207 protein-coding genes, 7 tRNA genes, 1 other RNA gene, 3 pseudogenes, 2 riboswitches and 2 other annotated features (2 of these 222 only partly in view) are annotated in these 230,686 nt (G+C 55.4%); of the genes and pseudogenes, 80 read left to right on the top strand and 138 right to left on the bottom strand.

The features are described from left to right. The 8 genes from DW806_RS15080 to speD all read right to left on the bottom strand — a co-directional run. Positions 1 to 790 carry the 5' portion of a MerR family transcriptional regulator gene (locus tag DW806_RS15080; protein ID WP_158578260.1) on the bottom strand. Its footprint begins 644 nt before the window's first position, so the window shows 790 of its 1,434 coding nt (coding positions 1-790); the start codon lies at positions 788 to 790; its stop codon lies off the left edge, out of view. Between the two features lie 135 nt (positions 791 to 925). Continuing rightward, positions 926 to 3,547 (bottom strand): valine--tRNA ligase, encoded by a 2,622-nt coding sequence (locus DW806_RS01880; RefSeq protein WP_118728923.1) that lies wholly within the window; start codon positions 3,545 to 3,547, stop codon positions 926 to 928. A gap of 80 nt (positions 3,548 to 3,627) precedes the next feature. Further along, positions 3,628 to 3,839, bottom strand: a binding site (T-box leader). 295 nt (positions 3,840 to 4,134) lie between these two features. Next, entirely contained in the window at positions 4,135 to 4,737 is a 603-nt protein-coding gene (locus DW806_RS01875) for a transposase (RefSeq protein WP_118728922.1), read from the bottom strand. After that, entirely contained in the window at positions 4,737 to 5,867 is a 1,131-nt protein-coding gene (gene nspC, locus DW806_RS01870) for a carboxynorspermidine decarboxylase (RefSeq protein WP_118728921.1), read from the bottom strand. Before nspC ends, DW806_RS01875 begins: the two co-directional genes overlap by 1 nt. 1 nt (position 5,868) lies before the next feature. Next, positions 5,869 to 7,128, bottom strand: a complete 1,260-nt coding sequence (locus tag DW806_RS01865; protein ID WP_118564051.1) for a saccharopine dehydrogenase family protein — start codon at positions 7,126 to 7,128, stop codon at positions 5,869 to 5,871. A 901-nt stretch (positions 7,129 to 8,029) separates the two neighbouring features. Beyond that, the gene (gene speE / locus DW806_RS01860; protein ID WP_117751461.1) at positions 8,030 to 8,887 is read right to left on the bottom strand and encodes a polyamine aminopropyltransferase; all 858 of its coding nucleotides are present in this window, start codon (positions 8,885 to 8,887) and stop codon (positions 8,030 to 8,032) included. Between the two features lie 16 nt (positions 8,888 to 8,903). Continuing rightward, on the bottom strand, positions 8,904 to 10,361 hold the full coding sequence (locus DW806_RS01855; protein ID WP_118728920.1) for an aminotransferase class I/II-fold pyridoxal phosphate-dependent enzyme: 1,458 nt from the start codon (positions 10,359 to 10,361) through the stop codon (positions 8,904 to 8,906). 256 nt (positions 10,362 to 10,617) lie between these two features. Further along, positions 10,618 to 11,382 carry an adenosylmethionine decarboxylase gene (speD, locus tag DW806_RS01850; RefSeq protein WP_118647886.1) on the bottom strand — a complete coding sequence of 255 codons (765 nt, stop codon included), beginning with the start codon at positions 11,380 to 11,382 and terminating at the stop codon, positions 10,618 to 10,620. 631 nt (positions 11,383 to 12,013) lie between these two features. Between speD and DW806_RS01845 the strand changes: the two genes are divergently transcribed. Both DW806_RS01845 and aroF read left to right on the top strand, forming a co-directional pair. After that, entirely contained in the window at positions 12,014 to 12,697 is a 684-nt protein-coding gene (locus DW806_RS01845; protein ID WP_118728919.1) for a peptidoglycan recognition protein family protein, read from the top strand. 389 nt (positions 12,698 to 13,086) lie between these two features. Further along, positions 13,087 to 14,103, top strand: a complete 1,017-nt coding sequence (gene aroF / locus DW806_RS01840) for a 3-deoxy-7-phosphoheptulonate synthase (RefSeq protein WP_118728918.1) — start codon at positions 13,087 to 13,089, stop codon at positions 14,101 to 14,103. A 276-nt stretch (positions 14,104 to 14,379) separates the two neighbouring features. Here the strand turns inward: aroF and pdaA are convergent, their stop codons facing one another. Further along, entirely contained in the window at positions 14,380 to 15,207 is an 828-nt protein-coding gene (gene pdaA, locus DW806_RS01835) for a delta-lactam-biosynthetic de-N-acetylase (protein WP_118728917.1), read from the bottom strand. A gap of 145 nt (positions 15,208 to 15,352) precedes the next feature. Between pdaA and DW806_RS01830 the strand changes: the two genes are divergently transcribed. Further along, on the top strand, positions 15,353 to 17,101 hold the full coding sequence (locus DW806_RS01830) for a copper amine oxidase N-terminal domain-containing protein (protein ID WP_118728916.1): 1,749 nt from the start codon (positions 15,353 to 15,355) through the stop codon (positions 17,099 to 17,101). 68 nt (positions 17,102 to 17,169) lie between these two features. Here DW806_RS01830 and pheT read toward each other — a convergent pair whose 3' ends face one another. From pheT to DW806_RS01690, 28 genes are all read right to left on the bottom strand, one after another. Then, positions 17,170 to 19,578, bottom strand: coding sequence for a phenylalanine--tRNA ligase subunit beta (gene pheT / locus DW806_RS01825; protein ID WP_118728915.1), 2,409 nt, complete (start codon positions 19,576 to 19,578; stop codon positions 17,170 to 17,172). A gap of 187 nt (positions 19,579 to 19,765) precedes the next feature. Further along, positions 19,766 to 20,785 carry a phenylalanine--tRNA ligase subunit alpha gene (gene pheS / locus DW806_RS01820; RefSeq protein WP_110435200.1) on the bottom strand — a complete coding sequence of 340 codons (1,020 nt, stop codon included), beginning with the start codon at positions 20,783 to 20,785 and terminating at the stop codon, positions 19,766 to 19,768. A 102-nt stretch (positions 20,786 to 20,887) separates the two neighbouring features. Next, positions 20,888 to 21,123: a binding site (T-box leader), on the bottom strand. A gap of 731 nt (positions 21,124 to 21,854) precedes the next feature. Next, positions 21,855 to 22,040: a type Z 30S ribosomal protein S14 gene (locus DW806_RS01815; RefSeq protein ID WP_110435201.1), complete on the bottom strand. Its 186-nt coding sequence runs from the start codon at positions 22,038 to 22,040 to the stop codon at positions 21,855 to 21,857. Positions 22,041 to 22,054: 14 nt separating this feature from the next. Further along, positions 22,055 to 22,600, bottom strand: a complete 546-nt coding sequence (gene rplE, locus DW806_RS01810) for a 50S ribosomal protein L5 (protein ID WP_117555184.1) — start codon at positions 22,598 to 22,600, stop codon at positions 22,055 to 22,057. Between the two features lie 19 nt (positions 22,601 to 22,619). After that, positions 22,620 to 22,937, bottom strand: coding sequence for a 50S ribosomal protein L24 (gene rplX, locus DW806_RS01805; RefSeq protein WP_110435203.1), 318 nt, complete (start codon positions 22,935 to 22,937; stop codon positions 22,620 to 22,622). 15 nt (positions 22,938 to 22,952) lie between these two features. Continuing rightward, positions 22,953 to 23,321, bottom strand: coding sequence for a 50S ribosomal protein L14 (gene rplN / locus DW806_RS01800; protein ID WP_116704662.1), 369 nt, complete (start codon positions 23,319 to 23,321; stop codon positions 22,953 to 22,955). Between the two features lie 12 nt (positions 23,322 to 23,333). Beyond that, positions 23,334 to 23,591 carry a 30S ribosomal protein S17 gene (gene rpsQ / locus DW806_RS01795; protein WP_054326963.1) on the bottom strand — a complete coding sequence of 86 codons (258 nt, stop codon included), beginning with the start codon at positions 23,589 to 23,591 and terminating at the stop codon, positions 23,334 to 23,336. Between the two features lie 18 nt (positions 23,592 to 23,609). Continuing rightward, positions 23,610 to 23,810, bottom strand: a complete 201-nt coding sequence (gene rpmC / locus DW806_RS01790) for a 50S ribosomal protein L29 (RefSeq protein WP_110435205.1) — start codon at positions 23,808 to 23,810, stop codon at positions 23,610 to 23,612. Continuing rightward, on the bottom strand, positions 23,810 to 24,235 hold the full coding sequence (rplP, locus tag DW806_RS01785) for a 50S ribosomal protein L16 (protein ID WP_110435206.1): 426 nt from the start codon (positions 24,233 to 24,235) through the stop codon (positions 23,810 to 23,812). The genes rpmC and rplP overlap by 1 nt, the downstream gene beginning before the upstream one ends. Beyond that, positions 24,235 to 25,002, bottom strand: coding sequence for a 30S ribosomal protein S3 (rpsC, locus tag DW806_RS01780; RefSeq protein ID WP_116704663.1), 768 nt, complete (start codon positions 25,000 to 25,002; stop codon positions 24,235 to 24,237). The genes rplP and rpsC overlap by 1 nt, the downstream gene beginning before the upstream one ends. 13 nt (positions 25,003 to 25,015) lie before the next feature. After that, entirely contained in the window at positions 25,016 to 25,351 is a 336-nt protein-coding gene (gene rplV / locus DW806_RS01775; RefSeq protein ID WP_110435208.1) for a 50S ribosomal protein L22, read from the bottom strand. 17 nt (positions 25,352 to 25,368) lie between these two features. Further along, on the bottom strand, positions 25,369 to 25,650 hold the full coding sequence (rpsS, locus tag DW806_RS01770) for a 30S ribosomal protein S19 (protein WP_110435209.1): 282 nt from the start codon (positions 25,648 to 25,650) through the stop codon (positions 25,369 to 25,371). An 18-nt stretch (positions 25,651 to 25,668) separates the two neighbouring features. Continuing rightward, complete coding sequence (rplB, locus tag DW806_RS01765; RefSeq protein ID WP_116704664.1) at positions 25,669 to 26,502, bottom strand: 50S ribosomal protein L2; 834 nt, start codon at positions 26,500 to 26,502, stop codon at positions 25,669 to 25,671. Positions 26,503 to 26,763: 261 nt separating this feature from the next. After that, positions 26,764 to 27,057, bottom strand: coding sequence for a 50S ribosomal protein L23 (gene rplW, locus DW806_RS01760; protein WP_110435211.1), 294 nt, complete (start codon positions 27,055 to 27,057; stop codon positions 26,764 to 26,766). Beyond that, positions 27,057 to 27,680 (bottom strand): 50S ribosomal protein L4, encoded by a 624-nt coding sequence (gene rplD, locus DW806_RS01755; RefSeq protein ID WP_110435212.1) that lies wholly within the window; start codon positions 27,678 to 27,680, stop codon positions 27,057 to 27,059. The genes rplW and rplD overlap by 1 nt, the downstream gene beginning before the upstream one ends. Before the next feature lie 18 nt (positions 27,681 to 27,698). Then, positions 27,699 to 28,394 (bottom strand): 50S ribosomal protein L3, encoded by a 696-nt coding sequence (rplC, locus tag DW806_RS01750; protein WP_117491440.1) that lies wholly within the window; start codon positions 28,392 to 28,394, stop codon positions 27,699 to 27,701. Positions 28,395 to 28,520: 126 nt separating this feature from the next. Then, entirely contained in the window at positions 28,521 to 28,832 is a 312-nt protein-coding gene (gene rpsJ / locus DW806_RS01745; protein ID WP_054326972.1) for a 30S ribosomal protein S10, read from the bottom strand. 502 nt (positions 28,833 to 29,334) lie between these two features. After that, positions 29,335 to 30,294: an anti-sigma factor family protein gene (locus DW806_RS01740; RefSeq protein WP_118728914.1), complete on the bottom strand. Its 960-nt coding sequence runs from the start codon at positions 30,292 to 30,294 to the stop codon at positions 29,335 to 29,337. Next, positions 30,287 to 30,901, bottom strand: a complete 615-nt coding sequence (locus tag DW806_RS01735; protein ID WP_110435214.1) for an RNA polymerase sigma factor — start codon at positions 30,899 to 30,901, stop codon at positions 30,287 to 30,289. The genes DW806_RS01740 and DW806_RS01735 overlap by 8 nt, the downstream gene beginning before the upstream one ends. A 33-nt stretch (positions 30,902 to 30,934) precedes the next feature. Continuing rightward, a complete protein-coding gene (dusB, locus tag DW806_RS01730) occupies positions 30,935 to 31,918 on the bottom strand; it encodes a tRNA dihydrouridine synthase DusB (protein ID WP_118728913.1) in 984 nt (327 codons plus the stop codon). Positions 31,919 to 32,068: 150 nt separating this feature from the next. Further along, positions 32,069 to 32,578 (bottom strand): DedA family protein, encoded by a 510-nt coding sequence (locus tag DW806_RS01725; protein ID WP_158574603.1) that lies wholly within the window; start codon positions 32,576 to 32,578, stop codon positions 32,069 to 32,071. Between the two features lie 117 nt (positions 32,579 to 32,695). After that, the gene (locus DW806_RS01720; RefSeq protein WP_118647868.1) at positions 32,696 to 32,956 is read right to left on the bottom strand and encodes a hypothetical protein; all 261 of its coding nucleotides are present in this window, start codon (positions 32,954 to 32,956) and stop codon (positions 32,696 to 32,698) included. 57 nt (positions 32,957 to 33,013) lie between these two features. Continuing rightward, positions 33,014 to 35,368: a SpoIIE family protein phosphatase gene (locus DW806_RS01715; protein WP_118728912.1), complete on the bottom strand. Its 2,355-nt coding sequence runs from the start codon at positions 35,366 to 35,368 to the stop codon at positions 33,014 to 33,016. 274 nt (positions 35,369 to 35,642) lie between these two features. After that, complete coding sequence (locus DW806_RS01710) at positions 35,643 to 37,568, bottom strand: ABC transporter ATP-binding protein (protein WP_118728911.1); 1,926 nt, start codon at positions 37,566 to 37,568, stop codon at positions 35,643 to 35,645. Then, complete coding sequence (locus DW806_RS01705; RefSeq protein WP_118728910.1) at positions 37,568 to 39,298, bottom strand: ABC transporter ATP-binding protein; 1,731 nt, start codon at positions 39,296 to 39,298, stop codon at positions 37,568 to 37,570. The genes DW806_RS01710 and DW806_RS01705 overlap by 1 nt, the downstream gene beginning before the upstream one ends. Next, a complete protein-coding gene (locus DW806_RS01700; RefSeq protein ID WP_118728909.1) occupies positions 39,298 to 39,804 on the bottom strand; it encodes a MarR family winged helix-turn-helix transcriptional regulator in 507 nt (168 codons plus the stop codon). Before DW806_RS01700 ends, DW806_RS01705 begins: the two co-directional genes overlap by 1 nt. 541 nt (positions 39,805 to 40,345) lie before the next feature. After that, positions 40,346 to 40,855 (bottom strand): HD domain-containing protein, encoded by a 510-nt coding sequence (locus DW806_RS01695; RefSeq protein WP_118728908.1) that lies wholly within the window; start codon positions 40,853 to 40,855, stop codon positions 40,346 to 40,348. 211 nt (positions 40,856 to 41,066) lie between these two features. Beyond that, positions 41,067 to 41,381 carry an MGMT family protein gene (locus tag DW806_RS01690; RefSeq protein WP_118728907.1) on the bottom strand — a complete coding sequence of 105 codons (315 nt, stop codon included), beginning with the start codon at positions 41,379 to 41,381 and terminating at the stop codon, positions 41,067 to 41,069. A 217-nt stretch (positions 41,382 to 41,598) separates the two neighbouring features. Between DW806_RS01690 and gdhA the strand changes: the two genes are divergently transcribed. After that, positions 41,599 to 42,942 carry an NADP-specific glutamate dehydrogenase gene (gene gdhA, locus DW806_RS01685; RefSeq protein WP_118728906.1) on the top strand — a complete coding sequence of 448 codons (1,344 nt, stop codon included), beginning with the start codon at positions 41,599 to 41,601 and terminating at the stop codon, positions 42,940 to 42,942. Between the two features lie 439 nt (positions 42,943 to 43,381). Here gdhA and DW806_RS01680 read toward each other — a convergent pair whose 3' ends face one another. From DW806_RS01680 to DW806_RS01655, 6 genes are all read right to left on the bottom strand, one after another. Continuing rightward, on the bottom strand, positions 43,382 to 44,977 hold the full coding sequence (locus tag DW806_RS01680) for a peptide chain release factor 3 (protein WP_117491423.1): 1,596 nt from the start codon (positions 44,975 to 44,977) through the stop codon (positions 43,382 to 43,384). Between the two features lie 505 nt (positions 44,978 to 45,482). Then, positions 45,483 to 46,082 (bottom strand): recombination mediator RecR, encoded by a 600-nt coding sequence (gene recR, locus DW806_RS01675; protein ID WP_110435225.1) that lies wholly within the window; start codon positions 46,080 to 46,082, stop codon positions 45,483 to 45,485. Continuing rightward, a complete protein-coding gene (locus tag DW806_RS01670; protein WP_118728905.1) occupies positions 46,082 to 46,435 on the bottom strand; it encodes a YbaB/EbfC family nucleoid-associated protein in 354 nt (117 codons plus the stop codon). The genes recR and DW806_RS01670 overlap by 1 nt, the downstream gene beginning before the upstream one ends. A gap of 14 nt (positions 46,436 to 46,449) precedes the next feature. Further along, on the bottom strand, positions 46,450 to 48,075 hold the full coding sequence (gene dnaX / locus DW806_RS01665) for a DNA polymerase III subunit gamma/tau (protein ID WP_118728904.1): 1,626 nt from the start codon (positions 48,073 to 48,075) through the stop codon (positions 46,450 to 46,452). 282 nt (positions 48,076 to 48,357) lie between these two features. Beyond that, an RNA gene (gene ffs, locus DW806_RS01660) (signal recognition particle sRNA large type) lies at positions 48,358 to 48,624 on the bottom strand. A gap of 55 nt (positions 48,625 to 48,679) precedes the next feature. Continuing rightward, positions 48,680 to 51,070: a transglycosylase domain-containing protein gene (locus DW806_RS01655; protein ID WP_118728903.1), complete on the bottom strand. Its 2,391-nt coding sequence runs from the start codon at positions 51,068 to 51,070 to the stop codon at positions 48,680 to 48,682. Between the two features lie 349 nt (positions 51,071 to 51,419). Here DW806_RS01655 and DW806_RS01650 point away from each other — a divergent pair, with 349 nt between their 5' ends. The 5 genes from DW806_RS01650 to DW806_RS01630 all read left to right on the top strand — a co-directional run bounded on the left by DW806_RS01650 (position 51,420) and on the right by DW806_RS01630 (position 55,867). Next, on the top strand, positions 51,420 to 51,749 hold the full coding sequence (locus DW806_RS01650; protein WP_118728902.1) for a BofC C-terminal domain-containing protein: 330 nt from the start codon (positions 51,420 to 51,422) through the stop codon (positions 51,747 to 51,749). 159 nt (positions 51,750 to 51,908) lie between these two features. Beyond that, on the top strand, positions 51,909 to 52,154 hold the full coding sequence (locus DW806_RS01645; protein ID WP_110435230.1) for an IreB family regulatory phosphoprotein: 246 nt from the start codon (positions 51,909 to 51,911) through the stop codon (positions 52,152 to 52,154). Positions 52,155 to 52,559: 405 nt separating this feature from the next. Then, on the top strand, positions 52,560 to 54,575 hold the full coding sequence (locus tag DW806_RS01640) for a YgiQ family radical SAM protein (protein WP_118728901.1): 2,016 nt from the start codon (positions 52,560 to 52,562) through the stop codon (positions 54,573 to 54,575). A 67-nt stretch (positions 54,576 to 54,642) separates the two neighbouring features. After that, positions 54,643 to 55,296: a hypothetical protein gene (locus DW806_RS01635; protein ID WP_118646066.1), complete on the top strand. Its 654-nt coding sequence runs from the start codon at positions 54,643 to 54,645 to the stop codon at positions 55,294 to 55,296. A 139-nt stretch (positions 55,297 to 55,435) separates the two neighbouring features. Beyond that, positions 55,436 to 55,867 carry an Lrp/AsnC family transcriptional regulator gene (locus tag DW806_RS01630; protein ID WP_116704675.1) on the top strand — a complete coding sequence of 144 codons (432 nt, stop codon included), beginning with the start codon at positions 55,436 to 55,438 and terminating at the stop codon, positions 55,865 to 55,867. Positions 55,868 to 56,359: 492 nt separating this feature from the next. On the opposite strand, the gene rsmA is transcribed toward DW806_RS01630, so the two are convergent. The 23 genes from rsmA to DW806_RS01510 form a co-directional block, all read right to left on the bottom strand. Then, positions 56,360 to 57,226: a 16S rRNA (adenine(1518)-N(6)/adenine(1519)-N(6))-dimethyltransferase RsmA gene (gene rsmA, locus DW806_RS01625; RefSeq protein WP_118728900.1), complete on the bottom strand. Its 867-nt coding sequence runs from the start codon at positions 57,224 to 57,226 to the stop codon at positions 56,360 to 56,362. Between the two features lie 88 nt (positions 57,227 to 57,314). Continuing rightward, on the bottom strand, positions 57,315 to 57,842 hold the full coding sequence (gene hpf, locus DW806_RS01620) for a ribosome hibernation-promoting factor, HPF/YfiA family (protein ID WP_118359735.1): 528 nt from the start codon (positions 57,840 to 57,842) through the stop codon (positions 57,315 to 57,317). Between the two features lie 195 nt (positions 57,843 to 58,037). Then, positions 58,038 to 58,880, bottom strand: a complete 843-nt coding sequence (locus DW806_RS01615; protein WP_118728899.1) for a fumarate hydratase — start codon at positions 58,878 to 58,880, stop codon at positions 58,038 to 58,040. Then, positions 58,877 to 60,049, bottom strand: coding sequence for an amidohydrolase (locus tag DW806_RS01610; RefSeq protein ID WP_118728898.1), 1,173 nt, complete (start codon positions 60,047 to 60,049; stop codon positions 58,877 to 58,879). The genes DW806_RS01615 and DW806_RS01610 overlap by 4 nt, the downstream gene beginning before the upstream one ends. A gap of 361 nt (positions 60,050 to 60,410) precedes the next feature. Then, positions 60,411 to 60,875 (bottom strand): S1 RNA-binding domain-containing protein, encoded by a 465-nt coding sequence (locus tag DW806_RS01600; protein ID WP_118728896.1) that lies wholly within the window; start codon positions 60,873 to 60,875, stop codon positions 60,411 to 60,413. A gap of 33 nt (positions 60,876 to 60,908) precedes the next feature. Continuing rightward, complete coding sequence (locus tag DW806_RS01595) at positions 60,909 to 61,190, bottom strand: FtsB family cell division protein (RefSeq protein ID WP_110435240.1); 282 nt, start codon at positions 61,188 to 61,190, stop codon at positions 60,909 to 60,911. A gap of 46 nt (positions 61,191 to 61,236) precedes the next feature. Continuing rightward, the gene (yabQ, locus tag DW806_RS01590; protein ID WP_118728895.1) at positions 61,237 to 61,695 is read right to left on the bottom strand and encodes a spore cortex biosynthesis protein YabQ; all 459 of its coding nucleotides are present in this window, start codon (positions 61,693 to 61,695) and stop codon (positions 61,237 to 61,239) included. Between the two features lie 6 nt (positions 61,696 to 61,701). Beyond that, entirely contained in the window at positions 61,702 to 61,986 is a 285-nt protein-coding gene (yabP, locus tag DW806_RS01585) for a sporulation protein YabP (protein ID WP_110435242.1), read from the bottom strand. A gap of 74 nt (positions 61,987 to 62,060) precedes the next feature. After that, positions 62,061 to 62,300 carry an RNA-binding S4 domain-containing protein gene (locus tag DW806_RS01580; protein WP_116704678.1) on the bottom strand — a complete coding sequence of 80 codons (240 nt, stop codon included), beginning with the start codon at positions 62,298 to 62,300 and terminating at the stop codon, positions 62,061 to 62,063. After that, positions 62,297 to 62,578, bottom strand: a complete 282-nt coding sequence (locus DW806_RS01575; RefSeq protein ID WP_110435244.1) for an HU family DNA-binding protein — start codon at positions 62,576 to 62,578, stop codon at positions 62,297 to 62,299. Before DW806_RS01575 ends, DW806_RS01580 begins: the two co-directional genes overlap by 4 nt. A gap of 11 nt (positions 62,579 to 62,589) precedes the next feature. After that, on the bottom strand, positions 62,590 to 63,387 hold the full coding sequence (mazG, locus tag DW806_RS01570) for a nucleoside triphosphate pyrophosphohydrolase (protein ID WP_110435245.1): 798 nt from the start codon (positions 63,385 to 63,387) through the stop codon (positions 62,590 to 62,592). Positions 63,388 to 63,402: 15 nt separating this feature from the next. Next, positions 63,403 to 65,028, bottom strand: coding sequence for a putative polysaccharide biosynthesis protein (locus DW806_RS01565; RefSeq protein WP_158578258.1), 1,626 nt, complete (start codon positions 65,026 to 65,028; stop codon positions 63,403 to 63,405). A gap of 84 nt (positions 65,029 to 65,112) precedes the next feature. Beyond that, positions 65,113 to 65,505, bottom strand: coding sequence for a zinc ribbon domain-containing protein (locus tag DW806_RS01560; RefSeq protein WP_117751371.1), 393 nt, complete (start codon positions 65,503 to 65,505; stop codon positions 65,113 to 65,115). A 170-nt stretch (positions 65,506 to 65,675) separates the two neighbouring features. Then, a complete protein-coding gene (locus DW806_RS01555; protein WP_118728893.1) occupies positions 65,676 to 66,599 on the bottom strand; it encodes a uridine kinase family protein in 924 nt (307 codons plus the stop codon). Between the two features lie 46 nt (positions 66,600 to 66,645). Next, entirely contained in the window at positions 66,646 to 68,115 is a 1,470-nt protein-coding gene (gene hemZ, locus DW806_RS01550; RefSeq protein WP_118728892.1) for a coproporphyrinogen dehydrogenase HemZ, read from the bottom strand. Continuing rightward, complete coding sequence (locus tag DW806_RS01545) at positions 68,112 to 68,744, bottom strand: MBL fold metallo-hydrolase (protein ID WP_118728891.1); 633 nt, start codon at positions 68,742 to 68,744, stop codon at positions 68,112 to 68,114. Before DW806_RS01545 ends, hemZ begins: the two co-directional genes overlap by 4 nt. A 111-nt stretch (positions 68,745 to 68,855) precedes the next feature. Beyond that, the gene (dtd, locus tag DW806_RS01540) at positions 68,856 to 69,308 is read right to left on the bottom strand and encodes a D-aminoacyl-tRNA deacylase (RefSeq protein ID WP_118285477.1); all 453 of its coding nucleotides are present in this window, start codon (positions 69,306 to 69,308) and stop codon (positions 68,856 to 68,858) included. Between the two features lie 463 nt (positions 69,309 to 69,771). Further along, positions 69,772 to 71,958, bottom strand: coding sequence for a RelA/SpoT family protein (locus DW806_RS01535; protein ID WP_110435252.1), 2,187 nt, complete (start codon positions 71,956 to 71,958; stop codon positions 69,772 to 69,774). 20 nt (positions 71,959 to 71,978) lie between these two features. Further along, entirely contained in the window at positions 71,979 to 74,054 is a 2,076-nt protein-coding gene (gene recJ, locus DW806_RS01530; RefSeq protein ID WP_118728890.1) for a single-stranded-DNA-specific exonuclease RecJ, read from the bottom strand. 180 nt (positions 74,055 to 74,234) lie between these two features. Then, positions 74,235 to 77,081 carry an excinuclease ABC subunit UvrA gene (uvrA, locus tag DW806_RS01525; protein WP_118728889.1) on the bottom strand — a complete coding sequence of 949 codons (2,847 nt, stop codon included), beginning with the start codon at positions 77,079 to 77,081 and terminating at the stop codon, positions 74,235 to 74,237. 111 nt (positions 77,082 to 77,192) lie between these two features. Continuing rightward, entirely contained in the window at positions 77,193 to 79,112 is a 1,920-nt protein-coding gene (gene uvrB / locus DW806_RS01520; RefSeq protein WP_243022611.1) for an excinuclease ABC subunit UvrB, read from the bottom strand. 57 nt (positions 79,113 to 79,169) lie between these two features. Next, a complete protein-coding gene (locus DW806_RS01515; protein ID WP_158578257.1) occupies positions 79,170 to 79,874 on the bottom strand; it encodes a JAB domain-containing protein in 705 nt (234 codons plus the stop codon). Between the two features lie 135 nt (positions 79,875 to 80,009). Then, positions 80,010 to 80,609 (bottom strand): GNAT family N-acetyltransferase, encoded by a 600-nt coding sequence (locus DW806_RS01510; RefSeq protein ID WP_117751379.1) that lies wholly within the window; start codon positions 80,607 to 80,609, stop codon positions 80,010 to 80,012. A 260-nt stretch (positions 80,610 to 80,869) separates the two neighbouring features. On the opposite strand from DW806_RS01510, the gene DW806_RS01505 reads away from it, so the two are divergent. From DW806_RS01505 to DW806_RS01485, 5 genes are all read left to right on the top strand, one after another. Further along, entirely contained in the window at positions 80,870 to 81,424 is a 555-nt protein-coding gene (locus DW806_RS01505; RefSeq protein ID WP_158578256.1) for a DUF4364 family protein, read from the top strand. A gap of 5 nt (positions 81,425 to 81,429) precedes the next feature. Then, entirely contained in the window at positions 81,430 to 81,798 is a 369-nt protein-coding gene (locus DW806_RS01500; protein ID WP_147357269.1) for a CidA/LrgA family protein, read from the top strand. After that, complete coding sequence (locus DW806_RS01495) at positions 81,791 to 82,483, top strand: LrgB family protein (RefSeq protein WP_110435260.1); 693 nt, start codon at positions 81,791 to 81,793, stop codon at positions 82,481 to 82,483. The genes DW806_RS01500 and DW806_RS01495 overlap by 8 nt, the downstream gene beginning before the upstream one ends. Positions 82,484 to 82,592: 109 nt before the next feature. Beyond that, a complete protein-coding gene (locus DW806_RS01490; RefSeq protein ID WP_118728885.1) occupies positions 82,593 to 83,870 on the top strand; it encodes a glycosyl hydrolase family 18 protein in 1,278 nt (425 codons plus the stop codon). A 152-nt stretch (positions 83,871 to 84,022) separates the two neighbouring features. Continuing rightward, the gene (locus DW806_RS01485; RefSeq protein ID WP_118728884.1) at positions 84,023 to 84,568 is read left to right on the top strand and encodes a CAP domain-containing protein; all 546 of its coding nucleotides are present in this window, start codon (positions 84,023 to 84,025) and stop codon (positions 84,566 to 84,568) included. Positions 84,569 to 84,618: 50 nt separating this feature from the next. On the opposite strand, the gene DW806_RS01480 is transcribed toward DW806_RS01485, so the two are convergent. Together DW806_RS01480 and DW806_RS01475 are read right to left on the bottom strand one after the other, a co-directional pair. Further along, the gene (locus DW806_RS01480; protein ID WP_118728883.1) at positions 84,619 to 85,638 is read right to left on the bottom strand and encodes a DUF4179 domain-containing protein; all 1,020 of its coding nucleotides are present in this window, start codon (positions 85,636 to 85,638) and stop codon (positions 84,619 to 84,621) included. Beyond that, the gene (locus DW806_RS01475; protein ID WP_227108921.1) at positions 85,635 to 86,117 is read right to left on the bottom strand and encodes an RNA polymerase sigma factor; all 483 of its coding nucleotides are present in this window, start codon (positions 86,115 to 86,117) and stop codon (positions 85,635 to 85,637) included. Before DW806_RS01475 ends, DW806_RS01480 begins: the two co-directional genes overlap by 4 nt. Before the next feature lie 485 nt (positions 86,118 to 86,602). Here DW806_RS01475 and DW806_RS01470 point away from each other — a divergent pair, with 485 nt between their 5' ends. Further along, complete coding sequence (locus DW806_RS01470; RefSeq protein ID WP_118285485.1) at positions 86,603 to 87,013, top strand: RrF2 family transcriptional regulator; 411 nt, start codon at positions 86,603 to 86,605, stop codon at positions 87,011 to 87,013. Positions 87,014 to 87,043: 30 nt separating this feature from the next. Continuing rightward, the gene (locus tag DW806_RS01465) at positions 87,044 to 87,589 is read left to right on the top strand and encodes an NADH peroxidase (protein ID WP_110435265.1); all 546 of its coding nucleotides are present in this window, start codon (positions 87,044 to 87,046) and stop codon (positions 87,587 to 87,589) included. Between the two features lie 97 nt (positions 87,590 to 87,686). Here the strand turns inward: DW806_RS01465 and DW806_RS01460 are convergent, their stop codons facing one another. The 5 genes and pseudogenes from DW806_RS01460 to DW806_RS15580 all read right to left on the bottom strand — a co-directional run bounded on the left by DW806_RS01460 (position 87,687) and on the right by DW806_RS15580 (position 91,305). Beyond that, positions 87,687 to 87,830, bottom strand: coding sequence for a FeoB-associated Cys-rich membrane protein (locus DW806_RS01460; RefSeq protein ID WP_117751385.1), 144 nt, complete (start codon positions 87,828 to 87,830; stop codon positions 87,687 to 87,689). 13 nt (positions 87,831 to 87,843) lie between these two features. After that, positions 87,844 to 90,228, bottom strand: coding sequence for a ferrous iron transport protein B (gene feoB / locus DW806_RS01455; protein WP_118728882.1), 2,385 nt, complete (start codon positions 90,226 to 90,228; stop codon positions 87,844 to 87,846). A 248-nt stretch (positions 90,229 to 90,476) separates the two neighbouring features. Then, positions 90,477 to 90,611, bottom strand: a pseudogene (locus DW806_RS01450) (IS256 family transposase); the annotation flags it as partial. After that, positions 90,572 to 90,961, bottom strand: coding sequence for a replication initiator protein A (locus tag DW806_RS01445; RefSeq protein WP_147358064.1), 390 nt, complete (start codon positions 90,959 to 90,961; stop codon positions 90,572 to 90,574). The pseudogene DW806_RS01450 and the gene DW806_RS01445, both read right to left, overlap by 40 nt. Before the next feature lie 38 nt (positions 90,962 to 90,999). Beyond that, complete coding sequence (locus DW806_RS15580) at positions 91,000 to 91,305, bottom strand: plasmid mobilization relaxosome protein MobC (protein WP_243022607.1); 306 nt, start codon at positions 91,303 to 91,305, stop codon at positions 91,000 to 91,002. Between DW806_RS15580 and DW806_RS15350 the strand changes: the two genes are divergently transcribed. From DW806_RS15350 to DW806_RS01405, 7 genes are all read left to right on the top strand, one after another. Beyond that, positions 91,294 to 91,608 (top strand): hypothetical protein, encoded by a 315-nt coding sequence (locus tag DW806_RS15350; RefSeq protein WP_199677242.1) that lies wholly within the window; start codon positions 91,294 to 91,296, stop codon positions 91,606 to 91,608. The two genes, DW806_RS15580 and DW806_RS15350, sit on opposite strands and share 12 nt — an antisense overlap. 126 nt (positions 91,609 to 91,734) lie before the next feature. After that, positions 91,735 to 91,938: a DNA-binding protein gene (locus DW806_RS01435; RefSeq protein WP_118722653.1), complete on the top strand. Its 204-nt coding sequence runs from the start codon at positions 91,735 to 91,737 to the stop codon at positions 91,936 to 91,938. 574 nt (positions 91,939 to 92,512) lie between these two features. Continuing rightward, positions 92,513 to 93,202, top strand: a complete 690-nt coding sequence (locus DW806_RS01425) for a response regulator transcription factor (protein WP_118728879.1) — start codon at positions 92,513 to 92,515, stop codon at positions 93,200 to 93,202. After that, positions 93,199 to 94,449 (top strand): sensor histidine kinase, encoded by a 1,251-nt coding sequence (locus DW806_RS01420; protein WP_243022606.1) that lies wholly within the window; start codon positions 93,199 to 93,201, stop codon positions 94,447 to 94,449. Before DW806_RS01425 ends, DW806_RS01420 begins: the two co-directional genes overlap by 4 nt. Positions 94,450 to 94,561: 112 nt before the next feature. Further along, on the top strand, positions 94,562 to 95,236 hold the full coding sequence (locus tag DW806_RS01415; RefSeq protein WP_117489470.1) for an ABC transporter ATP-binding protein: 675 nt from the start codon (positions 94,562 to 94,564) through the stop codon (positions 95,234 to 95,236). After that, positions 95,233 to 97,662 carry an ABC transporter permease gene (locus DW806_RS01410; protein WP_118728877.1) on the top strand — a complete coding sequence of 810 codons (2,430 nt, stop codon included), beginning with the start codon at positions 95,233 to 95,235 and terminating at the stop codon, positions 97,660 to 97,662. Before DW806_RS01415 ends, DW806_RS01410 begins: the two co-directional genes overlap by 4 nt. A 456-nt stretch (positions 97,663 to 98,118) precedes the next feature. Further along, a complete protein-coding gene (locus tag DW806_RS01405) occupies positions 98,119 to 98,388 on the top strand; it encodes a helix-turn-helix domain-containing protein (protein ID WP_243022604.1) in 270 nt (89 codons plus the stop codon). 420 nt (positions 98,389 to 98,808) lie between these two features. On the opposite strand, the pseudogene DW806_RS01395 reads toward DW806_RS01405, so the two are convergent. After that, positions 98,809 to 99,246: pseudogene (locus DW806_RS01395) on the bottom strand (DUF4316 domain-containing protein); the annotation flags it as partial. Here DW806_RS01395 and DW806_RS01390 point away from each other — a divergent pair. Both DW806_RS01390 and DW806_RS01385 read left to right on the top strand, forming a co-directional pair. Then, positions 99,133 to 99,741: a recombinase family protein gene (locus DW806_RS01390; protein WP_279220764.1), complete on the top strand. Its 609-nt coding sequence runs from the start codon at positions 99,133 to 99,135 to the stop codon at positions 99,739 to 99,741. The pseudogene DW806_RS01395 and the gene DW806_RS01390 overlap by 114 nt on opposite strands. A gap of 13 nt (positions 99,742 to 99,754) precedes the next feature. Then, positions 99,755 to 100,186, top strand: coding sequence for a hypothetical protein (locus tag DW806_RS01385; protein ID WP_118478214.1), 432 nt, complete (start codon positions 99,755 to 99,757; stop codon positions 100,184 to 100,186). Between the two features lie 374 nt (positions 100,187 to 100,560). Here the strand turns inward: DW806_RS01385 and DW806_RS01380 are convergent, their stop codons facing one another. From DW806_RS01380 to DW806_RS01350, 7 genes and pseudogenes are all read right to left on the bottom strand, one after another. Beyond that, positions 100,561 to 100,809: a hypothetical protein gene (locus DW806_RS01380; RefSeq protein WP_118728875.1), complete on the bottom strand. Its 249-nt coding sequence runs from the start codon at positions 100,807 to 100,809 to the stop codon at positions 100,561 to 100,563. Positions 100,810 to 100,823: 14 nt separating this feature from the next. Further along, positions 100,824 to 102,512 carry a recombinase family protein gene (locus DW806_RS01375; protein WP_330425271.1) on the bottom strand — a complete coding sequence of 563 codons (1,689 nt, stop codon included), beginning with the start codon at positions 102,510 to 102,512 and terminating at the stop codon, positions 100,824 to 100,826. Further along, positions 102,484 to 102,714 carry a helix-turn-helix domain-containing protein gene (locus DW806_RS01370; protein ID WP_015540908.1) on the bottom strand — a complete coding sequence of 77 codons (231 nt, stop codon included), beginning with the start codon at positions 102,712 to 102,714 and terminating at the stop codon, positions 102,484 to 102,486. Before DW806_RS01370 ends, DW806_RS01375 begins: the two co-directional genes overlap by 29 nt. Positions 102,715 to 102,804: 90 nt before the next feature. Then, positions 102,805 to 102,990: a hypothetical protein gene (locus DW806_RS01365; protein WP_118145877.1), complete on the bottom strand. Its 186-nt coding sequence runs from the start codon at positions 102,988 to 102,990 to the stop codon at positions 102,805 to 102,807. A gap of 15 nt (positions 102,991 to 103,005) precedes the next feature. Then, positions 103,006 to 104,294 (bottom strand): annotated as a pseudogene (locus DW806_RS01360) (plasmid recombination protein). A gap of 372 nt (positions 104,295 to 104,666) precedes the next feature. Then, positions 104,667 to 106,058: a DNA primase family protein gene (locus DW806_RS01355; protein WP_118145873.1), complete on the bottom strand. Its 1,392-nt coding sequence runs from the start codon at positions 106,056 to 106,058 to the stop codon at positions 104,667 to 104,669. Beyond that, positions 106,033 to 106,653, bottom strand: coding sequence for a CHC2 zinc finger domain-containing protein (locus DW806_RS01350; protein WP_055199526.1), 621 nt, complete (start codon positions 106,651 to 106,653; stop codon positions 106,033 to 106,035). The genes DW806_RS01355 and DW806_RS01350 overlap by 26 nt, the downstream gene beginning before the upstream one ends. 222 nt (positions 106,654 to 106,875) lie before the next feature. Here DW806_RS01350 and DW806_RS15570 point away from each other — a divergent pair, with 222 nt between their 5' ends. The 7 genes from DW806_RS15570 (at position 106,876) to DW806_RS01310 (ending at position 115,157) form a co-directional block, all read left to right on the top strand. Continuing rightward, positions 106,876 to 107,988, top strand: coding sequence for a DUF6076 domain-containing protein (locus DW806_RS15570; RefSeq protein ID WP_243001756.1), 1,113 nt, complete (start codon positions 106,876 to 106,878; stop codon positions 107,986 to 107,988). Next, on the top strand, positions 107,981 to 108,895 hold the full coding sequence (locus tag DW806_RS01335; protein WP_118728873.1) for a hypothetical protein: 915 nt from the start codon (positions 107,981 to 107,983) through the stop codon (positions 108,893 to 108,895). The genes DW806_RS15570 and DW806_RS01335 overlap by 8 nt, the downstream gene beginning before the upstream one ends. 35 nt (positions 108,896 to 108,930) lie before the next feature. Further along, the gene (locus DW806_RS01330) at positions 108,931 to 110,103 is read left to right on the top strand and encodes a hypothetical protein (protein ID WP_118728872.1); all 1,173 of its coding nucleotides are present in this window, start codon (positions 108,931 to 108,933) and stop codon (positions 110,101 to 110,103) included. Positions 110,104 to 110,119: 16 nt separating this feature from the next. Further along, on the top strand, positions 110,120 to 110,797 hold the full coding sequence (locus DW806_RS01325) for a response regulator transcription factor (protein ID WP_117554470.1): 678 nt from the start codon (positions 110,120 to 110,122) through the stop codon (positions 110,795 to 110,797). After that, positions 110,790 to 111,689 (top strand): sensor histidine kinase, encoded by a 900-nt coding sequence (locus DW806_RS01320; protein WP_118728871.1) that lies wholly within the window; start codon positions 110,790 to 110,792, stop codon positions 111,687 to 111,689. Before DW806_RS01325 ends, DW806_RS01320 begins: the two co-directional genes overlap by 8 nt. 135 nt (positions 111,690 to 111,824) lie before the next feature. Next, positions 111,825 to 112,496 carry an ABC transporter ATP-binding protein gene (locus DW806_RS01315; RefSeq protein ID WP_006858253.1) on the top strand — a complete coding sequence of 224 codons (672 nt, stop codon included), beginning with the start codon at positions 111,825 to 111,827 and terminating at the stop codon, positions 112,494 to 112,496. A 15-nt stretch (positions 112,497 to 112,511) separates the two neighbouring features. Continuing rightward, the gene (locus tag DW806_RS01310; RefSeq protein WP_118728870.1) at positions 112,512 to 115,157 is read left to right on the top strand and encodes an ABC transporter permease; all 2,646 of its coding nucleotides are present in this window, start codon (positions 112,512 to 112,514) and stop codon (positions 115,155 to 115,157) included. Positions 115,158 to 115,208: 51 nt separating this feature from the next. On the opposite strand, the gene DW806_RS01305 is transcribed toward DW806_RS01310, so the two are convergent. Together DW806_RS01305 and rlmD are read right to left on the bottom strand one after the other, a co-directional pair. Beyond that, positions 115,209 to 115,454, bottom strand: a complete 246-nt coding sequence (locus tag DW806_RS01305) for a DUF6061 family protein (protein WP_021683568.1) — start codon at positions 115,452 to 115,454, stop codon at positions 115,209 to 115,211. A 24-nt stretch (positions 115,455 to 115,478) separates the two neighbouring features. Beyond that, a complete protein-coding gene (gene rlmD / locus DW806_RS01300) occupies positions 115,479 to 117,113 on the bottom strand; it encodes a 23S rRNA (uracil(1939)-C(5))-methyltransferase RlmD (RefSeq protein WP_118728869.1) in 1,635 nt (544 codons plus the stop codon). Between the two features lie 144 nt (positions 117,114 to 117,257). Between rlmD and DW806_RS01295 the strand changes: the two genes are divergently transcribed. From DW806_RS01295 to DW806_RS01250, 10 genes are all read left to right on the top strand, one after another. Further along, the gene (locus DW806_RS01295; protein WP_118728868.1) at positions 117,258 to 117,482 is read left to right on the top strand and encodes a hypothetical protein; all 225 of its coding nucleotides are present in this window, start codon (positions 117,258 to 117,260) and stop codon (positions 117,480 to 117,482) included. A 186-nt stretch (positions 117,483 to 117,668) separates the two neighbouring features. Further along, positions 117,669 to 118,535 carry a class I SAM-dependent methyltransferase gene (locus tag DW806_RS01290; RefSeq protein WP_118728867.1) on the top strand — a complete coding sequence of 289 codons (867 nt, stop codon included), beginning with the start codon at positions 117,669 to 117,671 and terminating at the stop codon, positions 118,533 to 118,535. A gap of 86 nt (positions 118,536 to 118,621) precedes the next feature. After that, positions 118,622 to 119,473, top strand: a complete 852-nt coding sequence (locus DW806_RS01285; protein ID WP_118728866.1) for an energy-coupling factor transporter ATPase — start codon at positions 118,622 to 118,624, stop codon at positions 119,471 to 119,473. Between the two features lie 19 nt (positions 119,474 to 119,492). Then, positions 119,493 to 120,368 carry an energy-coupling factor transporter ATPase gene (locus tag DW806_RS01280; RefSeq protein ID WP_118728865.1) on the top strand — a complete coding sequence of 292 codons (876 nt, stop codon included), beginning with the start codon at positions 119,493 to 119,495 and terminating at the stop codon, positions 120,366 to 120,368. Next, on the top strand, positions 120,362 to 121,165 hold the full coding sequence (locus tag DW806_RS01275; RefSeq protein WP_118728864.1) for an energy-coupling factor transporter transmembrane component T family protein: 804 nt from the start codon (positions 120,362 to 120,364) through the stop codon (positions 121,163 to 121,165). The genes DW806_RS01280 and DW806_RS01275 overlap by 7 nt, the downstream gene beginning before the upstream one ends. 137 nt (positions 121,166 to 121,302) lie before the next feature. Next, positions 121,303 to 122,079: a tRNA pseudouridine(38-40) synthase TruA gene (truA, locus tag DW806_RS01270; RefSeq protein ID WP_243022601.1), complete on the top strand. Its 777-nt coding sequence runs from the start codon at positions 121,303 to 121,305 to the stop codon at positions 122,077 to 122,079. A 64-nt stretch (positions 122,080 to 122,143) separates the two neighbouring features. After that, positions 122,144 to 123,397 (top strand): DUF5711 family protein, encoded by a 1,254-nt coding sequence (locus DW806_RS01265; protein WP_118728863.1) that lies wholly within the window; start codon positions 122,144 to 122,146, stop codon positions 123,395 to 123,397. Continuing rightward, positions 123,384 to 124,010: a CvpA family protein gene (locus DW806_RS01260; protein WP_158578254.1), complete on the top strand. Its 627-nt coding sequence runs from the start codon at positions 123,384 to 123,386 to the stop codon at positions 124,008 to 124,010. The genes DW806_RS01265 and DW806_RS01260 overlap by 14 nt, the downstream gene beginning before the upstream one ends. 64 nt (positions 124,011 to 124,074) lie before the next feature. Next, positions 124,075 to 126,357 (top strand): ATP-dependent Clp protease ATP-binding subunit, encoded by a 2,283-nt coding sequence (locus DW806_RS01255; RefSeq protein ID WP_118728861.1) that lies wholly within the window; start codon positions 124,075 to 124,077, stop codon positions 126,355 to 126,357. Positions 126,358 to 126,456: 99 nt separating this feature from the next. Further along, positions 126,457 to 126,711 (top strand): DUF4177 domain-containing protein, encoded by a 255-nt coding sequence (locus tag DW806_RS01250; protein WP_181967608.1) that lies wholly within the window; start codon positions 126,457 to 126,459, stop codon positions 126,709 to 126,711. 288 nt (positions 126,712 to 126,999) lie between these two features. Here DW806_RS01250 and DW806_RS01245 read toward each other — a convergent pair whose 3' ends face one another. Then, positions 127,000 to 128,652: a sensor histidine kinase gene (locus DW806_RS01245; RefSeq protein WP_118728860.1), complete on the bottom strand. Its 1,653-nt coding sequence runs from the start codon at positions 128,650 to 128,652 to the stop codon at positions 127,000 to 127,002. After that, positions 128,636 to 129,334: a response regulator transcription factor gene (locus DW806_RS01240; protein ID WP_118728859.1), complete on the bottom strand. Its 699-nt coding sequence runs from the start codon at positions 129,332 to 129,334 to the stop codon at positions 128,636 to 128,638. Before DW806_RS01240 ends, DW806_RS01245 begins: the two co-directional genes overlap by 17 nt. A 155-nt stretch (positions 129,335 to 129,489) precedes the next feature. Here DW806_RS01240 and DW806_RS01235 point away from each other — a divergent pair. The 6 genes from DW806_RS01235 to DW806_RS01210 all read left to right on the top strand — a co-directional run bounded on the left by DW806_RS01235 (position 129,490) and on the right by DW806_RS01210 (position 130,240). Then, positions 129,490 to 129,563 (top strand) — tRNA-Gly (locus tag DW806_RS01235). Between the two features lie 32 nt (positions 129,564 to 129,595). After that, a tRNA-Arg gene (locus DW806_RS01230) sits at positions 129,596 to 129,672 on the top strand. A gap of 26 nt (positions 129,673 to 129,698) precedes the next feature. After that, positions 129,699 to 129,775 (top strand) — tRNA-His (locus DW806_RS01225). Positions 129,776 to 129,846: 71 nt separating this feature from the next. Continuing rightward, positions 129,847 to 129,921: transfer RNA gene (locus DW806_RS01220), tRNA-Gln, on the top strand. A gap of 163 nt (positions 129,922 to 130,084) precedes the next feature. After that, a tRNA-Lys gene (locus DW806_RS01215) sits at positions 130,085 to 130,160 on the top strand. Between the two features lie 4 nt (positions 130,161 to 130,164). Then, positions 130,165 to 130,240, top strand: a tRNA-Val gene (locus DW806_RS01210). Between the two features lie 440 nt (positions 130,241 to 130,680). On the opposite strand, the gene DW806_RS01205 is transcribed toward DW806_RS01210, so the two are convergent. The 3 genes from DW806_RS01205 to DW806_RS01195 form a co-directional block, all read right to left on the bottom strand. Beyond that, positions 130,681 to 131,910, bottom strand: a complete 1,230-nt coding sequence (locus DW806_RS01205) for a hypothetical protein (protein ID WP_118728858.1) — start codon at positions 131,908 to 131,910, stop codon at positions 130,681 to 130,683. A 118-nt stretch (positions 131,911 to 132,028) separates the two neighbouring features. Continuing rightward, positions 132,029 to 132,295, bottom strand: coding sequence for a metal-sensing transcriptional repressor (locus DW806_RS01200; protein ID WP_118728857.1), 267 nt, complete (start codon positions 132,293 to 132,295; stop codon positions 132,029 to 132,031). Further along, positions 132,292 to 134,835 (bottom strand): heavy metal translocating P-type ATPase, encoded by a 2,544-nt coding sequence (locus tag DW806_RS01195; protein WP_118728856.1) that lies wholly within the window; start codon positions 134,833 to 134,835, stop codon positions 132,292 to 132,294. Before DW806_RS01195 ends, DW806_RS01200 begins: the two co-directional genes overlap by 4 nt. Positions 134,836 to 135,102: 267 nt before the next feature. Between DW806_RS01195 and DW806_RS01190 the strand changes: the two genes are divergently transcribed. After that, positions 135,103 to 135,603 carry a DUF2798 domain-containing protein gene (locus DW806_RS01190; RefSeq protein WP_118728855.1) on the top strand — a complete coding sequence of 167 codons (501 nt, stop codon included), beginning with the start codon at positions 135,103 to 135,105 and terminating at the stop codon, positions 135,601 to 135,603. Between the two features lie 622 nt (positions 135,604 to 136,225). Here DW806_RS01190 and panD read toward each other — a convergent pair. The 16 genes from panD to DW806_RS01110 form a co-directional block, all read right to left on the bottom strand. Further along, positions 136,226 to 136,621 carry an aspartate 1-decarboxylase gene (gene panD / locus DW806_RS01185; protein ID WP_117751412.1) on the bottom strand — a complete coding sequence of 132 codons (396 nt, stop codon included), beginning with the start codon at positions 136,619 to 136,621 and terminating at the stop codon, positions 136,226 to 136,228. 3 nt (positions 136,622 to 136,624) lie between these two features. Continuing rightward, on the bottom strand, positions 136,625 to 137,473 hold the full coding sequence (gene panC / locus DW806_RS01180) for a pantoate--beta-alanine ligase (RefSeq protein WP_118728854.1): 849 nt from the start codon (positions 137,471 to 137,473) through the stop codon (positions 136,625 to 136,627). A 20-nt stretch (positions 137,474 to 137,493) separates the two neighbouring features. Then, a complete protein-coding gene (gene panB / locus DW806_RS01175; protein ID WP_117489630.1) occupies positions 137,494 to 138,339 on the bottom strand; it encodes a 3-methyl-2-oxobutanoate hydroxymethyltransferase in 846 nt (281 codons plus the stop codon). Then, positions 138,336 to 139,202 carry a Rossmann-like and DUF2520 domain-containing protein gene (locus DW806_RS01170; RefSeq protein ID WP_158578253.1) on the bottom strand — a complete coding sequence of 289 codons (867 nt, stop codon included), beginning with the start codon at positions 139,200 to 139,202 and terminating at the stop codon, positions 138,336 to 138,338. Before DW806_RS01170 ends, panB begins: the two co-directional genes overlap by 4 nt. A 273-nt stretch (positions 139,203 to 139,475) precedes the next feature. After that, complete coding sequence (locus DW806_RS01165) at positions 139,476 to 141,158, bottom strand: GspE/PulE family protein (RefSeq protein ID WP_118728852.1); 1,683 nt, start codon at positions 141,156 to 141,158, stop codon at positions 139,476 to 139,478. After that, positions 141,155 to 141,859, bottom strand: a complete 705-nt coding sequence (locus DW806_RS01160) for a type II secretion system protein M (RefSeq protein WP_118728851.1) — start codon at positions 141,857 to 141,859, stop codon at positions 141,155 to 141,157. Before DW806_RS01160 ends, DW806_RS01165 begins: the two co-directional genes overlap by 4 nt. Continuing rightward, positions 141,856 to 143,295 carry a type IV pilus biogenesis protein PilM gene (gene pilM / locus DW806_RS01155; RefSeq protein ID WP_118728850.1) on the bottom strand — a complete coding sequence of 480 codons (1,440 nt, stop codon included), beginning with the start codon at positions 143,293 to 143,295 and terminating at the stop codon, positions 141,856 to 141,858. The genes DW806_RS01160 and pilM overlap by 4 nt, the downstream gene beginning before the upstream one ends. Positions 143,296 to 143,336: 41 nt before the next feature. Then, positions 143,337 to 144,593: a type II secretion system F family protein gene (locus DW806_RS01150; protein WP_118728849.1), complete on the bottom strand. Its 1,257-nt coding sequence runs from the start codon at positions 144,591 to 144,593 to the stop codon at positions 143,337 to 143,339. A gap of 21 nt (positions 144,594 to 144,614) precedes the next feature. Next, complete coding sequence (locus DW806_RS01145) at positions 144,615 to 145,382, bottom strand: prepilin peptidase (RefSeq protein WP_118645984.1); 768 nt, start codon at positions 145,380 to 145,382, stop codon at positions 144,615 to 144,617. A 257-nt stretch (positions 145,383 to 145,639) separates the two neighbouring features. Then, positions 145,640 to 146,074 carry a prepilin-type N-terminal cleavage/methylation domain-containing protein gene (locus tag DW806_RS01140; RefSeq protein WP_118728848.1) on the bottom strand — a complete coding sequence of 145 codons (435 nt, stop codon included), beginning with the start codon at positions 146,072 to 146,074 and terminating at the stop codon, positions 145,640 to 145,642. 86 nt (positions 146,075 to 146,160) lie between these two features. Further along, the gene (locus DW806_RS15345) at positions 146,161 to 146,856 is read right to left on the bottom strand and encodes a type IV pilus modification PilV family protein (protein WP_199677239.1); all 696 of its coding nucleotides are present in this window, start codon (positions 146,854 to 146,856) and stop codon (positions 146,161 to 146,163) included. A 4-nt stretch (positions 146,857 to 146,860) separates the two neighbouring features. Then, complete coding sequence (locus DW806_RS01130) at positions 146,861 to 147,223, bottom strand: type IV pilus modification PilV family protein (RefSeq protein ID WP_118728847.1); 363 nt, start codon at positions 147,221 to 147,223, stop codon at positions 146,861 to 146,863. Next, the gene (locus DW806_RS01125) at positions 147,216 to 148,070 is read right to left on the bottom strand and encodes a hypothetical protein (RefSeq protein WP_118728846.1); all 855 of its coding nucleotides are present in this window, start codon (positions 148,068 to 148,070) and stop codon (positions 147,216 to 147,218) included. Before DW806_RS01125 ends, DW806_RS01130 begins: the two co-directional genes overlap by 8 nt. A gap of 21 nt (positions 148,071 to 148,091) precedes the next feature. Then, a complete protein-coding gene (locus tag DW806_RS01120) occupies positions 148,092 to 157,418 on the bottom strand; it encodes a prepilin-type N-terminal cleavage/methylation domain-containing protein (protein WP_118728845.1) in 9,327 nt (3,108 codons plus the stop codon). Positions 157,419 to 157,648: 230 nt separating this feature from the next. After that, positions 157,649 to 159,010 carry an NCS2 family permease gene (locus DW806_RS01115; RefSeq protein ID WP_118728844.1) on the bottom strand — a complete coding sequence of 454 codons (1,362 nt, stop codon included), beginning with the start codon at positions 159,008 to 159,010 and terminating at the stop codon, positions 157,649 to 157,651. Between the two features lie 62 nt (positions 159,011 to 159,072). Next, positions 159,073 to 159,597: an adenine phosphoribosyltransferase gene (locus DW806_RS01110; protein WP_110435309.1), complete on the bottom strand. Its 525-nt coding sequence runs from the start codon at positions 159,595 to 159,597 to the stop codon at positions 159,073 to 159,075. A gap of 440 nt (positions 159,598 to 160,037) precedes the next feature. Between DW806_RS01110 and DW806_RS01105 the strand changes: the two genes are divergently transcribed. Then, positions 160,038 to 160,232, top strand: a complete 195-nt coding sequence (locus tag DW806_RS01105) for a hypothetical protein (protein ID WP_118728843.1) — start codon at positions 160,038 to 160,040, stop codon at positions 160,230 to 160,232. 81 nt (positions 160,233 to 160,313) lie between these two features. Here the strand turns inward: DW806_RS01105 and DW806_RS01100 are convergent, their stop codons facing one another. Next, a complete protein-coding gene (locus DW806_RS01100; RefSeq protein WP_118728842.1) occupies positions 160,314 to 160,688 on the bottom strand; it encodes a DUF4186 domain-containing protein in 375 nt (124 codons plus the stop codon). A gap of 138 nt (positions 160,689 to 160,826) precedes the next feature. On the opposite strand from DW806_RS01100, the gene DW806_RS01095 reads away from it, so the two are divergent. Next, positions 160,827 to 163,241 carry an ATP-dependent helicase gene (locus DW806_RS01095; protein ID WP_118728841.1) on the top strand — a complete coding sequence of 805 codons (2,415 nt, stop codon included), beginning with the start codon at positions 160,827 to 160,829 and terminating at the stop codon, positions 163,239 to 163,241. A 36-nt stretch (positions 163,242 to 163,277) separates the two neighbouring features. Here DW806_RS01095 and DW806_RS01090 read toward each other — a convergent pair whose 3' ends face one another. Beyond that, positions 163,278 to 163,514 (bottom strand): helix-turn-helix domain-containing protein, encoded by a 237-nt coding sequence (locus tag DW806_RS01090; protein ID WP_118728840.1) that lies wholly within the window; start codon positions 163,512 to 163,514, stop codon positions 163,278 to 163,280. Between the two features lie 136 nt (positions 163,515 to 163,650). Here DW806_RS01090 and DW806_RS01085 point away from each other — a divergent pair, with 136 nt between their 5' ends. Next, positions 163,651 to 164,274: a hypothetical protein gene (locus DW806_RS01085; RefSeq protein WP_118728839.1), complete on the top strand. Its 624-nt coding sequence runs from the start codon at positions 163,651 to 163,653 to the stop codon at positions 164,272 to 164,274. A 37-nt stretch (positions 164,275 to 164,311) separates the two neighbouring features. Here the strand turns inward: DW806_RS01085 and DW806_RS01080 are convergent, their stop codons facing one another. The 8 genes from DW806_RS01080 to pflB all read right to left on the bottom strand — a co-directional run bounded on the left by DW806_RS01080 (position 164,312) and on the right by pflB (position 172,947). Next, a complete protein-coding gene (locus tag DW806_RS01080; protein ID WP_243022600.1) occupies positions 164,312 to 165,019 on the bottom strand; it encodes a sigma-70 family RNA polymerase sigma factor in 708 nt (235 codons plus the stop codon). Next, on the bottom strand, positions 165,016 to 165,453 hold the full coding sequence (gene spoIIAB, locus DW806_RS01075; RefSeq protein ID WP_110435313.1) for an anti-sigma F factor: 438 nt from the start codon (positions 165,451 to 165,453) through the stop codon (positions 165,016 to 165,018). The genes DW806_RS01080 and spoIIAB overlap by 4 nt, the downstream gene beginning before the upstream one ends. Then, positions 165,453 to 165,773, bottom strand: coding sequence for an anti-sigma factor antagonist (locus tag DW806_RS01070; protein ID WP_110435314.1), 321 nt, complete (start codon positions 165,771 to 165,773; stop codon positions 165,453 to 165,455). Before DW806_RS01070 ends, spoIIAB begins: the two co-directional genes overlap by 1 nt. Positions 165,774 to 165,930: 157 nt before the next feature. Beyond that, positions 165,931 to 167,235 (bottom strand): bifunctional folylpolyglutamate synthase/dihydrofolate synthase, encoded by a 1,305-nt coding sequence (locus tag DW806_RS01065; RefSeq protein ID WP_158578252.1) that lies wholly within the window; start codon positions 167,233 to 167,235, stop codon positions 165,931 to 165,933. 197 nt (positions 167,236 to 167,432) lie between these two features. Further along, positions 167,433 to 167,873, bottom strand: coding sequence for a NifB/NifX family molybdenum-iron cluster-binding protein (locus DW806_RS01060; RefSeq protein ID WP_110435316.1), 441 nt, complete (start codon positions 167,871 to 167,873; stop codon positions 167,433 to 167,435). Next, on the bottom strand, positions 167,870 to 168,688 hold the full coding sequence (locus tag DW806_RS01055; RefSeq protein WP_117751035.1) for a P-loop NTPase: 819 nt from the start codon (positions 168,686 to 168,688) through the stop codon (positions 167,870 to 167,872). The genes DW806_RS01060 and DW806_RS01055 overlap by 4 nt, the downstream gene beginning before the upstream one ends. A 1,150-nt stretch (positions 168,689 to 169,838) precedes the next feature. Continuing rightward, positions 169,839 to 170,537, bottom strand: coding sequence for a pyruvate formate-lyase-activating protein (gene pflA, locus DW806_RS01050; protein WP_118728837.1), 699 nt, complete (start codon positions 170,535 to 170,537; stop codon positions 169,839 to 169,841). A 181-nt stretch (positions 170,538 to 170,718) separates the two neighbouring features. Next, positions 170,719 to 172,947, bottom strand: coding sequence for a formate C-acetyltransferase (gene pflB, locus DW806_RS01045; RefSeq protein ID WP_118728836.1), 2,229 nt, complete (start codon positions 172,945 to 172,947; stop codon positions 170,719 to 170,721). Positions 172,948 to 173,022: 75 nt separating this feature from the next. Continuing rightward, positions 173,023 to 173,137, bottom strand: a riboswitch (ZMP/ZTP riboswitch). 191 nt (positions 173,138 to 173,328) lie between these two features. Here pflB and DW806_RS01040 point away from each other — a divergent pair. Further along, positions 173,329 to 174,408: a 6-phosphofructokinase gene (locus DW806_RS01040; RefSeq protein WP_117751038.1), complete on the top strand. Its 1,080-nt coding sequence runs from the start codon at positions 173,329 to 173,331 to the stop codon at positions 174,406 to 174,408. Between the two features lie 414 nt (positions 174,409 to 174,822). Here DW806_RS01040 and DW806_RS01035 read toward each other — a convergent pair whose 3' ends face one another. Then, a complete protein-coding gene (locus DW806_RS01035; protein WP_110435320.1) occupies positions 174,823 to 176,106 on the bottom strand; it encodes an adenylosuccinate synthase in 1,284 nt (427 codons plus the stop codon). Between the two features lie 223 nt (positions 176,107 to 176,329). Here DW806_RS01035 and DW806_RS01030 point away from each other — a divergent pair, with 223 nt between their 5' ends. The 10 genes from DW806_RS01030 to DW806_RS00985 all read left to right on the top strand — a co-directional run bounded on the left by DW806_RS01030 (position 176,330) and on the right by DW806_RS00985 (position 190,354). Beyond that, positions 176,330 to 177,457 carry a cysteine desulfurase family protein gene (locus tag DW806_RS01030; protein WP_118728835.1) on the top strand — a complete coding sequence of 376 codons (1,128 nt, stop codon included), beginning with the start codon at positions 176,330 to 176,332 and terminating at the stop codon, positions 177,455 to 177,457. Between the two features lie 40 nt (positions 177,458 to 177,497). Next, positions 177,498 to 178,172 (top strand): hypothetical protein, encoded by a 675-nt coding sequence (locus DW806_RS01025; protein ID WP_118564192.1) that lies wholly within the window; start codon positions 177,498 to 177,500, stop codon positions 178,170 to 178,172. A gap of 5 nt (positions 178,173 to 178,177) precedes the next feature. After that, a complete protein-coding gene (locus DW806_RS01020; RefSeq protein WP_118728834.1) occupies positions 178,178 to 178,564 on the top strand; it encodes a hypothetical protein in 387 nt (128 codons plus the stop codon). 23 nt (positions 178,565 to 178,587) lie between these two features. Then, complete coding sequence (gene thiI / locus DW806_RS01015; RefSeq protein ID WP_110435324.1) at positions 178,588 to 179,757, top strand: tRNA uracil 4-sulfurtransferase ThiI; 1,170 nt, start codon at positions 178,588 to 178,590, stop codon at positions 179,755 to 179,757. Between the two features lie 86 nt (positions 179,758 to 179,843). Then, positions 179,844 to 181,073, top strand: a complete 1,230-nt coding sequence (locus tag DW806_RS01010; RefSeq protein WP_118728833.1) for a competence/damage-inducible protein A — start codon at positions 179,844 to 179,846, stop codon at positions 181,071 to 181,073. Positions 181,074 to 181,316: 243 nt separating this feature from the next. Next, on the top strand, positions 181,317 to 183,536 hold the full coding sequence (gene glgB, locus DW806_RS01005) for a 1,4-alpha-glucan branching protein GlgB (RefSeq protein WP_118728832.1): 2,220 nt from the start codon (positions 181,317 to 181,319) through the stop codon (positions 183,534 to 183,536). 95 nt (positions 183,537 to 183,631) lie between these two features. Then, entirely contained in the window at positions 183,632 to 184,840 is a 1,209-nt protein-coding gene (locus DW806_RS01000) for a glucose-1-phosphate adenylyltransferase (RefSeq protein ID WP_118478122.1), read from the top strand. Positions 184,841 to 184,855: 15 nt separating this feature from the next. Continuing rightward, a complete protein-coding gene (gene glgD / locus DW806_RS00995) occupies positions 184,856 to 185,983 on the top strand; it encodes a glucose-1-phosphate adenylyltransferase subunit GlgD (protein WP_118728831.1) in 1,128 nt (375 codons plus the stop codon). Positions 185,984 to 186,175: 192 nt separating this feature from the next. Beyond that, entirely contained in the window at positions 186,176 to 187,612 is a 1,437-nt protein-coding gene (glgA, locus tag DW806_RS00990; RefSeq protein ID WP_118728830.1) for a glycogen synthase GlgA, read from the top strand. Positions 187,613 to 187,906: 294 nt separating this feature from the next. Beyond that, the gene (locus tag DW806_RS00985) at positions 187,907 to 190,354 is read left to right on the top strand and encodes a glycogen/starch/alpha-glucan phosphorylase (protein ID WP_118728829.1); all 2,448 of its coding nucleotides are present in this window, start codon (positions 187,907 to 187,909) and stop codon (positions 190,352 to 190,354) included. A 229-nt stretch (positions 190,355 to 190,583) separates the two neighbouring features. Here the strand turns inward: DW806_RS00985 and spoIID are convergent, their stop codons facing one another. Continuing rightward, the gene (gene spoIID / locus DW806_RS00980; protein WP_118728828.1) at positions 190,584 to 191,543 is read right to left on the bottom strand and encodes a stage II sporulation protein D; all 960 of its coding nucleotides are present in this window, start codon (positions 191,541 to 191,543) and stop codon (positions 190,584 to 190,586) included. Between the two features lie 156 nt (positions 191,544 to 191,699). On the opposite strand from spoIID, the gene DW806_RS00975 reads away from it, so the two are divergent. Both DW806_RS00975 and DW806_RS00970 read left to right on the top strand, forming a co-directional pair. Continuing rightward, positions 191,700 to 191,942: a hypothetical protein gene (locus DW806_RS00975; RefSeq protein WP_116704711.1), complete on the top strand. Its 243-nt coding sequence runs from the start codon at positions 191,700 to 191,702 to the stop codon at positions 191,940 to 191,942. Beyond that, entirely contained in the window at positions 191,920 to 192,237 is a 318-nt protein-coding gene (locus tag DW806_RS00970; RefSeq protein WP_118728827.1) for an RNA polymerase sigma factor, read from the top strand. Before DW806_RS00975 ends, DW806_RS00970 begins: the two co-directional genes overlap by 23 nt. 607 nt (positions 192,238 to 192,844) lie before the next feature. Here DW806_RS00970 and thiC read toward each other — a convergent pair. The 3 genes from thiC to DW806_RS00955 form a co-directional block, all read right to left on the bottom strand. After that, the gene (thiC, locus tag DW806_RS00965; RefSeq protein ID WP_118728826.1) at positions 192,845 to 194,167 is read right to left on the bottom strand and encodes a phosphomethylpyrimidine synthase ThiC; all 1,323 of its coding nucleotides are present in this window, start codon (positions 194,165 to 194,167) and stop codon (positions 192,845 to 192,847) included. Between the two features lie 496 nt (positions 194,168 to 194,663). Next, positions 194,664 to 195,854 carry a 2-iminoacetate synthase ThiH gene (gene thiH, locus DW806_RS00960; RefSeq protein ID WP_118728825.1) on the bottom strand — a complete coding sequence of 397 codons (1,191 nt, stop codon included), beginning with the start codon at positions 195,852 to 195,854 and terminating at the stop codon, positions 194,664 to 194,666. 22 nt (positions 195,855 to 195,876) lie between these two features. Further along, positions 195,877 to 196,641 (bottom strand): thiazole synthase, encoded by a 765-nt coding sequence (locus DW806_RS00955; protein ID WP_116704713.1) that lies wholly within the window; start codon positions 196,639 to 196,641, stop codon positions 195,877 to 195,879. A 79-nt stretch (positions 196,642 to 196,720) separates the two neighbouring features. Between DW806_RS00955 and mscL the strand changes: the two genes are divergently transcribed. After that, positions 196,721 to 197,134 carry a large conductance mechanosensitive channel protein MscL gene (gene mscL, locus DW806_RS00950; RefSeq protein WP_118728824.1) on the top strand — a complete coding sequence of 138 codons (414 nt, stop codon included), beginning with the start codon at positions 196,721 to 196,723 and terminating at the stop codon, positions 197,132 to 197,134. A 47-nt stretch (positions 197,135 to 197,181) separates the two neighbouring features. On the opposite strand, the gene thiF is transcribed toward mscL, so the two are convergent. Both thiF and thiS read right to left on the bottom strand, forming a co-directional pair. After that, on the bottom strand, positions 197,182 to 197,817 hold the full coding sequence (gene thiF / locus DW806_RS00945; protein WP_117751049.1) for a sulfur carrier protein ThiS adenylyltransferase ThiF: 636 nt from the start codon (positions 197,815 to 197,817) through the stop codon (positions 197,182 to 197,184). 208 nt (positions 197,818 to 198,025) lie between these two features. After that, positions 198,026 to 198,220, bottom strand: coding sequence for a sulfur carrier protein ThiS (gene thiS, locus DW806_RS00940; RefSeq protein ID WP_199677238.1), 195 nt, complete (start codon positions 198,218 to 198,220; stop codon positions 198,026 to 198,028). Positions 198,221 to 198,292: 72 nt separating this feature from the next. Then, positions 198,293 to 198,395: riboswitch (TPP riboswitch) on the bottom strand. Positions 198,396 to 198,493: 98 nt separating this feature from the next. On the opposite strand from thiS, the gene dinB reads away from it, so the two are divergent. After that, positions 198,494 to 199,708 (top strand): DNA polymerase IV, encoded by a 1,215-nt coding sequence (dinB, locus tag DW806_RS00935; protein ID WP_118728822.1) that lies wholly within the window; start codon positions 198,494 to 198,496, stop codon positions 199,706 to 199,708. Positions 199,709 to 199,741: 33 nt separating this feature from the next. Here dinB and DW806_RS00930 read toward each other — a convergent pair whose 3' ends face one another. The 11 genes from DW806_RS00930 to yajC form a co-directional block, all read right to left on the bottom strand. After that, positions 199,742 to 200,782: a hypothetical protein gene (locus DW806_RS00930; RefSeq protein ID WP_147358060.1), complete on the bottom strand. Its 1,041-nt coding sequence runs from the start codon at positions 200,780 to 200,782 to the stop codon at positions 199,742 to 199,744. Beyond that, positions 200,748 to 201,248: an RNA polymerase sigma factor gene (locus DW806_RS00925; RefSeq protein ID WP_118728820.1), complete on the bottom strand. Its 501-nt coding sequence runs from the start codon at positions 201,246 to 201,248 to the stop codon at positions 200,748 to 200,750. The genes DW806_RS00930 and DW806_RS00925 overlap by 35 nt, the downstream gene beginning before the upstream one ends. Positions 201,249 to 201,335: 87 nt before the next feature. Then, entirely contained in the window at positions 201,336 to 202,742 is a 1,407-nt protein-coding gene (gene pdxR, locus DW806_RS00920; RefSeq protein ID WP_118728819.1) for a MocR-like pyridoxine biosynthesis transcription factor PdxR, read from the bottom strand. 698 nt (positions 202,743 to 203,440) lie between these two features. Beyond that, positions 203,441 to 204,391: an AEC family transporter gene (locus DW806_RS00915; protein WP_110435343.1), complete on the bottom strand. Its 951-nt coding sequence runs from the start codon at positions 204,389 to 204,391 to the stop codon at positions 203,441 to 203,443. Further along, entirely contained in the window at positions 204,384 to 204,848 is a 465-nt protein-coding gene (locus tag DW806_RS00910) for a MarR family winged helix-turn-helix transcriptional regulator (protein WP_110435344.1), read from the bottom strand. The genes DW806_RS00915 and DW806_RS00910 overlap by 8 nt, the downstream gene beginning before the upstream one ends. 225 nt (positions 204,849 to 205,073) lie before the next feature. Beyond that, on the bottom strand, positions 205,074 to 205,607 hold the full coding sequence (locus DW806_RS00905; RefSeq protein WP_118728818.1) for a hypothetical protein: 534 nt from the start codon (positions 205,605 to 205,607) through the stop codon (positions 205,074 to 205,076). A gap of 71 nt (positions 205,608 to 205,678) precedes the next feature. Further along, complete coding sequence (locus DW806_RS00900) at positions 205,679 to 206,173, bottom strand: NAD(P)-binding domain-containing protein (RefSeq protein ID WP_118728817.1); 495 nt, start codon at positions 206,171 to 206,173, stop codon at positions 205,679 to 205,681. A 98-nt stretch (positions 206,174 to 206,271) separates the two neighbouring features. Beyond that, positions 206,272 to 207,651: a thioether cross-link-forming SCIFF peptide maturase gene (scfB, locus tag DW806_RS00895; protein WP_118728816.1), complete on the bottom strand. Its 1,380-nt coding sequence runs from the start codon at positions 207,649 to 207,651 to the stop codon at positions 206,272 to 206,274. Between the two features lie 70 nt (positions 207,652 to 207,721). Then, on the bottom strand, positions 207,722 to 207,865 hold the full coding sequence (gene scfA / locus DW806_RS00890) for a six-cysteine ranthipeptide SCIFF (RefSeq protein ID WP_110435348.1): 144 nt from the start codon (positions 207,863 to 207,865) through the stop codon (positions 207,722 to 207,724). A 12-nt stretch (positions 207,866 to 207,877) separates the two neighbouring features. Beyond that, positions 207,878 to 208,294 carry a TIGR04086 family membrane protein gene (locus DW806_RS00885; RefSeq protein ID WP_110435349.1) on the bottom strand — a complete coding sequence of 139 codons (417 nt, stop codon included), beginning with the start codon at positions 208,292 to 208,294 and terminating at the stop codon, positions 207,878 to 207,880. Positions 208,295 to 208,354: 60 nt separating this feature from the next. Beyond that, positions 208,355 to 208,708 carry a preprotein translocase subunit YajC gene (yajC, locus tag DW806_RS00880; RefSeq protein ID WP_243022599.1) on the bottom strand — a complete coding sequence of 118 codons (354 nt, stop codon included), beginning with the start codon at positions 208,706 to 208,708 and terminating at the stop codon, positions 208,355 to 208,357. Between the two features lie 344 nt (positions 208,709 to 209,052). Here yajC and sigK point away from each other — a divergent pair, with 344 nt between their 5' ends. From sigK to DW806_RS00860, 4 genes are all read left to right on the top strand, one after another. After that, positions 209,053 to 209,760: an RNA polymerase sporulation sigma factor SigK gene (sigK, locus tag DW806_RS00875; RefSeq protein ID WP_110435350.1), complete on the top strand. Its 708-nt coding sequence runs from the start codon at positions 209,053 to 209,055 to the stop codon at positions 209,758 to 209,760. A 134-nt stretch (positions 209,761 to 209,894) separates the two neighbouring features. After that, positions 209,895 to 209,968 (top strand) — tRNA-Gln (locus DW806_RS00870). Between the two features lie 125 nt (positions 209,969 to 210,093). After that, entirely contained in the window at positions 210,094 to 210,558 is a 465-nt protein-coding gene (locus DW806_RS15340; protein ID WP_199677237.1) for a zinc ribbon domain-containing protein, read from the top strand. 120 nt (positions 210,559 to 210,678) lie between these two features. Beyond that, on the top strand, positions 210,679 to 212,433 hold the full coding sequence (locus tag DW806_RS00860) for a 1-deoxy-D-xylulose-5-phosphate synthase (protein ID WP_118728815.1): 1,755 nt from the start codon (positions 210,679 to 210,681) through the stop codon (positions 212,431 to 212,433). 169 nt (positions 212,434 to 212,602) lie between these two features. On the opposite strand, the gene ppdK is transcribed toward DW806_RS00860, so the two are convergent. The 5 genes from ppdK to DW806_RS00835 form a co-directional block, all read right to left on the bottom strand. Beyond that, positions 212,603 to 215,236: a pyruvate, phosphate dikinase gene (gene ppdK / locus DW806_RS00855; protein ID WP_118728814.1), complete on the bottom strand. Its 2,634-nt coding sequence runs from the start codon at positions 215,234 to 215,236 to the stop codon at positions 212,603 to 212,605. Between the two features lie 302 nt (positions 215,237 to 215,538). Further along, positions 215,539 to 217,173 (bottom strand): trypsin-like peptidase domain-containing protein, encoded by a 1,635-nt coding sequence (locus DW806_RS00850; protein WP_158578251.1) that lies wholly within the window; start codon positions 217,171 to 217,173, stop codon positions 215,539 to 215,541. Between the two features lie 376 nt (positions 217,174 to 217,549). Continuing rightward, positions 217,550 to 218,044, bottom strand: coding sequence for a flavin reductase family protein (locus tag DW806_RS00845; RefSeq protein WP_118728812.1), 495 nt, complete (start codon positions 218,042 to 218,044; stop codon positions 217,550 to 217,552). A gap of 96 nt (positions 218,045 to 218,140) precedes the next feature. Then, positions 218,141 to 220,705, bottom strand: coding sequence for a DNA translocase FtsK (locus tag DW806_RS00840; RefSeq protein WP_118728811.1), 2,565 nt, complete (start codon positions 220,703 to 220,705; stop codon positions 218,141 to 218,143). 150 nt (positions 220,706 to 220,855) lie between these two features. Beyond that, complete coding sequence (locus DW806_RS00835) at positions 220,856 to 221,677, bottom strand: Cof-type HAD-IIB family hydrolase (RefSeq protein ID WP_118728810.1); 822 nt, start codon at positions 221,675 to 221,677, stop codon at positions 220,856 to 220,858. 163 nt (positions 221,678 to 221,840) lie between these two features. Between DW806_RS00835 and DW806_RS00830 the strand changes: the two genes are divergently transcribed. From DW806_RS00830 to DW806_RS00790, 9 genes are all read left to right on the top strand, one after another. Then, the gene (locus DW806_RS00830) at positions 221,841 to 222,053 is read left to right on the top strand and encodes a hypothetical protein (RefSeq protein WP_118728809.1); all 213 of its coding nucleotides are present in this window, start codon (positions 221,841 to 221,843) and stop codon (positions 222,051 to 222,053) included. Between the two features lie 20 nt (positions 222,054 to 222,073). After that, positions 222,074 to 223,348, top strand: coding sequence for a phage terminase large subunit (locus DW806_RS00825; RefSeq protein WP_118728808.1), 1,275 nt, complete (start codon positions 222,074 to 222,076; stop codon positions 223,346 to 223,348). A gap of 15 nt (positions 223,349 to 223,363) precedes the next feature. Beyond that, positions 223,364 to 223,555, top strand: coding sequence for a hypothetical protein (locus DW806_RS00820; protein ID WP_118728807.1), 192 nt, complete (start codon positions 223,364 to 223,366; stop codon positions 223,553 to 223,555). Continuing rightward, complete coding sequence (locus tag DW806_RS00815; RefSeq protein ID WP_118728806.1) at positions 223,545 to 225,104, top strand: hypothetical protein; 1,560 nt, start codon at positions 223,545 to 223,547, stop codon at positions 225,102 to 225,104. Before DW806_RS00820 ends, DW806_RS00815 begins: the two co-directional genes overlap by 11 nt. Further along, a complete protein-coding gene (locus tag DW806_RS00810) occupies positions 225,079 to 225,570 on the top strand; it encodes a hypothetical protein (protein WP_118728805.1) in 492 nt (163 codons plus the stop codon). The genes DW806_RS00815 and DW806_RS00810 overlap by 26 nt, the downstream gene beginning before the upstream one ends. Before the next feature lie 48 nt (positions 225,571 to 225,618). Next, complete coding sequence (locus DW806_RS00805) at positions 225,619 to 226,650, top strand: FN3 associated domain-containing protein (RefSeq protein ID WP_117751069.1); 1,032 nt, start codon at positions 225,619 to 225,621, stop codon at positions 226,648 to 226,650. 119 nt (positions 226,651 to 226,769) lie between these two features. Continuing rightward, positions 226,770 to 227,138 carry a hypothetical protein gene (locus tag DW806_RS00800; RefSeq protein WP_110435363.1) on the top strand — a complete coding sequence of 123 codons (369 nt, stop codon included), beginning with the start codon at positions 226,770 to 226,772 and terminating at the stop codon, positions 227,136 to 227,138. Continuing rightward, complete coding sequence (locus DW806_RS00795; protein ID WP_118728804.1) at positions 227,138 to 228,958, top strand: hypothetical protein; 1,821 nt, start codon at positions 227,138 to 227,140, stop codon at positions 228,956 to 228,958. Before DW806_RS00800 ends, DW806_RS00795 begins: the two co-directional genes overlap by 1 nt. 16 nt (positions 228,959 to 228,974) lie before the next feature. Beyond that, entirely contained in the window at positions 228,975 to 230,021 is a 1,047-nt protein-coding gene (locus tag DW806_RS00790) for a hypothetical protein (RefSeq protein WP_118728803.1), read from the top strand. A 350-nt stretch (positions 230,022 to 230,371) separates the two neighbouring features. Here DW806_RS00790 and eno read toward each other — a convergent pair whose 3' ends face one another. Then, positions 230,372 to 230,686, bottom strand: partial view of a phosphopyruvate hydratase gene (eno, locus tag DW806_RS00785; protein WP_117489732.1) — the end only. It continues 1,005 nt past the right edge of the window; 315 of the gene's 1,320 nt are visible here — the last part of the coding sequence; its start codon lies off the right edge, out of view; the stop codon is at positions 230,372 to 230,374.

The raw sequence follows: 230,686 nt of genomic DNA, 5'->3' as shown, positions 1-230,686 counted from the left end.
CCCACGGCAGCTCCTCTTCTTTGCACGCGCGGTAGCACTTGTAATTGTAGTACCAGTCGAAGAGCGGCAGCGCATAGCAGTTGCCGTAGACGAACACGCCCCACAAACGGGCATATGCGGTGCGGATGGACAGCTTTTCTCCGTCCTCATCGCGGACGGACAGCCCGAATATCCACTTGCCGGGCGTTGTGCCCCAGTAATGCAGCAGCACCGGCTCGAACACGAACGTCAGCAGCCAGCTGACATACCCGCACGCGAGCGTCCACGCCAGATTCGACATAAAATGATCCGGATTGATGCGGAACACCCACTGCGACAGCATCGACCACAGCAGCCCATACAGTCCGGCATCCACATTGCGGGCAAAGAAGCGCCGCCACGGACAGCCTGCCGGCGGGATGCGGTCTTTCTCGCGCGGGTCATCTGCGGGCAGCACGATGGACTGGTACCGGTCTACATCCAGCCCGTTCCACTCCGCTCTGTCCTCGCAGATGGCGCGGCACATCGCATACGCCAGTTCGCTCTCGCGGATGTCCCCCTGCAATACGTCGAGCTGGCCTGCCGCCGCCTCGGGCAGCGCTTTCTCGCCGCTCTCGATGGCGCGGATGTCGGGCACGCTCAGCCGCAGCCGCCGCAGCAGCATGATCTTCCGCAGTGTCTGTACATTGTCCTCGGTGTAGTCGCGGTAGCCGTTCTCGCCGCGTGTCGGCGTGAGCAGCCCCTCCTTTTCGTAAAACCGGATGTTCGCTCGGGATAAGCCCGTCCTGCGCTCTGCTTCCGCTATGTTCATACAATCACCTTCCCTTCTATTGATTACATTATAAGGGATAAAGTAGGTTTACAGTCAAGTGTTTTCGGAGAAAATGTTAAGAAAAAAGAGTGGAGAAACTCCACTCTTTTTATATTTAATTCAGCTTCATGCAGCTTAGTTCAGCGCTGCAATGGACTCCTCCAGCTTTGCGAGGTGCTCGCGCAGCTTTTCGGCCTTTTCGCGCTCGGCTGCAACAACCTTCTCGGGTGCCTTATCGACAAACTTCGGGTTGTTCAGCTTCTTCATAACAAAGTCGATATCAGCCTCGACCTTGCTCTTCTCCTTGCCGAGACGGGCCCGCTCGGCCTCAAAGTCGATGAGGTCGCCCATCGGCATATAAATCTGTGCGTCGCCGGTGACTACGGATGCCATCTTGGCAGCGTCCGCCGGAACCGCGTCGATCAGCTCGATCTCGGAAGCGTATGCCAGCTTGGGGAAGAAGCCTGCGCCTGCGGAGAACGTATCCTTCTTCTCGGTCAGGATGAGCACCTTGGCCTTCTTGGAGGGCGGTACGTTCATCTCGGCACGGCGGTTGCGGATGGCGCGGACAGCGTCCATCAGGCTCTCCATCTGTGCCTCCTCAGCGGCAAAGTGCAGCTCGTCCTTGTACTCCGGCCATGCGGATACCATAACGGACGGACCCTCATGCGGCAGCGCCTGCCAGATGGTCTCGGTGATGAACGGCATGAACGGGTGCAGCAGCTGCATTGCGCCGCTCAGCACATAGCACAGCACCTTCTGTACGTTCTCGTCGCCGGTCTGCAGACGGGTCTTTGCAATTTCGATATACCAGTCGCAGAAGTTCTCCCAGATGAAGTCGTTCAGCTTGGCAGCTGCCAGACCCAGCTCGTACTGGTCGATGTTGCGGGTAACGTCGGCTACCAGCGTGTTGAACTTGCTGATAATCCACTTGTCCTCGATGGCAAGGTCACTCGGCAGCTCGACTGCCTTGTCCTTGTCGATGGTCAGGTTCATCTGGATAAAGCGGGATGCATTCCAGATCTTGTTGCAGAAGTTGCGGGACGCCTGTACGCGCTCATCCGAGAAACGCATATCGTTTCCGGGGCTGTTGCCGGTTGCGAGGGTGAAGCGCAGCGCGTCTGCGCCGTACTGGTCGATGACCTCGAGCGGGTCGATGCCGTTGCCGAGCGACTTGGACATCTTGCGGCCCTGCGCGTCGCGCACCAGACCGTGGATATAAACCGTCTTGAACGGGGTCTCGCCCATGTGCTCCACACCGGAGAAAATCATGCGGGCAACCCAGAAGAAGATGATATCGTAGCCGGTAACAAGCGTAGAGGTCGGGTAGAAGTACTCCAGCTCCTTGGTCTTGTCCGGCCAGCCGAGCGTGGAGAACGGCCACAGAGCGGACGAGAACCAGGTATCCAGTACGTCCTCCTCCTGATGGATATGCGTGCCGCCGCACTTCGGGCAGGTGCATACATCGGTCTTGGAGACGGTCATTTCGCCGCAGTCGTCGCAGTAGAACGCCGGAATGCGGTGACCCCACCACAGCTGACGGGAGATACACCAATCGTGTACGTTTTCCATCCAGCGCAGGTAGGTCTTGGAGAAGCGGTCGGGCACGAACTTGGTCTTGCCCTCGTTTACTACGTCCATCGCGGGCTTGGCGAGCGGCGCCATCTTGACGAACCACTGCGCCGAGGTCATCGGCTCAACGGTCGTGCCGCAGCGGTAGCAGGTGCCTACGTTGTGCTCGTGGTCCTCAATCTTGACCAGCCAGCCGCCTTCCTCGAGGTCCTTTACAACCGCCTTGCGGCACTCGTAGCGGTCCATGCCCTCGTACTTGCCGCCGTTTGCGTTGACGGTCGCGTCCTCGTTGAACACGAGAATCTGCTCGAGGTCATGGCGCTGACCCATCTCGAAGTCGTTCGGGTCGTGGCACGGCGTAACCTTAACACAGCCGGTGCCGAACTCCATGTCAACGTACTCGTCACCGAAGATCGGAATCTCGCGGTTCATGATCGGGAGGATGCAGGTCTTGCCGATGAGGTGCTTGTAGCGCTCGTCGTTCGGGTTGACAGCAACGCCGGTATCGCCCATGAAGGTCTCCGGACGGGTGGTCGCAACAACGAGGTCGCCCGAGCCGTCCGCCAGCGGATAGCGGATGTGCCACAGCTTGCCCGGCTGGGTTTCGTACTCAACCTCAGCGTCGGACAGCGCAGTTGCGCAGTGCGGGCACCAGTTGATGATGCGGTGGCCCTTGTAGATCAGGCCCTTGTTGTACAGGTTTACGAATACCTCGCGGACCGCCTTGGAGCAGCCCTCGTCCATGGTGAAGCGCTCGCGATCCCAGTCGCAGGAGGTGCCGAGCTTTTTGAGCTGGCTGATAATGCGGCTGCCGAACTTGTCCTTCCACGCCCAGACGCGCTTGAGGAACTCCTCGCGGCCGAGGTCGTAACGGGTCAGGCCCTCCTCCTTGCGGAGGTTCTCCTCTACTTTAATCTGGGTTGCAATACCGGCGTGATCGGTGCCCGGCATCCACAGCGCCTCGTAGCCCTGCATGCGCTTGGTGCGGATGAGGATATCCTGCAAGGTCTCGTCGAATGCGTGGCCCATGTGCAGCTGGCCGGTAACATTCGGAGGCGGGATAACGATGGTGTACGGTTTCTTGTCCGGATTGACCTCGGCGTGGAAGAAGCCGGAATCGACCCAGAACTTGTACAGCTTGTCCTCGACCGATTTCGGGTCGTAGGTCTTAGGCAGTTCGCTCATTGATCTATCTCCTTCAATTTGATTTACGATATACATGCGGGATACCTCTGTGCAAACAAAAAAGAGCATACTCATCCCGACAACAGGACGAAGTATGCTCCGTGGTACCACCTGAATTCGCGTAAAGACGCGCACTCGTTGCCCCGTAACGCGGGTTAGACGGAACAGCTTAACGAACATTCGGCTGTTCTGCTCCAAAGCGACCTTCTTCTTCCCCGCCGAGGTGCTTGCACCGACCGCACCCTCTCTAAACGCGCAAAGGAAAAATACTCCTCTTTTTCACTGCATTTGTGTATTAACTTTAATAGTATAGCTGTTAAATCCGGGTTTGTCAAGGGATATGACGCAGTTGACAGCAACTTGCCTATACGATACATGCCAGCGAATATACTAACAGATAAATACAAGCTCACGCTATCCCGTAGGGTGCGCCGAGGTCGGCGCACCGTTTGTAAACCGCAGGGCAAATTTCACAGCAACGGAATACATTAACGACAGCGTATGCCACGGACTATAATCCGGTGATATTCGCTGGAATGCGGTGCGCCGAAGTCGGCGCACCCTACGGTCAGGCGATTTACAACTTATTACCTGTTGCTGTAATATTCGTCCTCTGCCCATCTGCGTGGATTATCCAAAATATAATTGTATTTCACGGCGTAATCCGCATCATCCCGAATGACATGGTCATAAAACGACCGCTGCCATATGGAATACCCAACCTGTTTCGTTACGAATTCCTTTAATTGTTTTATCACACGCGAAATCGTAGGGGCGCACAGTGTGCGCCCGGACCGGTCGATGCCTTTTGCCGGATGTGGGCGAACACTGTTCGCCCCTACGTTTATCCCCGGCGCTTCCGTCTCCACCGTAGGGGCGCACAGTGTGCGCCCGAACAGCGAGCTAACGCATAGCAGCAGATGTACATGGTTTGGCATAATCGCCGCAATATCCACGGAAATATTCGGATAATGCAGTGGAATATTGTTGATTCCCGCTTGCACCAAATGTCCAATCGCAGACAGCGGTACATCCGCAGGCAGGCGAACAATGTTCGCCTCTACGGGATAGCATATATCCGTGTCATTCCACAAAATACACGCACGATCCTGCGTGCAGAGCGTCACAAAATAGACGCCCTGCTTTCCGTAATCATACTTTGGCAGCCGAGCCGATCTCCTCGTCTCCATCAGGAAAGTCTCCGCTTAAACTCCTCATACCCGAACATCCGCACGACCTCATCCGTGCCGTCGGCGCGCCGAATGGCGATCAGCGGCAGCGGCATGCCGTTAAACGTATTGGTCTTGACCATGGTGTAGAGCGCCATGTCCTCGAACACGACCTGCTCACCGGCGCCGAGCGCCACATCGAACGAATACTCACCGATGACGTCGCCTGCGAGGCAGGAGCGGCCGGTCAGCAGATAGGTGAACGCCTTCTTCCCCGGCTCGCCGCCGCGGTACACCGGCGGACGGTACGGCACCTCGAGCACGTCCGGCATATGGCACGCCGCCGAGGTATCCAGAATCGCAATGTCCTTATGGTTGTGCATCACCTCAAGCACGGTGGCGACCAGATAGCCCGCATTCAGCACAACGGCCTCGCCCGGCTCCAGATAAACCTGCACCTTGTACTTTTTCTGCAGATAATCAATGCAGTGCACCAGCGTTTCCACATCGTAATCCGCGCGGGTGATATGGTGGCCGCCGCCGAGGTTGAGCCATTTCAGGCCATCCATATACTGGCCGAAATTCTGCTCAAATGCAGCGACAGTCCGCACCAGATCGTCCGAATTCTGCTCGCAGAGCGTGTGGAAGTGGAAGCCTTCAATGCCGTCGAGCAGCTCCGGCTGAAAATTCTCTATCGTAATGCCAAGGCGCGAATCCGGACCGCACGGGTCATACATCGCGTGGTCGCTCGGCTGCGTGGAGCACTCCGGATTGAGCCGCAGGCCGCAGCTCTTCCCTGCCGCGCGGGCAAGGCTGCCGTAGGCCTTCCACTGCGTGAACGAGTTGAACACAATGTGGTCGGCGTACTCCAGGATCTCGCGGAACTCGCCCTCCGCGTAGGCCGGTGCGTAGACATGGGTCTCGCCGCCGAATTCCTCATGACCGAGCCGTGCCTCGTACAGACCGGAGGCCGTTGTGCCCGCCAGATACTCCCGAATCAGCGGGTACACGGAAAACATCGAGAACGCCTTCTGCGCCAGCAGGATCTTCGCGCCGGTGCGTCTGGCAACGTCCCGCAGGACGGCCAGATTCTGCACCAGACGGTTTTCATCGAGCAGGTAGCAGGGCGTAGGAAGCTCAGTAAATTTCATATCAGTCCACCAGTACCGGCTTGTCGTTGATCTGCCACGGCAGACCCCACTTGTTCAGCGCCTCCATGTACGGATCGGGATCAAACTCCTCGACCGTGTACACGCCCGGCTTGTTCCACTTGCCGGTCAGCAGCATCGCCGCGCCGATCATCGCCGGAACGCCGGTGGTATAGCTGATGGCCTGCGAGCCGACCTCGCGGTAGCACTCCTCGTGGTCGCAGACGTTGTAAATGTAGGCGGTCTTTTCCTTGCCGTCCTTCTTGCCGGTGAAGATGCAGCCGATGTTGGTCTTGCCCTTGGTGCGCGGACCGAGCGTTGCCGGATCGGGCAGCAGCGCCTTGAGGAACTGGATCGGCACGATCTGGTGGCCTTCAAACTCGATCGGGGTGGTGGACAGCATGCCGACGTTCTCCAGACACTTCATGTGGGTCAGATAGGACTGACCGAAGGTCATGAAGAAGCGGATACGCTGCACGCCCGGAATATTCTTCGCCAGGGACTCGATCTCCTCGTGGTGGAGCAGGTACATGTCCTTGTGGCCGACCTGATCGAAGTCGTACTCGCGCTTGATGCTCATCGCCGGGATCTCCACCCAGTGACCATTCTCCCAGTACGAACCGGGCGCGGATACCTCACGCAGATTGATCTCCGGGTTGAAGTTGGTCGCAAACGGATAGCCGTGGTCGCCGCCGTTGCAGTCCAGAATGTCGATGGTGTCGATTTCATCGAACAGGTGCTTCTGTGCGTAAGCGCAGTACGCCTGCGTTACACCCGGGTCAAAGCCGGAACCGAGCAGAGCGGTCAGACCGGCCTCCTCAAACTTTTTCTTGTACGCCCACTGCCAGGAGTAGTCGAAGTACGCGGTAAAGCCCTCGTCCTTGCAGCGCTTCTCGTAAATGGCGCGCCACTCCGGATCGTCGGTGTCCTCCGGCTCGTAGTTGGCAGTATCCATGTAGTTTACGCCGCACTTGAGGCACGCATCCATGATGGTCAGGTCCTGATACGGCAGCGCAATGTTCATCACGATGTCCGGCTTGTACTCGTCGATGAGCGCGCACAGCTCGTCCACGTTGTCCGCGTCCACCTTGGCGGTGCGGATCTTGGTTGCGGTCGTACCGTCCAGCTTCTCCTTGATGGCATCGCACTTGCTCTTGGTGCGGGACGCGATCATGATCTCCTCAAAAACGTCGCTGTTCTGGCAGCACTTGTGGATAACTACGCCGGCAACGCCGCCGCAGCCGATGATCAATGCTCTTCCCATTGTTAATTCCTCCTCATTTTTAACTGTATATATAATTTAGATTTATTGAATGGTCTTTATTTGTTAAACTGCCGCTTGAGAAGCGAACGGAACTGCGCAGGCGGCAGCCTTTTTCTCTGCACCGGCTGAGCGGGGTACTCGAACTGCCGCAGGCGGGTTCGCCCCTAACGGGCGGCAGCCTGTTTCTCTGCACCGGCTGAGCGGGGCGCGCGAACTGCGTCAGCGGGTTCGCCCCTAACGGGCGGGAGGTTCGCTGAACCTCAGCGGGGAGTGCGCCTACCCGGCGGGGGCACAAGAGGGTAGACACCTGCTGTTTCCACCCTCTTGTGAATCACCCCTTTCCCTTGGGGATATTCCGGCGCAGATTTCCTATATGTGACCGCTCCGAAACAGGGAACGGCAGAGGATTTTTTCTTCCGTGTCTTTCGCAACCTGTTCGCAGTGTCAGATACCGTACTGCTACACAGGTCGGCTACTTCCAGCAGGCGCGGCATACCCGTGCCGCGCAACTCGTAAGTCTGGAGTTTGCGGACAGCACCTACGGATTAGGTGTTCGGTGCAATTTAGCCTCGCAGGTGCCGTGCGTTACAACGTGCCAAGGATTTGCGCGGCACTGTTATGCCGCGCCTGCGTTGAGTAACCCGCATGTGTAGCAGTACGCTGTCTGTGAACTGCGAAAAGGTGGAGAAAGACACGCAAGAGAAACCCGACTGCCGTTCCCCTTTTCCTGCTTACGCAGTCTACCGTCTGCACCCGAGCTATCCCAACAAGGGAAACGGGTGTTCAAAGAGGGTAGAAACCGTAGGTGTCTACCCTTTTTGCCCCCGCCGCGGGTGCGGCGCGTTCCCCGCTTGCCAAGCGGATACCCAATCAAAACCGTAGTAATTTTCTCACGATTCCGTTATTCTTCCACCTTTTCCAGCAGCTTCTGCACATAATTCGGCAGATAGAACGCGCCCTTGTGCAGATTGGTATTGTAATATTTGGTTTCCAGTCCCAGACTGTTCCACCAGTCCGGATTCAGATCGCGCACCGGATGCACGCCGCGCGACGAGAAGCCGAACAGCCAGTGTCCGGACGGATAGGTCGGGATATGCGCCTGAAACAGACGCGACAGCTCGAACGAATGGACGATATTGCGGTGCGCTCTCTGGCACGCCAGTGCATCGCCCTTGTAGAACGGGCTTTCATGCTGATTGACGAGCACGCCGTGCTCCTTGAGCGCCTTGTAGCAGTTGCCGTAAAATTCCATCGTGAACAGACCTTCGCCCGGGCCGAACGGGTCGGTCGAGTCGATGATGATAAGGTCGTACTCGTCCTCGATGCGGCGGATATACTTCAGGCCGTCCTGATAGAGAATGTGCACGCGCGGGTCGTCGAGCGAGCATGCCACACCGGGCAGGTACTCCTTGCAGACCGCGACAACGCGCTCATCGATCTCCACCAGGTCGATATGCTCGATGTGCTGATAGCGGCACAGCTCGCGGACGCAGCCGCCGTCACCGCCGCCGATGACAAGCACCTTTTTGATCTTCTCGCCGAGCACGGCCATCGGCACATGCACCATCATTTCATGATAGATGAACTCATCCCGCTCGGTCAGCATCATGTAGCCGTCAAGCGTGAGAAACCGACCGAACTCCTCGCATTCAAACACGTCGATGCGCTGAAAATCGCTCTGTTCGGTGTAAAGCTGACGGTCTACCTGTATCTGCAGCCCAACCGTCGGCGTATGCATTTCAGTAAAGGTAAGTTGCATGAGTGAAACGCTCCTTTTATTCCGGGCTGACAACGCCGCGGATGACCTGCAGGTTGTTCACCTCGGGGTCCTCGGTGCCGAGCAGCATGCAGTTCTTTTCCTTGGCGTAGCGAATATAATCAAGAATATCGCGGGTGATACGCTCACCGGGCGCGAGGATCGGGATGCCGGGCGGATAGCACATGACAAACTCCGCGCAGATGCGTCCGACCGACTCCTCGAGCGGCATGGCCTTCTTGTCCGCGTAGAACGCCTCCTGCGGGCCGGCAACCACCTGCGGCGAGATGTACTCCTGCCGCATGAGCGTCGCCTTGTCGCGCTTGTAGCGGCGGCGAATGTCCGCGAGAGCGGCTACCAGACGTTCGAGGTCGCGTTCACGGTCGCCCACCGAAACATAGGCGAGCAGATTGCCGAGATCGCCGAACTCGGTCTGAATATCGTAAAAGTCGCGCAGAATGTCGTACACCTCGATGCCCGCCAGACCAACATCCAGCGTGTTTACCGCCAGCTTGGTCGTGTCGAAGTCGTATACCGTGTCGCCGTTGATCAGCTCGCTGCCGTAGGCGTAGTAATCACCGAGGGCGTTGATCTCCTCGCGGGCGTAGGTCGTCAGGTCAACGACCTTTCGGAAAATCTCCTTGCCGTGCAGTGCAAGGTTCTTGCGCGAAATATCCAGACTGACCATCAGCAGGTACGAACCCGAGGTCGTCTGAGTCAGGTTTATAATCTGGCGAACGTGCTCCGCGTTCATGGACGGACCGCACAGCAGAAAGCTGGACTGCGTGAGCGAGCCGCCCGACTTGTGCATGGAAACGGATGCCAAATCCGCGCCTGCCGCCATCGCGGAGACCGGCATATTTTCACCGAAGTAGAAATGCGTGCCGTGCGCCTCATCAGCGAGCACCTTCATGCCCGCCGCGTGCGCGAGCCTTACGATTTCCCGAATGTTCGAGCAGATGCCGTAATAGGTCGGGTTGTTGACGAGCACCGCCTTCGCGGACGGGTGCTTCTCAATGGCGGCCTTCACATCCGTGACCGACATACCGAGCGAAATGCCAAGCCGGTCGTTCATCTGCGGGTTGACGTAAACCGGAATCGCGCCGGTCAGCACGAGCGCGTTGATGACGCTGCGGTGCACGTTGCGCGGCAGGATGATCTCGTCGCCGCGTTTGACCACGGAGAGGATCATCGCCTGTACGCTGCTCGTCGTGCCGCCCACCATCAGGAAGGCGTGCGCCGCACCGAACGCATCCGCGGCAAGCTCCTCGGCCTCGCGGATAACGCTGGTCGGGTGGCACAGATTGTCGAGCGGCTTCATCGAGTTGACGTCCACCGTCATGCACTGCTGACCGAGGAATTTCGTTAATTCCGGCGAGCCGCGTCCGCGCTTGTGTCCGGGCACATCGAACGGCACAATACGCATGTCTTTGAAGTTTTCGAGCGCCTCCATGATTGGCGCGCGGGATTGATCCATTATATAACCCTCTTTGTAATGAAAACTTTTTTACAGTCAGGAGTTTGGTAACTCTTTTACGTTGCGTGGGCGAACAATGTTCGCCCCTACGATTTACCATCGGTACAAACGTCACCGTAGGGGCGCACAGTGTGCGCCCATTTTATCCTGAGCAGACAGCTTACGCGGGAAGCCACTGGCCTCCCCTTTATTGTGAGACAAATCCGAACATCGTTCGGTTTGTCTTTCTCGATTGAAAATGTATTTTCAATCGAAATCAGTAGATGTTCTTCCCCGAAAATATCTCAATCATCTCTCGTCTGAGGTCGGAGTGAATCTTGAGTCTTGTTTTCGGCGGCAGCTCATAGATATCGGTATTGAACAGGTAGTTCTGGAGATCGATCTCCTTGAGCAGCATACGGGTGTGGAACAGATTGGACTGGTACACGTTAATGTCGTAGGCGTCGTACCGCTCGAGCGTTTTCGGGTCGATAAAGTCCTGAATGGACGTCATATGGTGATCCATGAACAGCTTTTTACCCTCGATATCGCGGGTAAAGCCGCGCACGCGGTAGTCCATGGTGATGATATCCGAATCGAACGAGCCGATGAGGTAATCGAGCGTAGACAGCGGCGTGATCTCGCCGCAGGTGGCAACATCAATATCCACGCGGAAGGTGGCAAGGCAGGTATCCGGATGGTACTCCGGATAGGTATGCACGGTAACATGGCTCTTGTCGAGGTGCGCGACAATGGTATCCGGCTCGAGCGCGGGCTTCATGTGCTCCTCCGCAATGAGAAAGGTGACGGAGGCGCCCTGCGGGTCGTAATCCTGCTTGGAAATGTGCAGCACATGCGCACCGATCATCTCGGTCACCCGCTCGAGAATGCCGGTCAGTCGTTCGGAGTTGTACTGCTGGTCGATATATTTGATGTAGTCACGCTGTTCGCGCTCGGTCTTTGCATAGCAGACATCATAAATGTTGAAGGACAGCGCCTTGGTCAGGTTGTTGAACCCGTAAAGTTTAAGCTTGTTCTGCATTTCATATCCTCACAATACCAAAAAATCCCCAGGCGAAAGGGGTACACACGGTACGCTTTCACTTGGGGATGATCATTCTCTTTTTGCAGATGCTTCTGCACATTCCGTAGGTTTTATGGAAGAGGAAAGAGTCTATATAGCAAGAATCGTTACTTTTAGGCAATACCGCATAGTGAAGCAGGAGCGATTTGCGAGTAAATTTTGTGCCGCAAAGCGCCGCAGTCTTCATTGTAGGTGTTGCCTTTGTACTCTTATTGATCGTTTCACAAGTGTGATGCGCCCGCGGCACACGGCTTTTAGTCAGCCAACTTATAAAATTCAATAAGGCAACAAAGTTGCCAGTTTCGGCATTTGACCCGGCTGTCCGTATGGCCTTGGCACCGTTTTCGCGCAGAAACCGGGCGGTCAAAGAAATTCTGCTGAAAGGCTTCGCCTCTCCGAGTAACTTTTATTATAAGGGAATCCGAGTGCAAATGCAAGTTCATCTTGCAAATTTTACGAATTTGATACCGAATCCGCATATACGGTGTCGCCATCACAAAAAGTTTACAGTCTTTGTTTTGAAAAATCGCGTAAAACGTAGTACAATGGAACAGTAAGACGATATCATTCTGAAAAGATAAGGTGAATCATGGCACGCAAAAAGAGAAGCAAGGGACTTCGGGTCAGCCTGATGCTGACAGTCGGACTGATGATCGTGTCGTTTGCGGCGGGCATGCTGACACAGAAGATCGTGTTCCGCGAGCCGCAGACCGACGCCGGTCTGACCTACATTGAGGATATTCCGGTGATGACCGACTTTCTTCCCGAGGGCACACGCGCCCGTCCGGGACAGAAGCGCGAGATCAAGTATCTTGTCATCCACGAGACCGACAACACCGGCTCCGGCGCAAATGCGGCCGCGCACAACTCATTCATCCACCAGAACGCCAACGCCGGGGAGGGCATTGTTTCGTGGCACTACACGGTGGACGATCACGAGATCTACCACCATCTGCCGGATGATGAGACTGCCTATCACGCAGGCGACGGCATGGAGAAGAACGGCGGCAACATGAACGGCATCGGCATTGAAATGTGCGTCAACTCGGACGGCAACTACGAACAGACGCTCATCAACACCGAAAAGCTGTGCGCGCGGCTGCTGATCGAGTACGACCTGAACCCGTCCAAGGCACTGAAAAAGCATCAGGACTTTTCGGGCAAAATCTGCCCGTCCACCCTCATCAACAGCGGCCGCTGGGATGAATTCTGCAGCGCAGTAACCGCCAAATACAAGGAGCTGAAGGCCGATGAGGCGGCAAACGCATCGTAAGCATCCGGTTAGCAGAATGCAACCATGTGCAAAAAGCGTGGGAAATCAAAGGGCGATTTGTCGTAAATCGCTCTTTCTTTTTGCCCTCTGATATGGTATACTTCAAATCGTACGCTGTAAAAAAGCTGAAAAAATAAAGGCAATACCACATAATTGAACAAGAGTGATTTGCGAGTAAATTTTGCGTACTGACGAGGCACAGTTTTGCGGTAATACTTGATGTATTACCGTGAAATTGCAACAAAGTCAGGACACAAAATTTCCGCAAAGCACCGCGGCAGCGCGACCGGAGCCTGCGCGAGGAGCCGCCGCCTTAATTGTGCGGTATTGCCTTAAGCGTATATCGAATTCTACTTAAAATTTATCACATTGTGAAGGAGTGAACTGAAATGATCGTTGTACTCAAACAAAACAGCGACAAAGGACATGTCGAAAAACTGATGCAGCATTTCACGGATATGGGGCTGCGGATCAACTATTCTGAGGGCGCAGACACCACCATCCTGGGCCTGATGGGCGACACGACCCGGCTCGATGAAAGGGACATTATGGCGTATGACGTGGTCGAGCGTGTACAGCGCGTGACCGAGCCGTTTAAGGCCGTCAACCGCAAATTCCATCCCGAGGACACGATCATCGAGGTTGCGGGCCGCAAGATCGGCACCGGCTACTTCAATGTTATGGCAGGTCCGTGCTCGGTCGAGAACGAAGCACAGATCGTCGAGTGTGCCGAGCGCGTCAAGGCTGCCGGTGCATCCTTCCTGCGCGGCGGCGCATTCAAGCCGCGTACCTCCCCGTACTCGTTCCAGGGTCTGGAGGCCGAGGGTCTCAAGCTGCTGCTCGAGGCAAAGCGTCAGACCGGTCTGCCGATCGTCACCGAGATCATGAGCGAAAAGCACCTCGATCTGTTCGCGGATGTGGATATCATCCAGCTTGGCGCCCGCAATATGCAGAACTTCATGCTGCTGAAGGAGCTGGGCCGCTGCAACAAGCCGATCCTCCTCAAGCGCGGTCTGTCCGCCACCATGGAGGAGTTCCTCATGGCTGCCGAGTACATTTTCGCAGGCGGCAATACCAATGTTATCCTGTGCGAGCGCGGCATCCGTACCTTTGAGAAGCTGATCCGCAATAATCTGGATATCTCCGCTGTTCCGCTGGTTAAAATGTTCAGCCACCTGCCCATCATCATCGACCCGTCCCACGCAGCAGGCCGCCGTGATATGGTGCAGCCGCTGTCCCGCGCAGCCATCGCTGCCGGTGCTGACGGCCTGATCATCGAGGCGCATAACGATCCCGCACACGCCCTCTGCGACGGTGCGCAGTCGCTCGACCTCAACCAGTTCGATACCGTCATGAAGGACATCAAGCGCCGCGCCGAGTTTGAAGGCCGCACCATGATGCCGTAAAAGCAAACAATGCACAAAACCCTCTCTGAAAATCCAGAGAGGGTTTTATTTTACCATATCGTTTTCCCGTAGGGTGCGCCGACCTCGATCTGCAGCTGCGTAACCGTAGGGGCGAACAGTGTTCGCCCGAGAACCGTGTGATTTGGTATTGCGTGGGAGCACACTGTGCTCCCCTACGGGATAACGCATACCAATCGTTACATGCGGTGCGCCGAGTCGTACCCCATGGCACCTTCTCTTGCCCTTCGGGCAATTCACCTTGTCACACCCTACGGTTTAGCCGGATGTAAGGTCTGTCAACGAGCCAAAGGCATAACCCGCACTCTCCCACTTGGTCAGCAATTCATCGAGAATCCTCGCATTGGTCTCACTGGTGGAATGCAGCAGCACGATGGCCCCGTTATGTATCCGCGGAAGCAGCTTGGAGAATGCCTGCTCATCGGTCGGCTGATTATCCGTATACCAGTCCACATACGCGAGCGACCAGAAAACCGTGGTATACCCCAGCTCCTGCGCCTGCCGGAGATTCTCCTCACTGAACTTGCCCTGCGGCGGACGATAAAATTTCTGCATCGGCTGACCGGTCAGCGCGGTGTATTTCTCCTCAAGACCGTTCAGCTCCGCCGTAAACGCGCTCTTATCCGCAATGCCGGACATATCCGGATGGTGCAGCGTATGGTTGCCCACAATATGCCCTTCTGCGGCCATGCGCTTTACGAGATCCGGTGCGGTATCAATAAAGTTTCCCACCACGAAAAAGCAGGCAGGCGCGTTATGCTTTTTGAGCGCATCCAGAATAGCAGGCGTGCAGCCGTTCTCGTAGCCCGCGTCGAATGTCAGGTAGATGGTCTTTTTGCTCGTATCACCGACGTAAAACGCGTTGTACTGCCGCAGTTCCTCGGCGGAGACATTGCCGACCGGCGGCTGTCCCTCGGTCTGGAACGATAATCCCCAGTCACTGACAGACGCGGGAACCGCCTGTTCGGCGGCTGTTGGCTCAGTATTTTCGCGCGGAAACAGAATGAAAACCGCAGTCAGAACCGCAAAAGCGCTAAGTCCCACACCGATTCGGCGCAGACCCGTGCGTGTGATCGTGATAAACATAGCAGTGCCCTCCCTTGCTCTACCCTATGCGGCTGCATGGGCAATATGCCGATTTTTCTCTGCCAATTTGCGTCAGGTTACAGGTAGACAACCCCTACCGATTTCCTGTACAATGGTAGTAACACCAACATGAGGGGGTTACGACATGAAAAAGATGAAACGATTTGCCTCTGCGGCACTGGCGGCACTGCTGCTGGCAGGCTCTGCGCCGAGCGCGCTTGCGCTGGACACCACCCCGCCGATGTACAAGCAGTTCGGGTGTGACAGCGCTGAGGAGTACATGGATGAGGGACCGGGCTACGGCATTTTCGATTATGATACGCTCAGCGACCATTATCGACAGCACTGGGAAGCCATCCTCAAGGATCCCAATATCGCAGTCGATTACTGGGGTTATGGCAGTCTGGAGGATATGTCCCTTGGGTGGAATGATGACTTAGAGGAATGCTATCGTGCAACGGCGTACAACATGACAATCGCCGAGGAATACAAACTCCGCTGTCAGCCTTCCGTGCAGCTCAACGGCGCGTATGTCCACTTTGCGGACGCACAGCCGGAAAAGGTAAACGGGCGCGTGATGGTTCCCTTCCGCGCCATTGCCGAAGTGCTCGGCGCCGAGGTCACATATGACGCCGGAAAAATCACCGCGAAAAAGGACGGCGAAACGCTGTCGTTCGCGCTCGACGGCAAGCAGCTTACCGTCACGGACAGCGCGGGCAAAACCGTCAAAATCGTGCAGCTTGATACCGCGCCGTACAAAAAAGGCGGACGCACCTATGTTCCGGTGCGCTTTTTCGCGGAAGCGTTCGGACTGACCGTGCAGTGGGATCAGGATATGCAGACCGCCGTGCTGTATGACCGCGCGGCGCTTGTAAACGACATTGACAGCAAGTTTACCGTACTCAACAAGTGGATCAAGGCACAGCCGTCCACCGAAAACGCCAAGACACTGCGCACGGTGGCGACGATCGGCGCGGCGTATACCGCCTTCGACACCATCGACGGCAACAAGGATTACAAGGTCGATGTCAAAGCCGAAATTCTGGCGAACGGACAAGCCATTGAGGCGACCGTGACGGTCGATCTGCGCGTGCTGGCGTCTTATTTCCTCGGCGATTCGCAGGCGGATGACGTACTCACCGCCGCACAGGCAGCGCTCCTGCGCAGTGCGCTGAGCAATGTCAAGCTCGAGCTCCTATGCAGCGCAGACAGCGGCGACCTGTATTTGAAGTGCCCTGCCGTGGCGAAGATTCTGGCGATGGACGAAACGGGCGACGCCAATCTCAAGGCGCTGTCGAACGGCGCGTGGCTGCACATCAACTGGGCGGACAGCACATTCGGCGCTCTGTTCAGCGAAAATCTGAAGATTTTGAAGAACAATACCTTTACCTCGGTGGGCGAAAGCATCGTTGCCTCGAACGAATCCAACGTGACCGCATATGAGCTTGGCTGGGAGGATTTTTATCGCAACATAAAGAATAACGTAAACCGCCTGAACGACCTGCTGGGCGATGAACAATTCACCGCAAGCGGCTCGCGCTGCACGGCAAAGCTCGACAAACAGAATGACGACTACGGGCAAACCATGACCGGCAGCTACACGCTGAACACGGCGGACGGCTCGTTCTCGGGCACGCTTGAAAGCCGCTCCGATAGCTGGAACACCACCAAAACCGTTCTGACGTTCTCCGGCAGTGTGCAGAACTGCAAATTGAACGTGACCTACCACACCAAGAACACCGGCATTCTGTCGCTCGATATCACACTGACCACGACCGAATCCAGTGTCGAGCCGAAGAACACGCCGCCTGCAGGCGACAAAATCGTCGAATGGACGCAGCATGATTATTCCAATGACTGGGATTCTGTCAATCCGGACGGTTCTCTCGGATAACGCATTATAAAACCATAAAGAAAGAGCAGATACTTTCGTATCTGCTCTTTTTGTACTTTTTCGGAAACTTAACCGCGCAGCTGAGCGCCGAACTCGGTCTCAAGTGCCGAGATAGCGGCACGCATTGCCTTGTCGCACTCCTCGTCGGTGAGGGTACGGTCGGGTGCGCGCAGGGACAGCGAATATGCCACGGACTTCTTGCCCTCCGGGATGCCCTTGCCCTTGTAAACGTCAAACAGCTTGACGGATTCGAGCAGCTTGCCCGCCGCCTTCTCAACAGCGGCCTGCATGGAAGCCGCCGGAACGGCATCGTCAACCAGAACCGCGATATCGCGGGTGGATGCCGGGAACTTGGGCAGCGGATGATACAGCTTCTCCGGGTCGATGGCGGCCAGCAGCGCGTCCATCTGCAGCTCGGCAGCGAGCACCTCGCCGGACAGACCGTAGCGTGCGGCAACGGTCGGATGAATGGTGCCGAATACGCCGATCTCTTTGCCGTCAATGAGCACCTTGGCACAGCGGCCCGGGTGGTAGGACAGGTTGGCCTTCTCGGGAGCAAAGGACGCGCCCTTAATGTTCAGCTCACGCAGCAGCGCCTCGATTACGCCCTTGAACTGGAAGAAGGACAGGCGGCCGTAGCTGCCGAGGGTCAGGATCTTCTCCTCGTGCGGCAGTACGTCCGGGTCAGCCTTGCCGTCCTTGACGGTCGGGGTGTAGATGGTGCCCAGCTCGTACAGCGAAGCGGTCGGGTTGCGGTGTGCGTGGTTGTGCGCCAGATTATCCAGCATGGACGGCAGCACGGTGGTACGCATTACGCTGAAATCCTCACCAAGCGGATTGAGGATGGTGGTGGAGATACGGCGCGGGTCGTTCTCGTCCCAGCCGATCATGTCGTAGAACTTCGGAGAGATGAACGAGTGGCTCATGGACTCGTCAAAGCCCGCCTCGCGGCAAACCAGCGCGGCAGCGCGCTCCGCCTGCTGAGCCGGCGTGAACTCACCCTGTACCATCTCACCGGCATACAGCGTGGTCGGAATCTTGTCGTAGCCGTACATGCGGGCAACCTCCTCGGCTACGTCGCACATACGGTTGATGTCGGTGCGGAAGAACGGCACAACGACCTCGTTGTTCTCGATCTTGAAGCCCAGTTTCTCGAGCAGCTTTACCTGCTCCTCCGTGGACAGCTCCAGACCGAGCAGCGCGTTCATCTTGTCCGGCTCAAACGGCAGACGCTTGTGGTTCGGGTCGGAGTTGTCAACGTCGATAATGCCGTCAACGACCTCGCCTGCGCCGAGCATCTCGATCAGTTCGCACGCACGGTTGACCGCATCGAGGGTCATGCGCGGGTCAAGGCCCTTTTCAAAGCGGCCGGAAGCCTCGGTACGCATACCGAGCGCCTTTGCGGTGATACGAACGGTAGCGCCGTGGAAGTTTGCGGACTCGAAAACGACGGTCTTGGTGTCGTCCATAATCTCGGAGTTTGCGCCGCCCATAACGCCTGCAACAGCAACCGGCTTGTCGTTGTCGCAGATGGCGAGCATCTTATCGCTCAGGTCGTGATCCACGCCGTCCAGAGTCTGGATGGACTCACCGTTGCGGGCACGGCGGACAACAATGCGGCCATCGGACAGGCACTTGTAGTCGAACGCATGCATCGGCTGGCCGTACTCGAGCATAACATAGTTGGTGATATCAACGATATTGTTGATCGGACGAACGCCGCAGGCGTGCAGACGCTCGCGCATCCACGCCGGAGACGGCTCGATCTTGATATTCTTGACAATGCGGGCGGTGTAGCGCGGGCACAGGTCGGTATCCTTGACCTCAACCGACATATACTCGTTGATATCGCCGCCAACGCCCTTTACCTCCGGGGTCTTGACACTGAACGGACGGTCGAAGGTAGCCGCAGTCTCGCGGGCCAGACCGATCACGCTCAGGCAGTCCGGGCGGTTGGACGTAATCTCGAAATCGGAAACCCAGTCGTCCAGACCGAGCACCTTCTTGATGTCCTCGCCAACCGGGGTGCCGGCCGGCAGGAACAGGATGCCGTTCTCGCACGCATACGGTACGCAGCCGTGGGACAGACCCAGCTCCTGGAACGAGCACATCATGCCGTTGGACGGCACGCCGCGCAGCTTGCCCTTGGTGATCTTCACGCCGCCCGGCAGGGTGGACTTGTGCAGGCAGACCGGGCAGATCTCGCCAACGGACGCAGGCGTTACATTGGGTGCGCCGGTGACGATCTGCACCGGCTCCTCCTTGCCGACATCGAGCTGGCAGATCTTCAGATGGTCGGAATCCGGGTGATCGACAACCTCGAGGATCTTGCCGGTCACAACGTTGTCGATCTCCGCGCCGAGATAGTAAACCTCCTCGACCTTGGAGCCGGACATAGTCAGCTTGGCATCATACTCCTTCGGGGTGATGCCGTTCATATCGGTATAATCCGAAAGCCAGGATAATGGCAGTTTCATTGATAGGAACACTCCTTTTGGTGTTATTGTTGTCCGTAGGGCGCGACGACTCAGCGCGCCGTATTTGCCGCCTGCATATACTTACGAGCGGCGCGCCGGGGTCGTCGCGCCCTACGATAATACGTATCGCTTGTAACATGCGGGAGAGTGCGGCGGGATGAGGTCATCCCGCCCTACGGGTGCAGGTTTAGAACTGGTGCAGGAATCGAACGTCGTTCTCATAGAACAGACGGATATCGTCGATCTTGAAGCGGCCCATAACCATACGCTCCAGACCGATGCCGAAGGCGTAGCCGGAGTATTCATTCGGGTCGATACCACTCATCTCAAGCACCTTGGGGTGAACCATGCCGCAGCCGAGGATCTCGATCCAGCCCTCGCCCTTGCAGAGCGGGCAGCCTTCACCGTGGCAGCGGTAGCACTGGATATCCATCTCCGCAGACGGCTCGGTGAACGGGAAGTGATGCGGACGGAAACGAACAACCGTGTCCTCGCCGTACAGCTTCTTTGCGAACAGCTCGAGAATGCCCTTCAGGTCGCTCATGCGGATGCCCTTATCGACAACCAGACCCTCGATCTGATGGAACAGCGGAGAGTGGGTTGCATCAACGGCGTCCGAACGGTAAACACGGCCCGGCGCGATAATGCGGATCGGCGGCTTGCGCTTTTCCATCGTGCGGACCTGCATCGGAGAGGTCTGCGTGCGGAGCACAACATTATCCGAAATATAGAAGGTATCCTGCGTGTCGCGTGCCGGATGATCCTTCGGAATGTTTAGCGCCTCAAAGTTGTAGTGATCCAGCTCAACCTCCGGACCCTCAGCGATCGAGAAGCCCAGACCGAGGAAAATCTCCTTGAACTCGTCGAGCACGATGTTCAGCGGATGCTTCTTGCCGATGACAACGTCCTCACCCGGCAGGGTAACGTCGATAGTCTCCGCCTCCAGCTTCTTCTCGAGCGCAGCCTGCTCGATCAGCTTCTTCTGCTTGTCAATGATGGTTTCGATCTCCGCACGAACGTCGTTGATCAGCTGACCAACAACCGGACGCTCCTCTGCGGCAACGTCCTTCATGCCCTTGAGCAGCGCGGTCAGCTCACCCTTTTTGCCGAGGAACTTAACACGGGCCTCGTCCAGCGCGCGCGAATCCTTCGCGGCAGCGAGCTGCTCCTTCGCGGTCTGCAAAATGCCTTGCAGCTTTTCTTTCATACCAATTCTCCTTCTTTGGCTTGTATATAAGGGATGGTCTCTTATACCAATTAGTAGTTAGTAATTCCTAATGAAACAAAAAACGCCTTTCATCCCTCTAAAATTAGGGACGAAAGGCGTAAAACTTCCGTGGTACCACCCTGATTCCCGAAAAAAAATCGGGCACTCATTGAACGCCGGTAACGGAGCGTTACTTCGCCGGCGCCTACTGCATCTATTCAGCACCGGTGCTCACAGGGGAACTTCGCGCCATACCTCGATAAACGGCTTGCAGCCATGGGACCGTTCTCTCTGAGAAAGAGGAACACAGCGTTACTTTTCCTGCTCATCGCATTGAAATATTTATAACAGAATAATTAAAACACATTTTGCGGGAAAATGCAAGAGGCAACTACGAGATTTTCGTTTTAATAGTCAATATATTACGATTTTTTCATACTGAAACGACCGCCTCACCGTATATAAATAACAGCAGATCGTTAAAAACGGCGGGGTGAGGGCACCCCGCCCTACGATAACATTTACCCTCATGTATTACCCGCAGGAACTATCCGTAATAACGCACAAACGAATTGCGCGACACGGGCATGTCGCGCCTGCGCTGATAAAACCATCTGTGTAGCAGTACGCTATCTGTGAATTGCGAACATTTCACGAAAGACACACAACGGTCACCCGACTGCCGTTCCCTTTTTCGGAGCGGTCGCCGGTCTCTGGTCTGCGCCAGGCTAACAAATAAGGGAAAGGCAGGAGTTCAAAGAGGAAGGGAAACCGCAGGTGTCCCTTCCTTTTTGCCCCTGCCGCGGGGCGCGGCACGTTCCCGCCGTCCGCAGACGGCGAATCCCCCGCTGAGGTGCAGCGAAAAACTCCCCGCCCGGAAAGGGCGAACACGCCTGCGGCAGTTCGCGTACCCCGCTCAGCCGGTGCTGAAAAAGGCTGCCGCCCGTTAGGGGCGAACCCGCTTACGCAGTTCGCGTGCCCCGATCAGTCGGTGCAGAAATGGTCTCTGCCCACCGTTAAAGCATAAAAAAAGGAACCCTTACGGGTTCCTTTTTGAAATCGCTCTTCCTTACCAGGATGCCTTGCGGACACCCGGGATCTGGCCCTTGTAAGCCAGCTCGCGGAAGCAGATACGGCAGATACCGAAATCACGCAGGTAAGCGTGCGGACGGCCGCAGATCTTGCAGCGGTTGTAAGCTCGGCTGGAGAACTTCGGCTTAGCCTGCTGCTTGAGAACCATCGACTTCTTAGCCATTTAACTTCTCCTCCTTACTTCTCAAACGGAGCGCCCATCAGAGTAAGCAGCTCCTTTGCTTCTTCATCGGTATTTGCAGTGGTGCAGATAACGATGTTCATGCCGCGGATCTTGTCGATCTGATCATAGGAAATTTCCGGGAAGATCAGCTGCTCGTTCAGACCCAGAGCGTAGTTGCCACGGCCGTCAAATGCGTTGCCGTTGATGCCGCGGAAGTCGCGTACACGCGGCAGAGCTACGTTGAACAGACGATCCAGGAACTCCCACATACGGTCACGGCGCAGGGTTACCTTAACGCCTACCGGCATGCCGTCACGCAGCTTGAAGTTTGCGATGGACTTCTTAGCGTGGGTGATGATCGGCTTCTGGCCGGAGATCAGGGTGATATCACGGACAATAGCCTCGATAACCTTGGAGTTACCGTTTGCTTCCTTACCGCAGCCGACGTTGATTACGATCTTGTCGAGCTTCGGGATCTGCATTGCGCTCTCGTACTGAAACTTCTTCATCAGAGCAGGCGCAACTTCCGCAGTATACTTTGCTTTCATATTCGGAACCATTTATTGCAACCTCCTCTTCTTAAAGCGTTTCGCCGCAGTGCTTGCACACCGTCAGCTTAGTGCCGTTCTCGGTGAACTTGTGCGCTACACGAGTCGGCTTGTCGCACTTCGGGCATACGCGCATTACCTTGCAGGCACGCAGCGCACCCTCGCGCTCGATGATGCCGCCGGTTTCACCCTGACGGCGGGGCTTGGTGTGGCACTTGATCATGTTCACACCTTCGATTACTACCATACCCTTCTTCGGGTTTACGGACAGGATCTTGCCGCGCTTGCCCTTTTCCTTGCCGGAAAGAACGACTGCGGTGTCGCCCGTCTTAACGTGCAAATTGTTCATTTGTTGGCGACCTCCTTACAGTACTTCCGGAGCAAGCGACAGGATCTTCATGTAATCCTTGTCACGCAGCTCACGAGCGACAGGCCCAAAGATACGGGTGCCGCGGGGGTTTTTGTCATCACGAATGATAACGCCAGCGTTCTCGTCAAAGCGGATATAGCTGCCGTCAGCGCGGCGCAGGCCCTTAACGGTGCGGACGATAACTGCCTTAACGACATCGCCCTTCTTTACGCCGCCGCCCGGGGTGCACTTGCGCACCGAGCAAACAACTACGTCACCGATGTTGCCGTACTTGCGTGCGGAGCCGCCGAGAACACGGATTACCTTCAGTTCCTTTGCGCCGCTGTTGTCAGCTGCACGCAGAAAGCTTTCCTGCTGAACCATGTGCTCTCCTCCTTACTTTGCCTTCTCGATGATCTCGACCAGGCGCCAGCGCTTGTCCTTGGACAGCGGACGGGTCTCCATCACCTTAACCTTATCACCGATGCCACACTCGTTGTTCTCGTCGTGTGCCTTCAGCTTATAGGTGTGCGGAATAACCTTCTTGTACAGAGGATGTGCTACACGATCCTCAATTGCTACGACAATGGTCTTATCCATCTTATCGGAAACGACCTTGCCTACTCGCGTTTTGCGTAATGCTCTTTCGCTCATAATATTCGTTTCCCTCCCTTATGCCTTCTCCGCGATCTGCTTCTCGCGGATAACGGTATTGATACGAGCAATGTCGTGCTTGACTTCATTGATCTTGTTGGTGTTGTCGAGCTGATTGGTAGCGAGCTGCAGACGGAGGTTGAAGAGGTCCTTCTTCAGCTCACCGAGCTTTGCAGACAGCTCCTCAGCCGTCAGTTCTCTGATCTCAGATGCCTTCATCATGCTTCACCGCCATTCTTCTCACGGGCAACGAACTTGGTCTTGCAGGGCAGCTTGTGGCTTGCCAGACGCAGTGCCTCACGAGCAACTTCCTCGGAAACGCCTGCGATCTCAAACAGTACACGGCCCGGCTTAACTACTGCAACCCAGTACTCGGGTGCGCCCTTACCGGAACCCATTCGAGCACCAGCCGGATGCTTGGTAACCGGCTTGTCGGGGAAAATCTTGATCCATACCTGACCGCCACGCTTGGTGTAACGGGTCATAGCGATACGGGCTGCCTCGATCTGATTCGAGGTGATCCAGCACGGCTCGGTAGCCTGGATACCGAACTCACCGTTCGATACGAAGTTACCGCGGGTAGCCTTGCCGGTCATACGGCCGCGATGAACGCGACGATACTTAACTCTCTTAGGGAGCAGCATTAACGGTTGCCTCCTTCCTGACGGGGAGCACGACGCTCGCCACGGTTGAAGTCACGACGGCCGCGACGGTCACCGCGACGATCGCGGCGCTCGAATGCCGGCTTCGGAGCTTCAATGGAGCGACCCAGACGCGGACCGCCGTGGAGAACCTCACCCTTGTAGATCCATACCTTAACACCGATGCGGCCGTAGGTGGTCGCAGCTTCAGCAAAACCATAGTCGATGTCCGCACGCAGGGTCTGCAGCGGAATGGTGCCCTCGTGGTAATGCTCGGTGCGTGCGATTTCCGCGCCGCCCAGACGGCCGCCGCAGGAAACCTTGATGCCCTTGGCGCCCATGCGCATTGCACGGCCCATGGACTGCTTCATTGCACGGCGGAAACCGATGCGCTTCTCGAGCTGAGCTGCAATGTTCTCAGCAACCAGGGTAGCGTTGGTGTCCGGGTTCTTGATCTCGATGATAGAGCAGCGAACCTTCTTGCCGTACTTCTTGGTCAGCTCTTCTTCGAGCTTCTTGATGTCCTCGCCGCCGCGGCCGACAACCATGCCGGGACGTGCGCACTGGATCATGATCTTGATTTCGTCGTTCTTGCGCTCGATCTCGATCGCCGGAACGCCTGCGTCGTACAGACGCTTCTTCAGATCCTTACGGATCTCGTAGTCTTCCACGAGGAGGTCGCCGAACACATTGTCCTTAGCGAACCAACGGGAATCCCAATTCTTGATAACGCCGACACGGAGACCGTTCGGATTTACTTTCTGGCCCATTGATTACCCTCCCTTATTCTTTCTCGCCAAGAACCAGCGTTACGTGCGAGGTTCTCTTGAGGATTCTGAATGCACGGCCCTGTGCACGCGGCATAACGCGCTTCATGATCGGACCGGGACCGACGTGAACTTCCTTAACGTAAAGCTTGTCGGTGTTCATGCCGTGATTGTTCTCGGCATTGGCAACTGCGCTCTTGAGGAGCTTCTCCATCGGCTCGCATGCTGCCTTGGGGGTATTCATGATGATGGCCATAGCTTCGCCCGCATCCTTGCCGCGGATCAGATCGCAGATCAGCTTGATCTTTCGCGGGGTCATGCGTACGTTGCGTACAATAGCTCTTGCTTCCATGTTACTTTAACTCCTCCTTACTTGCCGTTATTGGAGGTCTTGCTGCCCGCGTGACCCTTGTAGGTACGGGTGGGAGCAAACTCGCCCAGCTTGTGACCAACCATGTCCTCGGTAACGTATACCGGAACGTGCTTGCGGCCGTCGTGTACTGCGATAGTATGACCGACGAACTCAGGGAAGATCGTGGAAGCGCGGGACCAGGTCTTGAGGACCTTCTTCTCGCCCTTTTCGTTCATTTCAACGACTCTTTTGATAAGCTCAGGAGCCACAAAAGGGCCTTTCTTAACACTTCTGCCCATATTAAGATAACTCCTTTCTTACTTGCCGTTGCGACGACGAGCGATCTGCTTGTCGGTGCGGTGGTTCTTCTTGCGGGTCTTGTAACCCATAGCCGGCTTGCCCCACGGGGTAACCGGAGACGGACGACCGATCGGGCTCTTGCCTTCGCCGCCGCCGTGCGGGTGATCACACGGGTTCATTACAGAACCACGAACGGTCGGGCGGATACCCAGATGACGGGTACGGCCAGCCTTACCCAGCTGTACGTTAGAATGATCAGAGTTACCAACAACGCCGATGGTAGCCTTGCAGTCCAGACGGACGTAACGCAGCTCACCGGAGGGCAGACGAACCATTGCCTTGCCGCCTTCCTTAGCCATCAGCTGAGCGCCGACGCCTGCGGAACGAACCAGCTGTGCGCCCTTGCCCGGGTACAGCTCGATGTTGTGGATCATGGTACCAACCGGAATGTTCTCAACCGGCAGGCAGTTGCCGGGCTTGATGTCGGCATCCTTGGAAGAAACGACCTTGTCGCCGATCTTCAGGCCCTCGGGAGCGAGGATATATGCCTTCTCGCCGTCCTCGTACTGAACGAGAGCGATGTTAGCGGAACGGTTCGGATCATACTCCAGGGTCTTAACCTCGGCGTAAACGTCGAGCTTCTGACGCTTGAAGTCAATGATACGGTACTTCTTCTTGTTGCCGCCGCCGATGTGGCGAACGGTGATGCGGCCGTAGCTGTTGCGGCCAGCGGTCTTCTTGACCTTTTCGAGAAGGCTCTTCTCGGGCTTCACCTTAGACAGACCCTTGTAGGAAAGCACAGTCATATTTCTGCGCGAGGGCGTCGTCGGGTTGAAAGTCTTGATAGCCATTTGGAATTTCAACTCCTTGATACGTTATTATCGGGGTGGCTTCCCCATACAAATGCTTCATTCAAAACTACAGTTTTGAATGAGTTGTTAATCACCCCGCAGGGGTGTTCGTAAAAGTGCGGCTGCGCCGTACTTTTACACCACTGCCCGCGCCTTAGAGGCGCGTTCTCGAATGTATTCATTCGAGAGGGGGTTATCCGAAAAAGTTTCTGAAGGGAACTTTTTCGGTATCTAAGGGGGAAGGATTCCCCCTTAGAATATTTACATCATGTTCTCGAAGATCTCGATCTTCTTGGAGTCAGCGGTCAGGGTTACGATCGCCTTCTTGATGTCGGAACGCTTGCCAACGTGAACGCCCATGCGCTTCCACTTGCCCGGCAGCTTGATGGTGTTAACCTTGGCAACCTTAACGCCGAAGATCTCCTCTACAGCCTTCTTGATCTCTACCTTGCCGGCATCGATCGCTACTTCGAAGGTGTACTTGTTGTCCTGTGCGCCCATCATAGAACGCTCAGTGATGATCGGCTTCTTGATAATGTCGTATGCGTACTTCATTATGCGTATACCTCCTGCAGCTTCTCAACTGCTGCCTTGTCGATGATGAACTTGTCAGCATTGAGGATGTCGTATACATTGAGGGTAGACGCGATCGTGGTGCGTACGCCCGGGATGTTTGCCGCAGACTTAACTACGTTAGTGCGAACTTCCGGAGTAACTACCAGGCTCTTGCCGGTTGCCTCAACTGCGTTCAGGAAACCAACGAAGGACTTGGTCTTGATCTCGCCCATATCCAGGCCATCGATTACGATGATCTCGCCTGCTGCTGCCTTTGCAGACAGAGCGGACAGCATAGCCAGACGCTTGGTCTTCTTGGTCAGGCTGTAGTTGTAGGAACGGGGCTTCGGGCCGAGGGCAATACCACCATGGGTCCACTGCGGAGAGCGGATAGAACCCTGACGAGCACGGCCGGTGCCCTTCTGACGCCACGGCTTGATGCCGCCGCCACGAACCTCGGCGCGGGTCAGCGTGGACTGAGTGCCCTGACGCTGGTTAGCCAGATAATTCTTTACTGCAGCGTGTACAACGGTCATGTTCGGCTCGATACCGAAAACAGCCGCGTTCAGCTCCATCTCGCCGGTCTTCTTACCGGTCATATCAAAAACTGCTACTGTAGGCATGATTTGCTCCTCCTTCCCTTACTTTCTTGCGGAAGCCTTCTGCGGGTTCTTGCTGATGCCAGCCTCGCCCTTGGCAACCTTGTTGTTCTTAACGGTGTTCTTCAGCACTACGATGCCGCCCTTCGGGCCCGGAACTGCGCCGCAAACGGCGATCAGGTTAAGCTCAGCGTCAACCTTTACAACGTCCAGGTTCTGAACAGTAACCTGCTCAGCGCCCATGTGACCCGGCATCATCTTGCCCTTCATGATCTTGGACGGATCAGAGCAAGCGCCCATAGAACCCGCATGGCGGTGTACAGGGCCGGTACCGTGGGTTTCCTTCAGGCGGGATGCGTTGAAGCGCTTGATTACGCCAGCGTAGCCCTTGCCCTTGGAAGTGCCGGTAACGTCAACATAATCGCCGGTAACGAACATGTCAGCCTTAACAACATCGCCGAGCTGGAACGGAGTGCAGTCCTCAAAACGGAACTCCTTCAGGTACTTCTTCAGGGAGTCGCCAGCCTTCTTCAGGTGACCCTTCTGGGGCTTGTTCAGGCGAGCTTCCTTAACATCCTCAAAACCGAACTGTACAGCATTGTAGCCGTCCTTCTCTTCGGTCTTGAGCTGAGTTACAACGCAAGGACCTGCTTCGATTACGGTGCAGGGGATAACCTTGCCGTCAGCATTGAAGATCTGGGTCATACCGACCTTCTTGCCGATGATTGCTTTGTTCAGCATTTGTTTTTCCTCCTTAAAGGTTATTGGTTGACGGCATTTGACCGCCAACATGACCTCGCCGCGCGTGTCGCGGCAGGGCTTCAAACCGCCGGTGGGTTAATCCGGTCAGCTTGTTAACTTAAATTAGAGCTTAACCTCGAACTCGACGCCAGCCGGCAGGTCGAGAGTGGTCAGAGCCTCGATGGTAGCCTGATTCGGGTTGATGATGTCGATCAGGCGCTTGTGGGTGCGGCGCTCGAACTGCTCACGAGAATCCTTGTACTTGTGAACAGCACGCAGGATGGTAACGATCTGCTTCTCGGTCGGCAGCGGGATCGGGCCGGAAACCTTAGCGCCGTTGCGCTTAGCGGTCTCGATGATCTTCTCTGCGGACTGGTCGATCAGCTCGTGATCATACGCCTTCAGGCGAATGCGAATCTTCTGTGCGTTTGCCATTGTGGAATTTCCTCCTCGTATGTGTGCCATACATTAAATAATGTTTTGACTCGCTACGGAGAGAAACTGCAACTCCGCCGTGCGTATCACGCAACGGGCATGAAAATAACCGGGCGCACTGACTCCGCAGCGCAACAATCCGGTCACGATAAGAAACGTAAGTGGTTCAAACCATCGGCTTGACGGCGCACGCGCCGCGAGTCCCGAATTTACGCATGAACATTGCGTTTTTGCTGAATATCTGAATTCAGCTGATAGCAGTTATCTCAACCGCCCGATTGTCGGACCTACTCCACCGAAGTTACCTGCTCACAGCAGCAATCTCCGGTATCATCGCGTTTTAACTTGCTCTCGCAAGTGCTTATACATAATACAATACTTTCATGGGAAAGTCAAGTGTTTGCACAAAATTTTCAGCGATTTTTTGTGTAAATCGGAATTTTTCGCGTTATGCACAAAAACAGACCCGAAAACCATCGTTTCAGGTCTGTTTTGCCCAATCTCAACCGGTAACAACCGCTAAGATCCACGAATCTGCATGGCTGTCGATCGTCAGATCAACCTTATCATAGGCAGTCACCGTGCAGCCTGCCTGTTCTACTGTCTGCAGAGTCTTTTCGAGCGTTTCCATACTGTTGTCCAGCCGGAACCACGAAACGCCGTTCTCCTGCGCGAGCAGCTCACCATCGATATCCGGCAGGCTGCTGCCGCCGGTGGCCACATAGCAGTACGCGGTGTGTGCGCCGTGCAGACTTTGCGGCAGCGTGAGCACCGGACGGGTCTGCACCTGCGCCGGTACCGGCTCCTCCGTGATCGGCTCGGGAGCTGCGATCGACCGATCGCTGTCTGCATACTGCTCGGCATCGATGCCCGCATCGCTCTGCGTATTTGCCGCAGAGTCCTCGCCGGTGTCATTCTGTCCGCTGTATTCGCTGCCGTTCGTGCTCTGCGAAGCCGTGCCGCTCTGCTGCACGCTCGAATTCGATGCTCCGCCGCTCGATGCATCGGCGTTCTCCCGCACAGACTGCTCGATCTCATCCTGCATACCACCGTCCGCCGTGCAGTCTCCTGCGTCCGCCGAAGCGGAATCCGCTGCCGCCGTGCTGCCGCTGCCCACCGTACTGAACGCGGGCATCAGTCCGCCGCCGAGCACAACCAGCACGACAACCGCCGCAGCGGCTACCATCGTAAACACCGGCAGACGGCGCATCGGCTTTTGCGGCGCGACCACCCGAACGGTTTCCTCCTGCCGCAGACGTTCCATAATGCTGTCATGCAGTCCGGCCGGCGGCTCGGTTTCGTCCACCGCCAGCATACTGTGCATCTGCTTCAGATCCTCTTTCAGCGCGGCGCACGATGGGCACTCTGCCAGATGCTCCTCCAGCTTTTGCTTTTCGGAATCGGTCAGGGTTCCGTCCACACTGTTCGAGCAAAGCTGTTCAAAATATTCCTCCTCATTCATGCTCCTCGCCTCCTTCCATATCTTTAGACGAAGGCAAATGAAAAAGGTTCCCTCGTTTGAGTAAAATTTTGCGTAAAGCAATGCGTGCGCGTGACAGCCGCGACTTTACCGTACCTTCGCTGACCTCGAGTATCTCAGCGATCTCGGTGTAGCTCATGCCGGAAACGTCCCGTAGCAGGACGATTCTGCGGTGCTCGTCGCTTACTTCATCGAGCGCGGCGGCAAGCTCGCGTCCCAGCTCGCTGTTCTCCAGGTGCTCCTCGGGAGATGGAGCCGTATCCGGAAGCGGCAGTTCGCGTTCCTCGTCATCCTCGCCCTGCACGAGCGGCTGCGTCGGCGGCTGGCTCTGCTTATGCCGCGCGTAATCGACGCACTGGTTCATCGTGATGCGGAACAGCCAGGTCGCAAAGCCGCTGTCCCCGCGGAAGTCCTTCATCGAGCGCCATGCCCGAAGGAAAACCTCCTGCGTGATATCTGCGGCATCCTCCGGCGAGCCGGACGAGCGCAGCGCGATCGCATACACGCGCTTTTCGTAGCGCGTTACCAGCTCCTCAAAGGCGGAAAGCTCGCCGCGCCGCGCCTGCGCCACAATATGCTTGTCGTCCACTGCGTCTCCCCTCTCTTTCTCTTACCTTATTTATTATATGTTCTCCTTCGCCGAAACGAAGGCTTTCAGTTCGTCTGCAATTTCATACAGGTCACTCAGCTTGGTGAGTGCGCAAATGCGGTTCTTGAACGTCTTGACACCGCTTTCCCGCTTGAGATAGCAGTTAACGTGTCGGCGTGCCTCGAGCATGGCGATATGCTCGCCCTTCTGCTCGGCGGCAAGCTCAATCTGCCGCACGGCCGTGTCAATGCGCTCCGCGAACGGCGGCAGCGCCGGACAGATGCCGGTCTCAAGCAGTGCATTCGCCCGCTCGAACAGCCACGGATCACCGAGCGAACCGCGCCCGATCATCACGCCATCCGCGCCGGTGTGCGCGAGAATGCGGACCGCGTCCTCGGGTTCGGCCACATCTCCGTTGGCGAACACCGGAATGGAAACCGCCTGCTTGACTTCACGAATCGCATCCCAGTCGGCGGTGCCGCTGTACTGCTGCGAGCGCGTGCGTCCGTGCAGCGTGATCGCTGCCGCGCCGGACTGCTCAGCCATTCTGGCAAATTCCACACAGTTGACGCTCTTTTCATCCCAGCCCTTGCGGAACTTGACCGTTACCGGCACATCGACCGCGTTTACGACCGCTGCGATCACCTTGGATGCCAGCTCCGGCTCCTTCATCAGCGCGGAGCCGTCACCGTTGTTCACGATCTTCGGCGCCGGACAGCCCATGTTGATGTCGATGATATCACAGCCGGATTTCTCCAGTGCGAGTTTTGCGCCTTCGGCCATCGTGTCCGGCTCGTGCCCGAAGATCTGAGCAGCCGCCGGATGCTCGTCCGCACCGAGTTCAAGCAGACGCGGCGTTTTCTTATCCTGATAGCACAGCGCCTTTGCGGAGACCATTTCGGTCACGGTCAGCGCCGCGCCGTGCTCCCGGCAGATATGGCGGAATGCAAGATCGGTCACGCCTGCCATCGGTGCAAGCGCCAGTTTTCCGTTGATTGTTACGTTGCCGATCTGCATATCGTTCCTCCGTCTTATACATTATATAACGGTGTATATTTTACCATAACACGACTGCAAATGCAACGTATAGAATGGATTCACCCATTTTCCGACCAAAGAACGCAAAAACAGGGTAAATCCGAGGATTTACCCTGTCGATATATTCGGTTACATGACCATGCTGAGGATCTTCTCGCTGAAGAAATAGCCGAACGAGATCAGTGCGGTATTCCACACGGCAATGCCTGCCGCAGACCAGCCGACGAACCACTTGACCGGCATCCGGAGCAGTCCGGCCGGAATGGAAACAATGGTGCGGATACACGGGATCACACGGATGATCGCCAGTCCACGCCCATGCTGTGCGTCGATAAATTCGTGGCATTTACGCACGAGCGACTTAAATTTCTTGCTCCTGCCGAACAGCTTCTCCATCACCGGTTCGCCGCCCCAGTAGCACACGGCGTAGATGACCAGACTGCCGAGCACACCGGCGATCACGCTCAGAAAAACCGTCAGCGGCAGCGACAGCTCGCTCCGGGCAATCAGCACACCGACGCACGGCATGATAACGCCTGCCGGAAATCCGGGCAGGTTCATATATTCGCAGAAAACCACGGCACAGACCAGGATCAGTCCGTACTGGTTGAACAGCTGAAAAAAGGTTTCGGCCGTCATAATAGCCGCCTCCGTTTGATCTATAGTAGGCGAAAACCGAAATTTCCGTCTGTATACTATAGTATACCAACCAAAACCGGAGGGTACAAGAGAACGGCCGCTCATTTTATAATCTGTTTACAAAACGAGCGCCGTCAGCGCCCATATAGTGCCGATGAGCAGTGCGCCTGTGCAGAATCCGGCCAGCAGAGAAAGACCGTCCGCCTTTCTTCTCGACCGCCGTCTGCGCGGCAGATAGCTGTTTGCGATGCGGCAGGCCTCGCGCACCATGTCGCCGCGCGGCGCATTGTAGTCCCGCACAAGGAAAATAGCCTGCTCGAACAATGCCGGCTGCTCCGGCTTGACGACAATGACGCGGCGGCTGACGCCTCGTACCATACAGATTCCTCCTCTCTTTGTTCCATCATTCCCCTCTTTCGTGATTTTATACCAGTCTCATTCCAGCTTTTCGATTTTCATGACCATTACCGTTCGGTCGTCATCATGTCCTCGGCCTTTCGCCTCGTTCACAAGCTGTGCCGCGATCTCCTTTGGGCTGTCGCCTGCATGCGCGATGAGCAGCTGCCGCACCCATTTATCGTCCGTGCCGTCGGTCACGCCGTCCGAGAGCAGAACCACGATATCGCCGTCGTTCATCTGCAGCGGCACGGCATCGCCCAGCTCGTCCTCCTCCGCCAGACCGATGGGCAGCGCCGTGCCCGGCAGGATGGTCCATCGACCGTTCAGCCGCATGTAGGTCGGTGCGGCGCCGCACTTGAGGTTTTCCGCGCGTCCGCTGAACAGGTCGAGCGTGAATGCGTCCAGTGTGGTGAAGCGCATGCCGTCTGACCGCAGGCGCAGCGCCGGAGAGACCGCGTGCAGCGCGTCTCCGACCGAAATGCCTGCACGCAGGAACCGCTCGAGCGAGGTGATGAGCATGCGGCTGTCCCGCGACGCAGCGGCACCCGAGCCCATGCCGTCCGACAGGAGCAGGCATGCCGTTCCGGTGTCGGTGAGAAAGTAGCACGCGTTGTCGCCCGAGACCGACGCGCCCTCCTTCTGCTGACGGCCGATACCGACCACCGCACGGTACGGCGCCCGCTCGTGCATCTCAACGTGGATGCCCTGGCTGCCCTTTTTCTTCTCCGGCGCAGTCAGCGTCACGCCCAGCAGCGCGGACAGACCGGCCGAAAAGCCGTCCCCCTGCTTCATGATGTCGTCAATGCCCTCGCCGTATAACTCAACGGTCAGCCTGCCCTGCGAATCCCGCACCGCGCACACGCGGTCGATCCATCCGAACGCTGCCGCGTACCGGCGCACCTGCCGCTCCATCAGCGGCTGCGCCGTTTCATCCTGCGTGACCTCCGCGCCAAGCTGCCGAAGAATATCCGTAATGCCTGCGTATTGCCTGGCAAGCAGGCTCTGGTTTTCCTCCTGCTGCCGCCGAAGGCTTTCGCGTTCGCGCAGCGCAAACAGCGCACTGTTGATGGCACGCATCAGCTCGGGCAGGCGCGCACACCGTGCCGCAAAATGATAGGGAAAATCGCTCATTTCCGCTCGCCCGCGCTGCAGCATCGGCTGGGTCACATCATTGAGCGCCGCCAGCGTGCTCACATAGTCCCGCTGCCAGCACTGCGTACACAGCATGCAGTTTTTGCAGACATGATCGCTCGCGTAGTCGAATACCGCCCGAATATTCCGGTCTCCGGCGGCTTTTCCCTCGCTGACGCCATGCAGCATAGCAAGGTACAGCTCGTAGAACGCCTGCGCCGCCTCGGTCGCACAGGTGCCCGCGAGTCTGCGCACGCGCTGACTGGCGGCTTCGCCCATCAGGGTATCCGGCAGCAAGCTGCGCCGGATGGCCTCCCACACGAAGGGCGGCAGCGCCACGAACAGGAGGACCGCGCAGAACAGCTCTGCAATCAGCGGAATGAACAACGGATGCTCCACGCCGAGCATAGCCGCGCACAGTCCGCCGCCGAGCGCACAGACCGAAAACCAGCCGCGGCCGCTGTCGTGAAACAGTCCGGCAACGAGCGCACACAGACCGTAGCAGCAGGTGAACAAGGCTCCGTAGCCGATGTTGAGATCCATTGCCGCGCCGAACGCGACACCGGCTGCCGCGCCCGCCGCCGGTCCGCCGAGATACGCCGCCGCCAGCACAAGCAGCAGCGCCCCCGCTCTCGCGGGAGCGAACACACCGAACAGATTGATACCCGAAAGCGATAAAAGCACGGTCGCGGTCAGCACCAAAAGCGTTACCGGTCTGCGCCAGTCGTTTTCGTCGCGCGGCGGTGCGAAGGCCGCGCCGTACATCCAGCACACGCCGAACGTGATGCCCTGCACGAGCAGGAATGTCAGCACCGCCGGTGCGGTCAGTTCTGCACCGAGCGGCAGGAACACGAATGTACACGCCGCGCTTGCAAACGTCGCCACACAGGGCGCAAACCACCGCTCGGACATCACCCGCAGACCGGCGCACACGCTCATCACGCACAGCACCAGCAGCGCTGCCGCGGCGTAAATACCGCCGTGGAATCCGTCGCCGCGCAGCATAACGCCGCACACCAGACCGCCGAGCGCGGAAAGTCCCGCTCCTCGAGCCATCAAGGCCGCCGCCATCGCCAGTCCGAACGGCATGTACCCGCCGAGGATGGTTCCCTGTGCCAGCACCGCACACAGCACGAATCGCTGTGCGCCTGTGATGAGCGTCCGCAAATGCTCCTGTTTCCATAATCCGGCAGCCCATGCTGCTGCATGCCCGATCCGCACCGGTATCGACGCGGACCGCCTTGCCCTTTGTTTATCCATTTCGTTACGCCTCCCTTGCTGTTTTCCCAGTATATCCCAACGCAGGCGTGCCGCTTGGCGGGAAATAACAGCGGAAATTGCGTTTTGAAAAAAATTAAGCGCATATTCCAACTTTCGAGCGCGTAAAACGACGGCAAAGTGCGGAAAGCGGCTCTTTTGCCGCAGAAGCCCAACCGATAGACCGCCGCCGGCGGTTTTTCTGTTTCTGCGCACAAAAAAGAACCCGAAATCTTCGTTTCGGGTTCTGATTCTGCAGGTTTCGAGCAGAAAGCACTTATTCCAATTCAAACGCTCCGGTATAGAGCTGATAATATTTGCCGTGTTCCGCGATCAGCTGATCATGGTTGCCGCGCTCGATGATATGACCGAGCTGCAGCACCATAATAACGTCTGCGTTTTGAATCGTGGACAGGCGGTGCGCGATAACGAACACCGTACGTCCGTACATGAGGCCGTCCATGCCGGCCTGCACGATGGACTCCGTGCGGGTATCAATCGAGCTGGTCGCCTCATCGAGGATCATAACCGGCGGATCGGCAACCGCCGCACGCGCGATGGAAAGCAGCTGGCACTGCCCCTGCGACAGACTGCCGCCGTCACCGTCGATGACGGTATCGTAGCCGTCCGGCAGTCGGCGGATGAAGTCGTCCGCATTGGCAAGCTGCGCCGCAGCCACGACTTCCTCGTCGGTCGCATCCAGACGACCGTAGCGGATATTATCGCGGATGGTGCCGGTAAACAGGTTGGTATCCTGCAGAACGATGCCGAGCGAGCGGCGGAGATCGGCTTTTTTGATCTTATTGATATTGATGCCGTCGTAGCGGATCTTGCCGTCCGCGAGGTCGTAGAAACGGTTGATCAGGTTGGTGATGGTCGTTTTGCCCGCGCCGGTTGCACCGACGAACGCGACCTTCTGACCGGGTTCGGCGTACAGTGTGATGTCGTGCAGGACGATCTTATCCGGATTATAGCCGAAATCCACATCAAAGAAGCGGACATCGCCGCGGACCTGCGTATAGGTGGTGGTGCCGTCCTCGTGCGGATGCTTCCACGCCCAGATGTTGGTCTTTTCCGGGGTTTCAGCGAGTTCGCCGTTCTTGTCGTACTTGGCGTTGACGAGAGTAACGTAGCCGTTGTCTACCTCAGGCTCCTCGTCCATCAGCTCAAAGATACGCTCGGCACCGGCGAGCGCCATAACAATGGAATTGAACTGCTGCGAGATCTGCGTTACCGGCTGGGTGAACGACTTGGTCAGCTGCAGGAAGGACGCGATAACGCCGATGGTGATGCTGTTTCCGACCACGCCGGACAGCGCCAGCGCACCGCCGACGACCGCAACCAGAACGTACAGCAGGTTGCCGATGTTCATCATGATCGGCATGAGGATGTTTGCGAAGGTATTCGCGCTCGCAGCGTTCTCGCGCAGCTCATCGTTGAGCGCATCGAACTGCTCCTTGCACTTTTCCTCGTGGCAGAACACCTTGATGACCTTCTGGCCGTTGATCATTTCCTCGATATAGCCGTTGACCCTGCCGAGCGACTTCTGCTGCTCGAGGAAGTACTTCGCGGACTGACCGCCCAGTTTCTTTACCACCTTGAGCATGACGCACACGCCGAGCAGTACGAACAGCGTCAGCCATACATTCGTCACCAGCATGCCGATGAACACCGAGATAATGGTCATCGCTGAGGAAAACATCTGCGGCACGGACTGGCTGAGCATCTGCTGCAGCGTATCGGTATCGTTGGTGAAATGGCTCATCAGATCGCCGTGGGTATGCGTATCGAAGTAGCGAATCGGCAGCTTCTGCATGTGCGCGAACATCTCGTCACGCACCTTTTTGAGCACACCCTGCGAAATGCTGACCATCAGCCAGTTGTAGACAAACGTAGTCGCAATGCCGATGAGATAGATCACCGCCATGCTTATCAGCGCATGCAGCAGGCCGGTAAACACCGGAGCTGCCTGCAGCAGCAGCGGAGAAATATAGTCGTCGATCAGGCTTTTGAGGAACATGGAGCCGGCCACGTTTGCCACAGCCGACAGCAGAATGCAGATGAGTACAACCACAAACTGTACGCCGTAGCCCTTCTGAATATATTTCATAAGACGTCCGAGCGTCTTTTTCGGATTTTTGCTGCGCTTTCCGCCCCTCATGCCTCTGCGGCCGCCGGGTCCGCGCATCTGAGATCCTGCCATTATTCCTCACCGCCCTTTCTGTTCTGCTGGTTGTAGATTTCCTGATAGATCGTGTTGGCGGCGAGCAGCTCATCGTGTGTGCCGACAGCCTGCACGGTGCCGCCGTCGAGAATGACGATCTGATCCGCATCCTGCACAGAGGAAACGCGCTGTGCAATGATAATCTTGGTCGTGTCCGGGATTTCCTCCGCGAATGCCTTGCGGATGAGCGCATCCGTTTTGGTATCGACCGCACTGGTCGAGTCATCAAGAATGAGGATCTTCGGCTTTTTCAGCAGCGCACGCGCAATGCAGAGTCGCTGCTTCTGACCGCCGGAGACATTCGAGCCGCCCTGCTCAATGTGGGTGTCGTACTTATCCGGCATCTGCTGGATGAATTCATCCGCCTGTGCCAGTCGGCATACGCGCTCGAGCTCCTCGTCCGAGGCGTTTTCGTCACCCCAGCGAAGGTTTTCCTTGATCGTGCCGGAGAACAGCACGTTCTTCTGGAGCACCATGGCAACCTGATCGCGCAGCGCCTCGATATCGTAATCGCGGACATCCACGCCGCCGACCTTGACCGTGCCGTGCGTGGTATCGTACAGGCGCGGAATCAGCTGCACGAGCGTAGACTTCGCGGAACCGGTGCCGCCGAGAATGCCGACGGTCTGACCGGCCTTGATATGCAGGCTGACGTTTTTGAGCGCCAGCTTGCGCTCATCGCCCTTGTAGCTGAAGGAAACGTCGTCAAACTCGATCGCGCCGTCCTTGACCTCGTGAATCGGGTTTGCGGGATTGTGCAGGTCGGGCTGCTCATCGAGGATTTCGGCAACACGCTCTGCGCTCGCCTTGGCCATGGTGATCATAACGAAAACCATCGCTACCATCATCAGGCTCATCAGGATCTGCATCGCGTAGGAGAACATGCCGGTCAGCTCGCCGGTGGTCATCGAGCCGCCGACGATCAGACGCGCGCCGAACCACGAAATCAGCAGCATGCACGCGTACATGCAGAACTGCATCAGCGGCATAACGCCTGCCATGGTCTTCTGTGCCTTGGAGAACGTGCGGTACAGCATACCGGAAACGCCCTCAAACTTTTCGGTCTCGTGATCCTCACGAACATAGGTCTTAACAACGCGGATGCCACGCACATTTTCCTGTACGACCGTGTTCATGCGGTCGTAGATTTTGAATGCACGCTCAAAGACCGGACCGACAACCTTCATCAGGATGCCCATGCCGATTGCCAGAATCGGCAGCACCGCGAGGAATACGAGCGCCATCCTGCTGTTGATCTTCATCGCCATGAACAGCGCAAAGACCAACATGACCGGGCAGCGCACCGCGATGCGCGTGCACATCTGAAAGGCGTTCTGTACGTTGGTAACATCGGTGGTCAGACGGGTGACGATCGAACCGGTGGAGAACTTATCAATGTTGGAAAACGAGAAATTCTGCACATTGTAGTACATATCGTGACGCAGATTGCGGGCAAAGCCGGTTGAGGCTCTCGCCGCAAAGGTGCCGGCCGCCGCGCCGAACACCAGTGCGAGCATGGCGCACAGCACAAGGATGATGCCGTATTTCCAAATGGCGGCCATATCCTGCCCGTCAATGCCCTTGTCGATCAGCAGCGCCATAACCAGCGGAATGATGACCTCCATCACGACCTCGAGCACAACGAAAAACGGCGTGAGCAGCGCGTCTTTTTTGAACTCACGCACACTTTTCAGCAGTCGTATTATCATTATTTCTGTTCCTCCCTGCACATATTGCATTGGTACTGCTCCAGATTGGAGCGGATTTTCTCACAGACCGCAAACCAGCCCTTCAGCTCGTCCTCGGTGATGTCCTGCCGCAGAAGCTGTTCCATCTGCTTCATGCGCTCAGTAATGTATTCATCCATTGCACGAGCCTGCTCGGTCAGCACCAGCCGTTTCAGGCGGCCGTCATGCTCCACCGGCTCACGGCGGATAATACCGTGCTGCTCCATCAGCTGCAGTATGCCCGTTGCGGTCGAGCGGCGCATCTGGAACGCGTTTTCCAGATCCTTCTGGAATATATCGCCCTGCTTTTCATGCATAATAATGTGATGGACAATCATCGCCTGCATACCGGTCACATTCGCTGCATTCACAGTCTTTTCGGTCATACACGCCATCTGCCGCCGAAGCAGATTATGCAGCATACCGATTTCTGCACCGATGCGGTCGTCCGAGTGAGCGCAGCATTCATTATGGTCACAGCAATTCATTGTTAGCCTCCTTACTGTTAGCTTGCTAACATATTATACACCGTCATTCGGCAATGTCAACGAGTTTCACGAAATGTTCACATTTCGTGAAGTGGTCGCTTGAGAAGCGAGAGGAATCTTGCCTACCCGGCAGGGGCACAAGAGGGTAGACACCAAGGTTTCTACCCTCTTGTGAATCACCCGTTTCCTAAACATAGCACGGCGAAAATCGGAGAGCGGCGACCGCTGCGAAAAGAAGAACGGCAGTCGGGTTATCCCTTTGTAGGGGCGCGCATTGCGCGTCCATTACTTTACCTCTACGCAATGCTAGATACCTTTCTACTACACATACCGGCTACTCTACGCAGGCGCGGCATGACAGTGCCGTGCAACTCGGTTACACGTTATTGCGCCCAACATCTACGAATTCCATTCATTTGTACTATTTACATATCATATCCGTAGGGCGGGGTGCCCTCACCCCGCCGTTTCTCTCTGATTTGCACCAATAAAATGAAAAAATGGAGAATGAAAAACCATCTGGTTCATTCTCCATTCTCCATTATTTCGCCTGATGTGTCGGTTTGAGAAACATTTCTTCAAGATACTGCTTGCCGGTTTCGGTTCGGAACACGCGGTCTTTCGCGGTTTTACACTGCTCCGCCGTCATGCCGTCCTCGTAGGCGTTGACAAGGAAATCCGCTTCAAGCAGAATACGGAAATCTTTTTCCTCTCCGGCGGTATAGGTATGGTGATGCGCGATGAGCCACTGCACGCGCTCGCTCTCCCGCTCATCTGCGCCGCACTGCTGCAGCATGGGAGCCGCGACCGCCGGACCTTCCATCTCCTGCCAGTGTCCGCCGCTCGAGCCGTGCTTCCGTTCGGCTTCGTGGATGCCGATATCATGCAGAACGGCTGCAGCTTCCAGTACATTCTGCTTCTGCTCATCCAGACCTTCCCTGCGCCCGAGCAGGCGGCTGTATGCGTATACCTTTATAAAGTGCTGAATCCGTTTTGCGTCGCCTGCGTCATACGCGATGGCGAGCGCGGTCAGCTTTTCGATGTCGATCATGCGTGTCACTCCTTTGGCGCAAGCATAGCACCGCACGACCGGATTTGTCAAGTCAGGGTAATACCACATAATTGAACAAGAGCGATTTACGAGTAAATTTTGCGGTCTGACTATGCGTGATTTTGCGGTAATACTTTGTGTATTACCGTGAAAGCACAACGACGTCAGAGCACAAAATTTCCGTAAAGCGCCGCAGTTTAATTGTGCGGTGTTACCCTAATCCTGTCCAGCCGTATTTCGCCATATCCACGCGGCCGTCCTTGGTGAACTCGATGCCGTCCGCTTCGAGCAGTGCGCGCTGGATATCCGCGCCGCCGAACGCAAACGCCGGTGACGTTCGTCCGTCTTTCGTCACCACGCGGTAGCACGGAATACCCTCCGGATCGGGATTGGCATGCAGCGCGTAGCCAACGACGCGCGCCCATCTCGGATTGCCCGCGAGCAGCGCGACCTGCCCATAACTGGCCACCGTTCCGCGCGGAATTTTCTTCACCACTGCATATATACGGTCAAAGCTGTTTGCCATGGCTGTTGCCTCCTTCTTTTACTTTATTATATCAAGTCAGATTGCCAATATCCATAGGTTTTTCGGCCTAAAAAACTGTATAATTTTATCGTGCTAAAGTATTGCATATGCAAAAAAATTGCTATATAATAGAACCGTCACCAAATATAAAAGCATTCCACTCGGATTACTTACGAAAGTTAAGCGAGTGGTATAGAATGTAAGGAGGACAATAAAAATGGCACTTACCAATTCTTATCTGCAGGGCGTGTACGAAACCGTACAGAAGCGCAACCCGAATGAGCCGGAGTTCCAGCAGGCAGTTTACGAGGTTCTTGAGAGCCTTGAGCCGGTTGTTGAAGCTCGTCCGGAGCTCGAGAAGAACGGCATCATGGAGCGCATCGTAGAGCCGGAGCGCATGTTCATGTTCCGTGTACCGTGGGTTGACGATCAGGGCAAGGTTCAGGTTAACCGCGGCTTCCGCGTACAGTTCAACTCCGCAATCGGCCCCTACAAGGGCGGTCTGCGTCTGCACCCCTCTGTTAACGCATCCGTTATCAAGTTCCTCGGCTTTGAGCAGTGCTTCAAGAACAGCCTGACCACTCTGCCGATGGGCGGCGGCAAGGGCGGCTCCGACTTCGACCCGAAGGGCAAGTCCGATGCTGAAATCATGCGTTTCTGCCAGTCCTTCATGACCGAGCTGTGCAAGCACATCGGTCAGTTCACCGACGTACCGGCCGGCGATATCGGTGTTGGCGGCCGTGAGATCGGCTTTATGTTCGGTCAGTATAAGCGTCTGCGCAACGAGTACACCGGCGTTCTGACCGGCAAGGGCCTGTCCTACGGCGGCTCTCTGGCCCGCACCGAGGCTACCGGCTACGGCCTGTGCTACTACATGAAGGAAATGCTCGCATACAAGGGCACTTCGTTCGAGGGCAAGACTGTTGCAATCTCCGGTTCCGGCAACGTTGCAATCTACGCTTGCCAGAAGGCTACCCAGCTGGGCGCTAAGGTTGTTACCATGTCCGACTCCAACGGCTTCATCTACGATCCGAACGGCATCAACCTGGATGTTGTTAAGGACATCAAGGAAGTTAAGCGCGGCCGCATCAAGGAGTACGCTGAGCGCGTTCCGGGCAGCACCTACACCGAGGGTCAGCGTCCGTGGGGCGTAAAGTGCGACATCGCTCTGCCGTGCGCAACCCAGAACGAGCTGAACGAGGAGAACGCAAAGGCTCTGATCGCCAACGGCTGCAAGTTTGTAGCTGAGGGCGCTAACATGCCGTCCACCCCGGAGGCTGTTGCAGCATTCCAGGCAGCCGGCGTATTCTTCGGCCCGGCAAAGGCTGCTAACGCAGGCGGCGTAGCTACCTCCGGTCTGGAAATGAGCCAGAACTCCCTGCGTCTGTCCTGGACCTTCGAGGAAGTTGACCAGCGTCTGCACGACATCATGGTTAACATCTTCCACACCTGCATCACTGCAGCTGAGAAGTACGGCCACAAGGACAACCTTGTTATGGGCGCTAACATCGGCGGCTTCGAGAAGATCGCTGACGCTATGCTGGCTCAGGGCGTATGCTGATTTTCGATTGAAAGGGCGCAGCCCTTTCAATCGAGGGACGCCCTTGACAGGCGCTGCCTGTAAGGGCTACCGCAATAAAAGAGCACCGGAATTTCGATTCCGGTGCTCTTTTATTATTTGCTAAAAATGACCCGGCAAAGCTGGGCCATTTTTGTCGCGCTGAAAGTGCTCCATTTGATGCGCTCCGCGGCGTGATAGGTTATCTGGGTGCTGAAATCCCCGTCGGGGATTTTATGGGTTGGCGTGAACGCTGTCGCCCGCGAAGGACTCACCGCCGACAGGCGGCTGTCCTGTGGGTGCAGTTTGCGGGGCATACTGCGTATTTTATGCCGCGAACTGCGTTCGCGGGTGCGGGACCCGGCGGCACAGCCGCCTGTGTCCCTTATTGCACATCCGGCTGCTCTGTGCAAAAAAGACCGCCGTAAGGCGGTCTTTTATCTTATGCGTTTTCGGAAAAGTCCGCGAGACGCAGGTTCTCGTTATGGTCGGTTGCGTAGGTGATATTCCACGGCGAGGTAAACAGCAGCAGGCTATTGCCCTTGAGATCCTCGACGATCTTGGTATCGCTCGTGAGCTGGAGCTTCTTGATGTCGAAGTCCTCCTCGTCATTCTCAACCCAGCGAACGTGCTCATACGGCAGGTTTTCGCGGATGATCTCAACGTTATACTCGTTCTTCAGACGGTACTCGAGCACCTCAAACTGCAGCACGCCGACAACGCCGACGATAACCGATTCCATACCGGCATTCGGCTCGCGGAAGATCTGGATGGCGCCCTCCTGTGCAATCTGCTCGACGCCCTTGACGAACTGCTTGCGCTTGAGCGTATCCTTCTGGCGGACAACGGCAAACAGCTCGGGTGCGAACGTAGGGATGCCGGAGAACACGCACTTATGCTTGGGATCGCACACGGTATCACCGATGGAGAACACGCCCGGATCGAAAATACCGATAATATCGCCCGCATACGCCTCATCGACGATAGAGCGGTCCTGTGCCATCAGCTGCTGCGGTGCGGCAAGCACCATCTTCTTGCCGGACTGAACGTGCAGCACGTCCTGACCGCGCTCAAACTTGCCGGAGCAAATACGCATGAACGCAACACGGTCGCGGTGCGCCTTGTTCATGTTCGCCTGAATCTTGAACACAAACGCGGAGAAATGCGGGTCGAACGGGTCGATCACACCGATGTCAGCGGTACGCGCGGTCGGCGGCGGCGTCATCTGCAGGAACTTTTTCAGGAACGGCTCAACGCCGAAGTTAGTCAGCGCGGAACCGAAGAACACCGGCGACAGCTTGCCCTCGTGCACAGCCTTGAGATCAAACTCATCGCCTGCACCGGAGAGCAGCTCCACATCGTCGATCAGCGTCTGGTACTGATCCTCGGGCAGCAGACCCTCGAGGATCGGATCGTCGATCGACAGGCGCTGCGCCTTGACCTCGTGGCGAAAATCCGCGCCCTCAAACGCGATAACCTCATCGTCCATACGGTCGTACACGCCCTTGAAGCGCTTGCCCGAGCCGATCGGCCAGTTTACCGCATAGGTGCCGATGCCCAGCTCATTCTCGATGTCCTCGAGCAGCTCGTACGGGTCGCGTGCCTCACGGTCCATCTTGTTGATAAAGGTGAAGATCGGCACGCCGCGCATCGCGCAGACCTTGAACAGCTTGCGGGTCTGTGCCTCGACGCCCTTGGAGGCGTCAATGACCATCACCGCCGAGTCAGCCGCCATCAGCGTGCGGTAGGTATCCTCCGAGAAGTCCTGATGACCCGGGGTATCCAGAATATTGATGCACTTGCCCTCATAGCGGAACTGCAGCACCGAGGACGTTACAGAAATACCGCGCTGCTTCTCGATCTCCATCCAGTCGGAAACCGCATGACGGCTGTTTTTCTTGCCCTTGACCATGCCGGCCTCCTGAATGGCTCCGCCGTAGAGCAAAAACTTCTCCGTAATGGTGGTTTTACCGGCGTCAGGATGCGAAATGATTGCAAATGTGCGCCGATTTTCAATTTCTTTTTTCAGGTCTGCCACAGACTTTTTCCTCCCGATCTATCAAAAATCTAATATTGTTGTAGAATGTACACAGAATGTTCACAATTCACCAGTATTATAAATGACGTGGAAAGCGTAAGATCCCCCCACATGTTCTTGCTTTCTACTCTCTATCCTACCTTTTATTGCGGGAGCAGCCGGACGAAAGTTCGGCTGTTCCTGTTTTTTTACCTTTTTCAAAGGTAGAACGAAAGATGCGGCACCCGCCGCATCGGGGCAAAAGGGTAGACACCTACGGTTTCTACCCTCTTAACTCCCGTTCCCCTTTTCGAAGCGGTCGCCGGTCTCTGATTTGCGTCAGGCTAACAAACAACAGGAAACTGGAGTCCCAAGAGGATAGTACTCGTTTAATCCGCGCACGGCGCGGGAACAAGGTTTAGTGGCCTACGGGCAAACCTTGGTGTCTATCCTTTTGGACCACCCAGCTGGACCAGCTGCACCGATTCGATTCAGCCGAACCGCCCATAAGGCTGCAAAGAAGCCATTACAGCTCCTTTCGCCCCTCCAGTGCACGGGTCAGCGTCACCTCATCAACAAACTCCAGATGCCCGCCAACCGGAATACCATACGCCAGCCGCGTAATCTTGATGCCGAACGGCTGCAGCAGCCGCGAAATGTACATCGCCGTGGCTTCGCCCTCGGTGTCCGGATTGGTGGCGAGGATAACCTCCTCGGTCTCCTCCTCCGCCACACGCTTGACCAGCTCACGGATACGGATGTCGTCCGGTCCGACGTGCCCCATCGGAGACAGCGTGCCGTGCAGCACATGATACAGACCCTTGTACTCCTTCGTGCGCTCGAACGCGATTACATCGCGCGGCTCTGCCACCACGCAGATCACCTTCTGGTTGCGCGTCTTGTCCGAGCAGATCGGACAGATCTCGCTGTCCGTCAGATTCTGACAGCGCTTGCAGGTGAACGTCTTGGCTTTTGCTTCACGGATGGCATCCGCAAACCGCTCGGCATCCTCTTTCGGCAGGTCGAGCACATGAAACGCCAGCCGCTGTGCGGTCTTCTGGCCAATGCCCGGGAGCTTTGCAAACTCCTCGATCAGCCGTTCGACCGGCGGTGCAAAAAGCTCCATTACAGCAGACCGCCCAGACCGCCGCCAATGCCGCCCGTAATCGCGGACATCTGGCTCTGCGACTTGTCGGAAGCCGCCTTGAGCGCCTCGTTGACCGCTGCAACGACCAGATCCTGCAGCATGTCGATGTCGTCCGGATCAACAACGTCCGGCTTGATTGCAATGCTCTTGAGCGTGGAAGTGCCGGTTACAGTCGCGGTAACCATGCCGCCGCCTGCCGTGCCGGTGGATTCCATCTGCGCGATCTCCTCCTGCGCCTTGAGCATGCTCTCCTGCATCTTCTGTGCCTGCTTCATCATCGCCTGCATGTTCATGCCACCGCCGAAGCCGCCGAAACCCTTACCCTTTGCCATAATAAAAGTCCTCCTTAAAGCTGTTTCACTTGAATATCCATTGATTTAGCGCGGTCGATCAGTTCATCGACTGCGATATTTTTTTTCACAACAAGCTCCTCGCCCGCTTCGCGCACCTTGACCTTGATGGGTGCACCGTTCAGCTTGGCCGCCTGCTCCCGGATGACCGAAATGGTCGGCTCCTTTGCCGCGAGAATGGCCGTCATTTTGTCCTCGCAGAGAATGACGAGCGCGTTGTCCTCGAGCACGCCTTTCGCGCTCAGCTTGATATTGGTGTGTGCGCCGATGTTGATCTTGCCGGTCAGCGCTTCGAGCAGCGGCTGCCACTGGCTCCACAGCGTCACTTCCTGCTTAGGCGTGTCTGCGGTCCCGTCTTCCTCTCGCGCCCAGTCAGGCGCATCCTCGTCGTCCGGAAGCGGCGGTGCATCATCGTCACTCGGCGGAGGCGGCACATCGCCTGCCTGCTGCGCTGCTGCTGCAGGCATCATCTGCACCGGAACACCGTTCTTCAGCTTTTCCTCGAGCGCTTCTACACGCCCGCCGAGCGTGTCATAGCTGTCAGCCCCCAGACTGCACAGCCGCACCGCGCACAGCTCAGCCTCAACGCGGCGGTTGGCTGCCGTGCGCATATGGTCGAGCGAATCGCTGATAATGCGGCTCCACGCGATGAGCGTGGACGACGCCAGACCGTCACACAGCGCCTGCAGCGTCTTTACGCTGTACGCCGGAGAAATAAGCGCGGAAACGTCGGTCTTGCTGGTCTTGACCAGCAGTGCATCGCGGATCAGGCCAAGCATCTGATCATATACGGACGCCAGATCACGGCCTGCGTTGTAATATTCGTCCAGCAGACCGACCGCCGCCGCGAGATCACCCGTTTTCAGGTGCTCGGCCAGGCGAATGCCATCGTCCTGACCCATGACGCCAAGCGCCGCCGTGACCGTTTTCTCGTCCACCGCACCGGCTGCCGCCGCACGGTCGAGCATGGAAAGCGCGTCTCGCATGGCGCCGTCCGCCAGCCGAGCGATCAGGCGTGCCGCACCTTCGGTCAGCGCAATGCCCTCACCTGCCGCAACATCCAACAGCCGGCGGGCAATATCCTCCGCACCGATCCGGCGGAAATCGAACCGCTGACAGCGCGACAGAATGGTCGCAGGTACCTTGTGCAGCTCGGTGGTAGCCAGAATGAACAGAACGTGCTCCGGCGGCTCCTCGAGTGTTTTGAGCAGCGCATTGAACGCACCGATGGACAGCATGTGTACCTCATCGATGATGAACACGCGCTTGCGAACCTGTGCAGGCGTGTAGCGCGTCTCATCGCGCAGGTCGCGGATATTGTCCACACCATTGTTGGACGCCGCGTCAATCTCGGTCACGTCCAGCACCGAGCCGTCCAGAATGCCGCGGCACGCCGCACACTCGTTGCACGGATCGCCGTTCACCGGATGCTCGCAGTTGACTGCGCGCGCGAGGATCTTCGCACAGGTGGTCTTGCCGGTGCCGCGCGTGCCTGTAAACAGATATGCATGGCTCAAACGTCCGGACTGCAGCTGCGCGCGCAGCGTGTCTGTGACATGCTGCTGCCCGATCACATCCGCAAACGTCTGCGGCCGCCATTTGCGGTATAAAGCCTGATACATTACGAAAATCCTCCCCTCAATAAAATAAAGAGGCGGGCGTAAGCCCGCCTCAAAGCGTCCTCTCGCGGACTTTGTCCGCCATTCAATAGAACATTTCGGCAACGCCGGAATGTTCATAAAAACCCGCGACATGTGCGTGGGTTTTTATGCAAGACGGAGCAAAAGTTTCGACCATCGGGAGGAACTTTTGTCCCGCCGGGATTTGTCCGAGCCGCAGGCTCGGCATATCCCCTTCGATCGAAAGCGTGGTTTCAATCGAGATTCGTTCAGCGCCCCACAAGACCGCACACAGGTAATTCGAATACACACACCCGGCTGCCTTTCCGCATTTCGGGCTCAGAATCGGCAGATCTGCGGCACACGATGGTTTCTGCTTAATGCTGCTCGGTTCCCCGCCTGACATGGTTCACAGTCCTCCGTTGCGCAGTACCGGTCCCTCATCGCCCTGTGAGTGGCTGCCTCGCCGCATGTGTGCTCCTTGTTACCCGCATAGTCCCCGCTGAAGCGGATTGCGGGTTCAAGGCACCGCTAACGCCCCGACTTGTGCGGCCTTGTGCGGCGCTGAACGATTTTCAGTTTTCAGTTTGTGCCGAACAATTCGGCTTTATGCTTCCGGATCCTCCGAGCTGTCTCCGCTGTCTCCGCTGTCGCCACCGGAATCGCCGCTGTCGCCCGAATCGTCTCCGCTGTCACCGCCGTCTCCGCTGTCGTCACCGGAATCGCCGCTGTCGCCGCTGTCATACGATCCGCCGTCACCGGAATCCTCATTGCCGGTGCCGGTATCCGAAGAGCTGCTGTCCGAATCGCTGTCATCTTCTTCATCGTCGTAGTAATAATTATCTACGCCCATGCTCTCGAAATCATACTTGTTTTCGATATTCTGATGACTACAGGTCTCGGTCGGAGCCTTGCCCTTCCAGAATCGGCCGGTTGCAGCACGTCCCGCAGCGCGGCACGCACCGGATGCCAGCAGACCGGTATCCATACAGTAGGTGACTTCCTCGAAATCCTGCGGATGCGAGTCAAATACCAGACCGGAATCACCCGCATGCACCTTCTGCATAACGGCCAGCCAGATATTCGCCGCATTGCGGCCGTACAGGCCGTCCAGACGGTAGTTATGCTCGTAGCCTACCCATACCGCACCGGAATACTTCGGCGTGATGCCGCAGAACCAGATATCGGTATTGGAGGTGGTGGTACCGGTCTTGCCGCCGGTTTCTACACCGTCAAGCTGAATGCCGTAGGCGGTACCGTGTGCGGTAACGTTCTGCAGACAGTCGAGCATATAATAATCCGTGCGGACATTGGTAAAGCCCTTATCCGTGTTGGGTGTATTCTCCATTACGGTGTTGCCTTCGCTGTCCGTCACCTTGGTGTAGGTGCGGGTACCGCCGCAAACGCCATCATTGATGAAGGTCGAGAAACCGCCCGCCATCTCACGAACGGTAACACCGTCCGTCAGTGCGCCAAGCGCCAACGGTGCAAGGTCGATATCCGACTGCACGGTACCATCCTCGTTGGTGCGGCTGTCTACCAGCTTAAAGCCAAGCTGCTGGGTCAAAAAGTTAAACGATACCTGCGGTGTCAGCGTTTTGAGAAGCTGTGCAGAGACCGTATTGAGCGAACGGGTCATGCCCTCCTTAATGGTCAGCTGACGGCCGGTCGGATATTTGCCGTCGTTCATCGGCCACGGATTGCCCTCTTCATCCTCCATGAGCGCACGATCATAAATCGTGCTGTCCGGCGTGACGATGCCGTTATCCATCGCCGGTCCGTAAGCCGAGAGCGGCTTGAGCGAAGAACCCGGCTGACGGCGTGCGTCAGACGCATAGGAGAAACCACGGCTGCTGGTCTTTTCACCGCGGCCGCCGGCAATACCAACGATATTGCCCTGCTTGTCCGTGATGACCATGGCACTCTGCGGGATTTCGCCGTACTTCTCGGTGTTCGGGAAATTATCTGCGTTAGCCCAGACCTCATCGAGTGCATTCTGCACCTTGGTGTCGATGGTCGCATAGATGTTCAGACCGCCGGAGTAAACCATGTTCTCCGCAACCAGACGGGAATATCCCTTTTCGGTCATCAGGTCGTTGATCACGTCCTTGATAACTTCATCGGTGAAGTAGCTGTAGGTGGACTTGATCTCCTGCTGATACTCCTCGTAGGGGCGGTAGTTAAGCTCCTCTGCTACGGCAGCCTCATACTCCTCCTGCGAGATCATCTTCTGATCGAGCATCTGTGCAAGGATGGTCTCCTGACGCTTCTTTACCTTTTCGGGATGGTTATAAACGTCGTAAATCGACGGGTTGTTGGTAAGACCTGCCAGTACGGCGGATTCTGCCAGATCCAGCTGCGATACATCCTTGTCAAAGTACTGCATCGCCGCAGTCTGCACACCGTAGCTGTTGTAGCCCAGATAGATCGTGTTCAGGTACATGACCAGAATACGGTCCTTGTCGTCAATCTCTTTCTCGAGTGCAAACGCGCGGAAAATCTCGTTTACCTTGCGCTTTACCGAGTAATCGTTATCAGCCGTGATGTTTTTGATCAGCTGCTGCGTTATCGTCGAGCCGCCGTACTGCGTGCCGCCGAGCAGCCAGCCCTTGACCGCACCGATCGTGCGCACCCAGTCTACACCGTGGTGCTTGTAAAAGCGCTCGTCCTCGATTGCAACGACTGCGTTCTTGAGGGTATCCGGAATCTTGTCGCTGTCCACCCATTCACGGTTTTCCTTGCCCTTGATGGTTTCGTACAGCTTGTATTCATCAGAATCCGATTCCTTAGCATAGATGAATGAATTCAGATTCAGACCCAGTCCCTTGCTGATCTCCACCGCAGTTTCCTGCGCGGACGGATTGATATAGATGTGTACATACAGCGCAAACGCAATACCGCAGAAGCAGCCGCACAGCACACCGATCAATACCAGTGTAATCAGTATGCGGGAGAACAGATGTCCGATTCCCGTTCCTTTTTGATTGCCAGTTGCCAATTTGTTTTCCTCCTTGCCCTACGATATGCACCGCAGGGTCCTGTCGGGTAAGACGAAGAACACGTCCTATTTGTTCCCGCACACGGTCTTGTTTTTTTGAAGCACCGTGTATTGTTGGCAATACCGTAAAATTCATCGGTATTACCGTCTTATAAGGCTAAATGAATTGTACAATAGCTGCCTGTGCCGATTTTCTTCCGGCAGCTTACTGCCGAGGTAATAGGCACTCTGATAGCATTATACCACAGGACTTTGCAAATTCCAAACATTTTTTACGCTGCTTTTAGAATAGACCGTATTTTTGTGGGAATACTCAAAGCAAGTCCCACTGAGTGAAGGAGTTTTGACTATGATGCAGGGTTTTTATCTGCTTGCTATGCAGCAGGCGCGGCGGCGCACACAGCTCGCCGCGCTGGCGTGTCTTGCAGCAATGATCAGTCTGGTTCTGGCCGGACGTGCGCTTCTGGCTTCGCCGGCCGTTCCGGCGAGCGCATCGATTACCTATACGGTGCAGAGCGAAAACGACCGGCTTGTCATCCGGCAGAGCGACGGCTCGGTCCTGCGCACAGGCATCGACACGCGCACGCTGCCATCCGCCGAGCAGCAAGCGCTTGCGGACGGCATTACACTCGATAATGCAGAGGAGCTGGCGCGGCTGCTGGAAAATTACAGCTCGTAAAACACCGTCTCCTTTTCCATCGCCATACAGTGTATGCCACAGGCGGAAAAAGTTTTCATGCGAGTTTTGCGCGGATAAGGCTTTACTTTTTCTGCTTTTTGTATTATGCTGTAAGTAACGATAAACACCGACAGGTAGGATCGGAAAGGAGAACCAAATATGCTTGACGGAACGAGAAAATTCAGTCTGGTAGACGAGTCCAACAAGGAGATGAAGCGCACGCTTACCACTGTGTATGATGCGCTCAAGGAGAAAGGCTACAACCCGATCAACCAGATCGTCGGCTATCTTCTCTCTGAGGACCCGACTTACATAACCAACCACAACAATGCCCGCAGCCTGATCTGCAAGATCGACCGCGACGAACTCATGCAGGAGCTGGTTCAGTTCTATCTGGATAACTGAGTTTTTGCAGAATAACCGTATACCTTATTTGCGAAAAAATAACCGTTACCTTGGGCGAGGGCGGTTATTTTTTATTTTGCAAAACATTTCCGTGCTCTGCGGCTTGACTTTTACCGCAGATTTGCTATACTTATAGATAGAAAAGGGCAATCCGGCAGAAGACGGTTGACCTGGGTTCAATTATTTTGTTGAAAAAATAACCGTTACCTTTGGCCGAGGACGGTTATTTTTTTATGGTTTTAACGATTTCAAGCAGAATGATCAATGTAATAATCTGCAGAATCTGATCCACAATACCACCTCCCTTCAGGGAGTATGGTCAACCGTCTTCAACATCTTTTGCCGGATTACCCGTATTTTTATTGTAACCTATAATTTTCACCTTGTAAAGCCAAAGAGGTATATATGAACGGTTTTCTCCCTATTTCCAAACAAGATATGGCCGATCGCGGATGGTATTACTGCGATTTTCTCATCGTCACCGGCGATGCGTACGTCGATCATCCGTCGTTCGGCACGGCGATCATTTCACGCGTGCTGGAGGATGCAGGCTACAAGGTCGCTATCCTCAGCCAGCCGGATTTCCGCGATGAGCACGACTTCCTCGAAATGGGCCGTCCGCGCTACGCGGTGCTCATCAACGGCGGCAACATCGACTCGATGGTCGCGCATTACACCTCGGCGAAAAAGCGCCGTTCGGACGATGCATACACGCCGGGCGGTGTGGGCGGCAAGCGGCCGGACCGTGCGGTAACCGTCTATTCCATGCTTGCGCGGCGCGCCTTTCCGGAAACGCCGGTCTATCTCGGCGGCATTGAAGCCAGTCTGCGCCGATTTGCGCACTACGATTACTGGGCTGACCGTGTTATGCCGTCCATTCTGGAATCCACCGGCGCGGACGGCGTGATGTTCGGCATGAGCGAGCACTCGGTCGTTGAGCTGGCAAACAACCTCAAGCACGGCAAAAAGGGCGCAGACGCGTGCAAGGGAGTCCGCGGCACGGCCTATATGGTGCATGATACGGACGATCTGGAGTATGATGCGGTCGAATGTCCCTCGTACGAGGATGTCTGCGCCAGCAAGCCAGACTACGCCCGTTCGGTCAAAATCCAGTACGACGAACAGGATGCCGTGCGCGGCAAGGCGATTCTCCAGCGGCACGGCAAGCGCATCCTTGTGCAGAACCCGCCCGCAAAGCCGCTGACCACGGAGGAGATGGACCATGTTTACGCGCTGCCGTATATGCGAACTTATCATCCGTCCTACGAGGCGCTCGGCGGCGTGCCCGCCATTCAGGAGGTACAGTTCTCCATCATCCACAACCGCGGCTGCTTCGGCGCGTGCAACTTCTGCGCGCTCGCGTTCCATCAAGGACGCTACATTCAGGTCCGCAGCCACGAGAGCGTGATCGAGGAAGCAAAAAAGATCACCCAAATGCCCGGATTCAAGGGCTATATCCACGATGTCGGCGGCCCGACCGCGAATTTCCGCTTTCCGGCCTGCAAAAAGCAGGAGAAATACGGCTGCTGCAAGGACAAGCGCTGCCTGTTCCCCACCACCTGTCAGAACATCGAGGCCGACCACACGGATTACCTCGAACTGCTGCGTGAGCTGCGCCACATCGAGGGTGTCAAGAAGGTGTTCGTCCGCTCCGGTCTGCGCTACGACTACATGATGGCCGAGAAGAACGATGCGTTCTTCCGCGAACTGGTCGAGCACCACATCTCCGGTCAGCTGAAGGTCGCGCCGGAGCACATGAGCGATAACGCCCTGTACTACATGGGCAAGCCGTCCTTCAAGGTGTACGAGCAGTTCCGCGAGCGGTATGCCCGCATCAACGAAAAGCTGGGCCGCAAGCAGTATCTTGTGCCCTATCTGATGAGCTCGCATCCGGGTGCAACGCTTGATGACGCCATCATGCTCGCGCAGTATCTCAACCGCGTCGGCTACATGCCCGAGCAGGTGCAGGATTTTTATCCCACGCCGGGTACGCTGTCCACCGCGATGTACTACACCGAGATTGATCCGCGCACCATGAAGCCGGTCTTTGTGGCAAAAACGCCCGAGGACAAGGCCATGCAGCGTGCGCTGCTGCAATGGCGCCGACCGGACAAACGCCCGATCGTCATTGCCGCGCTCAAAAAGGCGCACCGTGAGGATCTCATCGGCTTTGGCAGGGAATGTCTCATTCGTCCGGGCAGAGGCAGCGACCAGCGCATGCCGGGCAGCAAGCAGCACAGCGTCAGCCGCCACGGCGTGTCCAACGGCGGCAGACAGCAGAATAACGACCGCCGTCATTCTGCGCCTAATAACGGCAAGCACAGTACACCGAACGGCAAACGTCCGGCTTCGCGTCCGGCTCAGAGCAAGCCGAATCAGGGTAAAAAAACCGGCTGGGCAAAACCGAAAAAGAAAAAATAATTTTATACGGAACTTTTTACGCCGTCTTTCGTCTATACTATCAGAGTTACGAAAGGCGGTGTTTTTTATGACAAAACGTACTTTAGCAATGCTTCTTGCACTTCTGGCGCTGCTGCTGACCGGCTGCGGCAATGCCGAGCCGAAAACCACGGAAGCCGAAATCGGCAGCCAGAGCACGGATGACGCAGCTGCCCTGCCGGATACCACCGAGCAGAAACCGGTCGCAGATGCACCCATGATGGTGATGGTGGATAACACGCTGTATCAGTCTACCGGTGAGGTCAGCACGGTCGATGGCCGCTGCGGCAACATGGACGGCGAGATCACCTCGCAGACGGCGAACGGCACGGACGCGCCCACCGAGAACGGCCAGTCCAACTTCGGCACGGGCTACGGCTATCAGCGCATAGACGACCATATCGAGGTGCTGATTGATAACCAGTGGATCGTGTTCGAGCAGGATGCCACCGTACCGCGGATGGTCATGGTGGATGGCAAGCTGTATCAGGAGACCGGAAACCTGCCTTCCGAGCCGTTCTGCGGAACGCCTGACGGTTCGATCACCTCGAAAACGGCAAACCGAAACGATGTTCCGACCGAAAACAACCAGTCCAATTTCAGCGATAACCGGGATTTTGTGTTCATTGACGAGGATACCATTTACGTTTCCGCAACGCCGGACTGGATGGAATTCAAGGTCATCACCGACTCGGATGTATAAAAACTTTTGTTCAAAGCCTTATTTTATTTGACAACAACCCGGTCGTGCTTTATAATAAACAGTGAACAAAGGAGTTCGTCCCGCGAAGGCGGGTCGGACTCCTGTTTTTATTTTTAGGATAAGGAGGGCTATTTGCCCCATGGACGAAATTGATCTGAAGCTCTTGCGGCTGCTGCAGAAGAATGCCCGCACCCCCATCAAGGCCCTTGCAGGTGAGGTTCGCCTTTCCTCCCCTGCGGTTTCCGCGCGTATTGAGCGGCTGGAAAAACAGGGCGTTATTCGTGCGTATACGCTCGATCTGGACCCGCTGCAGCTTGGCCATCACATTCTCGCGTACATCCATCTGGATATGCAGCCCACCCAGAAAGAGGAATTTTATCCGTTCATTGCTGCGTGCTCGAATGTGCTCGAGTGCAACTGCGTGACCGGCAACTACTCCATGCTGATCAAGGTGTCGTTCGCCTCGACGCAGGAGCTGGACGGCTTTATCGGACGTCTGCAGAAATTCGGCAAGACCGAAACACAGATCGTGTTTTCCTCGCCGGTGCCGCCGAGAGCCATTGTGGTATGAGAAAAAGCCTGCGTGTGCAGGCTTTTCTTTTGTCCACATGGTGGGGGTAGGTTTGATTTATCTGTTTGCTAAAGCAGCGGGAATGGGCGCCAACCTTTGGCGGCGAGGGCAAGAGGGTAGACACCTACGGTTTCTACCCTCTTAACTCCCGTTTCCCTTTATTTGTTCGTCTGGCGCAGACCAGAGACCGGTGACCGCTCCGAAATTTGGGAACGGCAGAGGATTTTTTCTTCCATAGGAGCGGCCAGTGGCCGCCCATTTCTCTACCGCTTCGCAGTGCCAGATTCCTTGCTGCTACACATGCGGTTTAGTCTCCGCAGGCGCAACACAAGGTGAATTGCCCAAAGGGGCAAGAGAGGGTCCCCTGGGGGATAACAGTGTTGCGCAACTCGTTTGCGCGTTGTTGTGCACGGCACCTGCGAATATTTCTTTGCAAACACGCTTTATCTTACAAACTCTTCACTCTAATTCTCAATTCTCCATTTTCAATTCTCAATTACTGAGCTTTTCCGCCGCGAGATCTGCCAGTTTCGCATACTCCGCGAGGCTGAGCCGCTCACCGCGAACGCGGGCATCCAGACCGGCTGCTTCTACGAGTGCGGTGATCTCCTCCTTACTCATCGACGAGCCGAGCACCGGACCGAGCGCGTTCACGAGCGTCTTTCTACGCATATTGAAGGCTGCGCGCACGAGGGAAAAGAACAGCTTTTCGTCCTTGGTCTCAACCGCCGGCTTGTCGAGCGGCACGAGCTTGAGCACCGCCGAATCCACCTTGGGCTTGGGCACAAAGCAGTCCGCCGGAACATCAAACAGGATTTCCGCCTTGGCGTGGTACTGCACATAAATCGAGAACGCCGAGTACGCCGCCGTGCCCGGCTCTGCGCAGATGCGCTGCGCGACCTCCTTCTGTACCATGACCGTCACCTGCTCGAACGCGCCGCTCTCAAGCAGCGCCGTAATCGCCGGTGTGGTGATGTAATACGGCAGATTGGCACACGCGATCGCCTTTCCGTCACCGAATTTCTCCTTGCAGAGCGCGGCAAGGTCGGTTTCGAGCACATCGCCGTGCACGACCTCGAAGTTATCGTAATCTGCGAGCGTCTCTGCCAGGACCGGCATGAGCGCACGGTCCAGCTCGACCGCTACGACCTTATCCGCGCGCCGGCACAGCTCCGCCGAAAGGCAGCCCATGCCCGGGCCGACCTCAATCGCGTTGCCGCACTCGGTCGCGCCGCTCATCTCCGCAATGCGGCGCGGCACGCTTTCGTCCGTCAGAAAGTTCTGTCCGAGCGACTTGGAAAAATGGAAGCCATGACGGCCCAGAACCGCTCGAATTGTCTCAATATCACATAAATTCATTCGTTTTCCCCTTTTAACCGAAAAGAACCGGCGGCAGAACGCCGCCGGTCCCTATGTAATGCAACTTTTTTACTGTTTGACGCGGATTTTACTCCTCGCCCTCGATCAGACCGTAACCGCCTGCCGCACGCTTGTAAACAACGGCGTGGATATTGTCGTTGTCGGCGTTGCGGAAGAAGTAGAACTGGTGGTCAAGCAGGTTCATCTGCAGGATAGCCTCGTCCACGCTCATCGGCTTTACGTCGAAGCGCTTGCGGCGTACTACATCGAAATCCTCCTCGGTCAGTGCAGCCTTCTGCTCTGCCATCTTGTCGAATGCACCCTCACGCAGGCGCTTCTCCAGACGGGTCTTATGCTTGCGGATCTGGCGCTCGATACTGCTGATGGCACCGTCTACGGAAGCATACATATCAGTCGTCGTTTCCTCGGCGCGGACAACCAGACCAACCTGACGCACCGTGATCTCGACCGTCTGCTTGCCGCGCAGCTCGCTGAATGTAAGCGTGGTATCCGAATCCTGCTGGAAGTAGCGATCCAGCTTCTCTACCTTACGCAGTGCGTACTGACGCAGCTCGTCCTCGATCTTGATTTTTCTTTCGACGATAGTGAACTTCATAAAATCATCTCCTAACAGGCGTGAACCGCCTTTGATGGCTTTATCCGCGGCCGCCGTGGTGTGGCGGAAACGGTATTGGGTTTTTGCTATCTTCAGTATAGCACAACCTATGCAACTTGTCCAACAATTTTTCAGAAGTTCACAATTTGTTCAGCATATTTCCCAAGAGGTTTTACAATTTCTTGTCAAGGTTGCTTACAGCTCGCCCTCTGCGTGACGGGTAACGTGGCAGGAAATATTAACCACGCACGGCAGACCGGCGATATGCGTGCCGAATGGCTCAATCGCGCACGCAAGAGCGGTAACCGTACCGCCGAGTCCCTGCGGGCCGACACCGGATGCGTTGACCTTATCGAGAATCTGCTGCTCCATCTCGGCGTACAGCGGATCGGCGTTGTGCTGATCGACCGGACGCAGCAGCGCACGCTTGGCGAGATATGCCGCCTTATCGCTCGTGCCGCCCAGACCGACACCGATAACGATCGGCGGGCACGGGTTGGAGCCGGCATGGATGCACGCATCCGCGATGAAATCCACGATCTGCGCCTTGGTAGCGGCAGGCGTGAACATCTTCATCTGGGTCATATTCTCCGAGCCGAAGCCCTTCGGTGCAACCGTGATCTTCACCTTGTCACCCGGAACGACCGAGGTGTACAGGATACACGGCGTGTTGTCGCCCGTGTTTTCGCGGCGCAGCGGATCACCGACCACCGACAGGCGCAGATAACCGTCGATATAGCCGCGGCGAACACCCTCGGTGACTGCATCCTCGAACGAGCCGCCGGTCAGATGCACGTCCTGACCGATCTCCGCGAACACGATCGCCATGCCCGTATCCTGACAGACCGGCACATTATTCTCGCGTGCAAGGTCGCAGTTGGCGATCATTTCACCGAAGATGGTCTTGCCGAGCGGAGACTCCTCCGCGTTCTGACCATCCACGAACGCCTGCCGCAGATCTGCGGGCAGATAGTAGTTGGCATCAATGCACAGCTGACGCACCAGCCTGGTTACTTCCGAAACCTCAATCGTCCTCATTTTGTCCTCCTATATTCCGGTGTGCCGTTTACAAAAACAGCCTGCACCTGGGTTGCAATATCCAGCGGATCGCCGCTCCACAGCACACAGTCTGCATCCAAACCGGTTTTCAGGCTGCCGATTCTGTCCTGCATGCCCGCAATTTTCGCGGGTACCGATGTGACCGCGCGCAGCGCGTCCGTTTTATCCATACCCGCACGCACCGCCAGCATAAGCGCCATCGGCAGCAGCCGCAGCGGAATTTCCGGGTGATCGACTGTAATGGCGGTTTCGATTCCGGCCTTGCACAGCAGTCCGGGCGCGGCATCCGACAGGTTGCGGATCTCCGGCTTGGAACGGTCGGTCATGTACGGGCCGCTGACCACCGGAACGTGCTCCTCGGCCAGCAGGTCGGCCACAAGATGCGCCTCCGTGCCGTGAATGATAACCGCCCGCAGACCGAACTCCTTCGCAATACGCAGCGCGGTGAAAATGTCATCCGCACGGTGCGCGTGAAAATGTGCCTCAGCCTTGCCCCAGAGAAGCGGCTGCAGCGCTTCCATCTTGATGTCGAAATCCGGCTCGTCCTGATCCGGGTCATTCTCCGCACGCGCCTTGCGTGAGAAATACTCCTTCGCCTTGTACAGCTCCTCGCGGATGATGCCCGCGGTCGCCATGCGCGTGACCGGCGTTTCGTCCTTGTCGTGATAGACCGACTTCGGGTTCTCGCCCAGCGCGAACTTGATCGCCAGCGGCGCTTTAAGAATCATGTCGTCCACACGGCGGCCTGCCGTCTTGAGCAGCGCAATCTGTCCGCCGATGGGGTTTGCGCTGCCCGGGCTGACTGCGGCAGCCGTCACACCGGCCTCAAGTGCCTCGCGGAAGCTGCGGTCGAACGGGTTGACACCGTCCAGTGCACGCAGATGCGGCGTCGCCGGATCGGTATCCTCGTTGCCGTCCGCGCCCTCAAAGCCGAGGCCGTCCTCGTACAGACCGATGTGCGAGTGAATGTCGATAAGGCCGGGGGTCAGCACGCCGCCCTCGCCGTCTATGACGTTTTCGCAGTCCGGCGCTTCGCCCTCGCCCATCGAGGTGATTCTGCCGTTTTCAAGCAGAATCCAGCCGAAAAAGCGAGAATCCTGCTCGTCCATCGTCCAAATATTGATATTTTTGATCAGTGTTTGATTCATGGAAAACCTCTTCCAAAAACTGTTGACAAGTGTGGTAATTTATGGTATATTTATTATGGCGGTTGGGAAAGCCGCCATGCACCGTTCATATCTTTATCCCCACAATCCTACTTTTGGCGCTCTTTCGCAAGGAAGAGCGCGCTTTTTTTTGCATAAAAGCAGGATTTCGTTACTTTTCCAGCACAAGCTATGCCGGGCAGGCAAACTCCCGCTGAATCTCAGCGAAAAACGCACCGCCCGTCAGGGGGCGAACACGCTTACGCAGTTCATGTGCACCGGACAGCCAGTGCCGAAAAGCCCTGCCGACGCTTCGTGCACCGGCATATAAAAGCAAAACCGAGGTTTCCCTCGGTTTTCTTCTTTATCTGCGGCGGCGCGAACCGTTCTTGCGATCGGTTGCGTGGCGCACATCGGCCTGACGGCTTTCGCTGTCCGACATAAACGCCTTCAGCTTATCCTCAAAGCTCATCGTGGACGGGTCCTTCGGTGCCTGCTGCACACGTCCGCGCGGTGCGGACGAACGCTGGAAACGCGGCTGACGCGGCGCAAAGCCGCCCTCACGGCGTTCGTGTCTCGGCTGACGCGGCTCCTGCGGCTGCGCCTTCTTGATCGAAAGATTGATACGACCTGCCTGATCAATATTGATGATCTTTACCTTGACCTGCTGGCCCTCCTGCAGGAAATCCTTGATGTCGTTTACAAAAGTCGAAGCGACCTCCGAAATGTGCACCATACCCGACTTTCCTTCGGGCAGCGCAACAAATGCACCAAACTTGGTGATGCCGGTTACCTTGCCCTCTACGATTGCTCCCACTGCCAAATCCATATAAGCTGTTTTGCCTCCGTTATTATTTCCCTTTTACCGGCTGGACGTATCTACAAAAATACGCTCGCCCGGTTCCGCATAGCCCAGTTCTGTCCGCGCCATCTCTCCGATATCCTCCTCGGAAATGCCGCTTTGCATTTCCTGCCGGAGCGTCTCGTTCGCCTTCTGATATTCCTCCACCCGCAGGGTCAGAGACGCGAGTTCATCCCGCTTGCTCTTGATCTGCGTGCGCAGGTTTACCACATTGACGACCGCGTAAAGCAGAAACACCACTACCGCTGCCCTGATAAGGATCATCCGCGTGCGCCTTGTCATCTGCTCACCTCATATCGTTTGCTTGCGCGTCAGACTGATACAGGTTTTATTTTATACCTTTTTTGCGAAAAAGAAAAGAGTCTTTTTCAAATTTTTTCGTCAAAAACCGAATTTTTACCGGACTGCACCGCTGTTTTACCACCGTTTGACAGTGCACCCGCAAGCCGTATACGGCGCGTCTCAGCTTCGCAAGCACCTGCAGGAGCCTCATAAGCACTTCCAGCATGGTTTCACTCAGTGCTGCAAGGTACAATCCCACGCCGCCTGCCGCCGTTAAAAGCACAAAGCCGCGCGGCTGACCGGCGGCCGCGATCAGCCCGAACTCGAATAAGGCCGCCAGCACGATCGCCCAGAACAGCGTATCGAGCAGCGCCACCCCTGCCCATCCGCACCGGAAATGCAGACGCAGTGCCCGCAGCATGTCATACACCGCCCCGATCCCGACGCCGAGCAGCAGGCTTTGCAGCACGAGTGTGACCTGCTGGCTGTTCGTAAACACCGGCATGGCCGCTCACCCGCCGAAGATCCGCCGGAACAGGCTGTCGCGCGGCTGCACGCTGTCGTCGTACTCAAGCAGGCCGATCTCACCCTGAATGATCAGTTCTCCGGCCTCGAGCTGCAGCCGCTCTACATGCAGTCCCTGACCGCGCACGACCAGCATGCCGCGCACGGTTTCGAGCAGCACCTGTTCCTCATCAAAGCTGTGCACGTCGGTCACACCGGAAATCGTCAGCTTCTCTCTCCCCTCCAGAATGACACTGTGCGGCATTTCACGGCTTCGTTCCTCCTGCGCCATATAACTCCCCTCCTGACTGCAAAAAAGTATCCCGCTCTGCAATATATGCGAGAGCGGGATACATTATGTTCGGTTTACAGTTCCTTATACAGCGCAGACGCATCTGCCTTGAGCGTATGCTCCGCGATATTCAGCACTTCCACCTTCATCGTGCGCTGACCGAATGCGATCTCGATCACGTCGCCGATCTTCACCTGATACGAAGCCTTGGCCGGCTTGCCGTTGACCGTGATGCGCGCTGCATCGCATGCATCATTCGCCACCGTGCGGCGCTTGATCAGGCGGGATACCTTCAAATACTTGTCTAATCTCACTTGTTTCCGTCTACCTTATCCTTCAAAACTTTGCCCGGCTTGAACACCGGCATGGTCGCCGCTGCAATATTGATCTCCTCGCCGGTACGCGGATTGTGTCCCGTGCGTGCTGCGCGCTCCTTGGTCTCAAACGTGCCGAAGCCGCTGATCTGCAGCTTGTCACCGGCTGCCATGATATCCGCAATGGCGGTAAACACGGTGTCGATCGTCTTTTCGGTATCCTTCTTGGAAAAGCCGGTCTTTTCTGCGACCAGCGTCACCAGTTCGCTTTTCTTCATGGTTTTGCTCCTTATGCGTGTTCCTCGTGCTTTGCGCTGTCCCACAGTGCGTCCAGCTCGGAAAGGGACAGGTCAGCCAGCTTTTTGCCTGCGGCAGTCGCCTGACGCTCCATCTCCGCAAAGCGGCTGACAAACTTGTTGCAGGTCTTTTCGGCAGCAGCCTCCGGGTCGATCTTCAGGTGACGCGCCACGTTGACAGACGCGAACAGCAGGTCGCCAATCTCCTCCTCCGGATCGCCGTCACCGTCGATGGCACGGCGGACCTCGTCAAGCTCCTCCTGCACCTTGTCAAGTGCATCCTTCACGTTATCCCAGTCAAAGCCGACCTTTGCCGCCTTCTTCTGCAGCTTTTCTGCACGGATCAGACTCGGCAGGCTCTTTGCTACGCTTTCGAGCGCCTGCGTATCGGTCTCCTGATGCTTCTCCTTGCGCTTGAGGTCATCCCAGTTCCTGAGGACCTCCTCGGACGAGGCGACCTCGACATTGCCGAAGATATGCGGGTGACGGAAGATCAGCTTTTTGCAGATGCCGTCCGCCACATCGTCGATGTCGAATGTGCCCTTTTCCTTCTCCATCTGGGTGTGGAATACCACCTGCAGCAGAACATCGCCAAGCTCTTCCTTCATGTGCTCGGTGTCCTCGTCGTCGATGGCTTCACAGACCTCGTAGGTCTCCTCGATGAAGTTGCGGCGGATAGAATGATGATCCTGCTCACGGTCCCACATGCAGCCGTCCGGCGCGCGCAGGATTTCCATAATGCGGAGCAGATCATCGAACTTGTAACAATCCTTTATTTCAAAATCAACCATTTTTGCACTTCCTGATTACTTTAGATGTAAAATATCTGCGATTTTCTCGCCCTTGGGCAGCAGCAGAACATCATCCCGCTCGACTGCACCGAGCGCGAGCAGCAGAACGGCATACACGACAACCGCCACGCCGATGCACGCGAGCGTGATCAGCTTGTCAGGCATGGTTCCGGGCGCCGCGTTCAACGCACCGTTCAGCACGCGCTGCACAATGAAAATCGCCGCACCCATGCCGATGGTGGCCGCCAGCGGACGGCAGACCGTTTTTCCGATCGGCGGCAGCGAACCCGTCAAACGCCTGATGTGGAACAGGTTGATGACCGCGATCAGCCAATAGCAGAGCGCCGTACTGATGGGCGCACCCATGATATTCAGTGCCGGATTGCCGATGAGAAAATAGTCACCGAGCATTTTGACAACCGCGCCTGCAAACATCGAGACAAGCGGCAGGTCAATGCGGCCGAACGCCTGCAGCGTCGAGTTGGTGACAGCCACAAGTGCCGCCGCCGGTACGGCAAAGCCGAGCAGACCCATCAGTACACCGCCAAGCTCCGTTCCCTGCGAGTACAGCATGCGCAGAATCGGTCCGGCGAGCATGATGAAGCCCGCGCCAGCCGGCAGGGTGATGATAACCGTCATGCGCAGCGTGGTACCCAGTGTTTTGGAAACCTTGGCATGGTTGCCCGCCGCGCGTGCGCTTGCGATGGTCGGCAGCACGCTGACCGCCAGTGCGGTGATGAGCGTCTGCGGCAGGTTGAAGAAGTTGATGGCCTGACCGGTGTAAATGCCGTAGGTGGACATTGCTTCTCTTGCCGTCATGCCGACCGCCGGACTTTGCAGACGCGTAGAGATCAGCGCCACGTCGATCAGGTCGGTCAGACTCATAACCGCTGAGCTGATCGTGATCGGAATGGACAGACTGAGCAGCGTTTTCGCCAGCTGGCCCGCCGGACGCACGCTGTCGTCCAGCGCGTGCACCGCCGAGCTGCTGCGATGCGTGATCGCACCCTGAATGAGCATGTAAACAGCGGCAGCCACCTCGCCGATGGTAACGCCGAGGACGGTCATTGCCGCGACTGCCTGATCGGAAAAGTTATGCTGAACCGCATAATACGCCAATCCAAGGCCGATAAACAGCTTGCCGAGTGACTCGATCACCTGCGAAACCGCCGTCGGCACCATGTTCGAGCGGCCCTGATAGTAACCGCGGAACACCGCCAGAACAGCAACCATCAGCACGCTCGGTGCGATGGCCATAACCGCCAGCCGGGAATCCGCGCTCTTGATCCAGGATGCAAACGTGCCCGCGCCGAGGAACAGCACGACCGAGCAGACCGCACCGAGCGGAATGAAAATGCTTCCCGCCACACGGACGGTGCGCCGCACCTCATGCTCTCTGCCGCAGGCTGTGGCCTCCGCGACCATTTTCGCCAGCGCCGCCGGAACACCGACGGTCGAGATCATCAGCATCGCCGTGTACACGCGGTACGCCGCACTGAACATGCCGAACGCCGGCGAATCCTTGCCGCCGATCATGTTGAGCAACGGTATCTGGAAGAATGCGCCAATCACCTTGACCAGCAGACTGGCCAGCATCAAAATGAACGCACCCTGAATGAAATTCTGTTTTTTACGCTGCAAATGCCGTACGCCCCTTCCTTTGATCAGAATGGGCATAGCTGCCCTTGCCCGATATTACAATATGATGCATCAAACCGTATTATGTTACAGCTCTGCACCGCAGGACGAGCAATATGCGTCATCCTTGCCGCACGGTTTGCCGCAGTGCGGGCACGCCGTTACCGAGCGCATTTCCGCCAGCTTGTCGCGCAGCGCGGCCAGCTTTTCCTGCTTGGCATCGACCTGCGCCATCTTTTCGTCCATTTCCTCGTTGGTGACCTCTGCACCGCGGTGCAGATCGTACACCAGCTTGCCGATTTCCTTGTACAGTGCTTCGCACTCGGTATTCAGATCGAAAATCTGCAGGTTGATGCGGGTCGCCAGTGCAAGGTCGTTCGCCTTTTTGCCGGCTACGCCTGCCGCATGACGGGAGACCTTGCCGGTTTTATCCGCCATGTCCTTTACCTTATCCAGAAAAGCCTGCATTTTCATATCCATAGCTTGTCGCTCCTTCCGACGGAATGTCTCCGTTTCCGGTCTCATGGTAATATTGCGTAATGGAACAAGGGCGATTTGCGAGAGAATTTCCGCAAAACGCCGCAGTTTCAATTATGTGGTATTGCCATTATACTTCATACCCTGCCAAAAAGCAAGAATCCGGACACTTTTCAGCCGATAAACTCATGCAGAACCGAATCCTCCGGCATATACGGCTTGTAGTCGATCGGCGAAACCTTATCCAAAATCGCGCTGAGCGGTGCAAGGTCAGCCTGCTCGAGCAATTTCTCCTCGCTCTGCAGCTTTTCGCTCAGGTACTGCATGAGGATGTTGGTCTCATACGGCAGATAGGTGTCCACCGTAAGATCAGCCTGCCCGCGGTACGGCGAAATATACAGTCTCTCGCCTCTCCGCACAGAGTTCCACTGCTTTAAGGTGTACTCCACCGGCGAGCTGCGGAACAGGCTGTCGCGCATGGCGCGGCGCAGGAAGCGCAGCATGTGCGGCTCAACGCGGACGTTGCGGTCGGTCAGCAGCACGCTCGCCACCGAAAGATAGACGCTTGTCGCATGCTTCTCCAGATCGCCCATGATGACCGGATTAAACGCGTGAATGCCCTCGATCATCACAATTTCGTCCTTGTGCAGCTGCACCGCACGCTCGTTGCGATGCGAGGTGCGAGTTTCAAAATCAAAGCGCGGCACCATGATTTCCTCGCCCGCCACCAGACGCGTCAGGTGGTCGCGGAGCAGATCCAGATCCATGCACTCTGGGCTTTCGAGGTCATTGACGCCGTTTTCCTCGTCAAACGGAATGTCGTAGGTGCCCGAGGTACGGTAATAGTCGTCCATCGAGATCATGTGCGTGTGAATGCCCGCCAGCTCGAGAATGCGGCCCAGACGGTCGTTCGTGGTGGTCTTGCCCGATGAGGACGGACCGTTGAGCAGCACGACCGGCTTGCGCTTGCAGTTCGCAGCGATCTGGTCAGCCACCAGATGCAGCTGACGATGATAATGATCCTCGCAGTCGTTCACAAAGGCTTCCGCGTCGCATTCGGCACGGTGATTGATGTATTTCAATGTGTATTCTGCCATAGACAGTCCCTTCTTACGGAATTACTCACTCATTTCCCTATCCTGATTATTTCTTGGGGAACAGCAGCTTTTTCTTGCCGTTGGCCAGTCTGTCTGCCGCCTGAATGTACTCAAGCGGATATTTCGGATTGTTCGCGCGCTCGATCCAGCCGGTCTCGCGCACGACACGCTTGGAAACGCCGCCGGCACCGAGCGACAGAATGGTCTGCAGCTCCTCCATCATGCTCACGTTATAGAAACATTCGGTGCCCGGCTTGCACCAGCCGACGTTCTCGAAGCCGCCTGCCATAAATTTCTGCCGGTAGAGATAATACGGGCCGTAGCCTGCGTTCTGCAGTGCATGCGCGGCACCGTCCAGCATTTGAGAAACGGTCTCGCGCTGTGCGGCGGCAGCCGCCTTATCGGTCAGATCAGCGCCGCGCTTGATGGCGAGCGTATGCACCGTGATATTCTCCGGCGAAAGATGCAGCAAAGTATCCACAGTCTGTGCAAAAGTTTCGGCGGTGTCGCCGGTCAGACCGGCGATCAGATCCATGTTGATCTCGTCAAAGCCCGCCTGCCGGGCCTCGTCAAACGCGCGGAGCACGTCTGCCGAGCCGTGTTTTCTGCCGATTGCGGCCAGAACGGCGTCATTCATGCTCTGCGGGTTGATGCTCACGCGGCCAACGCCCGCGCTTTTGAGCACACGCAGCTTTTCCGGTGTGATGGTATCCGGACGGCCCGCTTCTACAGTATATTCGCGCAAATGTGAAAAATCAAAGTGATTTTCGAGCGCCGACAGCAGCCGTGCCAGCTGATGTTCGTCCAGCGTGGTCGGTGTGCCGCCGCCGATGTAGACGCTCTGCACCTGCTTGCCCGCTGCGCGGACAAGCGCGGCTGTCTCCTCGATCTCGCGGCAGAGCGTGTCCAGATACGGCTCGATGAGTTTACCGGACTGCGCCGTGGTTGCCGATACGAACGAGCAGTAATAGCACCTCGACGGACAGAACGGAATACCGACGTACAGCGAAATATCGTTTTCACCGATGGTCTTGTCCATCTCCATCGCGGTTGCGGCTGCACGAATCGTCAGCGCCGTGCGCTCGGGCGAAACGTGAAAGTGCTCGCGCAGCTCAACCGCCGCCTCGCCGCGCGTCATGCCGCGCTCGATCATGCCGCGCGCCAGCTTGGCCGGACGCACGCCGGTCAGGCTGCCCCAGACCGGGGCCTGCGGCAGAAACGGCACGGCCGCGTCGTACACGGTCGTTTTCACCAGTTCGGTGATGGTGCGCTTGTAGTCCAGCGTTGCCAGTCCGGTGACGGACGCACGCTTTTCCGCCTCGTGCGTTACACCGTCCATGCAGACGATCGCACGCGCGGCGGCTTCGCCGTTCTCCTCGGTCAAAATGCTGCGGCAGTACGGCTCAGTAAGCTGCTCGGCCGAATCTGCCCTGCTCAGCGTTTCAGTCGGCAGCAGATGAAACAGCATTTCCTCTACCGCGTGTTTCAGTTCGTGATTTTCCAGTGTATAGATCATTTTCCCATCGCCTGCAGCATATACGGATTGTATGCGCGTTCCTCGTTCAGTGTGGAGATGCCCTCATGGCCGGGGAATACCTTGTAATCGCCGTCAAGGTCATGCAGACGCTTCAAAGAACGCAGCATGGCGGAGAAATCGCCGCCCTCAAGGTCGCAGCGGCCGCACTCGTGACGGAATAGCGTATCGCCGGTGAACAGGCAGTCGCCGATCCTGATGACGGACGAGCCGGGCGTGTGACCGGGCGTTGCCATGTAGGTCGCGGTCATGCCGCCGAACGTCACCTCGGTGCCCTCATTCGCCAGAATATCCGGCGTATCCTGCACATAATTGCGTGCCAGTCCGCGGAACTGACCCATGTTGTCGCGGCTCAGCAGCCAGATGTCCTTCTCCGGCACAACATACTGTGCGCCGGTGGCTTCGAGTACCTCGTGCGCCGCCAGAATGTGGTCAAAATGCGCGTGCGTCAGCAGCACATACCTGACATTCAGCTGTTCCTCGTTTACCGCGTTCAAAATCGACTTGGCGTTGTCGCCCGGATCGATCACCGCGGCTTCGCGGGTTGCTTCGTCATATACAATGTAACAATTCGTGCGGACCATGCCCACACAAAGCTGCAACAATTTCATAGTAATATCCTTTCAGGAAATTAGTAGTTAGGAATTGCGGTGGGCAGCTTCGCTGCCATTTTAATCATCGCGCTGTGCGCGATACCACAATTTTCAATTTTCAATTCTCCATTATCTCCGCATGTCCTTGGTGTCCATCCACAGCGTTACCGGGCCGTCATTCAATAGATCGACCTTCATATCCGCGCCGAACTCACCGGTCTCGACCGGCAGGCCGCTCTCGCGGCAGCGCGCGATGAATGCTTCATACAGCGGGATGGCGGTCTCCGGACGGGCAGCGTTCGTGAAACTCGGGCGGTTGCCCTTGCGGCAGTCACCGTAAAGCGTGAACTGCGACACGATGAGCAAGCCGCCGCCGACATCCGCGAGCGAGCGGTTCATTTTGTCGTTTTCGTCCGTGAATACACGCATTTTAACCGTTTTATCGGCCAGATAAACCGCATCGTCCACGGTATCACCGTCTGTGATGCCGAGCAGGACAAGGAAGCCCTGTCCGATCTGTCCGTGAATCCTGCCGTCGATCGTGACCGAGGCGTGAGAGACGCGCTGAACCAGTGCCCGCATTGTTTTTCCTCTTTTCGTAGTAAGTTTTGAATTTAATCTGTTGATTTTTTTGATTTGGAATGGGTGCCAAACCTTGGCTGGGGTTCCAAAAGGGTAGACACCAATGGTTTCTACCCTCTTGGGACTCCCGTTTCCTTTTTTGGATACCTTGAGTGCAGATGGTAGACTTCGCAAGCAGGAAAGGAACGGCAGAGGATTTTTTCTTCCGCATGGTATCCACTTATTCGCATTTCGGATACCGTACTGCTACATCCAATTGGGGTCTACGCTGGGCGCGGCATAGCAGTGCCGCGCAACTCCTTTGATGATACCAGTTAGATACATCGTGGGGCTCGATGACCCATCGAGCCTTTGTAAACCTTCTGCACCAGCCAATGCCTCCCCTTTTAGGGGAGCCTGAAACGCGCAGGCACAAGCGCTTTCCGCGTCTCATTTTCCATTCTCCATTCTCAATCATCAATTATCAATTCGTATCCACCGTTCTGGTCACATCCACAACGCCCTTGATGGAGCGCAGGCGGCTGATCATATTATCCAGCTGATGGACGCTCGTGACGTCAACCATGGCGTTGATAACGCCGTAGCCGTCGTTGAGGTCGCGTGCGGAAATCTCATGCACATTGATCTTACTCGAGGCAAACGCCAGCGTAACGTCACTCAGCACGCCGATACGGTTGCGCGTGGAAATCTGCAGGCCGGTAGAGAACTTATTGACATGACCGGCATTGGCCGCCATATCCTCATCCCACCAGGCACGGACCCAGCGGTCGGGCTCTTCCTCGATATGGACATTCACGCAGTCGCGGCGATGGATGGAAACACCGTAGCCGCGGGTGACAAAGCCGACGATCTCATCGCCCGGAATCGGCGTACAGCAGCGGGCAAACTTGACCAGACAGTTATCAATGCCTTCGACAACAACGCCGTCGCTGGATTTATTCTGGCGGCGCTGCTGCTGCTCGTTCTGCGGATGCGCGGCACGCTCGGCCTGCTCGCGCTGACGGCGCAGCTTGCCGACATCGTCCTTGACCTTATTGATGACCTTAGTCAGCATAATGCCGCCGTAGCCGATGGCCGCGTACAGCTCATCGACTGTGTTGAACGAGAACTTGTTGAGCGTGTTCTTCTGCACCTCTTCGTTCTCATAGAAGCCGTTATACAGCAGGTTGGCACGCAGCTCGCGGTCGAGATCCTCCTTGCCGTTGACGATATTTTCCTCGCGGCATTCCTTCTTGAACCACTGCTTGATCTTGTTGCGCGCCTCGGTGGTCTTGACGATCTTCACCCAGTCACGGCTCGGACCGTGCGCCTCCTTGGAGGTCAGGATCTCGACAATATCGCCGTTTTTCAGCTGGCTGTCGATCGGTGCGATACGGCCGTTCAGCTTGCAGCCGGTCATGCGGTTGCCGACTGCCGAGTGAATCGCATACGCAAGGTCGATCGGCGTTGCGCCTGCCGGCATATTGACCACATCGCCCTTGGGCGTAAAGACAAATACCTCGTCCGCGAACAGGTCAACCTTGATGTTTTTGATAAAGTCCTCGGCCTCGGTGTCCTGCTGGGCTTCAAGCAGCTGGCGAATCCACGCGAACGCTTCCTCGTTGCCCTTCTTATCCAGACCCTGCTTGTACTTCCAGTGCGCCGCAACACCGTATTCCGCCATTTTATGCATCTCTACGGTACGAATCTGCACCTCAAACGGGATGCCCGCTCGGCCGATGACCGTCGTATGCAGCGACTGATAGCCGTTCGGCTTCGGTGTGGATATATAGTCCTTGAAGCGGCCCGGAATCGGCTTGTACAGGTCGTGGACGTAGCCGAGCACGTTGTAGCAGTCCGCCACGGTATCGACAATGACGCGCACGGCGCAGATATCATAGATCTCGTTGATGGTCTTGTGCTGGGCATACATTTTGCGGTAGATGGAGTAAATATGCTTGACGCGGGCCGAAATCGCGTTGTGGATGTTCGCTTCCTTCAGCTTGGTGCTGATGCGGTCCTGAATGCCCTGCAGGAATTCCTCGTGCTGCTCACTCTGGGCCTTTAAGCCTTCCACAATCTCGTTGTAGCCGATCGGGTCGAGAACCTTCAGCGACAGATCCTCAAGCTCCCACTTGATGCGGCTCATGCCGAGACGGTGCGCGATCGGCGCGTAAATCTCCATGGTTTCCAGTGCCTTGTCGCGCTGCTTGCGCTCAGGCAGGAACTGGAAGGTACGGGCATTGTGCAGTCGGTCGGCCAGCTTGATCAGGATAACGCGGATATCCTTCGCCATGGCGAGGAACATCTTGCGCAGGTCCTCGAACTGCTCCTGCTCCTTGGAGTAGCGCAGCATGCCCAGTCGGGTTACGCCGTCCACCAGCTCCGCGACCGGCGTGCCGAATTTGTTTTCGATCTCCTTGTAGCCGAACTCGGTGTCCTCAATGCAGTCATGCAGCAGCGCTGCACAGATGGAATCCGTATCCAGACCCATCTCCACAACGATCTCAGCGACAGCGACCGGATGAATGATATACGGCTCACCGTTGCGGCGCTTCTGTCCCTCATGTGCCTTGGCCGCACATTCGTATGCCGCGCGAATCTTCTTGATATTCGCCTGCGGGTTTTGTTTTTGTACGCGTTCGATCAAAAAATCCAGTTTCGTTTGCATAGATCCTTCCCCCATTCGTGTCACCCCGCCATGCTTTGCAATGTGGCAAGGACAACCGATCCGGAAATATCGGCCTTGCCCTCGTAGGGTTTGAGCAAAATGTTGAGCATACCTTCCTTGAAATGATAGCTAATGAGTCCGGACTCCTGAAAAACGTCCAGACAGACAAACAGCTTGCCGATGTTAATGTCGCGTCGGCTTTCCCACGCAACCCGGCGGGAAAGCGCCCCGTCCGGTACGGAAAGCCGTCCGTCCTCCGCGCGGCAGGTCACATGCCGCCAGACAGCGACCAGATCCTTGCGGTCGGGCAGGAGCAGACGCGCTTCCCTTGCGGTGAGCGGGCCGTCCTGCATGAGTGTATTATACAGATTGAGAATCTTCTGATCCGCCAGATGCTCACAGTCACTCAGCTGCACATCGCAGATGGTCAGCTGCACCGAGCGGCGGCCTCGAAATTCGTTGATTTCCAGATGAAAGGCGGCATCCACGGTGTTGCCCTCGACAAAGCCGAGACCGCCCGCACCGATGCCGAACCAGATCGCGGAAAACCGCTTGCCGTCCTTGATGAGCGACAGACGAACATGCCGGTCGCTGGACAGCGGTGTAATCTCCTCAACGGTCATGTTCTTCATGCAGAACACAGGCTCCGCATTTTTCATGCCGTACGGCTCGAGTACGCTCAGGGATTCGATGTTCTCCTGCGTCAGCCACTCCGGCTGCACCATGCAGTCGATGTGCAGCTGCGGAACGAGCTCCGCCATGGTGACATGCGTTTCCGCGTACTTGCGCAGGCGCGTGCGGAGTTCTTCGATCCTGTCCGCCTGCACGGTCAGTCCTGCGGCAAGCGCATGACCGCCGTAGCGCTCGAACAGGTCCTCACACGAGGTGAGCGCCTCAAACAGATTGAAGCTGCCGATCGAGCGGCCGGAGCCCTTGCCTACGCCGTCCTCGTCCACCGAGATGAGCACGACCGGACAGCCGTAGCGGTCGCACAGGCGCGAGCACACAATGCCGATAACGCCCTGATGCCAGCCCTCTCCGGCCAGCACGATAATTTTATCCTCAAGCGGGTTGTATTCGCGGCGCAGGCGTGTGAGCGTCTGCTCGAGTATCTTGTTCTCCTCGCTCTGGCGCAGCTTGTTCTGCTCGCAAAGCTCGGCGGCAAGCGCCTGTGCGCGTATCGGATCTTTCGTCAGGAACAGCTCTGCTGCCAGTTCGGCCTTGCCCATGCGGCCCGCCGCGTTGATGCGCGGCGCAAGCACATAGCTGATGGTCGAGGAGGTCAGCCGCCTGTTCTTCATCCCCGCCTCGCGCAGCAGCATTTCCAGACCGATATTCGCCGTCACGGACAGCTTTTTCAGTCCTTCCGCCACAATAATGCGGTTTTCACCGACAATCGGCATGACATCGGCCACCGTGCCGAGCGCTACAAGGTCGGCGTACCGGTCGAGCATGGAAAGCGTGTCGCCCTCGAGTGCGCAGATCAGCTTGAATGCCACACCGACACCCGCCAGGCTGGAAAACGGATAGGTATCGTCCGTCCGCTTGCAGTCCACGACCGCCTGCGCGTCCGGCAGGTTTTCGTGGCACTCGTGGTGGTCGGTAATGACGACCTGCATACCGAGCTCGCGTGCGACGGCAATCTCCTCGTTGGCTGTAATGCCCGAGTCCACCGTGATGAGCAGGCGCGTGCCCTGCTCATACAGCTGCTCCATCGCCGGACGCGTCAGACCGTAGCCGTCCGTCAGACGGTTGGGAATGTAATATTCACATTTTGCGCCCTTGCTGCGCAGATAATCCACCAGTGTGCACGTTGCCGTGATGCCGTCCACGTCGTAATCACCGTAGACCACCATTTTCTCTCCGCGATCTATTACCTCGCGGACGACCTCGACTGCCTTATCCATATCGGTCAAACCGAACGGATCATGCAGTCCTCGCGCATCGCAGCTCAGGTAATCCGCCGCAGCCTGCGGTGTGTCGATGCCGCGCGCCGACAGCACCGCCGCCGTCAGCGGTGTATAGCCGGTCTCCCGCGACAGCACCCGCACCCGCTCGGTATCCGGCGAGGCGATCACCCATCGCTTTGCTCTCATATTGAACGATCCCTTCCTGAGTCACGGCAGCAGCACGCCTTCCGGCGCCTGCGTATGGTAACTCCGATTTTATATTATCACTATTATACCAAAACACGCCCAAAATCACAACATCTTTATCAAATACAGAAAAAACAGGTGTCTCGCTAAGAAACACCTGTTTTATTACACATTTCGACTTTATTTATCGCGTTTTCCGCCGTTTTTGCGGGCGAGAATCGGGCCGAGATACTGTCCGGTATACGAACCCTCGCACTGTGCAACCTCCTCCGGCGTACCGCAAACGACCAGTCGACCGCCGCCGTCGCCGCCCTCGGGACCGAGGTCGAGGATATAGTCCGCAGTCTTGATGACATCCAGATTGTGCTCGATGACAACAACCGTGTTGCCTGCGTCCACCAGCTTCTGCAGAACATCCACAAGCCTGTGGACATCTGCGACATGCAGACCGGTGGTCGGCTCATCGAGGATATAGATTGTCTTGCCGGTCGAGCGTTTGGACAGCTCGGTCGCCAGCTTGGCGCGCTGCGCTTCACCGCCGGAGAGCGTTGTGGAGGACTGCCCCAGCTTAACGTAGCCCAGACCGACCTCGCGCATGGTCTCCAGACGGCGTGCGATCTTCGGCACGTTGGCGAAGAACTCACACGCTTCATCCACCGTCATATCCAGCACTTCGTAGATGTTTTTGCCCTTGTAGCGCACCTCGAGCGTCTCCTTGTTATAGCGGCGCCCCTTGCACACATCGCAGGGAACGTAAACGTCCGGCAGAAAGTGCATTTCGATTTTGAGCAGGCCGTCACCCGAGCAGGCCTCACAGCGGCCGCCCTTGACATTGAAGGAAAAACGGCTTGCGCTGTAGCCGCGCGCCTTTGCGTCCGCCGTTTTGGCAAACAGGTCGCGGATATCGTTGAACACGCCCGTATAAGTCGCCGGATTGGAACGCGGCGTACGTCCGATCGGCGACTGGTCAATGTCGATGACCTTGTCGAGATTCTCGATGCCGATGAATTCGTCATGCGCTCCTGCACGGGTCTTCGCGCCGTTCAACTCCGCTGCCAGCTTTTTGTACAGGATTTCATTGACGAACGAGGACTTGCCCGAACCCGAAACACCGGTCACACAGGTGAGCGTGCCAAGCGGAATGGTAAAGTCCGTATGCTTGAGGTTGTTTACCGCACAGCCCTTGACCGTGATGCTCTTGCCGCTGCCTTTGCGCCGGATTTCGGGCACCGGAATGAATTTTCTGCCCGAAAGATACTGTCCGGTGATGGATTTATCACTTTTCAGCAGCTCGTCTATCGTGCCCTCGAACACGACCTCGCCGCCGTTGCGTCCCGCCCCCGGACCGATATCCACAATGTGGTCAGCCGCAAACATGGTGTCCTCGTCGTGCTCGACCACGATGAGCGTGTTGCCAAGGTCGCGCAGCCGCCCCAGGGTCGCAAGCAGCTTGTCGTTGTCGCGCTGATGCAGACCGATGGACGGCTCGTCGAGGATATACAGCACGCCCATCAGCGATGAGCCGATCTGCGTCGCCAGTCGGATGCGCTGGCTCTCGCCGCCGGACAGCGTACCGGACGAACGCGAGAGCGTCAGATATTCCAGTCCGACCGACTGCAGGAAGCCGAGGCGGTCCATAATCTCCTTGATTACTCTGTCACCGATTTTATGCTGCATTTCGGTCAGTTTGAGCGTGTGGAGGAACTCCATCGCCTTGACAACCGACTTTTCTGCGAACTCTGCGATGTTCAGTCCGCCGAGCGTGACCGCCAGCACCTCCGGGCGCAGACGGCGGCCGTGGCATGCCGGGCACGGACTTTCGCTCATCACTTCTTCAATCTCGCCGCGCGACCACTCGCTGTTGGTCTCACGGTAACGGCGTTCCAGATTGGGGATGATACCCTCGAACGGCTGGCGCATCACGCCGCCCGAAATGCGGCTGACCGACAGCTCGAGCGGTTCATCTCCGGTGCCGTACAGCAGCTCGTCGAGCGCCTGCTCGGAGAACTCCTCGATGGGCGTTTCGAGCGTAAAGCCGTGTTTTTTGCCGAGTGCAGTGTAGTACATGCCCGCGATCGTACCCGGGTCGGCGCTGCCCCAGCCGGACGCACGGATGGCGCCCTGCTTGATCGAAAGATGGCGGTTCGGGATAACGCGATCGGGATCAACACGCTTCTGAATGCCCAGACCCGTGCACACCGGGCACGCACCGTACGGGTTGTTGAATGAGAACATTCTCGGGGTAAGCTCTTCGATGGAAATGCCGCAGTCGTCGCAGGCGTAGTTCTGCGAGAACGTGATGGGTTCGCCGCCAATGACATCCGCAATCACCAGACCGCCCGACAGCGCAGACGCGGTCTCCACCGAATCAGTAATGCGTCCGCGGGCGTCCGGACGGATGACAACGCGGTCAACAACGATCTCAATGTTGTGCTTCTTGGTTTTCGCCAGCTTGAATTCTTCCGAAAGATCATGGATTTCGCCGTCTACACGCACGCGGACATAGCCCTGCTTGCGGGCATCCTCAAACACCTTAACGTGCTCGCCCTTCTTGCCGCGGATGACCGGCGCAAGCAGCTGCACGCGCGTCTTTTCTTCAAGCGCCATCAGCCGGTCAATGATCTGGTCGATGGTCTGCTGGTGGATCTCCTTGCCGCATTTCGGACAGTGCGGCGTGCCGATGCGCGCCCACAGCAGGCGCATATAGTCGTAGATCTCGGTGACCGTGCCGACCGTCGAACGCGGGTTCTGCGAGGTGGTCTTCTGGTCGATGGAGATGGCGGGCGAAAGACCATCGATGTAGTCCACATCCGGCTTGTCCATCTGGCCGAGGAACTGCCGCGCGTAGCTGGACAGCGATTCAACGTAGCGGCGCTGACCCTCGGCGTAGATCGTGTCAAACGCCAGGGACGATTTGCCCGAGCCGGACAGGCCGGTGAGCACCACCAGCTTGTCGCGCGGAATTTTGATGTCGATGTTTTTCAGGTTGTGCTCTCGCGCACCTTTTACATGGATATATTCCTGCATTGTATTTTTTCCTTATCACAAAAATAATGGAGAATTGAAAATTGTGGTGATGTGCTTTGCACGTTTATTGATTGCCGCGCAGCGGCGTACCTCATTATCCATTCTCAATTTTCAATTTTCCAACGCCTTTATCTGATCACGGAGCTGTGCTGCGATCTCAAACTCGAGCATCTTCGCGGCTTCCTTCATCTGGCGGGTCAGGCGGGCGATTTCCTGCTGTTTTTCGCCCTTGCTTCGCAGCTTTTTCTTGCTGCTCGAGGGCACATTCGAGGTGATCTCGATAACATCCTGTACCTTTTTATGCACAGACCTGGGGATAATTCCGTGTGTCTTATTGAACGCATCCTGCAGCGCACGGCGGCGCTCGGTCTCGTCCATCGCGCGCTTCATCGAGGGCGTGATGCTGTCTGCATACAGCACGACCATGCCGTGCTCATTTCGTGCGGCGCGGCCGATGGTCTGGATGAGCGAGGTCTCCGACCGGAGAAATCCCTCCTTGTCCGCATCGAGAATGGCAACGAGCGACACCTCAGGAATGTCGAGACCCTCACGCAGCAGGTTGATGCCGACAAGCACATCGTACACGCCGAGACGCAGATCGCGCACCAGCTCCTGCCGCTCGATGGTCTTAACATCGTGGTGCATGTAGCGCACCTTGATGCCTGCGGTTTCGAGGTAATCAGTCAAATCCTCGGCCATTTTCTTGGTGAGTGTGGTGACAAGGATGCGTTCGCCCTTGGCGGTGCGGGCGTTGATTTCTCCAATGAGATCGTCGATCTGACCATCAACCGGACGGACAACAACCTCCGGATCGAGCAGACCGGTCGGGCGGATGACCTGCTCGACCACCTGACCCGAGCGCGACAGCTCGTACTCGGCAGGCGTTGCGGAAACATACACAATCTGGTTCAAACGGTCGTTAAACTCATCAAAATTGAGCGGGCGGTTGTCATACGCGCTCGGCAGGCGGAAGCCGTTTTCGACCAGGCTTTCCTTGCGGGCGCGGTCGCCGTGGTACATGGCGCGCACCTGCGGAAGCGTCACATGACTCTCGTCCACGATAAGCAGAAAATCCTTCGGAAAATAGTCGATGAGCGTATACGGCGCACTTCCCGGCGCACGCCGCGACAGTACGCGCGAATAGTTCTCAACGCCCGAGCAGAAGCCGATCTCCTGCAGCATTTCAATGTCGTAGCGGGTGCGCTGCGCGATGCGCTGGGCCTCGATCAGCTTGCCGTTTTCCTCGAAGTATTTTACGCGCTTGTCGAGTTCTTCCTCCAAATCCTTGATGGCTTCCTCCAGTTTTTCCTTGGGCGTGACGTAGTGGCTCGCCGGGAAAACAGCAATATGACCCAGTTCACCGAGCGAAACACCGGTCAGCGGGTTAATACGGCTGATGCGGTCCACCTCATCACCGAAAAACTCGATACGGACAACATCCTCATCCGAGTATACCGGCCAGATTTCCACCGTGTCGCCGCGCACGCGGAAGCGGTTGCGCTCGAACGCAATGTCGTTGCGCTCATACTGAATCGCAATCAGGCGGCGAATCAGCTCATCACGGCTCATCTCCATGCCCGGACGGATGGAAATCACCATGCTTTTGTAGTCGATCGGATCGCCGAGTGAGTAAATGCACGACACGGACGACACAATGATCACATCGCGTCTCTCGCTCAGCGCCGAGGTCGCAGAGTGGCGCAGGCGGTCAATTTCATCATTGATGGCGGAATCCTTCTCAATATAGGTGTCGGTCGAGGCGATATACGCCTCCGGCTGGTAATAATCGTAGTAGGATACGAAATATTCTACCGCATTCTCGGGAAAAAATTCGCGCAGCTCGGTGCAGAGCTGTGCGGCCAGCGTTTTATTGTGCGCGAGCACCAGCGTCGGGCGCTGGGTCTGCTCGATGATGTTCGCCATGGTGAACGTCTTGCCTGAGCCGGTAACGCCCATCAGCGTCTGCTCGGTCAGACCGTTGTTGATGCCCTCCACCAGTTTGGCCACCGCCTCCGGCTGATCGCCTGCCATTTGGTAGGGGCTGTGTATCTTAAATTCCGGCACAGAGCGTACCTCCTTTTTTGTCACTCAGTATCTTTTTCGCAAGCTGCCGCTTCTTAATCGACCGATAGATGTGAAATTGCTGCGTGCCACAACACAGTGATCGACCAGCTCCAAACCCAGTTCGGAGAGCGTGCGCTGCAGGCGGTCGGTCATATCAAAATCCTCCTGCGAGGGTGTCGGCGTGCCGTTCGGATGATTATGCGCCAGCGCAACGCCTGCCGCACCGGCCATCAAGGCACCGCGAGCGATCTTGTAGCTGTCCACCTGCACCCGCGCATGTCCGCCGCGGGCGATCTCCTCGCACTTGAGCACACGCCCCGCGCCATCCACATAGGCGGCCAGCAGCACTTCCTCCCGCTCGGCGCACAGCTGCGGCACGAAATATGCGCCGATGCGGTCATAGGTGTTCAGTTTATCGGTAAACTGCTCCATTTTCGCCACATCCGCCTGATAACGGTGAAACAGGGCAAAGCACAGGTGCAGCAGCTCCGCCGAGCGCGGACCGACGCCTTCGACCGTCTGCAGCTCGTCCTCGGTTGCCTCGAGCACCGCATGCAGTGAACCAAACCGCTGCATCAGCCGGTGTGCTGTCGGGTTGGTGTCGCCCTGCCGCACCGCAAAATACAGCAGCATCTCCAGCACCTCGTGGTCGCTGAAGATCTCCAGTCCGAACCGGCGTAATTTGTCCAGCATGCGCTGGCGATGGCCCATATGCGGGTTATCCGGCATCTGCATTCCCTCCCCCTGTACAAAATTGAGAATGGAGAATTGAAGATTGAAAGCAGTATCGCACTCTGCGCGATTGTTTAATACGCCGCTTCGCGGCGTTGCCTGAGTTCTCCATTATCCATTCTCAATTCTCCATTAAAAATGAATCTTCTCCACCGCCTGGTTGAGCGCTCTGGTTACCAGCGGACTGTCCTTAATCTCCGGGAACGGAACGGTCGGCTGCGGTGCGCCGTCATGCGGACGCAGGCTCTTGCCCATCCAGAGGACATCGCGCCACTGACCGAATTTATACATGCTTTCCTGATATGCGCCCGAGATGATAAAGCCCATGGCTTTATGGAACTTCATCGACCGCTCATTCGGTGAAGTAATGCCGACGTAGATATTATAGTATCCCTGCATCGCCAGCAGTTCAAACAGCGCGGCGTAAATCGCACCGGCGATACCGTGGCGGTGCTGCTCCTGTGCAACGTAGATGGACGTTTCGACCGACCACTGATAGGCAGCGCGGGTACGGTGCGGCGCAGCATAGCCATAGCCAACGACCTCGCCGTCAATACGGCAGACCAGCCACGGCAGCTTTTGGGTATAGGTGCGCCACCGGCGGGTAAACTCCTCTATCGAAGGAGCATCGTACTCGCTCGACACAGTGGTTTGAACAACATACGGCGCATACAGCGCAAGCATCTCGGCAATATCTTCTTCCTCTGCAGGACGCAGAACAACTTCCGGCATGATTTTTTCCTCGTTTCGACATAATCTCGATATAAGTATACCGCATTCATTTTTTATGTTCAATAGGAGATTATCAAAAAATCGCACATTTGTTCGCCTTGTATCTGCTGATTTTTTTACAGTATAATTCTTGCCGTTCTATATAATATTCTTTGTCATTTCAGCCGATTGCATTTTGCCCTGCCGAGTAGTATACTATGAAAAGCACTGACGAAAACGGCGTTTCGCCCTGCCGGGGAAGAGAAGGAGGCATCGCGCATATGGTTCGCTACGGTTTTATCCATACCAAAGAGGATATCAAGTTTCTGGTCCTGTTCGCCATGGATCTGCTGCCATTTCCGGTCAGCTTCAGCACCATTGTGGACTTAACGACCTGGTGCGACGAAGGCTTTGGCTACTTCGAGCTGAGCGAGGCTTTCTACGAGATGGTCCCGACCGGGCACATCGAGGAGATCCCCGACAAAGGAGAAACCCTGTACGCCATCACCGAAAAGGGACGCGAGGCTACCCGCATTTTCGAGAAGCAGCTTCCCTATCCGGTCCGCGAAGCCGCACAGCGCTCTGCGCTGCGTGTCGTCCGCCAGATTCGGCGCGACGCCGGCATCCACACCGCCGTCACCGAGCACGGCCCGAACGACCTGACCGTCCGCATGGAAATGGAGCAGGTGTTTGCAGTGGAAATGAACGTCGTCAGTCACGGACAGGCTGCCATGCTCGAGCGTACCTTTAAGGAAAACGCCGAGGCCGTCTACCAAACATTGCTCACCGCAATGACCAAAAACTACGCAAACGAGAAAGAAGCGCAAAAACCTTGAAACACATGAAGCAACTCGGTGTGCTGCTTGCCTGCTGTGTCGGCGGCTCACTGCTCTCCCTTTTACTCCGCGGTCTGCTGCCCGGCAACGTGCTCGGTCTGACCCTGCTGCTCGCCCTGCTCATCTTCGGTGCGGTTCGTCTGCACCATGTAGAGAGCGTAGCGGATTTTCTGCTGCAGAACATGGCGTTTTTCTTTCTGCCCGCCATGCTGGGCGTGCTGGAAATCTGGAACGACATCAAAAGCGAAGCACTCGCCATCCTTGCCGTCTGCCTGCTGACCACGCTGTGTACTGCCGCTGCTACCGCACTGACCGTACATATCGTGTTCCGTCTGCAGCACCGTGAAACCGAGGAGGCGTTCGACCATGACTGATCTTCTCTCCTCCTCGCAGTTCTGGCTGCTGGTTTCCATCGGTTTTTATGCGCTTGGCGTAGAGATTCAAAAGAAAACTGGTTCTGCGGTCTGCAATCCGCTGCTGATTGCCTCGATTCTGGTCGGTGCGCTGCTGATCGCAACCGGCACCCCCTACCAGACCTATGAGGAATCCGGCAAGCTGATTTCGTTCTTCCTGACACCGGCAACGGTAGCGCTTGCGATCCCGATTTACCGCAAGCTGGATGTACTGCTGAAAAACCTGCTGCCCATCCTGCTCGGTGCGTTCGTCGGCTCGATGGTATCCATCGGCAGCGTGCTGCTCTTCAGCCATCTGTTCGGTCTGAGCGAAAGCACGACGCTTTCTCTCGTGCCGAAATCGGTAACAACTCCGATTGCGGTCGCGGTAGCCGAAATGCTCGGCGGCGTAACCTCCATCACCGCGATTGCGGTTGTCATCACCGGCATCATCGGCGCGATCATCCTGCCGACCTTCCTCAAGTGCATCGGCGTGCGCAATCCGGTGCAGATGGGTCTGTCCATCGGCACAGCATCTCACGCAGTCGGTACCTCGCGTGCCATTGAGCTGGGTGAGACCGAAGGCGCGATTTCCGGTCTGGCGATCGGCGTTGCCGGTCTGCTGACGGCACTTATCGTGTCGATTGGCTCGGCAATTCTGTTATAATTGAAAATGGAGAATGGAAAATGTCGCTATCCTTGCGCGATACCCTAATTCTCCATTCACAGAACCACCTTTTCCCTGCATAAAATGCAGGAAGAAAGGTGGTTTTTCTATGGTGATCCATGTTGTTCGGCCGGGTGATTCGCTGTACCGCATTGCGCAGCTGCACGGTATTCCCCTGCCGTTCCTCATCCAGCAGAACGAGCTGCACGAACCGTACCGGCTTACGCCTGGGCAGACCATTGTCGTTCCGCAGCCGGAAAAAACGTACATTGTCCGCCGCGGCGACACGCTCGGCAGCATTGCCGCGCAGAACAGCACAACCGTGATGCAGCTGTGGCAGAACAATCCGCAGCTTGGCGGCACCGACCGCATTCAGCCGGGGCAGATGCTTGTACTCAGCTATGGAAATAAGCTGGGACGCTTTGCGGTGAACGGCTACGCCTATCCGAGCATCGACCTGCGCGTTCTGCGCCGAACACTGCCCTATCTGACGTACTTATCCGTATTTTCCGTCGGTTTTGACAACGCCGGACGCATTTTACCGTTCTCCGCCGAGCTGCTCGTGCGCATGGCGCGGCAGTATCAGGTAAAGCCTTTGCTCGTTCTGACAACACTCGGCGAGGACGGGCAGTTCTCCGGCGAACGTGCCCACCTGCTGCTGAACACCCCGACGGCTCGCGCGGCGCTGATCGAAAATCTGGCACAGGTACTGGCCATGCAGGGCTTCGCCGGTGTGGACATCGACTTTGAGTACGTGCCGCCGGAGGACGCGGACGCATATGCCGCGTTTGTCCGCTCGGTCCGCGAGCGGCTCTCGCCTGCCGGATACACGGTCTTCGCGGCACTCGCGCCTAAAACCTCCGCCGCGCAGCAAGGTCTTCTGTATGAGGCGCACGACTATGCCGCGCTCGGCTCTGCGGCGGACCGTGCCCTGCTGATGACCTATGAATGGGGTTACACGCTGTCCGCTCCGATGGCGGTCGCGCCGATTAACAAGGTAGAGCAGGTCGTGCGGTTTGCCGTGTCGCAGGTGCCGCAGGATAAGCTGTTCATGGGCATCCCGAACTACGGCTACGACTGGACGCTGCCCTATGTGCAGGGACAGTCGCGCGCCCGCAGTCTGGGCAACGTGCAGGCCGTCGAGCAGGCGATTCAGGTCGGTGCGCCGATTCGCTATGATGCCACGGCACAGTCTCCGCACTACAACTACTGGCGCGACCGTGCCGAGCACGAGGTCTGGTTTGAGGATGCGCGTTCTATCCGTGCCAAGTTGGCGCTTGCCGGAGAATATCAGCTGGCAGGCGTCAGCATCTGGAATATCATGCGGTATTTTCCGCAGTTGTGGCTCGTGCTGAACAGCCTGTACGACATCGAAAAGCTGGGATAAAATTCACCAAACCGACCGAGTTTTCCCTGTTTCGGTCGGTTTTTGCCGTATTCCGGCAGTTTCTCCTTGGATTTCCATTGCAAAACGGTTACAAAACCCGCTATCATACGGTGCATGGGAATTTCCCGCAAAATCCAAGGAGGTATCTACCTATGAAGTTCAAGAGACTCGTGCCGCTGGCACTTGCGCTTGTCATCGCATCCACCACTGCTGCAGAAGCCGCACATCTGCAGCAGAACCGCTTTTCGTTCGTCGTGCGTCCGAATTACACGCAGACGGTCAGCCGTCCTTTGGCGAGCAAGCCCTCACAAAGCACCGCCGCGAACAGCAGCTACGCCGCGCAGGTGGTCTCGCTGGTAAACGCCGAACGTGCCAGACAGGGACTGCCCGCGCTGACCATCAGCACCACGGTGCAGCAGGCGGCGCAGACCCGCGCCGGAGAACTGCAAACCAGCTTTTCGCACACGCGCCCGAGCGGCGCATCCTGCTTTACCGTGCTGACCGAGGCCGGCGTTTCCTACGCGCGTGCCGGCGAAAACATCGCCTATGGTCAGAGCACGCCGGAGGCTGTTGTGCAGTCGTGGATGAACTCGTCCGGCCACCGCGCGAACATTCTCAGCAGCAGCTTCACCTCGATCGGCGTCGGCTGTACCGTTGTGAACGGAACCGCATACTGGGCACAGCTTTTCACTGCATAAACGCAAAACAGACCGCATTTGCGGTCTGTTTTGCTCTATCCTGCCGTTTATCACGAGAGCGGATATACCTCGCTGTTGATGGTGACCGACTGCACATTATCCAGGTCAAATGCACGCGCAAGCACCGCAATCTCGGTGTCGATACGGTCGGTGTCCTCGGTGGAATTGAAACCGTAAGTGTACAATGTCCGATCGATATCGGCGTTTTCATCCAGAATAACGTACTCCGAGCCGTCCTTCAGCTGCACGCTCAGCGTATCCACATCATCCACCGTGCAGTGCATATCCGCGTTGCGGATGCGAATGCCGATCTGCGACAGAGTTACATCACCGTCTGCGCTCGTCAGGTACGGCATCTGCTGAAATTCCGGCAGATCGACCGCCAGAACCGTCTTTGCGGTACCCGCTCCGTCCGCACGCACGGTCGTTTTACCCGGCTCGAGCGCCTCCAGACGGAGCGGCTCTCCCTGCCTGTAATCGCTTGAAATCGCAAACGCACCTTCTAAATAATAGTCGTTGTCGGTCGAACGCGCGGTATCGAGGTAAAACTCGCCGCCGCAGAAGCCGCTGTCGCCGTACATCACCTCGAAATCAAGCTGTCCCTCCTCGGCATAGCACGAGGACAGCGTGGACCATGTGATGTCTGGCTTGTTCTGATAGCTGTCGATCAGGTGCGCCAGCGTGAACGGCTTTACGCCGTCCTGCTTTTTGTTTGCAAGGTGCAGACTGATCACGCCCGTGCCCGCGCTTTCGTCAAACAGCACGGATTCTACGGACAGGCGGTAGCTGTCGTTCTCGTCGGTCAGCCTGGTGCTGTCCGCCGTCTGCACATACCCTTCGAGATTCGCGTCTCCGCCATTCGGAAACAGCAGTGGAAACCAGCTCTGTGCATTCGCGGCGAATGCGGTTCCGCCGATGCACAGCGCTGCCGCCAGTCCGGCGCAGACGATTTTCTTCGCTGAGAAACGGCGTACCGGCTTGCTTTCTCGCTCGGGCAGGCTGTCCAGTGCCCTGCGGACACTGCGGTCAAATTCTTCGGTCATTTTCGGGAAATCATTATGGCTCATCATGCGAAGCACGCTCCTTTCAAGTCCTTGCGCAAATGCTCTCTTGCCGCTCGGAGACGAGTCTTGACCGTGTTTTCCGGTATGCCGAGCATTCCGGCAATCTCACGGGTCTTGAAGCCCTCTAAGTAGTACAGCTCCACCGGCAGGCGCAGCTTTTCCTCCAGTGCGGTGATGGCGGCATACAGGTCGCTGTGATCATCAGCCGCAGGCGCCGGTATCGCCTCTGCAGCAGCCGCATCATACGGCGCAAGCCGCTGCTGACGGCGCAATATCGTGCTGCACTCGTTGATGAGTATGCGGACCAGCCACGTTTTGAAATACCGCGTGCTGCGCAGCGAATCCAGCTGCTCCCACGCCCGCAGGATTGCCTGCTGCGCCGCGTCAGCACAGTCATGCTCGCTGCGGAGCATGGTTTTCGCTACGCGGTACAGCGTAGGCTCGGCTGCCAGCACCGCGGAGGTAAATTGCTCTCTATCCATCATAAGCGAATTCTCCTTTCCGAAAGCGTCCGGACAGCGCAGACAGGTTTCGTCAAAAGCGCTTCCTGTCTGCGGCTTTCATCTATTAGACGGTTCGGTGCGGCAAATGGTTTTGTGAAAGGGAAAATTTTTCGTACTTGCATTTTGCATTACCTATTATACAGTACAAGCGCACAGAATGAAATCGGTGCAAAGATTCAAAGCGCATTTCCCCATCGTATCGCACAATACAAATGAATAAAGGAAGAATGCTGAATCTCCACGTTCATTTTCCATCCTCCATTCTCCATTCCTGAACCGATAGACAAAAGTCTCCCGCCATGGTATACTGTCCTTATCTGGTATAGTTAATCCGATCCAAAAGCAAGTTACTTATTGATAACTATTATCAAATAAAAAATATTATTTATTTTTAAGAAAACCTATTGACATTTTGGCACAACACGGTTATACTAAAGTTGTTCCAAGGAGAGAAAGGAAGGAACGATTTGAGAATCACACATGAAGCGGATTATGCAATTCGTGTGACCTATTGTCTGGCACTTGCAGGCGAAAAGCAGTGCGCGAAGGATATTTCCGAGGCAACCGGCGTAACACTCCGGTTTGCGCTTAAAATTCTCCGCAAGCTGACGCAGTCCGGTATTACAAAATCCTATAAGGGTGTTGCCGGCGGCTATGAGCTGAACCACTCCCCATCGGAGATCAGTCTCGGCGCGATCATCGAATGCATTGATGGTCCGATCGCCATCAATCACTGCCTTGCAAATGAGTTCCAGTGCACACACATGGGTACCCAGAATGAATGTGATTTTCATCGCGTGTTCTCGGAGATCAATCGGTCTCTGCGCGATCAGCTTTGTTCGATAACAATGGATCGTTTCCTGCCCCCTCAAAAATAAATTTGTTCAACGATACAGGAGGAAAAAATCATGAAAAAGTTTGTTTGTTCCGTATGTGGTTATGTATATGAAGGCGAAGCAGCTCCGGCAGAGTGCCCGATCTGCCACGCACCGGCAGAGAAGTTCAAGGAGCAGGCTGGCGAAAAGACCTGGGCTGCTGAGCACGTTGTAGGCGTTGCACAGGGCGCTCCGGAGGACATCATGGCTGACCTGCGTGCTAACTTTGAGGGCGAGTGCTCCGAGGTTGGTATGTATCTGGCAATGGCTCGCGTTGCACACCGCGAGGGCTATCCGGAAATCGGCCTGTACTGGGAGAAGGCTGCATTCGAGGAAGCAGAGCACGCTGCTAAGTTCGCAGAGCTGCTCGGCGAGGTTGTAACCGACTCCACCGAGAAGAACCTGCAGATGCGTGTAGACGCTGAGAACGGCGCAACCGCCGGCAAGTTTGATCTGGCAAAGCGCGCTAAGGCTCTAAACCTCGACGCGATCCACGACACCGTACATGAGATGGCACGCGACGAAGCCCGCCACGGCAAGGCTTTCGAGGGTCTGCTGAAGCGTTACTTCAACAAGTAATTGAGATTATTCAGAGGGTGGGCAGAAGGCCTGCCCTCTTTTTTCAGAAACCGATAAACAGCAGCCTGTCCGCTCTTGGAGCGGACAGGCTGCTGTTTTATCTGTGTTTTTCGCTTTTGCACTGCACGGGACAGCCGGAGCAGTGTCCGGAACAGCCGGACGGATGCTTTTTCATCGAACGGAGCGCGGCAAACAGCGCAATGCCGATCAATGCCAGAATCAAAATGGTGGGAAGATTCATATACCGTGTCTCCTTATGCCAAGCCAAATGCCAGACCGACACAGCGGACGGCAAAGGCAATGAGCCATGCGATCACGCATTGGGTCAGCGCAGTCGTGATGGCAGCCCGTGTGCTGCCCATCTCACGCTTTACGGTGGCGATTGCCGCAACACAAGGGGTGTAGAGCAGCACGAATACCAGAAATACGACCGCGGTAAACGGCGTAAACAGGGTGCTGATGCTGGATACCTCGCCGCCGAGCAGCAGCGTCAGCGTGGATACAACGCTTTCCTTTGCGGTAAAGCCGGTAATCAGGGCGGTGGACACACGCCAGTCCGCAAAGCCGAGCGGTGCAAACAGTGGTGCAAAAATGCTGCCCAGCGCAGCCAGCAGGCTGCTTTCCGGCATAGACACCACATTAAAGCGTGCATCGAAGGTCTGCAGGAACCAGATTACGATAGAAGCGGCAAAGATGATGGTAAATGCCTTCTGGATAAAGCCCTTTGCCTTTTCCCAGATAAGGTGCACAACACTTTTGGCACTGGGCAGACGGTAATTCGGCAGCTCCATGACGAACGGAACCGGTTCGCCCTTGAAGCGGGAGACCTTCAAAATGACCGCATACAGGATGCCGCAGAGAATGCCGAACAGATACAGGCCTATCATAGCAAGCGCACGATACCGCCTGGGGAAAAAGGCGCTGATCATCATGGTGTAGATGGGCAGCTTGGCCGAGCAGCTCATAAACGGGGTAAGTAAAATCGTCATGCGGCGGTCACGCTCACTGGACAGTGTACGGGTAGCCATAATGGCCGGAACCGAGCAGCCGAAGCCGACCAGCATCGGCACAAAGCTGCGGCCGGACAGTCCCAGCTTGCGGAGCGGCCGATCCATGATAAAGGCCACACGCGCCATATAGCCGGTGTCCTCCAGAATCGAGAGGAAGAAGAACAGCGTTACAATGGTCGGCAGGAAGCTGAGTACGCTGCCAACGCCGTTTGCGATGCCGTCTACAACGAGCGAGTGAACAACGGGATTGATCTGCAGGGCAGATAACCCGGCATCCAGCCACGAAATGCAGGCATCGACCAGAACGGTCATGCCGTCGGACAGCCATGCGCCGATCCAGCTGAAGGTCATGATGAAGATCAAACCCATGATACCGGCAAAGCAAGGGATAGCGGTGTATTTGCCGGTCAAAAAGCGGTCGATCGCCATACTGCGTTTATGCTCTTTGCTCTCGTGCGGGCGGACGACTGTTGTGCTGCACAGGTTTTCCAGAAAGCTGAACCGCATGTTTGCCAGCGCCGCTTCGCGGTCCAGACCGGAATCCTTCTCCATGACAGATACGATCTGGTCAAAAGCGGAGCGATTGTCATCGGACAGCGCGAGCGCCTTTTCGATGAGCGGGTCCTTTTCGATCAGCTTGGTGGCGGCAAAGCGCACCGGCAGATCGGCTCGTTTGGCATTCGGCTTGATCATCAGGGCGGTTGCATGGATGCATCGGTGAACAGCGGCGACCGGATCGTTCTTGTCGCTGCTGTCCTGGCAGAAGTCGATGCCTCTGGGTGTCTCCTGATAGCGGGCGATGTGGATCGCGTGGTCGATCAGCTCATCAATGCCTTCGTTCTTTGCGGCTGAGATTGGCACTACCGGAATGCCGAGTGCCTGTTCAAGCTCATTTACATGAACGGTGCCGCCGTTTGCACGGACCTCGTCCATCATATTCAACGCCAGCACCATCGGAATGCCCAGCTCCATCATCTGCATGGTCAGGTAGAGGTTTCGCTCAATGTTGGTCGCGTCTACAATATTGATGATGCCGTCCGGCTTGTTGTCCAGCAGAAAGCTGCGGGTTACGATCTCCTCGCTGGAATATGGTGACAGCGAATAGATGCCGGGCAGGTCGGTAACGGTTGCCTCCGGATGGCTGCGAATCGTGCCGTCCTTGCGGTCCACCGTAACACCGGGGAAGTTGCCGACATGCTGGTTGGCACCGGTCAGCTGATTGAACAGCGTCGTTTTGCCGCAGTTCTGATTGCCGGCAAGCGCAAATGTCAGTTTTTTATCGGCAGCCGCGGCTTTGGCGTGCTCATAAATGTAGTAGTCCTTGGATTTCCTGAGCTCGCCCATGCCGGGGTGCGCCGCAGGACGGTGGCGTACCTGTCCAGCGGAAGGCTTTTTTGTTCGCTGATACGGCGTGCCGACTTCGATCTTCCGCGCTTCATCCAGGCGCAGGGTCAATTCATAGCCGCGCAGCTCAAACTGCACCGGATCCCCCATCGGAGCGACCTTCTGCAGCGTGACCTCGGTCTGCGGCGTCAGTCCCATATCGAGCAGGTGATGGCGTAAGGCTCCGCTTCCGCCTACTGCGGTGATCTTCGCACTTTCATGCGGTTTCAGTTTATCCAATGTCATATCTATATCTCCTCGCGGCTTCGTGCCGTCGACAGTTTTGCTCTATACTCGTAGACTATTATTCTCCTATGAGCGGGAGTTGTCAATGTTTATTATACAGCAATCCTGCCGATTGTGCACACGCAACACACGGATGACATCGAGAATTACGAGGAACATAACGCCAACGGGGGCGGAAGTCAAGGGGCACCCTCGTTCATTGGGGTCTCGCCGGCGATAAAGCGCCCCTTGACCTTCGAGCCGGGTTGTTAATCAGGCATCCGATCCTCGAAGTAGATTGCCAGCTGGGCATAAATCATGCTCCAGTCCTGTCTGCGGCCAGTCCACTTTTTCGTGATGTCGATCATTGCCAGATACAGCATTTTGAAAAAGCTGTCATCGGTTCGGTCTTACTATGTTCTTTATACTCTGCATCAGTATTACTTGTGGGCAATTTCTGCCCCATGCAAGGGGAAGAAACCTGCACCCTGTCCGGGATTTGCAGAAAGATGCGGTTCGCCTGATTCCAGCCCTGACGTACGCGGGTGATCAGCCCGGCATTTTCCAGCTCCCGCAGGGCGGTTTTGACCGTCCGCTCACTCCGGTCAAGGTCATCCGCCATCTGCTTGATCGTATAGATCACATACACATTCCCATCCTCGGACACCCAGCCGCTTTTCTGGGAAAGCGTAGTGCGGTTGAGCAGAAGCCCATATAGCAGCTTGGCGTTGATGGAATATTCGCCCGCCAGCATGAAGCGCGGCAAGGGAATGAACGGCGGCAATGCGGTATTCAGTTTGAAATAGATTTTTCATCACATCCTCTCTGGTCTGGTGTGATACGGCTGCTATGGCGGTTTTCTGTTAGGTCCGCGAGGGGAGTACGCAGCTGTGCCACCCTTTTTTGCCCTCTTTGACTGATAATGCGGACAAATAACGACAACCGCCCGGAAACTCTGCTTGCAATCGTGGACGCAGCGGCGGCTAACTTTTTCTGCTCGGTGTAATCGACCTTGATGATGTACCCGTCAATCAGCATTTTCCGGACATATGCGCCGAAGTTGCGGGTGCCAAGCTGGTTCATCTTGTGGCGAACCATGCTCAATTCCTGCTCATTCAGGCAGATTTCTTTGCGGATGGGTCGCGTGCGGTCTGGCATATCAAAGAACTCCTTTCACTTTACAACGGACATTTCTTCGTCGAAACGCAGGTATCGAAACGAAAGATTTTCAAAAAATATGCGCCCCTGCTTTTGCAAAAGCGGGAGCGCGTTGTATTTGCGGATATGAGATTTGAGAGAGTAGCAAGCACATCCGGTGTCCGTACACACCGGAAAAATGAGCGTTTCAGCCTTGCAGCCGATACGCCCATTTTGATTTTTGGGGAAGCCCCAAACCCTTGATTTTTAAGTTGTAGATACTTTCTGGGCTTTTCCGAAAAGCCCTTTCTTTTATTCGCTTTGACGATTATAATTATACTGTGATTTTATAAGCAGACGCAGAACTGAACTGCAACAGGAGTACCGCCCATGAAGTATTTATCTATCGCGCAAACCGCCGAACGCTGGGGTATCTCCACCCGCCGTATTCAGATTTTGTGCGGCGAGGGGCGCGTCCCCGGTGCGATCCGCATTGGCTCGGTCTGGGGGATTCCAGAGGACGCAGAGAAGCCAGCGGACGCGAGAATCAAGAACGGCAAGTATATCAAGAAGCCCGTCGAAAACGAAAAATGAGCCGCATCATGTCTCAACGGAAAACATTCTGCCGGACGAGCAAGGTGTTGCTTGCTTTGGCACGACTGATTCTTCAGAGCGAGTGACATATTTTCAAGCGGAGGACGTGCTTGTTAGCAACATCCGTCCATATTTCAAAAGGATGTGGTTCGCAACAACTTCGGGCGGGTGTAACGCCGATGTCCTGTGTTTTAGAGCCTTGGACAAGAAGTACGCATACCTTCTGAAATCCATCATGTTTCAAGATGGATTCTTCGATTATGTCATGTCAGGGGCAAAAGGAACAAAAATGCCTCGTGGTGACAAAACTCACATCATGCTGTACCCGATCCCGCTTTTTTCCGAGACACAGCTCCTGAAATTTATTGAATATAATAAAATTAGTTTTGGGGAGGGAGGGTGAATGCGGTCCCTTTCCCGCGTCAGCCGGAAGCAAAGGTATAGCACACTAGACTTTCCTGCGGAAAATCGTGTGCCAACAGGAATGCAGAATTCGCCTGAATCAATAAAAGCATTTGCAGTATTTGATGTAACGTTTAACATATATAGCTAAGACGGAAGGGTGGTTTGAATTATGCCAAATATCCTTGTGGTTGAGGATGATGAAAATTTAAATCGTGGAATTACATTTTCACTGAAAAAATCCGGATATGAGGTTTTTTCAGCAGAATCAGTGAAAAAAGCGAAAAGAATTGCAAGTGATAATAATGTGGATGTTGCCATTTGTGATGTGAATCTTCCGGATGGGAATGGATTGGAATTTGTAAGGTGGATGAGATGCAATTATAATACATACATTATTTGTCTTACCGCACTAGATCAGGAGATGGATCAGGTCATGGGATATGAAGCAGGGGCAGATGATTATATTACAAAGCCGTTTAGTCTTTCGGTACTTCTTTTGAAAATAGAAGCACATTTCCGCCGCAGACAGGAGAAAACAGAAGCCGGAAAGATGATTTCGGGAGATATCGTATTTAGCGCAGGAGAAATGAAAGTCCTGATAAAGAGTCGTGAAATCAGTCTGACAAAAACGGAGTTGAAAATGCTGACTTTTTTTCTTCAGAATCCGAAACAGATTCTTTCAAAAACACAAATATTGGAAAATGTGTTTGATCTGGAAGGGGATTTTGTGGATGAAAATACAATCGCTGTCAATATCAGAAGACTCCGTGAGAAAATCGAAGACAATCCGGCTGCACCGGTCTATATAAAGAATATCAGAGGTCTTGGGTATATATGGAATCAGGAGGTAAGTCAGTGACGAAACGACATCGTAAAAAGTGGGTTGATGCCTTGTCACTGGTGCTGCCGGTTCTACTCTTTTTTGCGGTATTGAACTGCTTTACCACCTATTTATATTATCAGGATTATCAATGTAAAATGGATATCCTGACAGAAGTTGCGGCGGGCGCAGAGACCACCGGCATGGATGTTGCCGCAGGATGGCTGAAAGGAAACGACCATCAAGCCAATGAACAAGGTAAGCAATTATTAGAGCAATACGGGTACTGGGAAAACAAAGGGACTTCGTTTTATGTGCGCTTCCGGCAGAATATCATGATAACCGGCTGTACAAGTGCAGTGCTATGTCTGTCTTTGCTAACGTTCCTGTTTTACCGGAAGAAGGTTGAGGCGAAAGAAAGTCGGAAACGATTGGAGCAGCTAGAGCAAATCCTGATTGCATTTCGAGAAAATCACTTTGAGGTAGTGCCGGACACAGAAGATCATGTCGGGCAGGAAAGACTGAAATTTCAGCTTGAAGCAATCGGACATCATATCCAGCTGCTGCAAGAGGAAGCCAGAGCGGAGAAGGAAAGCACAAAGGAAATGGTATCCGACATTTCCCATCAGCTGAAAACCCCGGTTGCAGCCTTGGATACCTGCTTTAGCATATTGCTGCGGAACAATCTGAGTGAGACGGAGCAACAGGAATTTCGCATCCGATGCCGGAGTGCATTGGACGGATTGGAAACATTGTTGCAGTCTCTGCTGGAAATATCCAAACTGGAGACAGGTTTGATTCAGCTTGATCAGAAAACACTTCCCATTATGGATACGATCATCTCCGCAGTAAACCGAACGTATCCAAAGGCAGCGGAGAAAGGGATAGAACTTATTTTCGACTGCAACGAATCACTGGAGCATTGTGCACTTATGCAGGATAAACGTTGGCTTGGAGAAGCAATCATTAACGTTTTGGACAATGCCATCAAATACAGCCCAGAACATTCAAAAATCACGATCCGTCTACAAAAAAGAACCGGCTTTGTGAGAATTGAGATCGAGGATCAGGGAATCGGAATCCCGCAGAGTGAATACCATAAAATATTCCAGCGGTTTTACAGAGGGACTGCGCCGGAAGTCCGCGAAAAGAGCGGAACTGGCATCGGTCTGTATCTGTCCAGACAGATTATTGAGCAGCATGGTGGGACAATCACGGTAGCCTCCGGCAAAGTCAGAAAAGGAAGTACATTTTTGATTCAGCTGCCGGAGAATGGACTTTCGTAGAGATGATGAGCAGAAGTCTTTCAAATCTGTAAGACTTCTGCTCTCTTTTTGAAAGTGAAATGAAAGGTTCCTTTGATACAATGCTGGTAAATAAGAAAAGGAGGCCATTGGAGTGGGCGTGATATTAGAAACGAATCAGCTTTGCAAATTTTATGGGACGGGGGAAAATCAGGTCAAAGCCGTCAATCATGTGAATATCCAGATTGGGCAGGGAGAATTTGTCGCCATTGTCGGAAAATCCGGCTCCGGAAAAAGTACCCTGCTGCATATGCTGGGCGGGCTGGATACACCAACCAGCGGCAGCGTGATCTTGTCTGACAAGGACCTGTATTCCATGAAGGAGGATCAGCTTGCCGTTTTCCGGAGAAGAAAGATCGGATTTGTATTTCAGGCATTCAATCTGGTATCCTCCATCAATGTGTGGGAAAATATCGTTCTTCCGTTGGGGCTTGACGGAAAAAAAGTGGATAAAGCTTATGTCAATGATATTATCACCACACTGGGTCTTGAACACCGGATTCATAATCTTCCGAATACTCTCTCCGGAGGACAGCAGCAGCGCGTTGCGATTGCAAGAGCCTTGGTAAACAGACCGGAGATTTTGCTTGCGGACGAGCCAACCGGAAATCTTGATTCCAAGACAAGTGACGAGGTGATCGCGCTGCTGAAAATGAGCGCAAAAAAATATGGACAGACGATTGTAATGATTACTCATGATGATGAGATCGCGCAGGTTGCTGACCGTATTTTAGTCATCGAGGATGGACAGGTGGTGGATTTTAATTGAGGACGATCAGCAAAATTGCATTCAGCAACGACAAAAGAAATCGGACAAGAAGTGTCCTCATTATGACGGCGATTTGCCTGACTACCATGCTTCTGGTCATTATCAGTACAATTGGAAATGGACTAATCCTCTTACAGAAGGATCAGGCTGCAAGCTCATACGGAAGCAACTACGGCCTGTTTATCGCCGCAGATGGTACGCAATTAAAAGAAGTGGAACGCAGAGCTGAGATATCTGATATCGGCATCATGTGTACGGAGGGCATCCTGAAAGGAAATGAAAATGGCGGCTTTGTCAGTGCGGATGAAACGGTCAGGAAAATGCTTCCCTATAATCAGGAATATGTGTTGAAGGAAGGTACCTATCCGGAAAAGGCGCAGGAAATTGCCGCAGGACGTGCTTTCTTTGATGCAGTGGGATACCATGATGTAAAGGTCGGAGACACCGTAACATTGGAGTACCGTTCCGGCATGCAGTCGGAATACGCACCGGTGGAATTTACTGTCAGCGGGATTTTATATGACCGGGATGAATATACCATCGAGGCTTCCTATGTTGTATTTGGTTCGCAGGATTTTTATAATGAGCGTGTTGCGGAGGGTGACAGGCAATATAATATCTATTTTACCTTGAGCGATTCTGCAAATGTATCTATGAATAATGTTGCACCTGTTATAAAAGAAATCGCGGATTCCTGCGGCATTGACCAGAAAAACGTGAGCATCAATGACCTCTACCTACAGTGGGTATTGCAGCCGAGCTATGAAATGATTGCGGTTTGTGGAACCCTGATCCTCGGAATCGTGCTGTTTTCCGTTGTGGTCATTTATAATATCTTCCATGTCGGGATCGCCCAGAAGGTTCAGGAGTACGGAAAAATCAAGGCGCTGGGTGCAACCAGAAAGCAGATGAAGCAGTTGATCTTTCGTGAGGGCATTCTTCTGGCGGTTCCTTCGATACCGCTGGGGCTGCTGTTTGGTTTCCTGATTGCAAAAGTCAGCTTCAACTGGCTGGTGGAACAGGGAAATCTGGTATCGTCCGGAATCAAGAACCATCAGGTGCCTCTGTTTTCACTGACAATTATGCTCATCTGCATTTTTGTATCGTTTCTTACGGTCGTTTTGGCTCTGCGCAAACCCATGAAAATTGTTTCCCGGATTTCACCCATCGAAGCGACACGGTATCTTGGCGGCTCCAAAACGCAAAAACAGGGCAGACGAAAAGGCAGAAAAGATGTCACCGTTTTCTCCATGGCAATGGCAAATGTGACAGGCAATCCGAAAAGAACCATTGCTACGATTCTTACCATGGGGCTTTCCTGTGTATTGTTTGTAATTATCGCTAATTATGTAGGAAATATTGATACGGAGCATGAAGCACGTCTTTCCGTTAATCATGGACAATTTGAACTGCAGCTGGATTATTCCCAGAATTATGATGAAGCCTATTCGGAGAATAATCTGGACACAATCCTACAGAACAACCCACTGAATGATTCTTTGATTAAAGAAATCAAATCCATCCCCGGTGTAACGGATGTACTGACGAGAGAAATCGTCTCTGCAGATTTGAACGGAACAAAATTTCCGGTTGCAATCGTAAATCAAGAGGATTTTGAAATGATGCGCGGGGATGGCGATATCGGTTCCATGGACTATGCACAGGCTGTCAAAAACGGGGATGTTTTCTTTGGCTGGTCCATGTGGATGGAAGCTGACGGGTATTCTGCGGGTGCACCGATTACATTCAACTTTGATAACGGAAGCGGAACCTATACCTATCATGGGAAAATCGCAGGCTCCTTTGTAAGCGCGGACACTTATCTGGTCATTCCGGAAGAAGTATACCGCTCTGTAAATCCGAAAGGGACATCTTATGGATACCTGTGGGTGGATTGTGATAAAAAAGATGTTGCATCTGTGGAACAGAGTCTGAATACTTTGATTTCTAATACTTCGCATATAAAAATGGATACCTATCATGCACAGTTACAATCTGCAGAATACGCAAGCCGTATGATGAAGCTTGGCTGCTATCTGTTCATGGCAATTGTCGGTCTCATTGGGTTTATGAATCTGGCAAACACCATGATCATCAATATCACCACGAAGAAGCAAGAATACGGTGTGCTGCAAGCGGTAGGCATGACCAATAAGCAGTTGAATCTGAGCTTACAAATACAGGGCTTGATTTTTACGGTTGGCACCATCTGCGTCGCACTTGCTGCCGGTCTGCCCCTTGGCTATGCACTGTTTTCCTATGCGAAGCATAATGGGATTTTTGGAATGAACGTTTATCACGTTCCTCTTATCCCGATTCTTGTTATGATTCTTCTGGTTGGTATTCTACAAATTGTGCTTTCCTGTGTTTTAAGCAGTAATCTGAAAAAGGAAACGCTGGTTGAAAGAATAAGGTATCAGGGATAGTAGATTCTATAAAAAGCAAGCTGCCGCTCAAGATGGGCGGCAGCTTACCTTTATAGTGATTCAAACATAAAAGTCAAATTTTGCGAGGACCCGCCATCGTCTCAACCTTGTCCGTTCTTCCTACAAAGAACAGGTCAACGGCTATTTTTAGCCCTAACTGATCAAAGATCCCCACCCCAAACGGCTCCTCAAAAAAATATTGTCAGCTTTCCATTTACTTTGTCCATAAGAATCCCTCCTAAAATTGATTGAACAAAGAATGGACAACCCGGAGGGGCAGGTTACTTACCCTATCTATATAGGACGACCGGGCTACCTACCGGCTTTTGGTAGGTAGCTCCACTCTATCACCCTCATCACGGACAGTCAACGCAATGTCGTTAGCAAAATCAACGACGGCGCACCGTGGATAATGACACCGCCGTTAGGTACACTAAATGCAAAGGTGGTGAGGCTATGCGCGAGAAGAAGGACATCAATATTGAAATCGGCGGCAATATTCAAGTGGCAAGAGAACAGGCGGGCTATACGCAGGACACGCTCTCAGAAATGCTTGGCATGACGCCGAATCACCTGAGTGCTATTGAGCGTGGTGCTTCCGGTATCTCTCTTGAAGCCTTGCAGCGCCTTTGCCGTTTGCTCGGCGTCAGTGCGGACCGAATATCTTTGGGACTGACGAGCCAGAAGCGGAAGCCCTTGCGCTTGCCAGACGTATTTCGGATATAAAGCCGGAATACCGGCAACAGGTTCAAGAGCTGCTGTCCGCAATTTTGAATATGTCATAAAAAAAGAGCCTCTGCCGATACCCAAACCGGGCATCGACAGAGGCTCTTGGTTCGTTTTCCGGGCATTCAAACAAGTGCCGAAATCGACACTTATTTCCGCGCTAAAGATGAAACCACGCAGGGAATACAAGCACTTAGGCTGGTCAATTTGCGCCGCTCTGAGGCTTGCAATCACAGGCTTTTTCGACCCCTAACTGTCTACACCTCGATGCCTTGCGTGAGAAGTGCGGACAGGCGATGAGATCCGCGCGGAAGCTCTGCTTGCAGCTATGGACGCAGCGGACGCAGAAACGGTTATACTTCCGGCGTCCGCTGTCTACTATGAAGAACGACCACTCCTGCCGCCATTTCTGACTTCTGCTCACAGCTCAATCTCTCCTTTGTTCTTTTTGGGAGAGCAGCATTCCTCCTGCTTTTCTGCCTTTGCAGACTTGAGCCTGTCCATGATGGAGGACTTCTCACCGGTTTCGGGGGCTTTGACCTCTGCGGTCTTGTCCTCCTTCAGACCGTTGTTGATGATCCCATCAATCATGCCGTAGTCATCCTCCATCGACATCTCCGCCGCCTTGAGGTAGTTTTCCTTCTCAAGAGCCACCATCCAACTTTCCTTGCTGATACCGAGCATTCCGCCCTTTGCCGCATGATCGGCAATCTCCTTTGTATCCACGCACAAGCCCTCGGTGTTATCCGAATAGAGACGGTAAACCTCGCAGCCCTTTTCCAAAGCCTTCTCAGCCGCTTCCTGTCCAGCGGGAAGAACGCCAGCCCATGCGTAGCCGTAGTCCTTCATGTCATTGAGCCGACCGAGGCAAGAATTGTTGCGTACATCTATGAAAGCTGCTTGGAGGGCGCAACCCCGGCAGAAATCGCCGCTGCGCTGACGGAACAGGGTATCAAATCTCCAATGGGGAACGATCTCTGGTCTGCCAGTACTGTCCGCAGCATCCTCCGAAATGAGAAATACTGCGGTGATGCTTTGATGCAGAAAACCTATACCAAGGATTTTCGCACCCATAAATCTGTCAAAAATACGGATTTGAATATGTATTTCAAGGAAAATCACCACACAGCGATTATCAAAAAAGAGGATTGGATCAAGGTACAAAAGTTGCTGTCAGAGCGGCACAGCACAGCCAAACGAGCTACATTGCGCCGTCTAAGCAATCGCTTCGTCGCATACCGCGTGAAAGATGGTCTTTTCAAGGGCTATCTGATTATGGATTCCCGGTGGTCTTTTATGGAGCGTCAGGAGTTTATAAAAAACGTGGATGAGGCGCAAAACACCATGAAATGAAAGGATTTTAACTATGAACTTTGATTTTTCCGCTTTGAACTTTGAAACCATCGACTCCAACATCAACGCCTACCCGGATATATTCCTGAATCAGAATGGCGTGACCATCACCAAGAAGGTGCTTGAGGACTTGGGCTATCCCGCCTTTGTTTTGTGTCTGCTGGATGCGAAAGCGAGGGTATTTGCGATCCGTTCCTGCAAGAGCAACGAACCGAAGGGCTTCAAGTTCTCCAAGCCGAGAGGCGAACAGAAAGGTGTTGTTACTATCTCCAACAAGAATCTGCTTGACCCGCTTCGCGCTGTCACCGGCGAGGACTGGATTCCCGGCAAGCGTTACAAGGTGCGCGGTTTCTGGGTTGCCGACGCAAAAACCATGTGCTTTGACCTCAATGAAGGGGTCCAGGAGGACTTTCGCCCTGTTACGCCGAGCAATGACGCAGAATAATCCCTGATATTCAGGGAGAAAAGGGAGAGCAAAAGAGCGGCGGCAAGCCGCCTGAGCGAGAAAGCCACCTCTCCCTTTTCTCCCTCGCTGCGGCTATGGAAACCGTGGAAAACCGCAAGCGGTTTACGCACCGTTCCCACAGCCTGCGCTCACTCTCTTTTTCCTCTCTTGCTTTCTCCCTATACAAAGATAAGTGTCCATTTTCTATCCCGAAAACGCACAGTCGCCACGACGAACAGAGGGCAGCGTGTCAATATGGCAAAGAAAAGCAAACGGCACACAGGCGGTTTTATCCTCAAAAAAGCCCCGAAGCACGACAAAAATAAACCCAGCACCACGCCGTTTGACGTGATGCTGGGTTTTTAGCCGTAAACTCACTCTGATATTAAGCCAAAATGCCGCAGCGCATCCTTGATCGCCTCAACCTTTTCAGGCGGACAGGGATGATACTCATGTTTTCTCTGTTCAACAGCATTCGGTGCTTTGTGCATATCCAGTCCGACCATACGCTTGATCTCTGCAATATATGCCGTATGGACTTTGAAGCCGTACTTCTCCTGCACATACTCCTGAATACGCTTATAGGTCGGATGCTCCTTGACCTCGCCGGTTTCCACTTCCATTCTGACCTCAACCGTCAGTGGATTTGTTCCCGTGACAAGAGGGCGACCGTCTCAACAGTTGTTTCAGTTTCCAAGGGAAGTTCTTTCACTTCCTCACCATCAACAGGCACAGGAAAATTGAATACGATCTTCTTTATCCAGCTTCCATCTTTCCTTTTCTCCGGGAACATCTCAATTCGCTCGATAAAGGCCTTCATAAACTCCTTCTGCTCCGCTTCCGTTGCGGAATGGTAGACTTCATCAAATGCCAGTAACAAGCGATAGATATTGTCACCGGAAATCTTCTCCTGCTGTATGTTGCGGATCTGACTTTGCAATTCGCCAATCTGAACTTCGATTTCCTCTATGGTATCATACTGCTCATCATAGCGGCGCTGCAAGTCTAAAATCTTTCTGTCATAGTGGACATCGTTGATGTCCAAGGTATCCATCTGACGCTCCAAGCGACTTTTCGTTCCAAAGGCTTGCTTTAGCTGCCCTTGCAGAACGGCGATCTGCTTTTCCATATCCTCTGTATCAACCGCCGTTCCGATTTTCGCTTGAATCGCTTCCACAAACCGGGGATTGTTAACCATAGCAGAAATAATCTTCGCCACAAATTTATTGATTTCCGTCTGCTCGATATTCAGACGGAAGCTGCACTCATGCCCGGTAGGTGTAACCGTATTTTTGCAGTAGTAATAATACCGTGTTTTTTTGTCCTTGCTGTGCGCCTTGGCGATATTGCCGTACATACTCTTACCGCAGCATGGGCATTTCAAGATACCGGACAGGATGTGTGCATGGTCTGGATTGTTGACCTTTTCCCGCTTGAAAGAATTGATCTTGCGCTTTTCCTGTGCCAGATGCCAATCTTCTTCGGAAATGATAGCTTCGTGCTGTCCTTCATAAACCGGGAACTCCGACTGCTCAACCACGTGCATCTCGTTTCTTGTACCCTGTTTCTTTTCTGTTCTTCGTCTGCCGTAAGCAATCTTTCCCATATAAACAGGATTGTACAATACATTTTTCACAAAATCTCTTGAAAATCCCGGAATGGTATTATTCTGTCTTAGTTTCTTTACATAACCATTGCGGTTCAGATATTTTGCAACTCCAGCAACGCCCTCGTTGGTATGGATGTAGCGGTCATAAATGACACGGATTACTTCCACTTCATCCTCTGCAACAACAAGGTTTCCGTCTTCCAGTTTGTATCCATAGGGAGCGAAACCGCCGTTCCATTTGCCCTCACGAGCCTTTTGCTCCCGTCCTGCCATTGTCTGTGTGCGGATATTTTCTCGCTCAATCTCTGCCACCGCAGACAGCACAGAGATCATCAGCTTTCCGGCATCCTTGGAGCTGTCAATGCCGTCCTCCACGCAGATCAGGTTGACACCAAAATCCTGCATAAGCTGCAAAGAGTTCAGAACATCCGCCGCATTTCTGCCAAATCGGGACAGCTTAAAGACCAGCACATAAGAAACATCATCTTTGCCGTCCTGGATATCGTTCAGCATCCGTTGGAAGTCCTGCCGCCCTTGGATGTTCTTGCCGGAAAATCCCTCGTCAGAATACTCCCCGGCAACGATCATATCCTCGTATGCCGCATACTTCCGTAGCTTGTCACGTTGGGCATCCAAACTGTATCCGTCAACCTGCATCGAGGTGGACACTCTTGTATAAAGATAGCATTTAAGTTGTTTCTTTTTCAGAATCTCCACCTCCCTCATTCCTTCCTTTTACCATAAGTCCCTCGTTGCGGATATAATACTCCAAAAGCCACAGCACATAATCCGGTGCATGGCGGTTGTCCAATTCCCATTCAGTCATAGTCCGGTAAGGAATATGGACGAGCTTGCAAAAATCTTTCCGGTTCAGTCCTGTGCTTTCACGCAACTTTATAATTCTGTTTTTACAATCCATCCGTCTTTTCTCCACAAAAGCAAAAAGTACACGTTGCGTAATCATTATAGCATAGCTGTAACGAATACGCAACGTGTAAATTGCGAGATTTTACGCAGCCTTATCCGTCAAAGGCTGTGCTTGATTACTTTCCTCGGAATGCTCCACTTCCTGCGGAGCGTCCTGTTCCAATTTATCCAAAACCTGATGTCCATATTTCTGGAGCATCTGGCTCATAACATCCACACAGCGGTCAAATGCCGCATTATATTTCGCTTCTTCATAATATTTCTTCAATAGGCGATTCCTCCATCAAAGTTCCATATCCTGTCCACGCTTCCGGGCAGGGTGTTCGTGTTCCTGTGTTTCCTTTCCTCTGATGAGGATAGAATTGATAAAAGCCCGAACCTTTTCGGATGCGATTTCAGTGCATCCAGAAAGGGTTGGGCTTTCTGTTTGAGTTCCATATATTTTTCGCTTACCGCTTCATACCGCTGCTTCCAGATGGAAACCGTCTTTTCTGCGGAAGCCAATTTTTCTTTCAGTCGCTTGTTGTCAGCATTGGCAATAATACCATTGACCGCATAGTGTTTGAGCGTGTCGCATTCATCCGGAGTCAGCACAACATTGTTTCCGAATGTGGCTTTTTTGCCCATTGTTTCAATCTCCTGCACCGTCAGAGCAACGGTCTTTGCTGTTTTGGTTTCCTTTTGCAGAGCTTCCAGTTTCTGTTTCTGCTTCTCCGTGGCAGCTTTGGCATTCTCCAAACCCCGCTCCACCTGTGCCACCTGTCCGGCCACAGTTTCCAGCCGCTGCTGTTCTGCCTGCACCTTGAACTGGGTCACAGTCAGATGTTCCTCGGTGCTTCCACGTTCTCCACGCTCCAGATCGGTATATCCGGCAACTCGCATGAAATGAAAAAAGTCATCCTGCAACACACTGTAGGATGACCTCAAAATCTTTTTTCCTCTTGCGTTCAACATTGGATTACCGTCCTCGTCAAGCACCGGCTTGGACTCCCATTTCTTACTGCGGCTGACCTGTGTGATGACCTCCTTAACGGCTCCCCGGAGGGCTTCATCCTTGCATCGCTTCGACCAAAGGATCTGCTTTTCCACCACCGGGATATAAACCACATGAAGATGATAGTGGTACACATCCTCGCCCAGAGCTTCGGACATTGCCCGGTTGCGCTCATCGGCGTGCATCACAGCGGAGAGGATATACTGCTCACCGCCTACAATCTCCACGGCGGCTTTGTAAGCATCAGCATAAAACTGTTTTGCAAATTCATAGCCGCCATGATTGTAGAAATAAGCAGAGTTCACATCAAATACTAACTCGCCGTATTTGACGGCATCCGGTTTCAGACCTCTGGTGGAGATTACGCCGTCCTGTTCCATCTGCTCAAACATTTTTACATAATCGTCCGTGGGTGCTTTGAAATGAACGTTCAGAGAAGTGCGTTCCGGCACGATGTCCTGATTGCTGTAGCTGTCCTTTTCACGCTCATTGTGTTCCTGTACCTTAGCCACATCTGCCGGGGTTTCCAAGTCCTGATTTCTGGCTACGGTACGGTCTATTCCATCATTTCTTGCCATAGAATTTTTGTCCTTTCTTTGAGATTTGCAGACAGCGGAGAACTACGGAGAGGCACTTTTTCAAAGTGTAATAACCCACTATGACACTTTCATCCATACTGGCTGCAAAGTGCCGTGGGCTCTCCGAGGGCTCTCCCGAGGGGGAATGCGGTCACTGCGGTGACCTCTGCTGAACTGCCCGAAAACTGTCTGCATCGTTTTCTGTTGTTCAGCCGGGATAGCTGCTGTTTTGCGAAACACCACCCATCCCGGCGGCAGTGAAAATCAAATCTTTCACTGCAATAGAAACAGCCCAAATAAAGGAAATGAGCTGTTTCTATCACAAGCGTTTCACGCTCTTTTGCTGCGTACATACGTACCAGCCAATGGGATTTACTCGACCTGCCGCCATTCCTCCGGAATGTCCTCCGGTACGTACGTACACGGCGAATTTCCGTAAAACCCATTTATATGAGGTCTTGCCACAGCCTCCACACCCATAAATCCCCATACCCGCCGTCCGGCAGAGTTGGTGATGTTGTTGCAATGCTCCAGATTAAATTTCTTGGCATTGGCAATCATGGCGTCGCTGAAGCTACGGGCTTTCAGCGGAGCAAGGGAATTTTCCTCGCACCACATCCGGTAGATTTCATAGAAATCCTTGGAGCTGATGGAAGCATCCGCTTTCAATCGGATGTATCCCTCCGACTCCATGAAATCAAAGATATTGTTGTTGTCACGCTTGACCGCTTCCCGGTTTTCCTGGATACGGTCACTCTCCGTAAACTTAAAGTTGTTGGCAACAAGCCGCTGTAAGCCTTCAAATGCCCACAGGAAGATACCCTCGGCTTCAGCTTTCATCTTCTCTGCAAGGTCAGGATCATCGGCTCTGTCCATGGGCTTTTCTTTGGTGGTCAGCACAAGTTGTCTGCGGTAAAAACCGTCGCTGCGGTCATACAGAGCTTGCAGATCGCCGTTGCTGAATGCCAGCAACCGGGCAAACATCCAGCCCTGATAACTCTGCTTTCCCTTGCGTTCCAGATCCATCTTGCCCTGTGCAGTCACAATGGATTTTACATAGTTGGTCTGACGCAGAGCTTCCATCCGCATATCATCATCCACGCACAGCAGGATGTGTTCCAGATCAGCACGGGCGAAGCGGTTTTCGGAAATTTTTCCGATGCTGCCGTCTTTCATATTCGTGCCGAATATAGCGGACAGCACCGCACCAATTTGGGATTTGCCCTCGCCGCCGTTGCCTTTAATCACCATCATGCGCTGCCCCTTGTTGGAAGGAATCAGACAGTAGCCGAAAAACTCCTGCAAAGTGGGGATGTCCTCCGCATGGAGCAGCCCATCCAGAAATTTTAGCCAGGTCACAGGTGTAGGTGCATGAGGATTGTAAACAACAGGCAGACGGTTTCGCACGATAGCCGGTCTGCCCTTGGTAAATGTGCCGTTCAATAGCAGCGTACCGTTGGACAAATGAATCCGATCCTGCTCCGGTGGAAAGTCCGGCACTTGTGCTTCCAGTTTCAGCACTTCCAGAATGTTGGTGATCTTCCGGGGGATATTGTTTACGGCACAAAATTTCAGCTTGTCGTAAATCTCCCCACGCAGTGGGAGATCGTCCGTCACTCGACCATCGGGCGTAAAAAAAGCTCCGTTTGCGAAGATAATTCTGCGCTCATGCAGAAATTCTTCACAAAACAGAGCTTCGTTGATGTTCTGCCCATCAAACCAGACAGGCAAATTCATATCAGGCGTTTTCCGGTTCTTCGCCATGGTGCGCCACCTCCTTTTTCTTTCGTGTGATGTACTCTTGCAGAAAAGTAATTTTTCCCTCCTTCATCAGCTCGTCCACCAATGCCACCCGCTCTTCCAGATCACCCACGGTCAGCACATCTGCCATATATTCGATAGGACAGTGCATCTGGCAGGCTTCCACAAAACGATCATCCAGAGCCTCCTCCGGTGTTTTGGGTGCATACCGCACTTTCCAATCTTCCAGCAGATGCAGATAATCCGTCAGCACCCGGAAACACAGCATTTCATCCTCCCGGAACTGACGGATATAAGGACGCTTTGGCTTGGCCATAGCTGCGGCAGTGGGCGGTTTCGGGTCAAGTCCGAAGTCCGAAGCCAGCTTTTGCGCTGCTTCATAGCTGCTCATATTGAACAGCCTTGCCACAAGGTCGATCACATCTCCCTTTGCTCCACAGCCAAAGCAGAAAAAATAGTCCTCATTCAGCTTCAAGCTCGGATGCCTGTCGTTGTGGAACGGGCAGCAAGCCATGCCGTTGTGGCTCACTTTCAGCCCGTAGTGTTCGGCGGCTTGCTTGACGCTGATTGCCGCCTTGATGGTTTCATAGATTGTCATAGAAAACCCTCCGTTCATAATATTCTGGAAAGCACGAAGCACCCGCCGTGATTGGCAGGTGCTTCGCTCCTTCTATTATGGTTATGACGGATTTTTCAAAAAACAGGCTAATGGCAGGACAATCCTGTTTCAAAAAACAGGACAACTTATTGATAGATGTAGATTTCTTTACATTAGCATGATACAATTAAGAAAGTGAAAAAACAGGACAGGAGGGTAAGCATGAACCAAGAATTGATGACATTGGACTTCTGGCAGGATACGGTCATATATGAGGGCAAAACATTCCCTGTCGGCACGCTTGCCTGTGATGCGCTGAATGTTCCTGCGGATACTATTACAAGAATGAACGAGCAATGCGAGAAAATCAATCTGCTGCTCGGGATGCTGAATGCCGGACAGGATACTTCTGCACTCTTTCCTATGGCAAAGGAAGCTGCATTGACAATGTTAGAGATTCTCAGCAAAACGCCGCCGTTCTCCTATATGGATATACCAAAGCACAGGGAACGGATAGAAAAGGTTTTTACTGCGGACAATGCTCTGAAATATGTGGAGTTCGCCATAAAAGCCGTAACCAATTCTTTACCGTTCGAAGAAGTTCCAAAATATGCTGATGCGGTGATGCTCCAGCGCTATACCGCTGTATGCGGGCATCTGGCATACTCTCTTGAGGAATATCAAAAGGCAATGCTTGATTTTGCAGAAAAATCAGACGGCAACGAGGCAGACCGCACAGCGGAGGGCTTTGCAAAAATGTTCGGCAGCTATTTCCCGCCTAAGTTCTCTATCACAGAGGGCAATGCCTGGATGTCTGTTGCAAATAACTCTGTTCAGTATGTGGCTACCATCCGTCCCGGCGAGGACATAGCGAAGCTGGTCAAGCGGATGCACTATGTATCCTTTGTGGGAATGTTCCGGTCTGATTTCTTTGAGGGTTTGTGTGTGGGTCATGCACCGAAAAAATGCCGGATCTGCGGCAAATGGTTTCTGACCACCAACGCAAGGCACACCAAATACTGCGGCGGTTATGCGCCGGGGGACAAGCTGCACCGCACCTGTCGGCAGATCGGCAATCTAAAAGGCAGAGAACAGCGGGAACTTGCGGACGATCATCCGCTGAAACAGATTTATGAAAAGCGGCTAAATACCATAAACCGCTATGTGAAGCGTGGTACTCTGGACGCTGATCTTGCAGAGGTTATGAAGAAGCTGGCAAAGGATAAAATGCTCCGGGCATTGAGCAATGTAGCCTATGCCAAGGGCGATTATGAAAAAGAAATGGGACAAGGCGTATTAAGAAAAGAAGCGTTGGAAGGAAAAAACTATGATTAATGTGGATGCTATAAAAGAATTGATTGATCAAGCACCGGAAATCAAAACACTATTTACCACAGAGAGCTACCCAGGGGCTTCAATGTATGACTACAATACTGGAACGCATAAAACATCCAGCATAGATCTGCAAACCATATATAAGAATCCAGTCTTTTTGCAGTGGAAAGACCGAGTGTGTTTTGAACTTGCCAAAATAGAAGGTGACGCATACATTGACGAAATAATTGCATTGTCATCCCATTTTACCGGATGGGATGACAAAACACGATTTGACAAATTAGAGTCAAAATTATATGTATTGAAGGATCATTTGGACGAATACAAAGAAGATTGTAGTACTGCACAAATAGAAGATGATAGCCGAATACCCGAAAAAGAAATATGCGACAAAATGTTACGAGCACTTTCAAAGCTACAGCGTAATCACCACTACAACGCAGATAGTAGCGAAGATACAATGAATGATTATATTCGGGATATTTTGGGCGAGAGCTATTTCATGAAAGATCAAACAAGGCAAGGAGACTCAGAAAACGGTGACGAGGCTGGGGAGGTTGATATTCAGCTTTGTTATGATGGATTACCTGTTGTAATGATAGAGGGAATAAAGGTATCTTCATTGGAAAGAGAGCGATTAGACTCCCACATGAATAAAGTTCTTACAAAATACGACCCCAACGGTTGCCCGTACACTTTTTTGATAGTTTATACCACTGCCAAAAACTTCGATTTGGGTTATAAAAACATTTTCAACCATTTTGATAAATATTCCTACCCGTTTCCACGAGAATGTAGTCTTTTAGATGTGGAAACGGGATATGGAGAGTTGAAGCATGCTCAAATCATTTTGAATAGAAATGGTCAAAAAATCAGGGTACATATTTGGGCAGCACATATTGTTTGACTGAATAGATTTTGAAAGTTGAAAGAAGGTGCGCTATGCTGAATGATTTTACATGGAATATGACCGGATACATACCAAAACACCAAGTCAATCCGCACGATGACGGCATCATTTCCTATGTGGCAGAGCACATTTTCCAACTGGAACCGGAGCCTCCAGCGGTGGGCAATCTGAACGAATATATCCTGTCTGCCTTGCAGGAAAAGAATTTGATATATTTCTCATTCTTCCTACACCACTACGAGCCGCAGCTTAACAAGCGCATCAAAGACTTTCTCGGTGTGGATGGCGGCGATCTGTACGACACAGACCGATTTATAGATATAAAGCTCTCCTGCCGGGAGCAAATGCTCCAAAAGCTGATGGACTATGACCTTGCCAAGGGTGCAGAGTATGCTACATACATTTTCCCGTTCATCCGGGATGCTATGCTCCGTTTTCGCATGGGCGAAGAAAAATGGTCGGTGTCCTCTCTGACCAATTACAAAATGGTGCGGTCAATGGCTTGGCTGTACCACAACACCAAGGATGCGGTCAACGAATTTTCCAAGAAATACAACTGCGATCTTGCCCTTGCGGAAGAATATCTGAAAGTTGTCCGTGGAATCCGCAATCAGCAGCCTTTCTATGTCACAGACGAGGACGGCGAAGAAACAGGCGAGGATGTAGCCCTTGGCGATAGCTGGAACTATACCGATATCCTCTGGAACGGCATACAGGCAGAAAAGGTGCAGCGGGCATTTGAGAAACTGAATTATCGGGAACAGACCTTGCTCGAAAAACGGTTAGCAATTTGCATGACCTGTGGGCGTGTCAGTTCATGGAAAGACCGCCCCACCTTTGAAGAACTGGCGGTTATGTTTGAGGGCAGTACAGCCAGCGGTGCAGAACGAGCCTACCGAAAAGCAGTGGACAAGTTGACGGAATTGTTGGTTGCCGAGGGCGCAATCCATGCAGTCCGGCTAAAACAGAAATCCAAGATTAAGCGAAAAAAGAAAATCGCCGCCGCAATCTACGAATATCAGGCAGACTGCGACGGCGAATGGGGCGAAATATCATTAGATTTTGAGAACGGCAAGGCAGAGGTCATTTTGCTTGCCGATTGGGATACAGTGAAAACAAACAAATTTGCAAGCAGAGCAATCGCCTATCTTCTGAACTGTGAGAACGAAAAATTACCCAAGGAAATAATGGTGGCCTTTGAATAACGAGGGAGTGAGATACATGGAACAATTATTGATTATTGAAGATGATATAGGGTTGAATCAGGGTTTAAGTAAAGCACTGAAAGCAGATGACCGTCAGATCATTTCCTGCCAAGACCTAAAAGCGGCGAAGGAACAGCTTCTTTGCGGCGGTGTATCCCTGATCCTGCTGGATATCAATCTGCCGGATGGCAGCGGGCTCGAGTTGCTCCGGGAGGTCAAGGAAAACACACCCTATATTCCTGTTATTCTGCTGACTGCCAATGACACCGATCTGGACATCGTAGACGGACTGGAGAGGGGCGCTGATGATTACATTACCAAGCCCTTTTCTCTTTCGGTTTTGCGGGCAAGGGTGAATACCCAACTGCGAAAGCAAGCGTCAAACCATAAAAATGCGCCGTTCCATATGGATCTATTTCACTTTGACTTTGAGGCTATGACCTTTTATGTGGGAGATTCCAAAGTGGAATTGAGTAAAACAGAACAAAAATTACTGCGTCTGCTTGTTGAAAATCGTGGTCGAACCATGACCCGTGGAGACCTTGTCGACCGGATCTGGACAGATGGCGCAGAATATGTGGATGAAAATGCTTTGTCTGTTACGATCAAGCGTCTGAGGGATAAGCTTGGTGCACAGAAATACATTAAAACCGTCTATGGAATCGGTTATAGCTGGGTGACAAAAGATGAATAAAACCGGTATTGTGATCATACTGCTGTGTTTTCTGGCGGCGGCAGCTGTTGTGTTATGGGAGCGGAGAAAGACCAGAAAAACGATGGAAGAAATCGAAAGGATGCTGGACGCTGCCATGACCGGCTCCTTTTCTGAAACAACTTTTGATGAAAGCCAGCTGTCTGCTTTGGAAACAAAGTTTGCACACTATCTTTCCGCCGCAGAAGCATCTTCTCAAAACATAGCGCAGGAAAAAGACAAAATCAAAACCTTGATTGCGGACATCTCGCACCAGACAAAAACGCCGATTGCAAACCTGCTGTTATACAGCGAGCTTCTGATGGAGGAAACTATGCCTGCATCGGCGAAGGCAAATGTGGAGGCACTGTACAAACAATCGGAAAAGCTGCGTTTTCTGATCGATTCTCTCGTAAAGCTTTCCAGACTGGAAAACGGGATCATTTCACTCTCCCCCCAGCCGGCAGCGCTGCAGCCGCTGCTTGAAAGTGTGGTAGAACAATATACTGCCAAGGCTTCTGAAAAAGGATTGTCTTTGCAAATGCAGGATACAGATGCTTTTGCTGTATTCGACTTCAAATGGACAGCGGAAGCGCTGGCTAATATCGTAGACAACGCCATCAAATATACAGAGCATGGCACAATCAGGATTTCTGCCGTAAGTTACGAAATGTTTGCAAGGATCGATATATCGGATACCGGTTCAGGCATACCGGAAAATGAGCAAGCGAAGATATTTGCTCGCTTTTACCGCTCAAATAGTGTGCAGAAACAAGAAGGGGTCGGCATCGGCTTATATCTTGCCCGACAGATCATATCCGGCGAGGGCGGTTATATCAAGGTTGCTTCCGTTCCGGGAAAAGGAAGTACGTTTTCCATATTTCTGCCGAAATAACAACAATTCTATCAAAACTGTTAGATTTCATTTTCCGCCGGAAAGAATGTGGAAAGATTCCTATGCGATAATCTGTATGTATCAAAGGATCATTTCCTTTCATATATACAGATTTTTTCATGGAGGTACTCATTTATGGAAGTTTTACAGGCAAAAAACCTGAAAAAGATTTATGGCTCCGGCAATAACGCAGTTCATGCGTTGGATGGAGTTGATTTAAGTGTAAAGAAGGGCGAATTTGTTGCAATTGTCGGCACATCCGGCTCCGGCAAATCCACGCTGCTGCACATGCTGGGCGGGCTGGATCGCCCTACAAGCGGCACGGTTATGGTGGACGGACAGGATATTTTCTCCCTGAAGGAGGAAGCGCTGACCATCTTCCGCCGCAGGAAAATCGGCTTTGTGTTCCAAGCATATAATCTTGTTCCGGTGCTGAATGTGTATGAAAATATTGTTCTACCCATTGAGCTGGACGGTGGCAAGGTCAATAAGGATTTCGTACAGCAGATCGTGCAGACCCTTGGGCTGGATGATCGTCTGGATGCGCTGCCCAATCAGCTCTCAGGCGGTCAACAGCAGCGAGTAGCCATTGCCCGTGCGCTGGCGGCAGCACCCGCTATCATTCTGGCAGATGAACCCACCGGCAATCTGGATTCCAAAACCAGCCAGGATGTATTGAGCCTTTTGAAAGTCACCAGTCAAAAGTTCGCCCAGACAATCGTAATGATCACTCACAACGAAGAAATTGCGCAGATGGCAGACCGCATTATCCGTATCGAAGATGGTCGGATCGTCTCCCAGAACTAACGGGAGGTGGCTACGATGAATGTCAAAAACAGAAAATGTATTCGAAAGCTCAGCTTAAAATCTCTTTATGCGAACCGTCGCCGCAATCTGATCGCCATTTTTGCCATTGCGCTGACAACGCTGCTATTTACTTCCATGTTCACCATTGTCTTGTCACTGAACGCCAGCTATGAAACCTACCAGTTTCGGCAGGTAGGCGGCTATGCGCATGGCACCTTTAAGGATGTTTCCCCCGAGCAGGCGGAACGCATCGCTGCCCACCCAAAGGTGAAGGCTACGGGGGCACGGAAGGTAATCGGTATCACTGCGGAGGGGGTCTTTGCCAAAATACCGGCAGAGATCAGCTACATGGATGCCAACTGCACTAAATGGAGCTATGCAACCCCTACTACCGGACGGATGCCCGAAAGCGGCAAAGAGGTAGCCATGGATACGGCAGCGTTGCAGTTGCTTGGCGTAACGCCGGAGCTGGGCGCCGAGGTCACGGTTTCCTATTCCATTACGGACAAGGATCAAACCGCCTTTACTGTAACAGATACCTTTACGCTGGTGGGCTATTGGGACTATGATGAACTAATGCCTGTTCATTACATCAACATCAGCCGTGATTACGCAGATGACATCGAAGCGCAGGCAGTGAAAACAGGTTTACAGCCTTTCCGCACCGATTTGAATGTCATGCTGGCCTCCGGCACAAACATTCAAGGGCAGATGGAGCAGGTGGATACCGATCTTGGTTACACATGGGACAGCTATACCGATCCCAACAGCGTCCGAATCGGCGTCAATTGGGGATATACCTCATCCCAGCTGGAGTCACAGCTCGATCCAGAGCTGATGGTCGCCATAGCAGCTTTTTTGCTGCTGGTGATTTTCACGGGGTATCTTATCATCTATAACATTTTTCAGATCTCTGTTGCAGGGGATATCCGGTTTTACGGACTTCTGAAAACCATTGGCACAACGCCCCGGCAGCTCAAACGCATCATTCGCCAGCAGGCACTTCTGCTTTGTCTGATCGGCATTCCGGCGGGGCTGCTGCTGGGCTATGGCATCGGCGCTGTTTTGGTTCCTGTTGTCTTGCGCTCCACCCAGTTGGATGCAGGCATCACCACCATCAGCACATCGCCTGTGATCTTCCTTGGTTCTATGCTGTTCGCCTTGTTGACGGTGCTCTTGTCCTGTTCCAAGCCCGGAAAAATGGCAGCTAAGGTCTCTCCGGTGGAGGCTACCAAATATACGGATGCAATGCAGACCAAGAAAAAACAGCGCAGCACCCGGGGAGCCAAGCTCCATCAGATGGCCTTTGCCAATTTGGGACGAAACAAGAAAAAGACGGTGCTGGTGGTGGTGTCTCTGGCACTGTCGGTGACGCTGTTCAATGCACTGTGTGCCTTTGTGGGCGGCTTCAGCATGGAGAAGTATGTATCCACCATGACCTGCGCCGATTTTATCGTCAGCACGCCCGACTATTTCCGTTACAACCCGGCAGATGAATTCATCACGCCGGAACAGATCGAAGAGATCGCAGCAAACACAAAGTCCAGTCTTTCCGGCACGGGATATGCTGTGCGAAAACCCGTATATCTTTGGATGACGGAGGATGCTCTGCGGCAGGACTATGCAAGGTACGAAAGCGCCGAGCAGTTGGACAGCCATATGAGCCGCATGGAGCACCGGGGCGATATGGTGATGGGAGATACCAGAATCGAGGCTCTGGATAACAGCCTGTTTGACAAGCTGCAAGTGTTCGACGGAGATATTTCTCCTATGCTGGAGCCAAACAATAACGCTATTGCCATTGCGGTTTCCTTAGATGACTACGGTAATCTGCCCAATCCTGAATACTACCCCAAGGTGGGAGACACGATCACCGCCACCTATGCGGACGATGTGAAATATATCGACAGCCGCACCGGGGAACTCCGCACCGAAGATACACCGGAGGAGTACTTTCAGGAAAAACTGTATGGAGCCAGAGATGTAGAGTACACGGTCTGCGCCTTGGTAGAGCTTCCGTATTCCATGAGTTATCGTTATGGTGGTATTGGATATGAGGCAGTTTTGTCTGTGGATACCGCACAGAGGGACAGCGGTGGTGCGGCCATTCCGATGCTCTACCTGTTCGACACAGCAGACGAAGCGGACGAGGCCGAAGCAGAGCAATATCTATCGAAGCTCACTGCCGGTGAGTTTTCGCCCTTGATGTATGAAAGCAAGGCCACGGCTCGCTCCGAGTTTGCTCAGTTCCGGCAGATGTTCCTTCTGATCGGTGGTATCCTCTGTGCTATCATCGGGCTGGTGGGACTCTTGAATTTCTTCAACGCCATGATGACCGGCATTCTTTCCCGCCGCCGTGAATTTGCTGTGCTTCAGGCTGTAGGAATGACGAACCGGCAGCTCAAAACCATGCTGATCTATGAGGGGTTGTTTTACGCAATGTCTTCCGTAGCGGCGGCCTTTATGCTGTCGCTGGTGATGGGACCTCTTGCGGGAAAAATGCTGGGCAGTATGTTCTGGTTCTTTGAGTATCGATTCACCATTCTGCCTGTCCTGCTGACAATTCCGGTATTTCTTCTGCTGGGGTGGCTGATTCCTTGCATGATGTATGACAACGCAGCGAAATGCAGCGTTGTAGAGCAATTAAGGGATGCTCAATAACTGTTAAGCAAAAAACGGCCCTCTGCCAAGGAAAAGGCAGAGGGCTGAGTTTTAATCTAAGGGTTTACATTCAGTTACAGTTTTTAGATAAATTTCGGGATCACCGTTCAAGATCAAGTCTGCATATCCAACCGGATCATTGTAGATTAGATAATCCAGTTCTGACCGTTGATACATATTGTCAGCAACCTCATTCTCCACGGCGATGGTATCAATGGCAATCATGCTGCCATCTAAAAATTTCAGTTCCACACAAGCGGTATCCATGTTAAACTCACAAGAAATCAATCTATCCATAAGAAACCTCCATTTTGCGGGATGTTAGATCATCCCAAAATATTTGAATGCTTCTCGGATTGCTTTCTCTTTTTCCGGCGGACACTGGGGCTGTCTGGAATCCTCGGACTTCGGCAGATTATAGTTCTTACCAACCCCAATCCCACATTTTCGTTTAATCTGTGAGATATAGAGGTTGGACACCTTTAACCCGGTATGCTCCAACACATACTCCTTGATCTGCGGATAGGTTGCCCCATCCTGAAATTCGGACATATCCATATCTTCCAAAGAGAACTCAACCCGAATCTTTTTCGAGTCGACCTCACCCTTGGAAAGCAAGACAACCGCCTCCACATGAAAAGTTCTCGGGAACAGATCGAACGCCTGTGCTTTCTCAAGCGTGTAGCCTGCGCCGCACAGCTCCGCCACATCGCGCGCAAGCGTTGCCGGGTCGCACGAAACGTACACGACCTTAGGCGGTTGCATTTTAAGGATCGCGTCGCGTGCAGTCGCGTCCAGACCCTTGCGCGGCGGATCGACCACCAACACATCAATGCCGCGCTTAGCCAACCGCTGCGCCGCCTGACCCGCATCCGCACAAAAGAACTCTGTGTTCTCCATGCCGTTGCGGAGCGCGTTGCGCTTGGCATTTTCGATGGCCTCCGGCACGATTTCCACGCCAATGGCAGTCTTTGCGTGCTCGGCCAGCGCCAGCGTGATCGTACCCGCACCGCAGTAGAGGTCAAGCACGGTCTCCTCGCCGGTCAGACCGGCGTAGTCCACCGCGCACGCATACAGACGCTCGGCCTGCGCGTGATTGACCTGATAAAACGCCTCGGGCGAGAGCAAAAACGTGTGCCCGCACAGGCGGTCCTCCAGCATCGGCTCACCCCAGAGAACATCCGTCCGGTCACCCAGAATCACGTTGTCATCGCGCTGGTTGTGGTTGAGCAGAATACCCGTCAGCGACGGTGCTGCCGCGCGCAAACGCTCGACCAGCACGTCCAGCCCGGGCATTTTCTTGGTCGCGGAAATGAGCGTCAGCTGGCTTTCGCCGCTTTTTTCGCCCACACGAACATAAATATGGCGAATCGTGCCGCGCTTGCTCGCATAATCGTACGGCTTGACCGAAAATTCCGTCATCCATTCACGCACCACAGCGGCAATCTTATCTGCCGTCTCGGACTGGATCAAACACCTGTCCACCGGCACAATGTCGTGGCTGCGCGGACGGTAAAAGCCAGTAACGATGCTGCCCTCTTTGTCCCGTCCGACCGGATACTGCGCCTTATTGCGGTAATGCTCAGTCGTCGGCGCACCCGTAATGCCGAGCAGCTTTGCGCCGTCCTGACCGCCAATGCGCGTCAGCGCATCACGCACCTTTTTCTCCTTTGCACGCAGTTCTTCCCCGTAGGTGATGTGCTGATAACAGCAGCCGCCGCACTTGTCCGCCACCGGACATGCAGGCGCAATGCGCTGTCCCGACGGCACGATAATCTTCTCTACCCTGCCGAACGCCACATTTTTCGTCACCTTGACAATGCGGACATCACACTGATCGCCAACTGCCGTACGCGGCACAAATACCGCCCGGCCTTCGATCTTCGCAAACCCCGTGCCGTCCGCCGTGTAATCCGTAATCTGACAACGATACGTCTTATTCTTCTGCAAATCCATAAAAACCCCTCAATAGTGGAAAATTGAGAATGGAGAATGGAAAGTGAACTTCTCCCCTCAATTACTACTTCCTAATTACTAATTTTTATAATGGTATTATAGCACGAACTTCGGAGATACTGCAATCGAAAGGAGCGTGCAATTATGGTGCAGGACAGGAAAAAACAGGTCTCCGGCGAGATTCCCTTTGATTTTATGCAGGAAATGGGCCACAGTCCGCGGGCAATGGAGCAGTTCTTTGATCTGCCGTATCAGGCGCGGCAGGTGCTGACCGATGCGGTATGTATCTCAGACGAACCCGAGGAACGCCGCGCGACGGCTCTCAAGTCGCTTGCAAACGGCGGCGAAGGCTTCTGCGAACGGTTCTGACTGCTTTTCCCGCTCGAACGGCTGTACCTTACGGTGCAGCCGTTTTGCTGTATTCGCCAAAATACGCTGTCTTGACACCTTTTATTTCTAATCGCTTTTCATTGCGTTAGTGCATATTTGGTGGTAGAATAGATACTGAATTATTGTGTAAACAACTACTTATATATAATGTAATGGAGAATATTTATGTGGATCGCAGATCATTGGAAGGACTACGCCGTGCTCGACTGCGGCGGCGGTGAAAAAATTGAACGATGGGGCAATCAGATTCTGCAGCGCCCCGACCCGCAGGCTATCTGGCCGCGCGACAAGGACTGTAAGGTTTGGAACAAGCCAAACGCCATCTATCATCGCTCGAACGCAGGCGGCGGCAAGTGGGAAATCCGCAAGCTGCCCGAGCAGTGGGCTATCCACTACGGTGATTTGACGTTCCAGCTCAAGCCGATGAGCTTCAAGCATACCGGTCTGTTCCCCGAACAGGCTGCCAACTGGGATTTTATCGACAAGATGATCCGTCACGCAGGCCGCCCGATCAGCGTGCTCAACCTGTTCGCGTACACCGGCGGCGCTACGCTTGCGGCGGCAAACGCCGGCGCGTCCGTCTGCCACGTTGACGCATCCAAGGGCATGGTGCAGTGGGCCAAGGAGAACGCCGCGTCCTCCGGTCTGAGCGACCGCCCGATTCGCTGGATCGTGGACGACTGCAAAAAGTTCGTGCAGCGCGAGATCCGCCGCGGACGCAAGTACGATGCGATTATTATGGACCCGCCGAGCTACGGCCGTGGTCCGTCCGGCGAGACGTGGAAGATCGAGGAGGACGTTGCCGACTTCATAGACCTGACCATGGGCGTGCTGAGCGACAAGCCGCTGTTCGTGCTCATTTCCAGCTATTCCACCGGCCTTGCGCCGTCTGTGATGAGCTATCTGCTCGGCATCACCGCCGGCAAGCGCGCCGCCGGCAAGATTGAGGCGCAGGAGCTCGGCCTGCCGGTTGAATCGACCGGTCTGGTGCTGCCGTGCGGCTCATCGGCACGCTTTATCGCCGAGGAGTAAATCACAGCACCCGCCCTACGATATTTTATTTATCCGGTGCATATTGTACCATCAACCCTTTGAAATCTACCGAAGGACGAAAATAAATGAGTGAAATCATCAAAACCGAAAACCTGCAGTACGCCTACCCGGCCGAGGACGGACAGCTTTCCGTTCCTGTGCTAAAGGGCGTAAATCTTTCCATCCGGCGCGGCGAGTTCGTCGCGGTGCTCGGTCACAATGGCTCGGGCAAGAGTACGCTCGCCGGCTGCTTCAATGCGATCCGTCTGCCGACCGGCGGCGTATGCTACGTTGACATGATGGACACCCGCGACGAAAACAACACCTACGATGTGCGTAAAACCGTCTCGATGGTATTCCAGAATCCGGACAACCAGCTTGTCGCCACCGTTGTTGAAGAAGATGTCGCATTCGCGCTGGAGAACATGGGCGTGCCGCCCGAGGAAATCCGCAAGCGCGTTGACGATGCACTGCGTGCCGTCGGCATGTACGAATACCGTGCACAGGCGCCGCACCGTCTGTCCGGCGGACAGAAGCAGCGAATCGCAATCGCAGGCGTTATCGCCATGATGCCGCGCTGCGTTGTACTCGATGAGCCGACCGCCATGCTCGACCCACAGGGCCGCCGTGAGGTCATGAATGTTGTCCGTGAGCTGAACCGCAAATTCGGCATCACCGTTATCCTTATCACCCACCACATGGACGAGGCCGTACAGGCGCAGCGTGTGGTTGTCATGCACAAGGGCAACGTGCTGATGGACGGCACTCCGCGCGAGATCTTCACGCAGGTGGACAAGCTGCGCGCGGCTTCCCTGACCGTACCGCAGACCATCGAAGTCCTGTACGACCTCGATCAGCAGGACGGCGAAAAGCTGCCGATCGACGCACTTTCGATCGAGGAATGTGCAGATATTCTCGAACAAGAATATTTGAATTGATTATCCGAAGGAGAATCTTATGTCAACCATACTTGAAACGAGGGGCTTGACGCACGTTTACGGCGCAGGCACCCCCTTTGAGCGTGTTGCGCTTGACCATGTTGACCTGAAAATCGAAAAAGGCGAAATTCTCGGTGTGATCGGTCACACCGGTTCGGGCAAGTCTACGCTCATTCAGCACTTGAACGGTCTGCTACAGCCGTCCGAAGGCGAGGTCCTGCTCGATGGCAAGTCCATCTGGGATGCCAAGGGCAAGTGCAGCCGCGAAACGCGCTTCCGCGTCGGTCTGGTGTTCCAGTATCCGGAATACCAGCTGTTCGAGGAGACCATCGCAAAGGATATCGCCTACGGCCCGACCAACATGAAGCTGCCGCAGGCCGAGATTGACGAGCGCGTGCGCGAATCCATGGCGGCAGTCGGCCTTGCACCCGAGCTTGCCGACCAGTCTCCGTTTGCGCTGTCCGGCGGTCAGAAGCGCCGTGTTGCCATCGCAGGCGTTATCGCGATGCGGCCGGATGTGCTCGTGCTCGATGAGCCGACCGCGGGCCTCGATCCGGCGGGCCGTGACGAGATTTTTGAGCTGGTCCGCAGCTACCACAAGCAGTCCGGCGCGACCATACTCATCGTGTCCCACTCGATGGAGGATATCGCACAGGTTGCCGACCGTCTGCTTGTGATGAATCACGCCAAGGTGCTGTTCTGCGACACGCCGCGCGAGGTTTTCTCGCACGCGGACGAGATCATTGCCGCAGGACTGGACATCCCGATGATCACCAAGGTCATGCTTGAGCTGAAAAAGCGCGGTCACGATGTTGATACCTCGGTCTACACCGTAGCGCAGGCAATGGATGCCCTGCGTGCCTGCAAGTGGAAGGAGGCTGCTCACGAATGCTGAAGGACATTACCCTCGGTCAGTTTTTTCCGGGCAACAGCGCGGTGCATCGTCTTGACCCGCGCGTAAAGATCGTGCTGACGGTGGCATTCATCGTGCTGCTGTTTCTCGCGCAAGGCCCGGTTTCCTATGCGCTGATCATCGCATTTCTTGCCGTTGTCATCGGTATTTCGCGTATTTCGCCCAAAATGGTGCTGCGCGGCCTCAAGCCGATCCTGTTCATCGTTATCTTCACAGCGGTGCTCAACCTGTTCTATACACCAGGCACCTACATTTTCCAGTGGCACTTCCTGCACATCAGTGTGGAAGGCGTTAAGCTGGCCATTTTCATGGTACTGCGCCTGATGCTGCTCATCATCGCAACATCCATGCTCACCTACACCACCTCACCGATTCAGCTGACCGACGGACTCGAGCGTCTGCTTTCTCCGCTCAAAAAGCTGCACGCGCCGGTGCATGAGCTGTCCATGATGATGTCGATCGCACTGCGCTTTATCCCAACCCTTATCGAAGAGACCGAGAAGATTATCTCGGCACAGAAGGCGCGCGGTGCAGATTTTGACTCCGGCAACCTGATTCAGCGTGCCAAGGCCATGATCCCGATTCTCGTGCCGCTGTTCATCTCGGCGTTCCGCCGTGCAGACGAACTCGCAACCGCCATGGAGTGCCGACTGTACCGCGGCGATGTTGGCCGTACCCGCATGCGCCAGCTGAAGATCGCCCGCGTAGATGTTTGCGCTTTATTGTGGGTTGCGGTTTTGTTCGCAGTTGTTATTATACTCAAGCATTTTGGCCTTTGATAATTGAAAATTGATAATGGAGAATTGCGGTATCGCATAAAGTGCGATTTATTATAATCGGCGCTTTTGCACCGCACCTTCATTTTCCATTTTTCCATTCTCAATTCTCCATTCACGACCCACTAAGAGTAACTGAAATGATGAAAAATATTGCAGTAGTGCTGTCTTACGACGGCACCCACTATAACGGCTGGCAGATTCAGAAAAACGGTCCTTCGATTCAGGAGAGTATGGAGGACGCGATTTTTCATCTGCTGAAGCAAAAAGTTCATGTTTCCGGTGTCGGACGCACGGATTCCGGCGTTCATGCCCGCCGGTATGTGGCAAACTTCCACGCAGACTGCACGATCCCGATGGACCGTCTGCCGTATGCGCTGAGCAGCTTTCTGCCCGAGGATATTGCGGTTTCCGGCGCAGTCGAGGTTCCCAAGGACTTCGATGCGCGCTTCAACTGCACCAAAAAGGAATACGCCTATTATCTGTTTCCTTCCACCCTGCGGGACCCGTTCCACGCGCGGTACGCGTATCGGTACAATTATCCGCTGGATATTACAAAAATGCAGGAAGGCGCACAGTATTTTGTCGGCAAGCAGGACTTTGCATCCGTGAGAAGTCAGGGCACACCGGTCAAGAGCACGGTTCGTACTATTTTCTGGTGCGAGGTGGAGCCGGTGGATGACCTCATCCGCATCCGCGTCTGCGGCGACGGCTTCCTGTACAACATGGTCCGCGCGATTGCAGGCACGCTGACGTATGTCGGCGGCGGCAAGCTAGCGCCCGAGCAGGTGCGCGACGTACTGCTCGCGTGCGACAGAGAGCAGGCCGGACCGACCCTGCCTGCCTGCGGTCTGTTCATGAACCGCCTGTGGTACGACGATACACCCGAACTGGACAGATTCCGCCTGTCGGACTGACAGATTTCAAGTTTTATTCACATTTTCACCCATTAAACACGCTACAATAAGGAGGCGGGATTTCATGAGCGAACAGAACCCAAAGCAGAATATCATCCGCTTTCCGCTCTCCAGGCGGGAGCGCCGTCAGCGCCTGCTCGACAGCAAGGACGCGCGTATCCGCACGACCGCTCTGGTCCGCATGCTCTGCGGCTGGGCTCTGGTGCTGGGAACAGCCCTGTTCCTGATCGCCAACTACCGTATTTTTACGCCGACCTCGCTGCGCACGCTCGGCAGCTATATTGCGGCCGGTATTCGCTCGCATGACGGCGATATCACCACCATCAACTACGAAAACGAGACCTTCAGCGACGGTGCGCTGTTTGAATCCGGTCTGGCGTACGCGGACAGTGACGCGCTGTTCCTGTCCCGCGCGGGCAGCATGACCACGCTGCGCTATTCGCTCGGCTACTCCGATCCCGCGGTGGAAAGCAGCACGAATCATGTGCTCGTGTACGACCGCGGCGGCGTCAAAGCCGCACTGGTCGGCTCAGCAGGCGCTGTCGCGGAGCTGGAGCTGGAATCCACCATTCTGAACGGTTCGATCGGCCGCAGCGGCCGTTTCGTGCTCACCACCAATGAGCACGGCTACCGTACCGCCGCTGCCGTTTACGACACCGCAGGAAAAGAGGTTTTCAAATACCGCGCTTCGGAATACTATATTGTATCCGCTGTGCTCTCGCCGGACTGCAATACGCTCGGCATTCTCGCCTTCCGGCAGAACGGCGTAACGCTCGAATCCCATGTGCTGTTCTTTGATGTGTCCTCCGGCAAGCAGGTTTCGGACACCGCACTGACTGACGCGCTCGGTGTAACGCTCACTTATTCCGAGAACAACGCCGCGATCGCGCTGTGCGACACCGGCCTGTATCATGTCACCCGCAGAGGCACGGTCGATGTGCTGCTCGAGCTCAGCTCGCAGGATCTGATCGCCACTGCCTCTCAGGGCAGTACGATGGCTGTCGCTGTGCGCTCCTACCTGAACGATGCACGCAGCGACCTCTATACCGTCCGCAACGGCAGTCTGCACGGTCCGTTCGCACTGACCGAGGAGCCGACGGCGCTTGCCGTCTCCAACGCCGGTACGGCGGTGCTGTCTGCGTCCGGCGTTACGGTCTACAACACCTCCGCCGAGCCGCAGTGGCACAATGATGACGCTGTCGGCGCACGCCGTGTGCTCATGACCGATGACGGTACGGTTTTCCTGCTCTACAACCGCAACGCGCGTATCTTTACCGCGCATTCCGAACGATCCGAGGAAGTGCATGCAGATAACTGATATCAACGATATGATTTCCACAGCGGCGCAGCTGCTCAACGCGCCTGACCTGATCCTCATTGCCGTGCTGCTGGCCAACGTGTGGCTCGGTGCCCGACGCGGACTGGTCGGTGCGCTGTACGGCGTGCTCGGCCGCATCGGCATGATCGCCGCGTCGGTCGCCGCCGCCAAGTATACCGCACCGTATATCGCGCAGTGGGTGGTCGTGCCGGCAGTCGGTCAGCTGTTTGAAAAACAGGCCGCACTTAAAACCGCCGAAGGCGTGCTGGACGGTCTGCGGCAGAGCGTCACCGAAGCGGCTGTCGGCATGTCGGAGAGCATCGCGTTCTCTATGCTTGTGGTGCTGTTCAGCGTGCTGTTCGGACGGCTCATCTGGATTTTCGGTCGCAGCCTTAAGCTCATTGTGCGGCGTACACCGCTCAGCGCACTCGATTCTGCAGGCGGCGCACTCATCGGCTTTGTAACCGGCGTTGCATTCGTCTGCATCCTGCTGATCGTGCTGCAGTGGCTGTTCCCGATCACCTACACATCGCTCGGCTATCTCTCGCCGGAGCGTGTCAAGCATACGCTGCTGCTCAAACAGCTTGTGGATGCTTTACCAATCGCCATTTAATGGAGAACACCTTAATTCTCCATTTTCTATTACCAATTCTCAATTCCTAAAAGGAGTTTAACCTATGAATATGCCAATGTGCTCGCGGTGCAAGAAAAACATCGCGGTGGTGTTCATCACCAAAATCGAGGGACCGGATAAGACCACCCAGGAGGGTCTGTGCCTTAAATGTGCACGCGAACTGGGTGTCAAGCCGCTCGATAACATCATGGAGCAAATGGGTATCACCGAGGATGACCTCGAAGCGCTCTCCGGTGAGATCGGCTCCCTGTCCGACCTGAACGACCTGGTTCCCGCCGGTTCGGACGGCACGGACGACGACGCACCCCATGAGACCGATCCGGTTGCTGCCGGTACTCTGCCGGGACAGCCCGCAGGCGGCTCTCACGATGAGACCCGTACCCGTTCTTCCCGCAAGGAGGATAAAAAGCGTAAATATCTGAACAATTACTGCGAGAACCTGACCCAAAAGGCCGCAGAAGGCCGCATTGACCACATCGTGGGCCGCGACCGCGAGACCGACCGCGTCATTCAGATTTTGAACCGCCGACAGAAGAACAACCCGTGCCTGATCGGCGAACCCGGTGTCGGCAAGACCGCCGTTGCCGAGGGTCTGGCAGTCCGCATCAACGAGGGCCGCATTCCGTTCAAGATGCGCAACAAGGAGGTCCATCTGCTCGACCTGACCGCTCTCGTGGCGGGCACGCAGTTCCGCGGCCAGTTTGAGAGCCGCATGAAGGGCCTGATCGACGAAGTAAAGCGTATCGGCAACATCATCCTTGTCATCGACGAGGTGCACAACATTGTCGGCACCGGCGATTCCGAAGGCTCGATGAACGCCGCAAACATCCTCAAGCCTGCCCTCGCCCGCGGTGACATTCAGGTCATCGGCGCGACTACGCTCAAGGAGTACCGCAAGTATATCGAGAAGGACGCTGCGCTCGAGCGCCGTTTCCAGCCGGTCTACATCGGTGAGCCGTCGGTTGCCGAGACCACCGAGATTTTGAAGGGCATCCGCTCGTACTACGAGACCTTCCACGGCGTTACTGTTTCCGATGAGATGTGCCGCCGTGCCGCTGAGATGAGCGAACGCTATATCACCGACCGTTTTCTGCCGGATAAGGCCATCGACCTGATCGACGAAGCCTGCTCGCGCCTCAATCTGGATTCTCCGCAGCTGTCCGAGATTCCCGAGCTGCAGAACGAGCTTGAGCGCCTGCAGGCACAGCTTGACGAGCTGACCCAGTCCTCTGCCCGCGCCGAGGAGGAGGAGACCTACGCCAAGATCGCCACCTGCCGCAGCCGCATTCTGCAGGTGGAGGCACAGCTGCACGAGCTGCTGACCAAGCCTGCACCGCAGGTTGACGAGCAGCTTCTGGCTGAGGTTATTGAAATCTGGACCGGCATTCCGGCATCCAAGGTAGCGGCGCAGGAGTCCGCACGCCTGCGCGATATGGAATCCCGCCTGAAATCGCACGTTATCGGTCAGGACGAAGCCGTAGACGCGGTCTGCGCGTCCATCCGCCGCAACCGCGCGGGAATCAGTCCCAAGCGCAAGCCGGCATCCTTCCTGTTCGTCGGCCCGACCGGCGTCGGCAAGACCGAGCTGGTCAAGCAGCTTGCTCTCGACCTGTTCGACTCGCCGGATGCGCTTGTGCGTCTTGATATGTCCGAATATATGGAAAAGCACACGGTTTCCCGCCTGATCGGTTCCCCTCCGGGATACGTCGGCTACGATGAAGCCGGTCAGCTGACCGAGAAGATCCGCCGCCGTCCGTACTCTGTCGTTCTGTTCGACGAGATCGAGAAGGCGCATCCGGATGTACTCAATTCTCTGCTGCAGATTCTGGATGACGGCCGTCTGACCGACGCTCAGGGCCGCGTTGTCAGCTTCGAGAACACGGTTATCGTTATGACCTCGAACGCCGGTTCGCAGTCCAATAACACGCCTGCAGGCTTCGGCCGCACCGTGTCTCAGATGAGCAAGGACCGCGTGATGAAGGCTCTTGAAGAAATCATGCGTCCGGAGTTTCTCAACCGCATTGACGAGATTATCGCGTTCAACCAGCTGTCCGAGGATAACTTCCGCCATATCGCTGAGATCATGCTCGGTGAGCTGCGCACCACGCTCGCAGACAAGGATATCCGCCTGACGTGGGACGACAGCCTGCTCGGTCTGCTCACCGAGAAGTCCTACTCGGTCAAGTACGGCGCCCGCAATCTGCGCCGCCTGATTGAGAAGGAGATCGAGAATCCGCTGGCCACCGCCATCGTCGTCGGTGATAAGCCGCTGATGGGCGCTCACCTGTCCGCTGAGGACGGCAAGGTAAAACTGGATACCATCTAACACGCGAAAACCGCCTGAACAGGCGGTTTTCTTTTGCACGCAGATTGACAATTCCTGTCGAATACGATATAATCGTGTAAATTACTGGAGGTGTTATTTATGGATTTCAGCGATTCCTCGACTTTCTCCACCGCATCCGGCAAGGACTATCATTACGTTGTTCTGCAGGTTACTTTGAAGGAAAAATTTCTCGGCACCGGTTCCGGCAACCTGACCGAACTGGAAGAAGCGATTAACCATCAAGCGCAAAAGGGTTATCGCCTGCACACGATTACTACATCGAACGGCGGCAGCAAGGGTCTGATGGGCGGCGACCGCATTCAGGCAACCATGGTATTCGAAAAAGTTATTTAATAAAGCAAAAACCGCTCTTTCGAGCGGTTTTTGCTCAGTCTGTCGAAAAAGTCAATCTATCGTTTTTACTTTTCGTGCGGCAGCACGCATAAAATAGAATTTGCACAGCAAATTCATAATTCCCGGGGGCGTGTACCTCGGGAATTATACAAGGGACGAAAAATTGTGCCCATAGGGCGCGGCTTTTCGTCAAGATTCGATTGAAAGCGTGGTTTCAATCGAGAGGCTGCTCGAAAAACGGAGTTTTTCGACAGCCTCAGCAAAAACCGCTCTTTCGAGCGATTTTTGCTATTTATCTGCAAATTGGAACCAGAACTTCGGTCCGATTTCGGTATTCTCCGCTCCGCAGGCGTATCCATGCAGATCGAACACGGTTTTCGCGATGGACAGTCCCAGTCCGTCGCCTTTTGCGCTGCGCGACGGATCGGCCTGATAATACGCCTCCCACAGCCGCGGCAGCGCGTCCGCCGGAATGGCATCGCCGGTGTTTGTCACCGAGAGCACACCGTCCGCGAGGTGCACCGTAATGCAGCCGCCCTCCGGCGTGTGCTGCACGGCGTTCTCGAGCAGTGCGTCCAGTGCCCGCGCAAGCAGTGCCCTGTCTGCATTGACCTCAAATTTGTCCTGTGCTGCAAATTCGGTGCGGATGGTGGAATCGGCCGGCAGAGCCGCCTGCAGGCGCTCCTGCGCCAATTCTGCCAGAGAGAACGCCGTTCGCCGCAGAGCTTTTGCGCCGGTCTCCAGTCTCGACAGTTCGAGCATCTGCCGCACACTGCCGTCCATCCGCTGCGCCTGCTGCTGAATGACACCCAGATAGTGTGCCTGCTTTTCCGGTGCAAGGTTATCACCGAGCAGCTCGGCGGTGGCGCTGAGCACGGAGAGCGGCGTTTTCAGCTCGTGTGCAAGTGCGGCGGTCGTTTCACGGCGTACCCGCTCTATGCGCTCCTGTTTGCGCCAGACGCGCAGCTGCGCACCGGACAGCACTGCCGCGCAGAATAGCGCCAGCACCAGACTGAACGCCCATACGGGAATCAGTACCGGCAGCAAGGCTTTGAGCGGATATCCTTCCGCCGCATAGGACACCAGCACAGCGCCGCTTTCCGCAAACGGACAATATCTGATCGTCCGCCGGTACGTTCGCACGAGCCACAGCTTCTCGACCGTTTGGCTGCTGTTTGTGCGGCTCGGGTATTCTGCCCATTCCCGCAGCGCCTGCCGCGCGGGCGAGGACAGGGATTCCGCAATCTGTTCGGTCGTGGCGCCGTTCGGTCCGGGGCACACCAAGCGATTACAACTCATGGTTTTCAGCGTCAGACCTTTCACCTGCTCCGCGTCATATGCGCATTCAATCGTGCGCACCTCTCCGGTCGGCTCCCAAGTGCCGCTCTTGGTCGGCTCGATCGTGATGGATTTCAGATAGGCGTCATCGCGGTATCCGGGCACGCTGTCCACCCACGCCTCAAAGGTCATCTTCGGCAGCGATTCTATTTTCGACTCGCCTGTGCCCGCACCCGCAAGAACCGCCTCGCACACCTCGCGCGGCTGACCGCTCATATCCACGCGGTACAGGTTGTCTCCCTCGATCAACTCAAGCCACCAGCGGTTGCTTTGCAGAACTTTGCCGGATTTCAGGTCGGTGATAGCGGTCTCGATGATCTGCAGATTGGGCGGGTCTGCGCTGTCCGCCATGAATACCGGCTTGCTCAATCGTCTGCGCAGTTCCGTCTCGTCCGTCGTGTCATAGCTCGAGGGATCAAGCAAAAAATCGGTATCCTCTCCCATCAGCTTGTCCGATTTGCTTTCCATTTCCGCCAGCATGAGCTTTGCACGCTGCTGCGACAGCAGGACGGTGAACACCGCCATCACTGCCAGCCAGAATGCAAGGAAGCCCGCGCCGATTCGTGTGAAAAAGCTCCAAAAGGTTCTACGTTTGGTTTTCATCTCCGTCCACCTCCAGCTTGTAGCCGCGCTTTACCACGGTTTTGATACAGTCCGCATGCGGACCGAGTGCTCGGCGCAGCTTTTTGATGTGCCCGTCGATTACCCGGTCCGTGCCGTCAAAATCCCAGCCCCACGCAAGGTTCAACAGCTCGTCACGCGTCAGCACGCGGTTTTTGCGCTCCATCAGCGCCCGCAGCAAAGCAAATTCCTTGGGCGGCAGGTCGATGCGCCTGCCGTCCGCTGTGACAATCCCCCGTTCCGGGTCGAGTGACAGGGTACCCGCTGTCAGCGTATTCCCGGCATTGAGGCCCCGCGCTCGCCGCAGGAGCGCCAGTGCCTTGGCGTACAACACCGCCAGCGAGAACGGCTTGACCACATAATCGTCCGCACCGAGGCCGTAACCGTGCAGCTTGTCCTGTTCGTCCTCGCGCGCCGTGACGAACAGAATGGGCGCGTCTCCCTGCCGCCGTGCCGCGCGGCACAGCGCAAAGCCGTCCGTGCCCGGCAGCATGATATCGAGCAGCAGCAGGTCGAACCGCCGGGTTTCGATTAAGTGCAGCGCCGTGTCGCCGTCCGGCGCAGCCACGACCGTAAAATCGCCGCCGCTCTTCGCGGTGAAGTAGTCGGTCAGCACCTCACGCATGGCCTGCTCATCCTCGGCCAGTAAGATCGTTGCTTTCATGCTCTCTCCCTCCTTTGATTACAGTATAGCATGACCGTCTGCCCTTTTGATGTTCTTTGCAAATTTGGCCGAAAAAAGTTTTTCAAAAAAATTTGAAAAAAGATGTTGACATTATAGGGTTTTATTGATATACTAAATGAGCGTCAGAAAGACCCGCGGGTGTAGTTCAATGGTAGAATGTCAGCCTTCCAAGCTGAACACGTGGGTTCGATTCCCATCACCCGCTCCATTTTCTTCGAATGGGTTTATCGGAATTGATATGCGCCAGTAGCTCAGCCGGATAGAGCAACTGCCTTCTAAGCAGTAGGCCGGGGGTTCGAATCCCTCCTGGCGTGCCATTTCCGTCGGCTGCAAACTTTATATGGTGGGTATAGCTCAGTTGGTTAGAGCATCGGATTGTGGTTCCGAGGGTCGAGGGTTCGAGTCCCTTTACCCACCCCATATAACCCTGTGACGCGCTGCGAACGCAGCGCGTTATCTTTAGGGTAACGCTGTTTCGAGCAAACGAATACGGGGGCGTCGCCAAGCGGTAAGGCATCGGCCTTTGACGCCGACATTCGCTGGTTCGAATCCAGCCGTCCCTGCCATTATGGCAGATTTTGAATCCTTGGATTCGAAAGGCGGCTCTTGAGAATAATCCGGTGGATTATTCGAACCGCCGTGGCTTTCCCGTTGGAAAGCGAATCCAGCCGTCCCTGCCATTACGGCATACGACTTAATTTCATACTCAGCGCAAAACTTTTTTGACCTGACCCAGTAGCTCAGTCGGCAGAGCACCTGCCTTTTAAGCAGGGTGTCCGGGGTTCGAATCCCCGCTGGGTCACCAAAATGGAAGTTTAGCTCAGCTGGGAGAGCATCTGCCTTACAAGCAGAGGGTCACAGGTTCGAGCCCTGTAACTTCCACCATCAAGCACTTACGAAAGTAAGTGCTTTTTCTTTGCCTTTTTGCAGCCGGGTTCGTCATGTACCAACCGGCAGAGGGTCACAGGTTCGAGCCCTGTAACTTCCACCATCAAGCACTTACGAAAGTAAGTGCTTTTTCTTTGCCTTTTTGCAGCCGGGTTCGTCATGTACCAACCGGCAGAGGGTCACAGGTTCGAGCCCTGTAACTTCCACCAGTAGCCACTCACGAAAGTGAGTGGCTTTTCTTTTGCCTTCTGCAGAGGCTTTGCTGGGCGCACGAGGTGCGTATGCGCTACGCCCTTTCCGGGCGGCAGCCTTTTTCAGCACCGGCTGAGCGGAGTACTCGAACTGCGTAAGCGTGTTCGTCCCTAACGGACGGAATGTTTTTCGCTGAGATTCAGCGGGGATTTGCCTACCCGGCAGGGGCACAAGAGGGTAAACACCTACGGTTTCCACCCTCTAATTTTCATCCCTTTCCCTTGTTTGTTAGTCTGGCGCAGACCAGAGACCGGCGACCGCTCCGAAATGGGGAACGGCAGTCGGTTACCGTCGAGTGTCTTTCGTGAAATATTCGCAGTGCACAGACAGCGTACTGCTACACATACGGTTAAGACAATACCGCAAGCGCGACACGAGGTGAATCGCCGAAGATCAAGAGAGGGGTCCTGGGTGATAACAGTGCTGCACAACTCGTCAGTCTGGTGGCGATGGACAACACCTGCGAATCTAACAATTAGTACAATCTGCCCCACAAGGTGCGCCGAGGTCGGTACATCATCCGGAATGTCAACGGTCGGCTTGCTGCTGCCGCCGCCACCGCCGGACGATCTGCGGGTCCATACGCCGATCAGCTTGACATCCTGCTGAATGTCCTTGATCTCGGTTACAACATCACCACTACCGTTGATCCGCCAGCCGCTGAACGTGTAGCGGCTCTGCGAGGTGGTCTGTACCGGTGCGACGGTGTAGCTGCCGCCCTTCTTCACCTTGGCTGCCGCCGGAACTGCGCCTGCATCAGACGGAATGTCGCCGGTTACTTCGTAGGTTACGCTGCAGAGCTGACCGTGTGCAGCCTTGAGCGCCAGTGCATCGGAAACAGCCTCTTCGCTAACCGTATATTCGTCAGCGTAGTAGGCATCGCCTTCACCATCACCGTTCCAGCGCTTGTAGGTATTGTCCGTCAGCTTTTCCTTGCCGTCGTGATACCAGCCTACGATCGGGTCGTTGCAGTCGTCCAGTACCCAGTCCTTGCCGACAGGTGCAAAAGTGATGCGGCCATCGCAAGTGTAAGTTTTATACTTATAGGTACCGTTGTAAATATCATCGCCAGCAATCAGTGCATGGTTGTTATACAGCTGTGCACCAGCAGAAACAGTAATTTCACCGTAATTGCGGATACCGCCGCCATACTGAGTTTTGCTGCCGTTGCTCTTGATAACCGTGTCGGCACCGATTTCGATCATACCGCAGTTTCTGATTGCGGAAACTGCATTGTCAATCAAATTTACGGTTGCATTATCTGCAAACCGGACATTTGCGTTAGCCGGATCAGCGGTTCTTATAGCCAGAGCACCGACATAGTAACCCTCTACGACTTCCTTGGATACAGAATTACCGGTGCCGGTAATTGTCAGCGCTGTACCGTTCTGTGCATCAACTTTGCCGCCGTACATGAAGATACCGCTGTGAGCGTTATCCTTATTTGCTTGTAATTTTTGTACAGCCTGTATAAACTGCAGAAAGCTTCAATTTTCAGGCAAAAAGGACGTGCCAAAAGGCACGTCCTTCCGTTTACGCTTTATCCAGCAGCTTGATGATCTCTGCGATCTTCTGCTCACGCTCGTTCTGATCTCCGGTCTCAAACGCATCCTGCACACAGCCGGAAAGATGTCCGCGAAGAACCTCTCTCTGCGCCTTATGCACCAGCGATTCCACCGCCTGCAGCTGCATCATAATATCCATGCAGTAGCGGTTGTCCTCGATCATTTTGAGCACGCCGTCGATCTGCCCGCGCGCGGTCCTGAGCAGCGGCTCGACCTTTTTACGATCTGCCCTCATTTGATGTCAACCACCTCATAGCCCGCCTCGGTGACGGCTGCGGTCAGAACGGCATCCTCCGGCAGCGTTTTGCCCGAAACAACTGCCTTGCCTGCATCCAGATCGACCGCAACATCACAGCCGGCTGCTGCACCCTCGAGCGCCTTTTTGACATGTGCCACGCAGTGCTGACACATCATGCCATCAACCTTGATTGTCTTTTCCATAACATTTTCCTCCTTTTTATGTGCCGTAAGCGGCTTTTCGCCGCTTATGGGCAAAACAGCAGGCGTCCCCGCCGTTTTTCGCGGTGTTGCGCTGAAAAAGCGCAGGCGCAGCGCGTTGGATACCACGCAGACGGACGACAGGCTCATTGCCGCCGCGCCAATCATCGGGCTGAGCTTGATGCCGAACGGTACCCACAGCAGACCCGCCGCAATCGGAATGCCGATGCAGTTGTAGAAGAACGCCCAGAACAGGTTCTGGCGAATGTTGCGCATGGTCCGGCGCGACAGCCGGATGGCGTCCACCGCGTCCATCAGGTCGCTCTTCATCAGCACAACGTCCGCAGACGAGATAGCCACGTCCGTGCCCGCACCAATCGCAATGCCGACATCGGCACGCGCAAGCGCCGGTGCATCGTTGATGCCGTCACCGATCATGGCAACCTTGCGGCCCTTGCCCTGCTTCTCGCGCACGATACGCTCCTTGTCCTGCGGAAGCACCTCAGCGATCACATCGGTCACGCCCAGCTCGGACGCGATGGACTGCGCGGTTTTCTGGATGTCGCCGGTGAGCAGCGTTACGTCAATGTGCATACTGCGCAGTGCTTCGACTGCCGCCTTACTGGTCGGCTTGAGCACGTCAGCGACCGCAAAAATGCCGACGATCTGACGGTTTGCCGCAAAGAACAGCGGCGTTTTGCCTGCTGCGGCGAACTCGTCACCCAGCTTCTGCATCGAGCCGGACAGCGCGAGTCCGTTAGCGAGCAGCATCCGGCGGTTGCCCGCAAAGCACGGCACGCCGTCCACAGTTGCGCGGATACCCTGTCCCTCTATCATCTCAAAGTCGGTGACCGAACGCTCCTGCGCATTCTTTTCGCGTGCATAGCGCACAATGGCGTCCGCCAGCGGATGGTCGCTGCGGCTCTCGAGTGACAGTGCCAGCGAGAGCAGGTCACCGGACTCCACGCCGAAGGATTTTACGTCGGTTACGACCGGACGTCCTTCGGTTACGGTACCGGTCTTGTCCATGATGACCGCGTTTACGTTGTGCAGATTCTCGAGCGCCTCCGCCGACTGGAACAGCACGCCGTTTTTCGCACCGACACCTGTGCCGACCATGATAGCGACCGGCGTAGCCAGTCCCAGTGCGCACGGGCACGAGATGACCAGAACCGAAATCGCGCGTGTGAGCGCAAAACTCGGCGTTTCGCCGGCCAGCAGCCAGATGATTGCCGTCACGAGCGCAATACCCATAACGACCGGCACAAACACGCCTGCCACCTTATCCGCCAGCTTGGCGATTGGCGCCTTGGACGCGCCTGCCTCCTCTACCAGACGGATAATCTGGCTCAGGGTCGTATCGTCGCCGACACGCAATGCCTTCATAACAACATAGCCGCTCTTGGATACGGTTGCGCCGATTACGGTATCGCCGACGTGCTTTTCGACCGGCATGCTCTCACCGGTGATGGCGCTTTCGTCCAGATAGGCGCTGCCCTCGGTAATCTTGCCGTCAACCGGCACGGACTGACCGCCGCGCACGATAACAAGATCGCCAACCTGTACCTGCTCAATCGGCAGCTGCATGGTCTGACCGCCACGGATGACCTCGGCAGTCTGCGGACGCAGGTCCATCAGTGCCGCAATGGCTTCGCCGGTCTTGCGCTTGGCACGCGCTTCAAAGAACTTGCCGAGCGTTACCAGCGTCAAAATCATGCCTGCGGACTCAAAATACAGGTCGTGCATAAAGCTGTGGGCTGCCTCCGGCGTGGGTGCGAGCGCGATTTGAATCAGCGCGTAAATGCCGTACACGAGCGCCGCACCCGAGCCGACGGCGATGAGTGCGTCCATAGTCGGGGCACGATGCAGCAGCGTTTTGAAGCCGTTGATATAATATTTGCGATTGATAATGACAATCGGCAGCGTGAGGATCAGCTCCGTGAGCGCCAGATTGAACATGCCGTCCATACCTGCCGCATAGGACGGCAGCAGCAGCCCGACCATCTCACCCATCGAGAAGTACATCAAAACGACCATGAACACCGCCGAAACGATAATGCGGGTCTTCATTTCCTTCAGCGCCTCGTCCGCCTGCGGGCTTTGCGCCGGAGCCGAGGTCTGCCTGCCATCGTCCACCGCAGCCGTGTAGCCGCCGGACTCGACCGCCTTTATAATCGTCTGTGCGTCGCACGCGTTTTCGTCGTACTCGACCGCCATGCTGCCGGCGAGCAGATTTACCTGCACGCCGCTGACACCCGGCACCGCCGAGACGCTTTTCTCCACATGGGCGGAGCAGGCCGCGCAGCTCATGCCGCCCACCCGAAACCGTTGTTTCATATCGCATCTCCTATCTGCACCCCTCCCCCAAGGGAGGGGGTTCTCATTTACAGACACAGTATACACCCAGGGAACAGTATTGTCAAGAACGAAGTTAGCCTTGACGAACACCCACAAAATATGGTATGATATTTATAATTAATGGTAGTTGAAGTAGTCCATAGGACGAAGTAGACGAAAGTTTACTTCGTCCTATTTTTTTGCGTTCAGCTGCATTTCTATTCGTTATCAAAAAATATTTCACATACACAAAAAGGAGAAAACAAAATGCCAAAAAACAAATTTCAGGACGTTATTTACACCATTATCATGGCTTCTGTCATGGTATACGGCATGGTAGCGTACAACATCGTGCTGAACACCGGTTCCATGCAGAACTGGGTATTTCTCGCAGTGTTCCACGAGTGGCCGATCATGACTGTTATCGCAATTCTGCTCGAGCTGGTGTTTGTCGGCAAGCTGGCGATGAAGGTTGCATTCCGTCTTGTCAATCCGCGCGAAGCCAGCCAGACCAGCATTATGCTTGCTATCTCGGCCGCATCCGTATGGCTGATGTGCCCGTGCATGAGCTTCTTTGCCACCCTGCTGTTCAAGGACAGCCATAACTCACAGTTCTTTGCAATCTGGGTGCAGACCACCGTTATGAACTTCCCGATGGCGCTGCTGTGGCAGTTCTTTGCAGCCGGTCCGCTGGTGCGCCGCATTTTCGGTCTGCTGTTCCGAGAGAACGCAGACAAGTCCTCTGCGGCGGAGATGGAGTCGGTTTAATCTTCAATCGAAAATTTTGATTTGCCGGTTTACTCGGCACCGGTTTTGCGGGACACACGAGTTGCGTTAGCAATACACCCTTTCCGGGCGGGAAGGTTTTCGCTTAATCCAAGCAGGGAATTGCGCTCTGCGGAGCGCGGGGACGTGCGCTGACGCCGCGCGGGCGCATAAGAGGGATGGACACCTAAGGTTTGCCCGTAGGCCACTAAACCTTTTTCCCGCGCCGTGCGCGGATTTAATGAGTGCGTACCCCTCTTATGAATCTCCCCGTTTCCTCTTAGCACGGCGAAATTTGCAGAACTGAGACTATAAAGGAACGGCAGAGGATTCTTTCTACCGTAGGGGCGGCCATTGGCCGCCCATTTCTTTCCCTCTACGCAATGCCAGATTCCATACTGCTACACATATCGGCTACTCTCCGCAGGCGCGACACAAGGTGAATTGCCCGAAGGGCAAGAGAAGGTCCCCTGAGGGATACCCGTGTCGCGCAACTCGTTTGTCTGGATATTACGGACGGCACCTGCGGATTTCACCTATCCATCAACTCCTACCTCCTACCTTGCAGAACCGCTCACCTTGACACCAACAAAAAAGGAGAACCCACCCGGGTTCTCCTTTTTCATTACGCCATATCCTTGAGCAGACCATGCTTCTCATAGGTGGTGGTGCGGACGATCTTATTTTCCTCATCCACGAACACGACCTGCGGAGCATAGCCGTTCTTGACCTCCTCCGGCGTCAGCTGCGCGTACGCCATCAGAATGACCTTATCACCGACGCTGACACAGCGTGCTGCGGCGCCGTTCAGGCAGATCATACCGCTGCCGCGCTCACCGGCGATGGTATAGGTCTCAAAGCGGTTGCCGTTTTCAATATCCACGATGGCAACCTTCTCATATTCGTAAATGCCGGCCGCATCCAGCAGGTCGGCGTCAACCGTGATCGAGCCGACGTAGTTCAGCTCGGCCTGCTTGACCGTTGCACGGTGGATTTTACCCTTGAGCATCTGTACTGTCATGACTTAGCCCTCCACCGAAAAGTTGTCGATCAGGCGTGTTTTGCCGATATAGACCGCCATAGCGACCAGTTCGCCGCCGTTGATCTCATGCACCGGCAGCATGGTCAGGCCGTCCACTGCGGAAACGTAATCAATACGCGCGAGCGGCTCCTGCTCGATAAGCGCACGCATGGCACCCACGACCTTATCCGCGTTCTTCTCGCCGTTCTGTACCAGCTCCTGGCCGAGCTTTACAGCGCGCGACAGCACGAGTGCCGCCTTGCGCTCCTCTGCGCTCAGATAGGTATTGCGCGAGGACTTCGCCAGACCGTCCGCCTCACGGATGATCGGGCAGCCGACGATCTCAATGCCCATAGACAGGTCGAGCACCATACGGCGGATGATCGCCAGCTGCTGTGCGTCCTTCTGACCGAAGAACGCCTTATCCGGCGTTACGATGTTGAACAGCTTGGAAACGACCGTGCACACGCCGCGGAAATGAATCGGACGGGTCTTGCCGCACAGCTGGCGCGGCATTTCGGACTGCACCTCAACAAAGGTGGCAAAGCCGTCCGGATACATCTCGGACACCTCGGGATGGAACACCATGTCACAGCCGCACTCGGTCAGCAGCGCACAGTCGTGCTCGAAATCACGCGGATAGGTCTCCAGATCCTCACCCGGACCGAACTGGGTCGGATTGAGGAACACGGACGCTACCGTGCGGTCGCACTGCTGCACGGACGTTTTGACCAGACTGGCGTGTCCTTCATGCAGATAGCCCATGGTCGGCACCAGACCGACGGTCAGACCCTGCTGTTTCCACTCGCGCACCTGTGCGCGTACTTCTGCGATGGTTGTTGCGATTTTCATTGTATATGCTCCTGTTTCTCTCAAAATTCAGCGTCGAGTTTGGCGAGATATTCATCGCTGCAGTCGGACTTGACAAAGCTCTGCTTTTCGGTCGGGAACGTGCCGTTCTGCACCTCGTTCATGTAAGCGCGGAACGCGTCCACCATGCGCTCACCGATATTGTCGAACTGCTTGGCGAACTTGGGCGTAAAGTCCATGTTCATGCCGAGCATATCCTGATAGACCAGCACCTGTCCGTCACAGCCTGCGCCCGCGCCGATGCCGATAGTCGGGATGGTCAGCTTTTTCGAGATGAGCGCCGCCAGCTTGGGCGGTACGCACTCGAGCACGACCGAAAATGCACCGGCCTCCTGTACGGTAAAGGCATCCTCGAGCAGCCGCTTTGCCGCATCCTCGCCCTTGCCCTGTACCTTAAAGCCGCCGAACACGTTGACGCTCTGCGGCGTCATGCCGATATGTGCCTGCACCGGAATACCGGCGTCTGTAATCGCGCGAATCTGCTCGGCAACGGCTGCGCCGCCCTCCAGCTTGACCGCATGTCCGCGCGCTTCCTTCATCAGCCGGCCTGCGTTGCGCACGGCTTCGGAAACCGACGCCTGATAGCTCATAAACGGCATATCCATGATGACCATGGTGTTCTCGCACGCGCGCACGACGCATGCACTGTGGTGGATCATATCCTCCATCGTAACCGGCAGAGTCGTGTCATAGCCCATCATGGTCATGCCGAGCGAATCGCCCACCAGAATGGCGTTGATGCCCGCTTTTTCCACCAGCTTGGCGGTCGTGTAATCGTAGCTGGTAATCTCGGTGAGGCGCTCGCCGTTTTGCTTCATCGAGAGAAATGTACTCACTGTGTTCTTCATTCTTTCTGCTCCTTTTCCCTGTTCAGCAGGGCGGCAAGCGTGCCGTAATCCTGCTCAGGATGTTTTTCCTGTGCCATTTTGACCTGTTCGAGTCCCAGCAGCGCGTAAAGCTGCCGATCGTCTCGTTCCGTCAGGCACGACAGATGCTTTTGCACGGTCTGCGTGTCGCCGCGCTCAATGGGGCCGGTCAGCGCTGAGACGGCACCGTGCTCGATCACATGCGCCAGATTGCTCCGCATGAGCGGCGCAAGCGCGTGCAGTGCGTCCGTTTCGGAGAATCCGCAGCCGCTCAGCAGCTCTGCGCTGCGCTGCACGAGTGCACAGACAAAGTTGCTCGCCAGCGCACAGCTGAGGTGGTACTGCGCCTTGCTCTCCGGCGAAATGGTCTGCACCTGCAGTCCCAGTCCGCGCAGCAGTGGCACAAAGACCTCGACCGCCTGCGTGTCTCCCTCGACGCAAAAAAAAGCACCTGCCAGCTCCCGCCAGCAGTTATACTTGCTGCTGATCGGAAATAGCAGATGAATGGATATTGCATAGGCTCCCTGCGCGTGAATACCGGGAAAGGCTTCCCCGGCTGTGCAGGCGCCGCTGCAATGACATATATACTTGTCCTGAATTTCAAATTCTGCGACCTGCCGATATACCTCGGTAATCGCATTATCCGGAACGGTGATGAAAATCGCGTCACTATCTTCGATGAGTTTGCCCAGGTCGGTATAGTGTCCGGAATTTGTAAATTCTGCGGCTTCTCTTGCGCTGTCGGAATTGCGGCTGTAATAGCCGGATATCCGCACGCCTTTTTCGGCAAGCAGTCTGCCGAAGGAAAAGCCGACTTTTCCTGCTCCAACAATGCCAATGTTCATGCTGTCACCCGCTTTCTGTGGTGTGACGCAACGTAAAATCACTGTCGGAAAAATTTGAAAAACATGTTGTGACAAGGTATAGCTTCCGCTCTGCGGAATGCCATCCATCAATGGGTATTATACCCGCTTGAAATGAGAATGTAAAGGAAAAGTTTTCGGCTCCGGGGAGTCAATCAATAATGAACGTCAGTTCATTTATGCGAATTTCGTTCTGTAATTCTGTTCATAATCGTTAAAACCGCTCTGTATCAAAAGATACAGAGCGGTTTCCGGTTATGCGTAATACGCGATCCTGAGCAGCTCCTCCGGTGTAGTAACACCCTGTTTTACCAGCTCCAGACCCTTTTCCTTCAGGCTGCGCATGCCCTGCTGCTCCCGCGCGTAGGCCTCGATCTCCTCGGTTTCGGCGCCGCGGCTGATCATGCGGCGGATATTGCGGTCGATCGTGACGATCTCATGCACAGCAATACGGCCGCGGTAGCCGGTGCCGTTGCAGTGCGTACAGCCTGTGCCGCGCTTGATGGTCGTGATATCCTTGCCGAGCAGCGCCTGCTCCTGCGGCGTAACTGCGACCTCTCTGCCACAGTGCGGACACACCTTGCGCATCAGTCGCTGCGCGACCAGACCGACCAGCGAATTTGCGATCAGATAATGGTCGATGCCCATATCGGCCAGACGGACGATACTCGAGACCGCATCGTTGGTATGCAGTGTACTCAGCACCAGGTGACCGGTGATGGCGGCACGAACCGAAATACCGGCTGTTTCGCCGTCACGGGTCTCACCGACCATGATGATATCCGGGTCCTGACGCAGCAGCGCGCGCAGACCGGACTCAAACGTCAGTCCGGCAACCGGATTGACCTGCGTCTGGTTGATGCTCGGCACGTTCTTCTCCACCGGATCCTCAACCGTGGAGATATTCACCTGCCGGTGCGACAGATACTCGAGCGCCATGTACAGCGTAGTGGACTTACCCGAACCGGTAGGACCGGTGATATAAATAATACCGTTCGGTGAGTTGAGCATAGGCAGGAACCTTGCATAGCTTTCGTCATCCATGCCGAAGTGGCTGGCGTGATCGACCTGACCCGCCGTTGCCAGAATTCGCAGCACGGCCTTTTCTCCGAACACGGTCGGCAGCAGCGATACACGGATGTTAACGTACTCGCTCTGTCTCACACGGATACGGAAATGACCGTCCTGCGGCAGACGGCGCTCGGCAATATCGAGGTTCGCCATGATCTTGATTCGCGCAATCAGCGGCTGATGCACACTGCGCTGCAGCGTTACATAATCGACGATCGTGCCGTCGATACGCATGCGCACGCGCGTGCTGCCCTCAAACGGCTCGATATGCACGTCGCTCGCACCGGTGCTGATTGCACGGTCGAGCAGGCTGTTGAGCAGCTTGACGATCGGCGCTTCCGGATCGCCGCTTTCGCTTTCTTCGACCTGCAGCATCTCCACATTACGCTCTGCAAAGTCCTCGTTGGCGGTCTGTGCCGCCTGCTGCGCGCCGACCTCGGCGTAATAGTAGCGAATCGCGCTCTGCAGCGGACCCATTTCACTCAGGCGGATGACCACCTGACAGCCGGTCAGCTGGCGCACTTCCTCAAAGGCAAAGTAGTTCAGCGGATCGTTCGTCACGACCTCGAGGCTCTTGTCCGCAAAGCCGACCGCAAGCAGGTTCTGCTTTTCCGCCAGCTCGCGCGGAATCATGCGGACAGCGGTCAGATCGACCTGCATCTGTCCGATGCTCACAATTTCCAGTCCCAGACGGGCAGCCAGCGCCTCGATCACCTGCGTCTCGGTGACAAAGCCCAGCTCGATCAGGATTTGACCGACTCGCTTTTCACGGTGCTCCTTCTGGTAGGCGAGCGCCTGCTCCATCTGCTCCTGCGTGATGTAATTGCGCTCCATCAGCACTTCGCCGATACGCAAATTGGTTTTCATGCGTCTGCCTCCTTGTCGCTGACACACATATAGATCTCCAGCGTGCCGGTGATCAGATTGGTGCTGACTGCCTGCGTGTTGTTCTCCACATAATCATAGTCTGCAATACTGAAATTGGTCACGCGCAGACCCTTATACCTGTGCTCTACCTCATCGAGAAAGTTCAGCCACTGGGTTACGGCGCCCTGCGCCGAGATAGTCGCAGTGCCGATGTAAACGCAGTTGACCGGCTGCACCGGCGCTGCCGATGTATCGTCGGTCGAATCGGCGGATTCCGCATCGGACGAGGTGTCCGCACTGCTGTCCGTCTGTGCAGCTTCCTGCTCGGCGAGATACGCGCTGACCGCACCCGGAGCGGCCTCCGTCAGCGTCAGCGACTGCGGAAACAGTCCGTTCTCGAGCGCGATACCCGTGATGATATCGTCCATCTGACGGGTTTCCAGATCGCCCTTGTAGTATTTTTCGCTTGCCGTGTTCAGCGCGGCTTCATTCTGCGCGATAATATCGTCAATCGTCGCGAGTGTGGCAATCTGCGTCTGATATTCCTGTTGTTTCTGTTCGGCGGCGTCATACTCGTTCTGCAGCGTTTCGTGATTTTTCATCGCAGGACGGATGAGATACATGCCGAAAATGACGATTATCGCCAGACAGGCCACCAGCCGGAGCAGCTTTTTATCACGTTCGGTTACAACGATGTTCATTCGGCTGCCTCCTCTCCCAGCAGGATACAGTTCAGGCTGAGAACGTACACGCCGTCCTCATAGGTATAGCCGGTGTAGTCCACCTTGCGAAACAGACCGGTTTTCTGCAGCTTGAGCACATAGCTCGGAATGTCGATAACGCTGCCGCTCTGTGCATCAAACTGCAGCGCGCCGGTGGCCGCATCGTAGCCGGTCAGCACCATGCTGACCTGAGCGCCGCCTGCCGCGCCGATTTTGCTCATCAGGGTGCTGTCCACCTGCGGATAGGTGGCAAGCGCGTCCGTCAGATTGCGTACCTGCTGCAGTCCCTGCACCAGATTGTCATTGCGCTGCTGCTTTTCGGCAGATTCGTTGTACTGCTCGATCACGGTCGGATCGTTCAGCCAGTCGTTGATGTCGTCGGTTCTGTGGCTCAGGCTGCTGTTCATCCGCAGGAACACACACCAGACCGCGGCGCACACCACCAGACACACCGCAATCGGTGTGTAGAAGCTGTGCAGCAGGCCGGTCTGCTTTTTGCTGCCGCGGGACAAACGCCGATAGCTGCGGAGCAGATCCAGTTCCTTGTTTGCACGAAGCACGGTTCGAATCAAAGCCTCGGCACAGCCGAGCCAGTCGTTCAGCCGCTCGCCGTTCGGCAGGGCGCGGAACGCACGGCATTCGGGCAGACGGCTCACTTCCAGACCCAGACCGCGGATACCCGCCAGACACACCTCGAAATCATCATCCGAGCAGCCGGCGTAATACACATCGGTCAGCGTGCCGCCCGAGCGGCTTGCCGTGTGGAACTGCATCGTACCGGAGACATCCCTCGTCATCTCAGTGCCGAAATCCACCGTGCCCGGCTCACTGAAAATACGGCTGCGGCTGGAATAACGGTACTCTCCGTTCTCGACCAGCAGCGAAAGCACGCTGCTGCCCTCAAAGCACAGCCAGATACAGGTCTTGCCCTGCATGGGCTGCATGGCATGCAGGAGCTTGAGCCGTCCTGCCATGGTAACGGTAACGTTTTCCAGGCGCAGACCGAGCCGGTCGGTCATTGCAAGGTATTCCTCCATCGTTTCCTTGCGGCAGGCAGCGCAGAACAGCTGCTGACGGCCTTCGGCATCTGTGCCGAGCGGCACATAGTCCGCCGCCACAAGCTGATCCTCCCGCGGACGCATTTCGTGCCGCACAAGCTCCTCCAGCTTGTTTTCCGGCATGCTCGGTGCGGTGATAGTCTTGGTGGCAACCGCCTCATCCGGCAGGACGAGCGTGATGCCGCGGGTCGGCAGCCTGTGCTGCTGCCAGAGTGCGCCTATCGCCTTCTCCCAGTTTTCCATGCCGCCGCCGTGTGCGGGGGCACTGTAAAGCGCCTGCACGGAAGGCTGCGCGCCGGACTTGCCGACCGCGACAAGCACCTGCTCCTCCTGCAGCGCCAAAACGGTTGTGTTCATTCTCATTTCTCCCCTTTTGTGAGGTTTACACGTTTCCGAGGTTATACGTTCCCCGAACTCTCTATCGCGCTGTACGAGCCGATGATCGGCGACATGACCGCGATGATGATAAAGCCGACCACAAACGCCATCAGCACGATCAGCATCGGCTCCAGAATGGTCATCATGCGCTTGCTCGCCTGCTGTGCATCGTACTCCATCGAATCCGCAATGGAATCCAGCATGGAGTCCAGACGGCCGGTCTCCTCGCCAACTGCAATGCTGCTGCACAGCTTGCGCTGAAAGCCGTCTACGGTTTCGAGAGCGGCGGACAGGCTGACGCCCGAACGCACCTGCACGAGCACATCATCGAACTGCGAAACGATGTAGGCGTTGCCGATGGTATCACGGGCGGTCTGCAGCGCAGTGACGATCGGCAGACCGCTCGAGTACAGGCTGCTGATGGTTCGTGCGAACCGCGCCGTGCAGATAACCTGATTGAGCGGACCGAAAACCGGCATTTTGAGCTTGCGTCGGTCCATTTCCAGCCGGACGGCCGGAATGCGCAGCAGAGTGCGGATAACCATGACCACTGCCGCGACACCCAGTATCATCAGATACCATTTGGTAGCCATAAAATTTGAAAACGCCATCAGCGCCAGCGTAACGCCCGGCAGCGAATCCATTGTGGAGAACAGATCGCTGAACTGCGGCAGCACGAAGGTTACGATAACGATAACAACCGCGATCGCCAGAATCGCAAGGATCATCGGGTACATGAGCGCCGACTTGACCTGCTGGTTCATCTGGTGCGCCTTCTCGTAGTGGATGGCGAGCCGCTCCGCGACCTGATCCAGCTTGCCGCTGCCCTCGCCTGCGCGGATCATGCCGAGCATGAGCGTCGGGAACACCTGCTGTGCCTCGAGTGCGGCAGAAAGGCTCGAGCCTTTCCGGACTTCACCCAGCACACTCTCGTAAATGCGGCGCAGACCCGCGCTGATGCCCTCATCCTGCGAGATGATCGTCAGCGCGCGCACCAGACTGACACCCGAAGCCAGCAGCGTGGACAGCTGACGGCACAGGTCGCTCAGCTCCTGCGGACGCAGGGTGCGCGGCTTGCGGCCCGCACCGCGGCGGGTCGCACTCTGCAGATACAGCCCCTGAGCGAGTAATTGGGTATACAACGTGTCATAGTCCGCAGCCTCCATTGCGCCGCGGACTATCTTTCCGTCTATGTCCTTTGCCGTGTAGCGGAACAGCGTGTGACTGCTGTTCGGTTTGACCGTGACGGTCAGCCTGCGGTTGTTGGATGCAGCCATGCTGACCCTCCTCTCCATTCATTACAATAATCCCATATACCAGTCCGCGATCGTTTCTCCGAAAAACATGGCGATCGCAATGCCGATGCACAAAAACGGACCGAATGCGAACTGGCTTTTCCGGTTTGCCTTCTTTTGGGCGAGCAGCAGCGCGCCGAAGCCGCCGCCGAGCAGAATGCCGATGAACGCGGCAACGACCGTCAGCTTTGCGCCGAGAAAAAAGCCCGCGCCGAACATCAGCTTGATATCACCGCCGCCGAAGCCGCCGGGCACGATGAGCGCCAGAAGCAGCATCGGTACGCTGACGATCACGCAGCCGATCAGCCGCGATTTTATCCCCAGGCTGGGGATAAGTATGTGCGCAGCGATGCCGCAGACAAACAGCAGCGCCGGAAACCGGTCGTAGATTTCAAGCGTGTCCATGTCCATGAGCGCCACGACCGTCAGAATACCGAGCACGACGAACGCCAGCGCCGCCTGTGCGCTCTCGCCGCCAAAGGCATATGCACAGGCACAGGAGCACAAGCCGCCGAGCACCTCGATCCAGAAATCCCTTGCGGGGATTTTTGCACCGCAGCCGCGGCATTTGCCGCCCTGCAGAAGATAACTCAGGCACGGGATCAGCTCCGCCGCCGACAGCGTGCGCCCGCACGCCGGACAGTGACTGCGTCCCTTCACCACGCTCTCTCTGCGCGGCAGGCGCCATACCACCACTCCGAGAAAGCTGAATACGCATGCGCCCAATGCAAACCGTAACAGCCATAATACAGCATAGGCAATGTAAAGCATTGGTTTCCTCCTCGTTTGGGTTGGTTTGGAATGATTTTTTACAAATAGAATCTACCATGCAAAAACCGCATGACAGGTCACAGCCACTTAAACGTTAAGGGGCTGTGACCCGCCATACCGTCCGCAAGCCGAACGCAGGCACCGTTACTGCGTTCCGCATCGTTACAGCGGTATGAATCAAGTCACCACCGACGTGCACCGTACCGCACCGTGGTTAGACGGTGCGGTGCGGGCGGGGTGGTTGATGGGGTTAGGCATTAATCGCCAACTACATACGTACCCGAGCCAGTAGCCGAACCCGTGTAAGTGCATGCTTTTCCATCGGTATATACCAAGCTAGTAATCTTGCCACCACTTGCCGCTACGCTAGTAATCTTGTTTTCGTCAACCTCTGCCAGCTGTGCAACATTCTTCTTGGTGAACTTACCGCTAGTAGCAAAATCGGACAGCGCGCCCGTATTGTTGCCAGCACCATAATCTTCATCCAGCAACGTCTGTGCTGCCATTACACACTGACGAGTCTCAGCAACGATTCTCTTCTGCTTCGCCTTATCGATATAACCAGTCAGCGCCGGAATCAGCAGCGCTGCCAGAATTGCCAGAATAACCAGAACCACGATCAGCTCTACCAGCGTAAAGCCGCCCTTCTTGCTGCGGCGCTTCTGCTGCAGCGCGATCATTTTTTCCATCATGATCTTATTCCTCCAATTTCATTTTTGTTTTTCTATCTCTGTAAGCTGCGGCGGTGCTCCGCAGAATTACACATATTACATTGCCGTTATGCCGGCTTTTTCGTTGCCGTTACCTCGGTTTTCACCGGAATATCGTACCGCAGGTCGATAATGAGCGAATCCGAATAGATTTTATCGGTCAAATCCTTATCGCGGTAAATTGTCACGGTGGCGGTAACGGTGTGCTTTGCTTCGTCGATTTTGAAATGCAGTCCGGCGCGGAGACCCATATAAAAGCCCTCTGCGTAGGTTTTCGTCATGGCTCGGGCAATGGGATTGCCGTCCGCATCCTGACTGTAGCCATCTTTATAATAACGCTCGACAAGATAACCCTTTTCCACCCGAGGCTGCTCACCGGAGTCCTTATCGGCAATCACGATTTTGGTTGGTTCGCAGCCGTCTGCCGTCAGCAGTTCCGCCGCGTTATATCCCTGTTCAGTCTCATAGCCAAACTCGATCGCCGAGCCTTCGGACGAACCGGTTTTATTCGTTACGTCCGTGCCGTTATCGTAGCATTTGATGTAATCCGTGGCGGTCTCCACCTTGCTGCGCACGGTTTCGAGCAGGTCGTCCGCGATCAGCTCGGCGCTGTTCAGCTCCTGCGTGCGGTGCGATACCTCGGCCGCCGGCCGCAGCGACGCACTGAATACGCCGATGACCAGACACAGCAGTCCGGCGCCGACCACCAGTTCCACCAGTGTCATGCCTTCCCGGCCGCGCAGGATTGAGCGAATGCGTTTCATGCCGTCACTCTCCCTTCGCAAACCGGTAGAAGGGCACGGTTTTGCCGTCCTCGGTTTTGGCGTTTACGGTCTGCTTTTTTACCTTTACGCGGAAGGCGTCAATATCGGTATCTTCGCCGTCCGACGTCGTCACCTTAAAATCGTATGCGGCAGCTTCGCCGTCCGCGACTTCTGCATTTTCGCGCACGCTTTCCTGCAGTTGGGTCGCGTCCCTGCGGAGCTGCTCCGACTTGCGCTGCGCATTTGAGGCAAAGCCGACTGCGCCGTTCAGCGCGCCCAGCAGCAGCATGAACACCACCGTGGAAACCAGAATTTCCACCATGGATTCGCCCCTGCGGTCGCGCAGCACGCGAATCAGTCTATTCATCGGCTGCACCTCCGGTTGTCCGAGCTGCCGGCTTGTGGATGGGTTCGTATCGGCTGTACGTTGGATTGTTGATATCATAGGTGTAGCTGATCTCTACATGCTCCGTGCGGGCATCCTTGCCCTCGCCAATGACCTTGGGTTCTACCGGCTCCTCGCCGTTGGCACTTCGGCAAAAGCGGCCGTTTACCCAGTAGACCGGGAACTGTCCGCTGACGCCGTCTTCCCCTTCCCATGTGTAGATCGGCTGAAAACTATCCTTCCGGCGGTATTCTGTGGTGTACATGTAGCTGTCCGCTCCCTTTTCCGCCTTGACGCCTACCCAAACCTGATGTCTGTTAAAGGTTGTCTGCTCTGCCTTTTCGGTGCCTTTGTCCCGAGCATCGTATGCAAAGGTATCGCCTGTGATCGGGTCCTGCGCATCGGTAACATCACGGAGCAGAATCGTAATCCTGCCGTAGTTATCCTCGGTCGAACCCGCATTATAGCAGGCAGTGGTTTCATCCGAACGGTCCGGATCGTAAATACCCAATCCCGTATCTTCCGCTAAAATGTTGTTCACTTCACGGTAGAAACAGCCTTCCGGCGCAAAATTGGTATCCAATTCCGGCTTTATTGTTTTGTATTCCTGCAGTTCGCTGTCCAGCACCTGCGCAAAGGACTGCGCCAGCTGATAACAGCGTTCCCTGCCGATCTTGCGGTTGGCCCGCGAGAGCAGCATGGATGAGGAATACACGATACTGAGCGAAAGCCCGATCAGGACGGCGACAGCACAAAGTGCTACGATCAGCGAAACACCGCTTCGCCTGCTGCGCCGCAGGGTGTTCCATCCCTGACGTATCCGCTTCATGTCTGCCGCCTCCCTTCGTAACTAAAATCTGCGCTCAGCAGGATCGGATTCCGTATAACGGTCGCTCTTGCTGTCCGCAATGACAGTTACCCTGCTGATCTGTATACCATTCGTCAGCTGCAGGGTCTGATTCTCGTGCGTTACCACGGAGAAAATGTTAGGCAGCTTCAAGGTAAATGTGCCGTCCTTCACCTGCAGCATGGTATCCGGCTGATAGCTGTAATAACGAATGCTGCCATTGGTAAGGCTGTATCTGCCGTTGACCGCACTGCCCTGTTTTACAGTATACCAGTCATCCCCTGCAACTGCAAACGTATTTTGACCATTCATGATAATCTCCGGCAGGTTCCCGCTCATATCGACGGTAACCGTCGTGGAATGATCGTCCTTATCGGTCAATTCAATCCGATACAGGTCAGCCTCTGCCACCTCGTCCCACGAGAGCGCGGTAAGCTGTGCAGCCCACTCTGCCGTGTTGATAAGGCGATTCATCGGGCCATAGCTGACAGCAAGCGCCTCATTCACGTTTGCCAGCGACGCGCTCGGTGCTTCCAGCTTCACACGCGGGAATACCACATCGCCGCTCGATACCCAGGCCGAGCTTACCTGTCCCGCCGACTGCGAAATACGAGCCTCAAACCGTACAGAACAGCCTGCGTATTTCGTATCCAGATCGGTCAGGCTGCAGACGTAGCTGCCGCCGCTTTCGCTCATTGCGGAAACGGGGTAAGTTACCGTTGTGCCGTCCGTCCCGGTGATTTTTGCCCGCAGCAGATAGGTGCTGCCGCCGGGCGGTACGCTGGCCGCATTCTCCGGCGTAACGGTGACCTGCAGGCCGCCGCTTCGGAAGCCGGCCGCCGGAATCGGGTTGTTTGCTGTCGCATTCCAGTTGTACGACCACTTGACGCTCGGCGTATCCAGACGCTTCGGCACGGTCATCGTGTACACGATACCGTTCGGGCTGTCCGCGTAACCGGAATCGTCAGCAGCCACCGCCACCAGATAGAGGTCGATGGTCTTGCCGGCGTAATCTTCCAGACTGCGGCTTACCGAGCAGGTGCCGCCCCTGACGGGCACAAGCTCACCCAGGGCAGCGGCCGTTTCGCCCTCCGGCTGCACATAAATCTGATAGCCTGCACAGCCGTTTTCGCTGCCGATGGCACTCCAGCCGATGGTGTATTCCAGCTCGTTAGTATCCGGGTTGATTACCAATGGCTGTCCCGGACGCTCGAGGCGCTGCTTGACAGCGTACTTCTTCGTCGTACTCAGGCCAACCTCGCCGTATGCCTGTCCCAGACGGGTAACGGTCAGCTCAACCTCGGCGTACTGCCAGTCGTCCGCGTTGATGGTGAACGATTGGGAAGTATTCGGATTCTCCTGCGTACCGTAAACCTCGTTGACCGGAATGCCGATTCTTGCGCCTGCCGCAGTAATGCCGGTCAGCTTGACGCTGTAGTGCGGCGCTGCAGTCCCCTGCCCAGGCTGCGTCCACGAGAACCGGTAGCTGATACTGCCATTATCTTCCTGCATCAGTTCCGGGTCGTTCAGCTCCGGCGCCGTCAGCGGCTTGATGTTCAGTACCGCGGTTCTAATGTAGTTTGCAAAGTCATTCGCGTGGCCAAGGACATGACTGTAAATGATCTTGTCCTGCTGCTGAACGCCCTCTGCGCTGTAAGTCCGCAGCGTAACAGACGCATCGCCGGTCTGCCGGGTATCACCATAGGTGTAAACCGGTCCCAGACCGGAGGCGGCGTACCATGCACGCACCCGACGATTTGTGACATTCTCCGCGAAATACTCCTTCGGCAGGTCGCGGAAGTTTGCCGTAACCGTGTTGCCCGCCGAGGTCAGCACATCCTCATACGCAAACACATACTCATTTGTGCCAACCGTGCCGAGCACCTCGATACGGTAAATCGGCGGTGTTTCCATCTGCGGCTCGTTGACCGTCAGTGCAGCCGTGACCGTGCAATCATCCACCGTACTGCCCGAGTACGATACCGACAGCTGGTTAATACTGCCGTCCGGCTTGTACTTCGGCGTGTCGGTCGGGATGGTATCCGTCACGGAGGCCGGCTGAATGCCGTTCGTAATGCCTGCCGCTGCCGTGACGATCAGCTCCTTCAAATCATCGCCGTTGATCTCGGCGGTATGGCTGTTCCGATCAATGGTCACGGTCTGCGAGCCAAGCCTGAAGGTGACTTTCCAGTTGCTGAATACCGCATAATCCGCAAGGTTTTTCAGCGAGATCTGGTATTTAGCGCCATTGTTCCAATGGCTCACCAGTCGGATATTGACATCCGGTGTCGGCAGTACCGACACATCCTGCGTCGCCGCAGTTTTCCATGCAGAAGGCGCGGTATCCTCAAACAGACTGACAGCACGAACCGACAATGTAATGGTCTTGCCTGCTGTGTCTGCCGCAAGGCTTGCCGGCAGCTGGAACGAACCGCTGGTCGTACCGGAGCCGTACGCCTGCGTGCCGTTCAGCTTCGGGTCCCACTGTCCCTGTCCCTTTTGGTTCGGGATAAAGCGCAGATTGGACATTACTTCCTTGTCATCAACGAGCACTGTACCCTCGTAGTACAGAGGACGGTCCGTATCCTCGATGGATACATCGAAACTGCCGTCTGTCTGCTGTTTCAAATCGACCATGAACGAGGCATCCAGCTTTTTGTCGGTTTGGCCGTGCTCCATGTCGCGATAGTTCTCTCGAACATACTCATCAAACAGCTTTTGCTTTGTGTTGAACACCGTATTCTTTTGATACAGCAGCGGGCGCAGCCACGAAGCACCGTGTCCATTCGTCTGTGCAATCTCTCTATATGTTGGTGTATCCGGCATGGTGAACAAAATCCGTCCCGTAATTTGGTCAGAACCATTGATATTCGTACGGATAATGCCATGCTCATCGATCGTAGAGTTTGCCGTTGTTACATTGTAATACATCCGGTTGTCTGTATAGTCGATCACGCCAAGCTGCGGACCGGCAATGGCGGCAAAGCTCTTATTCGCCCATTTTCCGTCACTGCCTGCCCAGTATCCATAGGCAACCATGCGGGAAAATCCCTTTCGTGATTCATTGCGCGTATTACTGCTGTCAAAGATTCGTCCGGCAGTGTTCGTCAAGCCCCATGTATCAAAGAAATAATAATTGTTTCCCACCTTATCACCGCTCAGGGAGCTGCTCAGGCTGGCGTTATTCAGCGATACGATGCCTGTACTGGTACCCGCATCCGAACCGATGACCGAGTAACAGTTCTGGATATAAGTATTATCCTGCGCCACAGTGCCGTCCTTATACCGGTCGCCAAAGATGCCGGCGATATAATTGTTGCCGCCGACCAGTGTTTCCGCATAGTTGCGGCAGCGGTCGATATTCAGCACGATATTTGCGGTCGAAGTGCCGATTGGACCGCCGTTCTTGCTGCTTGCCGTATCTGTTGAGAAGTAACCCACGATACCGGAGGCCATGGAGGATGAATAGATCTTAACGCCCGGCGCATTGACACAATCCGAAACGTTAATGGTGAACTTCTGTGCAGCATTTATATCATACGTCGTATAAACCGTAACGTTGCCAAGGATGCCCGCACTGTCGTTCGCGCAGTCCTTGACCTTCCTGCTGTTCTCCCAATGATAATAGCTTGCACCATCCCGGCCAAAAACGCTGCCGTGATTCTGACAGCTGATGATATTGAAATCCTGACCGGAGGCCGCATGATACAGCTGTGCCACGATACCGCCGGATGCACCGACCCAGCCGGTTTCATACGTCGTCTGCAAATTGCCGTAATTGTAGCAATCCTCAACCGTACCGCCGTTATTCGTCCACTGGCCGACAATGCCGCCCGAATAGTGCGATTGATAGCCGTACACCGTGCCATAGTTGACACAGTTTTCGATCGTCCAGTCGGTTGTGGTCTGGTTGGTCTGTGTGCCGATGATACCGCCTGCAAATCGGCTGGTCGCGCCGTTTGCCAGCTGGCGGCCGACAAACGCCTGATTGAGCAGATAGGACAGGTCCTTTTCGCTCTCGTTCATGCCGACAATACCGCCGGTGCCGACACCGATGCCGTCCGACTTGTTGACCAGCAGCCAGCTGCCGCTGACGCAGCGATTCAGCTCACCGGTCGGCGCATTGTAGCCCGCCACGCCGCCAAGGTTGCCGTTGCTCGATACGATGATCTGCATGGTGCGGTCTGCCGCTACGCTCTTGCTGCCGCCGTTGTAGGACAGCTTTTCCACATCCGTCCGGTTTTCCCACTTTACCCAGGTGGAATCCGCAGAGAGGTTCTGCGCCTTGGCATTCGCCAGCAGGTCGCTCACCTTGCTGACATTTTCCATCAAGGCTTCGGTGCTCTTATCGCCGGACATGGTGATCGTGCCCTTGTTATAGCCGGTCACACCGCCGACCATGCCGTTTTTGACCGTGATCGTGCCGGTTCCGGTATTGTCTATATAGCACTGCTCGATGATGCCGGTCGTATCATTCTTTCCTGCAATGCCGCCGATATGCGAGGACAGGCGTTCCTTCTCTGCCGCCGAGCTGGTGGAGGTTGCGGTGTACACACCGTCCGCCGTCAGTGTCAGTCTGGAAACGGTATTGCCCTGCAGCAGACCGCCGTTCAGTCCGGCAATGCCGCCGTAGCAGTTGCCGACCGCGCTCTTTCCTTCGTCGATCGTGCCGGAATACGTGCATTCGGTTACCTTGCCGCTTGCATTATTCTGACCGACTACACCGCCGAGATAGGTATACTTCGTGAATTTCTCAAAATCCGAGGTGACCTTCACCTTGCTGACCGTACCGCCCGCTCGATTGATGCCGACTGCACCGCCGACCTGCAGCGTGCTTGCGGAAACGCTGTATGTCGGCTGCTGCGAAACCTCGGTTGCAGTGACCGTACCGCTGTTGTCTCCGACAACAGCACCCAGAATGAATGCACTGCCGGAAATCGTGATATGATCGCCGAGTGTCGCTCCCTGAACCGTACCGCCCTTGTGGTTTACTGCACAGATCGCGCCCGCCGCAGTCTTGTTGCGGGTGATAAGCGTTACCCTGTTATCCGTGCCGACGCCGCAGCTCCTGATCGTGCCGTAGTTTTCGCTGGCAACGCCGCCTGCATAGCCGTCGTTACTGGTGACACTGCCGTTGCCGATACAGTTCTCGACCGTGCTGCCCGCGCTGTTCATGCCGACAATGCCGCCTGCCGCACTGACATTCGCGGTCACCTGACCGAGATTCTTCGCGTACCGCAGAACAGCCTTTGCGCCCTCCTGCGCGCCGACAACGCCGCCTGCACTGCCCGCCGCTGCGCGGACCTCTGCCGCCTGATTGGTCAGGCAGTTGATGCTCGTGCCGCCGAGTGTGCCGCGGTTGATGCCGGCAATACCGCCGACCATACTGCTGCCGCGCACGGTCAGCCTGTTATCCGCGGCAATGATATCGCCCTGTGCGCTGCCGCGTGCCGGACTGAGCGTGCCGGTTGCGGTATTCACGCCGATCACGCCGCCGACACCGCTGCCGCTGCCGTTGACACGGCGCTTTTCTGTCGGTGTGCTCGAAAGCACGATCACACCGCCGTTTTCGCCCGCAATACCGCCGACACGGCCTGCACCGTTGACATTGGCGCTGCTGGTATTGTTCTGTATCCTGCCGCCGCTGAGATTATAGCCGACGATGCCGCCGACCGCGTTCCGTCCGGTGACGGTGCAGTTTTTCTCGGTCGTGCAGTTTTCAATCGTGCCCGCCGTCCTGCTGCCGACATTCAGACCCGCGATGCCGCCGATATAATCCTGCGTTGCGCTGCCCATGCTGCCGGAGAGCGTGCAGACACGGATGATGCCCTCGTTCAGACCGACCACGCCGCCCATGGCATTCAGGCCGTTCATCGTGCCCTTGCTGGCACAGTGGTCTATCACCTGATTCTCACCGTTGACGCCGATCACACCGCCGATAACGGAAACACGCAGTTCGCTGCTGCCCAGCTCATCGGAGAGTGCCTTCGCGGCATCCGTGTACTTCTGCGCCTGCAGATAGGATACCATATCCACACCGGTTTTCAGCTTACTGTCCGGGAAGGTGTCCTCTGCCGGACGGTCAAAGCCGCCTGCGTTCAGACAGTGCTCTACCTTCATCCGGGTCTGCGGCTCACAGCTGCCGATAATGCCGCCTGCATACGCATACGCGCGGATGGTCATGTTGCTGGAAACCGCAGACAGCCTGCCTGCACTGTTGCCGTCCGCTGTGATGGTGATGGTATGCGTATTGGTAGATGCCTTGACCGGTCCCGGCACATTGCTGTTGTTTGCCGCGATGCCCGGCAGCAGCGCATACAGCGTTCCGCCTGCCCGGTCTTTCTCCGTGTAGGTGCGCTGATAACCGATCAGACCGCCGCAGAATGCCTCTGCAGTGACCGTGCCAAGGCTGTTATCGACCTTGAGACCGCTGACCGTGACATTCTCTCCCGGGTTGACTACATTTGCACCGATCGCACCGCCGACATAGTACCGTCCCTGCACACTGCTCGGCTTGATGGTCAGCTTCTTCTCGAGCAGCTTTGTCGAAGCATTCAGACCGATCAGACCGCCGACGCAGTCTCCGGTTGCGGCAACACGGCCGCCGATGAGCGTATAATTGATATCAATCGTGCCGTCTGTGTCGTTATAGCCGACCAGACCGCCGACATAGTGTCTGCCGACAACGATACCCGCCACACTCCGGTTGGAGACTGCGTTATCCTTGTCGCTGAAGGTGATCGTGCCGCTGTTGTAGCCGGTCAGACCGCCCGCATAGCTGCCGACGGCTCCCCAGTCCGTAACGCGCCTGTAGATCGCATTATTGGTGTCCGAAACATAGCTTGCACAGTTTATGATGGCCGCATTGTTCTCATTTGCACCGCAAATACCGCCGATAAATACATTGTATCCTGCAACGACACCTGTGTTGACGCAGTTTTTGATCGTCGAACCGCCTTTATTCTCACCGATGATGCCGCCGACATACGAATTGCCGATGACATAGCTTGCGTTAACGGTTGTTCTGGTGCCGTTTTCACTGAGCAGTGCCGTCTGCGTATCAGACTGATTCAGCGCACCGATGATGCCTCCGACATACTCGCTGCCAAGAACATAGCCGTTTGCCTCGGTCTCGCAGTCATACAGCACACTTTGTTCGCCGTAGCCGACAATGCCGCCGACATATCTGCCGCGCAGCTTGTCTCTATCCTCCTGCTTATAGGTGTAGCCGTCCGCATATCCGGCACGGCTCCTGCATTCGGAAAGAGACGCGTTATGCGCGTAACCGACAATGCCGCCGATATAATGTCCAGCCAGCGAATGATCATCTGCGGCTGTGCTGCTGAGAATCAGCCCTTCATTTTTGCAGTCAGCCATATCTTTTCCCGTGGCCTGATCCTTGCCGGAAAAATAGCCTGCAATACCGCCAACCGAGCGATTGCCCGTTACAGCAGCGCTGTTGGTGAGGGTTTTGACTGCGGCACCGTTTGTTGTCAGGCTGCCCGCAATACCGCCGATACCGCGCGCAGTATCGCCGGTCGGCAGCGTACCGGTTACGGTACCCGATGCAGACAGCTTGATTACTGACTTAGAATCGCTGACTTCAATCACACCGGCCACACCGCCGATGCCCTGCGCCTGTGCCGAAGTCAGCGCAGCCTCCACCTCGGCTTCGGTGCCGTCCACGGTATCGCCCTTCAAAGAACCGTTGCTGTAACCGCAGACAGCGCCGACACCCTTGAGCTTGCCCGATGCGATCTTCACCTGCGGATTGAGCAGGCGCAGATCATGGATCGTGCCTGCGTTTTTTTGAAACAGACCAAGATATTCTGCGTCATCGGCAATCGAGATCTCATCCAGCTTGAGATTACTGATGGCATTCCCGCCGGTAAACACGCCGGCAATGCGGTTCAGCAGACCGCCTGTGCCGTCCAGTGTCTGATTGCTGCGCAGCGCAGGGATGCTCGGGAAGCCGATATCCTTGCCGGTGGAAACCGAAAGTGCGCCGCGGGCTGCCGTACCGTAAACCTTTACACTGTCGCTCATCCAGTCCAGTGAACGCGCGGTAACGGCAAATGCCGCCGTCGTATCCATATAACGGATATTGGACAGATGACGGAAGGTTTCGATCTCGCACCGGCTGTTATCCGACCGGGTGCCGTCACCGAAAAGCGTGTTCGCCTTATTGGATTCGATAGCGTCACTCTTTTGATACTCCTCACCGCGGGTGTTTTCTGCGTTCGGGTCCGGAAACACCTGCACGGCTGCGTAAACATTCAGCGGGGTTTCCAGCTTGCCGCCGAAGCGCGTGATGCTGGTATCGCTGCTCTGCCGGAAGGCTGCTTTATCATCAGACAGCTTGTCCAACCGGTCGTACAGCTTCGCATTCATCATACCGTCCAGCACGAGTGTTGCCCGCTTGCCGGTCCGGTCATATTCCATGGGGAAGGTATAATTCTTCGTCGCATTATCCTCGGTCGTAACCGCAACCGACTGCGAACCCGTTTTCAAATCCCTGCCCGGAATATTGATCGACAGAAGCTGTGCTTTATCCTCACTGCTGTACAGCTTGACCTCGTAATAAACCTTATCCAGATCCTGATCCTTCACATTGCTCGACCAGTTCAGCGACAAAGTTTCACCGTTTACCAGATTGATCGAGGTGATCTTCAGCTTAGTCGCATCCAGACTGACAGCATTGACTGCATCCTGAACCGAGTAATAGCCCAGCCGTTCTTCCCTGCGCGTATCGCGGCCGCGCTTGCTGTAATCAATATCCAGCCAGCTACCGGACATATCCGCCGGTTTGCTGTCCTCATTCGATCCGTAGTACAGTCCCTTGCAGTTTGTGCCGTAGAAAACCGAATAAACCTGACCGCTTTCCACGTCGATTTCGATGCAGATTGCAGCATTCAGCACACTTTTATCATAGGTATCCTGCGAAAGAAGCGCACCGACGAGCGCACCGTCACCCGACAGCTCACCTTCTGCGTATTCGCCTGCATCCAGACGAATGCCGTAAATACGGCCGACCAGCTTTTTCCGGTCCTCGTCCGACTCATCAAACGACTGATTCAGCACGCCTTCCTTCTTCACCCTACTGCAGAACGACTCCCATTCACCGCCGGTACGAAGGTAGGTCAGCTCGGATTCTGCCGACAGATACATGGTCTTAGCGTACGATTCATTCTTTCGGAACTGCGACAGATGGATATACCCCAGAAGGCTCGGTACAGCGATAGCAAACAGAATGCTCAGAATGACCAGTGCAACTACCAGCTCTACGAGGGTAAAGCCGCCTTTTCCGCACTTTTTGCGCTGCTGTGTCATATTCGCTGCCTCCTTCCCTTCAGATATAGGATAAATGGGTATACTGCCCCAATTTAGTCATTTTATATTTTACTAACTCCTACGTTTTCTGTCAAGTATCGACACCGTTCAACTGCAATCCCCACTGTTTTCGCGTATTTCCTCTGATATTCACCATGATTTTCATGCCATACAAAAAAGGCTGCCGAAGCGAGCTTCGGCAGCCTTCTGTAATCTTTACGATTTCTTAATTAAAGGAAGATGTACTTGAGTACGAACAGTACTGCCAGAACGTACATCAGCGGAGCAACCTTCTTGCCCTTGCCGGCTGCAACATTCAGCAGAACGTAGGAGATAACGCCCAGAGAGATACCCTCGGAGATGCTGTAGAACAGCGGCATAGCGATGATGGCGAGATAAGCCGGGATGGACTCGGTCAGGTTGTCCAGATCGAAGTTGATCTCGGTTACGGTGCCTACCATCAGGAAGCCAACCATGATCAGCGCCGGAGCGGTTGCGAAGGACGGGATGGCGGTGAAGATCGGCGCAAACAGCGTGGATACAAGGAACAGGATGCCGGTAACCAGAGCGGTCAGGCCGGTACGGCCGCCGACTGCAACGCCGGATGCGGACTCAACAAAGGTGGTGGTGGTGGAAGTACCCAGAATTGCACCTGCGGAGGTTGCAATCGAGTCTGCCAGCAGAGCGGGCTTGATGCCCGGCAGCTTGCCGTCCTTATCGAGCATCTTCGCCTTGGTGGCAACACCGATCAGCGTGCCGAGGGTGTCGAAGATATCAACGAACAGGAACGAGAAGATGACAACGATGAAGTTTACGATGCCAACCGCGCTGAAATCAACATTGAAGCACTGGCCGAAGGTCAGACCCAGTCTGGAGAAGTCGGTCATGCCCCAGCTCGGGAACAGAGAATAGAAGCCTGCGTCCGGCGTCGGAACGTAAAGGCCGGTCACCTGACAGATCATGCCGAGGATCCAGGTCAGCAGGATGCCGTACAGGATGGCGCCCTTCATCTTGCGGGTGTAGAATACTGCGGTGAAGAACAGACCGATCAGCGTCAGCAGTGCGCAGATGCCTGCGGTGTGGAAATTCTCCGGGAAGCTGATGATGCCGACCAGCGTTGCGGAGTCCACGCACAGGCCGGAGTTCTGCAGGCCGATGAAGGCGATGAACAGACCGATACCAACCGAAACACCCTTTTTGAGCGTCAGCGGAATGGCATTGAAGATGGCCTCACGGATGTTGGTGAGCGACAGGACGATGAAGATCAGGCCCTCAATGAATACGGCCAGCAGCGCAACCTGCCAGCTGTAGCCATAGCCTGCAACAACGGTGTACGCCATAAAGGCGTTCAGACCCATGCCGGCAGAGAGCGCGAACGGCAGGTTTGCCATAAACGCCATGCACAGCGTGCCCAGGCAGGATGCCAGAGCGGTTGCCAGCAATACCGCGGTGGTATCCATACCGGTGGAGCCGAGTACGCTCGGGTTTACGGCAAGGATGTACGCCATGGTCATAAAGGTAGTGATACCGGCCATGACCTCGGTCTTGACTGTGGTTTTGTGTTCCGATAGCTTGAAAACACGTTCAAACATCGAATAACCCCCTTTTTAATTTTCAGGCTTTCGCCTTGATTACTGTGAAATGATAATTTTACTTACTTCCCCTCGTAAGCGACAACCGTCTCCGCCGGACAGGTTTTGATGCGGTCGCGTCCGTGCAGACCCTTGAGCTCCAGCAGGCAGACAACCTTGACGACCTTCGCGCCGAGCTGCTCCAACAGGTGGACAGCCGCCTCAAGCGTACCGCCGGTAGCGATCAGGTCATCGACAACGACGATCTTCATCCCCGGCTTGATGTCATCGCGGTGTACCTCGATGGTCTCCATGCCGTATTCCAGCTCGTAGGACATGCGGGACGTTGCACGCGGCAGTTTGCCCTGCTTGCGGATCGGAATGAATGCCTTATGCAGATTGTACGCCATCGGTGCACCGAACAGGAATCCGCGGGATTCCAGACCGGCGATTGCGTCAAACTCCACGCCGTCCAGCAGCGCAGTCATCTCGTCCACCGCCAGATGGAAGCCGTCCGCATCACCGAGCACGGTGGTAATATCGCGGAAGATGATGCCCTCCTTCGGAAAATCCGGAATGCTGGTGATATACTGCTCAACCTTACTCATGAAACCTCAATTTCCTCCTTATCCCTGCCGCCCGGCAGAGAATCAATTATGCTGTTTTTACCATTTAGCGCGTAAAACAGCAACACTTCTTATATATTATCAAATCGTGTCGTTTGTGACAAGAGATTGATTGTACGAAATGCAGATTTTTTAACATGAAAATTATTACAGCTATACAAATCCTCATCAAATTGTTCACTATCGGATACGGAGCGAGTGCCAGCCCTTGGCTCGGTGGTTCGCCACACCCGCGGCGGCGGGTAACTCGTTGGCCCAGTAGTTACGGACGGCACCTGAGAGTTTCATCTTTAGTACCTCTTACCTTTTATATAACCGCTATTTACTGTAACCATCTGCATCTCATTTATTGCGTTCTTCCTATCGCTGTGCTATGCTGTGTATATACCGACTAACCTCGTTTATGATGGGAGGCTACTGTGATGAATCGAAAAAGCGTTATCAATATTCTCTGTGCCCTGTCGGCCATGATTGCTGTCGGAATTGCGGTTTGGATCACTCTGACTGCCCACACACCGCACACGATGGACGATTATATCAACCATCAATACTTGATTGGTGTTTCCAGCGGAATCGCACTCATACTATGTATTATCCGCAGCTATATGTCAAAATAGCAGAAGAGACGCAACTGCGTCTCTTTTTTATTCTATGGAGAGCGGTAAACCGCAAGTCTCTCTTCACTCTCACTCTAATTCTCAATTTTCCATTTCTCTCCTCATCCAGCTCATCAGCATTCCAACGATATAGACCTGCTGCTCCGCCGAAAGCGGCACCCCCTGCGGGATGCCATGCCATTTTGCCAGACAGCCGCGGCAGCAGCAGGCGGTCGCGTGCTGCGCGATGAACACCGGATGCCCGCGCATGGGTGTCTGCTTGCCGTCGTTTTTCGGCTCGGCCGGTGCAAGCCGCTTGGAAACGAAATCTGCCGCGTGGTCGGCAACCGTGTTCCATCCCTTATCGCGGATATACTGCTTATCCTGCGTCTTCAAATGAAAACGGCTGCGGAAATTCGAGCGCGAAAGCCGCACGAGCATCTGTGCATAGGTTTCCTGCCGCTGTTTGTCTGTCATTACGCTCACCTCTTTTTATAGTATACTCCGATCGACTTTTTTACGCAATCCGGATAGAACATTTGTTTTCTTTTCCCGAATATGATATACTATCTCTGCATTTGATTTTCTGTATCTTCAAACGAAACGAGGAAACCTATGGAACCGACCAAATTTGATATGAAATATGCCGCTGTCCGGCGTGCGATCATCGAACAGCGCTTTTCCAAGTTAAACGACAAGCAGCGCGAGGCTGTCTATCAGACCGAGGGTCCGCTGCTCATCCTGGCGGGTGCAGGCAGCGGCAAGACGACCGTGCTCATCAACCGCATCATCAACATTCTCAAGTTCGGCGACGGACTGGAAAGTGAATTTGCGCCCGACTGGGCGACCGAAGACGATCTTCTGTTTCTGACCGAATACCTGACCGATCCTAAGCCGGAGAACCGCGCCCGCGCGGAGCACCTGTGCGCGATGAATCCTGCCCGCCCGTGGCAGGTGATTGCGATCACGTTCACCAACAAAGCCGCGCGTGAGCTGCGCGAGCGTCTGGAGTTTGCCCTCGGTGACGAGGAAGCCGCGTCCGCTGTCTGGGCGTACACCTTCCACACGGCCTGCCTGCGCATTCTGCGCAAGCACGTTGACCTGCTCGGCTTTGAGAGCGCGTTCACCATCTACGATGAGGACGACAAGAAGCGCGTCATTCTCAACGTAATGAAAAAGCTCGATCTCGATCCCAAGAATTTCGATCCGCGAACCGTGATGGGCATGATCTCCCGCGCAAAGGACAAGCTGATGACCCCGCGTCAGTTCAGCGCGGATGCCGTCGGTGACTACTTCCGTGAAAAGGTCGCAGACGTCTACCGCGATTACGAAAAGGCCATGAAAAAGGCCTGTGCACTGGATTTCGACGATATTATCATGAAAACCGTGCTGCTGCTGCAGAACAACCCCGAGGTGCTTGAATACTACCAGCGCCAGTTCCGCTATGTGCTCGTGGACGAGTATCAGGATACCAACTACGCGCAGTATGTGCTCACCAGCCTGCTGGCAGGTTATTATGAGAACATCTGCGTGGTCGGTGATGACGACCAGAGTATCTACAAATTCCGCGGTGCAACGATCACGAATATTCTGGAGTTTGAAAAGCAGTTCAAGGACGCGAAAACCATCCGTCTGGAACAGAATTACCGCTCGACCGGCAACATTCTCAATGCTGCAAACGAGGTTATCCGCAACAACGTCGGCCGCAAGGGCAAGGAGCTGTGGACCGACCACGGTGACGGTGCGAAAATCCGTCTGCATCGCTCGGACAGCCAGGAAGGCGAAGCTGCCTACATTGCCGATACCATCCGCGAGGGCGTGGAGCAAGGCCGAAAATGGGGAGATTTCGCCGTTCTGTACCGCAATAACGTCCTGTCGGATAACATTGCCGCCGCATTCATCCGCGCAGGCATTCCGTACCGCGTGTACAAGGGCCGCGACTTCTTCTCGCGCGCCGAGGTCAAGGACATGTTCGCCTACCTGTGGGTGATCGAAAATCCGGCGGACGAGCTGCGTCTGCGCCGCATCATCAACACGCCTGCCCGCAAGATTGGCGATAAATCGGTCGAAACCGCCATGCAGCTTGCCGTCGAGTACGGCACGACACTGTACGATGTGGTATGCCATGCCTCTCAGTACCCTGCCCTGTCCCGCGGTGCCGCGGCAATGGAGAAGTTCGGCGAGATGATCGAAAATCTGCGCAAGCTGCGGGAATTTGTCTCGCTTTCCGAGCTGTACGATGAACTCATGGACAAAAGCGGCTACATCCGTGCGCTGCAGCTCAAGGGCGGTGTAGAAGAGGAAAGCCGCATTGAGCACATTGAAGAGCTGAAATCCTACATTGTCGATTACGAGGACAAGACCAAAACGCCGTCGCTCGGTGATTTTCTCGAGAACATGGCGCTGTACACGGATGCCGACCAGTCCGGCGAGGACGATGACGCGGTTATCATGATGACCATGCATGCCGCCAAGGGTCTGGAGTTCCCTGTCGTGTTCCTCGCGGGCATGGAAGATGGGCTGTTCCCCGGCTTCCGTGCAATGGAGAAAGACGAGGACATGGAGGAGGAACGCCGCCTGTGCTACGTTGCCGTCACCCGCGCAAAGGAGCAGTTGTATCTCACCTGTGCGGAGCGCCGCCTGCTGTATGGCCGCACGCAGTATTCGCATCCGTCGCGCTTTGTTGATGAGATGCCGGAGGAGCTGCTTGAGAGCAATATCACCGAAAGCCGCCGGTTCTCAAACGCAACTGCACCCGATCCCACGCTTTCACGTCCGCAGGTGGCGCGCGCGCGGTATGTCTCTGCCGCAAATACTGCGCCGAGCGCGTCACTGGCCTCGGCAGCTAAAAGCAAGCCGCTGCCGAACTTTGCCGCCGGCGACCGCGTGTTCCATAAGGCCTTCGGCGATGGACTGATCGTATCGGTAAAGCCGATGGGCGGCGATGCCCTGCTCGAAATTGCATTTGATCAGAAGGGCACCAAGCGACTGATGGCCAAGTCGGCCGGACAGTTTATGCACAAAACTTAATATGCAAAAACCCTCTGAACACATTCATTCAGAGGGTTATTCAAACTTAAATTCTACATTTTCTTCAATAATTTCAACCAATTCATGCGGTTTCATATTCAGCGCAAATGCAATCTTAAATAGCGTATCAACATTAGGACTTCTTAATCCACGTTCGATTTTGCTGTAATGTGTACGGTCTAAAGCCGCTAAACCGCTTAATTGTTCCTGCGTAATGCCCTTTTTCACCCGTAATTCTCGTATAATTATGCCAATGCTCTTCGCATCTATCATTCCATCATCCTCCCTATTGTTATGATAACAATAGGGCATTTATTTTATGAGGTCAGTTGACCTCACACAGTAAATATGCTATATTGAATATAAAGAAATTTCCATTACATTCAATGTTTGAATAGGAGATGGCATTATGAGCGATTTGGCATTATTAAAACAATCCGCCGTGAAAGGCTCTATTCGCAATGTACTTATCGATGAATTTGGGAATATCGCCAAAACCCTTGCACCCAAAATCATCGATGCTGTCGTAAAGCTGAAAACAAGGAAACTAACTGTTCTATCGAAGGCTTTGGATACCACACTTCCCAAATTATTGGAAACCGTAGACAAGGGCGTTGCTGCTGCATTTGCTCCAGACCAGCAAACAGTTGACTACTCCAAAGCAATGCTGGATCTTCTTAAATATCAAATGACCATTATTCAGAACGACAACACTTTGTCCCTCTCTGAAAGAAATGCACAGCTTGATGATCTTACGATTAGATACAACGAGTACCAGAGTCAACTTGAGCAATATAAAGATCACGATGCTGGCCGCAAGAAATCCTTTATCGGCTCCATTGTTGCAGGTACTTCTGCTGTTATCGGCGCAGCCGGTATTGCAGCTTTTGTGGCACATCCCAAGGATTTATCTTCTATTATTAAAACGCATCAAAGAACAAAAGCAACCAAGCATGTTTTTGATGGCCTCTTTGATACGTTCAAAAGCATTTTCAGCATATCCCATATTTTCCGCAATCTTTTCACAAAATAAGGACATAAAAAGGAGTTCTCTCACGAGAACTCCTTTTTCACTCTCTCAGCATTTCCCTCAGCTTCTCTATGGCACGTTTTTCGATGCGCGAGACCTGCACCTGCGACACACCGACAATGCGGCTGACCTGCTGCTGCGTCAAATCACGCGAATAGCGCAGACTGAGCACCTGCCGGTCGCGCTCGGGCAAGTCCTGCAGTGCGTCATGCAGCGACAAATGCAGGCAGGTTCTCTCCTCCATTCCCTCGTCACCGACCAGATCACCTACGCGTCCGCCGTCGGACAGTTCCCGCTCGAACGAGTCCACCGACACGTCCGCCTGCTCGCAGGCCGCTACTTCCTCGACCGTCAATCCGGCGGCCTGTGCCAATTCTGATACGGTCGGTGACCGTCCGTTCCGGCTCTCCCAATCGCTTTGCAGGCGGCGCACACGAACCGCGCGTTCCTTGACCGCCCGGCTGACCTTGACCGCGCCGTCGTCCCGCAGAAACCGCCGAATCTCACCCGCGATTTTGGGCACCGCATAAGTAGAAAACTCGTTGCCGCGCGACACATCGAAGCCACGCACGGCCTTGATGAAGCCGACACACGCCAGCTGATACAGATCGTCCGGCTCGGTGCCGCGCCCGTAATACCGCCGCGCGATCGACCAGATTAAACCGCTGTTGTCCTCGATCAGCCGCGCTTCCGCATCCCTGTCGCCCGAAGCCGCCTGCTCGAGCAGCGTGCGCATTTCTCCGGTCACGCCTGCCGCTCCTTCAGCACCTTGACCATCGCAACCAGCGTTCCCTTCCCCGGCGTGGAGCGCACGCGCATTTTGTCCGTGAATGTCTCCATGATGGTAAATCCCATGCCGCTGCGCGTGTCGTCGCCCGTGGTGAACATGGGCTGGCGCGCCTGCTCGACATTCTCAATGCCGCAGCCGGCGTCCTTTACTTTCAGTTCCAGGGCGCGTCCCTCGAACAGCCGCACCGTGACCGTGATAAACCCGCATTTGTCCGCGTAGCCGTGCACAATGGCGTTTGTCACCGCCTCGGAGACCACGGTTTTGATGTCGCCAAGTTCCTCCATCGTTGGGTCCAGCTGCGCGACAAACGCGCCGACCGCCTGCCGCGCAAACGCCTCGTTGACCGAATGGCTCTCGAATTTCAGGCTCATTTTGTTGATGACCGCCCGCATTATTCCTTCCCCCTTTCAAAAACCATCACCTGCGGCAGACCGGCTGCCTCAAACACCCGCATCGGCTGCGGCGGCGTGCCGCGCACCGCAAATTCGCGTCCGCTGCGGGCACAGGTGCGGTACAGGTGCAGGACGACCGCCAGACCGGAGCTGTCCATAAACGTCAGCTCGGACAGGTCGAGCACCAGCTTTTCACACGGAAACAGCACCAGCAGATCCTCGGTCTGCTCGATCGCCGCCCGTGCTGCATGATGGTCCAGTTCACCGGTGTACACCGCGATCAGCGTGCCCTCCTGCCTTCTCTGCGTGATTTGCAGCATATATGTCACCTCGAAATCAGCAAAATATTACCTCTTATTTCGCAGGGCACCCCGCCCTGCGATATACCAAACAATATACCTATTGAAAACAACTGACACAAAAATAAAAGGCTTGTACTTTCAAAGTACAAGCCTTATTTTACCTGTTTATTCCATTTTAATCTGTCGTTTTCGGTCGGCCGCGCAAAATCTTCTCGCACTCACCGATGAGGTACAGCGAACCGCAGATAAGAATGCAGTCGTTCATCTTCGCATGCTCCAGCGCAAGCTCGATGGCGTGCTCGGCGGATTCACACTCGTACACGCGCTTGCACGACTGCCGCGCCAGCTCTGCAATCGTGTGTACATCCAGCGAACGCTCACCCGCATCCGGCACACAGGCGTAAAAGTCATCCGCGCGGCTGGCGACCTCGTGAACACAGGTTTCGTAGTCCTTGTCGCGCACCATGCCCATCACAACGTGCAGCCGCTTCATCTTGAGCAGCTCATCCACCGCGTGACACAGAGCATCCGCGCCTGCGGCATTGTGTGCGCCGTCGAGCAGGATGAGCGGCTGATCGACCACGCGTTCCAGCCGGCCTGCGATACGCGCCCGCGCCAGACCGCGCACGGCGGCTTCGGTCGGAATGTTCCAGCCGCGCTCGCGCAGTGCGTTCAGCGCCCGCAGAGCCGTCCGCGCATTCTGCAGCTGATGCCGTCCGGGCATGGCAATGGTGTAGCCCTGCGCCTCGTACACGAACGCCGAACCGCCGATGTCACACCGCAGCACGCGGCAGTCCTCCGCTCCGCCAAACCAGACAGCACCCGCCGCATCACAGGCACGGCGCAGCACCCGCTGTACATCGTTCGGCTGACCGTCCGCGCAGACAACTGCCGTGCCCGGCTTGAAAATGCCTGCCTTCTCGGCCGCAATGACTGCCGTTGTGTTGCCGAGCACCGCCATATGGTCGAGCGAAATCGGCGTAATAACGCAGACCTCCGCATTTTTGATGACATTTGTCGCGTCACAGCGGCCGCCCAGACCGGTTTCGAGAACCACAATGTCGCATTCCTGCTCAACAAAACAGAGGAATGCCAGTGCGGTCGTGAACTCAAACTCGCCGATGGTCTCACCCTCGGGCAGTGTGAGCGATTCACACGCCACCGTTACTCGTTCGCACAGGCGCGTCAGATCGTCGTCCGAGATCATCACACCGTCCACGCGGATGCGCTCGTAAAACTGCACCAGATACGGCGAGGTATACAGTCCGGTGCGCAGTCCGGCCGCCTGCAGCGCCGAGGCGACCATGCACGCGGTCGAGCCCTTGCCGTTCGTGCCCGCAAGATGAACAAACTTCAGCCTGTCCTGCGGGTTGCCCAGCGCCTCGCACAGCGCCTTGATGCGGTGCAGACCCGGCTTGCCGGAAAATCTGCCGAGAGAGTGTATGTATTCGATTGCCGTTTTCGGATTTTCGGTATCCATAATAGCTTCTTTCCTTATATTATAATGATACATTTGATTATAACACAGTTTCATCAAATTGAGAATGGAGAATGGAAAATGGAGAATTACCTTTCCGCAAAAGGAGCGGCACTCGCTTCATCTGAACATTCATTCTCCATCTTCAATTCTCCATTGGAAACATAAAAACCACCGAAAATCGGTGGTTTTTATGTTTTTTACTTGATCTCCTCGACCGGAATCTGCTTGAGCAGCTCGCTCGGGCCGCAGCCGGAGCACTTTGCACAGTCGTGCATGCATGCCATCGGATCATCCGGATCTTCCTCACGGCCGATCTCGAGGATGGTCGGGTCACCCTGCTTTTCACCGACGAGGAACTTTGCAACCGATTCCTCCGCCGAGCCTTCGCAGCCGGGCACGAGCAGCACGCCGAGCATCTCGAGTGCGTTGCGCGTTGCCAGACCGAGCGAACCGCAGATGAGCACGTCGATCTGCTCCAGACCGGCGAACTTGATCAGGTCGGTCGCGGATGTGCCGGCAATCCCGGCAATGCGCTTGCCGACCGGTTCCCGGCCCTCGGTGGTGATAATGAGCACCTCACGGCAGTCGCCCAGATTCTTGGCGATCCGGCCGTTTTCATATGCTACGCCAATGTTCATAACAGACCCTCCACGGTCTTAAGCGCACCGGAAAGCTCGTCCGGCAGCTTTGCATCCTCGATCTTGCCTGCGTCAACCGCCGCAGCCAGCTTCGGGTCGATCGGCAGTTTTGCCAGAACCGGCAGCTCGTAGTGTGCGGCTACCTCGTCGATATGGCTCTCACCGAACACCGAAATATGCTTGCCGCAGTCCGGGCACGCCAGATAGCTGTAGTTCTCCACAATGCCGAGCACCGGAATGTTCATCATCTTCGCCATCTTAACCGCCTTGCCTACGATCATGGAGACCAGATCCTGCGGCGAGGTGACAACGATGATACCGTCCACCGGCAGGGACTGGAACACGGTCAGCGGTACATCGCCCGTTCCGGGAGGCATATCGACAAACAGGAAGTCTACGTCGTCCCATACAACGTCAGACCAGAACTGCTTGACGGTCTCCGCGATGATCGGACCGCGGTAAATAACCGGATCGTCCTCATGCGGCAGCACCAGATTGATCGAGATCATCTGTACGCCGCCTTCACTACGTGCCGGAAGAATGCCTTCCTCGCAGCCCTCGAGCTGACCGTGTACGCCGAAGGTCTTGGGGATGGACGGGCCGGTGATGTCGGCATCCAGCACACCGCAGGAATAACCCTTGCGCGTCATGCCGACCGCCATCATCGAGGTGAGCAGGCTCTTGCCTACGCCGCCCTTGCCGGAAACAACGCCGATGACTTTTTTAACAGAGGCCGCCGGATTGGCTGCAACCTTGAGGCTCTTTTCGCCGCCGCAGTTAGACGAGCAGCTATCGCAATTATGCGAGCAACCCATAAAAAACAACTCCTTACCTATATATCTTGCCTAAAAAACAGTATACCCTAAAAAAACGTTTTCCGCAAGCATAGCACCGGCTTATTTATTGACAAATGCCAAAAACAGAAAAGCACCGCTGTTTCGTGGGGGAACGAAACAGCGGTGCTTTCGGTTAATAACACAAATTGAAAAAAGGGAAAAAGAGAAATGAAAAAAAATCGGATGACGTCAATGCGGGATTTGCGGCTCTCCCTCACTGACAAGTACAGTATACCGTCTTTTTATGCCGAATGTGTGAACGAAATTTGAATATGCTGTGAAGGATATGAAAAGAAAACAGCATATCGTCCAAACCGCAGTTTGGCAGCCAAAAGAGAAACGCCCTGTTTCCCGGGGGAAGGAAACAGGGCGTTCTCGTTGATGCAAATGAAAAGAGTTTAAGAAAAGGTGATAAAATCAAAGAAAAGAGGTTGTCAGCTTGAGAAAAGGGGTAACTCTTACTGACACCTATAGTATATCGCGCAGGCGCCCTTTAATTGTGAACAAATCATGAACAGACCTTGAAATATTTTTTACAATGTAAACAAGTATCCTGCTTAACCATTTCAAAGATACTCCGAGGCAGGAAAACACCCCGGCTCCGTGGGGGAAACGGAACCGAGGCATTTTCGATCATTTCACAAAATAAAGGGGGTAAAAGAGAAATAAAAGATTGTAGATGACTATCGATTCAGGATTGCGGCTTCCCTTATCGACAATGTTAGTATACCGCACTTTGCTTCAAAATGTGTGAACGAATTTTGAACAGAATTTGAAAGGTTTGTGTACTGCCGAAAACCCGGTTTCGTACAGGAAAACACCCTGCCTCCGAGGGGGAACGGAAACAGGGTGTTTTCGGTCATTTCACAAAATAAAGGGGGTAAAAGAGAAATAAAAAAAATCAGTAGGCTGTGTCGTTCGGGATTGCGGCTTCCCTCATCGACAATGTTAGTATACCGCACTTTGCCGCAAAATGTGTGAACGAATTTTGAACAGAATTTGAAAGGTTTGTTTCTAAGGCAACACCGCATAATTGAACAAGAGTAATTTGCGAGTAAATTTTGCGTACTGACAAGACGCGGTGTTGCCTAAAGTTCATAATTTGCCGCTTGATTCCCGTTTTACCGTGTTACAGCTGTGCGACCATGGTTTTCAGGGCATCCGGGTTCATGGCAGGCGTGTCCTTCAGCGGAAACTCCAGACCGAGCCGTTCATATTTTTCCATGCACAGCTTGTGGAACGGCAAAAACTCCAGCTTTTCAAAGTTGGGATAGCTTTCCGCCTTGGCTTTGACGCGGTGTAAATGGTCCATCCCATCGGTCAGACCGGGCACGACCACATGCCGAATCCACAGCGGCACGTTTTTCATCGCGGTCAGCTGCAGGAAACGCTCAATCTGGTCGAAATCCGCGCGGCAGTTCTTGAGATAATCCGCTTTGGTGAGGAATTTCAGGTCGCACAGGACTAAATCTGTGTGCGCGAGCACCTTTTCCGCTTTGGAGAGATTGCCCACGCCGGAGGTATCGAGCGCGGTGTGTACGCCGTGCTCATGCAGCTTGGCGAAGAATTCCTCGACGAATTCGGCCTGTAGGAGCGGTTCGCCGCCGGTGACGGTTACGCCGCCGCCATTCTTCCAGTACGGACGAAACCGGAGAGCCTTGCGGACCAGCTCGTCCACGTCGGTCGGTGAGCCGCCTTCGGTCAGCCAGGTATCGGGATTGTGGCAATAGACGCACCGCAGCGGGCAGCCCTGCATAAATACGACGTATCGCACGCCGGGGCCGTCCACCGCGCCGAGGGACTGAATGGAATGAATGTTTCCGATCATATTGCCACTTTCCTTTCTATTCGGGAAAAATAAATGGCTCCGTGGCTTTGACGCGGAACCATACCTCTGCCCGCGCCGCGGCGGCGCGTCCTCGTCCGCTGTGCGGGCGAGAGGGGGTTATCCAAACGGTTTCGCAAGGAACCGGTTGGGTATCTAAGGGGGACAGCGTCCCCCTTAGAGGTTAAATCGCCTCGTGGAACGTGCGCGAAATAACCTCACGCTGCTGCTCGCGGCTCAGCTTGTAGAAGTTTACCGCGTAGCCGGAAACACGGATGGTCAGGTTCGGGTACTGCTCCGGATGCTCGTAAGCCGCCATGAGGGTTTCGCGGTTGAGCACGTTTACGTTCAGATGGTGCGCGTTCTGCGCGAAGTAGCCGCCCATGATGGCAACAAGGTTGTTCACCTGCTCCTCATCGGTCTTGCCGAGTGCACCCGGCGTGATGGAGAACGTGTTGGAGATGCCATCGCGGCAGTAGGTGTAGCTCAGCTTTGCAACCGAGTTGAGCGATGCCAGTGCGCCGGAAACATCACGGCCGCTCATCGGGTTTGCGCCCGGTGCCAGCGGTTCGCCGTGACGGCGGCCGTCCGGCGTGTTGCCGGTCTTTTTGCCGTACATTACGTTGGAGGTGATGGTCAGGATGGACAGCGTATGAATTGCGCCGCGGTACAGCGGGAACTGCGTCAGTGCCTGATAGAACTTCTCGACCTGCTCACACGCGATCTGATCTACGCGGTCGTCGTCGTTGCCGAACTTCGGGAAATCGCCCTCGATCTCAAAATCCACGATAATGCCGTTCTCCGGATTACGGATGGGCTTTACCTTGGCATACTTGATTGCGGAGAGCGAATCCGCCATGCAGCTCATGCCCGCAATGCCGAACGCCATCAGGCGGCGCACCTCAGTGTCATGCAGCGCCATCTGGCTCTTCTCGTAGGCGTACTTGTCGTGCATGTAATGGATGGTGTTCATCGCGGAAACGTAGGTCTTAGCCAGCCACGGACGGTAGAAGTCCATGCGGCGGAGAACCTCCTCGTAATCCAGCACATCGCCGTCCATGACCGGCATCTCCGGGCCGACCTGCTCGAACTTGTTCTCGTCACGGCCGCCGTTGATCGCCATCATCATCAGCTTGGCGATGTTGGCACGCGCACCGAAGAACTGCATGTCCTTGCCGACGCGCATCGCGGATACGCAGCACGCGATGGCGTAATCATCGCCATAGTACGGACGCATAACGTCGTCATTCTCGTACTGCAGAGCATCCGTGTCGATGGATACCTTTGCGATGAACTTCTTCCAGTTCTCCGGCAGGTTTTCGCTCCACAGAACGGTCAGATTCGGCTCTGCGGCAGCGTTCAGGTTGTACAGGGTGTTGAGCATGCGGTAGCTGTTCTTCGTAACCATGTGACGGCCGTCCTCACCGATGCCGCCGACCGCCTCGGTGATCCACATCGGGTCGCCGCCGAACAGCTCGTTGTACTCCGGCGTGCGCAGGTGGCGCGCCATACGCAGGTGCAGAACGAAGTCGTCCATGATCTCCTGCGCCTCGGACTCGGTCATGAGACCTGCCGCAATATCGCGCTCAAAGTAGATATCGAGGAAGGTGGAGGTGCGGCCAAGGCTCATTGCGGCGCCGTTCTGCTCCTTGATGCCGGCAAGATAGCCAAAGTACAGCCACTGAACGGCCTCCTTTGCGTTCTCCGCCGGACGGGTGATGTCAAAGCCGTAGGAAGCCGCCATTGCGATCATGTCCTTGAGTGCCTTGATCTGGTCGGAGAGCTCCTCCGCGCAGCGGATTTCCTTCTCGGTGGTCGGCACGCTGCCGAGCGCATCCTTGTCCTTCTGCTTTTCCGCGATCAGACGGTTCACGCCGTACAGTGCCACGCGGCGATAGTCACCGATGATGCGGCCGCGGCCGTAAGCATCCGGCAGGCCGGTCAGCAGACCAACGTGACGCGCTTCACGGACATCCTTGGTATATGCGGAGAATACGCCGTCGTTGTGGGTCTTGTGGTACTTGAACTCCTCCTCAATCTTGGGAGAAACCTCATAGCCGTACTGCTTGCACGCATCACGGATCATACGCATGCCGCCGAACGGATTGCATGCACGCTTGAGCGGCTCATCGGTCTGCAGGCCGACAATTACCTCGTTGTCCTTGTCGAGATAGCCCGGGCCGAACGCCGTGATGGTGATAACGGTCTCGGTGTCGATATTGCGGACACCGCCCTTTTCGCGCTCCTCCGCGAGCAGTGCGTCGAACTTCTCACGCAGCGCAGTCGTGCGTGCGGTAGCCGGAGCCAGAAAAGCGCCGTCACCATCATACGGGGTGTAATTCTTCTGGATAAAATCGCGGACGTTGATCTCGTTTTCCCAGTTGCCGCCATTAAAGTTGTTCCATGCGTTCATGTTCTTTTCCTCCTGTTTGTGCTGTCTGCTGTCCTTTTTATGGCAACAAAAAAGGACAGCATCGCGTATTGCTTGCGACACTGCCCAGACGGTCGGCATTGAGATGCACTTCACGGTGCATCTGATTACGGAACTCCCTGCTCCCCGGTGGTTTGCGCTCCACCTGTGTCCGTCAGTTGCAGGGAATCTGTCTGGCATTAGCATAACACATCTGCCGCTCAATATGCAACTGCCGAAAGTCACAAAAAATCCATGTGAAAAAACCGTGGAATCTGTGTAAAGTATCTTTTCAATTTACACAAAATAGGGTATAGTAAAAATATAATACTGCGCATTGTACACATATAGAGTGCGGAAAACAGAGTCAGGAGGCAGACGAGTATGTTGAAGATTGGTATGCTGACCAGCGGCGGCGACTGTCAGGGTCTGAACGCGGCACTGCGCGGTGTAGCGAAAACACTGTATAACGAACTGGGAGATAAAGTAACCATCTATGGTATTCGGGACGGCTACCGCGGTTTGATCGAAGGCGATTACCACGAAATGCTGCCCGAAGATTTTTCGGATATTCTGACGGTCGGCGGCACTATTCTCGGTACGTCGCGCCAGCCGTTCAAGGAAATGCGCAAGACCATCGAGGACAGCGAGGAGACCAAGCTGGATAAAATGCTGCACACGGTGAAAAAGGCAGGCTTTGACTGTCTGGTCATTCTTGGAGGCAACGGCACGCACAAGACCGCAAACCTGCTGAGCATGAAGGGTGTCAACGTAGTAACGCTGCCCAAGACGATCGACAACGATCTGTGGGGCACCGAGCTGACGTTCGGTTTTCAGTCCGCGATTGATATTGCGTCCACGGTTATTGATTCCATCCATTCCACCGCATTTTCGCACTCGCGTGTGTTCATCGTGGAGGTTATGGGACATAAAGCCGGCTGGCTGACGCTGTACGCAGGCATTGCCTCCGGCGCGGATGTCATCGTCATTCCGGAGATTCCCTACTCCGCAAAGAAGATTGCCGCAGCGATCGAAAAACGTGCCAAGGCGGGCAAACGATTCTCCATCATTGCAGTGGCTGAGGGCGCGATAAGTCAAGACGAGGCGAAGCTGAGCAAAAAGGAATTCAAGGCGGCGCGCGAGGCGATGACCTATCCGTCCATCTCCTACCGCATTGCGGACGAACTCAAGGAGCTGACCGGGCAGGAGATTCGCGTTACCATTCCGGGCCATTATCAGCGCGGCGGCGCTCCCTGCCCGGCCGACCGCGTGCTGACCAGCCGGTTCGGCGTAGCGGCAGCGCAGCTTATCACGCAGAAAAAATTCGGCTATATGGTCGCGCTGCAGGATAACCATATCGTGCCGGTTCCGCTGACCGAGGTCGCAGGCAAGCTGAAAACCGTTCCGCCCGATGGCGAACTGGTGAAGCAGGCAAGAGCGCTCGGACTGTCGATGGGCGACTGATTGCCGAATTGAGAATTGAAAATGGAGAATGAACGCAGCTATTTAATCCGTTCCAAAAAGGACGCATAATATGCGTCCTTTTTTCGTACGAAAGCACATATAAAATTCCGGTTTGCTTGCAAACCGCAACTACATGACAGGATTTCGTTCAGAAATCTGAGTCATTGTCCCGTGCCGTGCACGACCGCCGTTTCACGGCGGCATTCAATCGCGTTTGCCGTGCAAATGCAAAAAAACGCAGGACATGCGCGCGCAGCGCGGACATAGCCGCGCAAGGATAGCGCCTGCGTTTTTTTACAAGAAAAAAGGGATTTTGTGTGCCCGCCAAGGCGGACGCGCAAAATCCCGTATAGGACGTATCCGAGCCATTGGCTCGGTACGTCCCTCTCGTCCGAAAGCGTGGTTTCGGACGAATTATTTGATGGTCATAACCTGATCACGAGCAGGGCCTACGCCAAGCATGGTGATCGGGCACTCGATGATACGCTCCAGCTCCTTGATGTAGGACTGCACGGTTGCCGGCAGTTCCTCAAAGGAACGGCAGTTGGTGATATCCTCATCAAAGCCGTCGAACTCCTCGTAAACCGGCTCACAGTCTACCAGATCCATGAAGTTTGCCGGGAACTCGGTAACGGTCTCGCCGTTCTTCAGCTTGTATGCAACGCAGACCTTGAGCTTCGGCAGGCCGCGCAGCGGGTCGATCTTGTTGATAACAACGTCGGTCAGACCGTTTACACGAACCGCATAGCGTGCAACGACTGCGTCGAACCAGCCGGTACGGCGCGGACGGCCGGTAACGGTACCGAACTCGCCGCCTGCATTGCGGATATAGTCACCGGTTTCATCGAACAGCTCGGTCGGGAACGGACCCTCGCCCACACGGGTGGTGTAGGACTTGAAAATGCCCATGATCTCGTTGATGGCAGTCGGGCCGACACCGGAACCGATGCAGCAGCCGCCTGCTACCGGATGAGACGAGGTAACATACGGATAGGTGCCCATGTCGAGGTCGAGCAGTGTGCCCTGCGCACCCTCGAACAGCACTTCCTTGCCGGACTTGATGGCGTCATAGGTCATAACGGTGGTGTCGCGCACCATCGGACGCAGACGGTCTGCGTAAACCTTGTACTCTGCGATAACAGCGTCCGCGTCGATCGGCTCGCCGCCGTAAACGCCGGTGATCACGCGGTTCTTGCGGGCACAGGTCTCGCGGATAACCTCCTCGAAACGCTCTGCGTCTACAAAATCGTGCATGCGGATTCCGCTGCGCTCGGACTTGTCCATGTAGGTCGGGCCGATGCCCTTCTTGGTGGTGCCGATTGCGGTGCCTTCCTTGGCCTTCTCTGCCTCGCTGAGCGCATCCAGCTCAAGGTGCCACGGCATGATGCAGTGGCAGCGTGCATCGATGAACAGCTTGTCGGTGGAAACGCCTTTCTCGTGCAGGCCGTCGATCTCGCCGAGGACAGCCTTCGGATTGACAACAACACCCGGGCCGATGACGTTGACGCACTCCGGATACAGGATGCCGGACGGAATCAGCTGCAGCTTGTACTTCTCACCGCCGGCTACAACGGTGTGACCGGCATTGTTGCCGCCCTGGCTGCGGACAACCAGATCCGCCTTGCCTGCGAAAATATCAATAAACTTACCCTTGCCTTCGTCGCCCCACTGGGCGCCGAGAATTACCTTACCTGGCATTAGGATTTCCTCCCTTTCTATCTGCAACGTGCTCTTGTCACGCAGTATACTTATAATAGGTAACAGCCATACCCTTAAAATTATAGCATACCCTTTTCTACTTTTCAATGCCGTTTTGCACGTTTTTGTCTTGTAAAAGGCGGCCCGCCGTTGTAAAATATTTTATAATAGCGGGAAGTATGGCCGCACGGCGGTCTGCCCCGATGAAGGAGTTCGTTTTTCTATGCATTATCTTGATAACGCGGCGACGACCCGCGTGCTGCCCGAAGCGGCCGAAGCGGCCGTTCACGCGATGTGCGAGGAGTTCGGCAACCCGTCCAGCCTGCACCGCATGGGGCTGGAGGCCTCGCATCTGCTCGAGGACAGCCGCAGGACGGTCGCGTCTGCGCTCGGCTGTCTGCCCGAGGAAGTATATTTCACCGCCTGCGGCACGGAGAGCACCAACATCAGCCTGCGCGGTGCCGCTCACCTCAACCGACATAAAAAGGGCCGCATCATCACGACCGAGATCGAGCACGCGGCAACCGTCAACACCGCAAAGCAGCTTGCTGCGGACGGCTTCGACGTAGTTTTCCTTGCACCGGACGCAACCGGTCACATCACGCCCGAGGTGCTGAGCGAAGCACTGACCGAGGACACCATTCTTCTCTCCTGCCAGCTGGTCAACAACGAGATCGGCACGGTACAGCCGGTCGAACAGCTCGGAAAGCTGCTCAAGGCCAAGGCACCCAAGGCGCTGTTCCATATTGATGCCGTACAGGGTCTTTGCCGCGTACGCCTGACGCCGAAAAAATGGAACTGCGACCTGATGAGCGTTTCCGGCCACAAAATCGGCGCACCCAAGGGCATCGGTGCGCTGTATGTGAAAAAGGGCCTGCGCCTGCCGCCGCTGACCTTCGGCGGCGGTCAGGAGCGCGGCATGCGTCCGGGCACCGAAGCCGTGCCGAATATCGCAGCATTTGCCAAGGCGTGCGAGATTCGCATGGCGCATTTCGACGAGGATTACGCCCATGTGCAGGAGCTGGCCGACTACCTCAAGCAGCAGGTCAGCGCCGAGCTGCCGGACGCTGTGATCAACGGCGAAGGCGATATCCCGCATGTGGTCAATCTTTCCATGCCCGGCTGCAAGAGCGAGGTCATGCTGCATGTACTCGAGGGGGACGAGGTTTACATTTCCAGCGGTTCGGCCTGCTCCAAGGGCAAGCAGAGCGGTGTGCTCAAGGCGCTCGGTCTGCCGAAAGCGCGCACGGACAGCGCACTGCGCGTGTCGTTTGCACCGTTCAACACAAAGGAAGATGTGGATGCTTTTGTGGCAGCGGTCAAAAAGGGCGCGAAAATGTTCCGCAGATAAGCTAATTCGTAATTAGGAATTATTGCGAGGAGGTAGGGTTATGAGTAAAAAACATATTATGAACGCCGGTATCTGCTGTATCTGCACGGCCGTGATTTTCGGTCTGCACTTCTTCGTGTACGGCCGGATGCTGCTGGACAATCCTGTGCTGGTTGGCGCTACCTGCGCTGTTTTTATTGCATCAGCCGCAGGGCGCACAGGCGAGGAACGAGAACCATGGTTTCCGCCTAATCATATCGTTACACGGCTTTGTCAGCTGATATTCTGCGGTATCCTCTGCACCATTCCGTACATACTGTTCACGGAACCATATTCTCTCGACAACTGGATTTTCCTGCCGCTTTGGGCTACATTGAGCATTATCGAGCTAAGATATCGAGAGCAAAATTCCACTGCCTATGCGGTTACTATGGCAGTCGCTCTGTGTGTTACCGGCGCATTTCTGCTGATTACCCACCCGATTACCGCATCACAGGCGCAGAATATCGTTGAGCAGGCAGGCTACACAAACTGTGTTTACTACAAAGTCAATCCCAATAACAATACCGCGTATAAAGACGGTCGGGACAGCGAGGCTCTCTACTTTACTGCGCCTGAACCGGCTGACAAGTCCGACTGTTACGCCTTTTCCGCAAACAAGGATGGCGAAAAATACGGTGTTCTTGTTTCTTATTTTCGCGGAACCATTGACGAGGAACAAAAACAAGGAGTTTAATCTATATGGAATACAAAACCATCACCAAACCGGACAGCTCGGAGCACAAGCTCGCCGTATATGACGGCAAATGCCGCTTCTGGATGGAGGGCATTTACGACAGCCTGCCGGACACTGCCGAAAAGCGTGCGGAGGAATGCAGTCTGCCGGTCAAAATTGGCCGCCGGGAGGACGGCACGGTCAGCGTCGGCACGCAGTCGCTCGTACCGTGGGAGACCGATTACGGCAAACTGGAAATCATGGCGGACGTTTACTTAAACTATCTGGCACAGGTGTTCAACCTGCCGGATGATGATTACGTCAAGACCCGCTTGGAGTTCGGCTCGGACAGCGCCGACCGCGACAGCCTGATGACCGCCGAGGAGAAGGAAATCATCAGTGCAAACAAATAAATTTACCATCAAGGAGACAATAAATGAAAGAAGTATTACTGCTCAAGTGCGGTGAGATCGTCCTCAAGGGACTCAACCGCAAAACCTTTGAGGATCGTCTGCTGAAAAACCTCAAGCGCCGCATGGCGCACGTTGCAGACTGCGAGATCACCATGCGCCAGTCGGTCGTTTATGTGGAGATTCCGGACGACGCGGACGCAGATGCGGTTATGGAGTGCGCAAGCCGTGTGTTCGGCTTTGCCACCATCTCCCGCGCAGCGGTCTGCCCGGAAAAGACGCTCGAGAGCGTCATTGCGACCGCAAAGGACTACCTTGCGCCCAACTTTGCCGCGGCAAAGACGTTTAAGGTCGAGTCCAAGCGCGGCGACAAGAAATTCCCGATGACATCGACAGAGATCAGCCAGCACGTCGGCGGCGAGCTTGCTGATCTGTTCCCGGATGTTCGTCCGGACATGCACCACCCCGACCTGACCGTGCACGTTGAGATGCGCGAAAAGTACGCATTCGTTCATGCCGGTCCGGTTCCGGGTGCGGGCGGCATGCCGATCGGCTCGAACGGCCGTGCAGCGCTGCTGCTCTCCGGCGGCATCGACTCCCCTGTTGCCGGCTGGATGATGGCCAAGCGCGGTCTGGAGCTGTGCGGCATCCACTTTTTCAGCTATCCGTACACCTCCGAGCGCGCCAAGGAGAAGGTGCTTGAACTGGGCCGCAAGCTGACCGCATGGTGCGGCCGCATGAGCGTTATGGTCGTGCCGTTCACCCACATTCAGGAGGAAATCCGCGACAAGTGCCACGAGGAGCTGTTCACGCTCATCATGCGCCGCTTTATGATGCGCATTGCCGAGCGCGTAGCTGTTGAGTACGGCTGCGGTGCGCTCATCACCGGTGAGTCACTCGGTCAGGTTGCCAGCCAGACCATGCCCGCCATGGCCGTTACCGGCGCGGTGTGCGACCTGCCGGTATTCCGTCCCTGCATCGGCATGGATAAGGAGGAAATTGTCACGATCGCCCGTAAGATCGACACCTTCGAGACCTCCATCCTCCCCTACGAGGACTGCTGCACCGTATTCACCCCGAAGCACCCGAATACCAAGCCGAAGATGCCGAAGATCCTCGAGGCAGAGAGCCACCTCGACGTTGAAGCACTCGTGGACGAGGCGGTTAAGGGTGTGGAGATTATTCATCTGCCGTAAGCACAGGTATTCGCTATGCCGCAGGGCGGGGACACCCCGCCCTGCAATATAACCTCTATCACGTTTTTCCAAAGGAGGAAAATCCATTGAACGCAGAACTTATCGCAGTCGGCACAGAGATCCTGCTGGGCGACATCGTAAACACCGATGCACAGCTCATCTCGCAGGGTCTGTCCGAGCTGGGCATCAATGTATTCTACCAGACCGTTGTCGGTGACAATCCGGCGCGTCTCGAGCGCGTAGTCCGCGAGGCAAAGGACCGTGCTGACATCATCATCACCACCGGCGGCCTTGGCCCAACCCTTGACGATCTGACCAAGGAGACGCTGGCAACCGTTTTCGGCAAAAAGATGGTACTGCATCAGCCGTCCATGGACCGTCTGACCGACTTTTTCAAGACCATCGGCCGCGAAATGACCAAGAACAACGAAAAGCAGGCATGGCTGCCGGAGGGCTGCACCGTATTCACCAACCTGTGGGGCACAGCGCCCGGCTGTGCGTTTGAAGCCGACGGCAAGCACGTTCTCATGCTGCCCGGCCCTCCGCGCGAGTGCAACCCGATGTGGAAGGAATGTGCAATGCCGTATCTGTACAAGCTGGCAGGCGGCTGCATCGTATCCCGCAACATCCGCGTATTCGGCCTCGGCGAAAGCAACATGGAGAATATCCTGCACGACATGATGGAAAAAAGCGCAAACCCGACTATTGCGCCGTATGCCCGCACCTCGGAGTGCTTCGCGCGCGTTACCGCCAAGGCGGACACCCCAGCAGAATGCGAGAAGATGCTCGATCCGGTCGTTGACGAAATCCTGAAGCTGCTCGGCGACGACGTTTACGGCGTAGACGTTGACTCTCTCGAGCAGGTAGTCGGCGACGGCCTGTGCGAGCGCAAGCTGACCCTCGCGGTGGCCGAAAGCTGCACCGGCGGTCTGCTGTCCAAGCGTCTGACCGACATCCCGGGCGCATCCGATTACTACCTCGGCGGTGTGTGCTCGTACAGCAACAGCGTCAAGGAGAAGGTGCTCGGCGTGAAGAAGGAGACCCTCGACACGGTCGGCGCGGTATCTCCCGAAACCGCAGAGCAGATGGCTGTCGGCGTTGCAAATGCGCTTGGCTCGGACATCGGCGTCGGCATCACCGGCATTGCCGGCCCGGGCGGCGGCACCGAGGACAAGCCGACCGGTCTGGTCTATATCAGCGTTTGGTACGACGGCAAGTTCTTTACCCGCAAAATGCAGTCCTCGCTCGGCCGCGACCGTGTGCGCATGCAGGCCGCTTCTACGGCGCTCGATCTCATCCGCCGTCACATTTTCTGAACAAATTTATATCGAATTGTACGTTATTTTGTCATTTCCACTCAAATGATGTGGAAAGCAAACAAAATTTCTGTAAAGAAAGTCCAGTAATTGTGCTAAATTGCTGGACTTTTCTATTTATGTGATGTATACTATATCTAACTAAAGTGAGGGTATTCCGCCAAAATTCTGTCGAAGTACACAAACTGTTGGAAAATATTCGTATTTTCCTTCATTTGGCGGCTGTAAAGGGAGAGATGCTGTATGAAGAAAAAATCCGCAGCACCCGCCGCGGAAAAGCGAAGCGAGCTTTTCTATTCCGGCCGGGATTGTCGCGCGTTCGATTACATGGGAGCCCACCCTTTCGTGCAGGATGGTGAACAGGGTTATCTGTTCCGTGTTTATGCACCGGAGGCCGAAAAAGTTTCCGTCATGGGTGAGTTCAACGACTGGAATCGCGACGCCGATTATATGACGCGCGATGAACAGGGTATCTGGGAGAAATTTATTCCGAATATTCCGGAATATGCCGCATACAAGTATAGTGTATGGGCCAAGTCCGGCGATGTGTTTGACAAGTCCGACCCGTATGGCTTCCATTTTGAGACCCGTCCGGGCAACGCCACCAAGGCGTATGACCTCGACGGCTACGAATGGGGCGACGCCTCGTGGCTGGACTGGCGTAAAAAGCACCTGCCGTATTCCAATCCGGTCAACATCTACGAATGCCACCTCGGCTCGTGGAAGATGCACGAGGACGGCAACTTCTACTCCTACCGCCAGCTGGCGGACGAGCTTGTGCCGTATGTCAAGGAAATGGGCTACACCCACATCGAGTTTATGCCGCTGACCGAGTATCCGTTCGACGGCTCGTGGGGCTATCAGGTAATCGGCTACTTTGCCGCCACCAGCCGCTACGGCACGCCGAAGGATCTGATGTACCTGATCGACAAGGCGCATCAGGCCGGTCTGGGCATTATCATGGACTGGGTTCCGGCGCACTTCCCGAAGGACGGCTGCGGACTGGTCGAGTTTGACGGCTCGCACCTGTACGAATACGCCGATCCGCTCAAGATGGAGCACAAGGAATGGGGCACGCGCGTATTCGACTACGGCAAGGTCTCCACGAGAAACCTGCTGTTCTCCTCCGCGATGTTCTGGATCGAGAAATTCCACATGGACGGCCTGCGTGTGGACGCGGTCGCTTCCATGCTGTATCTGGACTACAACCGGCAGGGCGAATGGCGGCCGAACGTCCACGGCGGCCGTGAGAACCTCGAGGCCGTTGACTTCCTGCGGCTGCTCAACGAGTACATCCTGACCGATCATCCGGACGTTATGATGATCGCCGAGGAGTCCACCGCATGGCCGATGGTGACCAAGCCGGGTTACGACGGCGGTCTGGGCTTCAACTTCAAGTGGAACATGGGCTGGATGAACGACATGCTGTGCTACTGCTCGGCGGACCCGTTCTTCCGCAAGGACATGCACGACAAGATCACCTTCTCGTTCATGTACGCCTTTTCCGAAAACTACATCCTGCCGCTCTCGCACGATGAGGTCGTGCACGGCAAGTGCTCGCTCATCAGCAAGATGCCGCCTCCGTATGAAAATCAGTTCGGCGGTCTGCGCGCGCTGTACGGCTACATGGCCGCACACCCGGGCAAGAAGATGCTGTTCATGGGCGGCGAGTTTGCACAATTCTCCGAATGGGCGTACCAGCGCGGACTGGACTGGATGCTGCTGGATTATCCGGCGCACCGCCAGATGCAGGCGTACGTCAAGGCGCTCAATCACTTCTACCTTGCTACTCCGCAACTGTGGGAGCAGGATACCGACTGGCGCGGCTTTGAGTGGATCAGCCATGAGGACAACCGCAACAATATCATCGCCTTCCGCCGTATGGCGAAGGACGGCTCGGATATCGTAGTCGTTGTCAACTTCTCTCCGGAGGAGCAGCAGGAATACCGCATCGGCGTTCCGATCACCGGCACTTATGAAGAGATATTCACCTCGGACAAGACCGAGTTCGGCGGCAGCGGCATGGCAAACGGCAAGCTCAAGACCGAAAACAAGCCCATGCACGGTCAGGAACAGTCCATTGTTCTGAAGATTCCGCGCTTCGGCGTGCTGTTCCTCAAGGGCAAGGCAAGAGCCAAGCGCCGCACCAAGGCAGAGATCGAGGCCGCAAAAGCCGCGGCTGCCAAGAAACCGGTAAAGCGCACCCGCTCGACTAAGGCGGTTGCGAAATCCGGCACCAAGGCCGTTGCCCGCACAACCGAGAAGGCCGTAGCCAAGACCGGCTCCAAATCCGTTGCAAAGACCACTGAAAAGGCGGTGGCACGCACCGGCACCAAGGCAGTTGCGAAAACCACCGAAAAAGCGGTGGCACGCACCGGAACCAAGGCAGTTGCGAAAACCACCGAAAAGGCGGTTTCCGTACCGACAGACAAGGCAGTAACCGCAACCGGCGGTTCTAAATAAGCAAGCGCAAGTTTGCTGCAAAAGAGATACACAGAGGGGATACGCCAGACGGCGTATAGATTGCAGCGATGCAAACTGTGAAAAGGAGAATTTACATGTATCGGAAAAAAGAATGCGTAGCCATGCTGCTCGCAGGTGGCCGCGGCAGCCGTTTGTATGTGCTGACCAAAAAGGTCGCTAAGCCTGCCGTACCGTTCGGCGGTAAGTACCGTATTATCGACTTCCCGCTTTCCAACTGCGTCAACTCCGGCATTGATACTGTCGGCGTGCTGACCCAGTACGAGCCGCATGTGCTCAACGCTTACATTGGTTCCGGCCAGACGTGGGACCTCGACCGCCTGCGCGGCGGCGTCTATGTTCTGCCGCCGTACGAGAGCAAAAAGACCGAGTGGTACAAGGGCACCGCAAACGCCATCTACCAGAACATTCAGTTCCTGGAGGATTACGATCCCGAGTACGTCCTCATTCTCTCGGGCGACCACATCTACAAGATGGACTACAACAAGATGCTCCAGCAGCACAAGGAGACCGGCGCTGACGCGACCATCGCGGTGCTGGACGTTCCGCTTTCCGAGGCTTCCCGTTTCGGCATCATGAACTGCAAGCCGGACGGCACCATCTACGAATTCGAGGAGAAGCCGAAGGAGCCGAAGTCCACGCTGGCTTCCATGGGCATCTACATCTTCACCTGGAAGAAGCTGAAGGAATACCTCATCAATGATGAGGCCAACGAACAGTCCTCCAACGACTTCGGCAAGGACATCATTCCGGCGATGCTGAATAACGGCGAAAAGCTGGTTTCCTACCGCTTCAAGGGCTACTGGAAGGACGTAGGCACCATCGAGAGCCTGTGGGAAGCAAACATGGATCTGCTCTCTCCGAACTCCGGCCTGCAGCTTTCCGATGACAGCTGGAAGATCTACGGCCGCACCACCGGTTCGCCTCCGCATTTCACCTCCAAGCAGGCTAAGGTTACCCATACCCTGCTCTCCGAGGGCTGTGAGATCTACGGCGACGTTTCCGAGTCCGTCCTGTTCTCGGATGTTAAGATTGGCAAGGGTGCCAAGGTGGAATATTCCATCCTGATGCCGGGTGCTGTGGTTGAGGAAGGCGCGACCGTGCGCTACTCCATCGTAGCCGAAAAGGCCGTTATCGCCAAGGGCGCGGAAGTCGGCGGCAGCCCGTCCGACAGCGACGTAGACAACTGGGGCGTTGCGGTAGTAGCCGAAGGCGTTCGCATCGGCAGCGGCGCAAAGCTGGCCGCTAAGGAAATGGCAGACAAGGATCTGCCGGACGTAAAGTAAGGGGGCGGCACAAACATGAACAGCGTTTTAGGCATGATCATTGCATTTGATACCGACAGCGATCTCCGTGAGATCACCGAGCACCGCACGGTCGGTGCGGTACAGTGGGGCGGTCGGTATCGCATTATCGACTTTATGCTTTCCAATATGGTAAACAGCGGCATTTACCGCGTAGGCGTACTGATGAAGGACAAGTACCAGTCCCTTATCGACCACATCGGCAACGCCAAGGACTGGGATCTTTCCCGTAAGAACGGCGGCGTAACCTTGCTGCCGCCGTACTCCTACTCCAAGAAGGCATCTCCGCTGGTAACCGGCGAGTACCGCGGCAAGATTGACGCACTGGCCGGTGCGGTTGACTTCCTGCAGAAGAACCGTGCAGACTATGTAGTCGTAGCGGACGGCGACATTGTTGCCAATGTACCGCTCGACGACGTGATCGACCGCCATATCAAGTCCGGCGCAGACCTGACCATGGTATGCACCAAGAAGCAGAAGAATTCCCCGTTCACCACCTATGTGGAGCTGAACCGCAAGAAGGAAGCCGTTGACATCCGCGTTGGAGACTGCAACGAGGGCAAGTGCAAGCATGCGGCACTCGGCATTTACGTCATGAGCCGCCAGTACCTTATCCACATGCTGTCCGACTGCGTAACCCATAACTGCATCCACTTTGAGCGCGAATTCCTCACCCGTGCCCTGATGGACGGCACGGTAGCCGGCTACCTGTTCAACGAGTACGCCGTCAAGATCGAGGACACCTTCGACTACTACCGCTCCAACATGGACATGCTCGACAAGGATGTCCGCAACGAGGTATTCAAGCGCACCCGTCCGATCCTGACCCGCATCAAGGACGAGGCTCCGACCTATTACGGCGATGAAGCCGACGTAGAGGACTGCCTCATCGCCGACGGCTGCCGCATCGAGGGCAAGGTAAAGAACTCCGTCCTGTTCCGCGACGTTGTGATTGAAAAGGGCGCCGAGGTCAATAACTGCATCATCATGGAAGGCGGACGCATTATGACCGAGGCTTCGCTCCGTCATGTCATCACCGACCGCAATGTTATTATCCGTGATGGCCGCACGATGATGGGACACGAAAATTATCCGATCACCATCGCAAAAAACGCAACCGTTTGATCCTTTTCTGTTAAATCCGCATAAACTTCTGTTTAGAAGTTTCTATCACAGCAAAAACGCATTTTCCGCAGCGCAAATGTTCGTGAAATATTGCTATATTACATTCAGACAGAAACGAGTATAATAAAATTACAACGGGTGCGGAAACGGTCAGCGCTGTTTCCGCACTCTCTGTTGGGGAGGCTCGGCTTTATGAAAATCATGTATGTTACCAGCGAATGCGCTCCGTTCATCAAAACCGGCGGATTGGGCGATGTAGCAGGTTCGCTCCCGCAGGCACTCGCTGCCAAGGGACATGACGTGCGTGTATTCTGCCCGCTGTATTCTGCGATCGACCAGAGTATGCGCGAAAAGTTCTATTACATCAAAAACGCTTACGTCCGTCTGGGCTGGCGCAACCAGTACTGCGGTATCTTCCGCTATGAGGCGGACGGCGTTACCTATTATTTCATCGATAATGAGTATTACTTCGCACGCGGCCAGATCTACGGCGAGTACGACGACGCAGAGCGTTTCGCGTACTACTCCAAGGCGGTACTCGAGGTACTGCCCGATCTGGAGTGGAAGCCGGATGTGATCAACTGCAACGACTGGCAGACCGCCCTCGTTCCGGTTTACTACAACCTGATGTTCGCTTCCCGTCCGTTCTACGAGAACATCAAGACCGTGTTCACCATCCACAACATCCAGTATCAGGGCCGCTACGGTCGTGAGATTCTGGAGTATGTGCTCGGCATTGACGATGCACACTTCCGCTCCGGCTTTATGGCGATGGACGGCGACGTCAACCTGATGAAGGCTGCTATTGTAGCTTCCACGGCTGTCACCACGGTTTCACCGACCTATGCCAACGAAATTCAGACCGAATACTACGGCTACCGTCTGGATTCCGTGCTGCGCATGAACAGCTACAAGCTGCACGGCATCCTGAACGGCATCAACATGGATGCCTTCAATCCGGAAACCGACAGCAAGATCTTCAAGAACTACGGCCCGAACAATCCGCAGGATAAGCAGGTCAATAAGACCGAACTGCTCAAGCTCTGCGGCCTCGAGGGCGATGCAAACACGCCGGTTATCGGCATTGTCACTCGCTTTGTTGACCAGAAGGGACTCGACCTCATCGAAGCAGTCCTGCCGGATATTCTGGCAGATGATGTTCGCCTGATCGTGCTCGGCACCGGTGACTACCGCTATGAGCAGATGTTCATTGAGGCAAAGCGTCGCTGGCCGGATAAGGTTTCCGCGTCCATCATGTTCTCCGGCGATCTGGCAAACCGCATTTACGCAGGCGCCGATATGTTCCTGATGCCGTCCAAGTTTGAGCCGTGCGGCCTGGCACAGATGATCGCACTGCGCTACGGCACTATTCCGATCGTCCGCGAGACCGGCGGCCTCAAGGACACCGTTCACGCCTTTGTCGATTATGCCGGCACGGGCAACGGCTTCACCTTTGCAAGCTACAACGCGCACGACATGCTGCACGTTATCCGCGAGGCCTGCGGCGTATTCCGCTTTAACAAGCCTGCGTGGAGCAAGCTGATTATGCAGGGTATGCAGAGCGACTTCAGCTGGGGCAGCTCTGCCGATAAATATATCGAGGTTTACAAGACCGCGATGGGTCAGTAACCGACCTGTCAGCCCGACCCGTCACCCGATTTGAGGGAATACGGTGACGGTAACTGGTGATTCCGTAATTTTCATCCCATTGAAATCTACGGCACCCTTAGAGGTGCTGACGAGTGATACGGCAAGAGTGATTTGCGAGTAAAGTTTGTGATTTGGCTAGGCGCGGTTCCGCAGCAATACTTTGTGTATTGCAAGGGATCGCAACGACGCCAAAGCGCAAAATTTCCGCAAAGCACCGCAGACGTATCGCTCGGCAGTGCCTCCAAACAACTATGTGAGGAGATAAGAAAGACCATGCCAAAGACCCAGTACACAAAGACCGCTTTGAAAGAAGCCATTGCAGGTAAACTGCAAAGACATTTCGCCTGCGAGGTAGAGGACGCTACCAAGGATCAGGTATACGAGGCTTGTGCCCTCGTAGTGCGCGATGCACTGACAGAGCACATGATCGAAACCCAGAATGAGGTAGAGCGCGACGGAGAGCGTCAGGTGCATTATCTGTGCATGGAATTTCTTGTCGGCCGCAGCCTGCGCAACAACGCCTACAACCTCGGTATGCTGGACGCTCTGACCGCAGCCCTGAAGGACATGGGCTTCGAGATGGCGGACATCTTCGAGGAGGAAGCGGATCCCGGTCTGGGCAACGGCGGCCTCGGCCGTCTGGCTGCCTGCTACATGGACGGCATGGCGACCGACGGCGTACGCGGCACCGGCTACTCCATCCGCTACGAGCACGGCATTTTCAAGCAGAAGATCGTAGAAGGCCAGCAGGTCGAGCTGCCGGATTCCTGGCTGTCTACCGGCGAGGTTTGGCAGATTCCGGCAATGGATGAGACCCGCGAGGTCAAGATCGGCGGCACGGTTGACACCTACTTCGATGATAACGGCAAGCTGATCGTCAACTACCACGATTACACGCCGGTTCTGGCAGTTCCGTATGATATGCCGATTTCCGGCTACGGCACCAACAACATCGCGCGTCTGCGCCTGTGGAAGGCACAGAGCCCGATCGCACTGGACATGAAGCTGTTCTCCTCCGGTGAGTATCTGAAAGCACTGGAAAAGCACGCACTGGCAGAGACCATCTCCATGGTCCTCTATCCGGAGGATAACCACCGCGAGGGTCAGTCCCTGCGTCTCAAGCAGCAGTACTTCCTGGTTTCCGCAACCCTGCAGGACATCTGTGCAAAGCACAAGGCCAAGTACGGCACGCTCGAAAACTTCGCGCACAAGCACGTCCTGCACATCAACGATACCCATCCGACCCTGGTTATTCCGGAGCTGATGCGCATCCTGATGGACGAAAACGACATGAGCTGGGAGCAGGCCTGGAACATCACCAGCCAGTCTGTTGCTTACACCAACCACACCGTTATGCCTGAGGCCCTCGAGTGCTGGCCGGTATCGCTCGTTCAGGAGCTGATGCCGCGTGTTATGCAGATCATCTACGAAATCAACGAGCGCTTCTGCAAGGAGCTGTGGAACTACTTCCCGAACGACTTCCAGAAGATCTCCAAGCTGGCTATCGTTGCCGACGATACCGTCCGCATGGCGCATCTGGCTATCGCAGGCTCGTTCTCCATCAACGGCGTATCCGCGCTGCATTCCGAGATCCTCAAGGAGCGCGTATTCACTGATTTCTACAAGATCTACTCCTCCAAGTTCTGCAACGTCACCAACGGCATTGCACACCGCCGCTGGCTGTGTGAGGCCAACCCGGAGCTGGCTGAGCTGATCGAGAGCAAGATCGGCACCGGCTACCGCACCCATCCGTCCGAGCTGCAGGTTCTGAACAACTATGCGGATGACAAGGAGCTGCTCGACAAGCTGGGCGAGATCAAGCGCCACAACAAGCAGCGTCTGGCGGACTATATCAAGGAGCACAACGGCATCGAAGTCAACATGGACTCCATCTTCGACGTACAGGTTAAACGTCTGCACGAGTACAAGCGCCAGATGCTGAACATTCTGCACATTATCAGCCTGTACCACAAGCTGAAGGACAATCCGGATATGGATTTCGTTCCGCGCACCTTCATCTTCGGCTCCAAGGCCGCACCGGGCTACGCAGTTGCGAAAAAGACCATCCAGCTGATCAACTCCATCTCCAAGATGATCGACAACGATCCGGCAGTACGCGACAAGCTGAAGGTCGTATTCCTCGAGGACTACAAGGTATCTCTGGCTGAGATTATCATGCCGGCCGCCGAGGTTTCCGAGCAGATCTCCATCGCCGGCAAGGAAGCATCCGGTACCGGCAACATGAAGTTCATGATGAACGGTGCTCTGACCATCGGCACGATGGACGGCGCAAACGTTGAGATCTGCGAGGCAGTCGGCAAGGAGAACATCTTCATCTTCGGTATGGAAACGCCCGAGGCTGAGGCACTGGCCGCTTCCGGCAGCTATGAGCCGATGGTCATCTACCAGAACGATCCGGTCATCCGCCGCGTACTCGATCAGATGATCCATGGCTTCGGTGACGGCGTGGACTACACCGATATTGCCAACCTGCTGCTGCACGGCGGCAACGGCGGCCCTGCTGACCGCTATATGAGCCTCAAGGACTTCGCATCCTACGCAGCCGCTCAGGAGCGCGTAAGCGAGGTTTACCGCGATCAGGATCAGTGGAACCGCATGGCGCTGATCAACATTGCAAACTCCGGCCGCTTCGCAGCGGACCGCTCGATTGCTGAGTATGCACAGAATATCTGGAGAGTTAAGACCAACTTCGCCTTCTAAGGCTTCGCCTTCGATAGAAAGGACGTAACCGTCCTTTCTATCGAGAAACGCCCTTGCCAGGCAAGCCTGTAAGGTCTATTGCAGAGAAATCCCCCGAAAACTTCCCGGTTTTCGGGGGATTTCTCTGTCTGTTAAAAAAGTCAGGCACATGTCCTGACTTTTTTTGTCGCGCTACGCGCTCCATTTTATATGCGAACATAGTTCGCAATCTTCCCATTTTCCATTCTCTTCACTCTCCACTCTCCAATCTCAACTCTGTATTCGGGTAGTAATGCGCAAGTATCTCGGTATAATCATATCCCTGCTCCGCCATATATTTCGCACCGTACTGCGACAGACCAACACCGTGTCCGTATCCAATGGTGTGAAACGTAATACTGTCCTCGGTGGTTGTGATGGTGAAATTCGTGGACTGCAGGCCAAACAGCGCCCGCACTGCGGTTCCCTCGACGGTCACGCCGCCGAGCTTCACGGTTTTCACACCGCCAGCCGCCGAGCGCACCGAGGACGCAAACCAGCGGTCGGGCGTACCGCTCACATCCGCTTTTGGCAGAGTCTGCGCGACCTTTTCGCGGAACGCATCCGCCGTTAGCGTCACCTCGCTCTCGTATCCGGCGTACTGCGTGCCGCCCGGACTGACCACGCTTTGCAGATACGGAATATCCTCGCCCCAGACATCGGCGGCAGACTCGGTCTTCGGACCGCTGACGCAGTGGAACACAGCCGCAATCGGTGCACCGTCGCAGGTCAGGATCTGCCCTGCCGTGTCCTTGACGGCCTTGCGTATCCGCGAATAGCCGGTGCTGAACGTCTTGACCGCGTCCGGCTGATATGCCGCACAATGGCTGTAATCGTCGCAGACATCCGCATCCGGATGCTCTGCCGGCCGTCCTCTCGACTGCTTATACACCGCGTACGTTCGCGCTGCGACCGCCTGTGCGCGGATGGCTTCAACCGGAAAATCGTCCGCAATCTCTGCCGCCGTCACGCCTTCCACATAGGTCTCCAGCGGCATTTCCTGCGCCTTGCCGTTCACCAGAACCGTGATGGTTAAGCCGTCTGTTGCTGCCGCTGTGACGCTTTCTGAGGGTGTCTGCGGCTCTGTCTTGTCCGTTTCCGATGGGTAAAATACCGGCAGCAAATACAGCACCAGCACCAGTCCGACACCGGTCAGCAGCAGTCTGTGCATGGTATCCCCTCCTTCCCTCTCTACCACAGTGTATGATGCAGATTCGAGGAATATAACACAAAATATAGTTTTTCATTGACAACTCATACTTTATGTTGTATTATAAGGGACATAAGGAATCGAACATTTGTTCGTATATCGTAAGGAGGGGCCGCCATGAAATTATGTGAGATGGCGCAGGAATACCGTGTAAATGTTGCTCTGCTGGAGCTGCGTATCAAGCAGCTTCAGGCGGCGCAGAAGCGTGCTCGTCAGCCGGAGGTGCGCTACCGGCTCAAGCAGCGCGCGAAATTCCTGCAGACGCTGATCAACGAAAGCCGCCAGACCGTATTCCTGATGGAGCACTACCACGACCACAGCGAAGAAGGTGACGCGCATGCGGACTGTCGCGCTGTCTGAGCACACAGCGACACGGCTGGCCTACCGGCAGTATCTCGGTCTGCTCGCGGAGGACGACCGCGGCTTCCGGCAGGCATTCCGCACGGCCTTCTTCCGGGCCATGCGCGAGCAGCTGACACCGCGGCAGTACGAGGTGCTGTGGATGATCGAGGTGGAGGGATTATCCTGCAAACAGTGCGCTGAACGGCTTAGGATCAGTCCATCGGCGGTATCGCGGCACTGTTCCCGCGGCAAAAAGCGGCTGCGGACGCTGCTTGCGTACAATCTGGAGCTGAGACACCAGTATTTTTCTTAGCTGCAAGCGAAAACCGGCACATACAGAGGTTTCTCTCCTTATGTGCCGGTTTTGTTTGTGGAATTTTGTCGTGCATTGACGAGTGTTGCGCAGGTGCCGTCCAGACGGCTGAGTGGTCCAAAAGGATAGACACCAAGGTTTGCCCGTAGGCTGCTATACCTTATTCCCGCGCAGTGCGCGGGTTAAATGAGTGCTATCCTCTTGGAACTCCAGTTTCCTTTTATTTCTTAGTCTGGCGCAGACCAGAGAGCGGCGACCGCTCCGAAAAGGGGTACGGCAGTCGGGTTACCGTTGCGTTTATTTCGTAAAATATTCGCAGTTCACAGACAGCGTACTGCTACACATACGGTTTACTCTCCGCAGGCGCGACAGAAGATGAATTGCCCGAAGGGCCAGAGAAGGTGCCCCGGGGTATGACCTCAGCGCACCGTTTCTAACGATTTGCAAACGTTTAACCGTAGGGGCGGCCATTGGCCGCCCACGCAGCACTCCGCCATCGCATTCATTTTCCATTCTCCATTTTCAATTCTCCATTCTGCACACGCCCAATTCAAACAAACAGCAAAAAAAGAGCGGTCTCCCGACCGCTCTTTTGTATTCCGAAGCATCAGCATGCGCCCTTTTCCGAGCAGAGTTTGACTTCTTTACCCTCAAGGATCATATTTGTGGTGCGCACGGCGCACATTTTACCGCACATCGAGCAGGTATGACGCTCGGTCGGCGGAACCTGATTATAGAACCGCTCTGCCTTTTCCGGGTCGAGTGCCAGCGCGAACTGCGCGGGCCAGTCCAGCTTATGACGCGCGTCCGCCATTGCGTTATCGCGGTCACGCGCACCGGGCAAACCGAGTGCGATATCGGCGGCATGGGCCGCGATCTTGCTGGCGACGATGCCCTCGCGCACGTCATTTTCATCCGGCAGGCGCAGGTGCTCCGCCGGTGTAACGTAGCACAGAAAGTTCGCGCCGGCCTGTGCGGCGATAGCGCCGCCGATGGCCGAGGTGATATGGTCGTAACCCGGTGCAATGTCGGTAACGAGCGGCCCGAGGACATAGAAAGGCGCTCCATGGCAAAGGCGCTTTTCCATCTGCATATTGGCCGCAATCTCGTTCATCGCCATATGGCCGGGGCCCTCGATCATAACCTGTACATCCTTCGCCCACGCACGCTGTGCAAGGTTGCCCAGCTCGATCAGCTCACTGATCTGCCCTGCATCGGACGCATCATCAATGCAGCCCGGGCGCAGTGCGTCGCCCAGCGAAATGGTAACGTCGTAGCGGCGCAGAATGTCCAGCACCTCGTCGTAATACTCGAAGAACGGATTCTCATTGCCGGTCATCTTCATCCACGCGAACAGCAGCGAGCCGCCGCGGGAGACGATATTCATTTTGCGGCCCTCACGCATAAAGGCTTCGACCGCACGGCGATTGATACCCGCATGAATGGTCATGAAGTCCACACCCTCCTTGGCGTGCGCCTCAACAACCTTGAGGAAATCCTGTGCGGTGATCTCGAGCAGATCCTTTTCCAGATACCCGATCGCGTCGTACATCGGCACGGTGCCGATCATCGCCGGCGACATGTCGATCAGCTGCTTGCGGAAGGTGTTGGTCTTGCCGTAGTTGGATAGATCCATGATGGACTCCGCGCCCATGTCAACGGCCATGCGCACCTTGCGCAACTCCATCTCGTAGTCCTTGCAGTCACCCGAAATGCCGAGATTGACATTGATCTTTACGCGGGTGCCGTCGCCGACCGCTTCTGCGGACAGGCTTTTGTGATTGATGTTCGCCGGAATCGCAATCGTACCCTTTGCGACTCGTTCCATGATGAACTCGACCGGACGGTTTTCCTTTTTGGCGACCGTTTCGATCTCCGGCGTGACGATACCGCGCTTTGCGGCATCCATCTGCGTTGCATAATTTCTCATGGCTTACTGATACTCCTTCTGAATTAGGCAATGCCGCATAATTAAGCAAGAGCGATTTACGAGTAAATTTTGCGTACTGATTAGGCGTGGTTTTGCAGCAATACGAGTGTATTGCAAAAAATCACAACAACATCAGGACGCAAAATTTCCGTAAAGCGCCGCAGCTTTAATTGTGCGGGATTGCCTTTTATATTGCTTCCGGAGTGCGGTTTTCATATAAATCTGCAGTGGCATGCGGTGCGCTCTGTCCTCAGCAGATTGCCGCACTTCGGCGGCTGACAAACCTTGTTCTAAGGGGGACTCCGTCCCCCTCGGCGCATCGCAATGCGCCGTTACAATACTTCAACAAAGTCCAGCTTTGCCGGACTTTGTTCCCTATACTTTGGGACGCGTGTCCCGAACCACCTTTGCCGTGCAAAGGTGAGGGGGTTATCCGAAAAAGTTTCTATGGAACTTTTTCGGTATCTAAGGGGGACAGAGTCCCCCTTAGAAGTCGTTAAACGTACAGATAATCTGCCATTACAGGCTGCAGATTATGCTCTACGATTGCGTTATATACCTCATCGACCGAACGGCCGTCCGAAATCTCGAACTGCTCATCGCCCTTATCCTCGCCGGAGTGACCGCCGATACCGACGTCTACGCCTGCGGAAATCTTGGTGGCGGCGATGCCGATGATATTATCGCGGAAGCCTGCCCGCTCGCGGGTCGAGATAGTGATGGACGCGAACGGCATGAAGATGCGGTATGCACAAACGACCTGCAGCAGCTGCGGCTCGTGTACGTCCTTCGGATTGATCTTATCGTTATTGATGATCGGGCGCAGGCGCGGACACGAGAACGCGATCTCTGCGTGCGGATACTTGCGCTGCAGCAGATATGCGTGCAGACCAGTCGCAAACGCATCCTTGCGGAAGTCGGACAGACCGAGCAGCGCCGCAAAGCCGACACCGCGCATGCCGCCCATCAGTGCACGCTCCTGCGCATTCAGGCGGTACGGGAAAATGCGCTTGTGACCGCCGAGGTGCAGGGTTTTGTACTTCTGGTCGTCATAGGTCTCCTGAAATACGGTAACGTAGTCCACACCGCACTCATGCAGATAAGCGTACTCATCCACGTTGAGCGGATAAATCTCGATGCCGATGACACGGAAATACTTGCGCGCCAGCTTAACGGCTTCACCGATGTAGGATACCGGCGACATGGCACGGCTCTCACCGGTCAGAATGAGGATTTCCTGCAGACCGGTCTCCGCGATGGCCTTCAGCTCCTGCTCGACCTCGTCCATATCCAGCTTGGCACGGCGAATCTTGTTGTGACAGTTGAAACCGCAGTAAATGCAGTAATTTTCGCAGTAATTGGCAATGTACAGCGGCGTGAACATCTGCACCGAGTTGCCGAAATGCTTGCGCGTTTCGGCCTGTGCGCGCTGTGCCATCTGTTCAAGGAACGGCAGCGCCGCGGGAGACAGCAGTGCGCCGAAGTCCTCCGGCGAGAGAACGTCCTTGCGAAGCGCACGCAGTACGTCAGCCGCCGTATAGGCATCCGCGTCATAGGCGTTCATGCGGGAAATGACCTCGTCCTGCACCTCGGAGCCGATGTTGTCCATGCCCGGCTGATACTCCATGTGATCGGTATCAGCAGTGATGTATTTCGCGGAAATCATTTCGTTTTTTTCGTTTTCCATGACAAATATCCCTCTTTCCGTCTTAATCCTGCAGGAAACCGGTCAGCGGAGAGGATGCCGACGCCGTCTCACGGACGCGGCCCAGACCGGCAAGGTACGCCGTGCGGCCTGCCTCAATCGCCTGCTTGAACGCCTCAGCCATCGCCGGAATATCGCCTGCGGTGGCAATCGCGGTGTTGGCCATGATAGCTGCCGCGCCCATCTCCATCGCCTCGCAAGCCTGCGACGGACGGCCGATGCCTGCGTCCACGATGATCGGCAGATCAATTTCATCAATCAAAATCTTGATGAACTCGCGGGTAGCGAGACCCTTGTTCGTGCCGATGGGAGCCGCCAGCGGCATGATGGAGGCCGCGCCCGCGTTGACCAGATCACGCGCAACGTTCAGATCGGGATACATATACGGCATGACAACAAAGCCTTCGTTTGCGAGAATCTCGGTCGCGCGAATGGTCTCCTGATTGTCCGGCAGCAGGTACTTGCTGTCGCGCATGATTTCGATCTTGACGAAATCGCCGCAGCCGCACGCACGCGACAGACGCGCAATGCGAACCGCCTCGTCGGCATTGCGGGCACCCGAGGTGTTCGGCAGCAGCGTTACGCCCTCCGGAATATAGTCGAGGATGTTAGCCGTGCCGCCCTCATTTGCGCGGCGCAGCGCCAGCGTGATGATCTGTGCGCCTGCGTTCTGCACGGCAGCGTTGATCAGGTCGAGCGAATACTTTCCGGAACCAAGGATAAAGCGGGACTGGAACTCGTGTCCGCCGATTACAAGTGTATCTTTCATGTGAAAAACTCCTTTTTTCTTGACCCATTTAAGGGAAACGTATAAACTGATAGTATAAATAAGAAAGGGGAACGTAAAAGTGAAAAAGTTTATCGAAGAATTCAAAGTCTTCGCGCTGCGCGGCAACGTGATGGACATGGCAATCGGTGTTATCATCGGCGGTGCGTTCACCAGCATCGTGACTTCACTGACCGATAACCTCATTAACCCGATTCTCGGCCTGTTCGGCGGCACCGATTTAAGCGGTTTCGTGCTGAACCTCGGCGGTGTGGAACTGCGCTACGGTGCATTCATCACCTCGATCATCAACTTTTTGATCATGGCGTTCGTGCTGTTCTGTCTGCTCAAAGCGGTCAATAAGCTGACTGCGCTCGGCAAAAAGCCGGAAGCACCCGCAGAGCCGACCACCAAGGTCTGCCCGTTCTGCTGCAGCGAGATTCCGATCAAGGCTGTCAAGTGTGCACACTGCGGTTCCGATCAGCCGAAAGAATAATGGAGAGCGGAGAATGAAAGCTGCGGCTTCTGTTCTCCATTTTCTATTTACGGCTCCGTTTCGCCAATGAGCAGGCGCAGCACCATCGTGCCTTCATGTGCCGAGCAGACCGCTACGCGCGGCGCCATCAGGCCGAGACCGTCGGCTACATCGCTTGTACCGTCGCCGCAGAGATACACATGGCCGAATCGTTTTTCGGTCTTGATCAGGTTCGCTGAGCCGTAGCCTGCCATGCCGCTGCCCGATACGACCGGCTTTTCCGGCAGTCTGGTAAGCAGATTCTCGAGCAGCATGGCCTTCTGGTCCGGCTTGTCGAACGCCTCTACGACCACATCACAGCCGGAGAACAGCCGCTCCACGTTGGACGGAACGACCCGCTCGGTGTAAGTCTCGTAGGTGAGATAGGGATTGATGGCCTCAAGCTGCTCGACAAGTGCGAGCGTTTTCGGGATGCCAAGGTCTTTCATCGTGTAATGCTGTCGGTTGAGGTTGGTGATGTCCACCACATCGAAATCCACGAGGATGAGATGACCGACACCCAGCCGCGCCAGAAAAATCGCAAGGTTGGAGCCAAGCCCGCCCAGACCCGCAATGCCGACACACGCCTTGTCCAGCTTAGCCTGAATATCCGCGCCGTGGCGTTCCACCAGTGCGTCATGCAGTTGTTCTTTGGTTAAAATCATGATTTTTCTCCTGTAATCACGCGCAGCGTGCATTTAATCGGGAAGAAATTGCATTGCAATTTTTTTGAAAACCGGGAGCTTGTATCTTTGTTTTCATACCAGTAAAAAATGTGTGTGCCGCTCGCAGCGCGCAAATTTCTTTGGGACATATCCGCGTTTTACGCAGTATGTCCCCTTCGCACCAAACTGTGGTTTGGTGCGAAGGGTATCAGCCGCCGCCCACGAAGCATACGACTTCCAGATGGTCTGCATCGGTCAGCTTCTCTTCCGCGAACTGCGCACGCGGAATGATGGTGCCGTTCTTCTCGACAGCCACACGCTGCGGGTCGTGACCCAGCTCCTTCAGCAGCGCCAGAACTGTGCCCTCTGCGGGAACGGCACGTTCTTTACCGTTTACTTTCATGCAAATATCCTCTTTTCCGCAAGAAAAAATGCTCCGGTCTCACCATGCGGTAAAACCGGAGCATTAAAATTTCAAGTGTATGCGACAGCTTCCCTACGATGGTGCTAACCAACAGGTTCAAAAGGTTAGGCTCTCGCCCTCTCAGCCGCTCATCACGGCACCCTTGCTTGCAAATACAGTATGCACCTCATTCTCCCACTTGTCAAGCACATTTTTTTCGGATATAATGCAGTTATACAATGCAAACATTCGTTCGGGAGGAGATGATGACCGATGGACCGAACCATTCTGCACTGCGACTGCAACTCGTTTTTCGCGAGTGTGGAAACGCTGCTCGACCCGTCGCTTGCCGACGGACCGACCGCCGTCTGCGGTGATCCGGAGAGCCGCCACGGCATCATTCTCGCCAAGAACGAGAAGGCCAAAGCCTTCGGCGTACAAACCGCCGAGACCATCTGGCAGGCGAAACGAAAATGCCCGGATTTACGGCTGGTAGCACCGCATCGGAGCGAATATGTGAAGTTTTCGCGCAAGTGCAACGAGCTGTACCTGCAGTACACCGATCTTGTCGATCCGTTCGGCATTGATGAATCCTTCCTCGATGTCACCGGCTCGATGCACCTGTTCGGCTCCGGTGAGCATATCGCGGACGAGCTGCGCCGCCGCATGCGCGAGGAGGTCGGACTGACCATCTCGGTCGGCGTATCGTTCAACCGCGCGTTCGCCAAACTCGGCAGCGATTACAAAAAGCCGGACGGCACGACGGTCTTTTCGCGCGAAAATTTCAAGCAGCGCGTGTGGTCCTTGCCCGCGAACACGCTCCTGTATGTCGGCAAACGCGCCAGCGACCGGCTGAACCAACTGGGCGTACGCACGATCGGCGAGCTTGCCGCCTGCGATCCGGCGTTTATCCACAGCATTCTGGGCAAAAACGGCGATCTTCTGCTGCGTTACGCCAGAGGTGAGGACGATGAGCCTGTGCGCTCATTTTACGCGGAACGAGAAGTCAAATCGGTCGGCAACAGCATGACGTTCGCGCACAATCTGCTCGGCGCGGACGAATGCCGCATGGGCATCACGGCGCTGTGCGACAATGTCGGCAGACGTTTGCGAAAGCGCGGCATGGTGTGCCAGACCGTGCAGCTCGGCATCCGCGACCCGGAATTTCACAACCGCTCACGGCAGGTAACGCTTGAGCGGCCGACCAATTCCACGCGTGCGCTCATCGACCTGTCCATGCAGCTGCTGCTCGGGCACTGGCCGATGGACAAGCCGGTGCGCCTGCTGTCGGTCACGGCAGCCAATCTGCTGCCGGAAAATCAGTCGTGCGAGCAGCTTTCGCTGTTTGATGCCGCCGAGGATATCCAGAAGCGCGACCGCCAGCATAAGCTCGACCAGACGGTTGACGCACTGCGGCAGAAATTCGGTGATCAGTCGGTCGTGTTCGCGCATTCGGTGAAGAAAAAGGATAAAACGGATAAAAAATGAGGACATATCTACCGGATATGTCCTCATGTTGCGTTACTGCGTCAGCCGGAAGGATACCGCCCAGCTGCCGTCCATCAGGTCGCTTGCGGTGTAGATATCACCGGTAAGTGTACAGCCGGCAACATCCTCGTATGCCATCGGGAAAACGTACTCTGTGTAATCAATATCATTGTCAAAATCCTTGTAGGATACCGTGTATTCGCACATCCGTTCCGTGCCGTCCGCAAGGTGCAAGGTCGAAAAATCTGCGTGATTATCCAGCGTCAGCGAACCATCTGTGCGATAATGCAAATGCAGTTCTCCATTTCGCCATCCGGCAGCAATCAGTGCGCATACCCCATTCTCACTCTGCCACAAAGTGCCCTGCGGAACAAGAAAATCATAGTCGTGCATGGTTTCGTACAGCGAGATATCCGACGCACTCAGACCGTTGATATCGTGGTTCTCGGTCGGTGCATTCTGCGTCACTGCGGACAAATCCGCCGTTACCGGAACATCTTCCTGCTCTACTTTTCCAATCAGCAGCTTGTTAAACGAAAACTTGAACGCGCCTGCCGGAACATCTCCTCCCAAATCGTCAATTTGAAGAAAATATGTTGCCGTGCGGGCACTTGGATCGTAGTCAACCGTCGAGCAGCCGCAGGACAGCGGTGCAGTTCTGCCCAAGCGCGGATAATCCAAATGCCAGCTGTCGTACATATCCGGCGCGGCATCGCCGAACACGCTGCCCGTGGTGTCGGTCAGCGACAAATACACCTTTGCCGTGCTGCCTTCCACGTCCGCCGAAACGACCTCCAGCTTAACGCCCCGGTCCTCGCAGACCTGCCCGACCGGCTGCAGGTACTCCGCCATGCCGGGCGCAATTTGGTACAGCACCCGCAGAACCGCCTCCTGATTGGCGGCTACGGCGGTGCTCACGCAGGCCAGTGCCGCCGCAACCGCAAGGATGATCTTGAGCGGTTTTCGCGCTCTGTGCGGCCTGCCGCTCTCCATTTTGGCGATCGTCTGCTGCACCAGTGTGTCGCTCGGCGTGATATTCTCATTCATGTCGCGGTACTGCTTGTGAAAATCCATCGTCCAGTTCTCCTTTCATCAATTCGCGCAGCTGTGCCCGTGCGCGCGTCAGCCGTGTGCGTATCGTGGACGGTTTTTCCCCGCTCATGCGCGCAATCTCCTCTGCGGTGTAGCCCTCGCAGTAGAATAAATGCACTGCCGTGCGGTACTTGGGCGTCAGCCGCCACAGGGCTTCATCCAGTGCGCTGTCCTCCGGCTCGGGAAACGGAATGCGGTCATCGAGCGGTGTGTCGTGCCGCCGCCATGCCATGCGCCAGTGGTTTTTCAGGCAGTTGAGCGTCACCCGCAGCAGCCATGCCTTTTCGTGCTCCTCGCTGTCGAAAACCGGCTTTTTACGCACGGTCTGGAGAAAGACCTCCTGAAAAATGTCGTCCGCATCGTGACGGCTGCGCGTCTGCGCATACGCCAATCGGTATACCATGTCGCCGTAGACGCTGACGAGTTGTTCGGGTGTTTTTGCGGTCATGCTCCATCCTCCTTTCACCGGTAATACGAAACAAAAACCCGAAGTGCTACAAATTTTCGCAGAAATTTATCGCACTTCGGGTTGCATTTATTTTGTCCAGGCTTGCTTGAGCAGCTTTGCCGCCTCGCCAATCTGCTGTTCGGTCAGACCGGCATAGCCGAGCACAAGCGTTGCTCGCGGCGGCTTGACCGGCGGCGTATAGTACGCTGAAAGCGGGTAAACACGCACACCAACCGCCTTTGCACGCTCAATAAGTTCGTGCTCGAGCATGCCGTTGCGCATGTGCAGCAGCAGGTGCAGACCGGCCTCCGAGCGCGAGACCTCATGCGGCAGATCGGCCAGCTCGCGGTCAAGTGCGGCCATGAGCGCGTCGCGGCGTGCCTGATAGACCTTGCGGCTGCGACTGATGTGCCGCTCGAAGCCGCCGGTGTGCATGAAGGCCGCCAGCGTGTGCTGATCAAAGCTCGGCACGGTAGATGAGTACCGCGAAAACCGTTCACGATAGCGCGCCATCAACGCATTCGGCAGCACCAGATAGCCGATGCGCAGTCCGGGGGCAAGGCTTTTCGCAAAGGTGTTGACGTACACGACACGGCCTGTCCGATCCAACTCGCCTAACGCCGGAATCGGGCGGGAAGCGTAGCGAAATTCGCTGTCGTAGTCATCCTCGATGATGTAGCGGTCGGGGGCTTCCGACGCCCAGCGGAGGATTTCCAGTCGGCGGGCAGCCGTCATAACCGTGCCCAGCGGGAAATGGTGCGACGGCGTAAGGTATACCACCGATGCGTCACTTGCGGTCAGCGCGTCAGCACGCAGACCGTGCTTGTCCAACGGTGTCGGACGCACGGTCACACCGTTCGCTGCGAAAATCTGGTACAGCTTGCGGTAGCCGGGGTTCTCGAGCGCGTACACGCGGTCGCGGCCGAGCAGCTGAATGACAAGATGCATCAGATACTCCGAGCCTGCACCGATCAGGATGTTGTCCGGCGAGACGTTGATGCCGCGGAAGTCGTGCAGGTAGCGCACGATCTCCTCTCGAAGTTCCGCCGCGCCGCATGGGTCGGTCGCACGGAGCAGCGCACTCGAGTATTCGCTCAGCACACTGCGCGACAGCCGCGCCCATGTGGAGAACGGAAAGCAGCCGTTATCGACAAAATCCGTGCGAAAATCGTAAGGATAGGTCTCCTCAGAGGCGGAAATCGGCGGCAAAGGCGGTGTGGATGGCTCCTGCGGCTCGGAAATCGGCACGGCAAGCTGCTCCTGCACAAAATAGCCGCGCCTTGGCGCAGAGGCGATGTAGCCTTCGGCGGCAAGCTGACCGTAAGCGGTTTCCACGGTGATCTGGCTGACGCGCAGATTAGCCGCCAGCTTGCGTTTGCTCGGCAGGCGCGTGCCGCCGGGCAAGGCGCCGGACATGATGTCCGCGCGGACAGCGTGGTAGAGCTGCTCGTAGAGCGGCTGTTGGTCGTGCGGTTTGAGATGGTAAGTCAGCATGGCCGGAGGCTCCTTTCTTTGCGTCTTTTGCAAAATCTGTGCTGATTTTATGAGTTATCGCTTGCGAAGCGAACGAAATCTGCGCTGACGCCGCGCGGGCGCACAAGAGGGTAGACACCAAGGTTTCTACCCTCTTGTGAATCACCCGTTTCCTGTCATAGTCTGGCGCAGACCAGAGACCGGCGACCGCTGCGAAAATAGGGGTACGGCAGTCGGGTTACGCTTGCGTTTGTTTCGTAAAATATTCGCAGTTCCCGGATAGCTTACTGCTACACAGACCGGCTACTTCCAGCAGGCGCGACATACCCGTGTCGCGCAATTCGTTAGCGTGTTATCACAGACGGCACCTACGAAGATAAATGTTACCAAGTGTCTATATTCGCAGGTGCTGTCTACAATCTCCAGACTAACGATTCGTGCGGCACTGTTATGCCGCACCCAGCGTAGAGTCGCCGATCTGTGTAGCAGTCAGAAAACAGCTTGAGCATCTGCGGTTGAGAAATGGGCGGCCATTGGCCGCCCCTACGGAAGATGAACAGTACGGCCGTTCCCCCATAGTCTCAGCTCTGCAAATTTCGCCGTGCTCTCCCAAAGGGAAACGGGAGTCCCAAGAGGGTAGAAACCGCAGGTGTCTACCCTTTTGGTTTCCCCGGCGAAACCGCCGGCGTTCCCCTCGCCTCGAAGGCGAAAACCTTACGTTAAATAAGCGCCATCGAACGCAGAATGAACAGCGTCAATGTCAGCGTAACCGCACTCAACGCCGTGCTGAGCACAATGATCGACGATGACAGCACATGATCGCCGCCCATATTTTTCGCCATAACATAACCGGAGGCTGTGCTCGGCGCACCGCACAGGATGACGATGGCCACCAGTGTCTGCTCGCGGAAGCCGAGCGCCACGCCCATCGGCAGAAAGATAGCACTCAGCAGCACCAGCTTGATAAACACGGCTGCACAGGTTGGGCCGAGCTTTTTGATGGCCTTTGCACCCTCAAAGCCCGCGCCGATGCTCAGCAGCGCCATAGGCGTTGCGCAGTTACCCAGCATGGACAGACCCTTGTCCAGCATCGGCGGAAAGTCGATTGCCAGTAGCGAGAACGGCAGACCCGCGAAAATACCCAGTATGATCGGGTTGGTGATGATGCCGCGCAGCGTTTTGCCGACCAGGCCGCGGTGGTCCGCCTGCTGTGCGTCCGGCGCGGTGACAGTCAGCACCAGTACCGAAAAGATGTTGTACAGCGGCACGCTTGCCACGATCATCAGCGGCACAAGACCGGCATTGCCGTACAGATTCTGCACAAAGGCCACACCCAGTATCGCCTGCGAGCCGCGGAAAGCGCCCTGTGTGAACGCGCCCACCATACTCTTATCTTTAAGAAAGAGGGATGCGCCGATCCAGACGGCAAAAAAATACACCGTCGTCGCACCCGCACAGAAAAAGAAAAACACGGGGTCGAACTGCTCGGTGATGCGTCCCTGTGCGATATCGCGGAACAGCAGGATCGGCAGCAGCACCTTGAACGACAGACGGTCAATGTCGGTCAGCGTCTGCTTGGTGAAAAAGTTTTTGCTGCGCAGCCAGCGGCCAAGCACGATGATCGCAAAAATCGGCACGGTGGCATTCAGACAGAATATCAGGTTATCCATTGGTTTCTCCCTCCACGGCTGCTTCCTCGTGGCGGAAGAAGTCCTGCAGTTTCTCTAAGCTCTGCGCCAGAAGCGCGGTCTGCTCGGGCGAGAGCGTGTCCACCAAAGATGCGATCATGCGCTCGTGAAAGTCCTTGTGGTACTCATAGGCGGCCCTGCCCTTGTCAGTGAGCATGATATTGACAACGCGGCGGTCCTCCTGGCTGCGCACACGGCGCACCAGTCCCTTGGCGACCAGCTTGTCGCACGCAACCGTCAGCGTAGCCAGTGTTACGCCGATTGACCTGGCAACCTCGCTCATACGCACAGGTTCCCTGTCACCGATCTTCTCGATGATGTGGATTTCGGTGATGGACACCGCGCTGCCCAGTCCGCCCGCCATGGCGCGTTCTTCGATTTTGTTGATCCGGCCGAACACATCGACCAGAAAGGAATTGAGCTGCTCTGCGTCTTCCATGTTCGCGCTGTCCCTCCGTTAGTTCGTTAATCTAACTAAATATTAGCATGGATTTGTCGAAATTGCAACACTGCCGTGCCCACGGCAAGTTCAAAGAGGAAGGGACACCTACGGTGTCCCTTCCTCTTTGAACGCCTGCCTTGCAGAATCTCTTCACTCTTTGTAAAACTTTCAATCTATGTTTCACGCTATCCTGATTGTGCATTTGTGCATTTTTGTGCAAACTTACACATTGCACAGTGCCGCTATCGCGGCCCTCAGGAGGGCGCTCAGCACGGCAAGCGTAATACACAGGAAATACGGCATCCTGCACGTTCGAAGCGAATACCGTCCGGTGGCTTCACCGCCCTGCCAGACCATAGAGCATGCGGCAAGCAGCGCGGAGACGCTCAGTACGGCGGGTACGCCGGCTGCTCCTATGATGAGGGCGTTTCCTTCTCCCACGCTGACCGCGACGGTCATGGCAAGCACGAAGCCGCGTGCTGCGGCAACCGCACTCAGCAGCAGCTCTCTCGGGCGCAGAAAGGCGCACACGAGCGGCAGCAGCACCCAGATGAGCGCGCACAGCGTGCTCTGCACCACATGCGCGGGCAATTCAGCCAACAGACCGGAAAGCACTGCCGCGCCGTCCCCTTCGCCGGCCCGCAGACCAGTCAGACCGCCCGCCGCTGCACCGCACAGGAACATCGCACACAGGAACAGGAACACCGGTGTCCGCACCAAATCGTCAAAAAAACCGAGAATATGCTGTTTGTTCATACGTCTTCCCCCTTGGAAAAGTCATAGAACAGCATACTCCCGGTTTTGTCTTTTTAGAACAACAGACGGATTTAGCCTTCCTCGTTGATCGTCTCGCACATCGCGTTCACAAGATCCTCGCAGGGCTTGCGCAGGAACGGACGCACCTTTTTGCTGAACTCGTAGGTTGCATACAGCTTGCCTTCCTCATCACGGTGCAGCACGGCTGCGATCAGCTCGGTTGCAGCGGCGATGCGATCAGCCAGGTACGCAAGATCCACCTTTTCGCTGTCGCACACGGAAACTACCACGCGCTTTTGCGAACTGCTGGAAATCTTGGCAAGCTCGGTCGGCATTTCACGCTTGGAAGCGGTGAGCAGCACAATCTCGCTCTTGATCATGGCAGCAAGTTCGTCCTCGCAGATACGAACCTCGTCGTAGCCCTCTGCAGCCTTGCAGGCCGCCGCATTCTTCGCGGACAGGAACAGATTGCGCTGCGGTACGACCTCCTTCTCCAGGATGGCGCGGATCAGCTTCTGAAGATATTCACCTTCACCAAGCACGGAAACCAGTACATTCTGCGGCATAATATCATCTCCTTCACAGGGCAGTACAAATACAAGAGCAATTATACGCACAAACAGTCTGTTTCGCAACGGATTTTACGGATTCTTTTTACAATTCATCACTTCGACTGATTTGCACAAATTTTATCCATTGCCTTTAGGTAAATTGCACATTCCAGACGCTTACGCTCCATCTCGCAGCCGAGGTCGTAGGAGTCGTTCATGTCGTGGTTCATGTTGTAGTTTGCTGCCGAGCAGCCGCCCGAGCAGTAGAACTTCGCCCAGCACTTCTGGCACTTCGGACGAGAATAGATGTTCATGCCGGCAAACTTCTGCGCGATGTCCATATTGAAGGACTGGTCGAGCACACTGCCCTGCTTGAACTCATCCTTGCCGACAAACTGGTGGCAGGGATAGATGTCGCCGTCCGGCGTTACGGCTACATACTCATAGCCCGCACCGCAGCCGCGCAAACGCTTAACAACGCACGGACCCTGATCCAGATCGACCATGAAGTGGAAGAAGGTGAACGGCTTGCCTTCCTTCTTACGCTCGAGCATGATATCGGTCAGGCGGTCGTACTCGGCCTCGATCTTCGGCAGATCGTCCTCGGTCAAGTCGTAGCCGCAGCCCGGGTCAGCCGTTACCGGCTCGACGGAAAGGCGGTCAAAGCCTGCATCCGCGATGCTCAGCACATCCTCAGCAAAATCAAGGTTGTGCGAGGTAAACGTGCCGCGCGCGTAGTAATCGAGGTTCGGGTCGCGCTCGTCCACCAGCGCCTTGAACTTGGGCACGATGGTGTCGTAGCTGCCCGTACCGGCTACCGTCTTGCGGAACTCGTCGTTGACCTCACGGCGGCCGTCGAGCGACAGCACGCAGTTGTCCATGTTCTCGTTGATGTACTTGCGCTTGTCCTCATCGAGCAGCAGACCGTTGGTAGTGATGGTAAAGCGGAACTTCTTGTTATGCTTCTCCTCCAGGCTGCGGGCATAATCGACCGTCTGGGTAACGGTATCCCACGCCATGAGCGGCTCACCGCCGAAGAAATCGACCTCGATGTTGTGACGCACGCCGGAACGCGCGATGACAAAGTCGATGGCCTTCTTGGCGATCTCAGGCGGCATGATCTTGCGGCCCTGACCAAAGTCGCCGGTGGATGCGAAGCAGTACTTGCAGCGCAGGTTGCAGTCGTGCGCTACGTGCAGGCACAGAGCCTTGACCGGTGCATTCACCGGAATGTAGCGGCTTACGTCGATGTAGTCATCCTGCGCGAACAGCTGACCGGCCTTTTTCAGCTCGTACAGTTCGTCATATGCCTCGCGGATCTCGTCCGCGGTGTAGTCCGGCAGGGCGTCAATGATGCTCTGCGGACAGGTATCACCCATGTTTTCATCCAGCAGTCCGGACACTGCATAGCTGATATCATCGAGCAGATGTACCGCGCCCGAGTTGACATCGAGCACGAAATTCAGCCCTTTTTTCTGATAACGATGAATCATTTATTTTCCTCCGATATACAGGAACAAGGCGCACCCGCAGGCGCGCCTTGCATATTCCTTTTAAGCGTGATTACTTTGCGTGCTCGCACTTCTGGTTTGCCACGGTGCAAGAGGTCTTGCATGCGGACTGGCAGGAAGTCTGGCACTCGCCGCAGCCGCCGTGTGCTGCAGTCTGCTTCAGGGTTGCAGAAGTCAGGGTAGAAATATGCTTCATTTGATTTCCCTCCTATTTTTTGATGTGGCTGTAACGCTTCTTTTTCCGCATATTGGCACCGGCGTAACCGCCCAGTGCCGAGGCGATCAACGAGCAGAGCAGGCTGATCACCGTGCGTACAAAATGAATGGATTGACCGAGCGGCAGCACCGCAACGATCAGCAGGATCAGAAAAACCGCAAAACCTGCGCCGAGCGACCAGTAAAACTGGTTTTCGCCTGCGCGCTTTGCAGCGACCAGTGCGGCAAGCGCACTGCCGAGTGCAAGGAACACCAGTGCACAAGGCGCTATTGCCCCTTCTGCCAATGTGCCGCGGTGAACGAGCACCGCACCGAGCAGCATCAGCAGCAGAGTACCGAGCAATCCGGCAAGCACCGATGGTAAAAGGATACCGACCGGCGACTGACCCTCATTGGTTTTTCTCATCATTTCATAGCCTCCCGCCGAATTTTATTTATATGTCATGCTATTCGGCAAGAAATGGGGTTATTACTTTGCGTCCTTCTTTGCTTCCTTGGGCGCCTCGACCGTCTCGGTCGCCGGAGCCTCCTTACCGCGGATCGCCCAACGGTAAATCTTGAGCTTCGTGCGGTCGCTCGAAGACTCGATGACCAGAACGTCGTCCTTGATGCTGACAACGCGGCCGATAAAACCACCGATGGTGGAAATCTCATCACCGATCTCGATGGAGTTACGCATATCGCGCTCCTGTTTGTCGCGCTTGCGCTGCGGACGGATCAGGAAAAAGTAGAATACGACGATCAGAACTACAAACGGCAAAAACTGCGCGATGATCGCGCCATAATCCGACAGAGCCGGCATTTTATTCAATGCCATAACCATGGTTACACCTCCCTATGCAATTTGCTGTAAATACTCACTATATTATACTGGATATTCTGTCAAATTACAAGCCTTTTTTGGAGACAATACCACATAATTCAGCTGCGGCGCTTTACGGAGATTTTGTGTCCTGATGTCTGCCTCGGTTCCTTGCGCGAGTTCCATCCGCGCTGCCGCAATTTCTTGTAGTACACAAAGTATTGCAAGAAACCGCGCCTAATCAGTACGCAAAATTTACTCGTAAATCGCTCTTGCTGTATTATGCGGTACTGCCTCTTTATTTGTGCTACCTAAGCTATTCGCAGCATAAAATAGCAGTATCTTATCGAAACGAGGTGCTGACCATGCTTTTCCCTGCTTTATTTGCGCTCGGCGGTGCATTTTTCTTCTTTGTGCTGCGTGTACAGGGCGCGGACGGATCGTTTCCCAAGCCGCTCACGCCCGATGAGGAGGCGGTTCTGCTGCGCCGCATGCAGCAGGACGGGGACGCCGAGGCACGGGAAAAGCTGATCGAGCACAATCTCAGACTGGTAGCGCATATTGTAAAAAAGTATTACGCCGTAAGTACGGAACAGGACGATCTGCTGTCCATCGGCACGATCGGGCTGATTAAAGCCGTGAACACCTTTAAAGCGGATAAGAATATCCGGCTGGCGACATACGCCTCCAAATGCATCCAGAACGAGCTGCTGATGTATTTTCGGCAGAAGCGCAAGAGTGCAGGCGAGCTTTCGCTCTCGGACACGCTCGAGTCGGACGGCGACGGCAATGCGCTTGCCCTGCAGGATATCATCTGCTGCGAGGACAGCGGTCTGTCCGCCGTTGAGGAGCAGGACCGGTACCATGCCATGCACCGCGCACTGGCAGGCTGTCTCTCTCCGCGGGAACGCGAGATCATCCGCCTGCGGTACGGCATCGGTCTGGCATCTCCCCTGCCGCAGCGTGAGATTGCCGCGCGGCTGGGTATTTCGCGCAGCTATGTTTCGCGCATTGAAAAGCGTGCGCTTGAAAAGCTGCGGGAGGCTCTCGAACGCGAGGGACGGCCGCCGTAAAAGCGGCGGTTGTCCCCTTCCGAAAAAAATTTTTAATTTTTTTGAAAAAAGGGTTGACGAATCCCGAATTTTGATATATACTAAACAAGTCGTCAGCGATGAGTCATCAAAAACGACAGCAAAACTTAACAAATAGCCGAATTGTGTAAAGGTAGCACGACAGACTCTGACTCTGTTTGTGAGGGTTCGAATCCTTCTTCGGCTGCCACCGAAAATCGTCTTTTCTTTGAAAAGACGATTTTTCTTTTGCCTTTTCGTAGTTTTCCTGTGACGGCTATTTGACAGACGGTCTCTCTCCCGATATACTAAAGTATATGTAAAGGAGCGATTACCATGTTTTGCATGAACTGCGGCACGCAGCTGCCGGACGGCGCAAAATTCTGCATGAACTGCGGCACAAAGGTCGGTGAGGTCGGCGCAGGTGCTGTCCCTGCCGGCAAAAAATATCCCTCGTACGCGATGCTGTACCCGGACAGCATGGCTTATCTCGAGTCCCCTGCCTATCAGCGCGAGCGCGGTCTGATGAAGCAGTCCGAGCTTGGCGCGACGCCGTATGCGGGCTTTGATTTTACCAACTATGTTTCTCTGGACGACGGCACGTTGGTCGGCTTTGTGTTCAGGCACACCGCGCGTTACCGCGCTGCCGAGGACTTCGGCTACAATCTCTATCGCCTGAATCCGGACGGCACAGCTGTTTTTCTGAACGCCGGCTGCAAACGCGGCGGCACAGAGCTGTATGTGCAGGACGGAAAAGCGCACTGGACGGTGAATGGAGAAGCATTTTCCGCATCTATTTGAGTATTAAGGCACCTGGTATCAGGTGCTTTTATTTTTGCATAATTTTTCGTAAAACCGCTTGACTTGGAGCACACTCCAAGTGATAGAGTGAGTTTAGAAAAAATATTCAGGAGGAAAACTATGTATATCGAGAACATCAACGGTCCCGCTGACGTGAAGAAGCTGAACATTAAGCAGATGACCGTGCTTGCGTCCGAAATACGTGATGCACTGCTGACCAAGCTGAGCCGTCACGGCGGCCATTTCGGTCCGAATTTCGGCATGGTAGAGGCAACCATCGCACTGCACTATGTATTCGAGTCCCCGAAGGATAAGTTTGTATTCGATGTTTCCCACCAGTCCTACCCGCACAAGATGCTGACCGGCCGCAAGGACGCCTTTCTCTACGAGGAGCACTACGACGACGTTTCCGGCTACAGCACCCCGCACGAGAGCGAGCATGACCATTTCACCATCGGTCACACCTCCACCTCGGTCAGTCTGGCCTGCGGTCTGGCCAAGGGCCGCGACCTCAAGGGCGAGGACGGCAACGTGGTTGCTATCATCGGTGACGGCTCGCTCAGCGGCGGCGAAGCACTGGAAGCGCTCGACTATGCGGCAGAACTGGACGGCAACCTGATCATCCTCGTCAACGACAACGATATGTCCATCGCGGAGAATCATGGCGGTCTGTATCAGAACCTGCGCCTGCTGCGCGAGACGTGCGGCAAGGCAGAATGCAATCTGTTCCGTGCGATGGGTCTGGATTACCGCTTTGTAGCCGACGGCAACGATATTGCTTCGCTGATCGAGGCATTTAAGGCCGTAAAGGACAGCACGCAGCCGATTGTTGTGCACATCGTCACCCAGAAGGGCAAGGGCTACGCGCCTGCCGAGCAGCACAAGGAGGCATGGCACTACTGTGCTCCGTTCCATCCGGAGACCGGCGAGCCGCTGATGGACATAAGCGGCGAGTGCTACGAGAGCATCACGCTCGACTTTATGATGAAGAAAATGCAGGATGACCCATCTGTGTGCATGATCACCTCGGGTACGCCGACCGTGCTTGGCTTCACCGAGGAGATGCGTAAGAAGGCCGGCAGCCAGTTCATCGACGTAGGCATTGCCGAGGAGAACGCGGTTGCACTGGCGTCCGGTATCGCAGCAAACGGCGGCAAGCCGGTCTACGGCGTGTACAGCACGTTCATTCAGCGCGCCTATGACCAGATTTCGCAGGACCTGTGCATCAACAGCAACGCAGCTACCATTATCGTTGCGTGGGGCTCGGTTTACGGCATGAACGATGTAACGCATCTCGGTCTGTACGACATTCCGATGCTGGCGAACATCCCCAATCTGGTTTATCTGGCGCCGACCACCAAGGAAGAATATCTGGCAATGCTCGACTGGAGCATTGAGCAGAACGAGCATCCGGTCGTTATCCGCATGCCGGGCGGTGCACTGGTTTCGGACGGAAAGGCTGTTACCAAGGACTTCGGCAGGCTGAACACCTACGAGGTTAAGGAGAAGGGCGCCCGGGTTGCCGTGATCGGTCTGGGTTCGTTCTACCCGCTCGGCGAACAGGCGGCGGCGCTCATCAAGAAAAAGACCGGCGTACAGCCGACCCTTATCAACCCGTACTATATCACCGGCGTGGATACCGACCTGCTCGAGAGCCTCAAGGCGGAGCACGATGTGGTCATCACCCTCGAGGACGGCGTACTCGACGGCGGCTTCGGTGAGAAGATTGCGCGTTTCTACGGCGACTTTGACATGAAGGTACTGAACTTTGGTCTCAAGAAGGAGTTCCTCGACCGCTATGACGTAGACGAGGTACTGAAGGACAATCACCTCACCGCAGAACAGATTGCGGAGGATGTGGAGAAGGTTCTGTAAGATTCCCTTTCCATTAGAAATTCGGTAACTTTTCTCCGAAGGGCGGGCTACCCTCAGCCTGCCTTCAATCCTCTAAATACTACTGCATATATTTGTGCATGAAAAAGCGTGAAAGGCTTCGGAGCAATGCTCCGAAGCCTTTCGCGCTGTATGTCAAGTTTGGGGAGGTTTATGCCAGTCCAAGCTCCTTTACGCGAGCCTGTGCCGCTGCCAGACGTGCGATCGGCACGCGGAACGGCGAGCAGGAAACGTAATTCAGACCAACATTGTGGCAGAACTCGACGGAGGACAGGTCGCCGCCGTGCTCGCCGCAGATGCCGAGCTTGATGTCCGGACGGGTGCGCTTGCCTTCTGCAACAGCGAAGCGGATCAAGCGGCCTACGCCGTTCTGGTCCAGACGAGCGAACGGATCGGACTCGAGGATCTTCTTATCGAAGTAAGTCTCCAGAATGCGGCCCACGTCATCACGGGAGAAGCCGTAGGTCATCTGGGTGAGGTCGTTGGTGCCGAAGGAGAAGAACTCCGCTTCCTTGGCCACATCGCCTGCGGTGACTGCGGCACGCGGCGTCTCGATCATCGTGCCGACCATATACTTCATCTTCAGGCCGGACTGCTCGATCAGCTCGTCAGCCTTAGCCTTGATAACCTTCTTTACGAAGCGCAGCTCATTGACCTCGGATACCAGCGGAACCATGATCTCCGGCGTGATATGCAGGTCGTCTTCCTTCCAGACGTTGATAGCTGCGGATACGATAGCCTCGGTCTGCATCTCGGCAATCTCCGGATAGAGAACGTCCAGACGGCAGCCGCGGGTACCCAGCATCGGGTTGAACTCGTGCAGGCTTTCTACCTTGCCCTTGAGCTTGTCGAAGGATACGCCCATCTCATCGGCCAGCTCCTTGATCTCGTCATCCTCGTGCGGGAGGAACTCATGGAGCGGCGGGTCAAGCAGACGGATGGTTACCGGCAGGCCGCCCATTGCGCGGTAAATTGCCTCAAAGTCGCCGCGCTGCATAGGCAGGATCTTGGCCAGAGCCGCCTTGCGCTGCTCGAGCGTATCGGAAATAATCATCTCACGAACCGCCTTGATGCGGGCCGGCTCGAAGAACATATGCTCGGTACGGCAGAGGCCGATGCCTTCTGCGCCGAACTTGCGGGCCTGCGTTGCATCACGCGGGGTATCGCCGTTGGTGCGAACGTGCAGGGTGCGAATCTCGTCAGCCCAGCCCATGAAGCGGCCGAAGTCGCCGGTCAGCTCAGCCTCCTGCGTTGCGATCTCACCGAGGTATACGTTGCCGGTGGAGCCGTCGAGCGAAATAACGTCACCCTCGTGCACTACCGTGCCGTCGGCAAAGGTCAGGGTCTTATCCTCTTCGGAAACCTTGATGCCGTTTACGCCTGCTACACAGCAGGTGCCCATGCCGCGGGCTACTACGGCTGCGTGCGAGGTCATGCCGCCGCGGGCGGTCATGATGCCTTCGGATACGGCCATGCCGTCGATATCCTCCGGAGAGGTCTCCTGACGGACGAGGACAGCCTTGATTCCGGTCTTGTGGGCCTTAGCTGCAGCATCTGCGGTGAAGTAAACCGCGCCGCAGGCTGCACCGGGCGATGCCGGCAGGCCGGTGGTGATCGGCGTAGCTGCCTTGAGAGCTGCCGGATCGAACGTCGGGTGCAGAAGTGCGTCAAGCTGCTTTGCCTCGACCTTCATAACCGCCTGCTCCTTGGTGCAGACGCCTTCGTCTACCAGATCAACCGCTACCTTGAGCGCTGCCTGTGCGGTGCGCTTGCCGTTACGGGTCTGCAGCATGTAGAGCTTGCCGTTTTCGATGGTGAACTCCATATCCTGCATATCGCCGTAATGCTTCTCAAGGCGGCTGGAAATGTCAACAAACTGCTGATAAACCTCCGGCATGGTATCTGCCAGCGCAGAGATCGGCTGCGGGGTGCGGATGCCGGCTACAACGTCCTCGCCCTGTGCATTCATCAGGAACTCGCCGTACAGCTTCTTTTCGCCGGTGGCCGGGTTGCGGGTGAAGGCTACGCCGGTGCCCGAGGTCTCGCCCATATTGCCGAATACCATGGACTGTACGTTTACGGCAGTGCCCCAGCTGTGCGGGATGTCGTTCATGCGGCGGTAGGTGTTCGCACGCGGATTATCCCACGAGCGGAATACCGCGCGGACAGCCTCCATCAGCTGCTTCTTCGGGTCCTGCGGGAAATCTTCGCCGAGGGACTTCTTGTAGTGATCCTTAAACAGAACGATCAGCTCGGACATATCGTCCGCGTCCAGCTCATTGTCCATCTTTACGCCCTTTTTGTCCTTAACCTGATCGATAAACTGTTCGAAGGAGGACTTAGGCAGCTCCATAACAACGTCAGAGAACATCTGAATGAAACGGCGGTAGGAGTCGCGTGCGAAACGCGGGTTATTGGTCAGCTTGGCAACTGCTTCGCAGATCTCGTCGTTCATGCCGAGGTTGAGGATGGTGTCCATCATGCCGGGCATGGATGCGCGCGCACCCGAGCGAACGGATACGAGCAGCGGCTTCTCGGGATCGCCGAGGGTTTTGCCGGTAATCTTTTCAAGCTGATCGAGGTAAAGCAGAATCTGATCCTGAATATCCGGATAGATGGTCTTGCCGTCCTCGTAATAACGGGTGCAGGCCTCGGTGGTGATGGTGAAACCCTGCGGCACAGGCATGCCCAGTCCGGTCATTTCAGCCAGATTGGCACCCTTGCCGCCAAGCAGCTCACGCATTTTGCCGTTGCCCTCCGGGAACATGTAAACATACTTTTTCATTTGGGTATTTCCTCCGTTTCGATTGATGCTCTCTCTAATACTCATTCTCTTTATCACGCAAGCACATTATAGCACGTTAGCGGTGAAATATTCCATTGTAGTATTATACCGATTTCCCACGAATATATTGTGCATTTTGACTAATCATGTATTTTTAGCCAAAACTCAAACGTTTGCGTAAAATCTATCTTTTTAATTTATCAGAAATTTTGTCCGAATTTTATTTTATCTTTTCTCGTTTTTCTCGATTTTTATGGCATTTTGGGCGTAAATACGTTTCATGCCTGTCAGCTTTCATTCTATTAGGCGTAATGCACAAATTCCTGCAAAAGAAAATCGACGGTCTGAGGCAGACCGCCGATAGAAGCGAATGAATTGCTGGAAACCACGACGCTGATCGCAGGGATGCCGTCGTAGCTGGTCTCGTAGAGCTTGACCGAATACGGATACGTCGAGGACGAGGTGAACGAGCCGCCGGTGAACTGGTAGAAGGTGTTTTCACCCAGTGCGGCGTAGTAGTGGAGCAGAATCTTGTCGCCGGCTTCTACCTCTTCCCTGTCGTAGTAGTAGGTGGTCGTGGTGCCCTCCCGGATGGTGCCGAGCAGCGTAACACCGGTCACCGTGCCGAAATCCGGCACCGGATAGTGCTTGCTGTAGCAGCGCGATGCATCCGGCTTGTGGTTGCGGTTATACTCGCCGGGAGAGTACGCCGTGCCGTCTCCGATCAGGCTGTTCAGGTAGCGGATCGGCACTGAGTAAGACGGTACGCCGCCTGAATGGCTGCTGACCGTAATGCCGACAACCTTGCCCTCATCGTTGATGAGCGCACCGCCGGAGTTGCCGCTGATGACCTGCGCCGTGCTTTCGATCATCGGTGCAAGGTAATCGTCGTTTTCCGGATCGGTCACCTTGCCGGTCGTAACCGTTGCGGCGCCGCCGCCCGGGTAACCGAGCGCGTAGACCGTGTCGCCTTCCTCGACCTCAGTGGTAACACCGAGGTACGGCAGCGTGCTGCCGACTACACGGATATGCGCGATGTCCGCGTCCGCGTCAAAGCTGTAGATCGTGACTTCCCGCTTGGTGCCGTCGTACATCTCAGCCACAAGGCGGTAAACGCCGTTGACAAGGTGTCCGCAGGTCACCGCATCGCCGCGTGCGCTGAGCACAACGCCGCTGCCGATGCCGAGGATATTATTCTTGTAATCGTAGGCGTACAGCTTGAAAATCGCCGGTACACAGGCGCTGAACACCTCGTCCGCCGTCATGCCGACATGTGCTTCCACAGTGAAGCTCTGCCGCAGATCCGGCTTTGCCATACGGGTGACGATAGCCGCAACCTCGCTGCGGCGAATGTTGGTGTTCGGCTTGAAATCATGCGCGTTGTTGCTGCCCGTGAGCACGCCCGCCCGGTACAGACGGTACACATCAGCGGCATAGCCTGCCGACATGTCAACATCCGCAATCGCACCGTCCGCAATGTCGTTGATCGCGGTCAGGGCGTCCTCCGGCAGCGCGTTTGCAAAGATGGACGCAAACTGTGCTCGGGTCGCCGGCTGATCGTAATCCGCATAAGTCGTGTTAATAATACCATTTTCCAGCGCATACGTCACATACGGCTGATACCACGGACGAACTTTGTCAAAATCCGCACTGCCGCTGACATAGGTGCTGTGCAGACACGCCGCCAGCTTGATCGCCTGTGCGATCGTCAGGTTGCTGTTCGGCTTGAACTGGGTGGCGTTTACGCCGTCCACCAGCTTGTATTCATACGCCGCCTGAACATTCTGCGCGTACCACTCGGTTGAGGGCACGTCTGTGAACTGTCCGGCAGGATACGTTGTTTTCGAGGTAAAGTTTTCATAGCCCGCAAAAGCCGCAGGCAGCATGCCGACCATCAGCGCAGCCGCTGTGATCAGACTGAGCAATCGTTTTTTCACGAATTGCATTCCTCCCTTTTGAGGCGTGGGTTTGTGGATTGGGATACAGGGCCGCAGAGCGACCCTGCTGAGCTGTCGCGAAACTACAGTTTCGCCGACAAGAGGAACGGACCGTGGGCCGTTCCAAAGTCGTCCGAAAGTTCCTATTCAGAAACTTTCTCCCTCTAGAAGTCAAAAAAGCGTGATACATGCTCCCGCTTTTTTGGCATTTGCGCAGAAAATGCTATTTCATGCGCGCTTCCGCGCGAAACACTTAGAAATACCAGTTAAATAGCATCTCCAGCAAACCGGTTCACATTTACTTAAATATACACCGATTCTGTGAGGAATTGGTGAAATATTTGTAAAAATCGGTTTACAGAACGGTTTGCAAAACTTAGTTCTCGTAAGCGGCTACGATCTCGCCGATATACATGGTGTGGTAGTCGTGATCGCCGTACCACTTGTCCTGCACTTCCTGAGCCATGTCGTCCGGTGCGATGTCGGTCACACCGCGCTTGCGGCAGATGAGTACCAGCTCGGCCTCCTCGAAGGTCGGCTGACCCTCTACGAATACCGGGGTAAGGCCGCTCTCGTGCATCTTATCCATGTCACGGCCAGACTTGGAGCCCATCTTGTTCAGCGCATCACGGTGGCCGTCCTTGAGCACGGTCAGGGTGAAATACTCGCCTGCGTCTACAAACTCCTTGGTGAAGCGGCTCTTGCGAATATAGCAGGTCGCACTCGGCTTGCCCCACATAACGCCTACAGCACCCCAGCTTGCGGTCATGGTGTTCCACTTGTCCTCGGTACCTGCGGAAATCAGCATCCACTTCTGACCGATCAGATCGAACGGATTGAAAGACTTTTCGGCAATGTTGATCTTCTTCATGATATGTTACCTCCTAAGAGAATTGTTTAGCAAATTGAGAATGGAAAATGGAAAATTAGCGCAAGGATAGCGACATTCTCAATTCTTCATTATCCATTACTGCTGCTTATCCAGCGGCATTGTACGGCGCAGCTTCATCTCCTGCCAGTCCTCACGCGAGATGAGGATCTGGCGCGGCTTGGAGCCTTCGGACGGGCCGATGATACCGCGATCCTCAATCTGGTCGATGATACGCGCGGCACGCGAATAGCCCAGCTTCAGACGGCGCTGCAGCATGGATGTGGACGCCTGACGGCAGTCCATGATGACCTCGATGGCTTCCTCGATGAGTTCATCCTCATCGTCGCCCGGGTCGTTCGTGCCGCTGCTGCCGCCCTTGTTATTGCCTACCTGCTCGGCCTGCTGCTCGATGTGCTCGAGGATTTCCTCGCTGTACTCGGCGGTGCTGGTCTCCTTGATGCGGGCAATAACAGCTTCGATCTCCTCGTTGGAGATAAAGCAGCCCTGTACACGGGTCGGCTTGCCCTCACCGAGCGGCGCATACAGCATATCGCCCTTGCCGATTAGCTTTTCCGCGCCGGTCGTATCCAGAATGATACGGGATTCGATCTGGCTGGCTACCGCAAACGCGATACGCGACGGGATATTTGCCTTCATGATACCGGTGATAACGTCAGCCGACGGACGCTGTGTTGCTACAACAAGGTGCATGCCTGCGGCTCGCGCCTTCTGCGCGATACGGCAGATGGAGTTCTCGACTTCCTTGGCAGCGACCATCATCAGGTCGGCCAGCTCGTCGATAACGATGACGATCTGCGGCAGCACCTGATACTGCTCGGGATGACCGTCCTCGGTCTGCTCGGCTTTGGCCTTTTCGGAACGCATGAGGTCGTTATAGCCGACCAGATTGCGCACCTGATGGTCTGCGAACAGCTTGTAGCGGCGTTCCATCTCACCAACCGCCCAGTTGAGCGCACCGGCGGCCTTTTTGGGATCGGTAACAACCGGAATCAGCAGGTGCGGAATGCCGTTATAGTTGCCCAGCTCAACCATCTTCGGGTCCACCATGATGAGGCGGACTTCCTCCGGCGTGGACTTGTACAGCAGCGAGATCAGCATGGAGTTGATGCACACCGACTTACCGGAGCCGGTGGTACCGGCAATCAGCATGTGCGGCATCTTGGCAATGTCACCGATGACCGGCTTGCCGGTGATGTCCTTGCCGACGGCAAAGGACAGGCGGCTTTTCGCGTTGGCAAACGCAGGCGAGCCGATACACTCGCGGATAAAGACCGTATTGACGGTTTTGTTCGGCACCTCGATGCCGACCGCGACCTTATCCGGAATAGGCGCGATACGCACGTTTGCCGCGCCGAGCGACAGTGCAATGTCGTCCGCCAGTGCGGTGATGCGCGAGATTTTGATACCGCGCGGGATGGTCAGTTCAAAGCGGGTGACGGACGGGCCGCGCACGATGCCGATGATCTGTGCCTCGATGTTGAACGAGTCGAGCGTATCGAGCAGGCACGCCGAGCTTTCGCGCAGCTCGGTCTCCGCACCGGCTACCGAAGCGTGCTTGCCCTGCGTCAGCAGGTCGATCGGCGGGTAGTCGTACACCGGCGCGGGAGCCTTCTGGCTCTCATCGATCTGCTCGTTCATGGCCGCCTGCTCGATTTCCGAGATGTTCTCGGTCTTTTTCGGCTTGGATGCCGGTGCAGGAGCCGCCTCATGCTCGGGCTCCGACTCGGAAACGTGCGCCGGTTCTTCCTCCGGCTGCTTGTTTTCGACCAGATCCATAATGCTTCCGGCCTTTTTCTTCACGTTATCGCGCAGTGAGCGCAGATATTCGTCCGGCGCGATTACCTTGCCGTGGTGCTTGTTCGGGTCGATCAATTCCTCGCCCGGCTTATCCTCTCCGGGCGGATCGGCGTCGATCGGGATGTCAAAGTCGGATTTACGGTGCGCACGGCGCTCTTCTCGGCGCTGTGCATGCGCAGCTGCCGCTTCGTGGATGTTCGGCAGCTGAACAGGCGCTTCGTAGCGCTCACGCTCCTCCTCGTCCTCGTATTCATACTCAGGCGGACGAACCATGTCGTACAGCGCCTGCGGCGTGATGCGACAGGCCACCAGTAAAGTCACGATGAACAGCACCAGCAGGATGAGCAGTGCGCCGATGGACGAGAGCGCCCACTCGAGCAGGATGTACAGACCGCCGCCCAGCAGACCGCCGGACGAGCCTTCCATACCGGTAGAGAGCAGACCGCTGAGCGTGCTCATGGACAGGTCGTACTCATTTGCACACGAAAAGGCGTGAATGATACTGCCGATCAGCAGCGGCATGAGCGCGATACACGTTCCGCGCAGACGCACGGGACCCTTGGGACGCGCAAACAGCAGCACGGCGATGCCGATCAGCGCAAACGGCATGACATACGCACCCTTGCCGATGAGCGCACCGATGCCGCGGTGCAGCCACTTGAGCAGCACGCCGTCGATCGGCAGGATCGACAGCAGGCACAGCAGACCGACAATGCCCCAGATCGCGCCCCAGACCGGACGGGACAGGATCGGACCGAGTTCCTCCGGCTGCGGCTGTGCCGCACGCTTGCCCTTGGGTGCGCTTTTCGTCGATTTTTTAGTTGTGGTTTTCCTTGCAGCCAAAACTTTTATCCTTCAACTTTCTTTGTGATTCAATCTGACGGCGTTCTGCGCCGTTTTTCCGCTTTCTGCGGATACTCTGCAAGTATATTATAGCATAGAAATCCGATTTTTACCACTGTTTTTCCGGAAAACAGCGGCCGGTCTGCTCGTTTAGCCGTTCTCCGCGATGATGCGGTCGATGGCGGCTGCTACGCCGTCCTGTGCGTTGGTGAGCGTCTCGCGCAGGCACAGATTTTTAACGGCTGCGCTTGCGTTTCCCATCGCAATCGGGAGGGCTACGGCGTTCAGCATTTCGAGGTCGTTTTCGCTGTCACCGATGGCGGCGGCGTGGTCGAGGTCGGTGCCCAGCTCACGGCACAGCATGCCGAGAGCAACGCCCTTGTCCGCGGCCGGCGTGATGACCTCGAGGTTGTCAGCCGCGCTGCTCATCACGCGGATACCCGGGATCTGTTCCAGCTGTGCACGAGCGCGCACGAGCATGACCGGGTCATGGCTGCGGATGAACATTTTATCGACCGAAACATGGTTTGTGGCAATATATTCCGCAACAGACGGCACAACCTTTTTCGAGCTTAAATAGCCTTCATTCGACTTATATTTGCCGAATTCAATATCATCATACGGGGTAATGAGCAGCGTCTCTCCTGCATACACCATTGTGATCATGCCGATGCGCTCCACCACGGCAGACGCACGCACAGCAGCTTCCCACGGCATGGACATGCGCATGGTGCAGCGCTCCTGCGACACGCTCGACAGCGTCGCGCCGCCCGAGGTGACCATCTGGTCATCCGTGCCGAGCATGAGTGCAAAGTCGCGTGCCTCACCGCAGATTCGTCCGGTGGAGACCACAACATGAATACCGCTCTCGCGGGCACGGCGCACGGCATCGGCGGTCGCCGGAGAGACCTGATTCTGCGGATTGAGCGCAGTTCCGTCTAAATCGAGCGCGATAAGGTCGATTCTTTTCATCTTCTTTCCTCCTGATACTGGCGCTGCTGCGCCGCATATTTTCCATCTTATTCAGCATACCGCAGCTGGGCAAAAATTGCAAGCAAATAAAAAATCGAACATTTGTTCTTGACAAATTTGGATTTTGCTCCTATTCTATGGCTCATCGAAAGGAGGTGAGGCCATGTGCAGCGAAAACGAAAAGCCGGATCGGCTGATCCGCATGCTGTACGACATCGCGGACGATGCGGAAGCACCGGCGAACAGCCGGCTCAGCGCGATCAAGGAAATCCTCGACCGGACGGTCGGCAAGGGCGTGATGCTTGGCGACGAGCAGACCGAAGCTCAGCCGGTGGAGATCGTGTTTCGGATCGTAGACGATACGAATTCCCCGTAACACGGCGGCAGGCAGCGTTCATGCAGTCGGACACGCTCGAAACACTGTTCGGCGGCGCGGCAGGCGGCGGCAAAAGCCACGGTCAGCTGCTCGATGCTTTGCGGTTTGCGGTTTGCTATCCGGGTTCACGGCAGCTCATGCTGCGAAGGACCATGCCGGAGCTGGAGCGCTCGCTTGTACCGGCGGCTTTGCGGCTGTATCCGCAGTGCATTGCAAAGTACAAGGTGAGTGAGCACCGGTGGGATTTTGCAAACGGTTCGGCGCTGGAATTCGGGTACTGCGACGCGGAAAGCGATGTGACCAAGTACCAGAGCGCGGAATACGATGTCATCCGGTTCGATGAGCTGACACATTTCACCGAAAGCCAGTTCACCTATCTGCTGTCGCGTATCCGCGGCACGAACGGATTCCCCAAGCAGGTCAAGGCGACGACCAATCCCGGCGGTGTCGGTCACCAGTGGGTGAAGAGCCGGTTTATCGACTCCATGCCGCCGGACACCGTGCGCGAGTTCGACGGCGGCACGCGGCTGTTTCTGCCCGCAAGACTGGGTGACAACCCGTTTCTCCGCAAGGCGGATGCAGGCTACGAGAAACGCCTGAAGCTGCTCTCTCCCACCGACCGGAAAGCACTGCTCGACGGCGTGTGGGAACTGAACGAGGGGCAGTATTTCAGCGAATTTTCGCGCGACCTGCATGTTGTAAAGCCGTATGCCATCCCGCATGACTGGCGGCGCTGCCTGACCATTGACTACGGTCTGGACATGCTGGCAGCGCTATGGATTGCGCAAAGTCCGGACGGACACAGCGTGGTCTACCGCGAACTCTACCGTCCGGGACTCATTATTTCGGATGCAGCGACGCAGATACTTGCCTGTGAGACGGCCGGAGAACACATTGACTGCCGTCTCGCGCCGCCCGATCTGTGGAACCGACGGCAGGAAACCGGCAGAAGCGCGGTAGAACTGTTCGCGGACAGCGGACTGGATTTTGTCAAAAGCAGCAATGAACGCGTCGCCGGATGGCTGGCGCTGCATGAGCTGCTGCAGCCGCGCAAGGATACGGATGGCACCGTTCGTCCCAGACTGACGATTTTCGACACCTGCCGCAATCTGATCCGCACGCTGCCTGCGCTGCAGCACGACAAGCGCAATCCGTCCGACACAGCGAACACGCCGCACGAGCTGACCCATGCGCCGGATGCGCTCCGCGGGTACGCCGCGACCGTTTATGAGCCGGTTAAGGCGGTCCCCCAGTCGGCGTATGACTGCGAAGTAGGAGAATTTCTCAGGTTTTGAGTGAAAGGAGGCATTATGGAAATTTTATGTTACGCGCTGTCTGCGGCGGTACTGGTCCTGACCGGTGCAATCATCTCCGGCGGTGTGGTTCTGCCGCGACGTTTGCCGAAGGAGCACACGGCAGAATCTACGCCGGAGGATACGCTCAGCCGCGATCTGGCGGCGCTGATGAACTACGGACGAGAGGAGGACAACGATGAAATTTGATCCGTCACCGACGGCAATCTGGAAGAAATATGAGCGCGACCGCGACTACAAGCGCTCGATCGGTTTATACGACCGTGTTCGGCGCAACGAGGCGTTTTACCTCGGCAGGCAGTGGGAGGGTCTGCGCGTGCAGTCCCTCGACCCGCTGATCTTCAACGTGCTGCGCCGCTGCGTCAACCTGTTTGTGTCCATGCTGGTCTCCGACGATGTGGCGGTACGCGCCCAGCCGTTTGACATGGATGAGGACGGGCGGCAGACCGCGCATGTGCTCGAACGCGCGTTTGCATCCGCGATCGAGCGTTCGGGTGTCAAGGCACTCGGCCGCCCGCTGCTGAAAAACGCCTGTGTGGACGGTGATGCTTGCTTCTACATGCACTTTGATCCGGCTCTTGAGACCGGTCAGGCGGTCAAGGGCGATATTGCGGTGGAGCTGATTGATTCCACGAACATCTGCTTCGGCAACGCCGCCTGCGATGAGGTACAGCGCCAGCCGTACATTATCATTGCCATGCGGCGCGACGCGGACGAGGTGCGCCGCGAAGCGCGTGCCAACGGCATCTCCGCGAGTGACGCGGAAGCCATTCGACCGGATGATGTGGGCGAGTACCACCGTTACCGTACCTCGAGCGACGGCGAGCGCGTGACCGTACTGCTGCATATGCGCAGGACCGAGAACGGCATTGCCTTCTGCAAGACCACGCGGAATGCCGTTGTCATGCCCGAAAAGGTGCTTCCCTATCGGCTGTATCCGGTGACGCATCTGTGTTGGAACCGCGTGCGCGGCTCGTGCCACGGCGAAAGTCCACTGACCGAGGCCATTCCGAACCAGATCGCCATCAACAAGCTGTACTCGATGTACGTCCAGTGCATCAAGCAGGTGGCGTTCCCTAAGATCGTGTACGACATGACGCGGTTCCCGAACGGCTGGTCGAACGACGTCGGCAAGGCAATCGGCATGCGCGGCAACCCGAACGACGCCATCGCGGCGGCGTTCCGCGCACCGGATATCTCGGCACAGGTGCTGCAGCTGCTCAAGCAAATGATGACCGATACCGCGGAACTCATGGGCGCAAGCGAAGCCGCACTCGGCACGGTCAATCCGGACAACACCTCGGCAATTATCGCGGTGCAGAACGCAACGGCGGCTCCGCTCGAGCTGACAAAAATGGAGTTCTACCGCTTCACTGAGGACTGGGCGCGCATTTTCCTCGATATGATGGGCGCGCACTACGGCGTGCGCACGCTCGTTCTGCCGAATGAGGACGGCGGCGAACCCGAAAAATGCACGTTCGACTTCTCCGCACTCGCCGGACAGGACATGCGCCTGCAGGTGGATGTCGGCGCGGCAAGCTACTGGTCCGAAACCATGCAGACGATGACAAACGATCATCTGCTGGAGAGCGGCGTTATTTCCGACCCGCTCGTATATCTGGAAAACGTACCGGATTATCAGGTACGCGGCAAACACGACCTGCTGCACGCACTTCGCGTACAGCGACAGCAGCAAAAGGAGGCAAACAGTAATGCAGAAAACAGCAATGAATCCTAATCCCGAGCAGGAAATGGCGGTCAATCCGTTCGCACAGGAGCAGACGGCGGAAATCCAGCCGCAGGAAAATGCACAGACCTATCCGGTCGAGGTGGACGGCGATATCGTCGAACTGACGCTCGAAGAGCTGATTGACGCAGCCGCACAGGGACTTTCCAAGCGCAACGCGTACATCCGCCGTAATCGTGCGGCAAACGCCATGCCGAACGGCCAGATCTACGCCGCATTCGTCGAGGAATATCCCGATGTCCGTCCCGAGGACATTCCGCAGCAGGTATGGGAGTGGGCGCAGCAGGAAGGCTCGCTCGTGTCCGCGTACCGCAAGTGGGAGATTGCCGAGCTGAGAGACGAACTGGCAGCCCTCGAGATGAACCAAAAGAACCGCCGTGCGGCGGTCGGTCCGGCGCAGTCGGACGGGGAACCCACGGGAGCAGATCCGGTCACCCTCGCTTTGCTCGGCAAGTAACATTCTCATTACTTCACGATTTAACATTTATATAGGAGGTAAATTTTTATGGCTATCAATCTCGCAAGCAAGTATTCCGACCAGATTGCGGAGGTATTCACCCGTGCGTCCTTCATCAAGGGCAAAACCGCGGAGACGTATGACCTGACCGGCGTGAAAACGCTCAAGGTTTACACCCCGATCACGGTGGAGGAGGTCGATTACGACCGTGACGGCGGTCTCAAGCGTTACGGCGATGTGACTGAAATGCAGGACGTGGTGCAGGAACTGACCATGACGCAGGACAAGGCATTTACCCTGACCATCGACAAGGGCAACAACCTCGATCAGAATCTGGTCAAGAATGCCGCCGACATGCTGCGCCTGCAGCTGAACGAGAAGTCCACACCGGCGGCGGACAAGTACGCATTCAAGCGCTTTGTCACCATGGCGGGCAGCATTGTGGAAAGTGCAAAGCCGACCAAGGCGAATATCATCAGCAAGATTGCGGATGCATCGCAGGCACTTGACGATGCGCTTGTGCCGGACGACAACCGCTATCTGTACCTGACCAGCGAAATGTACAAGCTGGTGTGCACCTCGGACGAGTTTGCCGGTGTGGACGTGCTAGCGCGTCAGTCCATCGCCAAGGGCGTGTGCGGCGAGGTATTCGGCATGAATGTCGTCCGCGTTCCCAAGAGCTATCTGCCGGAGGACGTGTACTTCCTCGTTGCACACAAGGATGCCGTGCTCATGCCGTACAAAATCGCAGATGCCAAGGTGCACGAGGACCCGGTCGGCGTGTCCGGTGCGCTGATCGAGGGCCGTCACTACTACGACGCGTATGTGCTCGGCGCAAAGTGCGGCGGCGTGTATGCACTGGTCGATGAGGACTGCCGCTCGAGCGCACCGACCATCAGTCAGGGCAAGATCACCGCGTTCGGCAAGGTGCGCTACACCCTGGACGGCTCGGATCCGCGCTACTCGGATTCCGCGAAGGATTATGTTGCCGGCACCGTGCTGACGCCTGAAACCGGCTGCAAGATCCGCGCATATTGTGTGCAGTCCGGCGCGTATCCGTCCGAGGTAGCGGAAGGCTAAATTCAAATAGCAGATAAGAGTTAGGAGTGAGGAGATAGGAGTTTTTCTTCGTTTACTCCTCACTCCTTCTCCTAACTTCTCACTGTATCCAATGAACCCATCACAAAGGAGGTAACCCTATGACCGGAACCGAATGCTTTCGTGCAGCGCTGAATATTTTATCCGAAACGCCGGACAGCGGTGTGTATTACGAGCAGTTTGCGCTCGGTGCGCTCAACCAGCTGTTAGCGAACAGCCTGCGCGAGATGAACGCGGAACGTGCGTCTGACGGCAAAGACGTGCTGCTTGTGCCGCCGCGCATGACGGCGCTGACCGAGGAACTGCCCGCCGGTGACTGGCTGGCGCGCGAATGTTTTCCGTACGGACTGGCGGCGCTGCTTGTCGCGGATGACGACAAGGCCAAGTTTAACTGGGCGGCAACCGAGTACAGCGAACGCCTGCTGAGTCACTGTCCCGCGCAGTTTACCGCCGTGCAGGAGATGATTTAATGCGAAGCTACGAATTCCCCTATCCGGAGACCGAGCAGCAGACTGTGGTCAGCCGGTTCGGCGGCATCGACTGCCGCACGCATCCGACTAAGGTGTCTCTCTCCCGCTCGCCGGATATGCAGAACATGATCTGCGACCAGAACGATTTTCTGGTAAAGCGCACCGGATGGCGCACACAGGCGCAGTTTAACGCACCCATCTACGGGTTATTCGCCATGCCGGATGGTGTGGGCTGTGCCGTTCATGCGGGTGCGAAGCTGTATTTTCGGACACAGGACGGCACGCAGACCGAGCTGTGCGCGGACATGAACGAGGCGTTTTCTCAGTCGTTCACGGTGAAGGGTGTACTCTACCTGATGGACGGCAAAACCTATCGTGCGGTGCGCAAAAGCAGCAAAAACACGGTCTGGGAAGCCGTTCCGGTATCCGGCACGGCCTATGTGCCGACCACGACCATCTCTGCGGCGCCGACCGGCGGCGGCACCAGCTACGAGGCAGTAAATCTCTTGACGCCTAAGCGCATCAACACCTTTATCGGGGACGGCACGGCGACCCAGTTCAAGGTGGACGCGACCGACCTCGACGAAACAGCTGTTACAGCTGAGGTCAACGGCTCGGCGGTTACCGTTTCGGCGGTCAACCGCTCGACCGGTCTGGTGACGCTGGCCTCTGCTCCGGCAAACGGAAACGGACTGGCGAATGTGTCCATCGCGTTTGCCAAAACCGTCAGCGGACACGCGGACAAGATCAACAAATGCCGCTTTGCCGGTCTGTACGGCGGCAAAAACGACACGCGCGTATTCCTCTCCGGCAACCCGGACGAGCCGGACTGCGACTGGCAGAGCGGCCTATACGACCCGACCTACTTTCCGGACACCGGCTACACTCGCATGGGCACGGACGCATCTGCGATCGTCGGCTATCTCAAGCAGTACGAAAGTCAGGTCGTGGTCAAGTCCGGCGGCGCACAGGAGGCGACCAGCTATCTGCGCACCTACATGATGGCAGATGACGGTTCTGCGCTGTATCCGCTCAAGCAAGGTGCGCAAGGTGAAGGCGCGATTTCGAGCCGCTGCTTCGCCGTGCTGAACGACCTGCCGCTGTATCTCTCGGCAAGAGGTGTGCAGGGCGTGTACGGCACCGCCGTTGCCGAACAGCGGACGATCCGCTCGGTATCCGATGCCATTGTGCCGAAATTATCGCAGGAGGCCGACCTCCAAAACGCCTGTGCGGTGGTATTCGAGGGCAAATATTATCTGGCAGTGAACGGACACATTTATGTCGCGGACGGCTCTCTGACCGAGGAAAACGGCGATCCGGCGTGGTTTTTCTGGGTGAACGTGCCTGCACAGTGTCTGGCGGTGCTGAACGGTCATCTGTGGTTCGGCACGGCAGACGGCCGACTGTGCCGTTTTGCCAAAAGCGAGGAGGAGCACGCCTATCTTGATGACACGGCGGCGATTGCCGCGTACTGGCGCACGCCTACCCTGCCCTTATCCGACTGGAGCCGCTTCAAGACCGTGCGGGATGTGATTCCGACGCTCATGCCGCATTCCCGCTCGGGCGCGACCGTGCAGTACGAGAACGAAAACGGTGTCCAGCTTGCGCTTTCCCGCAATATGGACCTGTTTTCCTTCCGCACACTGGATTTTTCGCGGTTCTCCTTCCGGTGCATTCCGGGTGCGGTGACGTACCGTACCCGCTGGAAGCAGCACCGCAGTCCGCTGTTTGCCGTGCGCATCGGCAACGACCGGCCGGATGAGCCGTTTGGTCTGCTCGCGCTCACCATCCGCTGGACACAGGGTCAGACCGTAATTTAGAAAGGAGGATTCCCCTTTGGCAATCATCAAATCAACTTCCACACGCCGAACATCAACGATAAAGTCAACCACATCCAAGTCCACTTCGACTAAGACGGCGACAAGCAAATCGACGTCGAGCAAGTCCTCCGGCACGCTCAATTCCAATGGCTACCGCGACAATTTTGACTACTCGGCGGCGATTGCCGGCACGACTGATTCAGCGAAACGCCAGCAGCTGCTGAGCGAACGCCAGAACAAGATTGACTCGCTCGGTCTCGGCGGCAAGGTTGCGTCCAACGACGCGGTTTCGACATGGAACGGCAGCTACCGTCCGTACTCGGTTTCAAGCACAACAACCGGTGCAAACCGCGTCAGCAGCCTGTATGACGCGGCGGAAAATGCCCGTTTCAAGCGATTTGAAACCGCCCGCAGCCGCATTGCAAAGCAGCTGGAGAGCAATCTCGCGTCCATCGAGAACGACTACGCCGCCGGTATGCGTCAGACCGATATCAATGCCCGACAGTCCGCAGTGAATAACGAGGAAAAGCTGGCGGCGCTCGGACTTAACATGGGCGCACGAGGGCAAGCGACCACCAGCGGCATGGCAGAGACCAGCCGTATCGCGGTGGACAACCGGTACCGCAGCGACCTGAATGCGCTCGGCCAGGCGCGTCTGTCCGCGCGTGCGGCGGCGCAGAATGCTGCCGATGAGCAGACCGCAGCCGCCGAGAGCAGCTACTATACCGCATCGGAAAATGCAGCGCTCCAGCAGGCACAGGCGGCGCTGAGCCAGTTTAACGCCGACCGCGATTACGGCTTGTCCGTAGCCGGTCTGACCGGCTTCCTGAACGGCACGCCGACGCTGAACTGGCGCAATTATCAGCTGAATGTCAGCAGTGCGGCGGCGAATGCACAGACCCGTGCCTACGAGCAGGCGCTTGAGCGCTGGAAAACCAGCGGCTACGTACGGCAGGGTGACGCGGCGATCCTCGGTGTGCCTGCCGGAACGCCGACCGCCGATGTCAGCTACAAGAACGCAGCACTTGCGCTGCAGCGATGGAAGAACGGCTACGGCGGTTGATTTTCTCAAGTCGCGTCTATCCGAAAAAATAAATCACCTCTGCACACAAGGTGCAGAGGTGATTTATGATAAAGAAATGAAAATGTGAGCAATTTTATCCAAAACAGCCAGATTCCCCGTTTCAGCACAGAGAATTCGCTATGTTACTGCAGTTATGATAGCACAAGTTTGTCCGTCCGTCAACCCAAGCGCAAGAATTTACTATATATTCGCAAGAAATTTCTATATAAAAAGGCTCAATCATTATATCAGAAATCCTTCATCCCACAGCTTTTATGATTAAGCCATAAAAAAACCGCACGCAAAAGCGTGCGGTTTTCTCATATTGCAGTAACGGTAAGGACGGAGACTTACTTGTTCTTCAGGTTGAAGAAAGCCTTCTTGCCCAGGAACTGTGCAACGTCCTCGCCCAGCTCTTCCTCGATGCGGAGCAGCTGATTGTACTTTGCAACGCGGTCGGTACGAGACGGAGCACCGGTCTTAATCTGGCCAGCGTTCAGTGCAACAGCGATGTCAGCAATGGTAGCATCCTCGGTCTCGCCGGAACGGTGGGATACAACTGCAGTGTAGCCAGCGCGGTTAGCCATCTGGATAGCATCCAGGGTCTCGGTCAGGGAGCCGATCTGGTTAACCTTGATCAGGATGGAGTTAGCAACGCCAAGCTC

The organism is Butyricicoccus sp. AM32-19, assembly GCF_003480365.1.
GTDB classification, from domain to species: domain Bacteria; phylum Bacillota; class Clostridia; order Oscillospirales; family Butyricicoccaceae; genus Agathobaculum; species Agathobaculum butyriciproducens.
Note: the sequence above shows the minus strand (reverse complement) of the source record. Positions and strands in the feature narration are given on the sequence as shown.

What these genes read in the sequence shown, in the direction of transcription:
- gdhA (WP_118728906.1), top strand. Translation starts at nt 41,599, where the DNA reads ATGGCACTTACCAATTCTTATCTGCAGGGCGTGTACGAAACCGTACAG.
- DW806_RS01090 (WP_118728840.1), bottom strand. Translation starts at nt 163,514, where the DNA reads ATGATAGATGCGAAGAGCATTGGCATAATTATACGAGAATTACGGGTG.
- DW806_RS01315 (WP_006858253.1), top strand. Translation starts at nt 111,825, where the DNA reads ATGGAAGTTTTACAGGCAAAAAACCTGAAAAAGATTTATGGCTCCGGC.
- pdxR (WP_118728819.1), bottom strand. Translation starts at nt 202,742, where the DNA reads ATGCTGACTTACCATCTCAAACCGCACGACCAACAGCCGCTCTACGAG.
- DW806_RS01060 (WP_110435316.1), bottom strand. Translation starts at nt 167,873, where the DNA reads ATGAACATTGGCGTAGCATATGAAAACGGCCGGATCGCCAAGAATCTG.
- dtd (WP_118285477.1), bottom strand. Translation starts at nt 69,308, where the DNA reads ATGCGGGCACTGGTTCAGCGCGTCTCTCACGCCTCGGTCACGATCGAC.
- DW806_RS01000 (WP_118478122.1), top strand. Translation starts at nt 183,632, where the DNA reads ATGTATCGGAAAAAAGAATGCGTAGCCATGCTGCTCGCAGGTGGCCGC.
- mazG (WP_110435245.1), bottom strand. Translation starts at nt 63,387, where the DNA reads ATGGTTGATTTTGAAATAAAGGATTGTTACAAGTTCGATGATCTGCTC.
- DW806_RS01740 (WP_118728914.1), bottom strand. Translation starts at nt 30,294, where the DNA reads ATGAATGAGGAGGAATATTTTGAACAGCTTTGCTCGAACAGTGTGGAC.
- hemZ (WP_118728892.1), bottom strand. Translation starts at nt 68,115, where the DNA reads ATGATCTATACACTGGAAAATCACGAACTGAAACACGCGGTAGAGGAA.
- DW806_RS00975 (WP_116704711.1), top strand. Translation starts at nt 191,700, where the DNA reads ATGAAATTATGTGAGATGGCGCAGGAATACCGTGTAAATGTTGCTCTG.
- DW806_RS01635 (WP_118646066.1), top strand. Translation starts at nt 54,643, where the DNA reads ATGACAAAACGTACTTTAGCAATGCTTCTTGCACTTCTGGCGCTGCTG.
- DW806_RS01385 (WP_118478214.1), top strand. Translation starts at nt 99,755, where the DNA reads ATGAACTTTGATTTTTCCGCTTTGAACTTTGAAACCATCGACTCCAAC.
- recR (WP_110435225.1), bottom strand. Translation starts at nt 46,082, where the DNA reads ATGGAGCTTTTTGCACCGCCGGTCGAACGGCTGATCGAGGAGTTTGCA.
- DW806_RS01555 (WP_118728893.1), bottom strand. Translation starts at nt 66,599, where the DNA reads ATGGCAGAATACACATTGAAATACATCAATCACCGTGCCGAATGCGAC.
- pheT (WP_118728915.1), bottom strand. Translation starts at nt 19,578, where the DNA reads ATGAAACTGCCATTATCCTGGCTTTCGGATTATACCGATATGAACGGC.
- DW806_RS00815 (WP_118728806.1), top strand. Translation starts at nt 223,545, where the DNA reads ATGAAATTTGATCCGTCACCGACGGCAATCTGGAAGAAATATGAGCGC.
- DW806_RS00910 (WP_110435344.1), bottom strand. Translation starts at nt 204,848, where the DNA reads ATGGAAGACGCAGAGCAGCTCAATTCCTTTCTGGTCGATGTGTTCGGC.
- DW806_RS00860 (WP_118728815.1), top strand. Translation starts at nt 210,679, where the DNA reads ATGTATATCGAGAACATCAACGGTCCCGCTGACGTGAAGAAGCTGAAC.
- DW806_RS01065 (WP_158578252.1), bottom strand. Translation starts at nt 167,235, where the DNA reads ATGGATACCGAAAATCCGAAAACGGCAATCGAATACATACACTCTCTC.
- DW806_RS01710 (WP_118728911.1), bottom strand. Translation starts at nt 37,568, where the DNA reads ATGGCAGGATCTCAGATGCGCGGACCCGGCGGCCGCAGAGGCATGAGG.
- thiI (WP_110435324.1), top strand. Translation starts at nt 178,588, where the DNA reads ATGAAAGAAGTATTACTGCTCAAGTGCGGTGAGATCGTCCTCAAGGGA.
- glgA (WP_118728830.1), top strand. Translation starts at nt 186,176, where the DNA reads ATGAAAATCATGTATGTTACCAGCGAATGCGCTCCGTTCATCAAAACC.
- scfB (WP_118728816.1), bottom strand. Translation starts at nt 207,651, where the DNA reads ATGATTCATCGTTATCAGAAAAAAGGGCTGAATTTCGTGCTCGATGTC.
- spoIID (WP_118728828.1), bottom strand. Translation starts at nt 191,543, where the DNA reads ATGCACAGACTGCTGCTGACCGGTGTCGGACTGGTGCTGGTGCTGTAT.
- DW806_RS01125 (WP_118728846.1), bottom strand. Translation starts at nt 148,070, where the DNA reads ATGAAGCGGATACGTCAGGGATGGAACACCCTGCGGCGCAGCAGGCGA.
- DW806_RS01035 (WP_110435320.1), bottom strand. Translation starts at nt 176,106, where the DNA reads ATGCCAGGTAAGGTAATTCTCGGCGCCCAGTGGGGCGACGAAGGCAAG.
- DW806_RS01160 (WP_118728851.1), bottom strand. Translation starts at nt 141,859, where the DNA reads ATGAACATCGTTGTAACCGAACGTGATAAAAAGCTGCTCCGGCTGGTG.
- nspC (WP_118728921.1), bottom strand. Translation starts at nt 5,867, where the DNA reads ATGAAATTTACTGAGCTTCCTACGCCCTGCTACCTGCTCGATGAAAAC.
- DW806_RS01845 (WP_118728919.1), top strand. Translation starts at nt 12,014, where the DNA reads ATGGCACGCAAAAAGAGAAGCAAGGGACTTCGGGTCAGCCTGATGCTG.
- DW806_RS01145 (WP_118645984.1), bottom strand. Translation starts at nt 145,382, where the DNA reads ATGCTTTACATTGCCTATGCTGTATTATGGCTGTTACGGTTTGCATTG.
- DW806_RS01670 (WP_118728905.1), bottom strand. Translation starts at nt 46,435, where the DNA reads ATGGCAAAGGGTAAGGGTTTCGGCGGCTTCGGCGGTGGCATGAACATG.
- DW806_RS01350 (WP_055199526.1), bottom strand. Translation starts at nt 106,653, where the DNA reads ATGACAATCTATGAAACCATCAAGGCGGCAATCAGCGTCAAGCAAGCC.
- DW806_RS01245 (WP_118728860.1), bottom strand. Translation starts at nt 128,652, where the DNA reads ATGAAAACCAAACGTAGAACCTTTTGGAGCTTTTTCACACGAATCGGC.
- yabP (WP_110435242.1), bottom strand. Translation starts at nt 61,986, where the DNA reads ATGGCGCAGGAGGAACGAAGCCGTGAAATGCCGCACAGTGTCATTCTG.
- DW806_RS01355 (WP_118145873.1), bottom strand. Translation starts at nt 106,058, where the DNA reads ATGGCGAAGAACCGGAAAACGCCTGATATGAATTTGCCTGTCTGGTTT.
- DW806_RS01285 (WP_118728866.1), top strand. Translation starts at nt 118,622, where the DNA reads ATGAGTGAAATCATCAAAACCGAAAACCTGCAGTACGCCTACCCGGCC.
- DW806_RS01560 (WP_117751371.1), bottom strand. Translation starts at nt 65,505, where the DNA reads ATGGATATGAAAATGCAGGCTTTTCTGGATAAGGTAAAGGACATGGCG.
- DW806_RS01170 (WP_158578253.1), bottom strand. Translation starts at nt 139,202, where the DNA reads ATGAACATTGGCATTGTTGGAGCAGGAAAAGTCGGCTTTTCCTTCGGC.
- DW806_RS00825 (WP_118728808.1), top strand. Translation starts at nt 222,074, where the DNA reads ATGCAGTCGGACACGCTCGAAACACTGTTCGGCGGCGCGGCAGGCGGC.
- rpsQ (WP_054326963.1), bottom strand. Translation starts at nt 23,591, where the DNA reads ATGAGCGAAAGAGCATTACGCAAAACGCGAGTAGGCAAGGTCGTTTCC.
- DW806_RS01295 (WP_118728868.1), top strand. Translation starts at nt 117,258, where the DNA reads ATGGTGCAGGACAGGAAAAAACAGGTCTCCGGCGAGATTCCCTTTGAT.
- DW806_RS01335 (WP_118728873.1), top strand. Translation starts at nt 107,981, where the DNA reads ATGATTAATGTGGATGCTATAAAAGAATTGATTGATCAAGCACCGGAA.
- rpsJ (WP_054326972.1), bottom strand. Translation starts at nt 28,832, where the DNA reads ATGGCAAACGCACAGAAGATTCGCATTCGCCTGAAGGCGTATGATCAC.
- DW806_RS01095 (WP_118728841.1), top strand. Translation starts at nt 160,827, where the DNA reads ATGGAACCGACCAAATTTGATATGAAATATGCCGCTGTCCGGCGTGCG.
- DW806_RS00985 (WP_118728829.1), top strand. Translation starts at nt 187,907, where the DNA reads ATGCCAAAGACCCAGTACACAAAGACCGCTTTGAAAGAAGCCATTGCA.
- DW806_RS01700 (WP_118728909.1), bottom strand. Translation starts at nt 39,804, where the DNA reads ATGAATTGCTGTGACCATAATGAATGCTGCGCTCACTCGGACGACCGC.
- panC (WP_118728854.1), bottom strand. Translation starts at nt 137,473, where the DNA reads ATGAAAATCGCAACAACCATCGCAGAAGTACGCGCACAGGTGCGCGAG.
- speE (WP_117751461.1), bottom strand. Translation starts at nt 8,887, where the DNA reads ATGCAACTTACCTTTACTGAAATGCATACGCCGACGGTTGGGCTGCAG.
- sigK (WP_110435350.1), top strand. Translation starts at nt 209,053, where the DNA reads ATGCTTTTCCCTGCTTTATTTGCGCTCGGCGGTGCATTTTTCTTCTTT.
- dusB (WP_118728913.1), bottom strand. Translation starts at nt 31,918, where the DNA reads ATGCAGATCGGCAACGTAACAATCAACGGAAAACTGGCGCTTGCACCG.
- DW806_RS00795 (WP_118728804.1), top strand. Translation starts at nt 227,138, where the DNA reads ATGCGAAGCTACGAATTCCCCTATCCGGAGACCGAGCAGCAGACTGTG.
- recJ (WP_118728890.1), bottom strand. Translation starts at nt 74,054, where the DNA reads ATGAGAGCAAAGCGATGGGTGATCGCCTCGCCGGATACCGAGCGGGTG.
- DW806_RS01535 (WP_110435252.1), bottom strand. Translation starts at nt 71,958, where the DNA reads ATGCAAACGAAACTGGATTTTTTGATCGAACGCGTACAAAAACAAAAC.
- DW806_RS00915 (WP_110435343.1), bottom strand. Translation starts at nt 204,391, where the DNA reads ATGGATAACCTGATATTCTGTCTGAATGCCACCGTGCCGATTTTTGCG.
- DW806_RS00800 (WP_110435363.1), top strand. Translation starts at nt 226,770, where the DNA reads ATGACCGGAACCGAATGCTTTCGTGCAGCGCTGAATATTTTATCCGAA.
- DW806_RS00820 (WP_118728807.1), top strand. Translation starts at nt 223,364, where the DNA reads ATGGAAATTTTATGTTACGCGCTGTCTGCGGCGGTACTGGTCCTGACC.
- DW806_RS01515 (WP_158578257.1), bottom strand. Translation starts at nt 79,874, where the DNA reads ATGCCGGATAACCCGCATATGGGCCATCGCCAGCGCATGCTGGACAAA.
- dnaX (WP_118728904.1), bottom strand. Translation starts at nt 48,075, where the DNA reads ATGTATCAGGCTTTATACCGCAAATGGCGGCCGCAGACGTTTGCGGAT.
- aroF (WP_118728918.1), top strand. Translation starts at nt 13,087, where the DNA reads ATGATCGTTGTACTCAAACAAAACAGCGACAAAGGACATGTCGAAAAA.
- DW806_RS01615 (WP_118728899.1), bottom strand. Translation starts at nt 58,880, where the DNA reads ATGAGGACGATTGAGGTTTCGGAAGTAACCAGGCTGGTGCGTCAGCTG.
- ppdK (WP_118728814.1), bottom strand. Translation starts at nt 215,236, where the DNA reads ATGAAAAAGTATGTTTACATGTTCCCGGAGGGCAACGGCAAAATGCGT.
- speD (WP_118647886.1), bottom strand. Translation starts at nt 11,382, where the DNA reads ATGCAGAACAAGCTTAAACTTTACGGGTTCAACAACCTGACCAAGGCG.
- pflB (WP_118728836.1), bottom strand. Translation starts at nt 172,947, where the DNA reads ATGAACGCATGGAACAACTTTAATGGCGGCAACTGGGAAAACGAGATC.
- DW806_RS01485 (WP_118728884.1), top strand. Translation starts at nt 84,023, where the DNA reads ATGAAGTTCAAGAGACTCGTGCCGCTGGCACTTGCGCTTGTCATCGCA.
- DW806_RS01695 (WP_118728908.1), bottom strand. Translation starts at nt 40,855, where the DNA reads ATGATCGACATCGAAAAGCTGACCGCGCTCGCCATCGCGTATGACGCA.
- glgB (WP_118728832.1), top strand. Translation starts at nt 181,317, where the DNA reads ATGAAGAAAAAATCCGCAGCACCCGCCGCGGAAAAGCGAAGCGAGCTT.
- DW806_RS00970 (WP_118728827.1), top strand. Translation starts at nt 191,920, where the DNA reads ATGCGGACTGTCGCGCTGTCTGAGCACACAGCGACACGGCTGGCCTAC.
- DW806_RS00925 (WP_118728820.1), bottom strand. Translation starts at nt 201,248, where the DNA reads ATGACCGCAAAAACACCCGAACAACTCGTCAGCGTCTACGGCGACATG.
- DW806_RS01205 (WP_118728858.1), bottom strand. Translation starts at nt 131,910, where the DNA reads ATGTACGGCGGCAAAGTTGATGCACAGAACGGTACAGCGCTGACAATT.
- DW806_RS00810 (WP_118728805.1), top strand. Translation starts at nt 225,079, where the DNA reads ATGCAGAAAACAGCAATGAATCCTAATCCCGAGCAGGAAATGGCGGTC.
- thiS (WP_199677238.1), bottom strand. Translation starts at nt 198,220, where the DNA reads ATGAAAGTAAACGGTAAAGAACGTGCCGTTCCCGCAGAGGGCACAGTT.
- DW806_RS01070 (WP_110435314.1), bottom strand. Translation starts at nt 165,773, where the DNA reads ATGCTGCAAATCACGCAGAGAAGGCAGGAGGGCACGCTGATCGCGGTG.
- rplE (WP_117555184.1), bottom strand. Translation starts at nt 22,600, where the DNA reads ATGGTTCCGAATATGAAAGCAAAGTATACTGCGGAAGTTGCGCCTGCT.
- hpf (WP_118359735.1), bottom strand. Translation starts at nt 57,842, where the DNA reads ATGAAGTTCACTATCGTCGAAAGAAAAATCAAGATCGAGGACGAGCTG.
- DW806_RS00930 (WP_147358060.1), bottom strand. Translation starts at nt 200,782, where the DNA reads ATGGATTTTCACAAGCAGTACCGCGACATGAATGAGAATATCACGCCG.
- scfA (WP_110435348.1), bottom strand. Translation starts at nt 207,865, where the DNA reads ATGAAGCATATTTCTACCCTGACTTCTGCAACCCTGAAGCAGACTGCA.
- DW806_RS01165 (WP_118728852.1), bottom strand. Translation starts at nt 141,158, where the DNA reads ATGAAAACCAATTTGCGTATCGGCGAAGTGCTGATGGAGCGCAATTAC.
- DW806_RS01195 (WP_118728856.1), bottom strand. Translation starts at nt 134,835, where the DNA reads ATGAAACAACGGTTTCGGGTGGGCGGCATGAGCTGCGCGGCCTGCTCC.
- DW806_RS01105 (WP_118728843.1), top strand. Translation starts at nt 160,038, where the DNA reads ATGAATCGAAAAAGCGTTATCAATATTCTCTGTGCCCTGTCGGCCATG.
- rpsS (WP_110435209.1), bottom strand. Translation starts at nt 25,650, where the DNA reads ATGGGCAGAAGTGTTAAGAAAGGCCCTTTTGTGGCTCCTGAGCTTATC.
- DW806_RS01280 (WP_118728865.1), top strand. Translation starts at nt 119,493, where the DNA reads ATGTCAACCATACTTGAAACGAGGGGCTTGACGCACGTTTACGGCGCA.
- DW806_RS00845 (WP_118728812.1), bottom strand. Translation starts at nt 218,044, where the DNA reads ATGAAGAAGATCAACATTGCCGAAAAGTCTTTCAATCCGTTCGATCTG.
- DW806_RS01815 (WP_110435201.1), bottom strand. Translation starts at nt 22,040, where the DNA reads ATGGCTAAGAAGTCGATGGTTCTCAAGCAGCAGGCTAAGCCGAAGTTC.
- dinB (WP_118728822.1), top strand. Translation starts at nt 198,494, where the DNA reads ATGGACCGAACCATTCTGCACTGCGACTGCAACTCGTTTTTCGCGAGT.
- DW806_RS01380 (WP_118728875.1), bottom strand. Translation starts at nt 100,809, where the DNA reads ATGGAAGTGGAAACCGGCGAGGTCAAGGAGCATCCGACCTATAAGCGT.
- DW806_RS15580 (WP_243022607.1), bottom strand. Translation starts at nt 91,305, where the DNA reads ATGGTTCGCCACAAGATGAACCAGCTTGGCACCCGCAACTTCGGCGCA.
- DW806_RS15340 (WP_199677237.1), top strand. Translation starts at nt 210,094, where the DNA reads ATGTTTTGCATGAACTGCGGCACGCAGCTGCCGGACGGCGCAAAATTC.
- glgD (WP_118728831.1), top strand. Translation starts at nt 184,856, where the DNA reads ATGAACAGCGTTTTAGGCATGATCATTGCATTTGATACCGACAGCGAT.
- pheS (WP_110435200.1), bottom strand. Translation starts at nt 20,785, where the DNA reads ATGAAAGAAAAGCTGCAAGGCATTTTGCAGACCGCGAAGGAGCAGCTC.
- DW806_RS01255 (WP_118728861.1), top strand. Translation starts at nt 124,075, where the DNA reads ATGAATATGCCAATGTGCTCGCGGTGCAAGAAAAACATCGCGGTGGTG.
- rplB (WP_116704664.1), bottom strand. Translation starts at nt 26,502, where the DNA reads ATGGCTATCAAGACTTTCAACCCGACGACGCCCTCGCGCAGAAATATG.
- DW806_RS01645 (WP_110435230.1), top strand. Translation starts at nt 51,909, where the DNA reads ATGCTTGACGGAACGAGAAAATTCAGTCTGGTAGACGAGTCCAACAAG.
- feoB (WP_118728882.1), bottom strand. Translation starts at nt 90,228, where the DNA reads ATGACATTGGATAAACTGAAACCGCATGAAAGTGCGAAGATCACCGCA.
- DW806_RS01575 (WP_110435244.1), bottom strand. Translation starts at nt 62,578, where the DNA reads ATGAAGAAAAGCGAACTGGTGACGCTGGTCGCAGAAAAGACCGGCTTT.
- DW806_RS01475 (WP_227108921.1), bottom strand. Translation starts at nt 86,117, where the DNA reads ATGATGGATAGAGAGCAATTTACCTCCGCGGTGCTGGCAGCCGAGCCT.
- DW806_RS00805 (WP_117751069.1), top strand. Translation starts at nt 225,619, where the DNA reads ATGGCTATCAATCTCGCAAGCAAGTATTCCGACCAGATTGCGGAGGTA.
- DW806_RS01500 (WP_147357269.1), top strand. Translation starts at nt 81,430, where the DNA reads ATGAAGCAACTCGGTGTGCTGCTTGCCTGCTGTGTCGGCGGCTCACTG.
- DW806_RS01310 (WP_118728870.1), top strand. Translation starts at nt 112,512, where the DNA reads ATGAATGTCAAAAACAGAAAATGTATTCGAAAGCTCAGCTTAAAATCT.
- DW806_RS01725 (WP_158574603.1), bottom strand. Translation starts at nt 32,578, where the DNA reads ATGACGGCCGAAACCTTTTTTCAGCTGTTCAACCAGTACGGACTGATC.
- DW806_RS01405 (WP_243022604.1), top strand. Translation starts at nt 98,119, where the DNA reads ATGCGCGAGAAGAAGGACATCAATATTGAAATCGGCGGCAATATTCAA.
- DW806_RS01290 (WP_118728867.1), top strand. Translation starts at nt 117,669, where the DNA reads ATGTGGATCGCAGATCATTGGAAGGACTACGCCGTGCTCGACTGCGGC.
- DW806_RS01600 (WP_118728896.1), bottom strand. Translation starts at nt 60,875, where the DNA reads ATGGATTTGGCAGTGGGAGCAATCGTAGAGGGCAAGGTAACCGGCATC.
- panB (WP_117489630.1), bottom strand. Translation starts at nt 138,339, where the DNA reads ATGAAGAACACAGTGAGTACATTTCTCTCGATGAAGCAAAACGGCGAG.
- thiF (WP_117751049.1), bottom strand. Translation starts at nt 197,817, where the DNA reads ATGATTTTAACCAAAGAACAACTGCATGACGCACTGGTGGAACGCCAC.
- DW806_RS15570 (WP_243001756.1), top strand. Translation starts at nt 106,876, where the DNA reads ATGAACCAAGAATTGATGACATTGGACTTCTGGCAGGATACGGTCATA.
- DW806_RS01865 (WP_118564051.1), bottom strand. Translation starts at nt 7,128, where the DNA reads ATGGGAAGAGCATTGATCATCGGCTGCGGCGGCGTTGCCGGCGTAGTT.
- DW806_RS01150 (WP_118728849.1), bottom strand. Translation starts at nt 144,593, where the DNA reads ATGGCTGCATCCAACAACCGCAGGCTGACCGTCACGGTCAAACCGAAC.
- rplV (WP_110435208.1), bottom strand. Translation starts at nt 25,351, where the DNA reads ATGGAAGCAAGAGCTATTGTACGCAACGTACGCATGACCCCGCGAAAG.
- DW806_RS01325 (WP_117554470.1), top strand. Translation starts at nt 110,120, where the DNA reads ATGGAACAATTATTGATTATTGAAGATGATATAGGGTTGAATCAGGGT.
- DW806_RS01650 (WP_118728902.1), top strand. Translation starts at nt 51,420, where the DNA reads ATGATGCAGGGTTTTTATCTGCTTGCTATGCAGCAGGCGCGGCGGCGC.
- truA (WP_243022601.1), top strand. Translation starts at nt 121,303, where the DNA reads ATGATGAAAAATATTGCAGTAGTGCTGTCTTACGACGGCACCCACTAT.
- DW806_RS01510 (WP_117751379.1), bottom strand. Translation starts at nt 80,609, where the DNA reads ATGCCGGAAGTTGTTCTGCGTCCTGCAGAGGAAGAAGATATTGCCGAG.
- yajC (WP_243022599.1), bottom strand. Translation starts at nt 208,708, where the DNA reads ATGGTTATGGCATTGAATAAAATGCCGGCTCTGTCGGATTATGGCGCG.
- DW806_RS01120 (WP_118728845.1), bottom strand. Translation starts at nt 157,418, where the DNA reads ATGACACAGCAGCGCAAAAAGTGCGGAAAAGGCGGCTTTACCCTCGTA.
- pilM (WP_118728850.1), bottom strand. Translation starts at nt 143,295, where the DNA reads ATGAACACAACCGTTTTGGCGCTGCAGGAGGAGCAGGTGCTTGTCGCG.
- rsmA (WP_118728900.1), bottom strand. Translation starts at nt 57,226, where the DNA reads ATGAATTTATGTGATATTGAGACAATTCGAGCGGTTCTGGGCCGTCAT.
- DW806_RS01640 (WP_118728901.1), top strand. Translation starts at nt 52,560, where the DNA reads ATGAACGGTTTTCTCCCTATTTCCAAACAAGATATGGCCGATCGCGGA.
- DW806_RS01190 (WP_118728855.1), top strand. Translation starts at nt 135,103, where the DNA reads ATGCCAAAAAACAAATTTCAGGACGTTATTTACACCATTATCATGGCT.
- DW806_RS01030 (WP_118728835.1), top strand. Translation starts at nt 176,330, where the DNA reads ATGCATTATCTTGATAACGCGGCGACGACCCGCGTGCTGCCCGAAGCG.
- rplN (WP_116704662.1), bottom strand. Translation starts at nt 23,321, where the DNA reads ATGGTTCAGCAGGAAAGCTTTCTGCGTGCAGCTGACAACAGCGGCGCA.
- yabQ (WP_118728895.1), bottom strand. Translation starts at nt 61,695, where the DNA reads ATGCCGGTGTTTACGAACAGCCAGCAGGTCACACTCGTGCTGCAAAGC.
- uvrB (WP_243022611.1), bottom strand. Translation starts at nt 79,112, where the DNA reads ATGGCAGGCGATCAGCCGGAGGCGGTGGCCAAACTGGTGGAGGGCATC.
- DW806_RS01460 (WP_117751385.1), bottom strand. Translation starts at nt 87,830, where the DNA reads ATGAATCTTCCCACCATTTTGATTCTGGCATTGATCGGCATTGCGCTG.
- DW806_RS01265 (WP_118728863.1), top strand. Translation starts at nt 122,144, where the DNA reads ATGAGCGAACAGAACCCAAAGCAGAATATCATCCGCTTTCCGCTCTCC.
- DW806_RS01720 (WP_118647868.1), bottom strand. Translation starts at nt 32,956, where the DNA reads ATGGTACGAGGCGTCAGCCGCCGCGTCATTGTCGTCAAGCCGGAGCAG.
- DW806_RS00905 (WP_118728818.1), bottom strand. Translation starts at nt 205,607, where the DNA reads ATGAACAAACAGCATATTCTCGGTTTTTTTGACGATTTGGTGCGGACA.
- thiC (WP_118728826.1), bottom strand. Translation starts at nt 194,167, where the DNA reads ATGAGAAATTATGCAACGCAGATGGATGCCGCAAAGCGCGGTATCGTC.
- DW806_RS01020 (WP_118728834.1), top strand. Translation starts at nt 178,178, where the DNA reads ATGGAATACAAAACCATCACCAAACCGGACAGCTCGGAGCACAAGCTC.
- DW806_RS01025 (WP_118564192.1), top strand. Translation starts at nt 177,498, where the DNA reads ATGAGTAAAAAACATATTATGAACGCCGGTATCTGCTGTATCTGCACG.
- DW806_RS01055 (WP_117751035.1), bottom strand. Translation starts at nt 168,688, where the DNA reads ATGGGTTGCTCGCATAATTGCGATAGCTGCTCGTCTAACTGCGGCGGC.
- thiH (WP_118728825.1), bottom strand. Translation starts at nt 195,854, where the DNA reads ATGGAAAACGAAAAAAACGAAATGATTTCCGCGAAATACATCACTGCT.
- rplD (WP_110435212.1), bottom strand. Translation starts at nt 27,680, where the DNA reads ATGCCTACAGTAGCAGTTTTTGATATGACCGGTAAGAAGACCGGCGAG.
- DW806_RS01140 (WP_118728848.1), bottom strand. Translation starts at nt 146,074, where the DNA reads ATGATGGAAAAAATGATCGCGCTGCAGCAGAAGCGCCGCAGCAAGAAG.
- DW806_RS01595 (WP_110435240.1), bottom strand. Translation starts at nt 61,190, where the DNA reads ATGACAAGGCGCACGCGGATGATCCTTATCAGGGCAGCGGTAGTGGTG.
- DW806_RS01435 (WP_118722653.1), top strand. Translation starts at nt 91,735, where the DNA reads ATGAAGTATTTATCTATCGCGCAAACCGCCGAACGCTGGGGTATCTCC.
- rlmD (WP_118728869.1), bottom strand. Translation starts at nt 117,113, where the DNA reads ATGGATTTGCAGAAGAATAAGACGTATCGTTGTCAGATTACGGATTAC.
- DW806_RS00885 (WP_110435349.1), bottom strand. Translation starts at nt 208,294, where the DNA reads ATGATGAGAAAAACCAATGAGGGTCAGTCGCCGGTCGGTATCCTTTTA.
- DW806_RS01085 (WP_118728839.1), top strand. Translation starts at nt 163,651, where the DNA reads ATGAGCGATTTGGCATTATTAAAACAATCCGCCGTGAAAGGCTCTATT.
- DW806_RS01715 (WP_118728912.1), bottom strand. Translation starts at nt 35,368, where the DNA reads ATGGATAAACAAAGGGCAAGGCGGTCCGCGTCGATACCGGTGCGGATC.
- DW806_RS01250 (WP_181967608.1), top strand. Translation starts at nt 126,457, where the DNA reads ATGGATTTCAGCGATTCCTCGACTTTCTCCACCGCATCCGGCAAGGAC.
- rplX (WP_110435203.1), bottom strand. Translation starts at nt 22,937, where the DNA reads ATGAACAATTTGCACGTTAAGACGGGCGACACCGCAGTCGTTCTTTCC.
- DW806_RS01545 (WP_118728891.1), bottom strand. Translation starts at nt 68,744, where the DNA reads ATGAAATTGTTGCAGCTTTGTGTGGGCATGGTCCGCACGAATTGTTAC.
- DW806_RS01040 (WP_117751038.1), top strand. Translation starts at nt 173,329, where the DNA reads ATGTTGAAGATTGGTATGCTGACCAGCGGCGGCGACTGTCAGGGTCTG.
- DW806_RS01490 (WP_118728885.1), top strand. Translation starts at nt 82,593, where the DNA reads ATGGTGATCCATGTTGTTCGGCCGGGTGATTCGCTGTACCGCATTGCG.
- DW806_RS01330 (WP_118728872.1), top strand. Translation starts at nt 108,931, where the DNA reads ATGCTGAATGATTTTACATGGAATATGACCGGATACATACCAAAACAC.
- DW806_RS01425 (WP_118728879.1), top strand. Translation starts at nt 92,513, where the DNA reads ATGCCAAATATCCTTGTGGTTGAGGATGATGAAAATTTAAATCGTGGA.
- DW806_RS01115 (WP_118728844.1), bottom strand. Translation starts at nt 159,010, where the DNA reads ATGTTTGAACGTGTTTTCAAGCTATCGGAACACAAAACCACAGTCAAG.
- rplP (WP_110435206.1), bottom strand. Translation starts at nt 24,235, where the DNA reads ATGCTGCTCCCTAAGAGAGTTAAGTATCGTCGCGTTCATCGCGGCCGT.
- DW806_RS01630 (WP_116704675.1), top strand. Translation starts at nt 55,436, where the DNA reads ATGGACGAAATTGATCTGAAGCTCTTGCGGCTGCTGCAGAAGAATGCC.
- DW806_RS01855 (WP_118728920.1), bottom strand. Translation starts at nt 10,361, where the DNA reads ATGGATCAATCCCGCGCGCCAATCATGGAGGCGCTCGAAAACTTCAAA.
- DW806_RS01275 (WP_118728864.1), top strand. Translation starts at nt 120,362, where the DNA reads ATGCTGAAGGACATTACCCTCGGTCAGTTTTTTCCGGGCAACAGCGCG.
- DW806_RS01465 (WP_110435265.1), top strand. Translation starts at nt 87,044, where the DNA reads ATGAAAAAGTTTGTTTGTTCCGTATGTGGTTATGTATATGAAGGCGAA.
- DW806_RS01480 (WP_118728883.1), bottom strand. Translation starts at nt 85,638, where the DNA reads ATGATGAGCCATAATGATTTCCCGAAAATGACCGAAGAATTTGACCGC.
- DW806_RS01240 (WP_118728859.1), bottom strand. Translation starts at nt 129,334, where the DNA reads ATGAAAGCAACGATCTTACTGGCCGAGGATGAGCAGGCCATGCGTGAG.
- pdaA (WP_118728917.1), bottom strand. Translation starts at nt 15,207, where the DNA reads ATGTTTATCACGATCACACGCACGGGTCTGCGCCGAATCGGTGTGGGA.
- DW806_RS00955 (WP_116704713.1), bottom strand. Translation starts at nt 196,641, where the DNA reads ATGAAAGATACACTTGTAATCGGCGGACACGAGTTCCAGTCCCGCTTT.
- DW806_RS01880 (WP_118728923.1), bottom strand. Translation starts at nt 3,547, where the DNA reads ATGAGCGAACTGCCTAAGACCTACGACCCGAAATCGGTCGAGGACAAG.
- DW806_RS01445 (WP_147358064.1), bottom strand. Translation starts at nt 90,961, where the DNA reads ATGCTGGCGGGCGAATATTCCATCAACGCCAAGCTGCTATATGGGCTT.
- DW806_RS15345 (WP_199677239.1), bottom strand. Translation starts at nt 146,856, where the DNA reads ATGAAACGCATTCGCTCAATCCTGCGCGGCCGGGAAGGCATGACACTG.
- spoIIAB (WP_110435313.1), bottom strand. Translation starts at nt 165,453, where the DNA reads ATGCGGGCGGTCATCAACAAAATGAGCCTGAAATTCGAGAGCCATTCG.
- rpsC (WP_116704663.1), bottom strand. Translation starts at nt 25,002, where the DNA reads ATGGGCCAGAAAGTAAATCCGAACGGTCTCCGTGTCGGCGTTATCAAG.
- DW806_RS00830 (WP_118728809.1), top strand. Translation starts at nt 221,841, where the DNA reads ATGTGCAGCGAAAACGAAAAGCCGGATCGGCTGATCCGCATGCTGTAC.
- DW806_RS00900 (WP_118728817.1), bottom strand. Translation starts at nt 206,173, where the DNA reads ATGCCGCAGAATGTACTGGTTTCCGTGCTTGGTGAAGGTGAATATCTT.
- DW806_RS01100 (WP_118728842.1), bottom strand. Translation starts at nt 160,688, where the DNA reads ATGACAGACAAACAGCGGCAGGAAACCTATGCACAGATGCTCGTGCGG.
- DW806_RS01495 (WP_110435260.1), top strand. Translation starts at nt 81,791, where the DNA reads ATGACTGATCTTCTCTCCTCCTCGCAGTTCTGGCTGCTGGTTTCCATC.
- DW806_RS01305 (WP_021683568.1), bottom strand. Translation starts at nt 115,454, where the DNA reads ATGGATAGATTGATTTCTTGTGAGTTTAACATGGATACCGCTTGTGTG.
- panD (WP_117751412.1), bottom strand. Translation starts at nt 136,621, where the DNA reads ATGACAGTACAGATGCTCAAGGGTAAAATCCACCGTGCAACGGTCAAG.
- DW806_RS00835 (WP_118728810.1), bottom strand. Translation starts at nt 221,677, where the DNA reads ATGAAAAGAATCGACCTTATCGCGCTCGATTTAGACGGAACTGCGCTC.
- DW806_RS01690 (WP_118728907.1), bottom strand. Translation starts at nt 41,381, where the DNA reads ATGGCAAACAGCTTTGACCGTATATATGCAGTGGTGAAGAAAATTCCG.
- DW806_RS01130 (WP_118728847.1), bottom strand. Translation starts at nt 147,223, where the DNA reads ATGAATAGACTGATTCGCGTGCTGCGCGACCGCAGGGGCGAATCCATG.
- DW806_RS01610 (WP_118728898.1), bottom strand. Translation starts at nt 60,049, where the DNA reads ATGAATCAAACACTGATCAAAAATATCAATATTTGGACGATGGACGAG.
- DW806_RS01110 (WP_110435309.1), bottom strand. Translation starts at nt 159,597, where the DNA reads ATGAGTAAGGTTGAGCAGTATATCACCAGCATTCCGGATTTTCCGAAG.
- DW806_RS01320 (WP_118728871.1), top strand. Translation starts at nt 110,790, where the DNA reads ATGAATAAAACCGGTATTGTGATCATACTGCTGTGTTTTCTGGCGGCG.
- rpmC (WP_110435205.1), bottom strand. Translation starts at nt 23,810, where the DNA reads ATGAAGGCATCTGAGATCAGAGAACTGACGGCTGAGGAGCTGTCTGCA.
- DW806_RS01875 (WP_118728922.1), bottom strand. Translation starts at nt 4,737, where the DNA reads ATGGAGACGAGGAGATCGGCTCGGCTGCCAAAGTATGATTACGGAAAG.
- DW806_RS01370 (WP_015540908.1), bottom strand. Translation starts at nt 102,714, where the DNA reads ATGGATTGTAAAAACAGAATTATAAAGTTGCGTGAAAGCACAGGACTG.
- pflA (WP_118728837.1), bottom strand. Translation starts at nt 170,537, where the DNA reads ATGATCGGAAACATTCATTCCATTCAGTCCCTCGGCGCGGTGGACGGC.
- DW806_RS01200 (WP_118728857.1), bottom strand. Translation starts at nt 132,295, where the DNA reads ATGAGGGCAGATCGTAAAAAGGTCGAGCCGCTGCTCAGGACCGCGCGC.
- DW806_RS01830 (WP_118728916.1), top strand. Translation starts at nt 15,353, where the DNA reads ATGAAAAAGATGAAACGATTTGCCTCTGCGGCACTGGCGGCACTGCTG.
- DW806_RS01705 (WP_118728910.1), bottom strand. Translation starts at nt 39,298, where the DNA reads ATGATAATACGACTGCTGAAAAGTGTGCGTGAGTTCAAAAAAGACGCG.
- rplW (WP_110435211.1), bottom strand. Translation starts at nt 27,057, where the DNA reads ATGAAGTACGCATACGACATTATCAAGAAGCCGATCATCACTGAGCGT.
- DW806_RS01260 (WP_158578254.1), top strand. Translation starts at nt 123,384, where the DNA reads ATGCAGATAACTGATATCAACGATATGATTTCCACAGCGGCGCAGCTG.
- DW806_RS01505 (WP_158578256.1), top strand. Translation starts at nt 80,870, where the DNA reads ATGGTTCGCTACGGTTTTATCCATACCAAAGAGGATATCAAGTTTCTG.
- uvrA (WP_118728889.1), bottom strand. Translation starts at nt 77,081, where the DNA reads ATGCAGGAATATATCCATGTAAAAGGTGCGCGAGAGCACAACCTGAAA.